The 230,686-nt window shown below is 71.0% G+C and carries 179 protein-coding genes, 4 tRNA genes and 1 riboswitch (2 of these 184 cut by a window edge); of the genes, 121 read left to right on the top strand and 62 right to left on the bottom strand.

The window, feature by feature from the left end:
- On the bottom strand, positions 1 to 83 hold the 5' end (the start) of the coding sequence (locus tag HD594_RS16650; RefSeq protein ID WP_184752213.1) for a transglycosylase domain-containing protein. Its footprint begins 2,317 nt before the window's first position; only the first 83 of its 2,400 coding nucleotides appear in the window; the start codon lies at positions 81 to 83; its stop codon lies off the left edge, out of view.
- Between the two features lie 89 nt (positions 84 to 172).
- On the bottom strand, positions 173 to 886 hold the full coding sequence (locus HD594_RS16645) for a lipoate--protein ligase family protein (protein ID WP_184752211.1): 714 nt from the start codon (positions 884 to 886) through the stop codon (positions 173 to 175).
- A 120-nt stretch (positions 887 to 1,006) separates the two neighbouring features.
- Between HD594_RS16645 and HD594_RS16640 the strand changes: the two genes are divergently transcribed.
- Together HD594_RS16640 and HD594_RS16635 are read left to right on the top strand one after the other, a co-directional pair.
- The gene (locus tag HD594_RS16640; protein ID WP_184752209.1) at positions 1,007 to 1,156 is read left to right on the top strand and encodes a hypothetical protein; all 150 of its coding nucleotides are present in this window, start codon (positions 1,007 to 1,009) and stop codon (positions 1,154 to 1,156) included.
- 102 nt (positions 1,157 to 1,258) lie between these two features.
- Entirely contained in the window at positions 1,259 to 1,582 is a 324-nt protein-coding gene (locus HD594_RS16635) for a DUF3467 domain-containing protein (protein ID WP_184752207.1), read from the top strand.
- Positions 1,583 to 1,604: 22 nt separating this feature from the next.
- On the opposite strand, the gene HD594_RS16630 is transcribed toward HD594_RS16635, so the two are convergent.
- The gene (locus HD594_RS16630; protein ID WP_184752205.1) at positions 1,605 to 2,444 is read right to left on the bottom strand and encodes an alpha/beta fold hydrolase; all 840 of its coding nucleotides are present in this window, start codon (positions 2,442 to 2,444) and stop codon (positions 1,605 to 1,607) included.
- 247 nt (positions 2,445 to 2,691) lie between these two features.
- On the bottom strand, positions 2,692 to 3,324 hold the full coding sequence (gene upp / locus HD594_RS16625) for a uracil phosphoribosyltransferase (protein ID WP_184752203.1): 633 nt from the start codon (positions 3,322 to 3,324) through the stop codon (positions 2,692 to 2,694).
- A 37-nt stretch (positions 3,325 to 3,361) separates the two neighbouring features.
- On the opposite strand from upp, the gene tadA reads away from it, so the two are divergent.
- Positions 3,362 to 3,823: a tRNA adenosine(34) deaminase TadA gene (gene tadA / locus HD594_RS16620; RefSeq protein ID WP_476703401.1), complete on the top strand. Its 462-nt coding sequence runs from the start codon at positions 3,362 to 3,364 to the stop codon at positions 3,821 to 3,823.
- Between the two features lie 69 nt (positions 3,824 to 3,892).
- Positions 3,893 to 4,642: a DUF2306 domain-containing protein gene (locus HD594_RS16615; RefSeq protein ID WP_184752202.1), complete on the top strand. Its 750-nt coding sequence runs from the start codon at positions 3,893 to 3,895 to the stop codon at positions 4,640 to 4,642.
- A 3-nt stretch (positions 4,643 to 4,645) separates the two neighbouring features.
- On the opposite strand, the gene HD594_RS16610 is transcribed toward HD594_RS16615, so the two are convergent.
- Genes HD594_RS16610 through HD594_RS16600 form a run of 3 tightly spaced genes read right to left on the bottom strand, consistent with a single transcriptional unit; the run spans position 4,646 to position 7,716 of the window.
- The gene (locus HD594_RS16610; RefSeq protein WP_184752200.1) at positions 4,646 to 5,575 is read right to left on the bottom strand and encodes an LLM class F420-dependent oxidoreductase; all 930 of its coding nucleotides are present in this window, start codon (positions 5,573 to 5,575) and stop codon (positions 4,646 to 4,648) included.
- A 10-nt stretch (positions 5,576 to 5,585) separates the two neighbouring features.
- The gene (locus tag HD594_RS16605) at positions 5,586 to 6,551 is read right to left on the bottom strand and encodes a cation diffusion facilitator family transporter (protein ID WP_184752198.1); all 966 of its coding nucleotides are present in this window, start codon (positions 6,549 to 6,551) and stop codon (positions 5,586 to 5,588) included.
- A gap of 52 nt (positions 6,552 to 6,603) precedes the next feature.
- Positions 6,604 to 7,716, bottom strand: a complete 1,113-nt coding sequence (locus tag HD594_RS16600) for an alpha/beta fold hydrolase (RefSeq protein ID WP_184752196.1) — start codon at positions 7,714 to 7,716, stop codon at positions 6,604 to 6,606.
- A 145-nt stretch (positions 7,717 to 7,861) separates the two neighbouring features.
- On the opposite strand from HD594_RS16600, the gene proC reads away from it, so the two are divergent.
- The 3 genes from proC to HD594_RS16585 are packed head-to-tail and all read left to right on the top strand — an operon-like array spanning position 7,862 to position 10,811.
- Positions 7,862 to 8,701, top strand: a complete 840-nt coding sequence (proC, locus tag HD594_RS16595; RefSeq protein WP_184752194.1) for a pyrroline-5-carboxylate reductase — start codon at positions 7,862 to 7,864, stop codon at positions 8,699 to 8,701.
- Between the two features lie 54 nt (positions 8,702 to 8,755).
- Complete coding sequence (locus tag HD594_RS16590; RefSeq protein ID WP_309297721.1) at positions 8,756 to 10,123, top strand: TrkH family potassium uptake protein; 1,368 nt, start codon at positions 8,756 to 8,758, stop codon at positions 10,121 to 10,123.
- On the top strand, positions 10,116 to 10,811 hold the full coding sequence (locus tag HD594_RS16585; RefSeq protein WP_184752192.1) for a potassium channel family protein: 696 nt from the start codon (positions 10,116 to 10,118) through the stop codon (positions 10,809 to 10,811). Before HD594_RS16590 ends, HD594_RS16585 begins: the two co-directional genes overlap by 8 nt.
- Before the next feature lie 18 nt (positions 10,812 to 10,829).
- Here the strand turns inward: HD594_RS16585 and HD594_RS16580 are convergent, their stop codons facing one another.
- Both HD594_RS16580 and HD594_RS16575 read right to left on the bottom strand, forming a co-directional pair.
- Positions 10,830 to 11,501 carry a potassium channel family protein gene (locus tag HD594_RS16580; RefSeq protein WP_184752190.1) on the bottom strand — a complete coding sequence of 224 codons (672 nt, stop codon included), beginning with the start codon at positions 11,499 to 11,501 and terminating at the stop codon, positions 10,830 to 10,832.
- Entirely contained in the window at positions 11,494 to 12,873 is a 1,380-nt protein-coding gene (locus tag HD594_RS16575; RefSeq protein ID WP_246414779.1) for a TrkH family potassium uptake protein, read from the bottom strand. Before HD594_RS16575 ends, HD594_RS16580 begins: the two co-directional genes overlap by 8 nt.
- A gap of 130 nt (positions 12,874 to 13,003) precedes the next feature.
- Between HD594_RS16575 and HD594_RS16570 the strand changes: the two genes are divergently transcribed.
- Together HD594_RS16570 and HD594_RS16565 are read left to right on the top strand one after the other, a co-directional pair.
- Complete coding sequence (locus HD594_RS16570; RefSeq protein ID WP_184752186.1) at positions 13,004 to 13,405, top strand: ArsR/SmtB family transcription factor; 402 nt, start codon at positions 13,004 to 13,006, stop codon at positions 13,403 to 13,405.
- Positions 13,406 to 13,489: 84 nt separating this feature from the next.
- Positions 13,490 to 14,602: a serine hydrolase domain-containing protein gene (locus HD594_RS16565; protein WP_184752184.1), complete on the top strand. Its 1,113-nt coding sequence runs from the start codon at positions 13,490 to 13,492 to the stop codon at positions 14,600 to 14,602.
- Between the two features lie 15 nt (positions 14,603 to 14,617).
- On the opposite strand, the gene HD594_RS16560 is transcribed toward HD594_RS16565, so the two are convergent.
- Positions 14,618 to 15,175, bottom strand: a complete 558-nt coding sequence (locus HD594_RS16560) for a hypothetical protein (RefSeq protein WP_184752182.1) — start codon at positions 15,173 to 15,175, stop codon at positions 14,618 to 14,620.
- A gap of 164 nt (positions 15,176 to 15,339) precedes the next feature.
- Between HD594_RS16560 and HD594_RS16555 the strand changes: the two genes are divergently transcribed.
- The 6 genes from HD594_RS16555 (at position 15,340) to HD594_RS16530 (ending at position 18,515) form a co-directional block, all read left to right on the top strand.
- Positions 15,340 to 15,531 carry a helix-turn-helix domain-containing protein gene (locus HD594_RS16555; protein WP_184752180.1) on the top strand — a complete coding sequence of 64 codons (192 nt, stop codon included), beginning with the start codon at positions 15,340 to 15,342 and terminating at the stop codon, positions 15,529 to 15,531.
- Positions 15,532 to 15,613: 82 nt separating this feature from the next.
- Positions 15,614 to 15,712 carry a 30S ribosomal protein bS22 gene (locus HD594_RS16550; RefSeq protein ID WP_003792170.1) on the top strand — a complete coding sequence of 33 codons (99 nt, stop codon included), beginning with the start codon at positions 15,614 to 15,616 and terminating at the stop codon, positions 15,710 to 15,712.
- A 203-nt stretch (positions 15,713 to 15,915) separates the two neighbouring features.
- Complete coding sequence (locus HD594_RS16545) at positions 15,916 to 16,443, top strand: hypothetical protein (RefSeq protein WP_184752178.1); 528 nt, start codon at positions 15,916 to 15,918, stop codon at positions 16,441 to 16,443.
- Between the two features lie 570 nt (positions 16,444 to 17,013).
- Positions 17,014 to 17,385, top strand: coding sequence for a hypothetical protein (locus tag HD594_RS16540; RefSeq protein ID WP_184752176.1), 372 nt, complete (start codon positions 17,014 to 17,016; stop codon positions 17,383 to 17,385).
- Positions 17,386 to 17,430: 45 nt separating this feature from the next.
- Complete coding sequence (locus tag HD594_RS16535; protein WP_184752175.1) at positions 17,431 to 18,075, top strand: hypothetical protein; 645 nt, start codon at positions 17,431 to 17,433, stop codon at positions 18,073 to 18,075.
- A 62-nt stretch (positions 18,076 to 18,137) separates the two neighbouring features.
- On the top strand, positions 18,138 to 18,515 hold the full coding sequence (locus HD594_RS16530) for a hypothetical protein (RefSeq protein ID WP_184752173.1): 378 nt from the start codon (positions 18,138 to 18,140) through the stop codon (positions 18,513 to 18,515).
- A gap of 30 nt (positions 18,516 to 18,545) precedes the next feature.
- On the opposite strand, the gene HD594_RS16525 is transcribed toward HD594_RS16530, so the two are convergent.
- Complete coding sequence (locus HD594_RS16525) at positions 18,546 to 19,742, bottom strand: mechanosensitive ion channel domain-containing protein (protein WP_184752171.1); 1,197 nt, start codon at positions 19,740 to 19,742, stop codon at positions 18,546 to 18,548.
- Between the two features lie 118 nt (positions 19,743 to 19,860).
- On the opposite strand from HD594_RS16525, the gene HD594_RS16520 reads away from it, so the two are divergent.
- The gene (locus tag HD594_RS16520) at positions 19,861 to 20,112 is read left to right on the top strand and encodes a glutaredoxin family protein (RefSeq protein WP_184752169.1); all 252 of its coding nucleotides are present in this window, start codon (positions 19,861 to 19,863) and stop codon (positions 20,110 to 20,112) included.
- A gap of 3 nt (positions 20,113 to 20,115) precedes the next feature.
- Here the strand turns inward: HD594_RS16520 and HD594_RS16515 are convergent, their stop codons facing one another.
- Both HD594_RS16515 and aspS read right to left on the bottom strand, forming a co-directional pair.
- Positions 20,116 to 20,607, bottom strand: coding sequence for a GNAT family N-acetyltransferase (locus tag HD594_RS16515; RefSeq protein ID WP_184752168.1), 492 nt, complete (start codon positions 20,605 to 20,607; stop codon positions 20,116 to 20,118).
- A gap of 32 nt (positions 20,608 to 20,639) precedes the next feature.
- Positions 20,640 to 21,983, bottom strand: coding sequence for an aspartate--tRNA(Asn) ligase (gene aspS, locus HD594_RS16510; protein WP_184752166.1), 1,344 nt, complete (start codon positions 21,981 to 21,983; stop codon positions 20,640 to 20,642).
- A 116-nt stretch (positions 21,984 to 22,099) separates the two neighbouring features.
- On the opposite strand from aspS, the gene HD594_RS16505 reads away from it, so the two are divergent.
- From HD594_RS16505 to HD594_RS16475, 7 genes are all read left to right on the top strand, one after another.
- Entirely contained in the window at positions 22,100 to 23,284 is a 1,185-nt protein-coding gene (locus HD594_RS16505; protein WP_184752164.1) for a DUF368 domain-containing protein, read from the top strand.
- A 9-nt stretch (positions 23,285 to 23,293) separates the two neighbouring features.
- Positions 23,294 to 23,923 (top strand): histidine phosphatase family protein, encoded by a 630-nt coding sequence (locus HD594_RS16500; RefSeq protein ID WP_184752162.1) that lies wholly within the window; start codon positions 23,294 to 23,296, stop codon positions 23,921 to 23,923.
- On the top strand, positions 23,920 to 24,531 hold the full coding sequence (locus HD594_RS16495; protein ID WP_184752160.1) for a TlpA family protein disulfide reductase: 612 nt from the start codon (positions 23,920 to 23,922) through the stop codon (positions 24,529 to 24,531). The genes HD594_RS16500 and HD594_RS16495 overlap by 4 nt, the downstream gene beginning before the upstream one ends.
- Positions 24,528 to 25,376, top strand: a complete 849-nt coding sequence (locus HD594_RS16490; protein WP_184752158.1) for a cytochrome c biogenesis CcdA family protein — start codon at positions 24,528 to 24,530, stop codon at positions 25,374 to 25,376. Before HD594_RS16495 ends, HD594_RS16490 begins: the two co-directional genes overlap by 4 nt.
- Positions 25,357 to 27,126, top strand: coding sequence for a cytochrome c biogenesis protein ResB (gene resB / locus HD594_RS16485; RefSeq protein ID WP_184752156.1), 1,770 nt, complete (start codon positions 25,357 to 25,359; stop codon positions 27,124 to 27,126). The genes HD594_RS16490 and resB overlap by 20 nt, the downstream gene beginning before the upstream one ends.
- A gap of 5 nt (positions 27,127 to 27,131) precedes the next feature.
- Positions 27,132 to 28,172, top strand: a complete 1,041-nt coding sequence (ccsB, locus tag HD594_RS16480; RefSeq protein WP_184752154.1) for a c-type cytochrome biogenesis protein CcsB — start codon at positions 27,132 to 27,134, stop codon at positions 28,170 to 28,172.
- A gap of 248 nt (positions 28,173 to 28,420) precedes the next feature.
- Positions 28,421 to 57,337, top strand: a complete 28,917-nt coding sequence (locus HD594_RS16475; RefSeq protein ID WP_184752152.1) for a Calx-beta domain-containing protein — start codon at positions 28,421 to 28,423, stop codon at positions 57,335 to 57,337.
- Positions 57,338 to 57,388: 51 nt separating this feature from the next.
- Here HD594_RS16475 and HD594_RS16470 read toward each other — a convergent pair whose 3' ends face one another.
- Positions 57,389 to 59,572, bottom strand: coding sequence for a YhgE/Pip family protein (locus HD594_RS16470; protein ID WP_184752150.1), 2,184 nt, complete (start codon positions 59,570 to 59,572; stop codon positions 57,389 to 57,391).
- Positions 59,569 to 62,412 (bottom strand): MMPL family transporter, encoded by a 2,844-nt coding sequence (locus tag HD594_RS16465; protein WP_184752148.1) that lies wholly within the window; start codon positions 62,410 to 62,412, stop codon positions 59,569 to 59,571. Before HD594_RS16465 ends, HD594_RS16470 begins: the two co-directional genes overlap by 4 nt.
- Positions 62,413 to 62,540: 128 nt before the next feature.
- On the opposite strand from HD594_RS16465, the gene HD594_RS16460 reads away from it, so the two are divergent.
- Positions 62,541 to 63,197 (top strand): TetR/AcrR family transcriptional regulator, encoded by a 657-nt coding sequence (locus HD594_RS16460; protein WP_184752146.1) that lies wholly within the window; start codon positions 62,541 to 62,543, stop codon positions 63,195 to 63,197.
- 32 nt (positions 63,198 to 63,229) lie between these two features.
- Complete coding sequence (locus tag HD594_RS16455) at positions 63,230 to 64,114, top strand: oxygenase MpaB family protein (protein ID WP_184752144.1); 885 nt, start codon at positions 63,230 to 63,232, stop codon at positions 64,112 to 64,114.
- A gap of 4 nt (positions 64,115 to 64,118) precedes the next feature.
- On the opposite strand, the gene HD594_RS16450 is transcribed toward HD594_RS16455, so the two are convergent.
- Positions 64,119 to 65,123, bottom strand: a complete 1,005-nt coding sequence (locus tag HD594_RS16450; RefSeq protein WP_184752142.1) for an o-succinylbenzoate synthase — start codon at positions 65,121 to 65,123, stop codon at positions 64,119 to 64,121.
- A gap of 78 nt (positions 65,124 to 65,201) precedes the next feature.
- On the opposite strand from HD594_RS16450, the gene HD594_RS16445 reads away from it, so the two are divergent.
- The 6 genes from HD594_RS16445 (at position 65,202) to HD594_RS16420 (ending at position 69,745) form a co-directional block, all read left to right on the top strand.
- A complete protein-coding gene (locus HD594_RS16445; protein ID WP_184752140.1) occupies positions 65,202 to 65,537 on the top strand; it encodes a PadR family transcriptional regulator in 336 nt (111 codons plus the stop codon).
- A gap of 1 nt (position 65,538) precedes the next feature.
- Positions 65,539 to 66,483, top strand: a complete 945-nt coding sequence (locus tag HD594_RS16440; protein WP_184752138.1) for a permease prefix domain 1-containing protein — start codon at positions 65,539 to 65,541, stop codon at positions 66,481 to 66,483.
- 38 nt (positions 66,484 to 66,521) lie between these two features.
- Positions 66,522 to 67,322, top strand: coding sequence for an LLM class F420-dependent oxidoreductase (locus HD594_RS16435; RefSeq protein ID WP_184752136.1), 801 nt, complete (start codon positions 66,522 to 66,524; stop codon positions 67,320 to 67,322).
- Positions 67,323 to 67,383: 61 nt separating this feature from the next.
- Positions 67,384 to 67,800: a hypothetical protein gene (locus HD594_RS16430; RefSeq protein ID WP_184752134.1), complete on the top strand. Its 417-nt coding sequence runs from the start codon at positions 67,384 to 67,386 to the stop codon at positions 67,798 to 67,800.
- On the top strand, positions 67,800 to 68,699 hold the full coding sequence (locus HD594_RS16425) for a heparan-alpha-glucosaminide N-acetyltransferase domain-containing protein (protein ID WP_184752132.1): 900 nt from the start codon (positions 67,800 to 67,802) through the stop codon (positions 68,697 to 68,699). The genes HD594_RS16430 and HD594_RS16425 overlap by 1 nt, the downstream gene beginning before the upstream one ends.
- Positions 68,700 to 69,169: 470 nt before the next feature.
- Complete coding sequence (locus HD594_RS16420) at positions 69,170 to 69,745, top strand: P-loop NTPase family protein (RefSeq protein ID WP_184752130.1); 576 nt, start codon at positions 69,170 to 69,172, stop codon at positions 69,743 to 69,745.
- 2 nt (positions 69,746 to 69,747) lie between these two features.
- Here the strand turns inward: HD594_RS16420 and HD594_RS16415 are convergent, their stop codons facing one another.
- Complete coding sequence (locus tag HD594_RS16415; protein WP_184752128.1) at positions 69,748 to 70,482, bottom strand: flavodoxin family protein; 735 nt, start codon at positions 70,480 to 70,482, stop codon at positions 69,748 to 69,750.
- A 211-nt stretch (positions 70,483 to 70,693) separates the two neighbouring features.
- On the opposite strand from HD594_RS16415, the gene HD594_RS16410 reads away from it, so the two are divergent.
- The 4 genes from HD594_RS16410 to HD594_RS16395 are packed head-to-tail and all read left to right on the top strand — an operon-like array spanning position 70,694 to position 74,451.
- On the top strand, positions 70,694 to 71,290 hold the full coding sequence (locus tag HD594_RS16410) for a pentapeptide repeat-containing protein (protein ID WP_184752126.1): 597 nt from the start codon (positions 70,694 to 70,696) through the stop codon (positions 71,288 to 71,290).
- 60 nt (positions 71,291 to 71,350) lie between these two features.
- Positions 71,351 to 72,253, top strand: coding sequence for a 1,4-dihydroxy-2-naphthoyl-CoA synthase (locus HD594_RS16405; RefSeq protein ID WP_184752124.1), 903 nt, complete (start codon positions 71,351 to 71,353; stop codon positions 72,251 to 72,253).
- Positions 72,254 to 72,257: 4 nt separating this feature from the next.
- The gene (locus HD594_RS16400; RefSeq protein WP_184752123.1) at positions 72,258 to 73,412 is read left to right on the top strand and encodes an AMP-binding protein; all 1,155 of its coding nucleotides are present in this window, start codon (positions 72,258 to 72,260) and stop codon (positions 73,410 to 73,412) included.
- A 58-nt stretch (positions 73,413 to 73,470) separates the two neighbouring features.
- Entirely contained in the window at positions 73,471 to 74,451 is a 981-nt protein-coding gene (locus tag HD594_RS16395) for a 1,4-dihydroxy-2-naphthoate polyprenyltransferase (RefSeq protein WP_184752121.1), read from the top strand.
- Here the strand turns inward: HD594_RS16395 and HD594_RS16390 are convergent, their stop codons facing one another.
- Positions 74,452 to 74,790: a DUF4229 domain-containing protein gene (locus tag HD594_RS16390; protein WP_184752118.1), complete on the bottom strand. Its 339-nt coding sequence runs from the start codon at positions 74,788 to 74,790 to the stop codon at positions 74,452 to 74,454.
- Positions 74,791 to 74,870: 80 nt separating this feature from the next.
- Between HD594_RS16390 and HD594_RS16385 the strand changes: the two genes are divergently transcribed.
- The 3 genes from HD594_RS16385 to HD594_RS16375 all read left to right on the top strand — a co-directional run bounded on the left by HD594_RS16385 (position 74,871) and on the right by HD594_RS16375 (position 78,052).
- Entirely contained in the window at positions 74,871 to 75,311 is a 441-nt protein-coding gene (locus HD594_RS16385; protein WP_184752116.1) for a PLD nuclease N-terminal domain-containing protein, read from the top strand.
- Between the two features lie 2 nt (positions 75,312 to 75,313).
- Positions 75,314 to 77,125 carry a 2-succinyl-5-enolpyruvyl-6-hydroxy-3-cyclohexene-1-carboxylic-acid synthase gene (gene menD, locus HD594_RS16380; RefSeq protein WP_184752114.1) on the top strand — a complete coding sequence of 604 codons (1,812 nt, stop codon included), beginning with the start codon at positions 75,314 to 75,316 and terminating at the stop codon, positions 77,123 to 77,125.
- A 63-nt stretch (positions 77,126 to 77,188) separates the two neighbouring features.
- Entirely contained in the window at positions 77,189 to 78,052 is an 864-nt protein-coding gene (locus HD594_RS16375; RefSeq protein WP_184752112.1) for a PPK2 family polyphosphate kinase, read from the top strand.
- A 25-nt stretch (positions 78,053 to 78,077) separates the two neighbouring features.
- On the opposite strand, the gene HD594_RS16370 is transcribed toward HD594_RS16375, so the two are convergent.
- Positions 78,078 to 79,343, bottom strand: a complete 1,266-nt coding sequence (locus HD594_RS16370; RefSeq protein ID WP_271171129.1) for an isochorismate synthase — start codon at positions 79,341 to 79,343, stop codon at positions 78,078 to 78,080.
- Between the two features lie 111 nt (positions 79,344 to 79,454).
- Here HD594_RS16370 and HD594_RS16365 point away from each other — a divergent pair, with 111 nt between their 5' ends.
- On the top strand, positions 79,455 to 80,015 hold the full coding sequence (locus HD594_RS16365; protein ID WP_184752111.1) for a DUF402 domain-containing protein: 561 nt from the start codon (positions 79,455 to 79,457) through the stop codon (positions 80,013 to 80,015).
- 3 nt (positions 80,016 to 80,018) lie between these two features.
- Here HD594_RS16365 and HD594_RS16360 read toward each other — a convergent pair whose 3' ends face one another.
- Positions 80,019 to 81,065: an MvdC/MvdD family ATP grasp protein gene (locus tag HD594_RS16360; RefSeq protein ID WP_184752109.1), complete on the bottom strand. Its 1,047-nt coding sequence runs from the start codon at positions 81,063 to 81,065 to the stop codon at positions 80,019 to 80,021.
- Between the two features lie 4 nt (positions 81,066 to 81,069).
- The gene (gene legP / locus HD594_RS16355) at positions 81,070 to 82,395 is read right to left on the bottom strand and encodes a Dot/Icm T4SS effector Zinc-dependent metalloprotease LegP (RefSeq protein WP_184752107.1); all 1,326 of its coding nucleotides are present in this window, start codon (positions 82,393 to 82,395) and stop codon (positions 81,070 to 81,072) included.
- A 119-nt stretch (positions 82,396 to 82,514) separates the two neighbouring features.
- On the opposite strand from legP, the gene HD594_RS16350 reads away from it, so the two are divergent.
- The 4 genes from HD594_RS16350 (at position 82,515) to HD594_RS16335 (ending at position 86,144) form a co-directional block, all read left to right on the top strand.
- A complete protein-coding gene (locus HD594_RS16350) occupies positions 82,515 to 82,844 on the top strand; it encodes a hypothetical protein (protein ID WP_184752105.1) in 330 nt (109 codons plus the stop codon).
- A 20-nt stretch (positions 82,845 to 82,864) separates the two neighbouring features.
- Positions 82,865 to 83,596, top strand: coding sequence for a demethylmenaquinone methyltransferase (locus HD594_RS16345; RefSeq protein WP_184752103.1), 732 nt, complete (start codon positions 82,865 to 82,867; stop codon positions 83,594 to 83,596).
- 43 nt (positions 83,597 to 83,639) lie between these two features.
- On the top strand, positions 83,640 to 84,701 hold the full coding sequence (locus HD594_RS16340; RefSeq protein ID WP_184752101.1) for a polyprenyl synthetase family protein: 1,062 nt from the start codon (positions 83,640 to 83,642) through the stop codon (positions 84,699 to 84,701).
- Between the two features lie 69 nt (positions 84,702 to 84,770).
- Positions 84,771 to 86,144, top strand: coding sequence for an FAD-dependent oxidoreductase (locus tag HD594_RS16335; protein WP_184752099.1), 1,374 nt, complete (start codon positions 84,771 to 84,773; stop codon positions 86,142 to 86,144).
- Positions 86,145 to 86,156: 12 nt separating this feature from the next.
- Here HD594_RS16335 and HD594_RS16330 read toward each other — a convergent pair whose 3' ends face one another.
- Entirely contained in the window at positions 86,157 to 87,353 is a 1,197-nt protein-coding gene (locus HD594_RS16330; protein WP_184752097.1) for a multidrug effflux MFS transporter, read from the bottom strand.
- Positions 87,354 to 87,414: 61 nt separating this feature from the next.
- Here HD594_RS16330 and HD594_RS16325 point away from each other — a divergent pair, with 61 nt between their 5' ends.
- Positions 87,415 to 88,398, top strand: a complete 984-nt coding sequence (locus HD594_RS16325) for an alpha/beta hydrolase (RefSeq protein ID WP_184752095.1) — start codon at positions 87,415 to 87,417, stop codon at positions 88,396 to 88,398.
- 46 nt (positions 88,399 to 88,444) lie between these two features.
- The gene (locus HD594_RS16320; protein WP_184752092.1) at positions 88,445 to 89,314 is read left to right on the top strand and encodes an oxygenase MpaB family protein; all 870 of its coding nucleotides are present in this window, start codon (positions 88,445 to 88,447) and stop codon (positions 89,312 to 89,314) included.
- Here the strand turns inward: HD594_RS16320 and HD594_RS16315 are convergent, their stop codons facing one another.
- Together HD594_RS16315 and HD594_RS16310 are read right to left on the bottom strand one after the other, a co-directional pair.
- A complete protein-coding gene (locus HD594_RS16315; protein ID WP_271171130.1) occupies positions 89,315 to 91,357 on the bottom strand; it encodes a bifunctional lysylphosphatidylglycerol flippase/synthetase MprF in 2,043 nt (680 codons plus the stop codon).
- Between the two features lie 32 nt (positions 91,358 to 91,389).
- Entirely contained in the window at positions 91,390 to 91,653 is a 264-nt protein-coding gene (locus tag HD594_RS16310; RefSeq protein WP_184752090.1) for a DUF4190 domain-containing protein, read from the bottom strand.
- Between the two features lie 54 nt (positions 91,654 to 91,707).
- Here HD594_RS16310 and HD594_RS16305 point away from each other — a divergent pair, with 54 nt between their 5' ends.
- From HD594_RS16305 to HD594_RS16290, 4 genes are all read left to right on the top strand, one after another.
- Positions 91,708 to 92,439 (top strand): DUF1361 domain-containing protein, encoded by a 732-nt coding sequence (locus HD594_RS16305; RefSeq protein WP_184752088.1) that lies wholly within the window; start codon positions 91,708 to 91,710, stop codon positions 92,437 to 92,439.
- Between the two features lie 175 nt (positions 92,440 to 92,614).
- Positions 92,615 to 93,013, top strand: coding sequence for a hypothetical protein (locus tag HD594_RS16300; RefSeq protein WP_184752086.1), 399 nt, complete (start codon positions 92,615 to 92,617; stop codon positions 93,011 to 93,013).
- A 179-nt stretch (positions 93,014 to 93,192) separates the two neighbouring features.
- A riboswitch (SAM riboswitch) is annotated at positions 93,193 to 93,312 on the top strand.
- Positions 93,313 to 93,345: 33 nt separating this feature from the next.
- Positions 93,346 to 93,807, top strand: a complete 462-nt coding sequence (locus HD594_RS16295) for a hypothetical protein (RefSeq protein ID WP_184752084.1) — start codon at positions 93,346 to 93,348, stop codon at positions 93,805 to 93,807.
- 71 nt (positions 93,808 to 93,878) lie between these two features.
- Complete coding sequence (locus HD594_RS16290; protein ID WP_184752083.1) at positions 93,879 to 94,271, top strand: nuclear transport factor 2 family protein; 393 nt, start codon at positions 93,879 to 93,881, stop codon at positions 94,269 to 94,271.
- A 22-nt stretch (positions 94,272 to 94,293) separates the two neighbouring features.
- Here HD594_RS16290 and HD594_RS16285 read toward each other — a convergent pair whose 3' ends face one another.
- Positions 94,294 to 94,782, bottom strand: a complete 489-nt coding sequence (locus HD594_RS16285) for a YajQ family cyclic di-GMP-binding protein (RefSeq protein WP_184752081.1) — start codon at positions 94,780 to 94,782, stop codon at positions 94,294 to 94,296.
- A gap of 116 nt (positions 94,783 to 94,898) precedes the next feature.
- On the opposite strand from HD594_RS16285, the gene HD594_RS16280 reads away from it, so the two are divergent.
- The 11 genes from HD594_RS16280 (at position 94,899) to HD594_RS16230 (ending at position 106,619) form a co-directional block, all read left to right on the top strand.
- Entirely contained in the window at positions 94,899 to 95,261 is a 363-nt protein-coding gene (locus HD594_RS16280) for a hypothetical protein (RefSeq protein WP_184752078.1), read from the top strand.
- A gap of 209 nt (positions 95,262 to 95,470) precedes the next feature.
- Positions 95,471 to 96,712, top strand: a complete 1,242-nt coding sequence (locus HD594_RS16275; RefSeq protein ID WP_184752076.1) for a sugar ABC transporter substrate-binding protein — start codon at positions 95,471 to 95,473, stop codon at positions 96,710 to 96,712.
- Positions 96,713 to 96,796: 84 nt separating this feature from the next.
- Positions 96,797 to 98,479 (top strand): ABC transporter permease subunit, encoded by a 1,683-nt coding sequence (locus tag HD594_RS16270; RefSeq protein ID WP_184752074.1) that lies wholly within the window; start codon positions 96,797 to 96,799, stop codon positions 98,477 to 98,479.
- Positions 98,480 to 98,489: 10 nt separating this feature from the next.
- Positions 98,490 to 99,443: a sugar ABC transporter permease gene (locus HD594_RS16265; protein ID WP_338103893.1), complete on the top strand. Its 954-nt coding sequence runs from the start codon at positions 98,490 to 98,492 to the stop codon at positions 99,441 to 99,443.
- A gap of 27 nt (positions 99,444 to 99,470) precedes the next feature.
- Positions 99,471 to 100,931 (top strand): alpha-amylase, encoded by a 1,461-nt coding sequence (locus tag HD594_RS16260; RefSeq protein WP_184752070.1) that lies wholly within the window; start codon positions 99,471 to 99,473, stop codon positions 100,929 to 100,931.
- A 121-nt stretch (positions 100,932 to 101,052) separates the two neighbouring features.
- Positions 101,053 to 102,987, top strand: coding sequence for a glycoside hydrolase family 13 protein (locus tag HD594_RS16255; RefSeq protein WP_184752068.1), 1,935 nt, complete (start codon positions 101,053 to 101,055; stop codon positions 102,985 to 102,987).
- Positions 102,974 to 103,783 carry a transketolase family protein gene (locus HD594_RS16250; RefSeq protein ID WP_184752066.1) on the top strand — a complete coding sequence of 270 codons (810 nt, stop codon included), beginning with the start codon at positions 102,974 to 102,976 and terminating at the stop codon, positions 103,781 to 103,783. Before HD594_RS16255 ends, HD594_RS16250 begins: the two co-directional genes overlap by 14 nt.
- Positions 103,784 to 103,802: 19 nt before the next feature.
- On the top strand, positions 103,803 to 104,303 hold the full coding sequence (locus HD594_RS16245) for an FBP domain-containing protein (protein WP_184752064.1): 501 nt from the start codon (positions 103,803 to 103,805) through the stop codon (positions 104,301 to 104,303).
- On the top strand, positions 104,300 to 105,217 hold the full coding sequence (locus tag HD594_RS16240) for a PfkB family carbohydrate kinase (protein WP_184752062.1): 918 nt from the start codon (positions 104,300 to 104,302) through the stop codon (positions 105,215 to 105,217). Before HD594_RS16245 ends, HD594_RS16240 begins: the two co-directional genes overlap by 4 nt.
- 99 nt (positions 105,218 to 105,316) lie before the next feature.
- A tRNA-Tyr gene (locus HD594_RS16235) sits at positions 105,317 to 105,398 on the top strand.
- A gap of 147 nt (positions 105,399 to 105,545) precedes the next feature.
- Positions 105,546 to 106,619 carry an Asp23/Gls24 family envelope stress response protein gene (locus HD594_RS16230; RefSeq protein ID WP_184752060.1) on the top strand — a complete coding sequence of 358 codons (1,074 nt, stop codon included), beginning with the start codon at positions 105,546 to 105,548 and terminating at the stop codon, positions 106,617 to 106,619.
- A gap of 30 nt (positions 106,620 to 106,649) precedes the next feature.
- Here HD594_RS16230 and HD594_RS16225 read toward each other — a convergent pair whose 3' ends face one another.
- On the bottom strand, positions 106,650 to 108,242 hold the full coding sequence (locus HD594_RS16225; protein WP_184752058.1) for a phytoene desaturase family protein: 1,593 nt from the start codon (positions 108,240 to 108,242) through the stop codon (positions 106,650 to 106,652).
- A gap of 106 nt (positions 108,243 to 108,348) precedes the next feature.
- Here HD594_RS16225 and HD594_RS16220 point away from each other — a divergent pair, with 106 nt between their 5' ends.
- From HD594_RS16220 to HD594_RS16190, 7 genes are all read left to right on the top strand, one after another.
- Positions 108,349 to 109,167 carry an inositol monophosphatase family protein gene (locus tag HD594_RS16220; RefSeq protein ID WP_373877173.1) on the top strand — a complete coding sequence of 273 codons (819 nt, stop codon included), beginning with the start codon at positions 108,349 to 108,351 and terminating at the stop codon, positions 109,165 to 109,167.
- 157 nt (positions 109,168 to 109,324) lie between these two features.
- Complete coding sequence (locus tag HD594_RS17765; RefSeq protein ID WP_271171131.1) at positions 109,325 to 110,950, top strand: peptidoglycan DD-metalloendopeptidase family protein; 1,626 nt, start codon at positions 109,325 to 109,327, stop codon at positions 110,948 to 110,950.
- Between the two features lie 65 nt (positions 110,951 to 111,015).
- Positions 111,016 to 111,087, top strand: a tRNA-Thr gene (locus tag HD594_RS16210).
- A 34-nt stretch (positions 111,088 to 111,121) separates the two neighbouring features.
- Positions 111,122 to 111,195 (top strand) — tRNA-Met (locus HD594_RS16205).
- 196 nt (positions 111,196 to 111,391) lie between these two features.
- Entirely contained in the window at positions 111,392 to 111,982 is a 591-nt protein-coding gene (locus tag HD594_RS16200; protein ID WP_184752056.1) for a hypothetical protein, read from the top strand.
- Between the two features lie 41 nt (positions 111,983 to 112,023).
- Positions 112,024 to 114,111, top strand: coding sequence for a helix-turn-helix transcriptional regulator (locus HD594_RS16195; protein ID WP_184752054.1), 2,088 nt, complete (start codon positions 112,024 to 112,026; stop codon positions 114,109 to 114,111).
- A 72-nt stretch (positions 114,112 to 114,183) separates the two neighbouring features.
- The gene (locus HD594_RS16190; protein ID WP_184752052.1) at positions 114,184 to 114,861 is read left to right on the top strand and encodes a TIGR00266 family protein; all 678 of its coding nucleotides are present in this window, start codon (positions 114,184 to 114,186) and stop codon (positions 114,859 to 114,861) included.
- Between the two features lie 33 nt (positions 114,862 to 114,894).
- Here the strand turns inward: HD594_RS16190 and HD594_RS16185 are convergent, their stop codons facing one another.
- Entirely contained in the window at positions 114,895 to 116,775 is a 1,881-nt protein-coding gene (locus HD594_RS16185; protein WP_184752976.1) for an MDR family MFS transporter, read from the bottom strand.
- Between the two features lie 104 nt (positions 116,776 to 116,879).
- On the opposite strand from HD594_RS16185, the gene HD594_RS16180 reads away from it, so the two are divergent.
- Genes HD594_RS16180 through HD594_RS16160 form a run of 5 tightly spaced genes read left to right on the top strand, consistent with a single transcriptional unit; the run spans position 116,880 to position 120,580 of the window.
- Positions 116,880 to 117,752, top strand: coding sequence for a DUF2510 domain-containing protein (locus HD594_RS16180; protein ID WP_184752050.1), 873 nt, complete (start codon positions 116,880 to 116,882; stop codon positions 117,750 to 117,752).
- Positions 117,752 to 118,549, top strand: coding sequence for a sulfite exporter TauE/SafE family protein (locus tag HD594_RS16175; RefSeq protein ID WP_184752047.1), 798 nt, complete (start codon positions 117,752 to 117,754; stop codon positions 118,547 to 118,549). The genes HD594_RS16180 and HD594_RS16175 overlap by 1 nt, the downstream gene beginning before the upstream one ends.
- Positions 118,550 to 118,590: 41 nt before the next feature.
- Complete coding sequence (locus tag HD594_RS16170) at positions 118,591 to 119,040, top strand: FAS1-like dehydratase domain-containing protein (protein ID WP_184752045.1); 450 nt, start codon at positions 118,591 to 118,593, stop codon at positions 119,038 to 119,040.
- Positions 119,037 to 119,441, top strand: coding sequence for a MaoC/PaaZ C-terminal domain-containing protein (locus tag HD594_RS16165; protein ID WP_184752043.1), 405 nt, complete (start codon positions 119,037 to 119,039; stop codon positions 119,439 to 119,441). The genes HD594_RS16170 and HD594_RS16165 overlap by 4 nt, the downstream gene beginning before the upstream one ends.
- Before the next feature lie 2 nt (positions 119,442 to 119,443).
- Positions 119,444 to 120,580 carry a UDP-N-acetylmuramate dehydrogenase gene (locus HD594_RS16160; RefSeq protein ID WP_184752041.1) on the top strand — a complete coding sequence of 379 codons (1,137 nt, stop codon included), beginning with the start codon at positions 119,444 to 119,446 and terminating at the stop codon, positions 120,578 to 120,580.
- On the opposite strand, the gene HD594_RS16155 is transcribed toward HD594_RS16160, so the two are convergent.
- Positions 120,577 to 121,782: a pyridoxal phosphate-dependent aminotransferase gene (locus tag HD594_RS16155; protein ID WP_373877175.1), complete on the bottom strand. Its 1,206-nt coding sequence runs from the start codon at positions 121,780 to 121,782 to the stop codon at positions 120,577 to 120,579. The two genes, HD594_RS16160 and HD594_RS16155, sit on opposite strands and share 4 nt — an antisense overlap.
- A gap of 128 nt (positions 121,783 to 121,910) precedes the next feature.
- Between HD594_RS16155 and HD594_RS16150 the strand changes: the two genes are divergently transcribed.
- The 4 genes from HD594_RS16150 to HD594_RS16135 are packed head-to-tail and all read left to right on the top strand — an operon-like array spanning position 121,911 to position 125,502.
- Positions 121,911 to 122,801, top strand: a complete 891-nt coding sequence (locus HD594_RS16150) for an ABC transporter ATP-binding protein (RefSeq protein ID WP_184752037.1) — start codon at positions 121,911 to 121,913, stop codon at positions 122,799 to 122,801.
- On the top strand, positions 122,798 to 123,652 hold the full coding sequence (locus HD594_RS16145) for an ABC transporter permease (protein ID WP_184752035.1): 855 nt from the start codon (positions 122,798 to 122,800) through the stop codon (positions 123,650 to 123,652). The genes HD594_RS16150 and HD594_RS16145 overlap by 4 nt, the downstream gene beginning before the upstream one ends.
- Before the next feature lie 21 nt (positions 123,653 to 123,673).
- On the top strand, positions 123,674 to 124,879 hold the full coding sequence (locus tag HD594_RS16140) for a sensor histidine kinase (protein WP_184752033.1): 1,206 nt from the start codon (positions 123,674 to 123,676) through the stop codon (positions 124,877 to 124,879).
- Complete coding sequence (locus HD594_RS16135) at positions 124,876 to 125,502, top strand: response regulator (RefSeq protein WP_184752031.1); 627 nt, start codon at positions 124,876 to 124,878, stop codon at positions 125,500 to 125,502. Before HD594_RS16140 ends, HD594_RS16135 begins: the two co-directional genes overlap by 4 nt.
- Before the next feature lie 9 nt (positions 125,503 to 125,511).
- Here HD594_RS16135 and HD594_RS17885 read toward each other — a convergent pair whose 3' ends face one another.
- The 3 genes from HD594_RS17885 to HD594_RS16120 form a co-directional block, all read right to left on the bottom strand.
- The gene (locus tag HD594_RS17885; RefSeq protein WP_184752029.1) at positions 125,512 to 126,711 is read right to left on the bottom strand and encodes a glycosyltransferase; all 1,200 of its coding nucleotides are present in this window, start codon (positions 126,709 to 126,711) and stop codon (positions 125,512 to 125,514) included.
- 71 nt (positions 126,712 to 126,782) lie between these two features.
- A complete protein-coding gene (locus HD594_RS16125; protein WP_184752027.1) occupies positions 126,783 to 127,358 on the bottom strand; it encodes a TetR/AcrR family transcriptional regulator in 576 nt (191 codons plus the stop codon).
- Positions 127,351 to 128,181 carry an alpha/beta fold hydrolase gene (locus HD594_RS16120; protein ID WP_184752025.1) on the bottom strand — a complete coding sequence of 277 codons (831 nt, stop codon included), beginning with the start codon at positions 128,179 to 128,181 and terminating at the stop codon, positions 127,351 to 127,353. The genes HD594_RS16125 and HD594_RS16120 overlap by 8 nt, the downstream gene beginning before the upstream one ends.
- A gap of 161 nt (positions 128,182 to 128,342) precedes the next feature.
- Between HD594_RS16120 and HD594_RS16115 the strand changes: the two genes are divergently transcribed.
- Positions 128,343 to 130,067: an acyl-CoA dehydrogenase family protein gene (locus HD594_RS16115; RefSeq protein WP_184752023.1), complete on the top strand. Its 1,725-nt coding sequence runs from the start codon at positions 128,343 to 128,345 to the stop codon at positions 130,065 to 130,067.
- Between the two features lie 68 nt (positions 130,068 to 130,135).
- Here HD594_RS16115 and HD594_RS16110 read toward each other — a convergent pair whose 3' ends face one another.
- The 3 genes from HD594_RS16110 to aceB form a co-directional block, all read right to left on the bottom strand.
- Entirely contained in the window at positions 130,136 to 131,437 is a 1,302-nt protein-coding gene (locus tag HD594_RS16110) for a lipase family protein (protein ID WP_184752021.1), read from the bottom strand.
- A 173-nt stretch (positions 131,438 to 131,610) separates the two neighbouring features.
- Entirely contained in the window at positions 131,611 to 132,786 is a 1,176-nt protein-coding gene (locus HD594_RS16105) for a glycosyltransferase (protein ID WP_184752019.1), read from the bottom strand.
- 122 nt (positions 132,787 to 132,908) lie between these two features.
- On the bottom strand, positions 132,909 to 134,576 hold the full coding sequence (gene aceB / locus HD594_RS16100; RefSeq protein ID WP_184752017.1) for a malate synthase A: 1,668 nt from the start codon (positions 134,574 to 134,576) through the stop codon (positions 132,909 to 132,911).
- Positions 134,577 to 134,828: 252 nt separating this feature from the next.
- On the opposite strand from aceB, the gene HD594_RS16095 reads away from it, so the two are divergent.
- On the top strand, positions 134,829 to 136,304 hold the full coding sequence (locus HD594_RS16095; RefSeq protein WP_184752974.1) for a helix-turn-helix transcriptional regulator: 1,476 nt from the start codon (positions 134,829 to 134,831) through the stop codon (positions 136,302 to 136,304).
- Between the two features lie 32 nt (positions 136,305 to 136,336).
- On the opposite strand, the gene HD594_RS16090 is transcribed toward HD594_RS16095, so the two are convergent.
- The 5 genes from HD594_RS16090 to HD594_RS16070 form a co-directional block, all read right to left on the bottom strand.
- Positions 136,337 to 137,431 (bottom strand): alpha/beta fold hydrolase, encoded by a 1,095-nt coding sequence (locus tag HD594_RS16090; protein WP_184752015.1) that lies wholly within the window; start codon positions 137,429 to 137,431, stop codon positions 136,337 to 136,339.
- 116 nt (positions 137,432 to 137,547) lie between these two features.
- Positions 137,548 to 138,600: a helix-turn-helix domain-containing protein gene (locus HD594_RS16085; protein WP_184752013.1), complete on the bottom strand. Its 1,053-nt coding sequence runs from the start codon at positions 138,598 to 138,600 to the stop codon at positions 137,548 to 137,550.
- Between the two features lie 45 nt (positions 138,601 to 138,645).
- Positions 138,646 to 139,614, bottom strand: a complete 969-nt coding sequence (locus HD594_RS16080) for an alpha/beta hydrolase (RefSeq protein ID WP_246414081.1) — start codon at positions 139,612 to 139,614, stop codon at positions 138,646 to 138,648.
- A 50-nt stretch (positions 139,615 to 139,664) separates the two neighbouring features.
- Positions 139,665 to 141,053, bottom strand: a complete 1,389-nt coding sequence (locus HD594_RS16075; protein WP_184752011.1) for an NAD(P)/FAD-dependent oxidoreductase — start codon at positions 141,051 to 141,053, stop codon at positions 139,665 to 139,667.
- A gap of 88 nt (positions 141,054 to 141,141) precedes the next feature.
- Positions 141,142 to 142,665 (bottom strand): PucR family transcriptional regulator, encoded by a 1,524-nt coding sequence (locus tag HD594_RS16070; protein WP_184752009.1) that lies wholly within the window; start codon positions 142,663 to 142,665, stop codon positions 141,142 to 141,144.
- Between the two features lie 93 nt (positions 142,666 to 142,758).
- Between HD594_RS16070 and gabT the strand changes: the two genes are divergently transcribed.
- Together gabT and HD594_RS16060 are read left to right on the top strand one after the other, a co-directional pair.
- Positions 142,759 to 144,117: a 4-aminobutyrate--2-oxoglutarate transaminase gene (gabT, locus tag HD594_RS16065; protein ID WP_184752007.1), complete on the top strand. Its 1,359-nt coding sequence runs from the start codon at positions 142,759 to 142,761 to the stop codon at positions 144,115 to 144,117.
- A 42-nt stretch (positions 144,118 to 144,159) separates the two neighbouring features.
- Positions 144,160 to 145,521 carry an NAD-dependent succinate-semialdehyde dehydrogenase gene (locus tag HD594_RS16060; RefSeq protein WP_184752005.1) on the top strand — a complete coding sequence of 454 codons (1,362 nt, stop codon included), beginning with the start codon at positions 144,160 to 144,162 and terminating at the stop codon, positions 145,519 to 145,521.
- Between the two features lie 24 nt (positions 145,522 to 145,545).
- Here the strand turns inward: HD594_RS16060 and HD594_RS16055 are convergent, their stop codons facing one another.
- On the bottom strand, positions 145,546 to 146,160 hold the full coding sequence (locus HD594_RS16055) for a hypothetical protein (RefSeq protein ID WP_184752003.1): 615 nt from the start codon (positions 146,158 to 146,160) through the stop codon (positions 145,546 to 145,548).
- Between the two features lie 67 nt (positions 146,161 to 146,227).
- Between HD594_RS16055 and HD594_RS16050 the strand changes: the two genes are divergently transcribed.
- From HD594_RS16050 to rplA, 6 genes are all read left to right on the top strand, one after another.
- Positions 146,228 to 146,665, top strand: a complete 438-nt coding sequence (locus HD594_RS16050; RefSeq protein WP_184752001.1) for a pyridoxamine 5'-phosphate oxidase family protein — start codon at positions 146,228 to 146,230, stop codon at positions 146,663 to 146,665.
- A gap of 156 nt (positions 146,666 to 146,821) precedes the next feature.
- Positions 146,822 to 146,894, top strand: a tRNA-Trp gene (locus HD594_RS16045).
- A 45-nt stretch (positions 146,895 to 146,939) separates the two neighbouring features.
- Entirely contained in the window at positions 146,940 to 147,209 is a 270-nt protein-coding gene (gene secE / locus HD594_RS16040) for a preprotein translocase subunit SecE (RefSeq protein WP_184752970.1), read from the top strand.
- A gap of 64 nt (positions 147,210 to 147,273) precedes the next feature.
- A complete protein-coding gene (nusG, locus tag HD594_RS16035) occupies positions 147,274 to 148,296 on the top strand; it encodes a transcription termination/antitermination protein NusG (protein WP_184751999.1) in 1,023 nt (340 codons plus the stop codon).
- Positions 148,297 to 148,401: 105 nt separating this feature from the next.
- Positions 148,402 to 148,833 (top strand): 50S ribosomal protein L11, encoded by a 432-nt coding sequence (gene rplK / locus HD594_RS16030; protein WP_184751997.1) that lies wholly within the window; start codon positions 148,402 to 148,404, stop codon positions 148,831 to 148,833.
- A gap of 14 nt (positions 148,834 to 148,847) precedes the next feature.
- Entirely contained in the window at positions 148,848 to 149,540 is a 693-nt protein-coding gene (gene rplA / locus HD594_RS16025; RefSeq protein WP_184751995.1) for a 50S ribosomal protein L1, read from the top strand.
- Positions 149,541 to 149,605: 65 nt separating this feature from the next.
- Here the strand turns inward: rplA and HD594_RS16020 are convergent, their stop codons facing one another.
- Positions 149,606 to 149,881: an acylphosphatase gene (locus tag HD594_RS16020; protein ID WP_184751993.1), complete on the bottom strand. Its 276-nt coding sequence runs from the start codon at positions 149,879 to 149,881 to the stop codon at positions 149,606 to 149,608.
- A gap of 25 nt (positions 149,882 to 149,906) precedes the next feature.
- On the opposite strand from HD594_RS16020, the gene HD594_RS16015 reads away from it, so the two are divergent.
- Positions 149,907 to 150,254 (top strand): iron chaperone, encoded by a 348-nt coding sequence (locus HD594_RS16015; RefSeq protein WP_184751991.1) that lies wholly within the window; start codon positions 149,907 to 149,909, stop codon positions 150,252 to 150,254.
- Between the two features lie 111 nt (positions 150,255 to 150,365).
- Complete coding sequence (locus HD594_RS16010) at positions 150,366 to 176,687, top strand: hypothetical protein (protein WP_184751989.1); 26,322 nt, start codon at positions 150,366 to 150,368, stop codon at positions 176,685 to 176,687.
- A 22-nt stretch (positions 176,688 to 176,709) separates the two neighbouring features.
- Here the strand turns inward: HD594_RS16010 and HD594_RS16005 are convergent, their stop codons facing one another.
- The 4 genes from HD594_RS16005 to HD594_RS15990 form a co-directional block, all read right to left on the bottom strand.
- Complete coding sequence (locus tag HD594_RS16005) at positions 176,710 to 177,741, bottom strand: NADP-dependent oxidoreductase (protein WP_184751987.1); 1,032 nt, start codon at positions 177,739 to 177,741, stop codon at positions 176,710 to 176,712.
- Positions 177,742 to 177,881: 140 nt separating this feature from the next.
- Positions 177,882 to 178,337: a MarR family winged helix-turn-helix transcriptional regulator gene (locus HD594_RS16000; protein WP_184751985.1), complete on the bottom strand. Its 456-nt coding sequence runs from the start codon at positions 178,335 to 178,337 to the stop codon at positions 177,882 to 177,884.
- Between the two features lie 10 nt (positions 178,338 to 178,347).
- Positions 178,348 to 180,045 carry an MDR family MFS transporter gene (locus HD594_RS15995; RefSeq protein ID WP_184751983.1) on the bottom strand — a complete coding sequence of 566 codons (1,698 nt, stop codon included), beginning with the start codon at positions 180,043 to 180,045 and terminating at the stop codon, positions 178,348 to 178,350.
- A 256-nt stretch (positions 180,046 to 180,301) separates the two neighbouring features.
- A complete protein-coding gene (locus HD594_RS15990) occupies positions 180,302 to 180,970 on the bottom strand; it encodes a YqaJ viral recombinase family protein (RefSeq protein ID WP_184751981.1) in 669 nt (222 codons plus the stop codon).
- A 262-nt stretch (positions 180,971 to 181,232) separates the two neighbouring features.
- Between HD594_RS15990 and HD594_RS15985 the strand changes: the two genes are divergently transcribed.
- From HD594_RS15985 to HD594_RS15970, 4 genes are all read left to right on the top strand, one after another.
- Positions 181,233 to 182,246, top strand: coding sequence for a hypothetical protein (locus tag HD594_RS15985; RefSeq protein ID WP_184751979.1), 1,014 nt, complete (start codon positions 181,233 to 181,235; stop codon positions 182,244 to 182,246).
- A 448-nt stretch (positions 182,247 to 182,694) separates the two neighbouring features.
- Positions 182,695 to 183,210 (top strand): 50S ribosomal protein L10, encoded by a 516-nt coding sequence (gene rplJ / locus HD594_RS15980; protein WP_184751977.1) that lies wholly within the window; start codon positions 182,695 to 182,697, stop codon positions 183,208 to 183,210.
- Between the two features lie 42 nt (positions 183,211 to 183,252).
- Positions 183,253 to 183,648: a 50S ribosomal protein L7/L12 gene (gene rplL / locus HD594_RS15975; RefSeq protein ID WP_184751975.1), complete on the top strand. Its 396-nt coding sequence runs from the start codon at positions 183,253 to 183,255 to the stop codon at positions 183,646 to 183,648.
- A 140-nt stretch (positions 183,649 to 183,788) separates the two neighbouring features.
- A complete protein-coding gene (locus HD594_RS15970) occupies positions 183,789 to 186,260 on the top strand; it encodes an HAD-IC family P-type ATPase (protein ID WP_184751972.1) in 2,472 nt (823 codons plus the stop codon).
- On the opposite strand, the gene HD594_RS15965 is transcribed toward HD594_RS15970, so the two are convergent.
- Positions 186,224 to 186,646 (bottom strand): hypothetical protein, encoded by a 423-nt coding sequence (locus HD594_RS15965; RefSeq protein WP_184751970.1) that lies wholly within the window; start codon positions 186,644 to 186,646, stop codon positions 186,224 to 186,226. The two genes, HD594_RS15970 and HD594_RS15965, sit on opposite strands and share 37 nt — an antisense overlap.
- A gap of 155 nt (positions 186,647 to 186,801) precedes the next feature.
- Here HD594_RS15965 and HD594_RS15960 point away from each other — a divergent pair, with 155 nt between their 5' ends.
- Positions 186,802 to 188,181 (top strand): multidrug effflux MFS transporter, encoded by a 1,380-nt coding sequence (locus HD594_RS15960; protein ID WP_184751968.1) that lies wholly within the window; start codon positions 186,802 to 186,804, stop codon positions 188,179 to 188,181.
- Between the two features lie 6 nt (positions 188,182 to 188,187).
- Here HD594_RS15960 and HD594_RS15955 read toward each other — a convergent pair whose 3' ends face one another.
- Positions 188,188 to 188,682, bottom strand: coding sequence for a nitroreductase family deazaflavin-dependent oxidoreductase (locus HD594_RS15955; protein ID WP_271171133.1), 495 nt, complete (start codon positions 188,680 to 188,682; stop codon positions 188,188 to 188,190).
- 35 nt (positions 188,683 to 188,717) lie between these two features.
- On the opposite strand from HD594_RS15955, the gene HD594_RS15950 reads away from it, so the two are divergent.
- The 4 genes from HD594_RS15950 (at position 188,718) to HD594_RS15935 (ending at position 194,661) form a co-directional block, all read left to right on the top strand.
- Complete coding sequence (locus tag HD594_RS15950; protein ID WP_184751966.1) at positions 188,718 to 189,407, top strand: phosphatase PAP2 family protein; 690 nt, start codon at positions 188,718 to 188,720, stop codon at positions 189,405 to 189,407.
- Between the two features lie 10 nt (positions 189,408 to 189,417).
- Entirely contained in the window at positions 189,418 to 191,337 is a 1,920-nt protein-coding gene (locus HD594_RS15945) for a helicase HerA-like domain-containing protein (RefSeq protein ID WP_184751964.1), read from the top strand.
- Between the two features lie 16 nt (positions 191,338 to 191,353).
- Complete coding sequence (locus HD594_RS15940; protein ID WP_184751962.1) at positions 191,354 to 191,968, top strand: DUF305 domain-containing protein; 615 nt, start codon at positions 191,354 to 191,356, stop codon at positions 191,966 to 191,968.
- A gap of 284 nt (positions 191,969 to 192,252) precedes the next feature.
- Positions 192,253 to 194,661 carry an FdhF/YdeP family oxidoreductase gene (locus tag HD594_RS15935; protein WP_184751960.1) on the top strand — a complete coding sequence of 803 codons (2,409 nt, stop codon included), beginning with the start codon at positions 192,253 to 192,255 and terminating at the stop codon, positions 194,659 to 194,661.
- A 7-nt stretch (positions 194,662 to 194,668) separates the two neighbouring features.
- On the opposite strand, the gene HD594_RS15930 is transcribed toward HD594_RS15935, so the two are convergent.
- Positions 194,669 to 194,881 (bottom strand): three-helix bundle dimerization domain-containing protein, encoded by a 213-nt coding sequence (locus tag HD594_RS15930; RefSeq protein WP_184751958.1) that lies wholly within the window; start codon positions 194,879 to 194,881, stop codon positions 194,669 to 194,671.
- 119 nt (positions 194,882 to 195,000) lie between these two features.
- On the opposite strand from HD594_RS15930, the gene HD594_RS15925 reads away from it, so the two are divergent.
- Genes HD594_RS15925 through HD594_RS15915 form a run of 3 tightly spaced genes read left to right on the top strand, consistent with a single transcriptional unit; the run spans position 195,001 to position 197,556 of the window.
- Positions 195,001 to 196,587, top strand: coding sequence for an SDR family oxidoreductase (locus tag HD594_RS15925; RefSeq protein WP_184751956.1), 1,587 nt, complete (start codon positions 195,001 to 195,003; stop codon positions 196,585 to 196,587).
- A gap of 52 nt (positions 196,588 to 196,639) precedes the next feature.
- The gene (locus HD594_RS15920; protein ID WP_184751954.1) at positions 196,640 to 197,128 is read left to right on the top strand and encodes a MogA/MoaB family molybdenum cofactor biosynthesis protein; all 489 of its coding nucleotides are present in this window, start codon (positions 196,640 to 196,642) and stop codon (positions 197,126 to 197,128) included.
- Positions 197,128 to 197,556, top strand: a complete 429-nt coding sequence (locus HD594_RS15915; protein WP_184751952.1) for a molybdenum cofactor biosynthesis protein MoaE — start codon at positions 197,128 to 197,130, stop codon at positions 197,554 to 197,556. Before HD594_RS15920 ends, HD594_RS15915 begins: the two co-directional genes overlap by 1 nt.
- Positions 197,557 to 197,576: 20 nt before the next feature.
- On the opposite strand, the gene HD594_RS15910 is transcribed toward HD594_RS15915, so the two are convergent.
- The 5 genes from HD594_RS15910 to HD594_RS15890 are packed head-to-tail and all read right to left on the bottom strand — an operon-like array spanning position 197,577 to position 201,622.
- Positions 197,577 to 197,810, bottom strand: coding sequence for a MoaD/ThiS family protein (locus tag HD594_RS15910; RefSeq protein ID WP_184751950.1), 234 nt, complete (start codon positions 197,808 to 197,810; stop codon positions 197,577 to 197,579).
- Positions 197,810 to 198,790, bottom strand: coding sequence for an NTP transferase domain-containing protein (locus HD594_RS17580; RefSeq protein WP_271171134.1), 981 nt, complete (start codon positions 198,788 to 198,790; stop codon positions 197,810 to 197,812). The genes HD594_RS15910 and HD594_RS17580 overlap by 1 nt, the downstream gene beginning before the upstream one ends.
- Positions 198,787 to 199,266 carry a cyclic pyranopterin monophosphate synthase MoaC gene (moaC, locus tag HD594_RS15900; RefSeq protein ID WP_184751948.1) on the bottom strand — a complete coding sequence of 160 codons (480 nt, stop codon included), beginning with the start codon at positions 199,264 to 199,266 and terminating at the stop codon, positions 198,787 to 198,789. The genes HD594_RS17580 and moaC overlap by 4 nt, the downstream gene beginning before the upstream one ends.
- On the bottom strand, positions 199,263 to 200,501 hold the full coding sequence (locus tag HD594_RS15895; RefSeq protein ID WP_184751946.1) for a molybdopterin molybdotransferase MoeA: 1,239 nt from the start codon (positions 200,499 to 200,501) through the stop codon (positions 199,263 to 199,265). The genes moaC and HD594_RS15895 overlap by 4 nt, the downstream gene beginning before the upstream one ends.
- The gene (locus HD594_RS15890; RefSeq protein WP_184751944.1) at positions 200,498 to 201,622 is read right to left on the bottom strand and encodes a ThiF family adenylyltransferase; all 1,125 of its coding nucleotides are present in this window, start codon (positions 201,620 to 201,622) and stop codon (positions 200,498 to 200,500) included. Before HD594_RS15890 ends, HD594_RS15895 begins: the two co-directional genes overlap by 4 nt.
- A gap of 172 nt (positions 201,623 to 201,794) precedes the next feature.
- Here HD594_RS15890 and HD594_RS15885 point away from each other — a divergent pair, with 172 nt between their 5' ends.
- The 5 genes from HD594_RS15885 (at position 201,795) to HD594_RS15865 (ending at position 205,660) form a co-directional block, all read left to right on the top strand.
- A complete protein-coding gene (locus HD594_RS15885; RefSeq protein WP_184751942.1) occupies positions 201,795 to 202,187 on the top strand; it encodes a TOBE domain-containing protein in 393 nt (130 codons plus the stop codon).
- Between the two features lies 1 nt (position 202,188).
- The gene (modA, locus tag HD594_RS15880) at positions 202,189 to 202,962 is read left to right on the top strand and encodes a molybdate ABC transporter substrate-binding protein (protein WP_184751939.1); all 774 of its coding nucleotides are present in this window, start codon (positions 202,189 to 202,191) and stop codon (positions 202,960 to 202,962) included.
- Entirely contained in the window at positions 202,959 to 203,780 is an 822-nt protein-coding gene (locus HD594_RS15875) for an ABC transporter permease (RefSeq protein WP_184751937.1), read from the top strand. The genes modA and HD594_RS15875 overlap by 4 nt, the downstream gene beginning before the upstream one ends.
- The gene (locus tag HD594_RS15870) at positions 203,777 to 204,901 is read left to right on the top strand and encodes a sulfate/molybdate ABC transporter ATP-binding protein (RefSeq protein WP_184751935.1); all 1,125 of its coding nucleotides are present in this window, start codon (positions 203,777 to 203,779) and stop codon (positions 204,899 to 204,901) included. Before HD594_RS15875 ends, HD594_RS15870 begins: the two co-directional genes overlap by 4 nt.
- 162 nt (positions 204,902 to 205,063) lie before the next feature.
- Positions 205,064 to 205,660: a GNAT family N-acetyltransferase gene (locus HD594_RS15865; RefSeq protein WP_184751933.1), complete on the top strand. Its 597-nt coding sequence runs from the start codon at positions 205,064 to 205,066 to the stop codon at positions 205,658 to 205,660.
- On the opposite strand, the gene HD594_RS15860 is transcribed toward HD594_RS15865, so the two are convergent.
- Both HD594_RS15860 and mftR read right to left on the bottom strand, forming a co-directional pair.
- Entirely contained in the window at positions 205,657 to 207,306 is a 1,650-nt protein-coding gene (locus HD594_RS15860) for a GMC family oxidoreductase (RefSeq protein WP_221446651.1), read from the bottom strand. The two genes, HD594_RS15865 and HD594_RS15860, sit on opposite strands and share 4 nt — an antisense overlap.
- A complete protein-coding gene (gene mftR, locus HD594_RS15855; protein ID WP_184751929.1) occupies positions 207,303 to 207,929 on the bottom strand; it encodes a mycofactocin system transcriptional regulator in 627 nt (208 codons plus the stop codon). Before mftR ends, HD594_RS15860 begins: the two co-directional genes overlap by 4 nt.
- 120 nt (positions 207,930 to 208,049) lie before the next feature.
- Here mftR and mftA point away from each other — a divergent pair, with 120 nt between their 5' ends.
- The 4 genes from mftA to mftE are packed head-to-tail and all read left to right on the top strand — an operon-like array spanning position 208,050 to position 210,418.
- On the top strand, positions 208,050 to 208,145 hold the full coding sequence (mftA, locus tag HD594_RS15850) for a mycofactocin precursor MftA (protein WP_184751927.1): 96 nt from the start codon (positions 208,050 to 208,052) through the stop codon (positions 208,143 to 208,145).
- Positions 208,130 to 208,417, top strand: coding sequence for a mycofactocin biosynthesis chaperone MftB (gene mftB, locus HD594_RS15845; protein ID WP_184751925.1), 288 nt, complete (start codon positions 208,130 to 208,132; stop codon positions 208,415 to 208,417). Before mftA ends, mftB begins: the two co-directional genes overlap by 16 nt.
- Positions 208,414 to 209,673 carry a mycofactocin radical SAM maturase gene (gene mftC, locus HD594_RS15840; protein ID WP_246414079.1) on the top strand — a complete coding sequence of 420 codons (1,260 nt, stop codon included), beginning with the start codon at positions 208,414 to 208,416 and terminating at the stop codon, positions 209,671 to 209,673. Before mftB ends, mftC begins: the two co-directional genes overlap by 4 nt.
- A 1-nt stretch (position 209,674) precedes the next feature.
- Positions 209,675 to 210,418: a mycofactocin biosynthesis peptidyl-dipeptidase MftE gene (mftE, locus tag HD594_RS15835; protein WP_184751923.1), complete on the top strand. Its 744-nt coding sequence runs from the start codon at positions 209,675 to 209,677 to the stop codon at positions 210,416 to 210,418.
- Here mftE and mftF read toward each other — a convergent pair.
- The 3 genes from mftF to HD594_RS15820 all read right to left on the bottom strand — a co-directional run bounded on the left by mftF (position 210,383) and on the right by HD594_RS15820 (position 214,013).
- Positions 210,383 to 211,876, bottom strand: a complete 1,494-nt coding sequence (gene mftF / locus HD594_RS15830; protein ID WP_221446650.1) for a mycofactocin biosynthesis glycosyltransferase MftF — start codon at positions 211,874 to 211,876, stop codon at positions 210,383 to 210,385. The two genes, mftE and mftF, sit on opposite strands and share 36 nt — an antisense overlap.
- Positions 211,873 to 213,102 (bottom strand): pre-mycofactocin synthase MftD, encoded by a 1,230-nt coding sequence (gene mftD / locus HD594_RS15825; protein WP_184751921.1) that lies wholly within the window; start codon positions 213,100 to 213,102, stop codon positions 211,873 to 211,875. Before mftD ends, mftF begins: the two co-directional genes overlap by 4 nt.
- 116 nt (positions 213,103 to 213,218) lie before the next feature.
- Positions 213,219 to 214,013, bottom strand: coding sequence for an IclR family transcriptional regulator (locus HD594_RS15820; RefSeq protein ID WP_221446649.1), 795 nt, complete (start codon positions 214,011 to 214,013; stop codon positions 213,219 to 213,221).
- A gap of 262 nt (positions 214,014 to 214,275) precedes the next feature.
- Between HD594_RS15820 and HD594_RS15815 the strand changes: the two genes are divergently transcribed.
- Complete coding sequence (locus tag HD594_RS15815; protein WP_184751919.1) at positions 214,276 to 214,527, top strand: hypothetical protein; 252 nt, start codon at positions 214,276 to 214,278, stop codon at positions 214,525 to 214,527.
- 199 nt (positions 214,528 to 214,726) lie between these two features.
- Here the strand turns inward: HD594_RS15815 and HD594_RS15810 are convergent, their stop codons facing one another.
- From HD594_RS15810 to HD594_RS15795, 4 genes are read right to left on the bottom strand one after another with little or no spacing between them, the layout of a single operon-like run.
- Positions 214,727 to 215,647 (bottom strand): SDR family oxidoreductase, encoded by a 921-nt coding sequence (locus tag HD594_RS15810; protein WP_184751917.1) that lies wholly within the window; start codon positions 215,645 to 215,647, stop codon positions 214,727 to 214,729.
- Entirely contained in the window at positions 215,628 to 216,575 is a 948-nt protein-coding gene (locus HD594_RS15805; RefSeq protein WP_271171135.1) for an amidohydrolase family protein, read from the bottom strand. The genes HD594_RS15810 and HD594_RS15805 overlap by 20 nt, the downstream gene beginning before the upstream one ends.
- Positions 216,572 to 217,243, bottom strand: a complete 672-nt coding sequence (locus HD594_RS15800; RefSeq protein WP_184751915.1) for a 3-oxoacid CoA-transferase subunit B — start codon at positions 217,241 to 217,243, stop codon at positions 216,572 to 216,574. Before HD594_RS15800 ends, HD594_RS15805 begins: the two co-directional genes overlap by 4 nt.
- Positions 217,240 to 217,992: a CoA transferase subunit A gene (locus HD594_RS15795; RefSeq protein ID WP_184751913.1), complete on the bottom strand. Its 753-nt coding sequence runs from the start codon at positions 217,990 to 217,992 to the stop codon at positions 217,240 to 217,242. The genes HD594_RS15800 and HD594_RS15795 overlap by 4 nt, the downstream gene beginning before the upstream one ends.
- A gap of 299 nt (positions 217,993 to 218,291) precedes the next feature.
- Between HD594_RS15795 and HD594_RS15790 the strand changes: the two genes are divergently transcribed.
- The 11 genes from HD594_RS15790 to HD594_RS15740 form a co-directional block, all read left to right on the top strand.
- Positions 218,292 to 219,464: an NDMA-dependent alcohol dehydrogenase gene (locus HD594_RS15790; protein WP_221446648.1), complete on the top strand. Its 1,173-nt coding sequence runs from the start codon at positions 218,292 to 218,294 to the stop codon at positions 219,462 to 219,464.
- A gap of 28 nt (positions 219,465 to 219,492) precedes the next feature.
- A complete protein-coding gene (locus tag HD594_RS15785) occupies positions 219,493 to 220,962 on the top strand; it encodes an aldehyde dehydrogenase family protein (RefSeq protein WP_184751911.1) in 1,470 nt (489 codons plus the stop codon).
- Entirely contained in the window at positions 220,959 to 222,149 is a 1,191-nt protein-coding gene (locus tag HD594_RS15780; protein ID WP_221446647.1) for an NDMA-dependent alcohol dehydrogenase, read from the top strand. The genes HD594_RS15785 and HD594_RS15780 overlap by 4 nt, the downstream gene beginning before the upstream one ends.
- Before the next feature lie 15 nt (positions 222,150 to 222,164).
- Positions 222,165 to 222,725: a UGSC family (seleno)protein gene (locus HD594_RS15775; protein ID WP_184751909.1), complete on the top strand. Its 561-nt coding sequence runs from the start codon at positions 222,165 to 222,167 to the stop codon at positions 222,723 to 222,725.
- Positions 222,722 to 223,780 (top strand): hypothetical protein, encoded by a 1,059-nt coding sequence (locus tag HD594_RS15770; protein ID WP_184751907.1) that lies wholly within the window; start codon positions 222,722 to 222,724, stop codon positions 223,778 to 223,780. Before HD594_RS15775 ends, HD594_RS15770 begins: the two co-directional genes overlap by 4 nt.
- Positions 223,777 to 224,640, top strand: a complete 864-nt coding sequence (locus HD594_RS15765) for an SDR family NAD(P)-dependent oxidoreductase (protein WP_221446646.1) — start codon at positions 223,777 to 223,779, stop codon at positions 224,638 to 224,640. Before HD594_RS15770 ends, HD594_RS15765 begins: the two co-directional genes overlap by 4 nt.
- A 27-nt stretch (positions 224,641 to 224,667) precedes the next feature.
- Complete coding sequence (locus tag HD594_RS15760; RefSeq protein ID WP_184751904.1) at positions 224,668 to 225,774, top strand: zinc-dependent alcohol dehydrogenase; 1,107 nt, start codon at positions 224,668 to 224,670, stop codon at positions 225,772 to 225,774.
- A gap of 19 nt (positions 225,775 to 225,793) precedes the next feature.
- Positions 225,794 to 226,828, top strand: a complete 1,035-nt coding sequence (locus tag HD594_RS15755; protein WP_184751902.1) for an amidohydrolase family protein — start codon at positions 225,794 to 225,796, stop codon at positions 226,826 to 226,828.
- 249 nt (positions 226,829 to 227,077) lie between these two features.
- Positions 227,078 to 228,829 carry an ABC transporter substrate-binding protein gene (locus HD594_RS15750; protein WP_184751900.1) on the top strand — a complete coding sequence of 584 codons (1,752 nt, stop codon included), beginning with the start codon at positions 227,078 to 227,080 and terminating at the stop codon, positions 228,827 to 228,829.
- Positions 228,822 to 229,865 carry an ABC transporter permease gene (locus HD594_RS15745; RefSeq protein ID WP_184751899.1) on the top strand — a complete coding sequence of 348 codons (1,044 nt, stop codon included), beginning with the start codon at positions 228,822 to 228,824 and terminating at the stop codon, positions 229,863 to 229,865. Before HD594_RS15750 ends, HD594_RS15745 begins: the two co-directional genes overlap by 8 nt.
- Positions 229,852 to 230,686, top strand: partial view of an ABC transporter permease gene (locus tag HD594_RS15740; protein ID WP_184751897.1) — the 5' portion only. The gene runs 56 nt beyond the window's last position; only the first 835 of its 891 coding nucleotides appear in the window; its start codon is at positions 229,852 to 229,854; its stop codon lies off the right edge, out of view. Before HD594_RS15745 ends, HD594_RS15740 begins: the two co-directional genes overlap by 14 nt.

The following is a 230,686-nucleotide window of genomic DNA, read 5'->3' as shown; positions in this document are numbered from 1 at the left end:
AGCAGAGCGGCGACGACGCTGAGTGCGATCAGCCCCATGAACCCGCCGATGACACCGGCGAGAGTCCGCTTGTAGGGGTTCATCGGTCGCGCGTCCTATCGGCCCGCGAGGGGTCGGAGCTGCATCGTGTCGGCCAAGGGAGTCACTCTGCCAGTATGCCTCGCCGTTCGGGTCAGCGCGCCGCAAGAGCTGTGACGAGTGCATCCTCGGCCGTCGCGCGCCGGACTCCCCGAAGCTCGGCGGCGAGGCTGCCGAAGGTCGTCGCGTCCCAGTCGAGGTCGAGCGCCGCGTTCACGCCGGCGAGCACGTCGACCAGCTGCGCGACGTCCCCGAGGGGGAGCATCCCGCTCAGCAGCCGCGCTCCGCGGACCGCGCGCTGGGACGTCCCGATCAGCTTCACGCGTCCTCGCGCGTTGATGCTGAACTCGCCGGGACAGTACTCGCCCGGCACGTCGCCGACGCGGGCGTCCACGCCGATGCCGCGGAGCGCCGTGACGAGCGAGTCGCCGATCTCCCGGAAGAACCGCGCCTGATCGATCGAGGCGCCCGCCGGCTCCCGGGCGACGATGTCGAACACGACGCAGGACTCGTCGTAGGCGACCGCCCGCCCGCCGGTGGGGCGGATGACCGGCGCGAACCCGTGGACGTGTGAGACGCCCTGGGCCGTCTCGAATCCGGGCAGCCGGCTCTCGCGTCGACTCATCGCGACGGTGGGCGCCGGGGCGTACAGGCGCACGACCCGGTCCTCGGCGATGGAGCCCGCGGCCACCGCCCGCAGCAGCTCGACGGACCGGGCGAGGTCCGCTTCGGCATCGAGCCGTTCGCTCTGGCGGACCACGAGCGCTCCGCCGCTCGAGCGCGCGGAGTCGGACGGGGTGCTCACCACGCCTCCAGGATGACACCGGGAGGTGCCGGCTGCGACACGCCGGGACCAAAGTCCCGGCCCGCAGGGGTCGCCACGGGTGGAAACTGAGAGTCCGTTCATGTGCGACCCGAGGAGCAGGTGATGGACACGGCACGACACGAAGCACCCGAGATCACGGACGCCGCCCACCTCTGGGAATGCCCCCTGTGCGGCGCCGTCTACCCGTCGGTCTGGCTGGCCCGGGAATGCCACGACCCCACGCTCGAGGGCCCCTGGGAGCTGCGGCGGTGAGGTGAGACGGCCGGGACTCCGCCCGGCCGAGCGGCTCCGCGGCCGGGCGCCGCGCACCGGCGATGCCGGGTGCGTAGACTCGCGCACGACGGAGGAGGATGCATGGCCGAAGAGGCACCGCGCCAGTTCGAGATCGATCTGCCCCCTGAGCTCATCGGCGGCGCGTACGCGGACTTCGCGAACGTGTGGCACACGCCGACCGTCTTCGTGATGGACTTCCTCACTCTCGCGAAACCGCCGAGCGATCACGTGGACCCCGAGAGCGGCGAGCGGCGGACCTTGGTGCCCGCGCGCGTCGTCAGCCGCATCCGCATTCCTCCCGAGCAGGTCTTCGAGCTCGCGAAGGCGCTCACCCAGCAGCTGGAGTTCTGGGAGCAGGAGACCGGTCGCCGCAAGCCGCCGGACTCCCTGCTCGAAGACGATTGACCCGCCGGCCGAACCGCGCGTTCTAGAGCTGACGGGCGCGCCCCGTCGACGAGAAGAAGTCGCCGAGAGCGGTGGCGGCTGCCGCGGGATGGGTCAGCGGAGCAGCGTGGCCTGCGCCGGCGAGCACCTGAATGAGTGCGTCGGGGACGTGATCCGCCACGTGCTGGGCGCCGCGGACCCAGAACGGCTTGGTCACCTCACCCCGGAGCACCAGCACCGGGCAGGCGATCGCTGCGAGGACGGCGGGGTCGTCGGCGGTCGGGCCCTTCCACAGCGGCAGCTGCTGGAACACGGCGAGAAGGTTGGGCACGTAGCGGGCCGCCGCTTCGTAGTAGCCCGCCTCGTCGGCGGAAGCCTGTTCGTCGTCGTTGAACGGGTACTCGGCGGCCGCACGGAGCGCATCCACCGGGTTCGCGTCCGCTGCGAGCTCACGCATGCGCGTGACGGCAGCGCCGAAGCCGGCCCGGTCCTCGTCGTCCATGCTCGCGCCCATCGTGGGCTCGACGACCGCCACGGCCGAGATCCCGTCGCTCCCGGCCGCAGCCGCGAGGACCGGGTTCCCGCCTCCGGACCAGCCCACGAGCCCGGTGGTCTCGCCGATGCTGCGGACGAAGTCGCGCACGTCGTCCACGCGCCGCCCGTAGCTCACATCGGGGTGGTCGTCGCTCAGCCCGCGGCCCCGCCAGCTGGGCAGGTAGCAGGTGAATCGCCCGGTCAGGTACGGCACGAGCCCCCGCCAGTCGAGGTCGCCGTCGCCGTAGGCGCCGTGCCAGAACACCAGCGGCGGACCGGCGCCGTGGACGGATGCTCTGAGGGTGATTCCGTCGCTCGTGTGCGCGGCGTGCGTTCGCTGCTCGGCCATGGGCACTCCTGCTCGTCGTCGAGTGAAGGCGGTCGGGGCGGCCGTGATCAGCGTAGCCCCGCCCGTGCGGCCTGGCCAGGCTGCGCGGTGTGCACACGCGCGCTACGCGCCGAGCGCGCGTGTGTCAACCCCGGCGGCGCTTCGAGCGCAGCCTCGTAGCCTGGCGATGCGCCCACCGGCGCAGGTGCGGCGCTCGTTCGGCGAGGGGCGGGCGCCGCGCCGCCAACGGTCGCGGTGGAGTGACGCGTCAGACGGTGCCGTACAGCCGGTCGCCGGCGTCGCCGAGACCGGGCACGATGTAGCCCTTCTCGTTGAGCTTCTGGTCCAGGGCTCCGAGGACGAGGGTGACGTCGCGGTCGCCGACCTGCTTCTCGATCGCCGCGACGCCCTCGGGGGCGCCGAGGAGGCAGATGGCCGTGACGTCCTGCGCGCCGCGCGCGAACAGGAACTCGATCGCAGCGCCCAGCGACCCGCCGGTGGCGAGCATGGGGTCCAGGACGAAGCACTGGCGGTCGCTGAGGTCGTCGGGCAGGCGCTCGGCGTACGTCGAGGGCTCGAGCGTTTCCTCGTTGCGCACCATGCCGAGGAAGCCGACCTCGGCGGTGGGGATGAGCTTGACCATGCCCTCGAGCATGCCCAGGCCGGCGCGGAGGATCGGCACGACCAGCGGACGGGGCTCGCTGATGCGCACGCCCGTCGTGGGGGTGACGGGCGTGACGATCTCGGCGCTCTCGACGCGGACGTTGCGCGTCGCCTCGTACGCGAGCAGCGTCACGAGCTCCTCGGTGAGCTGGCGGAAGACCGGCGACGGCGTGGTCTCGTCCCGCAGCACGGTGAGCTTGTGGGTGATGAGCGGGTGTTCGGCGACGTGCAGGCGCATACGCTCAGGTTAGCCGGTGACGTCCTACCCTCGTCATGTGAACATCGCCGCGTCGGACCTCGCCGCCATGGAGCGGGCGCTCGATCTCGCGGCTGCGGCCGGCGAGGCCGGAGACGTCCCCGTCGGGGCCGTGGTGACGGATGCCGACGGTCGCATCATCGGCGAGGGGCGGAACCTGCGCGAGGTCTCCCATGACCCCACCGCGCACGCCGAGATCGTCGCGATGCGCCAGGCGGCGGCATCCATCGAGTCGTGGAATCTCGACGGCTGCACGCTCGTGGTGACCCTCGAGCCGTGCGTCATGTGCGCGGGCGCTCTGCTGCAGGCGCACGTCTCGCGCGTGGTCTTCGGGGCGTGGGACGACAAGGCCGGTGCCGCGGGGTCGATGTACGACGTCGTGCGCGACCGGCGCCTGCCCTCTCGCGCCGAGGTCCTCGGGGGAGTGGAGGCGGATGCCGCCACGGCTCTGCTCCGCGACTTCTTCGCCGACCGCCGCTGACGGAAAGCCCGACCGGATCCGGGGGATAACCCGGTGTCGGCCCGGAGGCGCCCGCCATACCGTGGCGTCATGGCCACTTCGACCACCACCTCGCGCACCGCATCGCCCGCCACGACGCCGCCGCCGGCCTCCGCCGCGCCGATCGTGCGCTCCCGCATCGGCTGGACGTTCGTCGTCCTGTCGGCGCTGGCCATCGTCGCCTTCGCGGCCGCCCCGTACGCGACCGGCCCCCTCGACGCGCTCGCCGAGCAGCAGGTCGGCCTCGCCGAGGCCTACGCGGCGCAGCCGCTGTTCGTCCAGCTCTCCCTGTACCTCCACATCGCGGGCGGATCCGTCGCGCTCATCCTCGGCGCCCTGCAGTTCTGGCGCGGGCTGCGCGACCGGCTGCCGCGTGTGCACCGGTGGACCGGCCGCGTGTACCTCGTCGCGGTCGCCCTCGGCGGCGCCGCGGGCCTGCTGATCTCGTTCGTCAGCCCCGCCGGCTGGGTCGGCCTGTTCGGGTTCGGCTCGCTCGCGGTGCTGTGGATGCTGACCGGGTGGCGTGCCTACCGGGCGATCCGGCGCGGCGACGTCGCGACGCATCAGTCGTGGATGATCCGCAACTACGCGCTCACGTTCGCCGCGGTCACCCTGCGCCTGTGGATCCCGCTGCTGCTGCTCCTGCCGCTGTGGCTGGGCATGCCGTGGGAGTTCGAGTCGGCCTGGACGAACGCGTATGCCGCCGTGCCGTTCCTGGCGTGGCTCCCCAACCTGCTGGTCGCGGAGTGGCTCATCCGCCGCCGCGGTCTGCCGTCGTATCGCCTGACGCCCGCGTCGTAGCGCTCAGCGCGGCAGGTGGGGGAGCACCTCTTCGCCGAGGAACTCCGCGTGCGAGGCATCCTGCGGATCGAAGAGCTGGAAGTAGATGCGCTGCGCGCCCAGCGCCTGGAGGCGTTCCACCTTCGCGAGGATCTCGTCCCGGCCGCCCGCGACGTTCTCGTCGGCGCGGTACAGGGCCACGGTCCGGTTCGCGTTCGCGGCGCGCCGTTCGAGGTCGGCCTCCGTCGCGCCGGCGAGGGTCTGGAGCGCGACCGACATCTTCAGGGTCGCGGGGTCGCGCCCCTCGGCCTCGCACGCCCGCCGCACGTTCGCGAACTTCTCGGCGATGACCGGCTCGGGAAGGAACCCGATGTTGAACTCGGAAGCGTACCGGGCCGCGAGCGCCGGCGTGCGCTTCGGCCCGGCGCCGCCGACGATCACCGGGGGCGGGTTCTGGACGGGCTTCGGCAGCGCGGGCGAGTCCTCGAGCGCGTAGTGCTCGCCGGCGAACGAGTACGTCTCGCCCGGGGGAGTGGACCACAGTCCGGTGACGATCTCGAGCTGCTCCTCAAGCAGACCGAAGCGCTTCGCGGGGAACGGGATGCCGTACGCCCGGTGCTCGTGCTCGAACCACCCGGTCCCGAGCCCCAGTTCGACGCGTCCGCCCGACATCGCGTCGACCTGCGCGGCCTGGATGGCGAGGATCCCCGGCAGGCGGTACGTCACCGACGACACGAGCGTTCCGAGCCGGATCGTCGAGGTCTCGCGCGCGAGGCCGGCGAGCGTGGTCCACGCATCCGTCGGTCCCGGCAGCGGGTCGCCCGCTCCCATGTGCACGTAGTGGTCTGAGCGGAAGAAGCCGTCGAAGCCGACGCGTTCGGCCGTCTGCGCGAACGCCAGCTGATCGTCGTAGCTCGCTCCCTGCTGGGGCTCGGTGAAGACGCAGTACTCCATGACTTCCTCGTCAGTCGGTGGATCGGATGACGACCTGCTCGGTGGGCGGCTCGGGAGACGCCGGCGCGCGATAGATGTCGGGTTCGAAGTAGATGACGCGCGCCGCCGGCACCACCTCGCGCACGCGGGCCTCGACCGTGTCGATCGCCGCGGCGACCTCGCCCAGCGACACGTCGCCGCGGAATCCGAGCTTCGCGGCGACCATCAGCTCGTCGGGACCGAGGTAGAGCGTCTTGATGTGGATGATGCGGCGGACCTCGGGGCCGTCCTGGATCGCGGCCACGATGCGGCGGTGGTCGCCCTCTGTCGCTCCTTCGCCCACGAGCAGGCTCTTGGTCTCGATGCCGAGCGTGATCGCGACCAGGATCAGCAGCGTGCCGATCATGAGCGTGCCGATCGCGTCGAAGACCGAGTTGCCGGTGATCGCGGTCAGGCCCACGCCCAGCAGGGCGAAGAACAGTCCGGTGAGGGCCGCGACGTCCTCGAGCAGCACGACGGGGAGCTCCGGGGCCTTGGCCCGCCGGACGAAGGACACCCACGACTGGCTCTTCTCGCGGACCTGGTTGGACTCCTTGACCGCGGTGCGCAGCGAGAAGGACTCCAGGGCGATGGCGATCAGCAGCACGGTCACCGGGAGCCAGACGTTCTCGAGCTCGTGGGGATGGGTGATCTTGTCCACGCCCTCGTAGATCGAGAACAGCCCGCCGACCGAGAACAGGATGATCGCGACGACGAACGCGTACACGTAGCGCTCGCGGCCGTACCCGAACGGGTGCTCCCGATCGGCCTTCTTCTTGGCCTGGCGGCCGCCGAGGAGCAGCAGCAGCTGGTTGCCCGAATCGGCGACCGAGTGGATCGCCTCGGCGAGCATCGACGCCGACCCCGAGATGAACCACGCGATGAACTTCGCCACCGCGATCCCCATGTTGGCCAGGAAGGCTGCGATGATCGCCTTGCCGCCGCCGGATGCACTCATGCGGTCGAGTTTAGGGACATCGGCGGGCGCACCCGCCGATGTTCTGGTGGACTCAGTCGGAGGCGCGCAGGATGATCGCCTCGGTCGGCGGCGCCGGATTCTGCGCGTGGCCGATGTAGCCGATGAGCTCGAGCAGGGCGTGGCGGAACTCCGCGGGGCGCTCGAGGTGCGACGAGTGGCCGACGCCCTCGAACGCGAGCTCGACCGCCGATCCGCCGCGAGAGGCGTATTCGCCCAGCACGTCGCGGGTCTGCGACACCATCTCCTGGGCCGGCGCGACGTCGGCGCCAGGCCAGCCGGGCAGGATCCCCAGCGCGCCCAGGTGGTTGAGGTCGTAGAACGACGCGTCCGAGACGATGGCGTCCGCGGTGCCGTGGACCCACAGGATCGGGGGCTTGGGCTCGAGGTCGACGATGCCCGACACGTCGAAGTGCTTCGGGGCCATCGTGTTGAGCACACCGTCGGTGCCCGCGGCGAAGCCGGGCCAGTTCTCCGACGCGACCGAATTGCCGGGGTAGTTGCCCGAGGCTGTCGACGTCGACAGCATCGACGCGACCCACACGTCCTCGTTCTCGGTCGTGTAGCCCGGGGCGACGTAGCCGGAGCGGAAGACGCTGCGCGGCGAGGTCGCGGCATCCGCCGACGTGTCGCCGTCGGTGAGCCGCTGCACGAAGTCGGGGTTCGCGCCGCCGGCGCCGCAGCCGGCGTCGTCGTCGGTCAGGCGCGTGCCGTCTCGGCGGGTGCCGCCGAAGCCGTACGGCGACACCGGCGACTGCAGCGTGAGGCTGAGCACGGGGTGGTCGAGGGCGTACTGCATCACGACGCCGCCGCCCATCGACCAGCCGACCAGGTGGACGGCGCCCAGGCCCAGGGCCTCGAGCGTCGCGTGCACGTCGTCGCTGAAGTCCCGAACGCCGCGCGTGGCGTCGATGGGGGCGTGCTCGGTGCCGCCGAAGCCGCGCAGGTCGATCGCGATGACGCGGAGGTCCGAGGGCAGATCCTCCATGATCTCCTGCCAGAACAGCGACGACGAGACGTTGCCGTGGATGAAGACGATCGTGCGGTCGGCGGGGGTGGCCGGATCGTCGCCTGCACGCTCGAGGATGTTCACGCGCAGTCGTGGCGTGTCGATGACGCGCTCGGTGATGCCTTCGAACAGGGTCATGGCTGGGTCCTCCACGGGTCGTGCACCAGGGGCTTCGCCGCCCCTCCTGCCTCGACTATAGACCGCGGAGGGTAAGGTGAACGAGGTTTCATGTTCGTGTGTCATCGGCATCCGCGTGCCACGGCGGCCGACCTAGGATGGGCCCATGCCCGACACCGCTCTTCCCCCCATCGCGATCCTCGGCGCCGGCTCCATGGGCGGCGCGATCCTCCAGGGGCTGGTGGCCTCCGGCGCGGCTTCCGCCGGAGTGGTCGTGACCAACCGGACGGCGGCGAAGGCCGACGTGCACGCCGGGCTCGAGGGCGTGACCAGCGTCGCGCTCGAAGCGGATGCCGAGGGCAATCGCGCTGCCGCGGCCGGCGCCGGCATCGTCCTGATCGGTGTGAAGCCGGCGATGGTGCCCGCACTGCTGCGCGAGATCGGGCCGGTCCTGCGCCCCGGCGCGATCGTCGTGAGCCTCGCCGCCGGGGTGACGATCGCGACCTTCGAGCAGATCCTCGGGCCGCAGGCGATCGTCGTCCGCTCGATGCCGAACACGCCGGCCGTCGTCGGCAGGGCCGTGACCGGACTCGCCGCGGGCACGCGGGCGACGCCGGAGACGATGGCGCTCGTGCGCGCGCTGTTCGAGACCGTCGGTGCGGTCGTGGAGGTGCCCGAGTCCCAGATCGACGCGCTCTCGACGATCTCGGGTTCGGGACCGGCGTACGTCTTCCTCCTCATCGAGGAGCTCACCAAGGCCGCGCTCGGCAAGGGCTTCGAGGAGGACGAGGCGCGTCTGATGGCCGAGCAGACCTTCATCGGGGCCGCGGCGCTGCTGGCTGCATCCGGCGAGGACCCGGCCGAGCTGCGGCGACGGGTCACGAGTCCCAAGGGTACGACCGAGCGCGCGATCGCCGTGCTGCAGGAGGCGCACCTCGACGACGTGTTCGCGCGGGCGACCGATGCCGCCCTCGCGCGCGCCCGGGAGCTCGCCGCCGGAGCGTGACGATTCCGGCACGGGAGGATTGCGCTCCGGCCGCAGCGGCGTAGATTCACGATCGTGCCGACCACCGATCCTGCGCGCCTGCGGCGCAGGCGGCGTGCGCGCCTGCATCCGGCCCAGGTCGTGGTGGCGGGGTTCGCGGGCGTCATCATGCTGGGCGCCCTGCTGCTCACGCTGCCGGTCTCGGCCGCGTCGGGCACGGCGACCGACTTCGACGACGCCGTGTTCACCGCCACGTCGGCGGTGTGCGTGACGGGTCTGGTGACCCTCGACACCGCGACGCACTGGAGCGGGTTCGGCCTCACCGTCATCATGCTGCTGATCCAGGTCGGCGGCCTGGGCATCATGATCGTCGCAACGCTGATCGGCGTCCTGCTCGCGCGGCGCCTGAGCGTGCGCTCGCGGCTCAACGCCGCCGCCGAGACGACCGCCATCGGTCGCGACGACGTGCGCCGTGTGGTCAAGGGCATCGTCCTGACCTCGTTCTCGATCGAGGCGGTCGTGTTCGTGCTGCTGTTCCTGCGGTTCGTCGGCGGGTACGGCTACGACGTGGGCAAGGGGCTGTGGCATGCGCTGTTCCACGCGGTGTCGTCGTTCAACAACGCCGGGTTCGCCCTGTACACGGACAACCTGATTCCGTTCGCAGCGGATCCCTTCATCTGCCTGCCCATCTGCGCGGCCATCATCCTCGGCGGCTTCGGTTTCCCGGTCCTCATGCAGCTGCGCCGCGAATGGCGGCATCCGCTTCGCTGGAGCATGAACACGCGTCTGGTGCTCTGGGGAACGGCTCTGCTGATTCCGGTCGGCACCATCTACATCACGGTGATCGAGTGGTCGAACCCCGGCACGCTCGGGCAGTACGAGAACCCGTGGTCGCGCCTGCTCATCGGGTTCTTCCACGCCGTCCAGGTGCGCACCGCGGGATTCAACTCGGTCGACGTCGGCCTCATGCACGACGAGACATGGGTCGGCATGGATGTGCTGATGTTCATCGGCGGGGGACCGGCGGGCACGGCGGGCGGCATCAAGGTCACCACGTTCGGCGTGCTGCTGTTCATCCTGCTGACCGAGCTGCGCGGCGAGGGCGCCGTCAACATCTTCGGCAAGCGCCTCTCGCGCGCCGTCCACCGCCAGGCGATCTCGGTCGTGCTCGTCGCGATCGGCGCGGTCATGTCCGCCGTGGTGGCGATCATGATCATCACGGGGCTGCCGTTCGACCGCGTGCTGTTCGAGGCGGTCTCGGCCTTCGGCACCGTCGGGCTGACGACGGGCATCACGTGGGAGATGCCTCCGTCCGCCGAGATGATCCTCGTCGTGCTCATGTTCCTCGGACGGATCGGGCCGCTTACGCTCGGATCAGCACTGGCACTCCGGGATCGCCGGATCCTGTACGAGTACCCCAAGGAGAGGCCCGCCATTGGCTAAGTTCTCGCTCTTCGCCGACACCTCGCGGCGCATCGCCGAGGTCGACTCGGTCGCCGTCATCGGGCTCGGCCGCTTCGGCGCGGCCCTCGCCGAGGAGCTCATGGCGTCGGGCACCGAGGTCCTCGGCATCGACACCGACGAGGAGATCGTCCAGTCGTACAACGGCGTGCTCACCCAGGTCGTGCGCGCCGACTCGACGAAGGAGGAGGCGCTGCGGCAGCTGTCGGTCGACCAGTTCGACCGCGTCGTCGTCGCGATCGGCCACGACGTGCAGGCGTCGATCCTGACCTCGTCGATCCTGCTGCAGCTGAAGGTGCCCGTCATCTGGGCGAAGGCCGTGGGGGAGCAGCACGGGCGCATCCTCGAGCAGTTGGGGGTCCACCACGTCATCTACCCCGAGCGCGAGATGGGACGCCGCGTCGCCCACCTCGTGCGCGGCGCCGCGCAGGACTACCTGGAGATCGAGGTGGGCTATTCGCTGGCGAAGCTCGTGGTCCCCGCGTCCTTCACCGGCACACCGCTGGGAGCGACCGATCTGCGTCGCAAGCACGGCGTGACCGTGTCGGCGTTCAAGCCGACCGACGGCGCGTGGCGCAACGCCGAGAACAGCACCGTGCTGCAGCCGGGCGACAAGATCCTGATCGTCGGGCCGACGAGCCGTGTCGAGGCGGTCGCGCAGCTGCGCTGAGGCCGCGTCGCGGCGCGCTCAGCGGTCGAGGGCCGCGAAGCGCTCGATGTCGGAGTTCGTGCCCGACACGATGATGAGGTCGTGGTTGGTGACGACCGTGTTCGCTTCGGCATACCGGAACGGCTTGCCGGGGCTCTTCACTCCCACGACCGTCACGGAGTACTTCGTGCGCACGCCCGATTCGTTCAGGCCCACGCCGCGGATGAACTTCGGCGGGTACATCTTGGCCAGCACGAAGTCGTCGTCGAAGCGGATGAAGTCCAGCATCCGTCCGCTCACGAGGTGCGCGACGCGTTCGCCCGCCTCGCGCTCCGGGTAGATGACGTGGTTCGCACCGACGCGGGCGAGGATCTTGCCGTGCGACTGCGACACCGCCTTCGCCCAGATCTGCGGCACCTTGAGGTCGACGAGGTTGGCGGTGATGAGGACGGATGCCTCGATCGACGAGCCGACGGCGACGACGACGACCTGGAAGTCCTGCGCCCCGATCTGCTTGAGCGCGTCGATGTTGCGGGCGTCGGCCTGCACGGTGTGGGTGACGCGCTCGGACCACTTCTGCACGAGGTCGAGGCTCTCGTCGATGGCGAGCACCTCGCGGTCGAGGCGGTCGAGCTCGCCGGCGCACGCGGCGCCGAAGCGGCCCAGACCGATCACGAGCACGGGGGCGTCGCTGCGGATCCGCTCAACCAACGATCGGCCTTTCGACGGGCAGCGAGTAGTGCTGCGATCTCGACGTCGCGGCCACCGCCGCGGCGAGTGTCACTGTACCAACGCGGCCCATGAAGATCGTGACGGCCATGACGTAGACCGCCGGATCGGGCAGGGCCTCGGTGAGTCCGGTCGACAGGCCCACGGTGCCGAACGCCGAGATGACGTCGAAGAGCACGTCGGCGATCGGCGCCTTGGTGATCTGCGCGACAGTGATCGTGGCGACGGCCACGATCGTCGCGCCCCACGCGAGGACCGAGATCGCCACGCGCTGGACGTCGCTGGGGATGCGGCGACCGAACACCTGCACCGAGGCGCGGCCCTGCGCCTCGGACCACACCGCGAGTGCGAGGACGGCCAGGGTCGTGACCTTGATGCCGCCCGCGGTCGACGCCGACCCGCCGCCGACGAACATCAGCATCGACCCGACGATCAGGCTCGACCCGTAGAGCTCGCCGACGTCGACCACCGCGAACCCGCCCGATCGCGTCATGGCCGACAGGAAGAAGGCCTGGAACGTCGTATCGGCGGCATCCATCGACCCGAACGTGCCGGGGTTGTCGAATTCGAGCGACAGGAACGCCACGGCGCCGGCGAAGAACAGCGCCATCGTGGTGATGAGGGTCAGCTTCGTGTGCAGCGACCAGCGGCTGATGTGCCAGTAGTGACGCGACAGCGTGTAGATCACCGGGAATCCGATGCTGCCCAGGAACACGGCGACCATGAGCACCGTCAGCAGGAAGTAGTCGTCGGCGAACGGTGCGAGGCCCCCCGGATTCGGGGTGAAACCCGTGTTGGTGAAGGCCATCGCCGCGTAGAACGGCGCCTCCCACAGCGCGTTGAGCGGCGTGATGCCGGCCATGACCAGCGCGGGATACAGCGCCACCGCGATCGCCGCCTCGATGACGAGGGTCGACAGTGCGACGGTGCGCAGCAGCTGGCCGACCTCGCCCAGGCGAACCGTCTGACCCTCGTTGACCGGACCTCCGTGCACGCGCAGCGGGTTCGAGTCGCCGGCGGCGATGAGCTTGGCCCGCAGGCCCAGGCGGCGCGAGATCGCCAGGCCCAGGATCGACGCGAGCGTGAGCACGCCCATGCCGCCGATGTTCACGCCGATGAAGATGATCGTCTTGCCCACCGCGGACCAGTGCGTGGCGGTGTCGACGGTCACCAGGCCCGTGACGCAGATCGTCGACATCGCGGTGAACAGAGCGTCCGCCAGGGGGGTCACCTTGCCGTCCGCCGCCGCGATCGGCAGCGACAGCAGCGCGGTGAAGAGAAGGACGAGCGATCCGAACACGAGGATCGCGAAGCGCGCGGGAGAGGACGTCGCGAAGTCGCGGACGCCCTCCATCACGACCTTGCCCACCGGACGGCGCGAGCGGGAGGCCGCCGAGGATGCACCCGTCGCCATCCACGTCCTTCCGGTCGACTCGAATCCGGGCCTCATGGTACTCCGGCCAGAGCCCGACTACTCTGAGCCTATGGCGGACATCTTCGACGTGATCGCGGACGGCACGCGTCGCGACATTCTTCGACTGCTCCTCGATCGCGCATCCGCCGGAGAAAGCGGCACGAGCGTCTCGCATATCGTGCAGGAGCTCGGCACGAGCCAGCCCACCGTGTCGAAGCACCTCAAGGTGCTTCGCGAGGCGCACCTGGTGTCGGTGCGCGAGGAGGGGCAGCACCGCTACTACAGTCTCGACGCCGCTCCGCTGGACGCGGTCGACGACTGGCTGGTGCCGTTCCTCGACGCCGACCAGGGCGAGTCCGAGGCGCCGGCGCTGCCGGGGTCGGCCGTACGCGCGGCCGATGTCGTGGGCCGCGCGGCGGCATCGACGAAGTACGCGTTCGAGAGCGCGCTGAAGAAGCTGCCCGGGCGCTGAGCCGCTCCGGCCGTCAGCGCGCGGCGCACGCCCGCATGACCTTCGTCCCTGGCGCTCGGCGCCGAGGTGCGCGAGAAAAGAGCCATGTCCCGTTGGCGGCTGGCTGCGTTGCTGCTCGCGCTCGGCGTGGTGCTCACGGCGTGCGGGCCGTCAGCCGAGGAGCTGGCGGCCGTCGACTACACCCCCGTCACAGCAGACGAGTGGCCGGTGTCGACCCCCGAAGCACAGGGCCTCGATCCCGATCTCGTGGCAGAGCTGTACTACGACGCCGCCCGCCTCGAGACCGCGTACAGCCTCCTGGTCTTCAAGAACGGGTACCTCGTGGCGGAGGACTACTTCGGCATCGGCCGGCCGGACCTGCAGGTCAACATCCATTCCGTGACCAAGAGCATCACCTCGGCGCTGGTGGGCCTCGCTCTCGAACAAGGGTGTCTGACGAGCCTCGATCAGAAGCTGATGGAGTTCTTCCCCGAGTTCGAGTACCGGATCAGCGACCTCAGGAAGAACGACATCACGATCCGGCAGATGCTCCAGATGAGGGCGGGTCTTCCCTGGGAGGAGTCCACCGCCGAGGGCACCGAGTGGCTCCTCACCGGCTTCCACGAGTCGGACCTCGTCGGGGTGCCCATCGCCTACGATCCCGGGACGGACTCCGCGTACAGCAACTTCACGGCGCACCTGCTCGGGATCATCGTCGCGCGAGCCTGCGGGACGGACCTGAAGTCCTTCGCGCAGGAGCACCTGTTCGACCCCCTCGGAATCACTCCGGGGTTCTGGCAGGTCGATTGGGACGGCAACCACCTGGGCTTCTCAGACATCGACCTCTCGTCCACCGACCTGGCGAAGTTCGGCCTGATGTATCTCGACGGGGGAACCTACGACGGCGCCCGGATCGTCCCCTCCGAGTGGGTGGAGGATTCACTGGAGACCTACTCGGAGGGAACCTGGACGATCCGCGTCGGAGGGAACTGGGGCGACAACGCCTACGGCTACCAGTGGTGGTCCATCAAAGCGGGTGACTACCGGTACAGCCTGGCTTGGGGCCACGGCGGCCAGCAGATCGCCCTCATCGAGCCGCTGGACATGATGATCGTCTTCGTCGCGGACCCCCTCCACCTTCAACACGGCGACGGCCCGTGGAAGATCGAGAAGGCGAACCTCAATCTGGTCGCGGACTTCGTCGCGTCGCTGCCGTAGACGCGCAGCGGCGGATCAGGCGTTCGGCGTCGCCTCGGGCGTCGACTCCTCGGTGGAGTCGTCGCTGTCGTCGTCGCGCGTACCCGGACCGTAGCCGTCGTGGTCGCCGTCCCGGTCGCCGAACTGGCCGCCCGGATGGCCCTGACGGTCGCCGTCGGTGCCGAAGCCGGGGCCGTCGCCGCTGCGTTCGCTGACGACCTGGTAGCCGTCCCGGCCGCCGTCGACGGCGAGGCCGACCGCGACACCGCCGCCGAACGCGAGGCCGAGGGCGACGACGCCGCCCGCGGCGATGCCGCCGATCACCCAGCCGCGCTTGCGGCGCGGGGCCGAGTCGGCGGACTGATCCTCGGGGGCTCCCTCCGCGTCGGCCGCGGGCGTTGCGGCGTCGCTCGCGGGATCGGCCTCGGGGAGCGGTCGCGTCGCGTCGGCGTCGCTGCCGGTCGGTGCGGTCGTGTCGGCGCCGCCGGCCGTGCCTGCGTCGGCTGCGGTGTCGGAGGAGTCGGAGTGGACATAGGGCTCGGGTGTGTAGGGCGTCTTCGCTTCGTCGCGCGCGCCATTGTCTGAGTCGCTCATGTCGCCAGGATCCTGTGCGGACCTGGTCCGGGTGTATGCCGTTCTGATGATTCCGCTGGGAATCGGGGCTCGATTCCCACTGGTCACATGCGCCACACGGGTTTACATGCGTCGCCGGACCGCTCTAGAGTGTGGGACAGTACCCGTCTGGGAAGGGGATCACGATGGCGGAGCTGCCCGATGTTCGCTTCCTCACCGTGGCCGAGGTCGCGGAGCTCATGCGCGTCTCGAAGATGACCGTGTACCGCCTCGTGCACTCCGGCGAGCTGCCCGCGGTGCGCTTCGGCCGCAGCTATCGCGTGCCCGAGTCGGCCGTCACCGAGGCCCTGCGCAGGCCCATTGCCGATGTCGGCTAGAATGGTCCGAGGCATTTTTCGCATCTGCCCGTTCCCGGACGCGTAACACACCGTCCAGACCCCTGACTTAGCGAGGTTTCCCGTGGGTTCTGTCATCAAGAAGCGCCGCAAGCGCATGGCGAAGAAGAAGCACCGCAAGCTGCTTCGCAAGACTCGCCACCAGCGCCGCAACAAGAAGTAAGCGGCTCAGACACCAAGCGCCTGTCCCTGCGGACGGGCGCTTCGTGTTTCTCCGGAAGTTGCGCGCGGGCGGGAGCCGTGTTCGCCGGGCGGGCGGATTGGCCTCCGCGTGGGCTCGGCCGCTAGCGTGTGGCTTCCGTGAGGACGACGGCGCCGGGTCGCCGTGGCTTCGTGCCAGACGTCGTGGGCTGAGGATGAGAGGCAATGACGGAGCGCACCGTTGCGAGTGACCGGATTCCGGGAATGGTCTCGTTCGCGCGCGCCCTGGGGTGGCTGCCGCTGCTCGTCCTCGCACCCGCATTCGCCGCGGGATGGGACGCGGCACACGCAAGAGGAGTGGCGGTCGAGGTGTGGGTCGCTCTCGTGGTGTGTGCCGCGGGCCTGCTCTACGTCGCGGTTCGAGCGTTGGTGATCCGTATCGAGGTGACGGCCGACACTCTCATCGTCGTCCAGTGGTACCGGACGATGCGAATCCCGCTCGAGGACATCGAGTCCGTGTTCTCGATGGGGTACGTCGGGATGATCAACTGGGGTGGCATCGGTCCCTCGCTGGGTCTCAGCGCGACCATCAACCTCGCCATTCGGGCAGGGGATCGGCTCAGGATGATCCCCCTCAATGTCACGCTCTCGCTGGGCGGATTCGCGGACCGCAAGGTCGCGCGGTTTCGCGAGGCACTCGCTGCACGAGGCCGCGTCGTCCGCTGCGACGTCCCCGAGCACATGACGTACTGACGGCGCGGCGTTCGAGCGGTAGCCCTGCTGGTGCAGGAGGGCAGTGACCGGGCGGGCGACGATCGCCGCGATTCCCGATCCCCGATACGGTGGAGTTCCTCGCACGAGCGGGCAATGAGAACAGGGATGGCGGATGCCGTGATGGGCGCTTCGCCAAGGCCGACATCGAGCGCGCCGGATCGGGGCCCTACACCGGCTGGCTCTTCGTCCTCGGCTGGACGGTGTTCGGGGGAAAGCCGCGAGGCCGGGCTCGTAACGATCGCGATGAACGACGGTCGCGAACTGTCGCTGGCGGGAACCATCACGATACGGCGTACCGCGCGGAAGCAGGCGGCGTCGCTCAACGGCTGGCTCGGGATCGAACGACCGCGCAGGGCTTGGCGTGCGGCGCGGCGGGAAGCGCCGGTCGAAGGACGCGGAGTGACACGAGGTCGGGCTCGCCAGTGGGTTCGAGCGCTGCGGAGGCCTCCCGGGCGGGAGGCGGAGCAAGGGTGATGAGTGCATGACCCGAAAGTGGTCGCGAACCGCTGATCGCTCAGCCGGATCGACCGAGGTCGAAGAGGCGGACGCGTGACCAGAACCCGCCTGACGACAGGGGCGATGCTGCGCAGCATCGCCGTCGGGTTCGGCCTCGGCGAGCTCGTCGTCGTAGGCGTGGCGTTCTGGCTGTGGACCGACGTCGCGCCCTGGGTCGCCATTGCGCTCCTCGCCATCGCCGGGCTGATCGGCGCCGTGTTCGGGTACGGGGTCGCGATCGCGCCTCGCGGGCAGACGTCGCCCAGCCTCGCCGCCCCGGAATCGCAGCGGACGCGGCGACGCCGAGTCCGCGGGCGCCCGGCGATCGACTGGCTGTCCTTCTGGGTGTACGCCGGTGGCCTGCTGCTTGTCGGCCTGGCTGGGTTCATCATCCTCGTGGTGCGCGAACTGCTGCCGCCGGGGTGATCGGATCGATGCACGGGGCCAGGGATCTGTAGGGTGGTGTCTCCCGTGAATACCGTGAACCTCGAGTCCCGATCGAAGCCGCGGCGATGGCCCTGGGTGCTCGGCATCGCCGGGTTCGGTGTGTTCGTCGTCGTGCAGCTCGCATTGGCGACCGTGAAGCTGGCACAGGCGGGTTCCGTCGTGATTTCGCTGTCGTTGGTCGCCGTGCTCGTCGTGGCGGTCTCGGTGGTCCTCGCGCTGTGGCTCGGAGTGCAGAACCAGAGCGTGCGGCTCGCCGTTCTGCGCCGGCGCAATCCTCACTCCGTCGTCCTGCCCATGATCCATCCGGAGAAGCTGACGGACACCCTTCGGTGGCTGGGCTACCGTGGCCCGCGGATCGGGAACTACTTCGTCGCCGTCGCCTCGGAGCGAGGGATCGAGTTCTGGAAGGGCGGACGCGAACCAGAACTGCGATACACGCTCCCGAGAGAGCTCATCGTCGACGTACAAGTCGGCGAGGGTATCGTCACGCGGCCCATCGACGTCATCAATGTCGTCGTGCCCGACGAGAAGTGGGGCCACGTCATCGTGAAGATGTCCCCGTCGAAGGAGGGGTGGCGCCTGCCGTTCTCTCGTCTCGATCGAGACGACATCGGTGAGCTCGCGCACAGGATCGCGCGTGAGGTTCTCGCCGACGAGGCCAGACGATGAGCGCCAGTTGCGAGAAGGGTCGTCGTGCCGTGAATTGCAGACCCCGGTCTCGCGGCCGGCTTGTGAACGGTGCCGTCGTCGTCGGCCTCGGTGCGCTCGTGGCGGGAGGCCTGACCGGTTGTGCGGACGTCTCGCGCATTTGCTATCCGATCCCCAGCGAAGTGATGGACGACATCGCATCCAGGGCACCGGGCCTCGAACCCATCGTGGGCTCGGGTGTCGCCAGCCCGCGGAGTGACAACTTCATCTACATTGCGATGCGATTCTCCGTCGACGGCAGGGTCGATGAAGGAGTCTGGGGGGATTACTACGGCGAGGTCATCGCCATCGATGACGTCGCGCGTGACGTGAGCGACTGGCCGCAGCAGCTCGATGACGGCCTCGCGCGCGACGACGCCCGATCGATCGATGATGCCCGGCACTGTCTGGCCCAGTCCTGACGGAGGTCGGGCCGAGTCGCCGCCCGGAACTCAGCCGTCGCCGTCGCCCCCGTCGCCGCTGCCCTCGCCGAGGTTCCCGGTGACCTCGACGATGTTGTGGGCCTGCGTGAACTGGCGGTGGCGCTCCTCGGCCTCCGCCGAGCCGCTGAACATGCCCTCGCGCTGCGCCTGCGGGCGCGGGGTCCGGAGTTCATCCGTTCCCGAGTCGAGCAGCATGCGCTGCACCGGCAGGGCATAGGGCGCCTCGGTCTGCACGAACTCGATGAGCTCCTCGCGGACGATGCAGCGCAGGTCCCAGAGCTTCCCGGAATCGGGGGCGCTGATGAGGATGCGCACCTGGACGAGTCCGCCGGTGGCATCCGTCGCCTGCACCACCTGCGTGCGGCCGTCCCACAGCTCCGTCTCGCCGAGGATCTTCGCGAGCCGTTCGCGGATGCGCCCGATCGGGACGCGCCAGTCGACGTCGAGCTCGACGGTGCCCAGAACCTCGGCCCCGTGGCGCGTCCAGTTCTGGAACGGCTGGGTCGTGAAGTACGTGCACGGGAGCACCAGCTTGCGCTGATCCCAGATGTCGACGACGACGTAGCTCAGGGTGATCTCGCCGACGCGGCCCCATTCGCCCTCGACCACGACGACGTCGTCGACGCGCAGGGCGTCGCTGAAGACCAGCTGCACCCCGGCGAACATGTTCGACAGGGTCGACTGGGCGGCCAGGCCCGCGACGATCGACGCGATGCCGGCGGAGGCCAGCAGGGAGGCGCCGATCGTCTGGACGGCGGGGAAGCTCAGCAGCGCCGAGGCGACGACGATGATGATGATGAGCGCGATCGCCAGGCGTCGCAGGATCATCACCTGCGTGTGGATCTTGCGCGCCGAGCTGTTGTCCTCGACGTCGACGCGGAATCGCTCCAGCATGAGGTCGGTGCCGAACATCACGAGCGCGATGAGGAGCCATGCGAGCACCGCCATCGCGAGGATCGCGAGCATGTGGGTGACGAACGGGCGGCCGGCATCCTCTTCGGGGTACGCGATCGCCACGGCCGCCCAGACGCCGATCATGAGCACGAACCACCGGAACGGTCGCCGGGCGCGGCGGGCCAGTTCGTCCGGCCAGCCGTACTTGCGCGCGAAGAAGCGGATCACGTAGGTGATCACGATCATGACGGCCAGGGCGACGCCCAGGCTGATCGCCGAGACGATGATGAAGCTCAGCCAGTCATCCCACACGGTGTCTCCTCCTGAGGTCGGGGCGGCGGATGCGGAAAGGGGAACGCCCAGCCTGATGGAGACTCCGGAGCGGATGCAAATGCACAGCCGGTCTCACGGGCGAATCTAGGATGACTCTGTGACGACTCTCACCCTCATCGGCAAAGACGGCTGTCACCTGTGCGACGTCGCGCGCGAGGTCATCGAGACGGTCGCGATGGACCTGCCCGAGAATGCCGTCGAGATCGAGGAGCTGTCGATTCTCGAGGATCCGGCGCTGTACGAGCAGTGGTGGGAGAAGATCCCGGTGGTCCTCATCGACGGCGAGTTTCACGCCCACTGGCGCGTCTCGCCGGAGCGTCTCCGGGCCGCGCTGGATGCGGCCGGCTGAGCGCTACGCGGATTCGGCGCCGTCGGCGAGCGGCAGCCACATGACGCCCAGCTCGAAGCCCGGGGCGAGGGCGACGGTGCGCTCGAGCTCGGCCCCCATCGCCTGGTAGAACCCGATGGCCATCGGGTCCGAGATGATCCGCATCCGCTCGTTCCCCGTGGTGCGCGCGCGGGCGACCGCGTGATCCCACATCCGTCGTCCCAGCCCTCCGCCGATCGCTTCAGGCTCGAGGAACATGTAGGTCAGATCCACGGCCGCCTCGATCGGCTTGAGGCCGTAGTACCCCACGGTCGTGCCGTCCCCCGACGCGAGCACCCACGTGTCGTTGTCGCGGATGTACGCGGCGGTGATCGCATCCTCGGCGCTCATCTGGGCGATGAGGTCCGGATGGTTCGTCGGGTGGCCCCAATGGTCGAGCGATCGCAGGGTGAGCGCCCACAGCGCATCGGCTTCGGCGGGGTCGGCGGGGCGGAAATCCAGGTCGTCGGCGGCCATATCTCCTCCTGTGCCGCCACCCTAGCGACCGCTCAGGGCGCGAGGCGAGTGGGCCCGCGGAAGAGGTAGGTGACCTCGCGGATCGAGGACTCGCCCAGCAGCAGCATCAGCAGGCGCGCGAGGCCCATGCCGAAGCCGCCGTGCGGTGCGACGCCGTAGCGGAAGAAGTCGAGGTAGTGCTCGAGACCCTCGAGCTCGAGGCCCTTCTCCGTCGCCTGCTCCTCGAGCACGTCGATGCGGTGCTCGCGCTGCGCGCCGGTGGTGATCTCGGTGCCGCGGTAGAGCAGGTCGTAGCTCTTGGTCATCCCGGTCTCGGGGTTGCGCATGTGGTAGAACGGCCGGATCCCGGGGTGGTAGTCCGTGATGAACACGAAGTCGTGGCCGTAGGTCTCCTTCACGTGCGCGCAGATCTGGCGCTCGCCCTCGGGGTCGAGGTCGCCGTCGGTGCGCGGGATCTCGTAGCCGCGCGCCTCGACGATCTCGTGAGCCTCGGCCAGCGGGATGCGAGGGAAGGGCAGCGTGGGTACCTCGACGGTGAGACCGAAGAGCTCCTCGATCTCGTCGCCGTGCTTCTCCTTGACGGCTGTGAGCGCGGTCGCCAGGAGCTCCTCCTGCATGGCGGCGACGTCCTCGTGCGAGTCGATCCAGCTGATCTCGGCGTCGATCGAGGTGAACTCGGTCGCGTGGCGGCTGGTGAAGGACGGGTCGGCGCGGAAGGCGTCGGCGATCTCGAACACCTTGCCGAACCCGGCGGCCTGCGCCATCTGCTTGAAGTGCTGCGGGCTCTGGGCGAGGTAGGCCGTCTGGTCGCCGAAGTACTCGAGCTGGAACAGCTCGGCGCGCGACTCCGACGGGCTCGACATGAGCTTCGGCGTGTGGATCTCGATGTAGTCGCGCTCGACCCAGTAGGTGCGCATCGCGTGCTCGAGGGTCGTCTGCACGCGGAAGATGAGGTTGTTGCGGCGCTGGCGCAGGTCGATGAAGCGCCAGTCCATGCGCTTGTCCATGTGGCTGTCGGCGGCGATGGGCGTCTCGGGCAGCGCCTCGGCGGCGACATCGAGCGTGCCGATCTTGATCTCGACGCCGCCGAGCTTGACCCGCTCGTCGTGCTTGAGCACGCCGTGCACCGTCAGGAACGTGCCGTGCGTCATGGCCGAGATCATCTCGGTCAGCGCGAGCGCCGCCCGCTCCTCGTCGGTGGCGTCCTCGCCCACCTCGCGGGTGGCGGGGTTGACCAGCTGCACGGCGCCGGTCTCATCGCGAAGGATGACGAACTGCACCTTCTTCTGATCGCGGACCGTCTCGACCCATCCGGAGACGGAGACCGGACCGTCGGCGAGACCCTGCAGCTGGTTGACGAGGACGCGTTCACTCACGGACGTCTATCCTACGTTGCCCGGAAGCCTCCTCCTGCGGACAGGCTGGGGAACGCACCGCGGGCGCCGCCCGGCGCCACACCAAGCCCACAGCATGGTGCGCGTACCCTCGGAGCATGACGACGCCTGCCACGACGCCGCCCCGGACCGCCGCTTCCGTTCTGCGCGCGGTCCCGGCCTTCCTGCTGAACGCGCTGCGCGGCGCCCTCATCGGCATGGCCGAACTGCTGCCGGGCATCTCCGGCGGAACGATCGCGCTCATCACGGGCGTCTACGAGCGCCTCATCGACTCGGCATCCGCTGTCGTGTCGGCCGTCAAGCGCCTCGTCTTCGGCCCCGACCGCCGGGCCGGGTTCGGCGAGGAGCTGCGGCGCGTCGAGTGGATGCTGATCGTGCCGGTCATCGTCGGCATGGGCGCGATGGTGCTGACGCTCGCGGGCTTCATCGAGGGCCTGGTCTCCGCCAACGCCGAGATGGCGCGCGGACTGTTCTTCGGCCTGGTCGCCGCGAGCATCATGGTGCCGCTCCAGCTCATCCCGCGCGCACGGCGCACCGCGGGCGCGCACGTGGGGGGCGCGGCCGTGTTCGTCCTCGCCGCCGCCGGCGCGTTCTTCTCGGTGGAGTTCGCCGCGGGCGCGATCGAGGTCGAGCCGCCGCTGTGGGTCGTGTTCTTCGCGGCGATGGTCGCGGTGTGCGCGCTCGTGCTGCCCGGTGTCTCGGGATCCTTCTTCCTGCTCGCGATCGGCCTGTACTCGCCGACCCTCATCGCGGTCGACGAACGCGACCTCGCGTACCTCGGCGTCTTCGCGGCCGGTGCCCTGGTGGGCCTGGTGACGATCGTGCGGCTGATGAAGTGGCTGCTCGACCACCACCGCCGCCTCACGCTGATCGCGATGGCCGGCCTCATGCTCGGGTCTCTGCGGGCTCTGTGGCCGTGGCAGACGCTCCCGGCGGGCGAAGATCACGGGGTCGGCACGCTGACGGCCCCGTACGACCCCGTGCTCGGCCCGGTCGTCCTGGCGGTCATCGGCGCGGCGACCGTCCTCGTGCTCGTCGCCGTCGAGCGGCGGCTGCAGCGTCAGGGCGCTCCCATCCAGGTCATCGCGGACGAGCCCGCCCCGTTCGCCGAGCAGGTGGAGGTCGACGACGCGGGTTCCGCGGAGCCGGCCCCGGATGCCTCGGCGACCTCGGCTGAGACCGACGCCGCGGCTGAGACCGACGACGCCGGTGCCGAGCAGCCGAAGCCGACCACGCGGGCCGAGCTGCGACGCTCAGCCCGAGCACAGAACACGCGCACGTAGACTGTCCTGGTGCCCGCCGACCGCCTTCATCTCGTGCGCCATGGGGAGGTCCACAACCCCGAGCGCGTGCTCTATGGACGGCTCCCCGGCTACCGGCTCAGCGACGACGGCCGCCGCATGGCGCGGCAGGCCGCCGAGTACGTGCAGTCGCTCGAGCGCCCGGTGAGCACACTCGTGTGCTCGCCGCTGCAGCGCACGCGGGAGTCCGCCGAGCCGTTCACCGAGCTCTTCGGTCTCGAGCCGCGGGTCGACGACCGGGTCATCGAACCCACGAACGTCTTCGAGGGGCGCCGCATGAAGCGCGCGCTGATGAACCCGCTGAACTGGCGGCACCTGCGCCGGCCGTCGCGGCCGAGCTGGGGTGAGCCGTACGCGTCGGTGATCGCGCGCATGGACGCGGCGATGACCGACGCATGGGAGTCGGTCCCCTCGGGCGACGTCGTGATCGTGTCGCACCAGCTGCCCATCTGGATCACGCACCTCGCCGTCGCGGGCCTGCCCGCCAAGCACGACCCGCGCCATCGCCGGTGCGCCCTCTCGAGCGTCACCAGCTTCGAGAAGGTCGACGGCGTGTGGCGCGAGCAGAACTACGCCGAGCCGGCGACGACCGCCGGCTCCATCGATGTCGGAGCAGTATGACGTCCCTGACCCGCCGCGCGCGTGCCGCAGCATCCGCCCTCGCCGCCCTCGCCCTGACCGCGGGGATCGCCGGCTGCTCCTCCGACCCGCTCGCCGAGCAGTACCGCGCGGGCGACAACAAGGGCTTCATCGCCGCGGACGGCTTCCGCGTGGTCGAGATCGCCGCCGACGACCGCGGTGAGCCGGTCGAGTTCACGGGCGTCCTCGACACCGGCGACACCGTGACCGCCGCGGACTACGAGGGCGACGTGCTCGTCGTGAACTTCTGGTACGCCGGCTGCGCGCCGTGCCGTGCCGAGGCGCCCGAGCTCGAGGCCGCGTACGCGGACCTCGACGGCGAAGCCGTGTCGTTCCTCGGCGTGAACATCTACGACGGCGCGGACGCCTCGCTCGCGTTCGCCGACACCTACGGCATCGAGTACCCGAGCGCGCTCGCGACCGTCGACGGCTCGATCAAGCTCGCGTTCGCCGACGAGACGCCGCTCAACGCCGTCCCCACGACCCTCGTCCTCGACAAGGAGGGCCGCGTCGCCGCGCGCATCATCGGGCGCCTCGCCGACGCGTCGATCCTCACCACGATCGTCGACGACGCGCTGGAAGAGTCGTGAACCCGGTCGACGCCGTCGCCGACGGCTCCCTGCTGATCGCGATCCCGATCGCGGTGCTCGCCGGCCTCATCTCGTTCCTGTCGCCGTGCGTGCTGCCGCTCGTGCCCGGCTACCTCGGGTTCATCGGCGGAGCCGTCGCGCCGCGCCCGGCCGCTCCCGAAAGTCGGAGAATCGCGCCATCGTCGGAGGATTCGGGTGAGAACCTCCGACGAAGCGTGGAATCTCCAACGCAAGACGCCGCGGTGGCGACGGATGCCGCCGCCCCCACGCGCGGCCGCCTGCTGCTCGGCGTCGTGCTGTTCATCGCGGGCTTCACGGCCGTGTTCATGGCCGTCGCGATGCTCGGGGGCACGCTCGGACGATTCCTGCTCGAGTACGCCGACATCATCACGCGCGTCCTCGGCGTCGTCATCATCGCCCTCGGGCTCGTGTTCATCGGGGTCTTCGGGCTCGCCCAGCGCACCGTGCGCCCGCAGGTGCGCTCGAGCGCGGGTCTCATCGGCGCGCCGCTGCTGGGCGTCGCGCTCGGCATCGGCTGGACGCCGTGCATCGGCCCGACGCTCGCGGTGATCCTGGGCATGTCGTTCGACCAGGCCTCGGCCGGCCGCGGCGCGCTGCTGGGCCTGGCGTACTCGCTCGGTCTCGGCATCCCGTTCATCCTGATCACGCTCGGCTTCGGCTGGGCGACCCGCTCGGTCGGGTTCCTGCGCCGCCACATCCGCCTCGTGAACCTCATCGGCGGCGGCCTGCTGATCGTGCTCGGCCTGCTGATGGTCACCGGCGTCTGGACGGCCATCATGTCCCAGTTGCAGGGGGTGTTCGCCAGTGTCCCGCTCCCGCTCTGACGACACCGTGACCGAGCCCGCCGAGGAGTCCCTGCCCCTGCGCCCGGCCGATCACGCCGAGAGCGCGGATGCCGCTCCCGCCGCGGCATCCGACATCACCCAGCCCGCGCTCGGGCTCGCCGGCTGGGGCCGCTGGGGCTGGCGGCAGCTGACGTCCATGCGCACCGCGCTCGTGCTCCTGCTGCTCCTCGCGATCGCTGCCATCCCCGGCTCCCTCGTGCCGCAGCGCAGCGCCGACCCCAACGGCGTCACGCAGTACTACGCCGACAACCCCGACCTCGCGCCGGTGCTCGACACGCTCCAGCTGTTCGACGTCTACACGTCGGTGTGGTTCTCGGCGATCTACATCCTGCTGTTCATCTCGCTCATCGGCTGCGTCATCCCGCGCACGCAGCACCACCTCAAGGCGCTGCGCTCGCGTCCGCCGCGCACGCCCGCACGGCTGTCGCGGCTGGACGCCTATCGCTCGGCCGAGACGGAGTTCGCCGACGACGAGGCGGCGACGGATGCCGCATCCGCCGCCGTCGACCGGGCGCAGAAGCAGCTGCGCTCCTCGGGCTACCGCGTCGAGCGCTACGACGGCAGAGGCGCCTTCTCGGTGTCGGCCGAGCGCGGCTACGCCCGCGAGACCGGCAACCTGGTGTTCCACACGGCGCTCATCGGCGTGCTGATCTCGGTCGGCATCGGCGGCGGCCTCACCTACACCGGCCAGACGGTCATCATCGAGGGACGCACGTTCGTCAACTCGCTGCTGGACTACACCTCGTTCAATCCCGGACGCTTCGTCGACGAGGAGCAGCTGTCGCCGTACTCGCTCACGCTCGACGAGTTCTCGGTGACGTACACGCCCGCGGGCGAGAACGGCGCCGGGCAGGCGGGCGACTTCGTCGCGCACCTCACGACCCAGGTGCCCGGCGAGGACGCGCAGTCCGGCGAGGTGCGGGTCAACCACCCGCTCGAGATGGCCGGCGACCGCATCTACCTCATGGGCAACGGGTACGCCCCGACCGTCACGGTGCGCGACGCCGAGGGGACGGTCGTCTACTCGGAGTCGGTGCCCTTCCTGCCGCAGGACACGAACATGACCTCGCTCGGCGTCATCAAGATCCCGGACGGCCTGAGCGAGCAGCTGGGTCTCGTCGGCTTCTTCTACCCGACGCAGGTGGCGCTGGACACCGGGGCGTTCACGTCGGGCTACCCCGACCTGATCCTGCCGATCCTGTCGATCAACGTCTTCTCGGGAGACCTCGGCATCGACGGCGGCATCCCGCGCTCGGTGTACGCGCTCGACACGAGCGACATGGAGCGGCTGACCGGCGGCGACACCGGCGTGGACTCGATCCAGCTCGCGCCGGGCGAGACCGCCGAGCTGCCGAACGGGTACGGCACCGTCACGTTCGAGGACGAGTCGCCCGCCGGCGCCTCCGGCTACGAGGAGTCGGTCAAGCGCTACGTGTCGCTGTCGATCCACCGCGACGCCGCGGCCGCGTGGGTGCTCGTCTTCGCCATCATCGCCGTCGCCGGGCTCCTGTCGGCGCTGTTCATCCCGCGTCGACGCATGTGGGTGAAGGCAAGCGTCGCCGGACGCATGCTCCAGCTCGAATACGCCGGCCTCGCGCGCGGCGAGGACCCCGCGCTCGACGACGCCGTCGAGCAGTTCGCCCGCACCCATGCTGCGGGGGCGGATGCCTCCGAGCGCGGCGCCGAGGCGTCCCGAAGCCCTGATCCGACGGCCCCGAAAGTAGACTGACACGCATGCCGGATTCCGCCCTCTCGCTCGACTCGGTCTCGGTGCTGCTCGTGTGGACCGCGATCGCGATCTACGCGCTCGCCTTCGTCGCGTACGCCGTCGACCTCGCCAGTCGCAGCGCATCCGCGGCCGAGCGCCAGGACGCCCACGTCCGCGAGCGTGAGCTCGTCGGCGCCGCCGTCGGCCAGCTCGAGCGGATGCGCGCCGAAGAGCGTGCCGCCGGTGAGGCGGTCGAGGCGAAGCCGTCCGCGCGGACCCGATTCGTGTGGGCGCGGATCGGCACGTCGCTGACGACGCTCGCTTTCCTGTTCCACCTCGCCGGCGACATCACGCGCGGCATCGCAGCCGGCCGCGTTCCGTGGTCGAACATGTACGAGTTCTCGTTGACGGGAACCGTGCTCATCGTGGCCGTCTACCTCGCGGTGCTTCTGCGGTATGACCTGCGGTTCCTCGGCTCTTTCATCACGGGTCTCACGGTGCTGCTGCTGGGCGGCGCCACCCTCGCGTTCTACGTCGAGGTCGTGCCGCTGGCAGACCCGCTCAAGAGCGTCTGGCTCGTCATCCACGTCTTCGTGGCATCGCTCGCGACCGCGCTGTTCGCCCTTGCGTTCGGCCTGTCGGTGCTGCAGCTCATGCAGGGCCGCCGGGAGCGCCGGATCATGGCCGCCGCGGCCGCCGAGAGCGCCGACGCGCCGGCGAAGACCGGCCCGCGGTTCCTGCGCACGCTCCCGAGCGCCGATGCACTCGAGTCGCTCGCGTACCGCTTCGCGATCATCGGCTTCATCTTCTGGACCTTCACGCTCATCGCCGGCTCCATCTGGGCGAACGACGCGTGGGGCCGCTACTGGGGCTTCGACACCAAGGAAGTGTGGACCTTCGTCATCTGGGTCCTGTACGCCGGCTACATCCACGCTCGCGCGACGCGCGGCTGGCGCGGTGCGCGCTCGGCGTGGCTGTCGATCATCGGCTTCAGTGCCGTGATCTTCAACTTCACGATCGTGAACATGTTCTTCAAGGGCCTGCACGCCTACTCCGGCCTGAGCTGAGGGCCTCGAGCCGTCGCAGCGGACAGATTCCTCCGGTATTCGTCGTGTCCGGGCAATTCACGACACACCCTTGCGCGCGCCCGGGAGCGGGTCTAGCGTGACGCCCGTCGCCACCGGAATGCCTCTCGGGACACGAAGGCGACGACTGGGGTAGCTGGGACCGACTTCTCGGGGGAGGGGCGGTATCAGAGAAGCGATCGCTTGCTCTCACGTGTTCGACGACGATCGACGGGACGAAGCAGACGAACATGAGATCCGCGGATCGGCGGCGCTCGGGGGGCGCCGGCAAGACCGCACTCGCTTTCACGGTGAGTGCGAGTCTGGTGGTCGCGCTCGCCGCGGCCACACCGAGCTTCGCGGTCTCTGCGCCTCCGCCGCAGGCCGAGGCGTCCGCTCCCGCGGATGTCGTTCCGGGCTCGTTGCCGGCCGAGACGGAGTTCACACTCGAGGTGACCGTCGTCGGGGCTCCCGACGACAGTGAGATCGTCGGACAGCCGGCCTTCCTGGATGTGCGGCCGTTCGAGGCCGACGCGACGGCGGATGCCGAAGCCACCGACGAGGGCGCCACGACGCCGTCAGAGCCCGTGGCGGAACCGGCTTCCGCGCCGGAACCTGAGCCTGCCCCGGAGCCCGAGCCCGCGCCTGAGCCCGCGCCAGCCCCTGAGCCGGAGCCTGAGCCCGCGCCAGCCCCTGAGCCGGAGCCTGAGCCCGCGCCGGAACCTGAGCCGGCGCCTGCTCCGGAGCCTGCGCCGGAACCGGAGCCCGCCCCTGCTCCCGAGTCCGCAGCCGAAGAGCCCGTTCCCGCGCCGGAGACGGAATCCGCGCCTGAGCCGGCCGCCGAGGAGGACCCGGTCGCCGAGGACACCGCGGCTCCGGCGGACGCTGCCGCGGCCGAGGACGCGTCAAGCGGGGACGGCGCGGTCGCCGAGCCAGGCGCCGGCACCGCGTCCGACGTCGGTGCTGAAGGGACGACCAGCGAGCCCGATCCCGGGGCGACCGAGTCGGAAGCCGGGGCGGGGACGGCCCCGTGGTCGATCGCCATGGACACGACCTCGGCGACACTGACGTTCGGCGCCGGAGGCACGGCGACCTACGGCGGCGAGTCCCGCCCGCTGGCGGAGACGTCGTCGATCAGCGTGGTCGGCACGACCGGTGACGACACGTTCACGATCGACTTCGGTGGGACCGACCCCGGCACGTTCATCAGCTTCGACGGCGGCGCCGGCTTCGACACGCTCGTCACCGCGAACGCGCCGGCCGGCTTCGCGTCCTACCCGACAGACGGGACGTCGGGAACGCTCGTCGTCGGGTCCACGACGGTGTCCTACACGGGCATCGAGCCGCTCACCAACACGGGCGCAGGCGGCGACGTGGTCTTCGAGCTCAGCACCGATGACGATGAAGCGGTGCTCGAGGTCGATCCGGGCGACAGCAACCTGCTCCGCCTGCGCAGCACGAGCACCACGCCGACGTTCGAGACGCATTCGTTCACGAGGCCCACCGGTGCCGGTGAGCAGCTCAGCATCGCCGGCGGCGACGGCCATGACTCGCTGACCATCCAGGGACCGATCAATCTGGGCCTCGCGATGTTCGTCGCCCTGTTCGAGCAGATCTTCGTCGACGGCGCGACCATCGACGCCGGCTCGGTGCAGTTCACCGCCGAGGAGACGAACAACGACGGCGTGCCGCTGAACGTCGGCGACTGCACCGACTTCGACGACTTCTCGATCACCGGATGCATCGACCATGACGCCGAAGCTTCCATCGTCGTCGACGGCGGGACCATCAACGCGGGCGACGTCACGTTCACCGCGACGGCGACCGTCGTGCCCGACACGTCGGCGGCCACCGCCTACGCCGTGCTGGTGAACTCCACCGCCGAGATCGACGTGCGCGGGACGTCCCAGATCAACGCGACCGGGAACTACACCGCGAACGCCTCCTCGGTCGTCGGACCCTTCACCCTCGACAAGCAGTACGGCGACGCGGCGATCATCTTCTCCGACGCCACCACGACCGTGAGCGACGATGCGGTCCTCGACGTGGACGGCACGGTCGCGATGACAGCCACCTCGACCGTCGACGTCGGCGCGACCCCGGGGGCCGATGCATCGAAGTCCGAAACCGACGGATCGGGCAGCTTCGACGCCGCCGTCGCGATCCTCACGGTTTTCGCGGGCGCGGTCGGCAAGATCACCGGAAACGCACGCGCCGTCGTCGATGGCGGACTGGGGATCACCGCGACCAACACCGCGACGCTCAACGGCGTCGGCGACGCGACGGATGCCACCAGCGGCGCGGGCATCGCGGTCGCGTACCTGTCGCAGACGACCGACGCCGCGATCGACTCGACGAACGCGACCGGCACCACGGCGGCATCGCTGACCATCCTCGCCGACCAGACCGCGAACGTCACCGCAACGGCGAAGGCGGGCCAGCAGGGAGCGTCCGCGAACAACAAGAACGCGAACGGCTCCGAGCGCGGAAACGGCCAGGCCAGCACCGACGACGGCAGCATCGGGATCGCCGGCGCGCTCGGGCTCGCCATCGTCGAGACGGCCACGACCGCTCGCCTCGCAGGATCCACGGTCTCCACGACCGGCACGCAGTCGGTCACGGCGCAGGCGATGAACACCATCGCCGCCACCGGCGACGGCAGCACCAAGACGACGGGATCGGGCTTCGGCATCGGAGTCGGCATCCTCGTGGCGAACCTGTCGACCCAGGCCTTCGCGGACGGCGGCGACCTGAACGCCGACGGCGGCTTCACCTTCGCCGCACGCGGCCCGGCCAGCGGCGACTCCGTCTTCACCGCGACCGCGGTCTCGGGTGCGAAGGGCACCTCCGACATCGGCGTGGCGGGGTCGCTTGCCGTGAGCAAGATCGACGCCGTCACCCGCGCCGACCTGCGCGGGACAGGTCTCTCGTTCGACGGCAGCGATGTCGGACTCGACGCCCGCGGCAGCCACAACAGCACCGCCAGTGCGACCGCGAAGCAGGACGGCACAGGATCGATCGGAGGCGGCGCATCGGTCGCCCTCACCCTCGTCGACGCCGAGGTCTTCGCCGGCGTCGCCTCGGGGGCCGCACCCACCGGCATCGACGACCTCACCATCGACGCGACCGGACTCGATGAGGCGCTCACCGAGACCGAGGGGGGCGCATCCGGCGGAACCACCGCGACCATCACGGGCGTCGGCAGCATCGCGATCCACGACGTGCGCACCTCCGCGAGCATTCTGGACGCGGTGGCGCCGCTCATGCTCGGCGGCGCACTCACCGGCGGCGCCCACCAGACGGCCAAGGCCACGACGACCGCCACCGGCGCGACGGCGGCCGGATCGGGCGCGACGCTCGGAGCGACGGTGTCGATCGCCGTCACGAGCGCCGAGCACATCGCGGATGCCTCGATCGCCCGCGACGTCACCGCCGGCGGGAACGTCGCGATGACGGCCGAGGGAACCTCGACGACCGCCACGACGGCTGAGGCGAGCGCCGACGGGGCACCCGACGAGTCCGCAGACGCCTCGGGCAAGAACGCCAACGAGAAGGCGGACGCCAAGGCCGCCGACGCCGGGTCGAAGACCGCCGGCGGCGCCGGAGCGGGAACGTCCACGCCCACCGCCGAGAACGAAGACGGCACCGCGGTCACCGTCGCAGCCGCGATCGCGTTCAACATCGTGCGATCGGTGACCACGGCCGAGCTCGCCGACGGAAGCAGTGTGGTGACCACCGGCACGGTCTCGTTCGAGACCGAGAACAACACCGATGCGTCGGCGACCGCGAAGGGAACGGCGACCGACTCGTCGTCGGTCGGCATCGGTGCCGCCCTGGCGGTCAACAAGGTCGAGCTCGTCAACCGTGCGACGATCGGCGTCGACTCCGGAGTCGAGGCGACCGGCTTGACCGTCTCGGCGACCGTGCGGGATGTCTCGGGAGATGTGACCCACACGTTCGCTGCGGATGCCGAGGCCGGTGCGGCGAACGCCGCCGGAACGCTCGGGGTCGCGGGTGCGTTCGCGATGAACATCGTCGACGAAGAGACCACCGCCGCGATCGATTCCGACCCGGTCAACACCCCGCACCCCGGCCCCGACCCCCTGCAGGGAGTCGTGCTGACCGGCACCGGGAACCTGTCGATCACCGCCGGCTCCAAGAGCAGCGACAAGGCCTCGGCGAAGGCAGCCCAGTCCGGAGACGCGACCGTCGGACTGGGTGCCTCGCTCGCCCTCAACCTGCTGACGCGCATCGTGTTCGCCGGGATCTCGCAGGTGACCGACCCGACACGCGGCCCCCCGGTCACGATCACCGGTGACCTGAGCATCACGGCGGACCAGGACGTGACGCTCACGACGGAGGCCGAAGCCGGCGGCGCCTCAGGAACCGTCACGATCGTCCCCGCGATCGCCATTACCCTGGCAACCCTCCACTCGAGCGCGTCGATCGGCGCATCCGCCTCCGCGCTCACCGCAGACGACGTCGAAGCCCACGCGAAGCAGACGGTCAAGGCCACCACGACCGCCAAGGGATCGACCGTCACCGGCTCGTCCGCGGGCATCGGCGTCTCTCTCGCACTCGCCGTCCTCGACGACACCATCGCCGCCGCGCACAGCGCACGCGACATCACCGCGACCGGGGACGTCGAGTTCACCGCGGAGCAGCGCGTCGACGCGACCACGACCGCCGAGGCGGCGACGAAGGGCGCCGACCCCTCCGAGGGCGGCGACCAGCCCGGCGGCAAGGACGTCAACGAGAAGGCCGACGACAACCTCGAGAAGGCGAACACCAAGAAGGCCGCCGAGACCGGCACAGGCACGAGCACGAGCTCGACGCCCAAGGCCGCGACCGAGGACGGCGGCGGCGACTCGGTCTCGATCGCCGGAGCCATCGCGATCGCCGTGATCGGCAGCACCGCACACGCCTGGTTCGCCGACGGGATCACCGTCGGCTCCGGCGGCACCGTCACCCTCAAGAGCCTCGCCGACACCGACTCCACCGCCGAGGCCCGCGGCGACTCCGCGAGTGACGGATCCGTCGGCATCGGCGCGGGGGTGGCCGTGCAGGACGTCTCGATCGTCAATCTCGCCGAGACCGGCGACACCACCATCACCGCGGTGGGGCTCGTGGTCTCCGCGGGCATGCGACTCGGTGACACCGACGACATCGTGCGCCGCTGGAACGGCAGCGGGTGGGACGTCGTCGAGGAGGGTGCGCAGCTTCCGGGGCCTTCGAAGAACGACACCTGGTTCGTCACGACCGATGACGGAGACGGCGGCGATGACGGCCTCTACACCTTCGACGGCTCGAACTGGAGCAACACCACCGACGTCAGCCTCACGGGAACCGTGGCAACGCTCCCCGGCGGTGCCAGCGACGGCGACTACTATCTGCTCACGAGCAAGCGCGAGGGTCACCCCGCGGGCAGCGTATGGAAGCGCGAGTCCGGCTCATGGGTGTTCGTGACGAAGTTCACGACGAAGACGAAGGCGCAGCTGCCCGAGGACGAGATCGAAGAGGACACCTGGTTCCGCCTCACCGAGGCCGACGGATCGAACGTCGCCGGCTTCTACAAGCGCAACGACCAGCACCAGTGGATCCACCAGCCGTCGGCCACTCTGGGGTCCGGGGACGAGCTGCCGGCCTCCCCGTCGACCGACCAGCTCTTCCGGCTCTTCGAGCACGAGGTCACCACCACGGCGCGCGCCGGGGCCAGCAAGGCGAGCGACCTCGGTGTCGCCGGCGCCGTCGCCATCAACCTCCTCGACAACGCCACCGAGGCGGTCGTCTCGGCGAGTGCATCCGCGACGCTGACGTCTGCCGATGTGGTCGTCGCCGCCCGCAGCAACGAGCGGGACACCGCCACCGCGACATCGCTGGCGAAGGTCGGCAGCGCCGTCGGCATCGGCGCCTCGGTCGCGCTGCAGATCATCGACGGAAGCACGGTCCGCGCCGAGGTCGAGGACACGGCGGTGCTCACCGGCGGCTCCAGCCTGCAGGTGACCGCCGACGGGTACCGCGAGCTCATCACGAAGGCCGAGGGCGGCACCGAAGGCGGCACGGCCATCACCCCCGTCGTCGCCCTCGCGATCAGCATCGACGACACGGTGCTCGCACGGCTCGGCACGGCGGGCGCCGGGTACGTCGGCACGGGCGGTGCAACGGTGCACGCCACCCACACGACGATCGCGCACACCGAGGGCAAGGCGGATGCCGCGGGCGAGGACGCGGCCGTGGGTGTGGACCTGGCGATCAACGCGATCGTGGACTGGGACACCCTCGCCGAAGTCGCGCGTGATGTCACCGCCGACGCGGTGAGCGTGCTGGCCACATCCGTCATCGACACCGAGGCGAAGTCGGTGGCGAGCGCCTCGGGCGCCGACGACAGCACGCAGGACGGCGACGCGGCCGCCGACGACCAGGTCAACGGATCCAACCCCAACACCGGCGCGACACAGTCGAAGACCGGGTCGATGCCCGACTCGAAGAACGGCACCGGAGGCAACGGCGCGAACGCCGCCGACCAGAAGGCCTCCGACGAGAGCGGAGCCAGCTCGAGCGGCGGCGGAGACACCACCGCGATCGCCGCCGCCGTCGGAGTGAACTGGGTCGTCGCCGTCAGCACGGCTCGCATCGTCGACGGGGCGACGGTGGTCGCGACCGACGGAGCGGTCACGGTGCGCTCGACGTTCGCCGCGAGCGCGAACGCGTTCGGTCTCGGCTCCGCCATCGACCTCCAGAACGACGGGACGCGCATCGGCGCGACCATCGGCCTCAACGTCCAGGACCTCACCAACCGCGCCCGCATCGGCGACGCGACCGTCAACGGAGACGAGGGCGTCTTCGTCGAGGCACTCGTACCCGACGACCAGTGCGACGACGACGAAGACCGCCCGTGCAACTCGTTCATCGTCTGGAGCTTCGCCGCCGCCGGCGGTAAGAGCACCTCGGTGGCCGGCACCGTCACCGTGCAGATCCTGCTGCTCACGACCGAGGCCGTCATCGACGCCGGGGCGGACATCGATGCTCCCGCCGGCGGAATCACCGTGCGCGCGACCCAGGCCCTCGGCGTTCAGAACCTCGCGATCGCCGGTGCGCTGTCGACCGGCTCCGAAGCGGCCATCGGCGCATCGTTCGCCGTCAACTACGTCGAGATCACCACCACCGCTCACATCGACTCGGGCACCGCGCCCGCCGATATCACCCGCACCGACGCCTTCGGCGCCACGCTGGTCGAGGCCGAGACGCTGTACGTCACCGTCGCGCCCGACGTGCCTGGCCCCATCGACATCGAGTGGCCCGAGGTGACGTCGGTCGTCGTCGCCGGCGGTGCGAGCAACAGCGGCGCCGCCATCTCGGGCGCCTTCCTCGTCGACATCCTGAGCTTCGACACCCGGGCGTGGATCGGCAACGGCGCACAGGTCAACCAGACGATCGCCGTCGGCGGCTCCGGGCAGGACGTCACCGTCCACGCGACGGACGAGATCGAGGTCGTCAACATCGTCGGTTCTCTCTCGATCAGCCTCAGCTCGGCGAGCGTCGGCATCTCGGTGATCGTCTCGGTCGTCAACTCGAACGTACGGGCCTGGATCGGGTCCAGCACCGACGTCCGCGGCGGCGGCACAGTGCTCGTCGAGGCCGGCGCGACCGAGGACTGGCTGCAGCTGGCGGTGGCCGGCGGTGTCAGCGGCGGATCGGCGGCGGTCAGCGGCGCGGTCAACGTCTTCGTCTTCAACCAGGGGGGTTCCGGACCCGTCACCCGCGCGTTCATCGGCTCGTCGAGCGTGGTGCGCGGCGACCAGGGCGTCTCGGTGCTCGCGCACCGGGCGATGGAAGCGGATGTCGCCGCGGGCAACCTCGCCATCGGCGGGGGCAGCGCCGGCGTGGGCGCCTCGGTCGTCGTCATCGTGCGCGACAGCGTGGTCGACGCCTACGTCGGCACGGGCACCGAGATCGACGCACGCGGTCCGGGACTCACCGTCTCGGCCGTCCAGTCGGGCGAGTCCACGTACATCGCCGCGGGCGGGGCGGGCGGTTCCACCGCCGGTGTCGCCGGATCGGTGACGGTGAACGTCACGAACGACACCACCACCGCCCACCTCGACGCCGGGGTCGTGGTCGTCGCACCGAGCACCCACGTCACCGTCCTCGCTCAGGACACGACGTCGATCATCGGGCTCGCCGGCGTCATCACGATCGGCGGCACCGCCGGTGTCGGCGTGGGCGTCGATGTCGAGGTCGTCACGAAGACCACGCGCGCGTGGATCGGCAACGACGTCGACATCGTCGGGTCCGGCAACCTCACGATCGACGCCATCTCGAGCGAGCACATCACCTCCGTCTCGGTCGGCGGCGGATTCGCGGGCACCGCGGCCATCAACGTGAACGCCGCCGTCTCCGCGGTCACCGTGACGACCGAGGCCTACATCGCCGACGGCACGAGCGCCTCGAACCGTGCCGAGATCGCGATGGGCGGCAGCATCCGCATCGCCGCCGACGAGACGCTCGTCATCAACGTGATCGGCGGGAACATCTCGATCGGCGGCAGCGCCGGCATCGGCGCCTCGGTCGCCATCCCGGTCACGACCAAGAACACGCATGCATGGATCGGCGACTACGCGAGCGTGAGTGCCGCCGGCGGCAACACGCTGACTGTGTCGACCGGTGACTACAGCGTCGAGACGAAGGACATGCGGTTCTCGCCGGGCGACGTGAACACCGGCGCGGACACCATCACGCTCGCCGGCCACGGCTTCGAGAACGGCGACGTGGTCCAGTACGACCGCGGCTGCGACTCGGCGCCCGGGTGCGCGGCGGCGGGCGGACTGGCCCATGCCGGCACGTACTACATCGTCGGCGCGACGGCGAACACGTTCCAGGTCTCGGAGACCGAGGGCGGCGCCGCCGTCGACATCACCTCTCAGGGCTCGTCGACCAACCAGCGGTTCTTCCGGTCCGACCAGGCGAACGTGCTCGAAGACAACACGCTGCGCTTCAACCCGACCGGCGCGGTCGACGAGGGCGGCGACCGCATCAACCTGCCGTACGACCTGCTGCTCGACAGCGGCACGCCCATCGCCGATGATGACCCGCTCGTCTACAGCGCGGGCGGCGGCACGCCCATCGGCGGCCTCGTCGACGGCGGCACGTACTACTACAAGAACGATGGGGGCGGATGGTTCCAGCTCCTCGACGCCCGCAGCACGGAGGGCGGACAGGTCGTCGATCTCGGGACCGGCTGGACCGGCAAGTCCCACAGCCTCGTGCCCGGCGGTACGGCCCCCGCGGGCGATGCATCGGCCATGGGGCCGCGTGACATCACGGCAGGCAGCGAGACCGGATTCCGAGGAATCGCCGTCACCGCGAACAACTCCGACGACGTCGGCGCGTTCGGCATCGCCTTCTCGGGCGGCGGCGCGGCAGGTATCGGCGTCGCCGGCGCGATCGCCGTCAACAGCGCCAGCACCTCTGCGCACATCGGCGCGAACGCGCGCATCAACTGCGCGACCCTGTGCACCTCGAATGTCACCGGCGCGAACATCGGACAGTCGGTGCGCGTCGCCGCTGCGAACCAGTACTACGAGCTCGGCATCGCCGCCGCTGTCGGTGTCGGCGGCGGGGCCGGGATCGCCGTTCCGGTCGCGGTGCGGGTCGTGAACCTCGACACCTTCGCCTACATCGGCAGCGGTGCGTGGGTGAACGCCCGCAACGACATCGTCGTCTCGGCGGACGGCAGCGACACGATCGTCTCGGTCGCCGCCGGCGCAGGCGGCGGCACGGTGGGCGTCGCGGGCACCCTCTCGGTGACGGTGCTCAACGTCAACACCTTCGCGTGCACCGGCACGCCGGGCGGCTCGGACGCGTGGGAGTGCACCGGCACCGGAGCGACCCTGCGCGCCGGTGACAACGTCGTCGTGTCGGCCGATGACGACACCCGGATGCTGCTGATCACCGTGGCCGCCGCGGGCGGCCTGGTCGGGGTCGGCGCGGCAGTCGGGGTCGCCGTGCTGAACAAGAACGTGAAGGCGTACCTCGGCACGGGCGGCACGGTGGACGCGCTGGCGGGCGGCGACCCGATCAGCGGCGTCTCGAACGGGACGGTCGGCGGCACGACGAGCGCCCACGGCGTCATCGTGCGGGCCACCTCGAGCGAGGACGTCTTCGGCCTCGCGCCGGCCGTCGGCGGCGGGTTCGTCGGCGTCGCGGGCGGCGTCGCGGTGACGCTGCTGACGATCGTCGTGCAGGCCCGCATCGACGGCGGCACCGTGAACGGGCAGGCGGGCGCGTCGAGCGGGCAGGACGTCCACGTCTCGGCGACCGACGAGTTCACGTCGCTGACGATCGCGGGCGGCATCGCGGGCGGGTTCGTCGGCGTCGCCGGGGGCGTCGACGTCGGCGTCGCGAACATCTCCGTGCAGGCGATCCTGGGTCAGTTGTCGACCGTCAACGCCGCCGATGACGTGCACGTGTACGCCGTGTCGTCGAAGGACGTCAGCACCTTCGCGGTCAGCGCCGCCGGCGGGTTCGTCGGGGTCGCGGCATCCGTCTCGGTGTGGTCGGTCGGCACCGAGAGCACGGGTGACTACCACGCGGCCGACGGCGGCAACTTCAAGGGCGAGTGGAATGCGGGGACGGAGTACCTCGAGGGCGACGTCGTCACGTACAACGGCTCGCGCTACTCGGCCAAGGTCGACTCCCCGGTGATCGGCAGCAACCCCGCCGCCAACACCCAGCAGTGGCTCGGCTCGTCCAGCGCTCTGGGCCTGGGTGCCTACGACGCCGGGGCGACGTACAACAAGGGCGACGAGATCGAGTATGCGGGCGCGTACTACACCGCTCAGCAGGACGGACTGCACGGCATCGCCCCCACGGGCGGCAACGTCGGCGAGACCGACGCCTTCCCGTGGCGAGAAGGCGGTGTGTCGCACAGTGTGAAGGAGGCGGGTGCCTCGAGCCAGGGCGGCTGGACCGACGCGCTCGACGGCACCACCGAGGGCAGCGTCGTCGCGTGGTCCGACGGCACGTGGGCCGAGGGCTCGATCGTCAGCTACGCCGGCAAGAAGTGGGTCGCGACCGCCGACATCACGGCCGCGGACGACGCCCCCGACGTCGACTCCGACTGGGTCGAGACCGCCGTGACCGCGCAGAAGACGAACGATCGCCTCGGCTCGGCGATGGGCGGCGTGAACCTCGGCGCGGCCGCCCCGACGACCAACCCCGGCACCGACGCCCTGGGTGCCGTGCCCGCCGGCGGCACGACGGCGACGATCAACGGCACCGTGGACGCGGGCGGCAGCGTGCGCGCCTGGGCGTCGGACGACGTCACCGTGCTCGGCGTCGCGGGGGCCGCGGGCGCAGGCCTGGTCGGCGTCGGCATCTCGGTGCTGGTGCTCAACATCAAGAGCGTCGCGGATGCCGGCATCGGCTCGACCGCGGTGATCACCGCCGGCACCGGCGGCAGCGACGCCGTCTCGGTGAAGGCGAGCCTCGTCGAGGACGTCTTCGGCCTCGGCTTCTCGGGGGCCGCGGGTCTGGTCGGCATCGCGGGTCAGGTCGTCGTGATCAACGACAGCGGAACGCAGCGGGCCCACATCGACGGCGGGGCGCAGATCACCCGCGCCGGCGGCGGAGTCAGCGTCTCGTCGGTCGCCGATCGCGACATCGAAAGCCTGTCGCTCGCCATCGCCGTCGGAGCCATCGGTGCCGGCGTCTCGGTATCCGTCGTCAACGTCTCGGGGAACAACACGTCCGAGACCGGCACGGTCACCGTCGGCGGCACCGGCACCGTCGCCTCCTTCTCGTCGAGCGCGCAGGACGACATCACCGTCAGCGCGATGGCCGTCAGCGTCGCCGGCGGCATCGGCGCCATCGGCGGCGTCGTCGCGTTCGTGAGCCTGAGCGGCACCGCCAAGGCGACCGCCTCGCCGTCGGGCACGATCGGCTCCGGCGGCGTCCACGTCACCGCGAACGGCACGCGCACCGTCGAGACGAAGACCCTGAACGTCACCGTCGGCGCCGTCGCTGTGGGCCTCACCGTCGCGCGCTCGAACTCGTCGCGGCACCTCGAGGCGGTTCTCGGCGGCAACGTCACGACCGCAGGCGCGGTCGAGGCGACCGCCACCGCCACCAACTCCGCCGTCGTCTCGGCGCCGGGCGTGGCGGTGGGACTTGCGACCATCGGCATCACCGTCGTGTTCTCCGAGCTCTCCGGGCACACCACGGCCAAGGCCACCGGCACGGTCAGCGGCGCCTCTCAGATCGACGTCATCGCCACGGCATCGAACCGGGCCGACACGCGCACCGAGCTCTACTCCGGCTCGCTCATCGGCGTCTCGGGCGCCTGGGCGAGCGCGAAGGTGACCTCGGGCGCGTACATCACCGCGAGCGCGGAGGGCGGATCGAGCCTGGGCTCCACCGGCGCGATCACCATCAAGGCGCAGACCCAGGGCACTGGCTACGTCGCGAAGGGCATCATCGACTCGGCCTCGGTCGGCGGACTCGCCGACATCAAGGCGTTCGTCGCGATCGGCACGGTCGACGCCGACACCACCGCGACGCTCGACGGCGCCGTCACCGCCGCCACGAACGTCACCGTGCGCGCAAACGCGGTCGTCGACGTCGACGCCGACATCCAGACCGGTTCGGTCGGTTTCGCCTCGCTCGCGATCGGATCCAGCAACGCGAAGTACACCGGTGAGACGAAGGCCTCGGGCGCCGGTTCGATCGCCGCCACCGGCAACGTCGCCATCGAGGCGGTCAGTTCGGCGGCGGCGAACGCGAAGTCGAACGTCATCACCGGAGGCATCCTCATCGGCATCGCCGTCAGCGCACCGAATGCCGACATCTCGGCGCCGACGACCGCTGTTTGGACCGGGGATGTCACCTCGGCCGGCACGATGACGATCGAGGCGGATGCCACGAACACGGTCGTCTCCACGCTGAACGTCCTGGCCACGGGCATCGGTGCGGTCACCGGCGGCGATGCCGACGCGACGATCACCGACACCACCGTCACCTCCGCAGCGATCGGCAGCGGCGCCTCGCTCACCGGCATCGTGGGCCTGCTCACCGTGTCGGCGCACGCGGTGAACCGCGCGACGGCCGTCGCCGGCGGCAAGGGCATCGGCGGCGTCAGCATCAGCGTGATCTTCCCCAACGCGACCGTCGAGGCGCACACGACGGCGACGATCGAGGGCGACGTCGGCTCCACGACCATCGACCCGGCGCTCGGCACCGTCGGGGTCCCCGGTGCGGGAGCCATCCTGGTCAGCGCCATCGGCGACGACGCCACGAGCGCCAGCGTCGACACCTTCGGCGTCGGGCTCGTCGCCATCAGCGCGTCGTCCGCCTCGGCGAGCACGGCCCCCGAGGTCCGTGCCCGCGTCGGCAACGGCGATGTCACGGCCTCCGGAGACGTCATCATTCTGGCCCAGTCGCTCACCGACTCCGACGCGTACGCATACGCCGCCTCGGGAGGGCTCATCGACATCCAGGCTGGCTTCAGCGCCGACGCGAGCAGCACGCCGATCGTCTCGTCGACGATCACCGGCGGCTTCGTCCAGGCCGGCGGTCTGCTGGCGGTGCGCGCCCAGCACGGCAGCGCCCTGGAGGAACTCAGCGACGGCACCATCGACTCGCTCGACTGCGCCGGTGACGACACGATCTGCTTCGCCCTGCCGCATGGGCTCGCCACCGGCGGTTCGGTCACCTACGGCGCGCCCGATCCCGGCAACATCGGCGAGAACGACCCGAACCCGTACGCCATCAGCGGGCTGGCCGACGGGCGCACCCTCGGCGTCATCGTCGAGAACGACTACGCGCTGAAGCTCGGCCTGGAATTCATCGCCGACCAGCCGGGCATGGGCGACTCCTGGGCGGATGCCGTCGACGACGTCACCGCGGGCCTGTACTTCCCGTCCGGCCACAACCTGCTGACCGGGGACGTCGTCACGTACACGTGCGGCGGCGGCACCGCGTTCGGCACCTACGGCGGCGGCACCCTCACCTGCGGCGCCTCGTACTACGTCTTCGTCGTCGACGCGTACCGGCTGCGCCTGTCGACGACCCCGCTCGGCGCGAACGGCGCCACGGTGTGGTCGGGGGCTCCCAACATCTCGGGCGGCGACACGTTCACCGTCGGTTCGACGGCGGGCCTGGACGGACTGACGGTCGTGTACCACGCGCCGCCGGTCATCGAGTTCCGTTCGCACCTCGTCGACGTCACCGTCGACGGCGACGGCATCATCGACACGACCGGGTCGGGGAACATCGACTACTCGTCGGGCGAGAACACGATCTACGCTCCGGACCACGGCAGCATCGAGGGCGCGGAGTACGTCTACACCGTGTCGGGCGGTCCCGTCCTCGGCGGCCTGTCGAACGGGCAGCACGTCTGGATCGTCGGCGGGTCCGAGTCCGCGGGTCCCGACCTGGTCCGCCTCGCCGACTCGTACTGCCACGCCGGGTTCGGCACCTACGACGCCGATCCCGGCCCCGGCACCGACATCCAGCCGTGCAGCGGCAACATCCAGGTGCTGCCGATCTCGTACAGCACGCTCGAGGCGAACCGGCTCGCGCTGCACACCCTCACCCGGGTCGGGCACGAGAACATCGGGCTCACCGAGGGCGGCATGTACGTCATCGATGTGCTCAACGGCACGCAGTTCCAGCTGCGCACCACAGGCGGCGCGCTCGTGACGGGTCTGGTGAGCAAGTCCGGGACGCACCGGCTCGTGAACGAGGGCATCGCGGTGGTCGCGAACGGCACGGGCACCCACCAGCTCACCCTGCACTTCGGCAGCTCGCTGCCGGCCGCCTCCAACCCGCACGTGCTGTTCGGCGTCGGCGGGCCGGACGCACTCCTGGCGAACCCCGCGGGCGGCGCGAACGGGGTCGTGAGTTCGGCGGCCACCGGCGTCGGCGGCGGACTGTTCCGCTTCAGCGACGTCGACTCCGACGTCACCTCGCACCCGCACCTGACCGCGTCGGTGCAGGGCGGCACGCTGCGCGGCGGCGAGGTCGAGATCGCCGGCGAGTCGTTCTCGAGCGTCGCGGTCGCCACCAAGGGCGTGGGCGGCGGCTTCCTGGCCTTCGGCGGCGCCGACTCGGGCGCGGTCGTCCGCAACACCGTCACCGTCGACGTCGCCTCCGGCGCCACGGTCTTCTCATCCTCCGACATCGCCGTCACAGCACTGGGCTTCAACACCGCCAACGGAGAAGCCGTCAACCGCACCGGCGGTCTCATCGCGGGCGCCGACGCCCTCGTCGACCTCGAGATCGGATACGAGATCGCCACGACCGTCTCGGGCGAACTCTTCGCCAACCGCACGATCCTCGTGGATGCCGCGGCCGGCGTCGACGGGCGCGCGAACGCGTCCGCCGGGTCCGGTGGTCTGGGCACCGATGTGGACGCCAACGACAGCTCGAGCCGTGGCGTGCAGATCGGAAACGATCACACCGCGGCCGTGAGCACCACGATCGGCACCGGCGCGCTGCTGCGCGGTGGAGCCGTGCAGATCTCGGCGGGCACCGGCATCCGCTACTCGATCGACGGCGACGGGGCGCTCGTCGGCCACGACGTGACCGTGCTCGGCAAGGCCAACTCGTCGGCGAGTGCCTACGCCCTCGGCGCCGATTCCGACGCGGGCGCGCACGTGAAGCTCGCCGACACCGTGACGACGACGCTCGAGACGGGATCGGAGGTCGAGGGCGCGTCCGTGCTCATCCAGTCGCGCCACAAGAACATCGATCTGTCGGCGACGGCGCGCTCCAGCTGCGGCTGCGGCGGCGGCGACACCGACGCGCGCGCGAGCGTCACCTTCTCGGGGGCATCCCAGGTCGTCGGGGTCGACGAGTCGATCGTGCGCACCGCCGAACTCGTCGTGCGGGCCGTGACGACCTTCGACAACCTGTCGGCCTCGGCGCGACGCTCGGGCGGATTCTTCGACGTCGGCTCCTCCGACGCCGACGTCACCAACGTCCAGGCACGCGCCATCACGTGGAACTCGACCGTCTTCCTCCTCGGCGAGCCGAACCCGATCCTCATCGTGGACGAAACGGGTGAGATCGTCGCGAAGACCGACAACGTCACCGTCCGTGCGACGCAGGGCGGCGGTGCCCTCGGCATCGGCGACGTCGTCCCCGGCGGCACGATCTGGATCGACCCGATCATCTACGACGAGATCCCGGCCGCACTGTTCGAGACCAACGATGCCAGCGGCAGCTGCGACCTGCTCTGCGACGGGACGATCGGCGGCCACGACGGCACGTTCTACATCCAGCAGACCTGGAACTCGCTGCTGATCCGGAACTCCTCCGACAAGGCGATCTACATCGAGGGCACCAACGACCCGCAGAGCGTGTCGATCAACACCCTCAACTCGCACCTGACCACGACCCCGGCGGCCACGATCAGCGTGTCGGTCGACAACGGCCCCCACGCGCCTCCGTACCCGCCCGCGTGGACGTGGGACCTTCAGCACATCTTCCCCGCCACCGACGTGGTGATCGAGAGCCTGCGCGCGGGCACGACCACCGGCTTCGACATCACGTACGACGGCGACATCGTCAACACCATCGGCACCACCCGCATCACCAACGACCGCGGCTCGATCCTCCGCGACCCCGACGGCGGCACCGAGACCATCTACAGCAACACCGCGACGCTCGACGCGGAGGAAGGCTCGATCGGCACCATCCCGAGCCCGATCGCGCTCGTCCTCCACCAGATCACCCACACCGGCGAAGTCGGCGTCCCCGCCGTGTTCAAGCCCGTCGCCCTCGACGTCGAGGCGGGCCAGAACCTCTACCTCGACCTGCGAGTGATCCGTCGCGACGCGCTCACGGCCAGCACGTCCGCGGTCCAGCCCGTCATCGGGCCCATCAGGGCCGGCGGCGACGCGGTCGTCATCCTCCGCGACAGTGCCGAGGGCATCCAGCTGCCGACCCTGGGTGACGTCAACGTCGACGTCTACAGCCCGAACGACAAGCCGGCGCCGTACGGCACCGGATCTCCGACGTACACCGTGCCGACCACGTGCTACTTCCGTGAGGACTCGGACGGGTGCCCTGGCGGAATCGTGGAGCCGGTCATCGTCGGCGGCGACGTTGTCGCGGTGCCATTCGGAACCGATCTGGACCCGATCCGTGCGTACTACACCTTCAGCGACATCCGCGCGGGTCACAACATCGCGATCTTCCACACGTCGGCCGCGACCGAGATCACGATCCTCGCGTACACCGACGTCGACGCGACCTGGACCGACGACGAGACGTCCGCGACCCACGGTGTGACCGACGGCTCCGGCAAGATCGATGTCCTGAACAACGGCGACATCACGGTCGTCGAGCAGAGTGGCAAGGGCGACCTGCGCGTCGGCCACATCCACACCACCGGGCTGTGCTCCGGTGCGACCCCGAAGGCGTGCACGACCGCGACGATCGGCGCGGATGTCGACCTGCGCTCGCCGCGCAAGATCCTCGACGCCGAACTCGATGCCGGCATCCTCGACACCGACGACGACTCGACGCTCGTCGACGCGTACGACCTCGACACCGGCGGCCCGCTCACCGGGGTCGACGTGACCGGCCGGAACATCACGCTGACCGCGGGCGACAACGGACTCGGCCAGCCCGGCAGCGTCTCGGGTGTGGGTGGCATCGGTCTCCCCGACAACTTCCTCGAGATCGAGGTGGATGCCATCGGCGGCCCGCTCGGCATCCTCAACGCGTTCGACACGGCCGCGGACGACGACAAGACCTTCGGCATCTTCCTCGACCAGGTCGACGGAGACATGCAGATCGGCCTCGTGCACACCGCCGGCGACAACGCCCCGATCACGGGCCTGACCACCGGCAACGTGTCGCTGCGCAGCCGGAACGGCAGCATCCGCGACGCCCTCGACGATGCCGCCGCCGACGTCATCGGGCAGACGATCGACATCGACGCGCACGGCGGTTCGATCGGCGACACCGACGGCGCCAACGACCTCGAGATCGACTCGCTGGTCGGCTCGCCGTTCGCGTGCGACAACCCCAACTGCGCCGACAACTCGGACGGAACCTCGGATGCGGGCCTGATCGCCGTCGCCGACGACGTCGCGCTCGAGGCATCCGGGGGCATCTTCCTGACCGAGACCGACGCGTACCTGCGGCTCGTCTACGCGCACACCACCGGCGGCGACATCCGGCTCACCGTCCGCGAGTCCGCGCAGTTCGACGAGGACCTCTTCCTCATCCGCAACGGGTCCGCGAACTTCGCCGAAGACAACGACACGGTGCCCGGGAACGACCCCGACCACCTGCGGATCATCCCCAACGGCACGGTCTTCGCCGAGACGGGAAGTGTCGAGCTGCGGGTCGGCGACGACATCACGCTGCACCAGAACAGCCGCATCCTCGCGAACGAGGGCATCGACATCCGCGGCGACTGGCTGAACCTCGACAGCGGCGGAACGCTCGGTGCGCCCGTGCCCGAACGCGGCACCACGATGATCCTGCGCGGCGAGATCACCGCCGACTGCATGGTCACCGGGGCCGACATCGACGGCTTCGGCCACCCCGAGGGTGCGTGCGCCCCGTCGACCGCGCCGGTGCCCGTCTGGGAGACCGACATCTGGGGCGGAGTCGACGTCGACGTGTTCCAGCTCGGCGACCCCTCGGGTCTCGACCTCGATGACTCGAAGCTCAGCCTCGGCGACCCGGGCTACATCTTCCTCGGCTCCAAGACCACGGTCCACGGCAATGCGGTTCCGACGCCGGGAACGACGGACGGCGAGGACGAATTCACCGTCTGGTACCTCCAGTCGATGGACATCGTCACGAGCCCGACCGGACTGCAGAGCGGCAATGGAGCCGGGCATGCGCTGACGCTCGACGGCCAGGGCGAGAGCGACCACTACACCGTCTACACCAACGGCAGCCACGGCAGCATCCGCAACTACGTCATCCAGGTGCTCGACACGGGCGCGCCCGACAACGGCGTCGACGAGCTCGAGATCTACGGCTACGACAACCTGTCGGACGACTTCAACGGCTCCGAAGACGGCGAGAACAAGGCCACCGACGACATCTGGCTGCTGCGTGCGCTCGTCTGCATCGACAACGAGTCGCCCTACGGCGTCAGCGGCGTGCCGGCGACCTGCGACTCGGCGACCGAGACCGCCGACCACCCGGCGTTCATCGCCCTGCTGGCCGGCGACAGCGCCGCCGACGACGGCGGCATCGGCACCTATCGCGACCGCATCCAGGGCAACGAGCCGAGCGCTCTGGTGCAGCGGGTCACCTACGACACCGCGCTCAACGGCCGCATCACCGTCTTCGGCCAGGGCGGAAACGACGCGTTCTACGTCGACGACACCTCGGCCACCATCACCCTCGACGGCGGATACGGCAACGACACCTTCCAGATCGGCCAGATCTTCGGCACGCAGCGCGACGACGACCTCGCGCCCGACGGCGGCGCGCTGCTGCCGGCCGACACGTTCCCGGCTCTCGTGCCGACGACGCGCGGCTGGCTGAGCCCCGGCGCTCACGCGCCGCTGATCGCCACCGGCGGCACCGGTAACGACAGGTTCACGGTCTACTCCAACCAGGCCGAGATCCAGCTGAACGGCGACGACGACAACGACCTGTTCGTGGTCCGCGCGTTCGCGATCGCCGCGGTGTGCGACACCAACGCCGACAACGCGGCGGATGCCGGGGATGCGGCGAACGGATGCGGGTACAGCGACGTGAGCTTCGACGCCGACCCCGAGACCGGCGAGTACCCGATGGACGGCGACGACGGCCACGTCGACGGGCAGTGCCAGCTCGCCGACGGCTACATCCGGTACGACAACAACGGCGACGGCGTCTGCAACAACGCCGACGCGCACATAACGTACAACCACGAGCCGGGCAGCAACGTCGACCTCGACAACCGCTGGTGGATGGACGACATCATCCCGCTCGATGAGGACGGCGTCGCGGTGCCGATCATCGGCCTCGGCTTCTCGACGAACCGACCGCTCGACATCCGCGCGGGCGGCGGCGAGGACGAGGTCCAGTACAACGTCAACGCCCCGGTCAACGTCGACGGCGGCACCGGCTTCGACAAGCTCGTCGTGCTCGGCACGGAGTTCGCCGACGACTTCGCGATCACCGACACCGGCATCTACGGCGCCGGCCTCCTCGTCCGCTACACGACCATCGAGGTGCTCGAGGTCGACGGGCTCGAGGGCGACGACCAGTTCTTCGTGCAGTCCACGGCCTACGGCGTCGCCTACCGCGTGATCGGCGGTCTCGGCTCCGACATGATCAGCGTGACCGGCGACGTCACCGCCGACATCGTCACGCGCGAGCTCGAGGGCCTCTCCGGCGCGGTCGATCACCTCGTCACCTCGGCGACCGATTCGGGCTACGACGGACTGCCCACCGACGGGGTGCCGTACAACCTTGCGGTCGGCGACCAGGGCGTGGTCGTGATCAAGGAGCAGACGGGCGGCACGGTCGTGCGCGAAGGCGGGGGCTCGACCATCGACGAGACCGCGTACTATACGGTCGAGCTCGCCGAGCAGCCGGATGCCCCGGTGTATGTGACGGTGTCCGCCGCGTACTCGCCGTCCGAAGAGGCGTTCGGCCACGAGATCAACCCCGGCCCCGAGGTCTACAACGGCTTCGACCCGCTGCCCGACGGCATCGGCGACACCGTGTGGCTGTGCGTCGGAGCGGTGGACGCCGACTGCGACGAGCAGGGCGAGTTCCAGCGCCACTATGTCCGCAACGGCGTCGTGTACGACCGTGCGGGCCGCGAGGTCGTGCTCACCTTCGACGACATGAACTGGATGACCCCGCAGCGCGTCTACGTCTACGCGGTCGACGACCCGCGGGCCGAGGGCGACCGCAGGGTCGTCATCCAGCACTCCGTGATCAGCGCGGACGAGACCTTCCACATGGCACGTGTCCGCCAGGTCAACGCGCTGGTATACGACAACGACACCCCGGGTGTGTACGCGATCCCGGTCGCGCCCGGCACCGATGAGCTCGACGCCGGCACCTACGTCATCGAAGGCGACGGCACCACCGAGCGCAACGACGACATCCTGCTCTCGCTCGCGAAGAACCCCGGCGCCGAGACCATCTGGGTCAAGGTGTGGATGGATGCCGAGAGTCAGGCGATCCTCCAGCTGACCTTCCCCGGCCTCGCCGCGTCTCGTCTGCAGCAGTTCGCCGACCCCGACGGCGGCACCCACTACGCGGTCCAGTTCACCAGCGGCAACTGGGACCTGCCGATCCGGGTCGTCGCGAACGCACGCGACAACGCCGACCCGGCCGACCCGACGACCGCCGTCGTCTTCTACGAGCTGTACGCCGCGCTCAGCAGCGCGGACGCCGAGTACGCGTACCCGTTCCCGAACCTGCGCAGCGGTCCGCAGCGCAGCGACGTTGTCGTGTACGACGACGAGACGCCGTTCGTCATCACCGACATCAGCGGCACCGACACGGTGATCGTCAAGTGCGGCGACGCGACGTGCAGCATTCCGGGCACGACCGACGACTACACGATCCGGCTCACCAAGCCGCCGACAGGCGAAGTGCAGATCGCGCTCCTGCCCGACGGCCTCGTCGACGTCGTGAGGCTGTGCGACAGCGACGGCATGAACTGCGATGTCCTCGACCCGCAGGTCGACTACGAGATCATCGGCGGCGACGTCCCCACCCGCGTGTTCCTCGGCAAGCTCAGCTTCGCCGGCACGACCGTGACCCGCGCCAACGGCAGCGATCTCGGCAGCTTCCTCGACGAGGGGCTGGCGGTGGGCGACCGCATCACGATCTCCGGGTGCGGCGCGACCATCTACACGATCACGGGCATCGCGCCCGACGGCGGTTCGCTGGACGTCGACCAGAGCGTCGGAGGCTGCACACCGGCGATCCCCACCGAGAACGACACCATCAACCAGCTGCGCGCGGTCGGTGCGTGGGACGGCGATGCGACGGCGCAGCTCGTCGGCGGTGCATGGCGTCTCGAGCGAGACGACGCCTCGAGCTGGCTCGCCGACGGATTCATCGAGGGACAGTGGGTCGAGATCTGCGACGGCGACGTCGGGTGCGTGCGGGCGAAGATCGCGATCCTGCGCGGTGAGAACGACACCAAGGACGAGAAGCTCGAGCTGCGCCAGGTCCTGCTCGCTCCCGGAGACGACCTGACCGGCTTCGACGGATACGTCACGGTGACGCGCATCGCGGCGGTCGTCACCTTCGACGACACCGACTACTACGTCGAGAAGCAGGTCGTCCTCGAAGCCGACATCGCCTATGAGCAGCCGATCCAGCGCCAGGGTGTGAAGATCTTCCCGACCTCGACCCACCTGCTGTCGAAGCTGAGGGGACCGCTCGCCGTCGAGGGCGGCGTGTCGGGCGCCGATCGGTCGCTCGAGCTCGGTCTGAAGCTGCCGGGCGAGCAGGACGGGCCGCTGTTCGCGATCGCGACGCAGGCGCCCGAGACCAAGCAGATCGACATGCTGAACATCTACAACGACTCCAGCCAGGCCCACGGCCGTGGAGCGATGAACAGCACGACGCTGCGCGGCTTCGGCATGGCGAAGGACCTCGACTTCGGCGACGGCTACGCCGGCGACCAGGACGAGACGTTCGGCGAGGGGCAGATCTTCCCCGGGGGCATCAGCTTCGGCACCGTCCAGGTCGTCGACGGCGAGTACCTGACCGACGGAGCGAAGTCGACCATCGAGGTCTTCAACCTCATGCTCGGCATCGGCAACGACCGCCTCGACGTGCAGGGCACGCTCCAGCCGGATGACGCGGTCAAGCTCACCGGCACGGTGGAGCTGACCGAGCCCGGCGTCGGCGAAACGGTGCCCGATGACACGACGCATCGCCTCTCGCGGCCCGACCCGTACGGTCCGTTCGACTGGAAGGCGCAGGGCTTCCTCGTCGGAATGCCGGTGACCATCGACGGCGTCGAGTTCGTCGTGACCGGGTTCGGCGACGACTTCCCCGGCGACACCACCGACAACACGGTGATGTACCTGGAGGAGATCGCTCCCGGCACCGCACCGGAGGGCGTCGGCTTCCACGACGTCATCGGCAGCGACGTCGAGGTCGTGGGCACCGGCACCGGCGACATCACCATCACCCCGAACATCGCCGGCGACGGCGCCATCGTGGAGCGCGAGAGCGGCGCGTGGGGTGACGACGGGTTCGTGATCGGCCAGCTGATCATGATCGACGGCCTCGACGGGCAGTGGCGGCTCACCGCGATCTCGGAGGACGGCGCGATGCTCACGCTCCGTCGCGGCGAGGAGATCACGCCCGCGCAGATCGCCGGGCTCGGCGACGAGCCGACGGTCTTCGTGCCCGGCCCGCACGGCGGCCTCACCGTCATCCACGGCGGCGGCAACTCGACGGTGCAGAGCGCGTTCGACATGATCCGCGCGACGAGCGCGCCCGACGCGCCCGACGGCACCGAGCTCGTGCTGACGCGCCTGGATGGTCGCCCGTGGAGTGTCAACGAGTACTTCCCGGGCAGCGGCTATGTCGCGCTCGACCCGTACGGCAGCGGCCCGCAGCACGTGCAGCTCGACGGCGAGGCGTTCACCCGGGAGATCCTCGGCTTCGGCGGCACGCTCGCCGACTGCGACTTCGGCGATCCGTTCCCCGGCTGCGGCGTCGGCTCGATCATGTACCTCTCGGGGCCGGAGTACCTCGGTTCCACCGGCGAGGTGGCGACGACCGTGCACATCGCCGACCCGCTCGAGGTCACCGCGACCGACGAGATGGAGATCCGCACCGATTCGCTCACCCGCACGGACGGCGGCTCGTTCGTCACCGACAAGTTCGAAGTCGGCCAGCAGGTGCGCATCAGCGGGATGCCCGGCGTCTACACGATCGCCGAGGTCACGGCATCCGTCCTCACCTTCCACAACGTCGCCTTCCAGCCGACCGTCACGCTCGACGCCGACGGACACCAGGTGTGGCACGCGCCGCTGCTCACGGTCACCGGCTACCGTGAAGACCTCGACGGCGGACTCCGCGTCGGCGGCGACACCATCACGGTCTGCAACCTCGGCTCCGTCAGCCCGCTGTACCTCGACATCGCGTGCGACGTCGACGCGACGGCCGGTCCGGGCTCGCCGCTCGTGGTCTACGGCGACACCGGTCAGGACGGCATCTGGTACGCCGGCGACCCGTCCAACGTCCTGGGCATGGAGTTCGGGCCGAAGCCCTTCGACCCGTTCACCCGCATCCCGGATGCCGAGAACGAGGACGACGAGTGGATGCTCGGTCTCGCGCACCCGTACGACGACGCGGGCAACGACATCATCGACGCGTCGAACCTGTTCGCGCACCTCGGCCACAGCGAGCTGCCGACCGTCGGGTTCAGCGCCTACGGCGGCGTCGGGAACGACCTCATCATCGGCAGTCAGGCCGGCGACCACCTCGCCGGCGGCTCGGGCGACGACGAGATCCGCGGCCTGCGTGGCGTCGACCACATCTACGGCGACTCGGGCATGAACGTCGACATGTTCACGCGCGCGCTCGACATCGCGACCAGCGACCTCTCGCCGGCGCCCAGCGTCACCGGAGCCGGCTACATCAACAACGGCACCACGATCCAGCCGTACAAGCCGTTCGTCCGCGACGACCTGCTCGTGGGCGGCCACGACCTGATCTTCGGCGAGGGCCTGTGGACCGTCCTGGGCGGCCCCGAGTCCGTGTACGACGACGTCGTCTTCGGCGACCACGGGGTCGTGCTGCAGGAAGTCCAGGATCCGAACCTGCCGGACATCCGCAGCCTCGGAATCCTTCAGAAGATCCAGACCACCGAGCTGGAGACGATCCTCGCCGTCTACAGCGTGAACCTGCAGAAGGGCGACGGCGACCACATCTTCGGAAACCTCGGACGCGACCTCATCATCGCCGGCCGCGGCGACGACCAGGCCGATGGCGACGAGGCCGACGACATGCTGTTCGGCGACGCCGCCGGGATCGTGCGCACGCACGGCGACTGGACCAGCGAGCGCTTCCAGACCCTGTGCGGCACCCTGCTCTACAGCCGCAGCGACATCCTGACGGCCGCGAACCTCTGCAACGGCGCACCGACGCCGACCGCCGACGACTCCGGCGCGCTCCTCGTCGACGGAACGCCGCGCCCGTACCGTGACCCCGACGGGGCGCCCTGGTGGGCCGAATACGACGTGACCGAGCTGTGGCACACGTTCGCCATCGACGACGGCTCCGAGGGCGCCGGCAGCTTCGGCAACGACGAGCTCGCCGGCAGCGAGGCCCACGACCTGCTGTTCGGCCAGCTCGGCAACGACGTGATCCAGGGTGACGGCGGCACCGAGCAGGCGTTCGCGCGGATGGTCGACGACGACACGATCACCGTGCACCCGGGTGCGTCGCGCACGCCGCTCGGCTGCCTGCCGGACGGTGCCGGCGTGGTGTGCGACCTCGTCGGAACCCTCGACGTCGTGGCGACGTTCGAGGCCGCGACCGACGGCGAGGACTACATCGAAGGCGGCGGCGGCAACGACCGGGTCCTCGGCGGTCTCGGCCAGGACGACATCCTCGGGGGCTCGAGCGACTTCTTCAGCCTCGTCGACCCGGAGCAGCGCCCTGACGGTCTGCCGAACCCGCAGCCGTGGTACCTGCCCGGCGACGACCGCGGCGCCGACATCCTGTTCGGCGGCGCCGGCATCCGCATCGGCATCAACGACCAGACCTCGGGCGTCGACTCCGTGCCCGGGCTGGACGGCGGCATCCTCGACGACCAGACGGTGCCCGGGAACATGCATGCCCGCGACGCCGACACGATCGTCGGCGACAACGGGCGGATCATCCGCATCGTCGGTGTGAACCACATCGACGTCAACGGCGACGACAACACCGGCGGCGTTTTCGAACCGCCGGCGACCGGCCCGAACTACGTCACGTTCAACTACGACGACTACGGTCCGCAGAAGATCGTCGTGCGCGGCGTGGAGCTGCTCGACTACACGATCGGCGGCCCCGACTTCCTGCCGCAGAACTTCGGGCTCACCGAAGGGGCCGACTGCAACGGCTCACCCACGCAGCCGACGTGCTCCATGGTCCTCGACACCTCGAGCGGATCCTGGAAGACGATCCAGATCGGCGGCCGCGACGAGGTCCATGGCGAGACCGGCGACGACACCGTCTACACCGGCGCCGACCACGACATCGTGTTCGGCGACGCTCAGGACGACGACATCATCGCCGGCTGGGGCAACGACTGGGTGTCGGGCGGCACGGGCCGCGACGGCATCCTCGGCGACGACGGGCGCATCTTCACCAGCCGGAACACCGCCTGCCCGACCGCCGGCTCCGCGGCGTGCACGCAGGAGACCGAGCCGCTCTACGGCATCCTGGGCCTTCGGACGGTCGACCCCGACGACAAGTACAGCAACGGCGACGTGCTGAACGAGTACATCTACACGCCGGGGCACGTCCAGAACGCGACGATCAACGTCGAAGGCGAGCTGAACAAGGCCGCCGACCTCACCGTCTACAACCTCGGCCCGAACACGAACCAGAGCCAGCACCACGTCGCCGACCAGCCGACGTACGACGCGAACAACTCCGACGACATCGTCTTCGGCGGATGGGGTTCCGACTGGATCCACACCGGCGCCGGCGACGATGCCGTCTCGGGCGCCGAGGCGCGTGCCGAGGGCTACGCGCAGCACTTCGACGGCGACGGCGACCCGGTGGGACTCGAGTACATCGACTTCTTCCACCCGTACAACCCCGGCGACGTGCTGCACTTCGGCGACGACACCAACCCGTGGCACGCCAACAACCACAACGAGCTGCGCCTGGGCGAGTTCTACCTCTACGACGAGTACGAGCCGCGCCGCGCGATCCTCTTCGACGAGACCGGGGATGTGTGGACGTGCACCGCGTACACGCCCAGCGGTCACACGTGCACCGACAGCACCGACATCGCCGACTACCCGTCGCACTGGTTCCTCAACAACGAGGACCTGCTCGGCAACTGGGTGACCGCCTGCGTCGAACTCGACAACCAGGGCAACTGCATCGGCACCGACTCCGAGCAGCCGTCGGACGGCAACGACGTCATGTTCGGCGACCTGGGCAACGACTGGATGGTCGGCGGCACCGGCGAGGACACCATCTGGGGCGGCTGGGGCAACGACCTCATGAACGCCGACGACGACCTGCACTCCGGCTGCGTCACCGAGCAGCCCAACGGCACGTGCACGCTCGCCGGCGACACATGGCTCAACGATGTGCCCGACGGCGTGAACTCCAGCTTCCAGGATCGCGTGTACGGCGGAGCCGGGCTCGACATCCTCATCGGCAACACCGGCGGCGACCGCCTCATCGACTGGGTCGGCGAATTCAACAGCTACATCGTGCCGTTCGCGCCCTTCGGCATCGCGACCGTCAGCCGCCAGGTGAGCCCGTGGCTGCCCGAGTTCCTGTATGCGCTCAGCGGCAGCCAGGGCGCCGACCCCACGCGCTGGAGCGACGAGGGCACCGAAGAGATCCGCAACGGCGAGCCCTACGGCGAACTGGGCCTGATCATCCAGCAGGACCACGGTCAGTGGCAGACGCAGACCGGAGGACCGACCGACCCGCAGGCCGGCAACATCCCGGGCGGCCGTCGCGACACCGTGCGCGGCGCGGACTTCAACGACGGGACCCTGCAGGGCTTCGCCACCGACTCCGGCGAGTTCACCGTGACGCAGGGCGTCCTCATGGTCGGCGCCGTGAACAACGACGGCGACGCCGTCGCCGTCTGGTACTCCGACGCGTACAAGACCGTCTACTACGAACTCGCCGCGAAGATCTCGATGGACAAGCCCACCGGCGGCTGGAAGGCGAACTCGTACGTGGTCTTCGACTACTTCGGACCCGACGACTTCAAGTTCGCCGGAATCGACGAGGCGATCAACAAGCTCGTGATCGGCGAGCGCACGGCGTCGGGCTGGAACGTGCTGTCGCAGGGTTCGGTGCCCGGTTCGGTCAAGGCCGGCAAGTGGTACGACCTGAACGTCGTCGTCAACGGACTCATCGTGACGGTGACGGTCGCGGGAGCCGGGTCGCTGTCGTACACGTTCGATCCCCGCGTCCTCTACGGAGACCAGGTGGCCCTCAACAAGGGCCTCGTGGGCTTCGGGTCCAACCGCGCCCGCGGCTGGTTCGACAACATCGCGCTCACGATCATCTCGCCGGAGCTGACGATCGACCGCACCGACCACTACTCCGGCAGCGGCCCGTCGGTCGTCGAGGACGTCGCCGGCACGTGGACGACGGACCCGACAGCCGGAACCCTCAACGGCACCGCGGGCGGCCTGGCGCTGCTGGATCTGCTCGACGCCGACGACGACATCCCGCAGCTCGACTCGATGTCGTACGTCGAGCTCGAGGCGGTGCTGACCGCCGCAGGTACGACCGGCATCGTGTTCGACTACTACACCGCGTCCGACTACAAGTTCGTCGCGATGGACACTGCCGGACAGCGCATCGTCATCGGCCACGTCGTCGGCGGCGTCGAGACGATCGACGCGTCCATCGCCCGCACGTTCACGGCGGGCGGCTCCCACACGCTCAACGTCGTGCTCAAGGCCACGGTCGTCACCGTCACCTTCAACGGGCAGGTTCTCGAGTCGTACAGCTACAATTCACCGCTCGCCGATGGGCGAAGAGGCGTGTTCGGCACGTCCGCCGTGACCGTCGACTCGTGGCGGATGCGCACCGACGACGTCGCCTACGAGGGTGCGTCGCCCCCAGCGGCGACTGTGAGCGTGAGCGACGCCACCGTCGCCGAGGGGGACTCGGGTACGACGACGGTGACGCTGACCGTGACCAGGTCGGACGGAGACGGGGCGGCGAGCATCGACTGGGCGCTCGCGCCGTATGCGACCGCCGCCCTGGGCGACGACTACCTCGGTGCGACCGGAGGAACGCTCCTCTTCGCCGACGGGCAGACGACCGCGACGATCACGTTCACCATCGTCGGCGACACCGCCGCCGAGGGCGACGAGGTGTTCGCCGTGCAGCTCGAGCCCACGCCCGACCTCAACATCACCGACGGCGTCGGCGTCGTCACGATCGTCGGCGACGACGGCGTGACCACCACGCCGGCGCCGGCCCCGACGCCTCCGGGCAACGGCAAGAAAAAGTAGCCGCGCCCCCCGGCACGGGCGCGCCGGCGCGGCTGCCGCTTCGGGAGCCCGTCAGGCGGGGGATGCCGCCAGCAGCGCGCGCGCCGACGTCGTCCGCCGTCGCGTGACCGCGATGACGGTCACGGCCAGCGCGAGGACCGCCCAGACGACGAGGCCGACGAGACCGGCCCCGACACCTCCGGCGGCGGTGAGGGCGCCGACCATCGCGTTGTAGGCGGGTGCGGTCGGCAGGAGCGACGCGATCGACATGAGCACGCCCGGCACGGTGGACACGATGCCGGTCGCGACTGCCAGGACGCCGATGAGCGCTGCGATGCCGTGCCCCGCCCCGCCGAAGACGGCCACCAGCGCCTGGTTGACCGCCGCGAAGGCGACGCCGGCGACCACGCATACCAGCGCGAACACCCAGAAGTCTCCCCACGCGTAGGCGGCGGCGAGCTGAACGACCCCCGCCACGAGCAGGCCCTGGATGGCGCCCAGTGCCGCGGCCGGAGCCAGCGCGCGCATCGCGAGGGTGGGCGAGGACATGCGCGAAGCCAGCGTGCGGCCGGTCACCGCCTGGAGCGCGACGAAGCTCGCCAGGCCGCCGAACCACAGCGCCAGCATCGCCAGCAGCGGGATCGCGGACGCGCCGAACAGGTTCGTGCCGAGTCCCTCCGCGGCGACCGGGTTGGCCACGACGGCGGCGGTGTCCGCCGCCTCCTCGTCGGTGTAGCTCGGAATCTCCTCGACGGCCGTGTGCAGCCCGTCGGCGAGCTCGCCGGTGCCGTCGGCGAGCAGCGTGATGCCGTCGGCGAGGTCGCCCGCACCGGAGGCGGCGTCGGATGCGCCGGCCGCCCACGACGAGGCGCCGGCCGACCACGTCGCCGTCCCGGCCGCCGTCTGATCTGCGCCGTCGGCCCACGAGCGGGCGCCCGCGGCCCACGTGTCGGTGCCGTCGGCGAGGTCGGACGCACCCGAGGCGAGCGACGACATGCCGTCCGAGAGCTGCCCCACGCCGGCCGCGGCGTCGGATGCGCCGTCGGCGAGTTCGTCCATGCCGCCGGCGATGCCGGTGATCGCGCCGAGGATCGGCCCGGTGCCGTCGGCGATGGTGCGCACGCCCTCGGCGATCGTGTCGGCGTTGTCGAGGACGCCGGTGACGGCCGGCAGAGCGCTGTCGACCTGCGCCGAGACCTGGGTGACGGCGTCGCACAGCTCCTGCGTGCCGCCCTGCGCGAGGCAGTCGGCGGCGAGCGCCGACAGCTGGTCGGCGGCGTCGGTCACGTTGGCCGTGATCTGGTCGCTGTTGGCGGCGATCTGATCGAGCTGGTCGAGGGTTTCGTCGGGGATGTCGGGGATCATCGACGAGATCCCGTCGGCCAGCTGCTGCGTGCCGTCGGCGAGCTCGCGCGCGCCCGCGGCCCATTCGTTCAGACCCGCGGCCGATGCGGCGGTGCCCGAGGCCAGCTGCCCCGCGCCCGAGGCGATCTCGTCGGTTCCCGAGGCGATGCCCGAGGCGCCGTCGGCGAGGTCGCGCGCGCCGCCGGCGAGCTGTCCGACGCCGGACGAGATGTCGCTCGCGCCGCCCGCGAGCCCGTCTGCCCCGGTCGACAGCTGGGCGACGCCGTCGGCCAGCGACACGGTTCCCTCGGCCGCGCCGGCCGTGCCGTCGGCGAGTTCGTCTGCACCGTCGGCGGCGGTGCCGAGTTCCTCCCCGAGGGTCGTGAAGCCGAGCAGCACGTTCTCGAGGTAGACCTCCGACAGCTGCTCGCCGAGGACGGATGCCGCCGTCTGCGCGATCTGGGCGGTGATGGCGTCGTCGACGATGAGGCTGTCCGGCGGCGTCGTGACCTCGATGACCGCCTGCTCGGGCGTCTCGCCCGGCTGCGTGGACGTCGCCGCGGCGGAGAAGTTCGACGGGATCGTCACGATGGCGGCGTAGTCGCCGTCGGCGAGACCCTCCTCGGCGTCGTCGGCGTTCGTGATCGTCCAGGTGAGGTTGCCCTCGACCTCGTCGGAGCCGCCGACGAGGCCGGCGGTCAGCTGCCGGCCGAGCGGCACCATCTGGCCGTCGATCGTGACGGGGTCGTCCTCGTTCACGATCGCGGCGTTGATGCTGTCGAGCCGGTCGGTGGGGTTGTACAGGGCGGCGATGAGCAGGCCGCCGATGACGACCGGCAGCAGCAGCACGCCGATGATCGTGACCCACGTGATGGGCTTGCGCGTTCGGGCGCGCTCGATGGGGAGGGTCATGCGGTCACCTCGGTGGCGGGGGAGACGGAAGCGGTGTTCGCGTGCAGCGCGAGCGTCTGCACGTCGGGTCTGTGGGCATCGGCGAGGAACGCCAGCGCGGGGCCGTCGGTGCGGCTGGTGACGACGACGGTGAGCGGCATCGGCTCGTCCGTGCGCCGCGAGCGCAGCGAGCGGGTCGCATCGAGCACGACCGCGGCCGCCTGGTCGCGGTCGTGCGAGTCGAGGGTGTCGATCCCGTCGATGATCACGGTGCGGGTGCGACCGGCGAGGGCGTCGCGAACCTCGCGGACCGGGTCGTCGGCTTCGGCCAGCAGGGCGATGCCCACGTGGGCGCGCACCCACGCCCCGCGCCCGGGCAGCAGATGGCCGGCGACGCGCAGGCGGCCCTCGCTCGGCGTCAGGCGCCCGCCGACGGCGAGCGCGAAGGCGCGCGTGGGCCGGGCCTCGCCCGTGACCAGCAGCGTGCCGCCTTCGTCGACGCGGACGTCGGCGTCGGCGAACAGCGTCACGTCGCCGGCGCTGCGTCCGGCATCCGCCCGCACCGCGAGGCCCTCGGCCGCGATCACGGCGGTCGTGTCCGGCTCGGGCCAGTCCGCGAGCGCCCGTTCGCGCTCGACGGCCTCGCCCTCGATGTCGAAGTGGGGGAGGACGCGGTCGAGCCAGCGCGGCATCCACCACGCCTTCTCGCCGAGCAGGGCCATGACGGCCGGGACGAGCGTCATGCGCACGATGAAGGCGTCGACGGCGATGCCGACCGCAAGTCCGAGCGCGATCGGCTTGATCGACGAGTCGCCTTCGGGGACGAACGCGGCGAACACGGCGAACATGATCACGGCGGCCGCGGTGACCACGCGCGCCGAGGCGGTGAAGCCCGAGCGGACGGCGCCGATGGCTGTGGCGCGGGCGCCGCGCCCGTCTCGCGCGCGGTCGGTGTGGACGAAGTCCTCGCGCATGCGCGAGACGAGGAACACCTCGTAGTCCATCGCCAGGCCGAACAGCACGCCCATGAGGATGATCGGCATGAAGCTGATCACCGGGCCGGTGCGCGTGACGTGCAGAGCGTCGGCGAACCAGCCCCACTCGAACACGGCGGCGACGACCCCGAACGAGGCGAGCACCGACAGCAGGTAGCCGGCGGCCGCCTTGATCGGCACCCACACCGAGCGGAACACCATCATCAGGAGGATCAGCGACAGTCCCACCACGAAGATGCCGAACGGCACGAGCGCGGCGCCCAGACGGTCGGAGATGTCGATGCCGACGGCGGTGAACCCGGTGACCTTGAGATCGACGCCGTATTCGTCGAGCAGCCGGTCGTGCTCCGCCCTCAGGGCCCGCACGAGGTCGGCGGTGGCCGGGTCGTCGGGCGCCGTCTCGGGCACGATCTGGATGAGCGCGGTGTCGGCGGTCTCGTTGGGGGTCGACAGCGCGACCTCCTTGACGCCGGGCACGCGCTCGATCTCCTCGGCGAGATCGGCCATGAGCCCGAGCGGGTCGGTCGAGGTGACGATCGTTCCCGTCATGATGAGCGGGCCGTTCGAACCGGGTCCGAAGTGCTCGGCCGTGAGGTCGTAGGCCTGGCGGGCCTGACTCGTCTCGGGCTGGACGCCGGCGTTGGGGAGGGCGAGGGTGAGGCTCGCGGCGGGCACGGCGACGATGCCCAGGCCCACGACGACGGCGACGGTCGTGATGACCGGGTGTCGCGTCACGAGCATGACCCAGCGGTTCGGGCGCTTCGCACGGCGCGGCTGGTCGGTGCCGGCGCTCGCGGCATCCGTCTTCCCGCGTCGTCCGAGGCGGATGCCGCGGCTTGGCTTCCAGCCGGCGACGCGGTGCTTCGCGAACCCGAGCAGGGCGGGCGTGAGGGTGACGGCGACCAGGACGGCGATCGCGACGGCGACGGCGGCGGCGATGCCCATGGTCGTCAGGAACGGGATGCCGGCGAAGCCGAGGCCGATGAGCGCGATCAGCACCGTGACGCCGGCGAACACGACGGCCGATCCGGCCGTGCCGGTCGCGCGGGCCGTGGACTCGGCGGGGTCCATGCCGTGGCGCACCTGATCCTGATGTCGCGCGACGATGAAGAGGGCGTAGTCGATCCCGACGGCCAGGCCCAGCATGATCGCGAGCATGGGGGTCGTGGACGACACCGATGCGAACGCGGTCGCCACGAAGATGAGGGCGATCGCGAGCCCGACGCCGATGATCGCGCTCACGAGCGGGAACCACGCCACGACGAGCGAGCGGAACGTGACGATCAGCACGAACAGCGCGATGAGTACGCCGACGGCCTCGATCAGCGAGAGCGCGGGGACGTCGGTCGAGAACAGGTCGCCGCCCATGGCGGCCTGAGCGCCGTCGGGGAGGTCGGCGAGCAGCTCGGCCGAGACCCCCTGGAGCATCTCCTTCGTCTCGTCCGAGACCTCGGTGGCCTGGCCCTCGAACTGCAGCTGGATGATCGCCGCCGACTCGTCATCGGCGACGAGGCCCGAGACGAGGTCGCCGAAGGGGTCGGTGACGGCGATCACGCCGTCGAGGTCCTCGAGCGCGGTGACGGTGTCGTCGATGCCGGTCGCGTACGTGTCTTCGGTGATCAGGTCGCCGTCCGCGGCGACCACGACCAGCTGCGCGCTCGTGCCGCTGGCCTGCGGGAACGTGCGCTCGAGCATCTGGATGCCCTCCTGCGCCTCGGTCCCCGGGATCGAGAAGGCGTTGTCGGTGCCCTTCATGAACAGCGCCGCGCCGCCGCCGGCGAGGACGAGCAGGAGGAGCCAGCTGATGAGGACGCGCCAGGGGCGGTGATACGCCCAGCGTCCGAGCGAGTACAGCAGGGTGGACAACAGCGCCTCCGGGCCAGGGATCAGATCGGAACGATACAGCGCTGTATCGAATACATGTGTGTATCGTAGTGCGATCGGCTCCCCGCAAACTGAAGGGTTCGTGTGAAGATGAGCGCGGAGGAGAACGCATGACAGACACCGTCGTGGCGACCTCGCGCCGCCGTGAGGCGACGCGGCAGAAGCTGCTCGACGCCGCAGCACTCGTCTTCGCCGAAGTGGGACTGGATGCTGCATCGGTTGAGGCCGTGTGCGACCGCGCCGGATTCACCCGCGGGGCGTTCTACTCGAACTTCGAGTCCAAGGAGGAGCTCTTCCTCGAGCTCGCCGCGCGCGTCTCCCGCGAGCGCGTCGGGGCGGTGCGCGACCGCATCGCGCAGCTGGGGCGCGACGGTGCGCTCGCGGCGCTCCCGACGGACGCGTCCGAGATCGTCCGGCAGGTGCTCGATGTGTCGGCCGACGACCGGCTGGGCGTGCTCCTGATGAGCGAGGTCCGCATCCATGCGCTGCGCAATCCCGCCCTCGCGGCGGCGTACCTGGCGCAGGAGGAGGAGATGCGCCGCAGCGTCGCGCAGATCATCTCCGACATCGCGGCCACGCGCGCGCTGGAGTTCCGGGTTCCGGCGGACGATGCCGCCGCCCTGATGCTGACCGTGTGGGAGCACTCCGCCGTGCGGGCCGTCATGGCCGGCCACGATGATGCCGAGATGCGCCGACGGACGCACGAGGACCTCGCACGGGTCGCGCAGCTGCTGTTTCAGGCGCCCGCCGGCCCGCAGTCAAGTTAACCGAAATTCACATCTGGGGATACGATCGGGTCATGACCGCGCACCAGGAAGCCGCGCCGGTCGTCCGGCAGGGATCCCGGGTGTCGCGGCGGCGCGAGCTCGACGCGATGGACACGCGCGCGCTGCGCCGGGCCGTCAACTGGTTCCTGCTGGTGGGCGGCACCTCGAACGTCATCATGCAGCTGGCGATGCAGCCGGTCGGCTACGGCGTGATGCAGAGCAAGGTCACCGAGGGGAGCCTGTTCGGCAACCCGAAGCGGCGCGTGCGCACGACCCTGGGCTACATCGCGGTGGCGATGCTCGGCGGCGCCGACGAGCGAGCCGCGTACCGCCTGGCGACGAACCGCTCGCACGCCCGCGTGAAGTCCGAGCCCGGTGACACGGTGCCGTACAAGGCGTTCGACCCCGCGCTGCAGAAGTGGGTCGCCGCGTGTCTGTACATGGGCGCCGAATCGGCGTACACCCTGCAGAACGGACCGCTCGAGGGCGACTTCGCCGACGACTTCTACCGGCAGGGCATGGTGTTCGGCACGACGCTCCAGATGCCCGAAGACGCGTGGCCGGCGTCGCGCGAGGCGTTCGGGGAGTACTGGGACGAGACCCTCGACGACCTCGTGATCGACGATCCCGTGCGCGATTACCTGATGCGCATCGTGCGGCTCGAGTACCTCGGGCGGCGGATCCCGGCATGGCTGCTCCGCATCCGCCGGAGGACGGTCGCCGGGCACCTGCCGCCGGTGTTCCGCGACCTGATGGGCATGGCGTGGAGCGACGAGGATCAGCGCGCGCTCGACACGTCGAACCGGCGCATCAAGGCGGTGCAGAAGCTGGCGCCGCGGTGGCTGCGCGAGCTGCCGATCCGGCGTCGGCTGCGCGATGTCCGGCGTCGGCTCGCGCAGCGCGTTCCCCTGTTCTGAGCTCTCACCCGAGGGCGAGCAGCGCGTGGCAGCGCGCGATGCGCTCGCGCCACCACGCGGCGCGCCCGGGTGCGGAGGCGAACGCGTCGAGCAGGCGCGGGTCCGCCTCGACGCGCTGAGCGGGCACGCGGCCGGCGCGGGGGAGGAGAGCCGGCTCGGCGACGTCGGCGCCGAGCAGCGACGCCGTGCCCAGCCCGCAGTCGTACGGCAGGTCGGGGAGGGATGCCGCCAGCGCCGCGCCCATCGACAGGCCGACCGATGTGTCGAGGGCGCTCGAGACGACCGCCGGCAGCCCGGCCTCGGCGACGATGTCGAGCGCTCGCCGCACGCCGCCGAGCGGCTGGGCCTTGATCACGAGCAGGTCGGCCGCTCCCGCACGGGCCACGGCGAGTGGGTCGGAGGCCTTGCGCACGCTCTCGTCGGCGGCGATCGGGATGCCCATGTACTTCACCCGCCGCCGCAGTTCGGCGAGCTCGTCGATGCCGGCGCACGGCTGCTCGACGTACTCGAGGTCGAACTCGGCCAGGGCGTGCACCGCGTGCTCGGCCTCGTCGATGTTCCAGGCGCCGTTCGCGTCGATGCGCACGCGACCCTCGGGGCCCATGGCCTCGCGCACGGCGCGCACCCGCGCGACGTCGTCGGCGAGCGTCTGCCCGCGTTCTGCGACCTTGACCTTGGCCGTGCGGCATCCGTCGTAGCGGGCGAGGACACCGGGGACGGATGCCGCCGGCACGGCGGGGACCGTCGCGTTGACGACCACGAGATCGCGCACCGGCGCCGGCTGCGGCAGCCATCCGAAGTCGATCGCCGCCGCCAGCCAGGTCGCGGCCTCGGCATCGCCGTACTCGAGGAACGGCGAGAACTCCGTCCACCCCTCGGGACCCTCGAACAGCGCGGCCTCGCGCACGTCCACGCCGCGGAAGCGCACGGCGAGGGGGAGCGAGACGATGCGGGCCGAGGCCAGCAGGTCGTCGAGTGACGGGAGGGACGGCGTGCGATCGGTGCTCACGTCTCCATCATCGCGCGCGCGGCCGTCACACACTTGTGCCCTTGCCAATAGTGTGTGTCACACAGTACAGTGTTGGATATGAGCGACACAGAGGCCCGCGAGACGCACATGCAGGAGCTGCGGCGCGGCACCGTCGTGCTCGCGTGCCTGCGGCTGCTCGAGACGCCCGGTTACGGCTACGGCCTGCTCGAAGACCTCCAGGCGCGGGGCTTCGACACCGACGCGAACACGCTGTACCCCCTGCTGCGCCGGCTCGAGAAGCAGGGGCACCTCACGAGCGAGTGGAACACCGACGAGGCGCGGCCTCGCAAGTTCTACCGCACCAGCGCCGCCGGTGTGAGACTGGCGGACGTCCTCACCGACGAATTCGGCGCGATCGCGAGTGCGATCGACGCCCTTCCCCACGGGAGCTGACATGAGCGACACCACCCTGACCGAGCGCTACGTCGCCGCGGCGATGCGCACCGTGCCCGAGGCGCAGCGCGGCGACCTCGCCACCGAGCTGCGCGGGTCGATCGACGATCAGATCGACGCGCGCGTCGAGGCCGGCGAGGAGCGAGCGGATGCAGAGCGCGCCGTCCTCACCGACCTGGGCGATCCCGACAAGCTGGCCGCCGGCTACACCGGACGCCCGCTCCACCTGATCGGGCCGGCCTACTTCCTCGACTGGCTGCGACTGATCAAGCTGCTGCTGTGGATCGCGGTGCCCGCGGTCGCCTTCGCGCTCGCGCTCGCACAGGCGCTCGCCGGAGCGAGCTTCGGAGAGCTGGTCGGCGCGGTGATCGGTGCGGCGATCAGCGTCGCCGTCAACGTCCTGTTCTGGGTCACGCTCGTCTTCGCGATCATGGAGCGCCGGGGGGCCAAGACGTCCCTGGGCGGCTGGACGCTCGACGATCTGCCCGAGCCGCGCCAGCGCGGCGCCGGCGTCGGCGACGTCGTGGGGGCGTTCATCGGGCTGCTGGCGGCCGCCGCGGCGCTGATGTGGGATCACTTCATCGGCTTCGTGCCGGGGATGGACGTGTCGTTCTTCTCCGAGAGCCTGTGGCCGGTCGGCGTGACGTACGCGCTGCTGGTCCTGGCGCTCGACGCGATCCTGCTGATCGTGGTGCACGCGGCCCGCCGCTGGACCCCCGCCCTGGCGATCGCCAGCGCGCTGCTGACTCTCGCGCTGGCGGTGCCGGCGCTCCTGCTCCTCGTGAACGGGCAGCTGCTGAACCCGGAGTTCTTCCCGACCGTGCTCCCGGAGGGCGGGGAGGACGTGCAGGGGATCATCACCGTGATCATCGGGTTCGCGATCGCCGGCAGCGCGATCTGGGGCATCATCGACACCTTCCGCAAGGCCTTCGCGCGGCCGATCTGACCGGCGCCGGGGCGCACGGGGATCCCTAGGCTGGGAGCATGCTCCTGGACACCCCCGTGCGCCTCGGCGTGCAGCTGCATCCCCAGCACGTCACCTATCCGCAGATCCGCGACGCCGTCCTCCGCCTCGAGGACATGGGCGTGGACATCCTCTTCAACTGGGATCACTTCTTCCCGCTCTCGGGGGACCCCGAGGGCCTCCACTTCGAGGGATGGACGATGCTCGCCGCGTGGGCCGAGCAGACCGAGCGCGTCGAGTTCGGCGCCCTCGTCAACTGCAACAGCTACCGCAACCCCGATCTGCAGGCCGACATGGCCCGCACGATCGATCACATCTCGGCGAAGGGCGACGGCCCGGGACGCTTCATCTTCGGCACCGGATCGGGCTGGTTCGAGCGGGACTACGAGGAGTACGGCTACGAGTTCGGCACGGTCGGTTCGCGCCTGGACGACCTCGCCGCGGGCCTGAAGCGCATCGAGAAGCGCTGGGACGTGCTGAATCCGGAGCCCACGCGCGACATCCCGATCCTCATCGGGGGCGCGGGCGAGCAGAAGACCCTGCGCCTCGTCGCGCGGCACGCCGACATCTGGCACAGCTTCGTCCGCCCCGACGGGCTCGCCCACAAGCTCGACGTGATCGAGCGCTGGGCCGAGAAGGAGGAGCGCGACACGTCGGACCTCGTCGTCTCGAACGAGCTGCAGCGTCGCGGGGTCGAGACGGCGGACGCCCTGTACGACGGCGGCACGCGGCTGTTCACGCTCGGCTTCGACGGCCCCGACTACGACTTCGGCATCGTGCAGGGGTGGCTGGACTGGCGGGACGCCAAGAACGGCGGCTGACGTTATCCACAGGCCCGCGCGGTCATCCCGGTCTGTCGGACCCCGAGCCTATGCTGAGGCCATGAGTCCGGACCCGGTCATCAGCCACGGCGGCCCGGTGAGCGGCGGCAGGGCCGCTCACCCCAAGGACCACCGTTCCGCGATCGACGACATCCCGCTGCGCCCGCGTCGCGGGACCCCCGACCATCGGCGCTGGCTGTGGACGATGATCGTGATCGGCTGGCTCCCGCTCGTGGGCCTCGCGGTCGGCGTCGGCTCGATGAGCGCCTACGACGTGTACTTCTACACCGGCGACTCCGTCTTCAATCAGCTGGGGAGCGTGCTCGCCGTCCTTCAGATCCTTGTCGCGGTGGTCGCGTTCATCGCGCTCCTCGGACCCCGCACGCGCGTCACCGGCATCGCGACCCTGGTGCTGACGGCGGTCTTCAACAGCTGGACGATGGCGCTCCTGCCGCTGGTGTTCCTGGGAGGGCGCTGATGACCGCTCCGACGCAGCTGCCCCCGCCTGCGCAGGTCGCGCCCGAGGCCGAGGCGCCGCCCCGCTCGTCCGCCATGCGCGCGCGCACGCTGCTGGTGGCCGCGATCGTGATCGGCGTGCTGTCGCTGGTCGCCCTGGCCCTCGACCTGGGATGGGTCGTGGGCGCCGTCCTGTCGCTGGCCGCGCTCGCCGTGATCGTGGTGGGTCCCTTCATCGCGATGCGCCGTCGGTCGCTCGTCGTCGCACCGATCGCGATCGCGCTGGTGTCGCTGCTGAACCCGGTGATCCTCGGCGCCGTCGCCGCGCATGTGACGAACCTGGTCGGAGTCGTGTCGTTCCAGCGCGGGATCATCTTCTGGTACGACTACCCGGGCATCGACGGGTGGGACGCCCCCGATGAACTCGCGGTCGTCGACCCGGCCGCCCTCGCGGGCACGAGCCAGGACGCGACGCGCGGCGTCGTCGACGAGCTCTCGAGCGAGCTCGGCTGGAGCTGGACGGTCGACGGAGACATCGGCGGCGTGGCCTCGATCGCGAACGGCTTCGGCGGCCCCTCGGTGTTCTTCCGCGCCGATTCGGCGCGGTGGAGCACGCCGGACTTCGACGGGTCGCCCGAGCAGGCCGCTGTCCTGCTCGCCGCACTCGACGAAGCGGCCGCGCAGCTCGAGCTGACCGAGGTGACCGACACCGCGGGCGACGTCGCCGCGGGCGACGGTGAGCGTGTGTGGTCGGACGGCGTCGGCGGCGAACTGACGGTGACCGTCGACGGGTCCGATGTGGCCTTCTGGTACACCGGCGGCCCGTTCTCGACGGTCCCGACCGAGGAGTATCTGGCGCTGCTCGAGCCCTACGCGGGCCTCGAGCTTCCGGAGCCGATCACCGAGCCCGACCTGCCGTAGCCGGGGCGCCTGCCCGCCCCCCGCGGAGGCGCCCCGCCGCGCCCCCACGCATGCGCCGGCCCGCACCGGATCGCCGAGACCCGGGTTTCTCGCTGAGACGCGGCGCACACGGGCGTCGTCCCGGTCGGATCGCGGTGTCTCGGGCACGCGCGCCGCATGACGCGGCGACCCCCGCGGCATCCGATCGCACGTGCGCGGCAGGGTGCGGCAGCCGCCGCATCGATCGGTGGCGCGGATGCCGCGAGGTGCCGCGAATGTGGGGCTGGCGGTGCCAGGAGGGGCGCGGATGCCGCGAAGTGCCGCGAATGTGGGGCTGGCGGTGCCAGGAGGGCCGCGGATGCCGCGAGGTGCCGCCGATGCGGGGCTGGCGGTGCGAGAAGGGGCGCGGATGCCGCGAAGTGCCGCCGACAGGTGACCGGAGGACCGGCGGGGCGAAGCGCGCCGGCGCGCGCGGCTTCTAGCATCGGGGGATGCTGACCGCCGATGATGCGCTCCCGGCCGCGCCGCGGCGGGTGGCGGTCGCCGGCGTCGCGGGGGTCGGCAAGACCTCGTTCGCCGCGCGCATCGCGCCGACGATCGGCGGACCGCACGTCGACATCGACGGGCTGTTCCACGGTCCCGACTGGACGCGGCGCCCCGAGTTCCTCGACGACGTCGCCGCCTTCATCGCGGGCGAGCGCTGGGTGACCGAGTGGCAGTACGGTTCGGCGCGCCCGATGGTCGCGGCGCGGGCCGACACGCTCGTGTGGCTCGATCTGCCGTTCGCGACGGTCACCCTCCCGCGGGTGGTCGCGCGGACACTCCGGCGTCGGATCGCCGGTGAGGAGCTGTGGAACGGCAACACCGAGCCGCCGCTGCGGACGTTCTTCACCGACCCCGACCACATCGTGCGCTGGGCGGTCCGCAAGCGCCGCCAGTACCGCGACGAGGTGCCGCCGCTCGAGCAGACCCACCCGCACCTGACCGTGGTGCGCCTGCGCACACCCCGGCAGGTCGAGCAGTGGCTCGCGGGGCCGTTCGCCGAGGCGGTGCGCTCAGGCGACTGAGCTCAGCGGTACTCGGGGTTCGCCGCCTCGAACCCGTAGTGCTCGCCGTGATCCCACTCGCTGCGGACGTTGCCCCACGCGGGGAGGCCTCCGGCGTCCTTGAGCATGCGCGCCGTGTGGAGCAGGTTCCAGGTCATGAACGTGGTGTTGCGGTTGGTGAAGTCGCTCTCGGGGCCGCCGGACCCGGGATCGAGGTAGCTCGGGCCGGGGCCGATCGCGCCGATCCAGCCGGCGTCCGCGTTCGGCGGGACCATGAACCCGATGTGCTGGAGGCTGTACAGGATAGCCATCGAAGCGTGCTTGACGCCGTCCTCGTTGCCGGTGATGATCGCGCCGCCGGTCTTGCCGTAGTAGATGTACTGGCCACGGTCGTTCAGCAGGCCGCTCATCGAGTAGAGGCGCTCGATGAGCTTGCGTGTGATCGACGAGTTGTCGCCGAGCCACAGCGGGCCGCCGACCACCAGGATGTCGGCCGCGTCGATCAGCGGCCAGATCTCGTCCGGCCAGGCATCCGTCTTCCAGCCGTGCTCGCGCATGTCGGGGTAGACGCCGGTCGCGACGTCGTGGTCGACGAAGCGGATGCCGTCGACGTGCACGCCCTGCGCGCGCATGAGGTTCATGCTGTGGTCCATGAGGCCCTGCGTGTGGCTCAGCTCAGGACTGGGCTTCAGGGTGCAGTTGATGTAGACCGCCCGCAGGTCGGCGTACGAGGCGGGTGCATCGTCGAGTCCGCTCATGGCGCGACTCTACGCCCGGACCGCTCCGGCGGGGTCGGTCGCGCCATGACGAACCGGTGACAGCCGAGTGGGCTGCCCGGCCGCTCTGCACAGTCGGGTGCGGCCCCGCGCGGCGCGGGCGCCCGGGTCGGCGGGCGGGTCCGGAGTAGGGTCGACCGCGCGCCGGTGCGCACCTGGGCAGACGGCGCCGTCCGACGAGGAGGTCGCCGCCATGTCCACACCCGCCTCCGAGGAGCCGGCGACGTCCGGCGAGCGCGGGCTTCGCGGCTTCGTGCGCCGCAACCGGGACGAGCTGTGGCTCGAATTGATCGGCGGTGTCATCCTCGCCCTCGTTGTCGGCCTGGTGTTCTTCGCCATCGACCAGGCGAGCACCGATTCTCGGGAGTCGCACGCGGAGTCGCTGTCGAACTCGCTCTTCGTGCGCGAAGCGGTCATGGGCGGCAACGAGCTGCTGCCGTTCTCCGCCCTCAATCTCGAGGGCGCCCAGCTGAGCGGGCTCGGGCTCGCCGGAGCCGACTTCTCGGACGCGAACCTGCGGGACGCCGAACTCAAGCGCAGCGACCTGACCGGCGCGACGCTCGTCGAAGCCGACCTCACCGGAGCGGATCTCGCCGGTGCCGTGCTCGCCGATGCGGACCTGAGCGAGGCGCAGCTGGACGGCACGGAGGTCAGCGGCGTGGACTTCACCGGCGCCACGCTCGAGGAGGTCGACCTCTCCCAGGCGTTCTACGTCGCCGGTGAGCCTCCGGTGGGGCTCGACGACATCGACCTGCTGCGCGTGGCGGACGCGTCCGACACCGACGATTGAGCATGCGGCCGCGCCGCCGCGTGACACCGTGCGACGACACCCCGCGCGTAGGCTGATCGGGTGAGCGTTTCCGAGCTGTTCGACCCGAGCGAGTGGATGCCGGCACCCGGCGCCGAGGACTACACCGACATCACGGCGCACGTCTCGACGGACGGGCGCATCGCCCGCATCGCGTTCGACCGCCCCGAGGTGCGCAACGCCTTCCGGCCGCACTCCGTCGACGAGCTGTACCGCGCCCTCGACATCGCCCGGCAGGACCCGAAGATCGGCGTCGTGCTCCTCACCGGCAACGGGCCGAGTCCCAAGGACGGCGGATGGGCGTTCTGCTCCGGCGGCGATCAGCGCATCCGCGGCCGCGACGGCTACAAGTACTCCGAGGACGAGACCGCCGTCCACGATCCCGCCCGGGCCGGACGACTGCACATCCTCGAGGTGCAGCGGCTCATCCGCTTCATGCCCAAGGTCGTCATCGCCGTCGTCCCCGGATGGGCTGCCGGCGGCGGGCACTCGCTGCACGTCGTGTGCGACCTGTCCGTCGCGTCGGCCGAGCACGGCCGGTTCAAGCAGACGGATGCCGACGTCGGCTCGTTCGACGCCGGCTACGGCTCGGCGTACTTCGCGCGCCAGATCGGGCAGAAGTTCGCGCGCGAGGTCTTCTTCCTCGCCGAGGAGTACTCGGCGCAGCGCGCCTACGAGATGGGCGCCGTGAACCGCGTCGTCCCGCACGCCGACCTCGAGCGCGAGGCGATCGCGATGGCGCGCACGATCCTGACCAAGTCGCCGACCGCGATCCGCATGCTGAAGTTCGCGTTCAACGCGGTCGACGACGGGATGGTCGGCCAGCAGGTGTTCGCCGGCGAGGCGACGCGTCTGGCATACGGCACCGACGAGGCGGTCGAGGGACGCGACGCGTTCCTGCAGAAGCGCGACCCCGACTGGTCGCCGTATCCGTGGCACTTCTGAGCCCATGAGACTCGAACAGCTCACCGCCGACGATCCGCACGAGATCGCCCAGCGGCTGCGCGAGGCCCTCGACGGGCGCGGCCCGGCGCTGGGACTGGGCCTGATGACGACCCGTGCCGCAGAGGTCCCCGACGGCACCGCCGTCGTCGTCACGACATCGGGATCGACCGGGATCCCCAAGAGCGTCGTGCTCGGCGCCGATGCGCTCGTGGCGAGCGCACGCGCGACCGCGGCCCGCATGGGCGAGGGGGCATGGCTGCTGGCTCTTCCGGCCGGCTACGTCGCCGGTCTCCAGGTGCTGGTGCGCTCGATCCTGGCCGGGCGGGATGCGGCCGTGCTGGAAGGACCCTTCACGCCGGAGCGCTTCGCCGACACGGCGCTCATGATGGTGCGCGGCCCCCTCGGCGACGCCACGGCCACGTACACGTCGCTGGTGCCGGCACAGCTGACGCGCCTGCTCGACGCCGCCGAGCACGACACCGCGGTGCTGGCCGCCCTGCGCTCGTTCGAGCGGATCCTCGTCGGCGGGCAGGCCATGCCGCCGGCCACGCTCGAGCGCGCGCAGGATGCCGGCGTGCGGCTGCACCGCACGTACGGCTCCAGCGAGACCAGCGGCGGGTGCGTCTACGACGGCGTGCCGCTGGACGGCGTCAGCGTCGCGATCGTCGACGGCGAGGTGCGCATCGCCGGTCCCACGCTCGCCACGGGATACCTCGGCGACCCCGATCGGACCGAGGCGGCGTTCCCGCATGACGCGGACGGCACGCGTTGGTACCGCACCGGCGACGTCGGTATCTTCGAGCACGGCGTCCTCCGCGTGCGCGGGCGGCTCGACAACGTCATCGTCTCGGGTGGCATCAACGTCTCGCTCGACCGCGTCGAGCAGATCGTGCGGACCGTCCCCGGGCTCGGGGGATCGGTCGTCGTCGGCGTGGACGACGAGCGGTGGGGTGAGGCGTCGGTCATCGTCGCCGCGCGCGGCGAGGCGCTCCGCCGCCCCGAGGCGACGCAGCTCGAAGAGGCGCGGGCGGCCGTCGGCCGCGCCGTCGGCGCACACGCACGGCCGTCGCGGCTGATCCTCGTCGACGAGCTGGCGACGCTCCCCTCGGGCAAGCCCGACCGGGAGTCGATCCGGCGGGCGGTCGCGGCGCTGCACTGAGCCCGGAGCGCGACATCCTGTGCCGCGATCAGAGCCCGGCGCTCTAGGATGTGCACTCGTGGCAGGAACCTCGAGCAAGAAGCGCAAGAAGTCGGGCCCCGCACGGCACAAGCCCCGCGGCAACCCGCAGAAGGCGCAGCAGTCCCCGAACCCGCGGTCGGTCGAGCCGGCCACCTTCGCCGACTGGATCGGCGCCGCGCGGCTGCGAACGCTCCCGCTCGCGGTGACCCCCGTGCTCATCGGCACGGGCGCGGCGATGCTCGTCACCGACGAGCTCCACTGGGTGATCGCCCTGGCCTGCCTGGTCGTCGCGGTGGCGCTGCAGATCGGCGTGAACTACGCCAACGACTACAGCGACGGCGTGCGCGGCACCGACGACCACCGGGTGGGGCCCGCCCGCCTCACGGCCTCGCGCAAGGCGAAGCCCCGCACCGTGCTCATCGTGGCGTTCGCGTTCTTCGGTATAGCGGCCCTCGCGGGCCTGGCGATCACGATCCGCACCGAGCAGTGGTGGCTCATCGCCGTGGGCGCCGTGTGCATCGTCGCGGCCTGGTTCTACACCGGCGGCAAGCGGCCCTACGGGTACGCGGGACTCGGCGAGCTGTTCGTCTTCGTCTTCTTCGGGCTCGTCGCCACGCTCGGCACCACGTGGGTGCAGGCGCTGTCCCTTCCGCAGGAGGCGTGGTTCGGCGCCGTCGGCGCGGGGTTCATCGCGTGCGCCGTGCTGCTGGCGAACAACCTGCGCGACATCTCGCAGGACCGCGTGGCCGGCAAGCGCACGCTCACGGTGCTGATCGGCCGCACGGCGACGCGGTGGCTGTTCACGGTGCTGGTGCTGGCGGCGTTCGTCATCGCGGCATGGCTGGCGCTGTTCTACCCCATCGCGTGGCTCACGATGCTCGCGCTTCTCGCGGCGCTGCCGGCGATCCTGATCGTGTGGACCTATCGCGACCCGCGCGAGCTCGTGGTCGCGCTGGGGCTGACCTCGCTCACGTCGGTGGCGTACGGCGCGTTCCTGTTCTGGGCCTTCGTGGGCTGATCAGGCGTCGTCGCGGCGCTCGCCGTCGGATGCCGCGTCCGCCGGCGCTGCGGGCGTCGGGGCCGCATCCGCGGTGAGCGCGTCCGCCGCGGCGTCCTCGTCGACCTCGTCGCTGCGTGCCGCACGCGCGGCCTCGCGGCGCTCCGCCAGACCGGTGGTCACCTCGTCGAGGGGGCGGCGCAGGAACAGCATCGACAGGCTCAGACCGATGAGGGCGGCGAAGATCGCCGACAGCCAGTACAGCTCGCGTCCGATCGGCAGCAGCATCAGCAGGCCGAACGGCACGAGGAACGCCAGCAGCCGCAACGCGGAATAGACCAGGACAGGACGGGCTTTCACCACACCATCGTAATCTCCGCTCCGGCGACGGTTCGGTCACGACCGGAGCGCCGGGCCCCGCGCGTGCTTAGGATGGAGTCGTGGCACGAGCGCTTGTGATCGGTGCCCTGGTGGCCGCGGCCTTCTGGGTGTACTCCATCGTGGACTGCGCCGTTCAGCATCCCACCCGCCATCGCGGAGTCGGGAAGCCGGCGTGGATCGCGATCGTCGTCCTGCTTCCGGTGCTCGGCGGCATCCTGTGGTTCGTCGTGGGACGTGCCCGCGCGACGCAGATGCGTGCTCCGAAGGCGCCGGACGACGACCCCGAGTTCCTGGGCAGCATCGGCACGATCAGCGACCAGGACGAGCGCATCCGCCGCCTCGAGGAGGAGCTGGCCCAGCTCGACGCCGAGGACGACCTGCGTCCGGACGGCCCCGCGACCCCGCCGACGTCGTCGGCCGGGACCGGTGCGGCCGAGCCGCCGACGAGGTCCACCGACCCCGACGACGACAGCCGCGGTCAGCGCGGCGCACTCGGCTGAGCATGACGGGCCGGTCGCCGGCGGCCGACGCGGCCGCGGCACTGCTGCGCCGTCTGGTCGAGCAGGGCGTGCAGCACGTCGTGCTGAGCCCCGGCTCGCGGTCCCAGGCGCTGGCGGTCGTCGCCGCCGACCTCGAGCGACGCGGCGACATCGCGCTGCACGTGCGCGTCGACGAGCGGGTCGCGGGGTTCACCGCCCTCGGCATCGGACGGGAGAGCGGAATGCCCGCCGCCGTGATCTGCACCTCGGGGACGGCGGCCGCGAACCTGCTGCCCGCCGCACTCGAAGCGCATCACGCCGGCGTGCCGCTGATCCTGCTCACCGCCGACCGGCCGCCGGAGCTGCGCGGGGTCGGGGCGAACCAGACCACCCGGCAGCCGGGGATGTTCTCGGCCGCCGCGCGCTTCGAGACGGATCTGCCGGTCCCCGAGGACGTCGACCCGGACGGCGACGCCGACCAGACGGCGATGCTGCGCGACGTCGCCGACCAGGCGCTCGCCGCCGCGCTCGGCGCCGGACTGTGGTCGGCGGGCCCGGTCCATCTGAACCTGCCGTACCGCGAGCCGCTGAGCGGTCCGCTGCCGGAATGGATCGGCGTCGCGGCATCCGAGACGCGCGGCCGGCTCGGCACCCCTCCCGATCTGGCGGTCGCGGGCGACGCCGACGACGCCGACGAGCCGTTCGGCGATGCGTCGGGCGCGCTGTACCAGGGCGGAGGGGGGATCGGCGAGGCCGACGTCCCCCTCGCCCCCGCCGACGACCCGTTCGTGCTCGAGCGAGGCCCCCGGACGATCGTGATCGCCGGAGCGGACGCGGGAGCGGATGCCGAGACCCTCGCGCACCTGGGCGGCTGGCCGCTCGTCGCCGAGATCGTCAGCGGAGCCCGCTTCGGACGGCTCGTGATCCACGGCTATCGCGCGGCACTGACCGATCCGGAGCTCGGCGGCCGCGTCGAGCGTGCGGTCGTGTTCGGGCATCCGACGCTCAGCCGCGAGGCGGCGGCGCTGCTCGGCAGAAGGGACGTCGAGGTCGTCGCGGTGCGCGGGCCGGGGGAGCCCCTCAATCTCAACGGCGCGACCGTCGCGGTCGATGCGCTGGCGGTGGCGGCGGGTCCGCCCGATCGCGTGTGGCTCGGGGCGTGGCTCACCGCGTCGCGGGCGGCCGCGGTCGATCTGTCGCCGCCCGCTCCCGATGCGGCCGGACTCGCGTCGACCGTTCCCGAGCAGCGGCTCGGGGCCATCGCGTCCGAGATGGCGGCGATCCGCGCGGAGCTCGACCGGCAGACCCTCGTCGATGCCGTATGGCGGGCGACGTGGCCGCACGACCGGCTCGTGTTCGGATCGTCGCGGCTCGTGCGCGTCGCCGACGCGGTGCTGCCGGGCAAGAAGGTCCCGGTCCATGCCAACCGCGGTCTCGCGGGCATCGACGGCACGATCGCGACGGCGACGGGCATCGCGCTCGCCAGCCAGGCGGCGGGCACCCCGGGCGTGACGCGCGTGCTCCTGGGCGACCTGGCCGCAGCCCATGACGCGGGAGCGCTCGCGCTGCCCCCGGGCGAGGACGAGCCGCGCCTTCAGGTGATCGTGGGCAACGACGGCGGCGGGACCATCTTCGACACCCTCGAGGTCGCGCAGACCGCGGGCGCCGACGTGATCGACCGCGTGCTGTACACGCCCCAGCGGATCGACTTCGCCCAGCTCGCGGCCGCCTACGGGTGCGAGTACCACCGCGCGACGACGAGGTCGGCCCTCGACCAGCTGCTGACGTCGCCGGTCGCCGGCCGTCAGCTGATCGAGGTGCCGCTCGAGCGCTGACACGTCGCGCGCCGCGGCGCAACCCTCTGCCTCCCGATCGGCCCGTCACGCCAGGATGGCTCCATGACCGCCAAGAGCCACAAGAACTGGACCGACGACGTCGCCGACCTGCTGCGCGTGCGCGACGGCTTCGTGCTGTCGGGTGTGGACCCGCGCTCGACACCGGGGTACGACGGGGACAAGGACGACGGAAAGGACGACCTGTCTTCGGGCGCCGCGGACTTCGAGGACTACCAGGAGCGCCTGTTCGCCGCGAGCCAGTCCGAGACGACGAGCGGATCCGTGCTGCTGGTGCTGCAGGCGATGGACTCCGCCGGCAAGGGCGGGATCGTCCGCCACGTCGTCGGGGCCGGCAACCCGCAGGGCGTGGACGTCACCGCGTTCAAGAAGCCCACTGAGGAGGAGCTCGAGCACGACTTCCTGTGGCGCATCGCCAAGCACCGCCCCGGGCCGGGCCGGATCGCGGTGTTCGACCGCTCCCACTACGAGGACGTGCTCGTGGCGAAGGTGCGCGAGCTCGCCGGTCCCGACGAGATCGAGCGCCGGTACGACGCGATCAACGAGTTCGAGAAGACCCTCTTCGAGGCGGGTACCCGCATCGTCAAGGTCATGCTCCACATCTCGTACGAGGAGCAGCGGGACCGGCTGATGGCACGCCTGGACCGCGGCGAGAAGCAGTGGAAGTTCACTCCGGGCGACGTCGACGAGCGCGTGCTGTGGCCGCACTACATGTCGGCGTACCAGACCGTCTTCGACCGCACCTCGACGCTCTACGCGCCGTGGCACGTCGTGCCCGCCGACCGCAAGTGGTACGCGCGCCTGGCCGTCCAGAATCTCCTGCTGCAGGCGCTGGACGACATCGACCCGCAATGGCCCGACGCCGACTACGACATCGCCCGGGAGAAGGCGCGGCTCGCGGCATCCTGAGCCGCGCGGCGGCGGACCTCGCGCGCTACGCGAGGGCGTCGATGATCGGGCGGAACTTCACGCGGGTTTCGACCAGCTCCGACTCGGGGTCGCTCCCGGCGACGATCCCGGCGCCCGCGAACGCCGAGACACGGATCCGGTCGGCGTCCTTGGCGTCGCCCCGGGGGTCGACGTCGATCTGCGCGCAGCGCAGCGCGATCGCCCACTCGCCGTCGCCCGCGGCGTCGATCCAGCCCACAGGCCCCGCGTAGCGCCCGCGGTCGAACGGCTCGAGGCGGCGGATGACGCCGAGCGCGGCATCCGTCGGCGTCCCCGCGACGGCGGCGGTCGGATGCAGCGCCTCGACGAGGTCGAGAGCGCTCGTTCCCGGTGCCACGTCGGCGGCGACATCGGTGGCGAGGTGCCACACGTTGGGGAGTTTGAGCGCGAACGGCTGCTCGCCGGCCGACAGGGCGCTGGTGTGCGGGCGCAGCGACGCGAGCACGCTCTGCACCGCGTACTGGTGCTCGTCGAGATCCTTCGCCGACGTCGACAGCGCGATGGCGGCCTCGGCATCGGCGTCGGGGTCGGCGCCGCGCGGTGTCGTGCCGGCGAGCACGCGCGCCGCCGCGATGCCGTCCGACACGGTGACGAGCGTCTCGGGACTCGCGCCGATCAGTCCGTCGACGGCGAACGCCCACGTGTCGGGATAGCCGTCCGCGAGAGCCCGGGCCAGGCGTCGCAGGTCCGCACCGGCGGGGATCGTGCCCTCCAGATCGCGGGCGATCACCACCTTGCTGACCTCGCCGTCGGCGAGCGTCCCGAGCGCGCCGCGCACCGCATCCTGATAGCCCGCCGGGTCGAGGGCTCCCGGGCCGATCGTCGCGGACCAGTACGGGCCGAACGCGGCGGGTTCCAGGACCGCGTCGGTCGGCTCCTCATCGACGCCGATGCGGGTCATCCAGAACCGGTCGCCGTGCCGGCCGATGACGGTCTCGGGGACGATCAGGCGGCTCGATGCGCGGGAGCGCTCGTCGAACGCGAAGGAGCCGAACGCGACCAGTCCGGTCCCCGGGAGCCCCACCGGGTCGTCGATCTCGGCCTCGCGCGAGAACAGGCGCCACGCATCGGCAGGAGACGGCGAGGGGGAACCGGGGGGCGGCGACCACACGTCGCGGCCGCCGAAGCCCAGGCGGAGCGCTTCGCCGATGCCGATCATGCCGTCGCCGCGTCGCAGCCACACCATCGGCGAACCGGGCGATGCGTAGGCGAGCAGCTCCTCGACGGGATCGATCTCCCGGGTGCGTGCCACCAGCCGTGGAGGTCGCGGAGAAGCCGGGTCATGCACGTCACCAGCCTAGACTCGCCGCGCCGGGGCCCGGCCCGGTGCATCGGCACCTCCGGGGCGCAATAGGCTCGGAGGATGAGCGAACCCGACGCCGATGTGCGCCCCGAGCCGGGCACGCGCCTGCTCTTCCGCTGGCGCAAGTTCGACGGCGGCCCGCACTGGATCCATGAGTGCGTGTATCTCGGGACGGACGACTGGGGCGACTGGTTCGGTCAGCTGCCCGGCTGGCACAGCTCGCGGCCCGGACGCGACTTCGTGCCGCAGCATCCGAACGTCACGCTCATCCCGCCCACCGGCGACTACGCGTTCACGCACAACGCCGCCCCGCACCGGACGCGCGTCTACATCGACATCGCGTGGGACGTGCGCTGGCGCGACGGCGCGCCCACCGGCATCGACATGGACCTCGACGTCGTCGACCGCGCCGAGACCGGCGTGTACATCGACGACCGCGACGAGTGGGACGAGCACCGGGTCGCCTACGGCTACCCGCCCGAGCTCGTCGAGAAGCTCGAGGCGCTCGCCGAGGACCTCGAGCGGCGGGTGCGCGCGCACGAGGCGCCCTTCGATCTCGTCGCGGCCGACGAATGGCTCGACCGCCTTGCGGCCCTGGGGCTGGGCCCCTCGCACCACTGATCGCTACACGACCGGCTCGGCCTCCCGCGCTCGCGGCGCGCGCGGCACGTTCTGCTCGCAGTCCGGGCAGCCGCTCGGAGCCGAGCGCGGATGCGGCGCGCCGCGGTCGGCGGACGCGAGCGCGTCCACGAACGTGCGCGTGATCGGCAGCCCGGTGCGCTCCTCGATGAACAGCCACTGCCCCGAGGGGTTGATCTCGAAGAACACGTGCTCGCCGTCGGGGCGCACGCGGAAGTCGATCGCGCCGTACACGAGCCCCAGCCGCCGCATGAGCCGGATGACCCCGCGCCGGACCTTCTCGGGCAGCTCGTACGGCTCCATCGGGACCGTGGCGAGCTCCATCCGGTAGTCGGTGTTGTAGGCGGTGCGGGCGGAGTGGATCTTGGCCGCATGCACGACATCGCCCACGACGGTCACGCGCAGGTCGACGTCTCCGTCGACGTACTCCTGGAAGATCACGGGCGCGACCTGCACGAGGTCCAGCCGGTCGTGCTCGTCGTCGCGGAGCACGCGGGTCTCGCGCCACGCGCCCTCGAGGGCGAGGAACGACTTGTAGACCGTCGGGCGCCCGCCCTGGCCTTCCAGGAACCCGCGCGCCGCCTCCGGGTCGTTCGTCATCAGCGTGCGCGGGGTCGTCAGGCCCGCGCGGCGCGCCTCCCGCAGCTGGTACGGCTTGTGAGCGGCGCGCGCATCCCGCGTGGGGTCGTTGATCCACGACACCTTCAGCAGCGCGCGGAGCCCCTCGAGCCCCTCGGCCGCCTCGTTGTACGCGAACGTGCGCGCCTCCGCATCCGTCAGCTCCGGATGCAGCGTGAACGCCTGCGCGCGACGCCACCACGCGGCGGTGCACGCGTTGAGGTCGTGCACCGTCCCGCCGAGGCGCAGCCGCAGGTCCGGCTGCGCCCCGGCGTCGTCGTACGAGATGGCGATGGCCGTCTCGACCGGGTAGCGGGCGGTGTCGAGCACCACGACCTCGTGGCCGCGGCTCTCGAGCTCGCTGCGCACCGGCGCGAGATGGTCGTCGCCGTCGTGCGATTCGATGAGGATCATCGGCTCAGACGCCCTGCCCGTCGTCCAGCAGCCCGGCGAGTGTGACCGCGGCGGCCGACAGCGCGTCCGCCGCCGCCTGCGCCGCCTCGGCCGCGGCGAGCAGCTGCCCGACCGGGTCGTCCTCGGCTCCCGCGGCCTCGTAGCCGCCCGCCGCCTCGGCGTGATGCGGCGTCGAGAGGATGAACGGCAGCAGTTCGTTGACGTCGAAGCCGGGCCGCTGCGGCCGCGGGATGTCGCCGATGCGCTTGCCGACGGTGATGTCGCGCACCGACTTGGGCACCGTCACGACGTTGTCGTCGCGGACCTTCTTGACCCCGCCGAGGTTGTCGTCGCGCAGCTTCTTGGGCTGGACCACGATGTTGTCGTCCCGGATCTTCTTGGGCTGGACCACGATGTTGTCGTCGCGCAGCTTCTTGACCCCGCCGAGGTTGTCGTCGCGCAACTTCTTGGGCTGGACCACGACGTTGTCGTCGCGGACCTTCTTGACCCCGCCGATGTTGATGTCGCGGATGTGCTTGGGCAGAACGGGCCCCGTGGGGTAGATCTGCTGGATCGCCGCGATGTCGCCGGCCGACAGCCCATTGCGCTGGCCGATCGTGACGCCCGGCTGCGTGGGCACGATGGTCGGCTGGCCATTGGTCGAGAACGCCGTGGCCGGGTAGTGCATGATCGAGCCGTAGTCGTACGCTCCGACGTCGTCGCCGTCGCTGATGTGCTGGTCGAAGTTGTGGACCTTCGACGGATCGATGTTGGCCCAGTTGATCGTGACGAACGTGTCGCGGTCCTCGCGGCTCTGCTCGTGCCAGAGCCCGACGGCGTGGCCGATCTCGTGGATGGCGTTGCCGGTCGAGCAGCTCGACCCGAGCGAGATGTCCTGCCGCCCGCCGACCATGCCGACCGACGAGAAGCATCCGCTCCCGGCGAAGAACCGGACGTAGTTGGGGAACTGTCCCGCGTTCGCGCTCGTGCGCTGCACGAAGCTGACCGGCGTATTGGTCTCCCAGTGCGCGATCGCGTCGGTGACGCGGTTCTGGTTCGGCATCGCCGGGTCGATCTCGTAGGGCACGGTGGCGTTGGGCCATCGCATGGATGCCGGCATCACGACGACGCCGAACGCGACGTCGCGAACACCCCGTGGGGCCTGCATGTCGGCCGCGCGGCCGAGCACGATATCGCCTTCGAAGATGGCGAGCTCGTCGACTTCGGCGTACGTGAGCTCCTTTCCGGCGAACGTCGAGCCGTTGAGCATCGTCGTGCCGACGGTGTCGCTCGTGAGCTCCTCGGGCACTTCCGGCGGCTTCGAGCCGCTGCCCTTCTTGGGAGTAGCCATGGTCGTCCCTTCCTCCATAGCGGGGCGGACTCAGAGGCGGACCGCCCTCCTGATCACAGAGTGCTCCCGGTCCCGACCAGATACAACCGGTGCGGCCGCAACGGGGGTACGGTGTGGTCATGGAGAGGCTCCACGCGATCCTGGAGTTCCCGGCGACGGGGGCACGGCGTCGTCTCGCCGCCGTCCGCGTGCGGGTCGAGGACACCTCGCGGGCGGATGCCGCGGCGGACGTCGTCGCCGAGAAGACGCTGACCGACGTCGAGGTCCCGGCGGAGGGCGGCGCCGTCGAGGTGGACCTGGACTATCCCACCCCGGGACCGGGCTCGCGCTTCACCGTCCGAGCCCACGGGAGCGCGTCGGGTTCCGCCGATTTCGCGACCGGGGACTTCCTGACCACGCGCGCCGTTCCGGCGGCGGCCGACGTCCGGGTGCCGCTTCAGGCGATCTGAGCGCGCCGTAGACTCGACGCGTGAGTTCCCCCGAGCCTCAGCCGAACCGCGCCGATCTGGGCAAGGACCCCGCCGCCGTCAGCGGCATGTTCGACGAGGTCGCCGAAGGCTACGACCGCACGAACACCGTGCTGAGCATGGGCAACGACCGGCTGTGGCGCGTCGCGACCACGCGTGCCGTCGATCCGCGGCCGGGCCAGCGCATCCTCGACCTCGCGGCGGGCACGGGCGCCTCCAGCGTGTCGCTCGCCCGCAGCGGCGCGGAGGTCGTCGCGGCGGACTTCTCGCAGGGCATGATCCGCGAGGGCCGGCGCCGGCACGGCGACATCCCGAACCTGTCGTTCGTCCAGGCGGACGCCACCGCCCTGCCGTTCGCCGACGACGAGTTCGACACCGTGACGATGTCGTTCGGGCTGCGCAACGTCATCGACCCCCGCAAGGCGCTGCGCGAGCTGCTTCGGGTCACCAAGCCGGGCGGCCGGATCGTGGTGTGCGAGTTCTCCCACCCGCCGTCGCCCGCCTTCAACGGCCTGTACCGCTTCTACAACGACCGCGTGCTGCCCGCGGTGGCGCGAGCGGTGAGCTCGAACGCCGAGGCGTACGACTACCTCAACGAGTCGATCAAGGACTGGCCCGACCAGCGGAAGCTGGCGGAGTGGATCCGCGAGGCGGGCTGGATCGGCGTCGCCCACCGCAACCTCACCTGGGGGATCGTGGCGCTGCACCGGGCGACCAAGCCGCCCGCCGCGTGACCCGCGGGAGGACCCCGGCGCGGGTCGCCGGTAGGCTGGGACGGTGACTCCCTCAGCCTCGGCCTCAGGCTCGCGTCTGGCGAGCAAGCTGGGCCTCACCGACCGCGTGTTCGCCGGTCCGCGGTCGCGGCGACTGCTCAAGACGGTCGAAGAGGGAATGGCCCAGGTCGACCGGGCGCTCGAGCTCGAACTGCGGGTCGCCGACTCGCTCGCCGACGCGACGAGCCGGTACCTGTACGACGCCGGAGGCAAGCGTGTGCGGCCGATGCTCACCCTGCTGGCCGCGCAGCTCGGCGACGGTGCGACCGACGGCGTCGTCGACGCCGCCGCGGCGCTCGAGATGACCCACCTGGGCTCGCTGTATCACGACGACGTGATGGACGCGGCCGACAAGCGGCGGGGCGTCCCCAGCGCCCACGAGGTGTGGGGCAACAACATCGCGATCCTCACCGGCGATCTGCTGTTCTCGCGCGCCAGCCAGCTCATGGCCCGCAACGGCGAGCGAGCCATTCAGCTGCAGGCCGACACGTTCGAGCGGCTCGTGCTCGGACAGATGCATGAGACGGTCGGACCGCAGGAGGGCGACGACCCGGTCGCGTTCTCGCTGCAGGTCCTGTCCGACAAGACGGGCTCGCTGATCGCCGCGGCCGCGCAGTCCGGCGTCATCTTCTCGAACGCACCGGAGGAGTTCGCCGAGCCGCTGGCGACGTTCGGCGAGAAGGCCGGCGTCGCCTTCCAGCTGCTCGACGACGTCATCGACCTGTCGGCCGACCCGGACGAGACCGGCAAGGTGCCGGGCACGGATCTGCGCGCGGGCGTCCCGACGATGCCGTACCTCCTTCTCGGGCGACGCACGGATGCGGCCTCCCGCGACCTGCATGCCCGCATCGACGACGGCGTGGCCCGCATCCCCGACGGAGCCGATCCCGGCATCCTCGACGGGCCTCTGGGCGAGCTGCGCGACCACGATGCCACCGAAGAGACCCTCGAGCTGGCACATTCGTGGTCGGCCGCGGCCGTCGACGCGCTGACCCCCCTGCCGGACGGGCCGGTCCGCGACGCGCTCACCCGCTTCGCCCAGGCCGTCTCCGACCGCTCCAGCTAGCCTGCGGCCGCCTCCGCACGGCACCCCGCCCGTCGCTCGGCTGCGACCGGGCCGCACGAAAGGATCACCATGACCAAGCTCCGGCTGGCCATCGTCGGCGCAGGACCGGCGGGCATCTATGCCGCCGACATCCTTCTGAAGGCCGAGCGCAAGTTCGACGTCTCCATCGACCTCTTCGAGCAGCTCCCCGCCCCGTACGGCCTCGTCCGCTACGGCGTGGCGCCCGACCACCCGCGCATCAAGGGGATCATCACGGCCCTGCGCGAGGTGCTCGACCGCGGCGACATCCGCATCTTCGGCAACGTCCGCTTCGGCGAGGACATCACGATCGAGGACCTCAAGCGCCACTACAACGCGGTGATCTTCGCGACCGGAGCCATCCGCGACGCGGGCCTGAACATCCCCGGCATCGACGCGGAGGGCTCGTACGGCGCCGCAGACTTCGTCAGCTGGTTCGACGGCCACCCCGACGTCCCGCGCGAGTGGCCGCTGGACGCGCAGTCGGTCGCCGTCATCGGCAACGGCAACGTCGCCCTCGACATCTCGCGCATGCTCGCCAAGCACGCCGAGGACCTGCTGCCGACCGAGATCCCCGACAACGTCCACGCGGGCCTGGCGGCCTCGAAGGTGACCGACGTCCACGTGTTCGGCCGTCGCGGGCCGGCGCAGGTGAAGTTCACGCCGCTCGAACTGCGCGAGCTCGGCGAGCTGCGCGACGTCGACATGGTCGTCTACGACGAGGACTTCGACTACGACGAGGCCTCCCGCGACGCCATCGCCAGCAACAAGCAGGTCATGGTCATCGACCGGGTGCTGCAGAAGTGGCGGGGGCGCGACTCGGCGAACAACGCCGGCGGCACGGCATCCCGTCGTCTCCACCTGCACTTCTACGCCAAGCCCCTCGAGGTGCTCACAGGCGCCGACGGCCGGGTTCGCTCGCTGCGCTGGGAGCGCACGCGTCCCGACGGCGAAGGCGGCGTCGTCGGCACCGGCGAGATCCGCGAGCTCGAGATCCAGGCGCTGTACCGCGCCGTCGGGTACTTCGGCTCGCCGATGCCGGGTGTGCCGTTCGACGAGCACCACGGCGTGATCCCCAACCGCGAGGGTCAGGTGCTGCGCCCCGAGTCCAACGAGCGCGTCCCCGGCATGTTCGCGACCGGCTGGATCAAGCGCGGCCCGGTGGGCCTGATCGGGCACACGAAGTCCGACGCGATGGAGACCATCCGCCACGTCATCAACAGCCAGGGCTCGTGGTGGCACCCGGCGGATCCGTCCGAGGGGGCGATCCCGGCGCTGCTGGCCGAGCGCGGCGTGAAGTGGACCGACCTCGAGGGCTGGCACCGCCTCGACGAGCACGAGATCGCCCTGGGCGCGCCGCAGGAGCGTGCGCGCGTCAAGGTCGTCCCGCGCGACGAGATGGTCGCGATCTCGCGCGGCGAGTAGGGTCGAGCCGGCTCAGCGGCGGCGGGCGGCGGCGAGCCCGGCGAGCCCGACGGTCAGGGCGATCGTGGAGCACGCGAGCATGACGACCACCATCGGCGTCGCCGTGTCCTCGCCCCACAGGCCCACGAGCGGAGAGACGAGCGCGCCGACGGCGAACTGGCCGGCGCCGAAGAGGGCGGCGCCGGAGCCCCGTGCGTGGCTGGCGCGCGCCAGGGCGAGGGCCGACGCGTTCGACATGGTGAGTCCGACGCCGCCCGACAGCACGAACGCCGTCGCGATGAACGTCGCCGGCACCAGGGTGTCGGTGGCGCTGAGCGTCGCGAACGAGATCCCGGCGAGCAGAGCCAGCACGAAGCCCGCGACCAGCATGCGGTCGGGGCCGACGCGCACCGCGACACGGGCGTTGATGACGTTGACGACGACGAAGGCCGCCGCCCCGGCGGCGAAGCCGAGCGAGTACTCCACCGGGGTCATCCCCACCACGACCTGGCCGACGAACGGCGACGCGGCGATGTAGGCCATGAGGGCTCCGAACCCGATCGCGAACGACGCCGACAGGAGCGTGAACGGCAGGTCCCGGACGAGCACCCCGAAGCGTGAGAGCATCGCGGCCGCTCCGCCGCCGTGGCGCTCCTCCGCCGGGAGCGACTCGGGGATCGCGATCCAGGCGAGGGCGAGCATCATCACGGCCACGACCGCGATGAACGCGAGCACGCCGCGCCACCCCCACAGCGAGCTGATCACGCCGCCGATCGGAGGAGCGATGAGCGGACCGATCGCGACGACGGATGCGATGAGGCTGAGGGCGCGGACCGCGGTGGTCCCCTCGCTCAGGTCCGCGGCGATCGCGCGGCTGACGACCACGCCGGCGGCGCCGCTGAAGCCCTGGAGGAGCCGCAGGGCGACGAAGACCTCGATGCCGGGGCTGAACACCATCGTGACGCTGGCCAGGGTGAAGACGGCGAGGGCGGCGAGCATGACCCGCCGTCGGCCGAGCCGATCCGACACCGGGCCGAGCGTCAGCTGGCCGGCCCCGATGCCGATCAGGAACGCGGTGAGGGTGAGCTGCACCCCCGAGGGGTCCACCGCCAGGTCGGCGGAGATGTCGGTGAACGACGCCAGGTAGGTGTCGGTCGCGAGCACCGGCACAGCCGCGAGGAACCCGAGCGCGGCGAGGAGTCCGCGTGTCATGCGTGGGGTGCCGGGCATCGCAGTCCAGTATCGTCGATCCCTCGCCCGGGAGGGCAGACAGCCTCGCTAGGCTGACCGCATGGCCGGCGACTGGACGCCCGACATCCTCGGCGACGGGTTCGAGCAGCGGACCCTCGCCCTCGAGGACGACGACCAGGGCCCCGTCGTCGCGACGCTCGTGCGCAGCATCCCGTCGTGGTTCGAATCGCTCGGACGTCCGCTGGCCGACGTCGACGTGCTCTACGTGCACGGGTGGAGCGACTACTTCTTCCAGGTCGAGCTCGCCGCATTCTGGACCGGGCTCGGCGCCCGCTTCCACGCCCTGGACCTTCGCCGGTACGGACGGAGCCTGCGCGATGGCCAGACCCCGGGGTACGTGTCGTCGCTGGACCTGTACGACCAGGACATCGAAGCGGCGCTCGCGGCCATCGGGCACGCGGCGGATGCCGTGCCCAAGCGCCGCCTCGTGCTGCTGGGGCATTCCACCGGGGGCCTCACGCTGACGCTGTGGGCGGCGCGTCACCCGGGCCGGGCCAGTGCGCTGATCCTCAACAGTCCCTGGCTCGAACTGCAGGTGGGGGCGATGGCGCGCCAGACGATCGAGCCCATCGTGGGCATCCGCGCGCGGCTGGACCCGCTGGGGGCGCATCCGCTCGTCGACTACGGCTTCTACACGCGGGCCCAGCGCGAACTCGGAACGCTGCCGGCCGGCCAGGAGCGGCTCGCGTGGCGACCGGAGCTGGGGTTCCCGACGCATCCGGGCTGGCTCTCCGCGGTGCTGGAGGGCCACCGGAGGATCGCCGAGGGCGTGGATGTCGGCTGCCCCGCGCTCGTGCTGCTGTCGACGCGCACGACCGTGCCGTTCGCATGGGCGCCCGAGATGACCGCGAGCGACTCGGTCCTCGTCGTCGACGACATCGCCCGCAGCGCCACGCGCATCGGCAGGCTCATCACGATCGCGCGGATCGACGCAGCGGTGCACGACGTGTTCCTGTCGGCGCCCGAGCCGCGGCAGGAGGCGTACCGGGTGATGCGGGAGTGGGTGCGCGGCATCCGATTGTGATCTGCCGTTCACATAACGGCGCCTCTCGCGCCCTAGGGTGAACGGCATGAAGCGCGACCACTGGCTGCGGGTCAACGACGCCCTGGATCCCGAGACCGACTTCGTCGAGATCTACCGGAACCTCGTGATGCACGAGTTCCCGTGGGACATGAACCAGTCGCTGAGCTTCGCGCTGTTCCGGACATATGCCGTTCCCGGCATCGGGCGTCTCCTCGACGAGACGGGGGAGTTCACGCAGCGCACGCAGAAGCGCTACGACGACACCGCGCTGCTGCTCGAGGTGCCCACGCGCCTCGGGTTCGCCGACCCCGAGGCGCGAGCGGCCGTCCGGCGCATCAACCAGATGCACCGCGCCTACGACATCCCCGACCACGAGTTCCGGTACGTCCTGTCGACGTTCGTCGTGGTGCCGAAGCGCTGGGTGGACGAGTACGGCAAGCGTCCCTTCACCGACGGCGAGCTCGCGGCATCCGTGAACTACTACCGCACGCTCGGCAAGCACATGAACATCCCCGACATCCCCGAGACGTACGAGGGGTTCGCCGAGCTGATGGACGCCTACGAGGCCGAGCACTTCGCGTTCGACGAGGGCGGCCGCCGCGTCGCCGACGCGACGCTGGCGCTGATGCTGACCTTCCGGCGTGCGCCGAAGAAGCCGATGGAGGCGTTCAGCCGTGCGCTGATGGACGATGCGCTGCTCGAGGCGTTCGGCTACGACAAGCCGTCACGCGCGGTCGTGGCGGTGTCGCGGTCCGCGGTGCGCCTGCGGGGCCGCATCGACGGTCTGCGGGGGCCGAAGCCCGGCGCCACGCGGGTGGAGGATCTGCCCTGGATCCGCTCGTACCCGAACGGCTACCGCGTCGAAGAGCTGGGGACGTTCCCCGCCGGATGCCCGGTGCCGCACGACCGCGGCTGACTAGCGCTCGTCCGCGGCTCCGCGCTGGACGAGTTCCCGTCCCGCGCCGGCGAACTGCCTCAGTGTGGCGTCGGGGAGGAAGGCCCGGGTCAGACCCGCGCCGATGCGCGGCAGGTCGGCCTCGTCCCGGAAGAGCAGGTGCATGGTCTCGTAGCGGGGGTGGAACTTCTCCTTGAAGCGGTGCAGTGAGCGGAACCCGTAGACCGGTTCCAGGGCGTCGGCGAGCTTGTCGCTGAGGTCGGCGATGATGCGGGCATCCGGCGGATACTCGTGGGCGAGCGGAGCGCCCGAGAGGGAGAGGATCTCCGCGCCCTCGTCGCGGAAGTGCGCCGCCGACATACCGATGAGGTACTCCATGACGGGCGGGAATCCGCCGTCCCGCCGGCGCATGAGGTCGAGCGTCCAACCGCGCACGCTCCCCTCGCCGTACACCGGCAGCCACGAGAGGAACCCGTCGACGTCGCCGTTCGGCGCGATCGCGAGAGCCACCCGCACCTCGGGGTCCTCGGCCTGTTCGAGCGAGCCGAGGGTGAAGCCCATCTCGGGCAGGCCCTTGTCGCCGACCCACATCGCCGAGATGGCGTGCAGCTGCGCCCGCACGCCCCAGGGCTCGTCGCGCAGACGGGTCATGCGGAAGGTCATCTCCTCGCGCCCGGCGCGGTTCATCGACGTGCGGATCGACGCCCAGCGCTTGCCGGTGTACGCCAGGCCGGGCAGATCCACGATCGTGTCGTCCGCGACGACGAGGCTGCGCCACGTGGGCGGTACGGCGGCGCGGGTCGCGTCGCTCGCGCTGAAGAAGCACGGGGTGAGACCCGCCTGCTCCGCCATGCGGACGAACTCCGTGACGGATTCTGCGCGCCCCTCGTCCGGTCCGAGCGGGTCGGCGAGCGCGATGGCGACGCCCGCCCGGCGCTGGTAGGCGACGATCCCGCTGGAGGTGCGCGCGTAGTCCATGCCGTCCCACGTCGTCATCCACGAGAGCGTCCCTCCGCCGTGGGCGCGAAGGAGGTCCCTCGCGTCGTCCGTCGTCGGCGGCGCGACGTTCGAGAGCGTGCGATGGCGACGTGAGGGGAACGCGGCTCGCACGCGGATGAGATAGATCAGCAGACCCAGCGCGAGGCCGGCGGTGGCGAGCTCGAGAGCGAAGCTGTCGTCGAAGAGCGTGCTGAGGGTGAACACTCCTACGGCCGCGAGCAGCGCCGACAGCGCGGCCGCGAGCAGGACATTCAGTCCCAGCAGGATGACGGCGATCACCCAGGCCCATCGCCGAGCGCGCCGGAGACCGTCGGCGATGAGGGCGACGATGACCAGGTCGATCGCCGTCGTCCACAGCGGACTCGCCAGAGGCTCGGACGTGCCGAAGGGCCCATCGGTCGGAACGAACGCGAAGATGACGTCCACCGCGGCGAAGGCCAGCAATCCGACGAAGGCGATCAGCCGCTGCTCTCGGACCGTCATGCGCTGCACGTGCAGCGAGCGATCGGCCACGAGCACCAGGACGAGCGCCAGTGCGTGCTCCAGATCGGCGATCGTGCCGAGGAACACCAGCCCGATCGTGGCCGCGGCGATGAGGACCAGCAGCACCCGAACGCGCCACGGCGACACGAACAGCGCGGCCGCGGCCGCCATGCACGCGAACGCGCCGCCGCTCGGGCCGACATCGAGCGCGGCGGCCTGCTCGGTCGCCCACGCCCACCCGGGCACGAGCGCGAAGAGCCACAGCAGCAGGGCCGCGGCGAAGATCGCGAACAGCTGGCCCACCACGTAGTACGCGAGCGCGACCTTCCAGCCGCGCAGGTATTCGAGAACGGCGAAGCCCCACAGACCGAGCAGCGTCGGCACGTAGACCCACGGCTGCACCACGAAGAACGTGCCGGTGACCGGAGTCCACCAGTGGCCGGCTTCGAAAGCGGGAACGCCGTACGCGACGATCTCGAACGTCGTGCTGTCCTCGAACGGCGTCCACAGCCCCTGCCACGCGACGCCGCACGCCAGGAGGAGGGCGACGAAGAGCCCCGTAGCGGGCAGTCGCCGGAGCACCCCGGCGATCGTCACTGCCGAGTGCGCTCTGCTCAGCCGGCCGAGTTGACGGTGACCGCGGCGCCGAAGAGGACCGTCCAGAAGATGATCATGAGGATCGCGATGCCCACCGCGATCCAGCCGATGATGACGGATGCCAGGGCGAGCCCGTGCCCCTTCTCACCGGTGCTCTTGATCTGGGACAGCGCGACGTATCCGAAGATGAGGCCGAAGATGCCGGCGAACCACACGGTGATGATCGCGACGATCGCGAACGGGTTGTAGCGGTCGCTCTGGGGTGCTGGGGTGGCGGTCATGAGGCTCACCGTAGCGCTGCCATAGGGTCATGTCACGAAGAAACGAGGTGTGGCGTGTACGCAGTCATCACGGCGGTCGTGTGCGCTGTGCTGCTGAACGTCACAGCGGCGGTCTTCATCGTGCTGCGGGCGACGGTCTACGGGGTGCGGCTCTACCGGCCCATGCTGGTGAACATCGCCCTGTCGTTCGTGCCCGTCGTCCTCGCGATCGCCGGGGCGATCGGTCTGATCGTGCTCACGCCGGCCCTCGCGGGCATCGGCTCGGCCGGGATCTCGCCCGCCCTGTTCCTCTGGGGATACCTCGCGATCGCGACCGTGGTGTGGCTGCTGTTCTTCCCGAACTCGGTGTATCTGATCACCGAGCTGAACCTGAACCATCGCGAGCGGAAGACGCCGGTGCCGCTCTGGTACGACATCGTCCAGACCCTCACCCTCACCGTCTCGGGCATCGCGAACGCCGTGCTGAGCCTCGCCATCGTGCAGTTCGGGCTGATCGTACTCGTGTTCGACCCGGTCGCGCTCACCGCTCCGGCGGCGAGTTGGGTGTTCGCGGGCGTCGTGATCGTCCTCGGCGCGGTGGGTGTCTACCTCGGCCGGTACCTGCGCTTCAACAGCTGGGACGTCCGGCATCCGGGTGGCATGGTCAGAAAGCTCCGCGCCCACTTCGCCATTCGAGGGAAGACCCTCGAGGCCATCGGATTCGTCGTGAGTCACGCGCTGCTGGTCGCGCTCATCTACGTGCCGCTGTTCTCGCTGACGGTCGCGGCGCTCTCGGTCGCTCGCTGACGCGGCATCAGGCCGCGGGGTCTGGCTGCCGCATCCGAACGTCGGACAATTGCGCGTACGCCGGATGGTTTCCTCCTGAATCATCCTGCGAAGGCGCGGAACTCCGACATTCGGATGCGAGCGGCGGCGGGTCCGCGGCGGAGCCCGCGGTCGCAGACGGTGCGAGGATCGAGGTGTGGATGACGTGACGGTGACGGGGTTCGTCGGGGTGTATCACGCCGACGGCGGGCCGATCGGCGAGCTGAAGTACGTCGTCGGTCACATGCTCGGCACCGCGCACTGCGCCCTGTGCGACATCACCCACACGTGGCGCCGCAAGCCCGAGTGGGACGCGATGGTCGCGCGCCTGGGACTGCCGTTCGAGCTGCGCCATCTGAACGAGTTCGACGACGAGATCCGCATCGCCCTCGAACCGCACGGCACCCCGGCGGTGCTCATGCGCACGGATCGGGGCCTCGAGCTCGCGCTCGGCCCCGGCGACCTCGAGCCGCTCGGGGGAGAGGTCGCCGCGTTCGAGTGCGCCCTCGTCGAGCGCGTGCCCGCGCTGGCGCGCGCCGCGACCGCCTGCGACTGAAAGGCCCGGGCCCGCGCGCACGGAGCGTCGGAGTTCTGCGCGAACGTCGGAGCGGATGGGCGCGAATCAGCCGACGAACGCGCAGAACTCCGACGTTCGCCGGAGGAGTGGGCGCGTTCGACGGTTGCGAGTCCGGGGCGCGCGGGCGATGTCGGCGGGGTGCGCTAGCCCGATCCCACGTTCACGAGCTGCGGCTGTCGGTACCTGGCCGGCCGCACGGCAACCCGAGTCCCATCGACTTCCGGGTGCCCCAGGGGAAGAACGGGCGTGATGCCACCCGGCGTCCGCAAGGTTCGATGGGGCGGCATGCCCCGGAGAGGGGCCGATCGCCCATGTTCACCGGAAGGAACGACGGCGAGCCGTCGACGAGCATCTTCTTCACCGCAGAGGAGGCCAAGGCGCCGGGAGGGGCCGAGCGCATCTTCGCGGCGCTCGAAGCCGGCAGGCGGGCCGAAGACGAGCGACGGCTGCGCGACGCGGTGGATGCCGCACGCTGGCAGGACAGCATCGCCCGCAGCCGCTGCGATCTGGCCCTCGCGAGGGACGACGTGAACGGCTTCCTCCACTACATCCATCCCATCCCGCTGCGTCTCGGGTACGCCGACGAGTACGTCGCGAAGCACATCCAGGGCTGGACGTGGCGCGAGCTGTACGAACTCGTCGGGGAGGCGGGAGTGGTCGAGGGCGGGCTCCCGCCCAGGTGCTACGTCGCGGTCGGAGCCGTCCACGTCAGTCACGACGGCTCCTGGCTCGTGGAGTGGGAGGACGGACGCGTCACTGCCTCCGCGTCGTGACTCCTCCGCCGACGCGCCCGCTGACACTCCGGTCGGATGCGGCTGGACCCGGAAGTGACGGACAATCGGGTATGACCGAAGAGGAACGGCATGCCATCGAGCACGAATGCGCCCGTCTGATCTCGCTATACGCCAACCTGAACGATGCCGCGCGCTGGCAGGACGTCGCGCAGCTCTACACGCCGACGGGGCGCATGGCGAGACCGACCGCACCGGATGACTGGATCACCGGACGGGCGGCGATTCTGGAGGCATTCCTGTCGCGGCCGTCCCGCACCACCCGTCACGTGTGCAGCAATGTGGTGATCGACGTCACGGACGCCCGGCACGCGACCGGCGAGTCGACGATGCTGCTGTTCACCGGGCCGGACAAGCCGCCGCTGGTCGGCTACTTCCTCGATCGATTCGAGCGAACCGATGAGGGATGGCGCTTCGCCGAGCGTCGGGGCGGCCTCACGTTCTGAGGAGGGCCACCGCGAGGTCGGCCTACCGGTAGTTGACGAACTGCAGGTCGACGTCGAGGTCGGCGGCCTTGAGCATCCGGATGACCTCCTGGAGGTCGTCGCGGGACTTCGACTGCACACGCAGCTCGTCGCCCTGGATCTGCGACTTGACCGACTTCGGACCCTCGTCGCGGATCAGCTTGCCGATCTTCTTGGCGTTCTCCTGCGAGATGCCCTCCTTGAGCGAGGAGACGATGCGGTACTCCTTGCCGCTGGCGACCGGGTCGCCGGACTCGAGGCTCTTCAGCGAGATGCCGCGCTTGATGAGCTTGGACTGGAACACATCCAGCGCCGCCTTCGCGCGCTCCTCGCTGTTCGCCTTGATGAGGATCGCCTCGCCGGTCCAGGCGATGGAGGTCTCGGTGCCGCGGAAGTCGTAGCGCTGCTCGACCTCCTTGCGCGCCTGGTTGAGCGCGTTGTCGGCCTCCTGGCGGTCGACCTTGCTGACGATGTCGAACGAAGAATCAGCCATGCGGCGATTCTACCGAGCGGATGCCCGGGCACGGCTCTGGTGCGCAGAGACTCGATGGTTGCGTTCGCGCGGAAGCAGGCCCAGCATGGCAGCGAAGACCTGGGGATCGGATGCCGATGCGCGCGATAGCGGTGGTGCTGTGGTTCGCGGCCGCAGTCGGATCGTTCGGGCTCGTGTGGATGGGCGTGTACCGGGTCGCCGCCGCGGACGGGCCCGGCGCGTGCGTCGCATCGGACGGGCCCTGGCTGCTCGCCGGGGTGCTGGCCGGGGTGTTGCTCGCCGGCGGAGCCGCCGCGCTCGGGAGCGGATGGGTGGCGGTCGGCGTCGCCATCCCCGGCCTCGGGACGGTTGCGCTGGAACTGGCGTTCGCCTGCTCGTTCGTGCCGCAACTCGCCCTCCCGGTGCTCTGCCTCGTCGGGGCGGGCGCGGCGGCGGTGGCGGGATACGCGATCCTGCGCGAGCGCGGATCCGCCCGGTAGCCGCCGCCGCAGGCCGGCGTGAGAGCGATTGCATTCCTGGGAGTTCAGCCGCTGGTGGGCCCGCGGAAAATCGCCGTTTGCAAACACGCAGATCGTCAGGTAGGAATGTAAGCGCTTGCATTCCTGTGAGCACGAAGAACGGCCTTCGGATGCCTCCCCCCGGCACCCCTGGGTCGGGACCAACAGCAAATGAGAGGCACAACACACCAATGAAGGTGAACAAGAGGAGCTTCGCCGCCCTCGGAGCAATCACAGCCGTTTCCGCTCTCGCCCTCGCGGGCTGCGCGGCATCGCCGGAGGCCGCTGAGCCCAGCGAGGCCGCCGTCGAGTTCTCGGGCGAGATCACCGTCTGGGTCGACGCCGACCGCGCCGGTGTCCTGGAGGAGGCCGCGGCCGACTTCACCGACACCACGGGCGTCAAGGTCAACCTCGTCCAGAAGGAGTTCGGCGAGATCCGCGACCAGTTCGTCCAGCAGGTTCCCACCGGCGAGGGCCCGGATGTCGCCGTCGGCGCGCACGACTGGCTCGGCGTCCTGGCCACCAACGGCGTGGTCGCTCCGGTCGAGCTCGGCGACAAGGCAGCCGAGTTCGAGCAGGTCGCGCTCGACGCCTGGGCGTACGACGGCCAGACCTACGCGGTCCCCTACGCCATCGAGAACATCGCGCTCCTGCGCAACACCGACCTGGTGTCCGAGGTCGCCACCGACTTCGACGACATGATCGCCAAGGGCGAGGCCGCCGGCACCGAGTACGCGTTCCTCATCGGCCTCGACCCCGAAGCCGCCGACCCGTACCACCTGTACCCGTTCCAGACGTCGTTCGGCGCTCCCGTCTTCGGCAGCAACGCCGACGGCAGCTACGACGCCGGCAACCTCCAGATCGGCAACGAGGGCGGCCAGGAGTTCGCCGCGTGGCTCGGCGAGCAGGGCGCCGCGGGCATCCTCAACACCAACATCACCGGTGACCTCGCCAAGGAGAACTTCCTCGCCGGCAAGTCGCCGTACTACGTCACCGGCCCGTGGAACGCGCCGGACGCGGTCGCCGCAGGCCTGAACATCGCCGTCGACCCGATCCCGTCGGCCGGCGGCGGCGAGGCTCAGCCGTTCGCGGGCGTGCAGGGCTTCTTCCTCTCGGCCGAGAGCGAGAACCGACTGGCTGCCAACGAGTTCCTCGTGAACTACATCGGCTCCGAAGAGGTGCAGACCGCGCTCTACGAGGTCGGCGGCCGTGCCCCGGCCCTGACCGCGGCCTTCGACGCCGCCGTGGCCGGCGACCCGATCGTGGCAGGCTTCGGCGAGGTCGGCGCGAACGCCGTGCCGATGCCGTCGATCCCCGAGATGGGCTCGGTGTGGCAGTTCTGGGGCGTCACCGAGGGCGCGATCATCAACGGCGGCGACCCGACGTCGCTGTGGGACAAGATGGCCGCTGACATCCAGGGCGCCATCGAGTAATCCTCGCGTCGACGGGCGGGGCGGCCTCCTGCGGGATGCCGCCCCGCCTTCCCGACCCGACGGAACCGACCAGGGAATGTGCCGATGACGACACCGACCAGGGACCGCGACACCGCGGCCGACACCGCCCGCGCAGGGCAGGCGGACAGCGCCGCCCAGACGTCGCCCGGCGACGCCAAAGACGGCGGGCGCCGCGCGAAGCGCGCCGTGCGCGCCGCCCGCATGGCCGACGCCGCCTCGGGCGGCCTGAAGGTGCTGCTCGTCAAGATCATCGCCCTCGGGCTGATCGACGCGCTCGCGCTGTACTCGATCCTCGTGCTCGTGCAGAGCGCGCAGTGGATCCCCGCGCTGATCGTGCTCGCCGTGACCGGCTACGCGAACTGGATCTACTTCAGCCGCGGGCACCTGCCCGCGAAGTACCTGATCCCCGGTCTCGTCTTCCTCTTCGTCTTCCAGATCTTCGCCGCGGGGTACACCGGCTACGTCGCGTTCACCAACTACGGCACCGGCCACAACGCCGACAAGGACAGCGCGATCAACTCGCTGATGCTGTCGGCGCAGGAGCGCGTGCCCGATTCGCCGGCGTACGACCTCACGATCGTCGAGCAGCTCGGCGAGTACTCGTTCCTCGTGACCGGCCCCGACGGCAACGTCGCGATCGGCGGGGACGAGCGCCCCCTCGAACCGGTCGCGAACGCCGAGATGTCCGGCGGCCAGGCCGTCGCCGTCCCCGGCCACACCACCCTCGGCTTCGCCGACATCGTCGCCAACCAGCAGGTCATCGCCGACATGGCGGTGCCGCTGAGCGACGACCCCAACGACGGCGCGCTGCGCACCCCCGACGGCTCCTCCGCCTACGTCTACCTGTCGAAGCTCGTGTACGACGAGCAGGCCGACACCATGACCGACACGCGCACCGGCGTCGTCTACTCCGACATCGGCACGGGCGCGTTCGTCGCCGAGGACGGCACCGAGCTGCGTCCCGGCTGGCAGATCTGGGTCGGCTTCGACAACTTCGTGCGCGCGTTCGCCGAGGAGTCGATCCGTGCGCCGTTCTTCTCGGTGCTCGCCTGGACGTTCGTCTTCGCCTTCTTCTCGGTGGCGACCACGTTCGTGATGGGCCTGTTCCTCGCAGTGGTCTTCAACGACCCCCGCATGAAGTCCAAGAAGTACTACCGGCTCATCATGATCCTGCCGTATGCGTTCCCCGGGTTCCTCTCGGCACTGGTGTGGGCGGGCATGATGAACCAGGAGTTCGGCTTCATCAACGTCGTGCTGCTCGGCGGCGCCGACATCCCGTGGCTGACCAACGAGTGGCTGGCGAAGGTCAGCATCCTGCTGGTGAATCTGTGGCTCGGCTTCCCGTACATGTTCCTCATCTCGACGGGCGCCCTGCAGGCGATCCCCGGCGAGCTCGAGGAGGCGGCCCGCGTCGACGGTGCGAGCGCATGGCAGGTGTTCCGCAGCATCAAGCTGCCGCTGCTGTTCGTCGCGGTCGCGCCGCTGCTCATCGCCTCGTTCGCGTACAACTTCAACAACTTCAGCCTGATCTACATGCTCACCGGCGGCGGTCCGCGCGATGCGACGGCGTCGGTCAACGTCGGCGCGACCGACATCCTCATCACGATGGTCTACAAGGTCGCCTTCGTCGGCTCCACCGCGGACTACGGCCTGGCGAGCGCGTTCTCGATCATCATCTTCCTGCTCGTCGGAACGATCTCGGTCATCGCCTTCCGACGGACCAAGGCCCTCGAGGAGCTGAACTGACATGACCAGCGTGCGTGAATCACAGACCGAGACCCGTTCGGTCGTCACGTCGGGCGGGCCCGGCGGCACCCACGACGACGCCGGCGTCCGCGGCGCCGCGGCGCCGCGGCGCCCCTTCAAGCGCTACTTCCGCGAGACCGGCTGGCGACACCTCGTCGGCATCGCCGTGGCGGCGTTCGCGATCTTCCCGCTGCTGTACGTCTTCTCGGCCTCGCTCAACCCGGGCGGCACGCTGCTGACGGCGAACGGCCTCTTCCGCAACCTCGACTTCAGCAGCTACGCCAGCCTGTTCACGTCGGAGCGGCATCCGTACGGCGCCTGGTACGTCAACACGCTCGTCATCGGACTCGTCACCGCAGCCGGCACCGTGCTGCTCGGTGCGCTCGCGGCGTACTCGTTCTCGCGCATGCGGTTCACCGGCCGCAGGTTCGGCCTCACCACACTGCTGGTGGTGCAGATGTTCCCGCAGATGCTCGCGATGGTCGCGATCTTCCTGCTCATGGTGGCGATCGGCGACATCTTCCCGGCGATCGGGCTCAACAGCCAGATCGGCCTCATCATGGTCTACCTCGGCGGTGCGCTGGGTGTGAACACGTACCTCATGTACGGGTTCTTCAACACGGTGCCGTCGTCGATCGACGAGGCCGCGAAGATCGACGGCGCTGGTCACGCGCGCATCTTCTTCACGATCATCCTGCGCTTGGTGGCGCCGATCCTCGCGGTCGTGGGGCTGCTGTCGTTCATCGGCACGTCCAGTGAGTTCGTGCTGGCGAGCGTGATCCTCATCGACCCCGAGAAGCAGACGCTCGCGGTGGGCCTGTACAAGTTCATCTCCGACGAGTTCTCGAAGAACTGGAGCATCTTCGCCGCCGGCGCGGTGCTCGCCGCGATCCTGCCGGTGGCGCTGTTCCTGGCACTGCAGCGGTATATCGTCGGCGGTCTGACGGCCGGAAGCGTGAAGTAGCGGATGCCTCGTCAGCACGCTTCCTTCGTGCGGCGGGCGTTCGCGGGCATCGGCGCGCTCGCCGCGGCGGCGCTTCTGGGCGGGTGCGCCGGTGCGCCCGGCGACGCGCCCGACCCGGCACCGGCCGATGTCGGCATCCAGCTCTTCCAGCTGCCATGGACGACCCTCGCCGAGGAGTGCGAGACGACGCTCGGCCCCGCGGGCTTCGCGTGGGTGCTGACCTCGCCGCCGAACGAGCACGTCGACCTCGACCCGTGGTGGGCGTCGTACCAGCCGGTGAGCTACGAGCTGGAATCGCGCCTGGGCACTCGGGACGAGTTCGCCGATATGGTCGCGCGCTGCGACGCGGCCGGCATCGACGTCATCGCGGATGCCGTCGTCAACCACATGACCGGCCAGGAGGCCCCCGGCACCGGCTTCGCGGGAACCACGTACCAGCACTACGAGTATCCGGGACTGTACGGCTACGACGACTTCCACCATTGCGGGCTGACCACCTACGACGACATCGAGGACTACCGCTCGCGCGATCAGGTGCAGCAGTGCGAGCTGGTGAACCTCGCCGACCTCGACACCTCCACGGACGCCGTCCGAGCCACCATCTCCGGCTACCTCGAGGACGTCCTCTCTCTCGGGGTAGCCGGCTTCCGCATCGACGCCGCGAAGCACATGGCCGCCGATGACGTCGAGGCCATCGTCTCGAGCCTGCCCGAGGGCACCCGGATCCTGTCGGAGGTGATCCGCGGCGGCGGCGAACCGGTCACCCCCGAGGAGTACACCGGGTTCGGCGAGGTCTTCGAGTTCACGTACGCGCGCGACCTCACGCCGCCGCTGTCCAACGGAGTCTTCGCCGATCCTGCGCTCGACGGCGACCGGCCTCTGCACGTGGCGTCCGATCGCGCGATCGTGTTCGTCGACAACCACGACACCGAGCGCGGCGAGGCCGACGTGACCTACCGGCACGGTCCGCTCTACGTCATCGCGAACGTGCTGATGCTCGCCGACGACTACGGCACGCCCGTCGTCTACTCGGGCTACGCCTTCAGCGACCGCGATGCGGGCGCCCCGACGGGTGACGACGGGCGGGTGGTCGCCGAGACGTGCCCGCGCGTGGCCGAACCGGCGGACGAGTACGCCGACGGCGAGCGCACGTGCGTGCAGTCATGGCCGGCGATCGGCGGAATGCTCGAGTTCCGCGCGATCGCGGGCGACGAACCGCGGATGCCGGGAGTCGACGAGGGCGACGCGTACGGCTTCGAGTGCGAGGGCCGCGGCGTCGTCGCCGTCAACGTCGGCGCGGAGGCGCAGCGGATCGACATCCCGACCTCGATGCCCGACGGCGCCTACTGCGACGTCGTCTCGGGCGGCGCCGGCGCGGCGGATGATGACGGATGCGCCGGGCGCGAGTACGCCGTGTCGGACGGTGTCGCGACCCTCGACCTCGAGCCGCTCACGGCGGCCGCGATCCATCTCGGGTCACGGCGCTGAGGAACCGGCCGATACAACCGAACAACAACACGAGGGCTCTGTCATGGCGACCGCCGTGCATCCACGACTCCCCTTTCCCCGACCGGCGGCGCATCGCGCCGGCGCTTCGAAACGGACCGACATGACCCTGCTCCACGCCCCTCTGCCCGGGCACCCGGAACTGCCGCACCACGACGGCTCGCCGCTCCACGTCTCGACGCAGACGCCCGCTCTCGGCGAGGAGGTGCGGGTGAGGCTCCGCGTTCCCGACGCCTATCCCGCGCTGCGGGCCGTTCGCACCCTCTCCAATCCCGACCACGAGCCGGCCTGGACCGATGCGGTCCGGCTCGGCCGACAGGGCGGCTGGACGTGGTGGGAGGCACCCGTCGTCGTCGCGAACCCGCGGCACGGCTACCGGTGGCTGCTCGTGCACGAGTCGGGGCGCGTCGAGTGGCTCAACCAGGCCGGCCTGTCGGACCTCGAGACCCGCAACACCGACGACTTCGCGCTCGTCGCCCATCCTGCCCCGCCCGCGTGGATGACCGAGGCCGTGATGTACCAGGTCTTCCCCGACCGGTTCGCGCGGTCGGCGGCGGCGGATGCGCATCCCGTGCCCGACTGGGCGATCCCGGCCGCGTGGGACGATCCGGTCGAGCCGACGATGCCGGGCCGTTCGCAGCAGTTCTACGGCGGCGACCTCGACGGCATCCGCGAGAGGCTCGACCACCTCGTGGGTCTGGGCGTGAACCTGCTCTATCTGACCCCGTTCTTCCCGGCGGCCTCGAACCATCGGTACGACGCATCGAACTTCACCGCGGTCGATCCGCTGCTGGGCGGTGACGAGGCGCTCATCCGGCTGGTGGACGAGGCGCACGCACGCGGCATCCGCGTCGTCGGCGACCTCACCTCCAATCACTCCGGCGACCGGCACGAGTGGTTCCAGGCGGCACTGGGCAATCCCGGCGCCCCCGAGGGCGACTTCTACTACTTCACGGATGCCGCGTGCACGCGCTATGAGTCGTGGCTCGGCACACCCACCCTTCCGAAGTTCGACTGGTCGTCCGCAGAACTGCGACGTCGGTTCATCGAGGGACCGGATTCGGTCGTCGCCCGGTGGCTGAAGCCTCCGTTCTCCCTCGACGGGTGGCGCATCGACGTGGCGAACATGACCGGGCGACTGGGGGACGTCGATCTCAACGCCGACGTGAGGCAGGTGATCCGCCGGACGATGATCGACATCGACCCCGAGACACTCCTCATCGCCGAGATCACGAACGACGCGTCGGGCGATCTCACCGGCGACGGGTGGCACGGCGCGATGACCTACCCCGCGTTCACCCGGCCGCTGTGGGCGTGGCTGTGCGAACCGAGTGGCGCCCCGTACGTCACCGGCGAGGGGCACGAGCGCACCGAGCCGTGGTTCTTCGGCCAGCCGGTCGACGGGATCCCGCGGTACGACGCACGGCGGTTCGCCGCCGCCGTCACGCGGTTCGCCTCGGGGATCCCGTGGCGCGTGCGGCTCGGCAACATGCAGACCCTCGACAGCCATGACACCGCGCGCTTCGCCACGAACGCGCCGGACGACGTCATCCCGGCCGCGGTCGGGCTGTCGATGACCCTGCCGGGCATGCCGGTGCTGTTCGCCGGCGACGAGTTCGGCCTGACCGGCGTCGACGGCGAGGCCAGCCGCACGCCGATGCCATGGGGGACCGAGTCCGAGCCGGGCGTCGCCGAACGGCTCGACCTGTACCGGGAACTCATCGCGCTGCGCCGCGCCCACCCGGCGTTGGCGACGGGCGGACTGCGATGGCTGCACGCGGACGAGACGAGCCTGGTGTTCGTGCGCGAGAGCGCCGACGAGAGTGTTCTCGTCCTGGCCTCCACCGCCGATGCGCGGATCACGCTCCCCGCCGGTGCCGTGGCCGGCGCCGATCACGCGTCGCTTCTGTTCGGCGACGCCGCGCTCACAGCGGATGCGGACGGCGAGTCCGTGCTCGCCTCCGAGGGCGTGACCTTCGCCGTGTGGTTGCTGCCCGGAGTGGCGGTTCCGACGGGAGACGACGATGGCGACGCCTGAGCGCTTCGACGCCCTCAGCCGCGGACTGGCCGAGGGCGTCGCGCAGCATCCGGACCTCGTCGGGCTCGCCCTGATGGGCTCGGCATCCGACGAAGCCGCCGCGCGACGCGACGAATGGTCCGATCACGATTTCTTCGCGATCATCGGGGACGGGCGGGCGGGCGCCGTGCGCTCGGATCTGTCGTGGCTCCCCGACCAGCCCGCGCTGGCCCTGCTGGCGCGCGAAGGCGAGGTCGGGTTCGTCGCCGTCTACGACGACGGACACGTCATGGAGTTCGCGTTCGCCGAGGCATCCGAGCTCTCGGGCGCCCTCGCGGGCGAGGCGACGGTCGTCGTCGACGACGCGGCGCACTCGGTCGCGGAACTCGTCGAGCGTTCCCGCGAGCGTGCGGCCGCGGGTGACCGGTTCGATGCGGCGAACGACGCGCGGCTCGTGCTCGTGAAGCTCCTGATCGGCGTCGGGCGGGCGCGTCGCGGCGAGGTGCTCGTCGCCGGCCAGTTCGTGCGCTGGTGGGCCGTGCAGCATCTGATCCGTGCGGTGCGGGGACGCCATCCCGAGCGATCGGGCGCTGCGCGCGACCGCATCGACCCGGCGCGGCGGTTCGAGCGGGACTTCCCCGAGTGGGCCGACCGCATCGCCCGCGCCGTCGCGCAGGATGTGGAACCGGCCGCGCGGGAGCTGTTCGCGCTGCTCGGGGAGCTCGAACCCGGGTGGCCCGAGTTCCCGGGCCGCGCGGCGGATGCGGTGTCGATCCGTCTGGGGTGGGGGCGAGACAGCGACGCGACCGGTTCGTAGACTGGCGGCAGGAGGTGGCATGCGCCCGCTCACCGCAGACGAGCTCCGTGCGTCGTTCGTGAACGCCGCACCCGACGAGCTCCGAGCCATCGAGGTTCCGCTGAAGGTCGTGATGACCGACTGGGACCCGCTCGACTTCCTCGCGTGGCGCGACCCGAAATTCCGGGATCGCGGATACCTCGTCGCCGAGGTCGACGGTGAGCCGCGCGGCATCGTGCTGCGCAAGGCCGCCGGCAACTCGCGCGCGCGTGCGGCGATGTGCAACCTGTGCCACACCATGCAGCCGGCCGATCAGGTGTCGCTCTTCAGCGCCCGCAAGGCGGGGCGGGCCGGGGAGCACGGCGACAGCGTCGGCACCTACATATGCGCGGACCTGTCGTGCCACGAGAACGTGCGCCTGGTCGCGCCGCTCGCGCCGAACGAGATCCGGGCGAGCGTCGACATGCGCATCGACGGCACGAAGCGGCGCACAGAGGCCTTTGTGGGACGGATACTCGAGACGACGGGGAGGTCGGCATGACCGGGCGAGTGGTGGTGATCGGCGACGCGCTCATCGATGAGCTGCGCGACGAGACGGATGTGCGGGAGTTCGTCGGGGGAGCGGCCCTGAACGTCGCCGTCGGGCTGTCGAGGCTGGGCGTCCCCACGACGCTCATCGCCATGGTGGGCGACGACGAAGCCGGGTCGCACATCCGCGCGTATCTGTCCGACTACGGGGTGGAGCTGGTGGCTACGACGTCGCCGCTGGGCTCGGCGCGTGCTGTCAGCACGCGCAATAGGTACGGGGAGCCCGAGTACGTGTTCAACGAGGCGTCGCGCGCTCGCCGCATCCGCTACGGCGAGGCCGAGCGCGCAGCGATGGCCGCCGCGCCGTTCATCGCCATCAGCTGCATCGCACTGGACGACATCGAGCAGACCGCCGAGCTCGCCGAGGCGCTCAGCACCGCCGGCGTGCGGTTCGCGATCGACCCGAACCCGCGCACCGGCATGATGGCCGACCGCGACCGGTTCGTGGCGGGGTTCGAGGGGCTCGTGCCCGCGGCATCCCTCGTCAAGGTCGGCGAAGAGGATGCCGCCGTGCTGTACGACACGGATCTCGCCACCGTCCGTGAGCGGCTGATCGACCTGGGCGCCCACGCCGTGCTGGCCACGGCCGGTGCCGCCGGGGCGACCATCGAGGTCGGGGGAGAGGACGTGAACGCACCGGTGTCCGCACTGCCGGGGTCCATCGTCGACACCATGGGCGCCGGGGATGCCGCGTTCGCGGCGACCGTCGCCGCCATGGTCGAGGACACTCCCGCGGGGTCCGACGCCTGGTCGGAGGTGCTCCACGGCGCGATGGACGTCGCCGCGGCGACGTGCCGCTTCGAAGGCGCGCTCCTGCGCCAGCCCTCGGCCCTCAAGGGGATCGACATGGACCTGATCGGCACCTGACCCGCCCGGGCGCGCACCGATTTCTGCCTCCGCCGAAGACCGGGTAGGATTGTTGATCGCGCCTCCGGTCGACTGTACAAGCCGGGCGGGTGCGCATTTGGCGAGTTACCCAAGCGGCCAAAGGGATCTGACTGTAAATCAGCCGTCTTAGACTTCGGGGGTTCGAATCCCTCACTCGCCACGCGCCGTTCGAGAGCCTCCCCACGTGGGAGGCTCTCGTCGTCTCCGCGGCCGCGTGCGCTGTCGACGCTGAGGGCTGGGGGCCGCGCCGGTCAGCGTGCCAGGATGGGCGTGCGGGCGCGTGTCGTCCGTGGAAGAGAGGACCGCCATGACCGCTCCCGCCCCGCAGCCGTCGCAGCCGGAGCACGCTGATCCGAACGCGTCGAAGCTGCTGCGCGCAGCCATCTGGGTTGCGATCGGCGCCCTCATCGCCGCGGCGATCGTGTGCGTCATCTGGGTGCTGATCGGCTCGCAGAACGGCATCGTCGCGCGGGCCTTCCTCACGATCCTGCTGCTCGTCGGCTTCGCCGGCGTCTCGATCCTCGACGCGCATCTCGCGCCGCGCCGCCCGGTGTGGTTCGCGCTGGCGAGCATGGCGTCGTGGATCGTCGCGCTGCTCATCGGCGCCGTCATGATCTGGATGCCCGAGCGGAACTCATGGTCGGGCGTCGGGCGGTTCGTCTCGTTCCTCCTGATCGTCCTGATCCTGCAGCTCGCAGTGCTCCACGTCCGCCTCTACATGAAGGCGTTCCGTCGCTACGTCACCGTCTTCACGCAGGTCGTCACGATCGTCACGATCGCCCTCGTCGTCGGGCTCGCCGCGCTGCTGATCGTTCCCCTCATGCTGAGCGACTGGATCCGGTTCGCCGACATCTACTGGCGCATCACCGTCGCCGTGGCGATCCTCGCGGCGGTCGGCACCGCGCTCATCCCGCTCGTGAACGTGCTGTTCGCGCCGAAGAAGCCCCGGCCGGTCACCGCGCAGCCCGCACCCTACGGCGGTCAGCCGGCTCCGTACGGCGCTCAGGCCGTGCCCTACGGCACGCAGCCGGCCCCCTACGGCTCGGCGGCGCCTGCGGCGCCTGCGGCTTCGCCTGCTCAGCCGGCTCAGCAGCAGGAGCTCCTGCCCTGGCCGACCTTCGTCGACGGCGTCACGCCGCTGCCGATGATGCCCGACGGGTCGCCGGACTGGGGTGCCTACTACACGGGCTATCCGAGCGAGGGGGCGCAGGTCTTCACGCGCCCCGAGCCCGCGCAGGCCCCTGAGCAGACCGCTCCTGCTGTGGAGCCGTCCGCTGCCGAGCCCCCTGCGCCGTCGCACGGCGCGCCGGGATCGGGTCCCGGCACCCCCGCGGGGTACGAGGGCTACCCGCCGCCGCCTCCGCTTCCGCCGCGCCCGTAGTGGCGGGCGCCCGCGCGGCGGACGTGCGGCTCAGGCACCGAGCATCTCGAGCGCCGCCATGGCCGCATTGTGCCCGCCGATGCCGCTCACAGCTCCGCCGCGCTGCGCACCCGAGCCGCACACGAGCACGGTCGGATGCTTCGTGGCGACCCCCCAGCGCTCGGCAGGGGAGGCGAGCGGAGCGTCGTCCTCGGCCCACGGCCACGACAGCGGACCGTGGAAGATGTCACCGGCCCGCATCGCGAGCGAGTCCTCGAGGTCGGCCGTGGTTCGCGCCTCGATGCACGGCGACCCGTCCGGCGCCTCGTACACGCACTCGGCGATGGGCTCGGCGAGCACCGCGTCGAGCGAGCGCTGCGCCGCCGCCAGCAGATCGGCCCGCACCCGCGCCGGGTCGCCGCCCGCCGCGAGTGAGTGGGGAACCTGGAGCCCGAACAGCGTCAGCGTCTGGGCGCCCTCGGCCCGCAGCTCGGGACCGATGATCGACGGGTCGGTGAGCGAATGGCAGTAGATCTCCGCCGGGAGGGGATCCGGGATGCCGCCCGCCGCAGCCGTCGCGTACGCGGCATCAAGCTGCGGCATCGTCTCGTTGATGTGGAACGTCCCCGCGAACGCCGCCTCGGGCGCGACGTCGGTGTCGCGCAGCCGGGGGAGCCGTCGCAGCAGCATGTTGACCTTGACCTGGGCGCCCTCGGGCGTCGCGGCCGAAGCGGATGCCGCCGCGTCGGCGCCACCCGCCGACAGCAGGTCGCCGAGCACGGCCGGTCCCACGCCGCTGAGCACCAGGCGCGCGCGGACCTGCTCGCCGTCGGCCAGGACGACCTCGCCGTCGGGGCTGACCGACGCGACCTCGGCACCGGTGCGCAGCACGGCGCCTGCTTCGCGAGCCGCGCGGGCGAGCTCGCCGGTGACCATGCCCATGCCGCCGACCGGGACGTCCCAGTCACCGGTGCCCCCGCCGATCACGTGGTAGAGGAAGCACCGGTTCTGCCGCAGGCTCGGCTCATCCGCTGTCGCGAAGGTGCCGATGAGCCCGTCGGTCAGCGCGATGCCGCGCGCGATGTCGGTGGCCAGCGCGCCGCGCACCATCTCCCCGAGCGGCCGCTCGACGAGGTCGGCCCACAGCGCGTCGTCGCCGAGCGCCCGCCGCACGTCGGATCGGCGCGCGAGGGGCGCCGTGACGGTCGGGAAGAGCAGCTTCGCGACGGGCCCGACGCGGTCGTAGAACGTCGCGAACCGGTCGGCTTCGTGTCGATCGCCGGTCGTGCGCTGGAACGAGGCGGCCGTGGCGGCGGCATCCTGCGTGTCGACGAGGATGCCGCGGGCGGGGTCCGCGGGGTCGGGTGTGAACGAGGAGTAGCGGCGCCGGCGGAGGCGGATGTCCAGTCCGAGGTCGTCGATGATCGTGCGGGGGAGCAGGCTCACCAGGTAGCTGTAGCGCGAGAGACGCGCGTCGACCCCGGGCCACGGGCGCTCCGACACCGCGGCGCCGCCGACGGCGTCGAGGCGCTCCAGGACCACGACCGAGCAGCCGGCGCGGGCGAGGTACGCCGCGGCGACGAGCGCGTTGTGCCCGCCTCCGACGATCGCGACGTCGTACAGGGAGGGCGAAGCTGACGGCATGCTCCACGGTAACAATCGGCGGCGGTGCATCGAACGCGCGGGGAACGGATGCGGCGCCGCCGCGCACCGCCGCCGTGCGGCGGCGCCCGCGGCGTAGCGTGGGAGTGTGATCGCACCCGCCGAACTGCAGAACATCGCCATCGAGATCGCCCGGGAGGCCGGTGCGCTCGCGCGCGAGCGGCGTGCCGAGGGCGTGTCGATCGCGGCGACGAAGTCGGGCATCGCCGACATCGTCACCGAAGCCGATCGGGAGGTCGAGGCGCTCATCCGCGACCGGCTCCGCGTGGCTCGACCCGAGGACGGATTCCTCGGAGAGGAGTCGGCGCCCGAGCCCGGGGTGTCCGGTGTCACCTGGGTGGTCGATCCGATCGACGGCACCGTCAACTACGCGTACGGCATCCCGTCGTACGCCGTGAGCATCGCGGCCGTGAGCGGCGAGCCCGACCCGCGTTCGTGGCGGGCGCTGGCGGGCGCTGTCTTCAACCCCGCGATCGGCGAGATGTTCCACGCGGCCCGGGGCGAAGGCGCATGGCTCGACGGCAAGCGCATCTCCGTCAACCCGGAGCCCTCCGAGGCCGGAGCGCTGCTCGCGACCGGCTTCGGCTACGACCCCGCCACCCATGCGGCCGACCTCGCGCGCGTCGCCCGGGTCATGCCGCTCGCGCGGGACCTCCGCCGGATCGGGGCGGCATCGCTCGACCTCGCCTTCGTCGCGGCCGGAAGGCTGGACGGCTACTTCGAGCGCGGGCTCCACCCGTGGGACCACGCCGCAGGTGCTCTGCTGGTCGTCGAAGCGGGCGGGAGGGTCGGGGGGCCGGACGGCGTCCCCGGTCGCGGACTCACCGTCGCGTCGGGGCCCGCGCTGTTCGATCGCCTGCTCGCGGCGGCGAGCGAGCCGGCTGAACCGGGTCTCAGCAACGGCTGAACGGGATGTCACGTTTCCATCGGGTTTCGTTCATGGCATTCCCAGGCCTCGTTGGGTAGGGTTTACGAGATCGTTACCTTCGGCACCCGAAAACGAAGGGAACGTGCCCCCCGAATCACTCTGTCGCGCCCGAGCGACCACACGAGAGCAGTACTGGTTGTCCTCTGAAGCCCCCCAGGCCGAGCCGGCGCGCACGCGACGCTCGAGCCGTGCCGTCGCAGCGCCCGCTGCGGCGTCGTCGGGGGCTTCACGCGCCGAACTGCGACGTCGTTCGACCGGCCCGGTCGAGACCCGGCCGGCGGTCGTGTGGGGCCGCGAGACCCCGACCCCCGCGCCGAAGCCGGTCACTCCCGCTCTGCCGGCTGCTCTGCCCGAGCGCACCGCCGACACTCCTTCGCCGTCGCGCCGCTCGCGCCGTCCTCGCGACACCCAGCCCCCCGCACCGCAGTCCGAGGCGGCAGCCGCTTCCGAGCCGGTCGCCCTGCCCGCGATGGACCTCACCATTCCCAAGCCGGTCGCCGCGCTCCCCGTCGCGCCCGAGCTGCCCGCTGCCGACTCCGCGCCCGCCGGGCCCGTTCTCGAGCAGCCCGCGCCCGATACGTCCACCGGTCCCTTCACGCCGACGACGCAGACCGGCGGTCGCCGCGCACGTCGCGCCCGACTGCGCGCCGACGAGCCGACCGTCCTCCCGGATGCCGTGCTCACCCCGGCAGAGCCGTTCGAACTGCTCGAGCCGGCAGCCGCTCCCGAGCAGCCCGCCATGCCCGAGCCGATCGTCGTGCCCGAGGCCGACGTCGAGGTCGAGCCCGTGGCCGCGACCGAGCAGGCCCCGACCGAGCCGGAGTCGCTGCCCGACGCGCATGCCCTGCCCCAGGAGCAGGCCCGTTCGGCTGCTGCCGACGTCGATGAGTTCGCCACCGCGGCCGCGCTCTTCTCGTTCACGGGCGAGACGCCCGTGCAGCGCGCCGCCGCCGCCCGCGATGCGGATGAGGCCTCGAAGACTCCCGCGACCGAGCCCGCCAAGCCCGACGCGACGCCGGGTCGTCCGCGGACGCGCACGTCGCTGCGCCGCATCGCCGCGACCGGCTTCTCGGTCGGCGTGATGGGCATCGTCGGACTCATGACGGTCGGCATGACCACGCCGGTCGAGGCGGTCGCCGCATCCTCCGCCGTCGAGACGAACCTGTCGGTGCTCGCCGCAGCCGACGCCGAGGCCGGCATCGACACGGAAGAGATTCAGGCGTACGTCACCCCTGCCGACACCGAGAACGCCGACGTGTCGCGCGACGAGAACTACGACACCGTGACGATGGCCGAGATCGCATCCGAGTCGGGCATCTCCAACTACTCGAGCCTGTTCGTCAACGACCCGAACTCCGCCATCCAGTGGCCGTTCGCGGTGGGCGTGCCGATGAGCTACGGCTTCGGACTCCGCTCGGGCGTGATGCACGAGGGCATCGACTTCGTCCCCGGCTACGGCGCGCCGATCCAGGCCATCGCCGACGGCACCGTCCGCATCGCCACGAACGCCGGCGGCGCCTACGGGGTGACGATCGTGATCGACCACGAGATCGACGGCCAGCTGGTCTCGAGCCGCTACGGGCACATGATCTACGGGTCGCTCAAGGTCGTCCCCGGGCAGAAGGTCAGTGTCGGCCAGGTCATCGGCAGCACCGGCAACACCGGCCGGTCGTACGGCGCTCATCTGCACTTCGAGATCCTGATGGACGGCACCACGGCGATCGACCCGCTCCCGTGGCTGCGACAGCACGCCGGAGGGTGACCTCGGTTTCAGAGGAGGCCGTGGGCTCTGGTATCCTCTTCTAGTTGCCTTCTCGAAGGCAGCACGCCCCGATAGCTCAGTGGCAGAGCACTTCCATGGTAAGGAAGGGGTCGTCAGTTCAATCCTGACTCGGGGCTCGCAGCATCCGGCATCGTGACCGCGGATGCACGCGGCAGGGTAGCTCAGTTGGTGAGAGCGCACGACTCATAATCGTGAGGTCGCGGGTTCAAGCCCCGCTCCTGCTACACAAGGAAACCCCCGGATATCCGGGGGTTTTTGCTTTGCGGGGAATGGTGACGCGGCACGCCCGACGTGTGGGCGCAGGCGCGCCCCCGGCCGACGCGATTCCCGACGCGCGCCCCCAGTTCTCAGGGGTCCACCCTGATGACACCCCGACAGCGGGCCGTCATCCTGGTCTCCGGAGGACAGAAGGACGCCACGATGACACGACACCATGCCCGGGCAACGCTCCTCGTCGCGGCGGTCGCCGGCGTCGCGCTCGCCCTGAGCGGCTGCGCGGGCGGCGGCGATGGGTCGACGGATGCCGCGGACGCCGAGGCCGGGGGGTCGGTCGGGGGCGGATCCGAGTGCACGACGGCGTTGACGGCAACCCTGCCCGACGGCACCTCGGTGTCCCTCACCGAGGCGGGCGCGGCGACATTCGGCGACGGCGTGTCGTACTCGACGTTCGCTGCCGACTTCGCGCCGGATCCCGACACGAACCTGCTCCTGGAGTATCCGCCTGTGCCCGACGACGGCACGATCGCATACATCAGCACGGCGGTGTTCAACCAGGAGACGGATCACCCGGCGCTCGCACCGGGAGATGAGATCGCGTGGACGCGGGACTTCGACGTCGTCACCTTCGCGGTCATCGTGCAGTCCGGGGCCGACCAGTTCAGCACGAGCACGGATGGTGCCGGAACGCTCAGCGTGAGCGAGGTGTCGGACGATCGCATCTGCTTCGACCTGGAGTACACCGATGCCGAGAAGGCGGTGAGCGGCACGCTGAGTGCCGACGTGGTGAGCTGAGATTTCGACATCGGCCGCGTGATGCCGCTACGCTCCGGAGGATGCCGGGCGCTGGGGAGACGGCCGCCGATGTCGAGCCGTTCGACGGTCCGGCGAGCTCGGGGGCGCTCGCCGGACTGCTCGACGTGCTCGCGGTGCTGGGCGAGGACGTCGGCGTCGCGGAAGTCGCGCACGCGCTCGGCGTGGACGACTCGACCGCCGTCGAGGCGCTCGCCGAGCTCGAGCTGATCGGGCAGGTTCGCGCGCGGCCGCCGGCGCGGTTCGCGCTCGCTCCCACCGCACGGGCCGAGCGCATCGCCGCGATGACGGTCGCCGAACAGGCCCAGGTGCAGCGGCGCGCTGCGGAGGCGCTCCATCGGTGCGGGCATCCGCCCGGGCGCGTCGCCGCCCACCTCGGCGCCGCCTACCCGTTCTGCGCGCCGTGGGCGATCGAGGCGCAGCGCGAGGCGGCCCGGGCCGCGCGACGCCGCGGTGCGCGAGATGAAGCCGTCGAGCGGCTCGACTGGTGCGTGTCGGCGGGATGCGAGGGGGCTGTTCGCACCGAGATGGTGATCGAGCTGGCCCAGGCGGAGCTCGCGGCCGGCCGGGAGGAAGGCGCGGAGCGACTTCGGTGGCTCGCGCGCACGATCACCGAACGGCCGGCGCTCGTCAGGATCGGCGAGGTCCTCTACAGCATGGGCCGCTTCGCCGAGGCCGTCGCGACCTTCGCGGCCGTGCTCGACGCGCGGTGCGACGGGTGGGAGCAGCTCGACGAGTGGGGTGCGCGGGCGCTCGCCGGCGACATCGTGAGCAGGCTGCTGATGGGCGAGAGCATCCCCGGCCGTCTCGCGAGCCTCGATCGGCTCGTGCAGTCGCTCCCCGACGACGCGGGGCTCCGGCGGGGCCCGGTGCCCGCGATCCTGCTCGCCACCGCAGCGGGGACCCTCGCGCTCGGAGTCGATCGTCGTGTCCCCGTGGTTCGCGGGTGGCTGGACGCGGTCGCCGACTCCGGTCGTGCGATGCCGCGCAGCCTGCTCGAGTCGCACCCGGCCGCGCTCGTGTTCTGCGGTGAGCCGGCCCGGGCGATCGAGGTGCTCGATGCGGGCCTGGCGGAGGCGGTCTCGGAGGATGCGGTCGTCGAGTACACCTCGCTGCGTGCGATCCGCGCCTTCGCGATGTTCGTCCGCGGCGACCTCAGCGCGGCCGAGGCCGATGCCGACGACGTGCTGCGCCTGAGCCGGCGGACGCCCACGGCGAGCCGTGCGGCGATCGGCCCCGCGCGCTATGCGATCGTGAGCGCTTCGGTGCTGCGGGGGGAGTTCGGACACGCTTCCCAGGCGCTCGAGTCGCCCGCCCTCGACGGAGCGGGACTCATGACGGGGTGGGATGCGCTCGCGCGCGGAACCCTCGCGCTGGTGACGGGGCGACCGGATGCCGCGCTGGCGGCGTTCCGGGCCGCCGGGCGTGCGTTCACGGTCAACGGCGCGAGTGGGCTGCTGGGCGGCTGGCGCGGGCGCGCGGCCGAGGCGCTCCTTCTGCTCGGCCGCGTCGGCGAGGCGATCGGGCTGCTCGAGGACGAGGTCCGCTTCGCGCGCGACGCCGGCGCGGTCGGCTCGGAGGCGGCGGCGTCGCGACTGCTGTCACGCACCGTCCCCGATCCCGCGGCGAGGGCCCTCGCGTTGGAGGCGGTCGTCGCGCTCGCCGACTCCGGCGCGCCGATGGTCGAGCGCGCCGCTGCCCGGATCGAGTGGGGGATGGCGCTGCGCCGTGCCGATGATCGCGCCGCGGCGCGCGATGCGCTGCGCGACGGCGCCGCCCTGGCCCGCGCGTGCGGTGCGACGCAGCTCGATGCCCTCGCGACCGGAGAGCTCTCCGCCGCGGGCGCACGCGCGGTCGCACGGCCCCTCACCGGCGCCGAGTCGCTCTCGCCCTCGGAGCGGCGGGTCGCCGAACTGGCCGCACGACCGGCCACGAACCGTGAGATCGCACGGATGCTGTTCCTGTCGGTCAAGACGGTGGAGACGCATCTGTCGTCGGTGTATCGCAAGCTCGGGGTCGCCGGCCGTCGGCATCTCGCCGCGGCGCTCGCCCCTCCGCCGGATTCGGGCGGTGACGGGTCCGGCGATCCGGGTGGCCGCGGAGGCGCGTGACTGCCTATGCTCGGCCGTACGCGCCGGCGCCGGCGGGCCGTGCAGGACCGAAGTGAGGAAGCGGGAGCACACGTGGACGTCAGCATCTCAGCAGGACCGGCCTTCGCGATGGGGACGGTGGCGGTGCCGCCCGGCGGGTCCGTGCGCGTCGAGGCGGGCGCGATGGCGATGACCCGCGGGGACATCACGGTCGAGACGTCGACGCAGGGCGGGTTCTTCAAGGGCATCCGCCGCGCGCTCGGTGGCGAGAGCTTCTTCGTGAACGACTACCACTCCGCCACCGGCGGTCAGGTGGGTGTCGCGGCGACCCTGCCCGGCGACATGGTGAAGGTCACCCTCGGCAGCACGCCGCTGATGGTGCAGTCGGGGTCGTGGAGCGCATCCGACCCGTCGGTGGATGTCGATTCGAAGTGGGGCGGCGGCAAGTCGTTCTTCAGCGGCGAGGGCCTGATCCTGCTGCGCTGCTCGGGAGCCGGCGACCTGCTGCTCGCCTCCTACGGTGCGATCATCGCGACCGAGCTGACGGCGGGGGAGACGCTCACGCTCGACACCGGGCATGTGGTCGCGTTCGACGAGACCGTGCAGTACTCGGTCCGCAAGGCCGGCAGCTGGAAGTCGACGCTGCTGGGCGGTGAGGGCCTGGTCACCGACTTCACGGGCCCTGGCCGTGTGTGGATGCAGACGCGTTCGAGCCTCGACCTGATCGAGTGGATCAAGCGCGTCAACCCCCAGCAGCGCTCCAACTCGTAACGGTCCGGCGTGCCCCCGCGCGGGCGCCGTGACTCACGTGGCGCGGTCGTGGTGGGACCCGTCTCCGCCCGGCTCCACCATCGCGCCGAACTCGCCCGCGGCGAGCGTGGCGATCGCGCCGGTGTCGTCGCGCTCCTCGACCTCTTCGGGCGTGAGCTCCCTCTCCGCCGCGACGCGTTCGTCGTGGGCCTCCTGGAGCGCGGACTTCGCGCGCAGCGGCGGTGTGCGGAAGAACAGCGACAGCAGGAACGCGATCGCCGACACGGCCATGGCGACCCCGTAGATCTGCACCGACGACTCGGCGAATCCGACGAGGAACGGCTTCGCCAGGCGTGTGTCCGCCCCGTTCAGGAACGACGTGTCGTCGAGCGTCGCGGCGTCGGCGGACGCCGAGCCGTCACCGCCTTCGAAGGCGGCCTGCAGGTCGGGCAGGACCTGCTCGACGACCTGCTCGCGAGCGGCGGCATCCGACAGATCGACCTGGTCGGAAAGGCCGGCGACGATCGGATCGACGATCGGGGCGTAGACCGTCTCCATGATCGCGGCGTTCTCGGGGGCGTCGGCGACCGCGGGGTCCAGCGCCGCGTCCAGCGCCTCGGTGAGGACCTGATCGTCCGACAGCGACGCGGTGATGTTGGCGGGCATCGTCGTGAACAGCAGCGACAGGAGCACGGCCGTCCCGAGCGTGCCGCCGATCTGACGGAAGAACGTCGATCCGCTGGTGGCGACGCCCATGTCGCGCAGGGCGACGGAGTTCTGGCTCGCGATCGTGAGCGTCTGCATGAGCTGCCCGAGTCCCAGGCCGATCAGCAGCATGGCGCCCGCCACGAACCAGTACGAGGAGTCCCACTGCAGGAACGACAGATACAGGTAGCCCGCGGTCAGCAGTGCGGTGCCGAGCACCGGGAAGATGCGGTATCGCCCGGTGCGGGCGATGATCTGACCGCTCGTGATCGAGGCGATCATGAGGCCGAGGATCATCGGCAGCATCTGCAGCCCGCTGAGGGTCGGAGACGACCCGAGCACGATCTGCAGGTACAGCGGCAGGGTGAGCATGCCGCCGAACATGGCGAACCCGACGAACACCCCGATCACGGTGGCCATCGAGAAGGTCGGGGACCGGAACAGCTTCAGCGGGATGAGCGCGTCGTCGCCCATGCCGCGCTCGATGAACACGAACGCGATGAGGCTCGAGACGCCGACCACGTAGCAGGCGACGGCGCCCGGGCTCGTCCAGCCCCAGTCGCGTCCCTCCTCGGCCACGAGCAGCAGCGGGACGAGGCCGAGGACCACCGTGGTCGCCCCCCACCAGTCGATCCGCACGCCGGGGCGCGGATGCGCCGGCAGGTGCAGGAACCGCAGCACGATCGCGAGCGCGACCAGCCCGATCGGCACGTTGATGAGGAACACCCACCGCCAGCCGGCGATCCAGAGGATCTCGTCGGCGCCGGCGAACAGGCCGCCCACGAGCGGGCCGATGAGGCTCGAGATGCCGAAGACGGCGAGGAAGTATCCCTGGTACCGAGCGCGCTCGCGCGGCGCCAGCATGTCGCCCATGATGGCCAGCGGCATCGACATGAGCCCGCCGGCGCCCAGTCCCTGGATCGCGCGGAAGGCGGCGAGCTCGAGCATCGACGTCGAGAAGGTCGACAGGATCGATCCCACGATGAAGATGCCGATCGCGGCGATGAACAGAGGGCGCCGGCCGAAGATGTCGGAGAGCTTGCCGTAGATCGGCGTCGAGATGGTCGACGTGATCAGGTAGGCGGTGGTGACCCACGCCTGCTGGCTGAGCCCGTTCAGGTCGTCGCCGATCGTCCGGATCGACGTCCCGACGATCGTCTGGTCGAGCGCCGAGAGGAACATCCCCGACATGAGGCCGACGATCACCAGCAGGATCTGACGGTGCGTCATGAGCGGCTGCGAGGACGGGTCGGTCGGATGCGCGGAGGCCACGTGCCGATGGTAGACCTCGCCGATGGCAGGCAGGAGGAGCGCGGAGCGGTAGTGTGGCCCACATGAGCACGACGCCTCCCGGCTGGTATGACGACGGACACGGTGCCCTGCGCTGGTGGGACGGAGCCGCGTGGACTGAGCATGTTGCTCAGCCTGAGCCCGAGACCCCCGCCCCCGAGGGTGCCGACACCCCCGCCCCCGAGGGTGCCGAGACCCCCGCTCCCGAGGGCGCCGCGGCGCTGCCTCCCGAGCTCGCGGCGGAGTTCGAGCCGGCCGCCGCGACGTCGGTCGGTGTGCCGGTACCCGGCGAGGTGCCCGCCTACGGCGCGTACGGAGCGGGCCAGCCGGGCGCGCAGCAGCCCTACCCCGGGGGCGCGTTCGTTTCCGCCACCGAGCCGAAGAAGTCGCGCGCGTGGATCATCTGGCTCGTCGTCGGCATCGTGCTGCTCGGCATCGTGATCGCCGCCGCCGTGCTCATCCCGCTGCTGATCCTCGGCGGCTCGGGAGGCAACGGGCCCCAGACGCCGTCGTCGACCGTCGAGATCGACGACAGCGTCGTCCTGTCGACCGACGACGACTACGCGATCGTCGACACCGTGGCGCTGTACGACAGCGCGTGGCAGAGCATCGACTGCGATCAGTACATCGCCTCCACGACGACGGACTTCCGCGAGAACATCGGCTACGCCGACTGCGAATCGTTCATGGCCGACGCTGAGGGCGCCGCTGAGACGCTCGACGACTACTCCGTCCTCGTGACCTTCCTGTCGGTCGAGGGTGAGACGGCCCTCGTGGGCACCACCGAGACCTATTCGAGCCTGTACGACGAAGATGGCGTGCTCTCCGACGAGCGGATCGAATACGAGGACTACCTGTACTACTTCCTCGTGGTCGTCGACGGTGAGTGGCTCATCGACGGCGTGGAATACGAGTGATGGCGGCGCGGCCGGTCGGCGCTGAACGGAATCTTCGATTCGTCCTCACCGGCATCGCCGTCGGCCTGCTCGCGGGGCTGCTGTCGGGCCTGTTCGGCGTGGGCGGCGGCACGGTCATCGTGCCGCTGCTCGTCCTGATCCTGGGGTTCGATCAGCGCCTGGCCGCCGGCACGTCGCTCGCGGCGATCGTCCCCATCGCGACGGTCGGCGTCATCTCGTACGCCCTCCACGGTGAGGTCGCCTGGTTCGCGGCGCTGATCCTCGCCGGTGCGGCCGTGGTCGGCGCGCAGGTCGGCACGTGGCTGCTGGCGCGCCTGCCGCAGAAGGTGCTGCGCTGGGGCTTCATCGGATTCCTCGGCATCGTCATCGTGATGCTCTTCGTGGTCATCCCCTCTCGCGATGCCGGGCTCGAGCTGACGTGGCTGTCCGGGTTCGGCCTGGTCGTCCTGGGTCTGCTCACGGGCGTGCTGTCGGGTCTGCTGGGCGTGGGCGGCGGCATCGTGGTCGTGCCGGCGCTCATGATCCTGTTCGGCACCAGCGATCTGCTCGCCAAGGGCACGTCGCTGCTCATGATGATCCCGACCGCGATCTCGGGCACCATCGGCAACTTCCGTCGCGGCAACGTCGATCTGACGGCGGCCCTGCTGGTGGGCGTGGCGGCGTGCACGACCACGGCGCTGGGAGCGTGGCTCGCCACGCTCATGGATCCGCTCGTGGCCAACATCACGTTCGCCCTCTACCTCGCCTTCATCGCCGGGCAGATGGCCTACAAGACGGTCCGCAGCGGTCGCAAGTAGCACCCCCGGGGGCGCCCAGGCCGGCTCGGTAGGATGGCACGGTGCCAGTGAACCCCGAGCTCGTGGGTCGCGTGTTCCCCGCGACGGCCCCCTACCTCGTCGGACGCGAGAAGGTGCGCGAGTTCGCGCGCGCCGTGTTCGCCGACGACGCCCAGCATCACGACCCCGCCGCCGCGCAGGCGCTCGGCTATGCCGACGTCGTCGCGCCGCCGACCTTCGCGATGGTCGTGCAGGACCTCACTCTCCAGCAGCTGCTGGCCGAGCCCGACTCGGGCATCGAGCTGTCGCGCGTGCTCCACGCCGAGCAGCGCTTCCGCTACAGCCGTCCGATCGTCGCCGGCGACGAGCTGACCGCGCAGCTGACCGTGTCCGGCATCCGCACCATCGGCGGCAACGCGATGGTGACCAGCGATGCCGAGGTGACGGATGCCGCCGGCGCCCACGTCGTCACGGCGACGTCGGTCCTGCTGGTCGGGGAGGGCGAGTCATGAGCGACCTGAACGTGGGCGACGTCGTCGCCGAGCGCACCGTCCATCTCACGCGCGAGTCGCTGGTGCGCTACGCCGGCGCCTCGGGCGACTTCAACCCCATCCACTACCGGGACGACGTCGCCCAGGCCGTGGGCCTCCCGGGCGTCCTCGCGCACGGCATGCTGACCATGGGCCTCGCGGTCGAGACGATCGTGCCGTGGCTGGGCGATGCCGGCCGCATCCTCGAGTACGGCGTGCGCTTCACCCGGCCGGTCGTGGTCGACCCCGACACCGGTGCCGACGTGTCCGTCACCGCCAAGGTCGGCCAGATCGAGGACGAGACGATCCGCATCGACCTGACCGTCGCGCACGGCTCGACGACCGTGCTCGGCAAGGCGCAGGTGCGCGTGCGGGTCGCGTGACGATGCCCGAGATCGACCCCGTCCCGCTCTCCGACCTGACGACCCTGCGCACGGGAGCCGCCCCCGCCCGCATGTTCGAGGCGCGCACCCGGGATGAGCTCATCGAGACGCTCCGCGACCTGTGGGCGGAGGGCGAGCCGGTCCTGGTGATCGGCGGCGGGTCCAACCTGTTCGTCGGCGACGAGCCCTTCGACGGGGCGGTCGTGCGCATCCGCACGACCGGGATCGAGCGGATGCCCTCGCCCCGCGACGGCTATGCGCGGCTCCGCGTCGAGGCCGGCCACGACTGGGACGCGCTGGTGGAGCATGCCGTCGCCCAGGGCCTCGCCGGCATCGAGGCGATGTCGGGGATTCCCGGCACGGTCGGCGCCGCGCCGGTCCAGAACGTCGGCGCATACGGCCAGGAGATCGTGCAGACTCTCGTCGAGGTCGATCTGATCGACGAGTCGACGGGTGAGGTCTCGACGGTGCCGGCATCCGGCCTCGAGCTCGGTTTCCGCACCTCGGTCCTCAAGCACCACTACGGCTCGGTGCCCGAGCGCTCGGCCGTCATCCTCTCGGTCACCCTCGAGCTGGCCGAGGTCGGGCACGCCGCGCGCCCCATCCAGGGGCAGCAGCTGCGCTCGGCGCTGGGTCTGGCCGAAGGCGAGGCGGTGACGGTCGCGTGGATCCGCGACCATGTGCTCGCCACGCGCCGCAGCAAGGGGATGGTGCTCGACGACGCCGACCCCGACACGTGCAGCGCGGGCTCCTTCTTCCAGAACGCGATCGTGTCGGCATCCTTCGCGCGCACGCTTCCCGACGATTGCCCGCGGTGGCCGGTCTCACCCGACATGGATCCGGTCCTGGTGATCCCGCTGGCATCGTTCGACGGCTACGTGCCGGCTCCGCAGGGGAAGCCGTCCGACGTCAAGGTCAGCGCCGCGTGGCTCATCGAGCACTCGGGCCTGCGCAAGGGCTTCAAGCTGCCCCGTTCGCGCGCGAGCCTGTCGAGCAAGCACGCGCTCGCGCTGACCAACCGCGGCAGTGCGACGGCCGCGGAGGTCGCCGAGCTGGCGCGGTTCATCCAGGGACGCGTGCAGGCCGAGTTCGGGCTGATCCTGCAGCCCGAACCCGTGCTCGTGGGCGTCGACCTCTAGGGCTGCGCGAACAGCTGCTGGAGGCGGTGGACGCCCTCGAGCAGCGCCTCGTCCCCGAGGGCGTACGACATCCGCAGGTAGCCGCTCGGCCCGAAGGCCTCGCCCGGAACCACCGCCACCTCGACCTCGTCGAGGATCAGGTCGGCGAGCTCGAGGGTGGTCTGCGGCGTCTTGCCGCGCCACTCGCGGCCGAGGAGCCCGTGCACGTCGGGGTAGACGTAGAACGCGCCGAGCGGGTTCGGCACCACGACACCGTCGATCTTCGACAGCTCCGACACGATCAGCTGCCGGCGGCGGTCGAACGCGACGCGCATCTCCTCGGCGGCGTCCTGCGGGCCGGTGAGCGCGGCGAGCGCCGCGCGCTGGGCGACGTTGTTGACGTTGCTCGACAGGTGCGACTGCAGGTTCGCCGCGAGCTTCATGGCGTCCTTCGGGCCGACCATCCAGCCCACGCGCCATCCGGTCATCGCGTAGGTCTTGGCGACGCCGTTGACGAGGATCGTCTGGCCGGCGACCTCGGGCACGGCCTCGACGATCGAGACCGCCTTCACGCCCTCGTAGACGAGGTGCTGGTAGATCTCGTCCGAGATGATCCAGATGCCGTGCTCGAGAGCCCACCGGGCGATCGCCGTGGTCTCCTCGGGCGTGTACACGGCGCCGGTGGGGTTCGAGGGCGATACGAACACCAGCGCGGTCGTCCGGTCGGTGCGCGCCGCCTCGAGCTGGTCGACGGTCACCTTGTAGTCCTGGTCGGCACCGGCGAACACCGGCACGGGGGTGCCGTCGGCCAGGGCGATCGCCTCGGGGTAGGTGGTCCAGTACGGCGCGGGCAGCAGCACCTCGTCGCCGGGGTTCACCACAGCCTGGAACGCCTGGTAGACGGCCTGCTTGCCGCCGTTGGTCACCACGACCTGCGCCGGCTCGACCGCCAGTCCCGAGTCGCGCAGCGTCACGGCGGCGATCGCCTCGCGCAGCGCCGGCAGGCCGGCCGCGGGGGTGTATCGGAAGTTCGCGGAGTTCGTCAGCGCGTCGGCGGCGGCGTCCACGACCGCCTGCGGCGTGGGGAAGTCCGGCTCGCCGGCGGCGAAGCTGATGACGGGGCGTCCCGCGGCCTGCAGCGCCTTGGCCTTGGCGTCGACCTTGAGGGTCGCCGACTCGGCGATGGCGGAGAGCTTGCGGGACAGAGGAGCACGTTCGGTCACATACCGAATGGTAGTCGTCGGCATCCGGTTCCGCCGGGGGGATGACCGCGCGCATCCACCGAATGGTGGACACCGGTTCGGACGGATGGCCGTGCCGGGACCGGCACGGTTCGCGGGATCGTGGAGCCATGGACGAGAACGTGGTGCGGGTGCGGAACCTGCGCAAGGAATACGGGAACCGCGCGGTGGTCGACGATGTGTCGTTCGACATCGCGCGCGGTGAGACATTCGCCCTCCTGGGACCCAACGGGGCGGGCAAGACCACGACCGTCGAGATCCTCGAGGGATTCCGGCGTCGTACCGGCGGCGAGGTCAGCGTGCTGGGCGAGGACCCCGGCAAGGCGGGCCTGGCCTGGAAGGCGCGCATCGGCGTCGTGCTGCAGAGCGCCGGCGAGTTCGGCGCGTTCACGGTGCGGGAGCAGATCCGGCAGTTCGCCGGGTTCTTCCCCAAGCCGCGCGACGTCGACGAGGTGATCGCCGCCGTCGGCCTCGAGGCTCAGGCGGGCATGCGCGTCAACAAGCTCTCGGGCGGCCAGCAGCGTCGCGTCGATGTGGCGCTGGGCATCGTCGGGAGCCCCGACCTGCTGTTCCTCGACGAGCCGACGACCGGGTTCGACCCTCAGGCCCGCCTCGACTTCTGGGCGATGATCAAGGGCCTGTCGCACGACGGGACCACGATCCTGCTCACGACGCACTACCTCGAGGAGGCGGCGCACCTCGCCGACCGGGTCGGGATCATCGTCGGAGGACAGCTCGGAGCGATCGGCCCCGTGGACACCATCGGCGGCGAGGACGCCCGCACCCCGATCGTGCGGTGGACCGACGCCGGCACGCGTCACGAGCAGCGGACGCGCGAGCCGGGCCGTTTCGTGGCGGATCTGGTCGCGCGCGCCGGCGCGGAGCCGGCCGACGTCGAGATCGTCCGCCCCACCCTCGAGGACATCTACCTGGACCTCGTGAGCAACGACGACGGCGCCGCGGATGCCGCGGACGCCCCCGTGAAGGAGGAGTCGCGATGAGCACTCAGACGGCCACGACCCGCGCCCGCAGCGCGGCCGGTCGCAGCACCTTCGGGATGGGCCTGTGGCGTGCCCGCTTCGAGCTGATGCAGTACTTCCGCTCGGGAGACACGGTGGTCTTCACCTTCCTGTTCCCGATCCTGATGCTGGGGTTGTTCTCCGTCGCGTTCGGCGCCGACGGCGACATGCAGCCGGGGCCGGGTCTGCCGCCCGTCCCCGTCGCGCAGATGTACCTGCCGGCGATGCTGGCCGCGGGACTGCTGCTCTCGGGACTGCAGAACCTCGCGATCGACATCGCCGTGGAACGTTCGGAGGGTATGCTCAAGCGCCTCGGATCGACCCCGCTCTCGCCGGTGAGCTACTTCATCGGCAAGATCCTCCAGGTGGCCGTCACCGGTGTGCTGCAGGCCGCCGCGATCATCGTCTTCGCGGTGCTCGTCTTCCAGGTCCCGCTGCCGACCGAGCCCGACAAGTGGCTGACGTTCGCGTGGGTGTTCCTGCTCGGCATCACATCGTCGGCGCTGCTCGGCGTCGCGCTGTCCACGGTTCCGCGCTCGTCGCGCAGCGCGGCGGCGGTCGTGATCCCGATCGTGCTGATCGTGCAGTTCATCTCGGGCGTGTACCTGTTCTTCTACATGCTGCCCGAGTGGCTGCAGAACGTCGCCGGGGTGCTGCCGGTGAAGTGGATGGCGCAGGGCATGCGATACGTCTTCCTTCCCGACGAGTACTCGGCGCTCGAGCAGAACGGCGAGTGGAACCTCGCGGGCGTGGCGATCGCGCTGGCGATCTGGCTGGTCGTCGGGCTCGTCCTCGCGCGCGTCACCTTCCGGTGGAACCGGCGCGACGCGTAGCCTGAGCCCGGGACGGAGAGCATGCTCAATCGACGATGGTGGGACGCGGCGGTCATCGCCGCGTCCCTCATGGTCGTCGTCGCGCTGATCGTCGGACTCGGTGGCGCCTCGACGGCGGGCGACAGGCTGCTGGCGGCGGGCGCACTCGTCGTCCTGCTGCTGGCCTACGTGCTCGTCGCCCGGCCTGCGCTGGGGGCGCCGCGCACGTGGAGCCTGCCGGTGTTCGTGGCGCTCTCGGCCGCGGCCCTGGCGATCGGCTGCTCCGGCGAGCCGTTCTTCGCCGTCATGCAGGCGATCGCCTACCCGATGGCGTGGCTGCTGGCCGAACGCCGCCGCGACGCCGTCATCGGCTCGATCGTCGTCGCGCTGGGAGTGTTCGCCGGCTTCGCCGTCTTCTCCGGCGTCCTCGACGACGCCGACGCGGTCGTCCCCGCGCTCACGTCGGCGGCCGCCACGGCCGGCTTCGGTCTCGCCTTCGCGGTGGCCTTCGGCCTGTGGATCACGCGCATCGTGGAATACGGCGAGGAGCGCGCGCGCCTGGTCGGCGAGCTGACCGCCGCACAGGCCGAGATCGAGGTGCTCAGCCGCGACCGCGGCGCCTCGATGGAACGCGAGCGCCTGGCGCGCGACATCCACGACACCCTCGCGCAGACGCTCGCGGGCCTGACGATCCTCACCGAGCGCGCCGGGAAGCAGCTGCGCGAGGGGAGGACGGATGCGGCCTCCGACACCATCACGACGGTCGAGCGTCTGTCGCGGGACGCGCTCGCCGAGGCGCGCGCGATCGTCTCGCGTACGGCGGCCGTCCCCTCGGACACCGCCCTCGCCGACGCCGTGGACCGGCTGGTCGACCGGTTCCGCGCCGAGGTCGGACTGACGATCGACCTCGACCTGCGGCTCGATCCCGCCGGCGGCATCCCGCGCGAGACGCAGCTCATCGTGCTCCGCTGCCTGCAGGAGGCGCTCTCGAATGTGCGCAAGCACGCCGCGGCCACGCGTGTGCAGGTGACGGTGTCGACCGCGGCCGACGGCGGCGCGACCCTCGAGGTCGCCGACGACGGCACGGGCTTCGACGCGGCGGCGCGTCGGAACGGGTTCGGCCTCGACGGGATGAGCGACCGGGTCGCGATCGCCGGCGGTGAGCTCGAGCTCGACTCGGGCGTCGGACGCGGGACGACGGTGACCGTGCGCCTCCCCGCGCATGTCGATGCGGAGGAGACGGCATGATCCGCTTGGTGATCGCGGACGACCACCCCGTGGTCCGTGCGGGGCTGGTCGGCCTGCTGTCGGACGAGCCGGGGTTCGAGGTCGTGGGGGAGGCTGCCGACGGCGAGCAGGCGGTGCGCGTCGCCGCGGCGACCTCGCCCGATGTCGTCCTGATGGACCTGCGGATGCCGGGTGTCGACGGCGTCGAGGCGACGTCGCGCATCGCCGCCGAGGGGACCGCGAAGGTGCTCATCCTCACGACGTACGAGTCGGACGACCAGATCCTCGCCGCGATCGAGGCGGGGGCCAGCGGCTACCTGCTCAAGGCCGCGCCGCAGGACGAGATCCTCGCCGGCATCCGCTCCGTCGCCGAAGGCCAGACGGCGCTGTCACCGCAGGTGGCGGTCCGCCTCGTCGAGCGGATGCGGCAGCCGGCGACGGCGCCGACGCAGGTGCTCAGCGCGCGCGAGGTCGACGTGCTGCGGCTCGTGGCGCGCGGTCGCAGCAACAAGCAGGTCGCCGCCGACCTCGGCATCGGCGAATCGACGGTCAAGACCCACCTGCTGCGCACGTTCGAGAAGCTCGGCGTCGCCGACCGCACGCGCGCGGTCACCCTGGCGATGGAGAAGGGTCTGCTCGACTGATCGTGTGGATCACGACGCCGGCGCGACGATCGCGTGGACGACCGAGCTGACCGGCGGAAGCTCCGCGATTTCATCGCGAAGCCGCTGCGCGCCGGCACGGTAGGCGGTGTCGTCCAGCACGCGGGTCAGGGCCGTCCGGAGCTGTCCCGCCGGATCATGCCCCAGGTCGACCCGCACGCCGGCGCGGCACGCGTCGACGCGCGAGGCGTTGATGGCCTGGTCGCCCGTGAACAGGGGAAGCACGACCTGCGGAACGCCCGCGGCGAGCGCCGCCATCGTCGTGCCGAATCCGCCGTGGCCGATCACCGCGACCGCCTCGGTCATGGCCTCGTCCTGCGGCCACCAGGTCTCGACGTGGGCGTTGGGCGGCCAGGGGCGCAGCTCCTCCGGCGAGCCGGCGTGGCCCGTGGTCAGCAGGACCCGGATCGGCATGTCCGCGAGAGCCGCGAGCACCGAGCGGAACAGCGGGCCGAACGGCATCGTCGCCGCCACCGACCCGAACGTCACGTACACCAGCGGCGCGTCCGGGTCGCCCCATTCCGGCAGCGACGCGGCAGAGGGGTCCGGGAGCGCGCTGCGGAACCTCACGATGCTCCGCGGTGCGGCGACGTCCATGTCGGCGGCGTCGAATGTGGGCGGCACCGTCGTGATGATCGGCGACTCGCGTGCGGATCGCGTGAGCGATCGCGGTTCCAGGCCCGCCTCGCGCTCCCACTCGGCGAACGGGCCCCCGAGCGCGTCGGTGAACATCTGGAGCATGCTGATCGTCCCGATGGCGCATCGCAGGCTTCGGATCCCCGACTCCTCGGCGACGACGAGCGATGCGACCTCTGCGGGGTCGCGCACGATCACGTCCGGCCGCCACTGCCGCACCAGGTCGCGCAGCTTCGGAAGCGCCGCGCGGGCGTCGACGCGGCCGAACATCTCGCGGACGACGGTGCGATCGGTCTCGGCGCGCAGCCGCGGGTCGAATGCCGAGTCCGGATGCCGCTTCATGCGCTCACCGATCGGGCCGAACACCGCAGCCACCTCGGCGGAAGACGGATCGTCGAACGCGAACACGTCCAGACCCGACTGCCGCGCCTGGTCCGCGAAGGATGCCGGGACGGCGATGCGGACGTCGTGGCCGGCGTCGCGGCAGGCGCGCGCCACCGGCACGCAGGGGAGGAAGTGCCCCGCGGTTCCGGTGGCCGAGATGAGCACGCGCACCCGCCGAGTATCCCGCGCGTTGCCGCGTGTGGCAATGGTTCTGCTGAGTCAGTCCTCGGTCGCTTCCATCCTCACCCGGCGGTGTCGTCTCCGGGCCGGCGCGACCAGTGCTCCAGCATGAGCGCGAGCCCGGCTGCGAGCGCGTCGAAGCTGCGGTCGACATCGCGCGGAAGACCGAACCCGCCCGTCGTCTCGAGCGCTGTGAACCCGTGCAGAGCGGCGCGCACGGCCCGCGCCGCGTCGACGGCATCCTCTCCCGCGATGCCGTAGCCCGACAGCACCGCGTACACCACGGTGAGCGTGCGGTCGGCGCCGGGGTTGTCGCGGCCCGGTCGCTGCGCCGCCGCGTACCGGCCCGGATGCTCCAGCGCGTATGCGCGATACGCCGCGCACAGCCGGGCGAGCGCGTCCGCACCGGAGACGCCGACGGTCGCCGTGGTGAGGGCGTCGGCCAGGCCCTCCGCGCCCTCGACCGCGACGGCGTGACGCAGCGCCTCGAGCGAGGCGACGTGCTTGTACAGACTCGGCACCTTCACCCCCAGCCTGACGGCGACGGCGGCGAGGGTGAGGGCGTCCCACCCGTGCTCATCGGCGAGGTCCGCGGCCGTTCCCGCGACCACGGCGGGGGAGAGGCCGGCCCTAGGCATCCGCGGTGACCTGACGGCAGAACGCGATCAGAACGTCGTTGACCTCGTCGGGGCGCTGCGCCTGCGGGTAGTGACCCGCGCCGTCGATCATCGTGATGCGGGCGTCCAGCCGCTGCGCGATCCAGTCGGCTTCGGCCGCGGGGTCGGCGAAGTCGGGGTCCCGCGACCCCATCACGACGGCCGTCGGGGCGGTGACGCGGTCGAGGCGCTCTTCGGCGACCGCGTGGTCGGTGTGCGTGGTCGCCGCGAACGCCCGCGTGTAGCCGGGGCGCGTCATCGCGGCGCGGATGCGGGAGCGGTGCTCCTCGAAGTCGGCGGGCCTGTCGCCCGGATACAGCGACGGCAGATAGGCCAGCCACGCCTGACGCGCCCACGGCCGCGCCATCATGATGCGGAAGATCATGCCCATCACCGGGTTCGTCGGCGGGTTGCGCACGAACGGCCCGATCAGCACGAGCCCCGCGACGGCGGACGGGTCCTCGGCGGCCGCCCACACGGCCGCTCCGGCGCCCAGGGAGTTGCCTGCGAGAACGGCGCGCCCGCCGAGGTGGCGCGCCAGCGCGAGAGCGTCGGAGCCGGCCGCGGCATCGTCGTAGGCGTCGAAGGTCGTGTCGCTGTCGCCGTGCCCGCGCAGATCCATCGCTGCGACGCGGAAGCCGGCGGCGGCGAGGGCGGGGACGGTGAAGCGGAACGACGACGCGAGTTCGCCCATCCCGGGGATGCAGACGACGAGCGGACCCTCGCCGGTGACCCGGTAGGCGATGCGCCCGCCGGGGCGCTCGAGGTGGTGCACGGGGAGGTCGTGGAAGGACGGCGCGTTCATGACTTCTCCTTGACTCAGTCCATTAGCGATGCGGCTAATGCTATTAGCCAATGAGGGAATGCGCAAGGGTGGATCCGCGGTCGGCTGGGAGTGACACGCAGTACCGCGTATGATGGAACCCGGTTTCAGGGGATCCTGTACCCGATGAAGGGACTTCAGCCATGGCCGACGCCGCCACCTACACCGCACCCGTCGACGACTACGCCTTCCTGTACGGCGAGGCGTTCGGGGCCGACCTGGTCGCCCGTGCGACCGACGGCGCGATGACCGCCGAGGACGCCATCGACGTCCTGACGGCCGCGGGCGAGTTCGCCTCGGAGGTCCTGGCCCCCCTCGACGAGCCCGGCGACCGCGTCGGCGCGACGCTCGTCGACGGCCAGGCTCGTCTGCCCGAGGGCTTCGCCGACGCCTACCAGGCGCTCGTCGAGGCGGGGTGGATCACCGCCGAGGCCCCCGAGTCCGCCGGCGGCGACGGTCTGCCCACGCTCATCCAGAACGGCCTCGGTGAAATCTGGAACGGCTCGAACATGGCCTTCGCGCTGAACTGGATGCTGACCGCCGGCGCGATCCACGCCCTCGACGCCGTCGCCTCTCCCGATCTGCGCGAGACCTACCTCGCGCCGATGGTCGAGGGGCGCTGGACCGGCACGATGAACCTCACCGAGCCGCAGGCCGGGACCGACCTCGGCGCGATCCGGACGATGGCGACGCCGAACGACGACGGCACGTGGTCGATCAGCGGCCAGAAGATCTTCATCACGTGGGGCGACCACGACGTGGCCGACAACATCGTGCATCTCGTCCTCGCGCGCACGCCCGGCGCTCCCGAGGGCGCCAAGGGCATCTCGCTGTTCGTCGTTCCCAAGTTCCTGGTGAACGAGGACGGCAGCCTGGGCGAGCGCAACGGCGTCCAGACGGTCTCGCTCGAGCACAAGATCGGCATCCACGGCAGCCCGACGTGCGTCCTCGCCTACGAGGGCGCCACCGGCTACCTCGCGGGAGAGCTCGGCGGGGGCCTGGCGGGCATGTTCGTCATGATGAACTCCGCCCGCGCCGGCATGGGGCTGCAGGCCACCGGCGTCTCGGACCGCGCCTACCAGCGCGCCATCGCCTACGCGCAGACGCGCCTGCAGGGACCGGTCATGGACCGGCCCGCCGGCACCACGATCGCCGAGCACCCCGACGTCCGCCGTCTGCTGCTGTCGATGTCGAGCGAGATCTTCGCGATGCGCGCGATGGGCGTGCTTCTGGGCGACCTGTTCGACCGCGCCGAGAGCGACGGGACGCTCGCGATGGCCGAGTTCTTCGTGCCGATCTTCAAGGGCTGGACCACCGAGGAGTCGCTGCGGATCACCTCGGATGCGATCCAGGTCCATGGCGGCATGGGCTTCATCGAGGAGACCGGCGTCGCGCAGCACTACCGCGACGCGCGCATCATGCCGATCTACGAGGGCACCACGGCGATCCAGTCCAACGACCTCATCGGACGCAAGCTCATCCGCAACGGCGGCGAGACGGCATCCGCCCTCTTCGCGCAGATCGAGGCGACGGTCGCCGAACTGACCGCCGCCGATTCGCCCGTCGCCGCGCGCACCGCCGATCGTCTCGAGCGCGCGGTCGGGGCCGCGCGCCGTGCGACCGACGCGATGCTCGGGTTCGCCTCGTCGCCGCGCGACGCGTACTCGGTGAGCGTCCCCTACCTCATGCTGCTCGGCACGCTCGCGGGCGGCTGGATGCACGCGCTCGCCGTCGTCGCCGTGCTCGGCCACGACGCGCCCGCGCCCGCCGACGCGCAGCGCCTCACCGAGGCAGACTTCTACGGCGCGCACCACCTGCCGCGCGTCCACGGTCTCGCCGAGACGGTCGTCGCCGGCGAGATCGGCTGAGACCCGGAGACACAGGCGGATGCCGCGGGCCCTCGAGCCCGCGGCATCCGCTTCCTCGTGGTGGCGGCCTACGGCAGGATGCCGACCGCCCAGCAGTTCGACCGGGCAGAGTCGCCCTCGAGCCGGTCGATGAGCCAGTTCGTCGCGGCGCGTCGCTGCGTCAGCATCGGCCCGAGGTGATTCACTGCCGTGCCCTGCGACGAGACGGCCTGCGGAATCGGGACGTAGCGGACGTTGGCGCCGAGGGAGCACCAGTCCTTCGCCAGCTGCTTGGCCTGGCCGTGGGCGACGATGTCGTCCTTGGTCCCGGTCAGCACCATGACGGGCGCGTTCGGCTTCATGGTGCCGATGCGCTGCGCGTCGACGGCCGCCTTGGCCGCCGGCACGCGGGCCGTCACCTGCGCCAGCGACGAGCCCGATGTCGTCCAGGATCGCGTCGCGTCGAAGGCCGTGCCGCTGAGCAGGATCAGGTCGCCGATGCAGCGGGTCGACAGGTCGGCGAGGGTGGCACGCCCCGACGCGCTGAGCTCGCTGTCGAGCGCGGCGTCCAGCGCCGGGTCGTACTGCAGCAGTCCGTTCAGCGCCCACCCGATCACGCCCGTCAGCGCGGTCTTGTCGGCCGAGACCATGACGGCGGCGAGGTCCGCCGGCGGGGCTCCCGCGTAGGTGCCGACGACGTCGAGCTCCGGCGCGTAGCTCGCCGCGAGCTCGGCGGCCGAGGCTGCGGCGCCGCCGCCCTGCGAGTAGCCGTAGAAGCCCACGGGCGACGCCGCCGTGATCGACGTGCCCTCGAGCGAGAGCGCCGCACGCACGGCGTCGAGCACCGCGTGGCCCTCGTCGACGCGGTTGACGTACGTGTGCAGCCGGTCGGTGGCGCCCAGCCCCACGTAGTCGGTCATGACGACCGCGACGCCCTGGCGCAGGAATCCGTAGACGCCGAGGGCCTCGTAGCCGGCCGAGACGGCGAGGTCGTCCTCGTCGATCACGACCGCCGACTCCAGCGAGTACGAGGGGGCGCACGAGTCGCCCTGCCCCTGGGTTCCCGCCGCGTACGAGACCAGCGGCCGGGGGCCGCCGCCGCTCCACGCCACAGTGGGTTCGATGTAGACGCCGGTGACCGCCGCGGGCGAACCCGTCGCATCGGTGGTCTTGTACATGATGCGCGTCGCGGTGCCGGGCAGGCCCGAGACGACGTCGTCGATGTCGACGTTCACGCGCAGTTCCATGGGCTCGCTGCGCACGAGTTCGCCGTTGCCGGCGGGCAGGGATTCAGGTGGGTCGTAGAACGAACCCTCCGCGTTCGCGGCAGGGGCGGTGAGCAGGCCGATCACCAATGCTCCGAGCAGTGCACACGTCGTCGTGCGTCGCATAAGTCCTCCTTTGGGCTTCGTGCGGAACACGACGCAAGCTAGCGAGGATCTCCCTTCCGACCGGCGGGTTCTCGGATATCCACAACAGCGGACAGTGTTGTCCGGCTCCACTTGTCGAGAAACTCGATATCACCGAACGTGATACGGGATTCCAGCGCTTCGGCGGAGCCGCGTCACCGGAGCGCGAGGGCGTCGTCGCGCATGCGCATGACCATGGCCTCGGGCGGCGGCAGCGTGCACTGCTCCTGCTGCAACTCGGCGGCGGTATCGGCCGACGAGCGGTCCTCGACGACCTCGGTGACCGTGCGCGCCAGCAGCTCCCAGGGCGGCGGCTCGGCGATGAGCGCCTTGCCCACGCCGGTCGCCTGGACGCGCATCGCGTTGATCCACTGGTCGTTGGCGAACTGCGGGATCACGACCTGAGGGGCGCCGCTCGCGAGCGCCGTCATCGTCGTGCCGAAGCCGCCATGGGTGACGACGGCCTGTGCGCTGCGCATGACCTCGGGCGGCGGCACGCGCTCCACGTGGGCGTTGCGCGGCCACGGGCGCACGCTGTCGGGGTCGCCGTCGGGTCCGATCGCCACGAGCACGCGCGCGTACACGCGCGACAGCGCGTCGATCACGTCACGGTACGCGCCCGCCGCGGGTGATGTGGCGGTCACGGTGCCGAACGTGACGTAGACCAGCGGCGCATCCGCGTCGCCCCACCTCGGCAGGTCGGTCTCGGGACCTTCCGGCGCGGGGTTGTAGCGGAAGCGGTGGATCGCCCGCGGCTCGCCGGGGCCGGGCACGTCGTCGTCGAAGCCCGGGGGGACGATCGTGTACAGCGGCGCCTCCGAGGCCGCCGCCAGCAGACTCCCCGGTTCGAGCCCGGCCGAACCTTCGAAGTCGGCGAACGAGTGGCCGATCATGCCCATCAGCAGGCGCAGCGTCTCGAGGATGCCGATCGCCGACTGGACGTGGGGGATGCCGCGCGACTCCGCGACGACGAGGGAGGCGACTTCGGCGGGTTCGCGCACGATGAGGTCGGGCCGCCACTCGTCCACGACCTGCTGCATCCGCGGGAGCGCTGCACGGCCGCGCAGGCGCCCGAACACATCGCGGATCATGACGAGGTTCGACTCCTGGCGGCTGGGGTTCGGGCCGAGGCCCGCCAGGGCTCCGGCGATCTCGTCGGCGGACGGCTCGTCGAAGCCGAACGCGTCGTAGCCGGCCGCCGTGACCCGGTCGGCGAACGACGCCGGACATGCCACGCGCACCTCGACGCCGGCCTGCGCGCATGCCCGCGCGAGCGGGATCATCGGCCGGACGTGACCGAGATTCGCCGTCGTCGCGAAGAGCACGCGCATGCGGCGATTCTTCTCGGACGTGGCCGTCCGGTCAACGGTCCCGGGCATGTTCGGACGAAACGGATGCCCGGACCGACGAGGTCCGGGCATCCGTTCCGGGGGGAGAGGGGCGGGGGCGCCTGCTACTGGCCGTCGACGAGGTACTTCGAGTACGCCGGCAGCGTGAGGAAGGCCGGGAAGTCCTCACCCAGCGCGACTTCGCGGAAGATCTCGGCGGCGTCGTCGAACCGGTCGCCCTCGAATCGCGTGACCTCTTCCAGGGTCCGAGTGATCAGGCCCTCGACGTACTCGCGGGTGATGGGCGTGCCGTCCTCGATCGTGCGGTCCTGGTGGATCCACTGCCAGATCTGCGAGCGCGAGATCTCGGCGGTCGCGGCATCCTCCATGAGGTTGTCGATGGCGACGGCGCCCAGGCCCCGCAGCCACGCCTCGATGTAGCGGATGCCCACCGACACGTTGTCGTGCACGCCCTTGGCCGTGATCGGGCGTCCGATGTGGACGTCGATCAGGTCCGCGGCCTTCACGTGCACGTCGTCCCGCTGGCGGTCCACCTGGTTCGGCTTGTCGCCGAGCACGGCGTCGAACTCCGCCTTCGCCGTCGGGATCAGGTCGGGGTGGGCCACCCACGTGCCGTCGAAGCCGTCGCCGGCCTCGCGCTTCTTGTCGGCCGACACCTTCTCGATGGCCATGGCGGTCACCTCGGGGTCGCGGCGGTTCGGGATGAACGCGCTCATGCCGCCGATGGCGAACGCTCCGCGCTTGTGGCACGTCTTCACCAGCAGCTCGGTGTACGCCCGCATGAACGGCACCGTCATGGTGACCTCGCTGCGGTCGGGCAGCACGAAGCGGGCGCCGCGGCCGCGGTAGTTCTTGATGATCGAGAAGATGTAGTCCCAGCGACCGGCGTTCAGGCCCGCGATGTGGTCGCGCATCTCGAAGAGGATCTCCTCCATCTCGAACGCGGCCGGCAGCGTCTCGATCAGCACCGTGGCGCGGATCGTGCCGTGCGGGATGCCGATGTACTTCTCGCTGAAGGTGAAGATGTCGTCCCACAGCTTCGCCTCCTCGCTCGACTCGAGCTTGGCGATGTAGAAGTACGGGCCGACGCCGTTCTCGATGAGCTGCGCGGCGTTGTGGAAGAAGTACAGGCCGAAGTCCACGAGCGAGCCGGATGCGGCCATCGAGCGGCCGGACCGGTCGGTGAACTGCATGTGCTGCTCCACCAGGTGCCAGCCGCGCGGGCGCATCACGATCGTGGGCGTGCGCTCGGCGGTGACGCGGTACTCTTTGCCCTCGGGGCTGGTGAACTGCAGCTGACCGCGGATGGCGTCGTACAGCGACAGCTGACCCTCGATGACGTTCTTCCAGGTGGGGCTCGTGGCGTCCTCCTGGTCGGCCAGCCACACGCGGGCCCCCGAGTTCAGGGCGTTGATCGTCATCTTCGGGTCGGTCGGACCCGTGATCTCGACGCGGCGGTCCTCGAGGCCGGGGCCGGCGCCGGCGACGCGCCAGTCCGCGTCGTCGCGGATGTGGGCGGTGTCGGCGCGGAAGGTCGGGTCGTGCCCCTTGCCGATCTCGAAGCGGCGGTGCATGCGGTCCGAGAGGCGGTCGTGGCGGCGTCCTGCGAAGCGGTGGTGCAGCGCGGCGAGGAACGACAGCGCCTCGGGCGTGAGGATCTCGTCGTAGCGGGGGCCGAGCTTCGCGAAGACCTCGATCTTGGGCTGCGGCGTCGGCGGCGGAGTCTGGATGGTGTTGGTGGTGGGCGCGATGCCCGTGGCGGTGGGAGTCATTGCCCGCTCTTCCTGTGCTGGGATGCCGGAGCATCCGAATTCCGTGTTGGGTCTCGATCCCGTGTCCCCCTTTTCGTCGCTGCGAGGTGAGTCAGGCGACGAGGAGTGGGACATGCCCGAGGTGCGGGCGGTTTCAGCGGGACCGGTGAGGTCGTGAGACCACTCTGCGTGAAGTTCGCGGGGTGCACCTGCCAAAACCGGGTGTGAAGTTTGTGTGATCTTCCGTTTTCGTGACAGACTCCCGCCATGACGATGTCGTTGCCCCAGGAACACCTCGCAGATGCCCCCGACGATGAGGACGTGGATTCCCTCACGATCGGCCGCCGCATCCGTCAGCTGCGCACCGACAGGGGCATGACCCTCGAGGAGCTCGCGACGGCCGTCGGCCGGGCCCCCAGCCAGCTGTCGATGATCGAGAACGGCCGCCGCGAGGCGAAGATCACGCTGCTGCAGGCGATCGCGCGGGCGCTCGCGACGTCGCTCGATGCGCTGCTGGAGTCCGAGCCGCTCGACGAGCGGGCGACCCTCGAGATCCAGCTCGAGCGGGCGATGAAGGGCCAGACGTTCCAGTCGCTCGGGATCGAGCCCTTCCGCATCGCGAAGTCGGTGCCGACGGACGCGCTGAAGGCGCTGCTCGCCCTCCACGGCGAGATCGACCGCCTCCACGACGAGCGCGCCGCCACCCCCGAGGTCGCGCGGCGCGCGAACCTGACCCTTCGCAAGCTCATGACGAAGGAGAACAACTACTTCGCCGACCTCGAGTCGCACGCGCGCGATCTGCTCGCAGCGGTGAACCACACCGGCGGTCCGCTGACGCAGCGCACGGCATCCGATATCGCCGCTCACCTGGGGTTCACGATCCACTACGTGCCCGACGTCCCGCTCACGACGCGGAGCGTCCTCGACCTCAAGAACGGTCGTCTCTACCTGTCGAGCAGCCTGACGAGCAAGCGGGATGCGCGCACCGCCGTGCTGCAGGCGCTCGCGAGCCGCATCCTCGGCCACGCCGAGCCGGCGAGCTACGCGGACTTCCTGCGGCAGCGCGTCGAGATCAACTACCTCACGGGTGCGATCCTGATGCCCGAGGACGACGTCGTGCCCATGCTGACCGAGGCGAAGGCGCGCCGTGCCCTGTCGATCGAGGACCTGCGCGACGCGTACTCGGTGTCGTACGAGACCGCCGCGCACCGCTTCACGAACCTCGCCACGGTGCACCTGGACCTCCCCGTGCACTTCCTCAAGGTGCACGAGTCGGGCACGATCACGAAGGCCTACGAGAACGACGACGTGAACTTCCCGACCGACCGCTTCGGCTCGATCGAGGGTCAGATGTGCTGCCGCAAGTGGACGAGCCGCGTCGTGTTCGACATCCCCGACCGGTTCAACCCGTACTTCCAGTACACCGACACCGGCAACGGCACCTACTGGTGCACCGCGCGCGTCGAGCCATCGAGCGAGGGCTTCCACTCCGTGAGCGTGGGCGTCCGGTTCGACGACACGAAGTGGTTCATCGGGCGCGAGACCCCCAACCGGGGCGTCTCCCGCCACTCGGTCGAGGTGTGCTGCCGGCGCGCCCCCTCGGACCTCGAGGCCTCGTGGCGCGAGCAGTCCTGGCCGAACGTGCGCACGCCGCGGACGCTGCTGGCGACGCTGCCGACGGGCGCGTTCCCCGGCGTCGACACCACCGACGTGTACGAGTTCCTGGAGTCCCACGCGCCGCAGGCCTGACCCGTCCGGGCCAGGCCTGCGGGTCGCGGACGTCAGCGCGAGAGCGCCGCCGCCTCGGCGGGGACCGGCGTCTCGACCGGCTCGGCGAGCAGGTCCGCCAGATGCATGTCGATCTGGGGCATGAACCCCGGATCGACGGCGAACAGGCCCAGGTGCCCGTGGACGTCCTCGACCACGCGCAGTTCGCTGCCGGGGATGAGCCGCTGCTCATCGGCGCAGTCGCGCACGGGGAAGAACATGTCCTCGTCGATGGGCATGACGAAGGTCTTCGCCGTGATGCGCCCGAGCGCGGCCTCGAGGTCGCCGTCGGTGTGGCGCGACACATCGCCGCGCTGCCACTTCCAGGCCATGGTGAGCAGTGCGTTCGGATCCATCGCGGTGAAGTACGGCTCGAGGAAGTCCGTGAGGAACTGCTCGCGCGACGCGAAGCCGAGCGCGGACCACTTCTCCTGCTTCCAGAACTCCGTCGAGAAGCCCATCGTGCCCCACAGGTGGGCGTGCCGCCTGAGCCCGTCTTCGACCTGGGCGTGCGTTGCGTACTCGCCGCCGGCGAATCCGGGATCGCTGTGGATCTGCGCGATCAGCGTCTCGGTGAACAGGAAGTCGTGCGGTGTGTTGCGGGCCGTGCCCGCGATCGGCGCGGCGCGGAGCACCTTGTCGGGGAAGCGGACCGCCCACTCGTACGTCTGCTGCGCGCCCATCGATCCGCCGACGACGAGCGCCAGCCGCTCGATGCCGAAGTGCTCGCGCAGCAGGCGCTCCTGGGCGACCACGTCATCGCCGATCCGCACGTGGGGGAACTTCGACATCGCGATGTCGGGGTCGTCCACGTTGTGCGGCGACGTGCTGAGGCCGTTGCCGATCTGGTTCACCGCGACGATGAAGTACTTCTCGGGGTCGAGGGCGTGGCCCGGTCCGACGTAGGCGTCGGCCCAGATCTGGTGCGTGCCCGAATACCAGGTCGGGATGAGGATGGCGTTGTCCTTCGCCTCGTCGAGCGTGCCCCACGTGCGCACCGCCAGACGGCAGTCGTCGATGACGCCGCCGTCCTCGAGTTCGAGGCGACCGATCGAGATCAGCTCGAAGTCCTCGTGCACATCGGGCGAGTAGTACGGATTGTCGATCATTCTGGCCACCTCTTCGTGGTCGGGGAACGGGATGCCCTCAGCATCCGGCGACACGGTGGCGCCGCGGTACCGTCAGTGCGACGCGAATTCGGATCCGTGACCCGACGAACGTCGGGTCACGCCGGCAGGCGGCGCCCCGCGTCCACAGCGACGGGCGGCGGAAGCTCCAGGGCGCGAGACGCGCGCATCCGCTGGCGCATGACCGCGATGGCCAGACGCGCCCGTCCCAGCCCGTCCAGGGGCGCGAAGCCCAGTTCGTCGGCGATGACGGACACGCGAGTGGTCATCGTGGAGTGGTGGATGCCCGCCAGCCGCGCCGCTTCGCGCACCGATCCCGCCCGCACGAGGGCGTCGAGCGTCGCTGACGCCCACGTGTGCCCGTCGACGAGGCGGGCCACGGCGGCCTCGTCGCGGTCCGGGCGCGCATTGGCGGGCGTGTCGGCGAGGACCTCCGCGAGGCCGCCCAGATCGTCGGCGCGGGAGACCCCGCCGGGTTCGGCGAGGCGCAGCGCCACCAGGGCGGTCCGGAAAGACAGCTCGAGATCGTTCAGGTCGGCCGCGATCCCGATGCCGAGGGGCTCCGCCGCCGGTGCGGCGTCGGCGGCGACGATCGCGACGTGGACGGGCCCGACCGCCGACGCGACGACGTCCTCGGGGCCTCGGGGGTGGGCGCGCCAGAGCGCGAACAGCGGGGCGACGACGACGCGGTACGAGACGCCGTCGGCGAGGCCGCGCCGGCGAGCGGCGGCGACGCGCTCCTCGGCGGCTGCGTCGTGGCCGACGATCACCGCCACGTCGCGCTTCATGGGCGCATCGAGATGGTCGTAGCGCACGTGGAGCGCGAGTGCGAGCCGCTCGATGATGATCGCCTCATTAGGCCCGGGCTCCGAGGTCGCCGCCTCGATCCAGACGGTCATCCCCTCGGACTCGCGGACGATCCCGGTCGGCGGGGCGGGCGCGAGCCGCTCCCCGCGGGTGTCGATCCGGATCTCGGGCGCGTCCTCGGCCCGTCGCACGCCCACGACCGCCCCCGACAGCGCGGCTGCCGCGCTGAGCAGCCCGTCGGTGCCGACCCCGCCCGCCATGAGCTCGTCGAAGCAGGCGATCACGCGAAGGCTCGCGCTCGCGGTGGGGTCGAGCTGCCGCAGGCGGCCCAGGAGCTCCTGCATCGTCGACCTCCTTCGCTCGCGACGTCATTGTGCATCCGTGCGTGCTCAGTCTGCCAGTGTCCGGCGCAGCCAGTCCTCCCGGGCGACGATCATGCTCCGCGCGATGCGGGTGTGCGGCGCGAAGATGTCGCACGCGTGGAACGCTCCCGGCCACACGTGCAGTTCGGCATCCACGCCCGCCGCCCACAGGGCTCGTGCGTACTCGACCGCCTCGTCCCGGAAGATCTCGGCGGTGCCGACGTCGATGAAGGCGGGCGGGAGTCCCCGCAGGTCGGTCGCGCGCGCCGGCGCCGCATAGGTCGGGACGTCGGGCCCGCGCACCGCGTCGCCCAGCAGCGCCGCCCAGCCGGTCTCGTTGCTCACGCGATCCCATACGCCGACACCGTCGAACGCGCGGGTGGAGGCGGTGCCGCCCCGATCGTCGAGCATGGGGTAGTCCAGCAGCTGCCCGCGCAGCGGCGGTCCGCCGCGATCGCGAGCCGCGAGGGCGACCGCCGCCGCGAGCCCGCCACCGGCGCTGGCGCCGGCGACGACCAGCCGTCGGGAGTCCAGCCCCAGCTCCCGCGCTGCGTGCGCCACCCACTCGAGCGCCGCGTAGCAGTCCTCGAACGGGACGGGATGCGGGTGCTCGGGAGCGAGCCGGTACTCGACGGTGACGACGGTGACACCGAGCCGCTCGACCCATCCCAGCGCGGTGTCGGCGCCGCTGAACCGGTCGCCGAACATCATGCCGCCGGAGTGGAACAGCAGGACCGCCGGACCATGCGGTCCGACGGTCGGCCGGACGATCGAGGCTGCGAGCACATGGCCCTCGAAACCCGGGAAAGTGAGGTCCTCCACCTCGACGCGGCGATCGCCGAGCAGCTCGTCGCGGGGAGGAGACGCGTACGAGGCGCGCATGAACCCGATCAGGTCGGGCGTGATCGTAGGCGGGAAGACTCCGCCGACGACAGCGAGGGCCGCGCGCAGCTCCGGATCGATCTCGACGCGCCCGTGCATGGACTCCCCGTGCATGGACTCATTGTGCCGCCTCGGCCGTGGGTGCGGGCCGCGGTGAGCCCCCGTCAGCGGCCGGCGACCCAGTCGGCGACGGATGCCGGCCACGCGGTGCGCGCGGACGAACGCGACAACTCGACGCGGTCGGCGAGGCCGTACGCGGTGTAGATCGCGTTCACCGCGATCCATCGCAGCGGCTCGACCTCCCACTTCTTCGCCTTCTGCCCCACCCAGGGCAGGTGCACCAGGTCGGTGTCGCGCCCGAGCACGAGGTCGGCGAGCGTGCGGCCGGCGAGGTTCGTCGCCGTCACGCCGGTGCCGACGTAGCCGCCGGCCCAGCCGAGACCCGTCGCCGGGTCGTGGCCGACCGTGGCGGCCCAGTCGCGGGGAACGCCGAGGACGCCGGCCCACGCGTGCGCGATCGGCGTGTCAGCGGCATCCGGGAAGAAGTCGCGCAGCAGCCGGGTGAGCGACGCGATGGTGCGCTGCTGCGTCGACCCGTCGGTGTCCACGCGCGACCCGTAGCGGTACGGCACGCCGCGGCCGCCGAACGCGATGCGGTCGTCGGCGGTGCGCTGCGCGTACATGTACACGTGCGCGAAGTCGCCGAGTGTCTCGCGGCCCTCCCAGCCGACCGAGTCCCAGAACGATGCCGGCAGCGGCTCGGTCACGATCATCGACGAGTTCATCGGCAGCCACGTGCGGTGCTCGCCGCGGAGGTCGGCGGTGAAGCCCTCGGTCGCGCGGATGACGTGCGCGGCGGTGACGGTGCCGTGCGAGGTCACCGCCGTGCCCGGTGAGATCTCGAGGACGCGCGTGTTCTCGCAGATGGTCACGCCCAGGCCCTCGACCACCCCGGCGAGCCCGCGCACGAGCTTGGCCGGGTGGACGCGTGCGCAGTGCGGGTGCCAGATCCCGCCGAGCACGCCGTCGACGGCGATGCGCGACGCGACCTGGGCGCCGTCCAGGACGTCGATGTCGGTGTGCGCCCACGCCGCGGTGTCCGCGGCGGCCGCCCGCAGGCGTGCGAGCTGAGCGGGGGCTCGGGCGATCTCGAACTCGCCGCCCTTGACGATGTCGGCGTCGATGCCCTCGCGCGCGGCGACGGCGATGACTTCGTCGACGGTCTCGTTGAGCGCCCGCTGGTGCGCGTTCGCAGCATCGACGCCGCGCGCCGCCGCGTACCGCTCGCGTCCGCCGGTGATCTCGTTGGTCAGCCATCCGCCGTTGCGCCCGGATGCCCCGAACCCCGCGAACCGCTGCTCGAGCACCGTGATCCGAAGATCGGGCTGGAGGGTCTTCAGGTAGTACGCCGTCCACAGTCCGGTGTACCCGGCGCCGACGATCGCGACATCGGCGTCGATGTCGCCGGAGAGCGCCGGGCGCGGGCTCGGGATGCCGCCGAGATCGCGCCACCACCACGAGACGTCACCGTTGGGAACTGCCGGGGTCTGCATCCGCCCATCCTCCCGCGCCGAGGCCCCGGGGCCGACGCCGGGCGGGAGGCGATCCGTCCCGATTCCGCCGCCGCGCCGGACAGTCGCATCAGCCGCGGGCGCGCAGCGCCGCCCACAGCTCGGCGCGCGCCGCGAAAGACGACAGGTCGCGGCCGAGCAGCCGCTCGATGAGCGACAGGCGCGTGCGCACGGTGTGGCGGTGCACGCCGAGCGCCCGCGCGGTCGCCTCGTGCGAGCAGTCGTGGTCGAGCCACGCCGAGAGGGTCTCGACGAGGCGGGAGCCGGTGTCGCGATCGTGGTCGGTGAGCGGCCTCAGCTCGGCCTGCGCGAGCGCCCGGGCGGCGTCGGGGAGCGCCGACAGCACGCCCGTGGCGGCCACGTCGGCGAACGCCGTGACGGCCTCCGTGCCGCGGTCGCGCGCGATGCGGGCCTGGTCGACCGCCGCCGCGAACTCCTCGTAGGCGGCGGGATCGCTGACCCCGAGGCGGATGCCGAAGCGATCGGCGACCTCGTCGAACACTGCGCGGCCCGACGAGGGCACCGCGATGGCGAGGCCGTCGTCGGCGCGACCGAAGAACAGGGCGCCGTGGGCCTCGTCGGCGCGCAGCTCGAGGAGCTCCGCCAGCCCGTCGTGGTGGGCGGCCCGCGCCTCGGTGAGGGCCACCGACACCGGCTCGGGCGGGAGCGGACCCCAGACGTCGCGCGCGATGCGGGCGGCGAGGGCGGCGTCGCCAGCCAGGAGCGACTGCACGAGGCCCGCGCGCAGCGCGCCCCAGGCGCGTGAGAGCCCCTGCTGCTGTTCGAGCGCGAGACCGGCCATGGCGATGACCGCCGTGACGACGCCGCGCCCTTCGCGATCGAGTTCCCCGCTCGCGATCGCGATGACCCCGCGGAGCCGTCCGCCGCGCCCGAGCGTCTGCAGCGTGAAGGGGCGCTCGCCGATCCGGATCGCGGACCCCGCCCGGACGCCCCGTCGCAGCACGGTGCGCACCTCGTGGTGGACCGTGTCGGCGGTGTCGGCGTCCAGCCCCGCGATCGGATGCTGGCGGCTCAGCTCGCCGGCGGCGTCGAAGAGGCCGACCCACGCGTCGAGCTGGCGCGACAGCTCCGACAGGGTCGCGCCCAGTCCGTCGGGCCGCAGTGCGGCGAGCGAGATGGCGCGCTGCGCGGCCAGCGCCCAGTTGCGGCGCGCGAACGCCTCGGCGGCGATCGCCTCGGCGTTGGCGCGGGCGACGGCGATGAACGGCGTGCGGTAGGGGACCTCGAAGAGCACGAGCCCCTCGGCCGCGCACGCCGTGACGAGCGCCGGCGGGATGCCGTTGCGCACGACCTCGGTGCCGAAGCCGAGCCCGGCGATGTCGCACGCGGCGAGCCGGCGGACATACGCCCGGTAGGGCTCGGGGTCGTCTCCGGTCTCGGCGAACTGCGTGCCGGTGGTCAGCAGCACGAGTCCCTCGGACAGGAACGGCGTCGGATCCTCGAGATCCGAGCTGTGCACCCAGCGGACGGGGCGGTCGAGCGCCACCGTGCCGGCGTCGACCTCGACGCGCAGATGCAGGTCGGCGCGAGCCAGCAGCGCGCGCAGCGTCGGCGCGTCCGCGTCGACGGCCATGGTCCCTCCGGAGTGTACGACGTGTACAAGACGGTAACGCGACTGTACAGGACGGCGGATGCCGTCGCCGCGCGCGGCTCGTACGCTCGCCGCATGACGACGGTCGAGACCTCTGCCACCGTGCCCGTGGGCGGGCCCTCCCTGCCGCAGGAGCGGCGCCTGGTCACGGCCATTCCGGGCCCGAAGTCCCAGGAGCTGCTCGCGCGCAAGTCCGCAGCCGTCCCCGCGGGCGTCGGCCACACGGCCCCGATCGCCGCGGTCGCCGCCGGCGGCGGCGTCGTCGTCGACGCCGACGGCAACTCGCTCATCGACATGGGCTCGGGGATCGCCGTCACCGGCGTCGGCAATGCCGACCCCAAGGTGGTCGCCGCAGTCCAGGCGCAGGTGGCGCAGTTCACCCACACGTGCTTCATGGTCTCGCCCTACGAGTCCTACGTCGCCGTCGCCGAGGCGCTCAACCGCATCACACCGGGTGACTTCGCCAAGAAGACCGCGCTGTTCAACTCGGGCGCCGAGGCGGTCGAGAACGCCGTCAAGATCGCCCGCAAGTACACCGGCCGGCAGGCGGTCGTCGCCTTCGACCACGGCTACCACGGCCGCACCAACCTCACGATGGCGCTGACGGCCAAGTCCATGCCGTACAAGAGCGGCTTCGGCCCGTTCGCCCCCGAGGTCCACCGGGCGCCGCTGTCGTACCCGTACCGGGACGGACTGACCGGCCCCGAGGCCGCCGAGCGCGCGATCTCGGTGATCGAGAAGCAGATCGGCGCCGACAACCTCGCCGCCATGATCATCGAGCCCATCCAGGGAGAGGGCGGGTTCATCGTCCCCGCCGACGGGTTCCTCCCGGCGCTCGTGGAGTGGTGCCGTGCGAACGGCGTCGTCTTCATCGCCGACGAGGTGCAGACCGGCTTCGCCCGCACCGGAGCGATGTTCGCCAGCGAGCTGTTCGGCATCGAACCCGACCTCATCACCACCGCGAAGGGCATCGCCGGCGGCCTTCCCCTCGCCGCCGTCACCGGCCGCGCCGAGATCATGGACGCGCCGCACGTCGGGGGTCTCGGGGGCACCTACGGCGGCAACCCGATCGCGTGCGCCGCGGCGCTCGCCGCGATCGACGCGTTCGAGCACGACGGTCTCATCGAGCGCGCGCAGCACATCGGCGCGCGCCTCACCGCCCGGCTCGAGGGGATCCAGGCATCCGACCCCCGCATCGGCGACGTTCGCGGACGCGGCGCGATGATCGCCGCCGAACTCGTCGACCCCACCACGGGGAAGCCGGATGCCGCGCTGACCGCCGCCGTCGCGAAGGCGTGCATCGCGCAGGGCGTGATCGTCCTCACGTGCGGCACGTACGGCAACGTGATCCGCTTCCTGCCGCCGCTGTCGATCAGTGACGAACTGCTCGACGACGCGCTCGACGTGCTGATGGCGGCGCTCGCCGCATCCTGACGCAGACTAGACCCACCCACCCGATACCGGAGAGATACGCACATGAGTGACTACGCCGTCGTCAACCCCGCCACGGGCGAGACTCTGGCCACCTACCCGACGATCACCGACGACGCGCTGCAGGAGGCGATCGCGCGCTCCGACGCCGCGTACCGCACGTGGCGCGACGTGCCGGTGGCCGAGCGGGCGGCGAAGATCCGCCGCGTCGCCGAGCTGCACCGCGAGCGCAAGGACGAGCTCGCCGCCATCATCGTGCGCGAGATGGGCAAGCCGCTGTCGCACGCCGAGGGTGAGGTGGACTTCGCCGCCGACATCACCGAGTTCTACGCCGACAACGCCGAGAAGATCACCGGCGACCAGCCGCTGGACATCCTCGGCGAGGGCACCGCGGTCGTCCGTCGCTCGCCGCTGGGGGTGCTGCTGGGCATCATGCCGTGGAACTTCCCGTACTACCAGGTCGCGCGCTTCGCGGCGCCGAACATCGTCGTCGGCAACACGATCCTGCTCAAGCACGCCCCGCAGTGCCCCGAGTCGGCCGCGGCCCTCGAGGACATGTACCGCGAGGCGGGCCTGGGCGACGTCTACATCAACATCTACGCGACCAACGACCAGGCCGCGACCGTCGTCGCCGACCCGCGCGTGCAGGGCGTCTCGGTGACCGGCTCGGAGCGCGCCGGCTCCGCCGTCGCGGCGCTCGCGGGCGCGAACCTCAAGAAGGTCGCGCTCGAGCTGGGCGGCTCGGACCCGTTCATCGTGCTGTCCACCGACGACCTCGACACGGTCGTCGCCAACGCCGTCGAGGCGCGCATGGACAACAACGGCCAGTCGTGCAACGCCCCCAAGCGCTTCATCGTGATCGACGACCTCTACGACGCGTTCGTGGAGAAGTTCACCCAGGCGATGCGCGCGCAGACCATGGGCGACCCGTTCGCCGAGGACACGCTGCTCGGGCCGCTGTCGTCGACGCTGGCCGCCAAGCGCCTCGAGGCGCAGGTCGACAAGGCCGTCGCGCAGGGCGCGACGCTGGTCGCCGGCGGAAAGCGCGACGGCGCCTTCTACGAGCCGACCGTCCTCACCGGCGTCTCGAGCGACATGGACGTCTACCGCGAGGAGCTGTTCGGTCCCGCCGGCGTCGTCTACAAGGTGCAGAACGAAGACGAGGCGGTCCACCTCGCCAACGACACCAGCTACGGCCTCGGCTCGTACGTCTACACGACCGACCCCGAGCAGGCCGAACGCGTCGCCGACAAGATCGACGCGGGCATGGTCTACATCAACTGCGTCCTGGCCGACAGCCCCGAGCTGCCCTTCGGCGGCGTGAAGCGCTCCGGCACCTCGCGCGAGATGGGTCTGCTGGCCGCGGACGAGTTCGTCAACAAGAAGCTCATCCGCGTCGCGCCGTAATCCCGTCCGAGGTCCGCGCGCCGCTCACACCGCCGCGCGGGCCTCGGCGAGGGCCTCGTCGGCCCACTGCCGCTGCTCGGGCGGGCCCGAGCGCTCGGCGGCGTCCTTCGCGCGCTCGAACGCGGCGATCGCGTCGTCGGTCCGACCGGCGTCCAGCAGCGACCACCCGGCGTTGTTGTGCAGCGAGACGCTCCAGCGGAGCGTCCGCGGGTCCGAGACGCCGTCGAGGATCCCCAGGGCCTCGGCCGTCCAGTCCTCCGCCCGCTCGGCGTCCGCGATCGCGAGCATGTGCAGTGCGTCGACCTGCAGGAACGTCAGCGTCTCGGCGGCGGCGGCTCGAGCGGCCGCCGCGAACATCGACACCGCCGCATCCGCGCGCCCCGACGAGTTGCGCACGCGTCCGAGCTCCAGCGCGATCCGCACGTCGACGGCGGGCGTATGGGCATGGAGGGACCCGAGGACGGTGTCCGCCTCCTCGAAGCGCCCCTGAAGCCCCAGGGCCCGTGCGACTTGCGTGAGCAGCTCCGCGCGGCATCCGGCATCCGATTCGTCCTCCGCCGCGGCGCGCAGGCGCTCCTCGGACCCGACCGGATCCGAGAAGTCCCACAGGTCGTCGAGCAGCTTCTGCGAGATCTGCATGACACGCATGTTAAGACTGGGTCCTAGGTCCTGGCGTGTTCGCCGCGAAAAGAGGGAGGATGTCGGTATGAACGAGACAACGGAGGCCGTCGTTCCGCTCACCGACGAGGAATGCTGGGCCCGTCTGCAGACGCAGTCGCTGGGCCGCCTCGTCACGCACGTGGGCGACGTGCTGGACATCTTCCCGGTGAACTACCTCGTCGACGAGTCGACGATCCTGTTCCGCACCGCCGAGGGCAGCAAGCTGTTCGAGATCTCGATCAACGACGAGGTTCTGTTCGAGGTCGACGACCACACCGATGCGGACGCCTGGAGCGTCGTCGTGCGCGGCCACGCGCATCGCCTCGAGCACAGCGACGAGGTCGAGCGGGCCGACACGCTGCCGCTGAAGCCGTGGATCCCGACGGTCAAGTACAACTACGTCCGCGTCGTTCCGACGAACCTGTCGGGGCGCGCGTTCGTGCGCGGCGAGGAGCCCGACCGGTACGGCATCCAGCAGTACTGAGGCCGGCCCCGGTTCGCGGCGGCCGAGGGCATGCCGTACACTGGACGGAGCAGTTCAAAACTGCATTCTTTCGCCGCGCCCGCCTGTCGGGCCGATCCCTTTCGAAGAGATCAGGGCAGAAGACTGCAGGGAACCCGGACCCGCGACGCGGGTCTTAGGGCGGTAGCTCAATTGGCAGAGCAGCGGTCTCCAAAACCGCAGGTTGCAGGTTCGATTCCTGTCCGCCCTGCGCGCCAGCGGAAGCTGGCACACGGAAGGTAATCAGGTGGCATCGATGGTCCAGGACGAGCCGACGGGCGACGTCGTCGCAAGCGGCGGCAGCGCCCCCCGCGAGAAGAAGCTCAACGTCTTCGCGCGGATCGCTCTGTTCATCCGTCAGGTGTTCGCAGAACTCCGCAAGGTGGTCACCCCCACCCGGCAGGAGCTCGGCAAGTTCACCGCTGTGGTCCTGGGCTTCGTCGTCGTGATGATGGCGATCGTGTACGGCCTGGACGTGCTGTTCGTCTGGATCACGGCGTACGTCTTCGGGATTCCCGCGGCGTAGCGCCCCTGATCTCGCCGGGGAGCGTCCCTGGACGCGCCGGCTCGAGAAATGGAAGAGAACGCAAGTGTCTGAAAAGTATGTCGACGACGCCGACTGGGCGACGGCCGCGGAGCAGTCCTCCGAGGACGATGAGGCCCAGGAGGGCAACGTCCTCGAAGCCGAAGAGCGGTCCGTCGAGGCCGCCGAGCACGTCGCCATCCACATCGAGGGCGGCGACGAGGACCAGAGCGACGACGAGGACACGGACGAGGTCGACGACCCGGAGGCAGACGCGATCGTGAACGACGCACTCAACATCGACGAGACCGCTGAGGTCGAGGCCGCGGCCGAGGTGCTCAACGACGCCGTCGCGGAGGAGGAGGCCGAGCGCGCCGCGCACGCCGCCGAAGAGGTCGCGCCCTACGACGGCCCCGAGGTCGGCGAGGACGACGAGGCCGAGGCCGAGGCCGAGGAGGCCGACGTCGACGAGGACCCCTACGAGGCGTTCCGCGCCGAGCTGCGCTCGCTCGAGGGCAAGTGGTACGTCATCCACTCCTACGCCGGCTTCGAGCGCAAGGTGAAGGCCAACATCGAGCAGCGCAAGTCCACGCTCGAGGTCGAAGAGGACATCTACCAGGTCGAGGTCCCCATGGAGGACGTCGTCGAGATCAAGAACGGCCAGCGCAAGATGGTCACGCGCGTCCGGATCCCCGGCTACGTGCTCGTGCGCATGGAGCTGAACGAGGACACCTGGTCGGTCGTCCGCCACACCCCGGGTGTCACCGGCTTCGTCGGCAACGCCCACAACCCGACCCCCCTCCGCTTCGAGGAGGCCTTCAACATGCTGAAGAGCCTCGTCGAGGTCAAGGAGGTCGCGCCGGCCAAGGGCACCGCCGCCAAGGGCGCGCCGACCGTGGCCCGCACCGTTCCCGCCGAGGTCGACTTCGAGATCGGCGAGACCATCACGATCAAGGAGGGCTCGTTCGCAGGCCTCCCCGGTTCGATCAGCGAGATCAAGCCCGAGAGCGGCAAGCTCACGGTGCTCGTCTCCCTGTTCGAGCGCGAGACGCCGGTCGAGCTGTCGTTCGACCAGGTCACCAAGCTCTGACACAGACTTCCCGGGTAATGTCCCGGGGGAACCGCTGCCCGGAGATGCCGGGTTCGCGGGAGAGCCGGATGCCCCGTGCATCCGATTCGTTGAAAGGAAAACACAATGGCACCGAAGAAGAAGGTGACCGGCCTGATCAAGCTCCAGATCAACGCCGGCGCCGCCAACCCGGCGCCGCCGATCGGCCCCGCGCTCGGTCAGCATGGCGTCAACATCATGGAGTTCTGCAAGGCGTACAACGCCGCGACCGAGTCGCAGCGCGGCAACGTCATCCCCGTGGAGATCACCGTCTACGAGGACCGCAGCTTCACCTTCATCCTGAAGACCCCGCCGGCAGCCGAGCTCATCAAGAAGGCCGCAGGCGTCCAGAAGGGCTCGTCCACTCCGCACACGACCAAGGTGGGCAAGCTCACCAAGGACCAGGTGCGTGAGATCGCCGAGGCCAAGCAGCCCGACCTGAACGCGAACGACATCGAGGCCGCCTCGAAGATCATCGCCGGCACCGCCCGTTCCATGGGCATCACGGTCGAGGACTGAGGGGAAGAATAGACATGGCTACGAAGTCCAAGGCCTACCAGGCCGCCGCCGCCAAGATCGCGGCTGACAAGTTCTACACCCCGACCGAGGCCGTCGCCCTCGCGAAGGAGACCGGCTCGGCGAAGTTCGACGCGACCGTCGAGGTCGCCCTCAAGCTCTCGGTCGACCCCCGCAAGGCGGACCAGATGGTGCGCGGCACCGTCATCCTCCCGCACGGCACCGGCAAGACCGCCCGCGTCATCGTCTTCGCGACCGGCGCCGCGGCCGAGGCCGCTGTCGCCGCGGGCGCCGACGAGGTCGGTGGCCCCGAGCTCATCGCGAAGGTCGCCGACGGCTGGACCGACTTCGACGCGGCTGTCGCCACGCCGGAGCTCATGGGCCAGGTCGGCCGTCTCGGCAAGGTCCTCGGTCCCCGAGGCCTCATGCCGAACCCCAAGACCGGCACCGTGACCCCCAACCCGGCCAAGGCCGTGGAGGAGATCAAGGGCGGCAAGATCGAGTTCCGCGTCGACAAGCACGCCAACGTGCACTTCGTCGTCGGCAAGGCCTCGTTTTCGGCCGAGCAGCTCGACGAGAACCTCCAGGCCGCGCTCGACGAGATCGTGCGTCTGAAGCCCTCGAGCTCGAAGGGCCGTTACATCCAGAAGGGCGCCGTGTCGACCACGTTCGGCCCCGGCATCCCGCTGGACGTCAACGTCATCGCCTGACACGCTCTGCGTTTCCGGATGCCCCTGTCCTCTTCGGAGGGCGGGGGCTTCCGCCGTTCCCGGGCTCAGGCGGTCTCGAGCACCTGGAAGACGCCGCCGCCGGACGGCTCGATGTCGGTGACGGATGCCTGGGTGACACGGGAGCCGGGAGGGCCCTCGGCCATCCACGCCAGCACCGTGTCGACCTGGGCGTCGCTGCCCTCGACCTCGGCTTCGACGGATCCGTCGTACCGGTTGCGCACCCAGCCGGTGACGCCGGCCTCGCGGGCGATCAGCCGCATGGTGTAGCGGTATCCGACTCCCTGGACCATGCCCTGCACGACCACCCGCACGCGCCTCATGGCTCCATCGTGCCAGGATGCCGTCATGGGCACGATCGACGACTACCTCGCGGGCCTCGACGACGCCGACCGTGCGGTCATCGCACACGTCTACGACGTCGCCCGCGCCCACGTCCCCGACACCGAGCAGGGCACGAGCTACGGGATGCCGGCGCTGCTGCACCGCGGCAAGGCGCTCATCGCGGTCATGCGCACGAAGAAGCACATCGCGGTATATCCCTTCAGCGGCATGGTGCCCGCGGCAGCCGCATCCGCGCTCGAGGGCTTCGACGTCGACAAGGGGACCATCAGATTCCAGCCCGGGAATCCGCTGCCGGACGACGCCATCCGGGCCGTCCTCGATGCGCGGATCGCCGAGATCGAGGGCATCTGAAGCCACCGACGCCTGAGCGTCGCCGATCATCGCCCCTATTGACAGGAAACTCTCAGGGGTGCAACGTGTGGATCGCGCCCTCGGGCGGCTGGGGACTGACACGACTTCGCAATGCAGCGATCGGAGCTCGACATGGGGTTCGTCACGGGAGCGCGCCGCAGCGCGCTCGCCGTGGTGCTCGCGATCGCGATGGTCATCCCGTTCGCGGCGGTCAATCCCGCGCGCGCCTCCGCCGCGCCGCCCGACGCGGTGCTGACCTTCGATGAGTTCCTCGAAGAGGTCGGACGTCTCGTGGGGCTCTGGACGTCGGGGGCTACCGAGGAGGACCACGCGCACGCGGATGACAGCCATCACGACCACGCCCACGCGCTCATCGCGGCCTCGGGGTCCGGCGGCGGCGCCGCACCGATCGGCCAGGGGCAGGTGGATGCGGTGCTCGGCCAGGTCCGCGGCGAGTGGGCCGCGGCCGGCTGGGAGGTGCCCGCGCTCTCGGCGAGCGTGATCGACCTCCCGGATCTCATGCTCGGCCAGGAGGCCGGATCGACGATCCAGGTCGACGTCGACGCCGCCGGGCACGGCTGGGGCGGCGGCGGCATGGACCTCGCGACCGTGCTGCGCCACGAGGTCGGCCACGCCCTCGGTCTGGGCCACGGCAGTTCGGCGATCATGGGGGCGACGCTCGCTCCCGGTGCCGTCATCACGGCGCTGCCATCCGCCCCGGAGCCGGAGCCGGAGCCGGAGCCGGAACCTGCACCGGAGCCGGAGCCGGAGCCTGCACCGGAGCCGGAATCGGAGCCGGAGCCGGAGCCGGAGCCTGCACCGGAGCCCGAGCCCGCGTCCGAGACCGAGACCGAGTCCGCATCGGAGGCTGAGCTGTCGGCGGCGGATGCGTCGGACGAGGGCACGGCCGGGACCGACACCGTCGGCGAAGCGGGCAGCGACGCCGGCGAAGCGAGCAGCGATGGGAGTGCGTCCGATCCGGGGACAGCGTCCGACGGCGAGGTCAGCCCGGACGCGGCGACGTCAGCGGGGGCCGGACAGTCCGACGCGGAAGGCGCCGCGCAATCCGGGGTCGACCCCGAAGCCACGGAGCCTTCCGCCGAGGACGAGACGCTCGCGGCCGCCGCCGATGCGGTCGAGACGGCCGAGGTCGCGCCGGCGGGATGGACCGACGATGGCGCCACGGCGGTGTGGACCGCGGCCGTTGCGGGAACGATCATCGTGCGCATCGACGGCGGCACGGTCGTCGTCGAGACGGAGGCGGGCACGGATGCGGCGCCGGTGGGACGCGTTCTCGTCGTGCGCGGCTCGCCCGGGAACGACATCATCGTCCTCGACGGAACGGCTTCCGCGGTTTCGCTGTCGATCGATGGCGGCGGCGGAACGGACACGCTGCGGGGACCCGCGATCGACCTGCTGTGGTCGGTCACCGGCCATGGCAGTGGTTCCGTCGCGGGGGCGGCGTTCATCGGGTTCGCGTACCTGACAGGCGCCGTCGACACCGACGACAGTTTCGTACTCGACGGCGGATCAGGCATGCTGAGCGGCGGTGTCGACGGCGGGGACGGCGGGTTCGACACGCTCGAAGTCCGCCGTGCCGCCGCATCCGTGTCGTCGGTCGCCACCGGCCCGCAGTCGGGCACGGTCACCGTCGACGGCGAGACCTTCGTCTACGCGGGCTTGGAGCCCGTGTACATGACCGGCCCGTCGATGCTCGAAATCGTCCTGACCGACGTGCCTGATGTTGCCACTCTCACGCGCTCCGGCGGGACGATCACGTTCGCGGTCACGAGCGGAACCGCCGAGGGCCACAGCTTCACCGCGAACACCGTCACAGAGCTCACCATCCGGCTGGGCGGCGGCAGCGACAGCCTGACCATCGGCGACCTGGGCGGCTGGGAGGGCCGGCTCCTCGTGGTCGGCGGCGCGGGGAACGACGTCGTCGTCGTGAACGGCGCGGTCGCGGCAGTCGCGCTCGATCTCGGCGACGACGTCGAGAACGTCGACGGCGGCGTGATCGTTCGGGACGGCACCGACCCGACCCGCGTCGACGTCACGGTCCCCGTCGCGAACCTCACCTTCGCCGGCAGCGACGGAACCGACACGATCGTGATCGGCGACATGACCGACACCGGCGATCTGCAGATGCAGGTGACCGGCGGTGCCGGCACGTTCCGCTTCGCGAACCCCACGGAGCAGCTGCTCGTCGAGGGCCGCGGCGGGCTCGACACCATCACTCTGGCCTCGCTGGACGCCGACTTCGCGGCCACTCTCGACATCGAGGGCGCCGACGTCGAGACCGCGGCGAACCCGGGCCTGTTGGGCGACGCGCACCCCGACGCCGTGACGGTGACCGGGTCGGTCTACACGAACGGCGGCGATCTGTGGATCAACGCCGGTGTCATCACCGTGAACTCCGACGTCATCGTCTCGACGGTCGACCTTTCGACGGTCGGCACCGCCGACCCCGAGGCCGGCGACATCCAATTCTGGGCGCGGGAGTTCGCCACGGCGAATCTCGTCAACATGAGCCCGGTGTTCTACGACGCGAAGTCCGCGACCATCACGATCGGCGCGCGTGCGCAGATCCACGGCGGCGAGGTGTTCTTCCTCGCCTACGCGGACGACCGCTCGGCCGCCGAGATCCTCGAGTCGGACTCGACGCTCGGCGATCGCGGGCTCGACGCGGTGGAGGAGATCCTCGTCACGCTCACCGCGTTCCCGATCAAGATCCTGGTGAAGATGTCGACCGCGGGCTTCACCGTCGAGGACAACGCCGAGATCAGCGCGCTGGGCACGATCGGGGCGTTCGTCGTCGCGAGTGCCGACTCGACCGGCGTCGCCGCAAGCAGCCTCGCCAGCATCGCTTTCGGCTGGGCGGAGGCGGACGCGACCGTCGACATCGGCGCCAACGTCACCTTCACCGCGGGCGACTCGATCAACATCAACGCCGACGCCACCGGCACTGCCGAGATGTCGGCCTCCACGGGTCAGACCGAAGGCACGTCGACCGGGGGAGTGGCTGCGTCGATCGCCGTCACGTACGCCCGCATCTCGTCGATGACGACGGTCGGGGAGGGGACCGCTCTCAACGCGGGCAAGGTCGCGAACGTGCGCTCCACGGGTGCCGTGACCTCGCAGGTCGAGGCGGAGGCGGATCAGGACACCAATGGGTCGGTCGGCATCGCCGCGGCGATCAGCATCTCGAAGGCCGTCATCACGACGACGATCAACGGTGCGATCACCGCCCTGGCCGACGACGGCTACACTGTCAAGCTCGAGTTCGACCCGACCGCGCCCGAGGGGAGCATCGGCTACGTCGACCCCGTCGCCGACACGATCTACGTCGGCGCCATCGCGCTGGGCACCGGCGACGCGGTCACCTACTCGAACCGTCGCGGCAACAGCATCGGCGGCATCTCGGACAACGCGCTCGAAGACGGCGAGACCTACTACGTGATCAGCGTCGAGGATGACCCGGACACGGACTTCGACGAGTCCCAGACGATCCAGCTCGCCCGCAACGAGCTCGCCTCGTACCGCGGCGACGCGATCGACTTCGTCAACGTCCCGGATGACGAGACCGCGACCGCGGCGGTCAACAGCAAGAGCTTCGACCAGGATGACGTGGACTTCGGCGAGAGCGAGATCACGGCGGTCTCGCCCGCCTGGGACGGCGACACCGCCGGATCGTTCTCGATCTTCGCGAACCCGTTCGAGTACGGGCAGTCGGTGCGATTCGACGTCACGAGCGGACTCGGGATCGGCGGCCTCAGCGACGGCGGGGTGTACTACGTCATCACCGACACCGACGAGACCAACCTCACCGGCGACACGCGATCGCTCACGAACGTGCAGCAGAAGATCAAGCTCGCCGAGTCCGAGAACGAGGCCAACGCCGGCAAGTTCATCGAGCTCAGCTTCCTCGGCGCAGGCGATTACACGCTGACCGCGTTCCACGTGCTCGACTCGGGGCTCTCGACCGGAATCGGCGTCATCTCGTCGTTGGAGGCCGAGAACGGCGCGTCGGCGACGACCGGCCACGCGGACGGTGACCCGCCCGTCAGCCTGGAGCTCTCGAGCGGGGTCGACAGCCTGATCGGGAAGCTCTTCGAGACCTTCGAGTCCGCGGGAGGCAGCACGACACTGCCGATCCCGGCGTCGCTCAGCGTGACGGGTGCGGTCACCTTCGTGTGGGCCGACCATCTCGTCGAGACGTTCGTCAACCCGGGGGCTGTGCTCAAGAGCAACGAGGACCTCGAGATCGTGGCCGCGATCACCGACGTGCTGCAGACCTCGACGCAGAGTTCGACGAGCCCCGCCGCGAAGGAGCCGGACATGTCGACGCCCACCGAGGGCACCGGGGTCTCGGTGGCCGTCGCGATCGCGGTGATGAAGAACACCGCCCGCGCGACCGTCGACGATGCCGACCTCGATGCGCTCCGAGCCCTGCGAGTCATCTCGGACGTCACCTACCCGTATGTGCAGCGGCCCGACGAGCTGATCCCCTCGACACTCGGCGAGTTCATGGACTCCGTGAAGGCGGACGGCATCCACGGCGTCACCAAGTACCTCGACGCGGCGGGCCTGGTCTCGTCGCTGTTCAACGTGTGGACGCGCGCCACCGCCTCGGGCGATCAGAACGGACTGGCGGGCGCGGTCACCGTCCTCGTCTTCACGAACGAGTCGATCGCGACGGTGACCGACTCCCGCCTCAACCAGGATGCCGACTGGCTTCTCAACGACCACGCCAACAACGACATCCCGGAGGATCCGTCGGACTTCGATCGCTCGACGAACTGGGGCGAGCAGGTCGTCACGGTGGCGGCGACGACCGCGATGCAGCTGATGACCATCACGGGCGTGTTCAACTTCGAGGCGGCACTGGGTGCCATCGGATACACCGAGTTCACGATCGACCCGTCGTTCGACATCAACCCGGTCGGCGGGACGTCCGGCGAGGCGAGGGGCGTGGGCGGCTCCGTCGCGATCGTGCTCCTCACCAACACGACCAAGGCGATCATCGACGGCGACACCGCGATCTACACCGGGGCCGACGGCGGCATGCAGCACAAGGCCGTCGAGGCGCTGCTGCTCATCAACCTCGCGCAGTCGGGCGGGGGAGGCGGCGCGACGTTCGTCGTCAACGGCACCTTCATCTACGTCGGTCTCACCAGCACCGTGCTCGCGTGGATCGCAGACGGCGTCGTGATCACAGGTCGCGACCTGTCGACCTACGCCGCCAGCCTCGTCACCGCGGCCATCTGGTCCGGCAGCCTCAGCTCGACCAGCGGCACCGGGATCGGCGTGAGCGGCGGCGTCCACAACATCTCACGCGACGTCCGTGCCGTGTACGGCGCGGAGCTGGCAGAGGATGCCGCCGAGTTCGGCGACATCCCCACCCCGGCCGCCCCGGGAGCTCCCGACCCCGATGGCTCGCTGCCACCCGTCATCGCCGTCACCGGGGCCGCTCAGGTGCGGGCCAAGACCGACGGTCAGATCCTCTCGTTCGCGATCGCGGGCACGGCCGTCAGCGGCGACCCGCCGGGCGCGACCGAAGAGGATCCCCTCGACGGCGTCTCGCTGCCGGTGCTCTTCGAGGACGTCGCTCCCGCGCGCGCACCCCCGACGACGGGTCTCGGAATCGCCGGTGCTGTCGGCATCACCCTCGTCACCGACACCACCCTCGCCTACGTGGCGACCACCGCACCCATCCACGCGGACGACCTCGAGGTCAGCGCCGCCAACGACACGTGGATGCTGTCGGTCACCGGCGGCGCCGCCATCGCGGTTCCCAGCGACAGCGGTCCCTCCAGCAGCAACACCATCGGTGGAGCGTTCAGCTTCGTCTTCCTCACCGACGTCACCCGGGCACTCCTCGTCGGCCCGACCCTCACTCTCACCGGCGACCTGTCGGTCACCGCGTCCCGCGCCGGAGAGGCGACCACCGCGAGCATCGGCGCCGCGGGCAACTTCACCGGCGGCAAACTCAACATCGCCGGCAGCGTCTCGATCAACCTCGTCATCAGCGATACCGAGGCCATCGCACACGACCTCGCCGGCACCGTCGGCGGCGCGGTCACCGTCGCCGCGAGCGACACGATGCATCTCATCGCGATCGGCGGCGGCGCGGCCATCGGCGGCAAGACCGGCATCGGCGCCTCGCTCGGCTTCAACGACGTCGACGCCGACATCAATGCGCAGCTCACGAACGCCGCGCTCTTCGTCACCGGCGCGGTCGAGGTCACGGCCGCCAACGACGCGACGCTGCGATCGGTGTCGATCGCCGCAGCGGCGACCAAAGGCACGTCGATCGCGTTCACCATCAGCATCAACCTGATCTTCGGCACCACGACCGCTCGCATCCAGGACTCCACGATCAGCGGAGCGGCGAGCGTTCTGGTCGAGGCCACCGACGACGCGAACCTGCAGGCGGCCGGCGGATCGCTCGGCCTGGGCCTGGGGGGTACCGGATTCGGGGCCGCGCTCGGCTACAACCAGGTCTCGACGACGACCTCGGCCCAGGTGATCGATTCGAACCTCAGCGGCATCGCCGGCACGGTCACCGTCCGCGCCGCGTCCACCGAGTCCGACCCGCTGCTCGACGGCAAGATCCTCGCCATGTCGGTCGCCGGCGGAGTCGGCACGAGCGGTGTCGCGGTCGGCGGCGGACTCGCCATCAACGTCATCACGAGCGAGGTCACCGCGAGCATCGACGACGGCTCGGTGGTCACCGCCGCAGGCACCGTGACCGTGAGCGCGTCCGACACCTCGACGATCAAGTCGCTCGCCGGCGGCGCCGCGATCAGCACCAGCAGCGCCGGCGTCGGCGTCGCGATCGCGGTCAACATCATCGACGTCGACACGACCGCAGAGATCGTCGACTCCGACGTCACCGCGACCGGCAGCGGAAGCGTCCACGTCTACGCCGACGAGGACGCGACGATCGAGTCGATCAGCCTGGGCCTTGCCGGCGGCAGCAGCGCCGGGGTCGCGGGCTCGTTCTCGATCAACGTCATCATCGCCGACGTCACCGCCGCGATCGACGGATCGTCGACGGTGGATGCCGGCGGAACGGTCCACGTGCGCGCCCTCAGCGACGGTGCCGCCTCGGCCATCGCCGGCCAGGTCTCGGTCGGCGGCACGGCGGGCGTCGGCGCGTCGCTCACCAACGCGGACTTCATCCTCACCACGACGGCCCGCATCTCCGGCGAAGCGGACATCGACGCGGATGCGGCGGACGGGACGCAGATCCTCGACATCCACGGCGACTACCGGCGCGGTGTGATCGTCGAGGCCCGCACGGGCAAGGAGATCGCGATCTTCGCGATCGGCGGCTCGGTCGGCGGCACTGCCGGTGTCGCGGGGTCGTTCTCGGTCACCGTCATCGACGAGACCACGACCGCAGCGATCGGCGACCGGCCCTCCGACGCCGACGACGATGCCGGGATCACCTCCGGGCGGGATGTCGCAGTCCTCGCACGCTCCTCCGCACTGCTGATCGGTGCGGCGGGCGCGGTCGCGATCGGCGGCACGGCGGGTGTGGGCATCGGCGCCGATGTCGGTGTGATGACGGTGCGGGTGTACGCCACGATCGGCGAGGACGTCGCGGTGACCGCGATCCGCCACGTCGCCGTCGACGCGCGCGACGAGACCCGCATCGTCTCGGTGTCGATCTCGGGCGCGGGCGGTGGCACTGCCGCGGTGGCCGTGACCGCCGGCGTATCGGTCGTGAACCTGACCACCGTCGCCCGCATCTCGGATGGCGCGAGCGTGCTCGCCGACGGAAATGTGATCGTCGCCGCCGAGGACCTCATGACGATCGATCTCGTCACCGGAAACCTCAGCATCTCGGGCACGGCCTCGATCGGGCTGGCGGTCGGGGTCGGCGTCGTCACCAAGCACACCGAGGCGGTCATCGGCAACGCGACCGTCACCGCGCTGGGGCGCCACGGATCCACGACCGTCGCCGACGGCACGCTGACCGAGACGCCGTCCGTCTCGACCGAGCAGCAGACGACCGCGGCCCTGACGTTCGAGACGTCCGCGGTCGACGCGGCGAACGACACGATCACCCTCGACACGTCGGTCCTCGTGTCCGACGACGAGATCGACGAGTACGAGGCCAACTACCCGGACCTCACGAGCAGCGAGATCGCCGCCTACCGCGCAGCGCTCCTCGCCGACCGCATCGCGGCCCTCGACGGTATGGAGGTCGTCTACCAGGCCAACACGATGCCGCTCGGCGGACTGCGCGCGGGTGCCACGTACTACCTCGTGTATGTCAGCACCGGCGTGTATGCCCTGTCGGAGACCCCCGGCGGCACCCGCGTCGATCTCACCGCCGGCCACAGCGGGTCGCACGGAGGCCACACCCTGCAGCCGATCGACTCGGCGGGCGCACCGCTCGTCGACAACGACGAGTTCGACACCGATCGGGTGATGACCCGCACCGGCCTCACGGTGAGCACCTCCGCCCGCACCGGCGTCATCGTCGTCGCCTCGAGCCTGAACGACATCGACCTCGCTTCGGTCTCGGTCGGAGGTTCGGGGGTCGTCTCGGTCAACGTCGTCGCCGCGGTCGTCGTGCACGACTTCGACACCCTCGCCCACATCGACGCGGGCGCCGACATCAACACGGCCGCCACCCCGACCGGCAACACGGCCCACGAGGACCAGTCGGTCGCCGTCACCGCGGTGCGCGGCTACCGCCTGCTCGCGATCGGCGCCAGTGTCGCCATCGCCGGCACCGTGGCCGTGGCACCCGGCGCGTCCGTTCCCGTGATCCTCGGCGAGACGAAGGCGTGGATCGGTGCCGACGGTGGACTCGGCTCGGCGACGGATTCCCACGTCGACGGCAACGGCCGCGATGCGTGCCTCGCCGCGGGCGGCACCGAGAGCGCGTGCGCAGGTGTCCCCGACACCTTCGTGACCAACGTCGTCGCCGCCGACGACGTCATCGTCACCGCCATCGCGCGCACCGACATCATCTCGGTGGACATCGGGGTCGCAGGCTCCGGCGTCGCCGGCGTCGGCGGCTCCGCGTCGGTCCTCGTGATCGACACGACCACCCGCGCCAGCATCAGCGGAGACGTGAGCGTCAGCGCCACGGGCGACGTCGCGGTCATCGCCCGCGACGACACCGAGGTGGTGGCGGTCGCGGGCGCCATCGGCATCGGCATCGGCGGCGGGGGCGGCGCGGGTGCGTTCGTCATCACCGTCATCACGAAGGCCACGGAGGCCGTCATCGGCGGCGGTGCGTGGGTGGATGCCGAAGGTCACGGCACCGGCATCACGGGCATCCCCGACGGCACGTGGTGCGAGTCCGGCGACGGCGACTGCCTCGGCGACCTCGACACCCGGATCCGGCACGGCGTCATCGTCTGGGCCGTCTCGTCCGAGGACTACATGGGCGTCGCCGTGTCCGGCGCCGGGGGACTGTTCGTCGGCGTCGCGGGCGCGATCGCCGTCGAGGTCATCGACTCCGACACGACCGCCGTGATCACGGGGGGCGCGAGAATCAACACCCGCGCGCGCGCCGGGACCGCGCAGAGCGTCTCGGTGGTCGCGGTCAACGACGTGACCGTGTTCGTCGTCGCGGGGGCCCTCGGCGTGGGCGCCGCGGGCATCGGCATGAGCGTGGACGTCGGTGTCCTCAAGAACGACACCACCGCGCTCATCTCCGCGGCGGTGGTGGAGGCCGCGGACGAGGTGCAGGTCTCGGCGCTGTCGGTGCGCGACATCACAACGTCGGCCTTCGCGGCGGGAGCAGGCGGCATCGGGCTCGGCGGCGGTGTCGTCGTCTGGACGACCGGCGCCGAGTTCGACCCGACCTACAGCGCGACCTCCGACGAGGGCGACACCGAGACCGAGAACCCGCTCGAGCCCACCAGCAGCAGCAGCGGCGACCAGGACGTCCTCGGTGAGACCTCCACGATGCTGGACAGCCTGCTCGGCGAAATCACCGAGACCGACGACACCGCACACGCCTTCACCGCCACGGATGTCGACACCGGCGCGGACACGATCGAGGTCGGCACCGGCCACAAGCTGTCGACCGGAGACCGTGTCGTCTACGGCGATGGTGGGGGCGCGGAGGTCGGCGGTCTCACCGACGGTGAGATGTACTACGTGATCGCCCCCGCGGGCGGGTCGACCGTGCAACTCGCCCTCACCTCCGCCGACGCGATGGCGGGGATCGCGATCGACCTGACCAGCGGCGCGACCGGAACGCTCACCCCGGGCGCCATCGCGATCGCGAACGACGCGCGGGCAGGTGCCGGCACCCAGTCGAACGCCGACGCCCTCGACGACGTGACCGGGTCGGCCACGAACGCCAGCTCCGGCACGACCGCCGCGATCGACGGCGGCTCGCACATCACCGCCGCTTCGGTCTCGGTCATCGCCCGCGACGACGTCGATCTGTTCGCGCTCGCGGGCGGCGTCGGCGTGGCGGCCGGTGCGGGCGTCGGTGTCGGTGTCGTGGTCGTCGTCAGCAACGCCGACGTGTCGGCCGTGATCGCCGCCGACGTGACGATCACCGCGCGGGGGTCGGACGGCACCCTCGCCGTCCTCGCCGACCACGACGGTGACCTGACCTCCTTCGGCGTCGCCGGCGGCGGTGGCGCGTTCGTCGGCGTCGGGGCCGCCGTCTCAGTGCTGCACGAGGGCACCGACACCCGCGCGTTGCTCGGCGCCCAGGTGGGCTCGGGCGACGCGGTCATCGAGACCACCGGAGCGACCGTCGACGGCGACGGCTTCGGCGCCGTGACGCTCGACGCCGATTCGGACGTGGAGATCGGGCTCGCGACCGGCGCCGCCGCGATCGGCGGTGCCGTCGCCGCCGGCGCCGCGATCACGTCGGCCACCGCTGACGGCCGCGTCGAGGCCGTGATCGGCAAGGACACCACGATCGGCACCGACGAAGACCCGGTCGGCGGGGTCTCGGTGACCGCGACCGGGCTGATCGAGATCGAACCCGCGATCGAGGGCGACCCGATGGGCATCGGCTTGGGCGCGGGCGGCATCGCGATCGCCGCAGGCGTCACCGACATCGACCTCGGCGTCGCCGCGAACACGGACGGCGTGCGGGCGGTGATCGGCGACGGAGTCGACATCCGCTCGACCGGGGATGTGACCGTCGACGCGTCCGCGAAGTGGACGACCGAAGTGCAGACCGACGGCGGCTCGATCGGCGCGATCGCGATCGGGGTCATGGTCTCGCGCAGCACCATCACCGGGCAGGTGCGCGCCCGCATCGGCGACGGTGCGGACGTCACCGCGAACGCGGTGTCGGTGACCGCGGTGGTCGAGGCGGTGTCGTTCGCCGAGACCACGGCGGCCGGCGGCGGTCTCATCGACGGCCGCGGCTCCGTCGCCGACAGCGACGTGAACGCCGGGGCGTTCGCGCAGATCGGCGCCGCCACCATTCGCGCACTCGGCACGGTGTCGGTCTCGACGCAGTACCTGTTCGAAGCCGACGCGGTCGCGCGCGGCTACGGCGGCGGTGTCATCAGCGCCGGTGTCTCGCAGGCGTTCAGCGACGTCATCGGCACCGCCACCGCCACGATCGCCGCCGACGGCAGCATCACCGCCGCCGAGCTCGTCATCGACGTCATGCGCAAGTCGGTGGACGACCCGCCCGCCGACCACGTGCTCTCCGTCGGCGGCAACGCGATCGTATACGGCGACTACCGGTTCCGCGCCGGCGACATCGTCGAGTACGACGCCGGCGCCGCGGTGATCTCGGGCCTCGAGGACGGCCGCCGCTACTACGTCCTGTCGGCCGAACCCGCCGGCGCGGGCGAGCTGGAACTCACCTTCGGCGTCGGGTTCGAGGGGACGACCACCTCGACGACGCAGGAGTTCGACGTCGAGTGTGCGGACTACCCGGATGAGCCGGGCTGCGACATCTCTCCCCAGCCCGAGAGCGTCACGGTCTCGACGACCATCACCTACGGTCTCGACGACGAGTTCGACGTCATCCGGTTCGCGGGTCCCCACAACCTCCGCACGGGCGACATCGTGCTCTACCGCCCGGCTCTCGCCGCCGACGGCACCAAGACCCCGCTCGGGTACCGCGTGGCCGACGGCTCCGCGGAGGGCGTCGTCGCGCCGCTGACAGATGGCGGCGAGTACTGCGTCTGGGTGATCGACGGGCAGACCATCAAGCTGTTCGAGGTCGACCTCGTCGCCGGGTGCGGGTCCGCGGACTGGACCCCCTCGCTGCCGACCTTCACGGCGGCCGACGTGGATGTCGACGACGACACGATCACGATGCCCGCGGGCACGACGTGGCAGCCGGGCCAGGCGGTCACCTACCGTACCGCGACCCGCGCCGACACCGCGGCTCCGCTCGTCGACGTCGTGCTCAACGTCTTCTACACCGGGCTTGAGACCGACAGCGACGGCCTCGTCTACAGCGACGACTCGAATATCATCTGGTTCAACGACCCGCACGGCTTCGCCGATGGCGAGGCCGTGCAGTACCACACGAGCGGCACCCCCATCACCGGTCTCGTCGACGGTGCCGTCTACTACGTCATCCGTGTCACCGACAACGCGATCAAGCTCGCCGCCACGTTCTGCAAGGCGGTCGGTTGCCCCGAGACCGACCCGGGGAACTCCGACGACGCGATCGACGTAGACTCGCTGGCCATCTCGTCCACCGTCGGGGACACCTCGACCGCGCACTGGTTCACCGACCCGCAGCTGGGCGGCCTCGTCGACGGCCGCACCTACTACGCCGTGCCCGACGCGGTGAGCCCGAACATCTTCTGCCTCAAAGAGACTCCGGATGCCGCGGCCTGCATCGATCTCGGCCTCGCCTACAGCTACCAGCAGGGCCGCGACAACGTGCCGTCCCCTCCCGCCGCGCGCGCACAGTCCCTGGGCGCCGAGGGCCTCGACCTGATCGGCACCGCCGGCACTCACAAGCTCGAGATGAAGATCGCCGCCGGCTCGAACGTCACGTCGGCGAAGCTGCTGGGGGCGGGCGGCGTGCCGCTGTCGAAGGTCGCACCGCCGACCGGCGACGGCACCTCGTCGACCTCGGCGACCTCGTCGAACGGCGGCCTCGTCGCCGTCGGCGTCAACCGGGTCGAGGTGAGCATCAGCCAGACCGTCGCCGCGACCTCGGCCGCCGACCTGACGATCACCGGCGACGTCACGATCACCGCCGACAACGTCACCGGCTCCACCGCGACGCTCAGCAACACCAACGGCGGGCTCATCGCCGTGAAGGACTCGTACGCCGACATCGACGTGACGGCGACGACCGACGCGGGCCTGGGCGGCATCGTCCGCGTCGGCGGCGACATCGATGTCGAAGCCAAGGGCTCGCACGTCCTGAACGCGTCGAGCGACGCGAGCGGTGGCGGGTTCGTCGACGTCGCGGGCGCCCACTCGACGATCACCTTCGACCCTGAGACGTCCACGACGATCTACGAGGATGCCGACATCGAGGCCGACGGCCACGTCAGCATCCGAGCCGGGTTCGGGGCCGACATCGACGCACTCGCCGACGCGCAGAGCGGCGGGTTCATCGCCGACGCCAACGGCGACGCCACCGCGACCCTCGAGGCCTCGGTCACGGACGTCGTGGTCGAAGAGGACGCTCGGCTCGTCGGCGAGACGGTCGAACTACTCGCGCGGCCCCACGGCGTGTCGCTCGTCGCCGATGCCGAGACGGATGCCGGGGGCCTGGGCACCGGCAACTACAACGACGCCGAGGCCACCGCCGACCACGTCACTCGCGTCTGGATCGAGACCCTGGCGGAGATCGTCGGCGTGCGGGGCGTCGACATCCGCGCCGTGTACGGCACGTTCGCGGTCGAATCGTTCGCCGACGGCGACACTGACGCGCTCTTCGCCTACACCCGGGTCCGCGGCACCGCCCGCACCGACGGCAGCGGCAGCAACACCGGGGTGCTCGCCCAGGTGGTCGCCGCCGACGAGGCGCGCGTCACCGCCTCGCCGCGGCTGCCCGGCACACCGCTGTACACCGGGTCCGGATTCGGCGACCTGGCCCTCTGGGTCGAGGCCGACTCCGACGCGGTCACCACCACCGCCGACGGTGGCACCCCCGACCACTACAAGAAGAGCTGCGGCGTCTTCGACGCGTGCGACGGCAGTTCCGACCGCGACCACCGTTCCGATGCCCACGACACGATCGTGTGGGATTCCGACGTCGTCATCCTCCCGGGTCCCGCACCGCAGCTGGTGATCGCCGCCGACGGTACGATCACCCTCGCCATCGGCCTCACCGCCCGCGTCGTGGGCACCACCGTCATCGTGGACGACATCGTCAACACCGGCACCGGCGGCGTCGCGTTCCGGGCCGGCACCATCGCCGACACGAGCGACTATCGCGCGCACTTCCAGTTCCACAACACGTGGGGCGCGGTGTCGATCATCAACCACTCGACGCTCGACCTCTGGATCCACGACATCCTCGTCGCGACCACGCGCGAGCCGTGGGTGAACCTCTTCGCCGAGGTCGACAACAGCCAGAACCTCACCTTCACGCTCGCGCGCACCGTCGGTCCGACACATGTCGAGATCATCAACGACAGCATCCTCGGCGATGCCGACATCGAGCTGCACGGCTCGATCGTCAACCCGATCGGCGTCACCGTGATCCACGCCGAGACCGGCGCCGTGCTCGCCCGCACCGCGCGCGACGTGTCGGTCGCCGACGACCATGAGTGCGCCGCCTACGCGAGCAGCGGGTCGTGCACCACGACCGCATCGCACTCGCATACGACCCTCGTGCAGTCGCGTGACCTCACGATCACGACCCCGAACGGCTCCGTGGGCACGGCGACGACAGGGCTCTCGATCGACCTCGTCCAGAGCGCGCTTTTCTGGTTCCGCGAGCCGCACGGGCTGCGCACCGGCGACGCGGTCGTCTACGGCGTGGCCGGCGGAGCCCCGCTGACCGTGACCGGCGGACCGGCACTGGTCCATGGCGCGACCTACTACGTGATCCGCCTCGACGACCTGCGGTTCCGGCTGTCGGCGACGCCGGGCGGCGCCGCCCTCGACGTCAACCCCGACGGTCTCGCCGACGGCCTCCACACGCTCACGCACGGCAGCCAGGTGCTCACCGTCACCGACGGCACGTGGCTCGAGATCGTCGCGGCCGACGACATCCACATCGACCTCAAGGGCAGACTGCGGGATGCCGCGGCGACCCTGCGCCCCCACGTCTTCAGCGTCGAACTGCTCCGCGCCGGCACCGACGGGGAGGGCGCCCTCGACGTCGTCCTGCGCACCGCCGTCGCCGAGACGAACGGCGGCACGTCCGGGGCGGTCGAGGTCACGGCGAACGAGACCCCGCACGGTGTGTGGACCAACGAGAACTTCTACGTGCGGTTCGACGGCGAGAAGGCCGCCGGGTACACCCTGGTCATTCCGCCGCGCGACGCCGGGTTCTACGGCGGCACCGGAACCTCGGTCGCCATCGACGCCACCTACGACTTCCGCTGGCCCGACACCGAACCCGCGGGCCTGCGGGCCGAGGGCGTCGGCGACATCGTGGTCGTCCTCGATCCGATCCCCGCGACGCAGCGCGTGAACGTCACCGGCATCACCGAGATCATCGGCACCGGTCACATCGACGTCGACACCAACGGGTTCATCGTCCTCACCGAGCAGAGCCTCGACATGCGGGTCGGTGAGATCCGCTCCCGGCTCGACGATGTGACGCTCGCCGCGCCAGGGTCGATCGTCGACGCGCCGACCGACGGCGACCTGCCGGCCGCGATCGGCGACACCGCGGCCGATGTGCTGGGCGTGAACATCACCCTGTGTGCGGGAACGGCGGTCCTGGCGGACGTCCTCGGCGGTGCGGTCGCGTCGTGCGCGGCGACCGGTGCCCCCACGGCCACGATCGGATCGGACGTCAACTTCCTCGAGATCGATTCGTCGGTCGCAGGCTTCGGCGTCGTCAACGCGCAGGCACCGCAGACGATCCGCCTCACCGAGACGACCGGCGACCTGCACGTCGACACGGTGTGGTCGCTGAACGACGACATCACGCTCGCGACCCGCGACGGGTCGATCCTCGACGGACGCGACGCCGGCGCGGGGGATGCCGATGCGAACGTCCTCGGCGACACCGTCGACATCGACGCGAACTGCCTGACCGGCACGTCCTGCGACATCGGTGCCGGTGCCAACGACCTCGAGATCGACTCGGGACGCCTCACACCGACGGTTGCGGACGTCTCGCTCGAAGCGGGCGGCTCGATCTTCCTCACCGAGGTCGACTCGTGGCTGCGCCTGGTCATGGCACACGCCGAGACGGGCGGCATCCGTCTCACCGTCCGCGAGACCGCCGCCGACACCTCGCCCACGGACGACACGCTCGACGAGGACCTGTACCTCCTCGCCTCGGGCGACGCGCGCTTCACCGAATCCGGCGCGGACGCATCGCGGGCGGTCGCGAACGGCTACATCGCGGCGCGGACCGAGACGGTCGGCGACGTGCTGCTGCGGATCGGCGACGACGTCGACCTGCACCAGAACAGCTTCATCGTCGCCGGTGCCGACATCGACCTCTACGCCGACCACACCAACGGCGACGCCGGGTTCGGGGCGACGGTCGTGATCCGCGGATCCGTGACCAGCGGCTACCGCGCGTCGGGCACGAACAGCCCGTCCGACATGACCCGCATCTTCGGGAACACCGACGTCGATCACTTCCAGTTCGGCGACGAGAGCGGCATCAGCTTCGGGGAGACCCTCGGCGACGCCGGGTACGTGCACCTCGGTGCGATGACACGGGTCTATGGCAGCGCGGCGGTGCCCACGGCATCCGCCCCCGCCGCCGACGGCGAAGACAGCTTCGCGGTGCACTACCTGCAGACGATGGACGTCGACGCCGGGCACACCCTCACCCTCGACGGCCAGGCCGGCACCGACATGTACCGCATCTGGACGACCGGCAGCAACGGTGGATCGCCCCGCGACTACGTCATCAGCGTGCTCGACACCGGGGCGCCCGACGACGGGGTCGACGAGGTCGAGATCTTCGGCCTCGATGCGGCCGAGGCATCGGGAGACGACATCTTCCTCCTGCGCACCGCGTCGTGCATTCCCTTCGGACCCCCGAGCACGACCGAGCCGGGGTGCGAGAGCACCGAGACCGCGCACCGGCCCGCGTTCGTGGCCATGCTGCACGGGGATGTCGCCGACTACCGGTACGACGGCGCCGGCGACACCGACCCGGGCCAGATCGACGCGGTGCAGCGCATCAACTACGACACCGCCGTCAACGGTCGCCTCACCGTCTTCGGGCTCGCAGGCAACGACGCGTTCTACGTCGACGACACCACCACCACGATCACCCTCGACGGCGGGGCCGGGAACGACGTCTTCCAGATCGGTCAGATCTTCGGCACCAAGCGTGACGGCACCGACGGCGCGGTCGCCCCGCACGACACGTTCCCGCACCTGATCTCCACCACCCGCGGTTGGCTGAGCCCGGGCAACTCGGCGCCGCTGATCGCGCAGGGCGGCACCGGCGAAGACACCTTCACGGTGTACGCGAACCAGGCGGAGCTGCGGCTCGAGGGCGACGACGACAGCGACCTGTTCGTCATCCGCGCCTTCGCGATCGCCGCAGTGTGCGACACGGATGCTGACGGCGACGGTGTGTGCGGGCTGTCGGATGTCACGCTCGCCCCCGACCTGGTGACGGGGCAGTACCCGCTCGTAGAACGCGACGCGACCACCGGCGATCCCGTGCTCCACCCCGACCACAGCGTCGCCTATTGCGTCGTCGGATCGGGCATCCGCCTCGACAACAACGGCGACGGCACGTGCAACAACGCCGACGCCCACATGACGACCGGCTACGGGCAGTGGACCGACGACATCATCCCGCTCGACGACGACCAGGTCGCGGTTCCGGTCATCGGCTCCGGGTTCTCGACCGCGAAGCCGCTCGACATCCGCACCGGCGGCGGCGACGACGAGGTGCAGTACAACGTCAACGCCCCGGTCTCGGTCGACGGCGGCACCGGCATCGACAAGATGGTCGTGCTCGGCACCGAGTTCGCCGACGACATCGTGATCAGCGCCACCGGCATCGTCGGGGCGGGCCTGAACGTCCGCTACGACAACCTCGAGTACGTCGAGGTCGACGGACTCGAGGGCGACGACGAGTTCTTCGTGCAGTCCACCGCGTACGGCGTCGCCTACCGCGTCATCGGCGGGCTCGGCAGCGACACCATCAACGTCACCGGCGACGTGGTCGAAGACATCGTGACCCAGGAGCTCGAGGGCATCAGCGGCGCGATCGACCACCTCGTCTCCTCCGACGACCCCGACTACGACGGCCTGCCGACGGACGGCATCGAGACCAATGTCGCGACGGGCGACTCGGGTCAGATCATCATCACCGAGAGCGGCGCGGGCACGACCGTCCGAGAGGGCGGCTCGGCGGTGGTCACCGGTGGAGACTCGCCCACCGCCGACTCGTACACGGTGCAGATCTCCGCGGCCGCGGCCGAGGACTTGACCGGCACGGTCTACATCACGGTGTCGGCTGCGCGCTCGCCGCAGGAGGAAGCCGACGACGAACTCGACAACGGCGATCTCGCCGGCGGCGAGGCCGAAACGCTGTGGCTGTGCGCCCCGGACCTCGCGGCCGGCATCGACTGCACCGAGTTCGCGCACTACCAGCGGCACATCGTGATCGACGGCGCGAACGTGCCCGTCCCGCAGCGCTCGATCGTCCTCACCTTCGCGGCGGGTGCCTACACCGTGCCGCAGACCGTGTACGTGCTCGCGATCGACGACGCCCGCGCCGAGGGCGACCGGGTCGTGGTCGTGCAGCACTCGGTGCTGGCGCCCGCCGACCCCGAACTCGACGGGGTGGCCGTTCGCAACGTCGAGGTCTCACTGCGCGACAACGACACCCCCGGCATCTACGTCGTCGAGGTCGAGCCCGACACGACGACCGAGGACCGCCGCACCGTCGTGATCGAGGGCACCGAATACGATGACCTGCCGGGCGTCGACACCGGCATGGCCGACGAGATCCTGGTCTCGCTCGCCAAGGAGGTCGCCGCAGGCACGACGGTGGTCGTCGAGGTCTACTTCCTCGACGACGCCGACCAGGCGCTCATCCTCAAGAACCTCGACGAGACGGACGACCGGTTCGATGCAGCAGCCCGCACGATCACCTTCGACCACACGAACTGGTACATCCCCGTCCGCATCGGCATCCTCGCCCGCGACGACGCCCGCCCCGAAGACCCGCAGATCGCGGTCATCGGATTCCGCCAGGGTGAGGGTGTCGACGACGACGACTACGTGTTCCCGAACCTGCGCTCGGGCACCGGCCTCGTCGACGTCGAGGTCATCGACGACGACACCCCGGGCGTCGTCGCGATCGAGTCCGGCACCGGCACCCTCGTCGAACTCGGCGGCGCGGGAGACGACTACGACCTGCGCCTCACGCAGCGCCCGACCGACGAGGTCACCGTCAGCATCCTCACCGACGGCACCACCGATGTCGCCACGATCGGCGGCAACCCGGTCGACCTCGTCGAGATCGGCGGCTACCGCCCGGTGACCCTGTTCGCCGGCAACCTGACGGTCTCGGGCACCACCGTCACCCGCGCGAACGGCAGCGACCTCGGCAGCTTCGCCGAGGAGGGCTTCCAGGCCGGGCAGGTCATCGAACTCATCCTGGGCGGCGCCTCGTACACGCGGGTGATCACCGCCATGACGGATGCCGCGCTCACCGTCGCCGCGTTCGGTACGGGCACAGCATCCCTGCCCGCCGGCACCTACGAGGGCGCGACCGTCGCCGTCCTCGTCCCGCTCGGCGCCTGGGAGGGCACCGCGACGATCGATCTCACCAGCGGCGCGACCCCGCGCCTGGTGCGCAGCATCCCCGACGACGAGGCCGGCTGGCTCGCCGACGGGTTCCTCGAGGGTCAGCGCGTGCGGATCTCCGAGCTGAACGCCGCAGGGGAGGTCGTGCGGTACGTCGACGTGAAGATCGCCCTCATCCGCGGTCTCAACGACACGTTCGACACCACGCTGGAGTTCACCGCCGAGTTCGACTTCCCGCTCGAGTGGACCGACGGCGCGTCGCTGTCGCTGCGGATCATGCGCCTGGCCGCGCAGGTCACGTTCGACTCGACGGACTGGTACCTGCCGCAGACAGTCGGGCTGGTGGCCGACACCTATTACACCGTGCCGCCCACGCGCGAGGGCGTGAAGGTCTACCCGGCTTCCGTGCACCGCCTGTCGAAGCTGCGCGGACCGCTCTCGGTCGAGGGTGGCGTCACCGGCGCCGACCGGTCACTGCGCAACGGTGTGAAGCTGCCGGGCGAGATCGACGGGCCGCTGTTCCGCATCGGCGCGCAGCCGGCAGAGAGCCGCCAGATCGACGTGCTGAACCTCTACAACGACGGCAGCCAGGAGGACGGGGTCGGCACGATGACCTCGACGACCCTCCGCGGGTTCGGCACCGCCGCCGACCTCACTTTCGAGGGCGAGAACCCGTTCGGCGAGCCTCTCGCGATCCCCGGCGGCATCAGCTTCGGCGTGATCGACCAGACGCCGGGCCAGATCATCACCACGGGCACCACGGTGAGCACGATCGAGGTGCTGAACCTGCTGCTGGGCGTCGGCAACGACCGCCTCGACATCCAGGGCACGCTCCAGCCCGCCCCCGCGGTCGTCGCCCGCGGCGTGTTCACCGTCGTCGACGGGAAGCTCACCCGCGAGGGCATCGACTGGCGGGCCCTCGGGTTCCTGAAGGGCCAGACGATCCGCATCGAGGGCGTCGAGGGGGAGTGGGTCATCGACGCGATCTCGGGCGACAGCAACGAGTTCCTCGAGCTCACGACGGCGCCCCCCACCCCGCCGTCCAGCCTCGCCGTCATCACCGCGACCGACCCGCAGATCCTCGTCGACGCGCCCGTGACGATCACGGCGTCCGCGGTCGGCGTGGATGTCACCGGCGTCGACTGGGCGGGCGCCGGATTCGTCGTCGGCCAGCTCGTCTACATCGAGGGCCACGAGCCCGCCCAGTGGCGTGTCGTCGTGATCGAGGGCACTCTGATGCGGCTGCGCGGCATCGTGGTCACAGACTCGTCCGACGAGCGCAAGGTCTACGTCGCCGGCGCCCATGGCGCATTGACCGTCGTGCACGGCGGCGGCAACCGCGAGCTCGCGGTCACCGGACGCACGACGGTCAGCGGCGCCGAGGTCACCCGCCTCGACGGACTGAGCTGGGAGGAGGCCGGGTTCGAGGTCGGCCAGTACGTGCAGGTCGGCGCCGAGGCCCAGGCGCGCCGGATCGTCGGCTTCGAGGACTGGACGTGCCCGCCTGCACCCGCGGGTGAGACGACCTTCGAGGGCTGCGGTGAGGGCAGCACCCTCCTCCTCGACAGCGCCCTCGACACCGAGGTCCCAGGTGCCCTGCTCACGGTGCACGTCGCCGAGCCGCGCGACGATGTCTTCTCCGGGACCGTCGACATCACGACGAACCAGCTCATCAGCAGCGACCCCACCGCGTGGGCCGACTTCGACGAGGGCCAGATCGTGACGATCTCGGGCATGGCGGGGCCATGGGCCATCCTCGAGATCGACGGCGCCGTGCTCACCATCCAGGGCGCCGCCTTCACCCCGCGCACGGGCGTGACGGTGACCGTCACCGGCCTCGACGTCCGCTACGACGGCGGCGTCCGCATGGGCGGCGACCACATCGTGGTCTGCAACCTCGCCGACGACGCCGAGATCACCTGCGAGAAGGATGCCGTCGCCGGCCCCGGCTCGCCGCTCGTGGTCTACGGCGACACGTCGCAGGACGGCGCGTGGTACCTCGGCAGCCCGTCCGACACCCGCGGCGCCGAGTTCGGCGAGAAGCCGTTCGACCCGTTCCCGCTGCTGCCCGACGGCGACAAGGAAGACGACGAGTGGGTCTTCCCGCTCGCGAACCCGTGGGCTGCGGGCCGCGCCGGCAATGACATCATCGATGCGTCCGGGCTCTTCGAGCACATCGAGTGCACCCTCGACGCCTGCGACCTGCCGACGATCGGGTTCACCGCCTACGGCGGCGAGGGCGACGACCTCATCATCGGCAGCCAGGCCGGCGACCACCTCGCCGGCGGCAGCGGGGACGACAGGATCCTCGGCCTGCGCGGCGTCGACCACATCTACGGCGACTCCGGGTTCAACGTCGGCGTGCTCGACCGGTCGCTCACCGTCGCGAACAGCAACGCGAGCCCGTCGCCCACCCTCAGCCGCACCGGGTTCGTCGGCACCGGCACCACGATCGACCCCGTGCCGTCGGCGGTCGCCGACCCGCTGCTCGACCCCGGCGTCGACACGCTGTTCGGCAGCGGCGACGGGACGAAGCTCGGAGGGCCGCCCGAGGCGTACATCGACATCGTGTTCGGCGACTACGGCTTCGTGTGGCAGGACGTCATCGACCCGAACCTGCCCGACCCGCGCCTGCAGAAGATCCAGACGACGTCCTTCGACACGGTGCTGCGGTTCTGCACCGCGCAGTGGCAGGACGGCGGCGACGACATCCTCTTCGGCAGCGCCAGCCAGGACGTCCTGATCGGCGGCGCCGGGCACGACATGATCGACGGGCTCGGAGGCGATGACCTGCTCTTCGGCGACAACGCGTGCCTGACCCGCACCGACTTCCTCAGCGAACGGTTCCAGACGCTGTCGGGCGACCACCTCTACTCGCTGCCGGGTCTCGACGCCGGCGTCACCGCCGACACGAGCGGCGCGCTGCTGGCAGACGGCGAGCAGCGCCACTACCGCGACCCCGACGGCGCGCCGTGGTGGGCCGAGTTCGACTACGACATGCTGGGACTCCACACGTTCGAGGTCGAGAACGGGGACCGGGGCCTCGGCAGCTTCGGCAACGACTACATCGCCGGCGGTCCCGACCACGACATGATCTTCGGTCAGCTCGGCGACGACGTCATCCAGGGCGACGGCTCGATCGCGGATGCCGTCGCCGGCATCGCCCACGTCGGCGCCTCGCGCACACCCGACGGCTGCCCCGCCGACGGTTCGACCACGACGGCCGCCGGAGCCTGCGACGTCGTCGGCGACCTCGACGTGGTCGCCTCCGAGGAGAACGCCGAGACCGACGGAGAGGACTACATCGAGGGCGGCGGCGGCAACGACATCGTCTTCGGCGGACTCGGGCAGGACGACATCATCGGCGGCTCGAGCGACGCCAACTCGCTGGACACGCCGTTCGAGCGACCCGACGGCGCCGACCTGCTGTTCGGCGGATCCGGTCAGCACATCGCCCGCAACGACAACGGCGGGATCGACCCCGGCCTCGAGGTCCCCGGCGCCCGCCACGTCGACGACGCCGACGTCATCATCGGCGACAACGGACGCATCATCCGCATCGTCGGCATCGACGGCGTGGACATCAGCCCGGCCGGCGACCCGGCGCTCGTCGACGCCGAGTCGGGCGAACCGGTCGGCCTCTACGTCGGCTTCGTCTACGACGACCCCTACGGCGCCGAGCTCGTCGTCCGCGGCGTCCACCTGCTCGACTACACGCCCGGCGGACCCGACTTCCGCCCCGACCTGTTCGGCCCGCTGACGGGGGAGCAGTGCACGGACGCCGGCAGCGACACGATGGCCGACTGCAGCGAACGGTACGTCATCACCGACCCGTCAGGCCGCAACAGCGAGGTCACCGAGATCGAGCAGGGCGTCTTCTGGTGGGAGATCTTCGGCAACGACGAGGTCCACGGCGGCCTGGGCGACGACATCGTCTACCTCGGCGGCGGCTCCGACGTGGCGTTCGGCGACGCGGACGACGACGACATCATCGGCGGCTGGGGCAACGACTGGCTGTCGGGCGGCGTCGGGCAGGACGGCATCCTGGGCGATGACGGCCGCATCCTCACCAGCCGCAACAACGACACCGTCGGCGAGCCGCTGCACGGCATCGCGCCGCTGGATCCGGCCGGCACCTGCACCGAGAACCACACGTCGCTGTGCGCGACGCAGCTGAACCAGTGGATCGCCTCGCCCGGTGACGTGCAGACGGCGCTCATCAATGTCGAGGGCGACCTGAAGAAGACGGTCGATCTGACGCCGTTCAACCTCACGCCCAACGCCTCGGGCGGCGACCAGCAGCTGTTCGACGCCAACAACTCCGACGACGTCATCTTCGGCGGGCTCGGCGGCGCCGTGCAGTACTTCCCGGAAGAGATCTTCGGGCTCAAGAACAACCAGGACCAGCCGACCGGCGTGCGTGGCGTCGCGGGCGACTTCCTGCACGGAGGGGCCGGCGACGATGCGATCCTCGGCGGCGAGGCCGTGTGGAACGCGTACACGCAGGTCTACGAGAACGGCTCGCTGCTGCCGAACGCCTACCGTTCCGACTGGACGCGCCCCTACAACCCCGGTGACCTGCTGCACTTCGGCGAGGACAGCGACGCGTGGCACGACAACAACAACGTCGTGGACCGCCTCGGCGAGTTCGCCCTCTACGACGAGTTCGACCCGCGCCGCACGATCGAGCTGAACGCCGACGGCTCGGTGAACAAGGACGGCACCGGACTGACGTGGTTCCTGAGCGGCGCCAGCGACGAAGGGCCGACGCTCAACGGGTGCGTCGAGACCGCGCCCAACAGCTCGTGCATCGGCTGGGGCGACGCGCACAGCGACGGCGCCGACGCGATCTTCGGCGACCTCGGCAACGACTGGCTCGTGGGCGGCACCGGGCAGGACACGATGTACGGCGGCTGGGGCAACGACCTGCTCAACGCCGACGACGTCATGACGATCGCCGCCGACGGCAGCTACGGCAGCGGCATGGCGAGCAAGCTGCAGCCGTCGCCCAACGACACCCCCGACACGCACCCCCTCTACCAGGACCGTGCGTACGGCGGCGCGGGCCTCGACATCCTGATCGGCAACACCGGCGGCGACCGCCTGATCGACTGGGTGGGCGAGTTCAACTCGTACATCGTGCCGTTCGCCCCGTTCGGCATTGCGACGGTGTCGCGGCAGGTGCCGCCGTGGCTGTTCGAGTTCCTCTATGCGCTGTCGGCGAGCCAGGGCGCCGATCCGACGATCGCCGCGGATGTGAACTCGGATGCCGAGCGCAACGGCGAGCCGTACGGCGAGCTGGGCCTCGTCGTCCAGCAGGACCACGGACTGTGGCAGGAGCAGACCGGCGGGCCCTCGGACCCGCAGCCGGGCAACATCCCGGGCGGACGTCGCGACGTGCTGCGGTCGGCCGACTTCAACGACGGGTCGATGCAGGCCTTCTTCACCGACAGCGGCTCGTTCGCGGTCTCGGGAGGCGCGCTCGAGGTGTCGGCGGAGTCCCTCGGCGGCGACGCCTCGGCGGTCTACTACATCGACGCGTACCTGCCGATCTACTACGAGATCCACTCCCGCGTGTACATGGAAAAGCCGACCGCCGGCTGGAAGGCGAACGCGTACACGATCTTCGACTACTTCTCGCCGACCGACTTCAAGTTCGCGGGAGTCGACGGCTCGACCAGCAAGCTCGTCATGGGCTATCGCGACGCGTCCGGATGGCACGTGGTCGTCCAGGCGTCGGTGAAGGGCGGGATCAAGACCGGCAAGTGGTACGACCTGGTGGTCTACGTCAACGGGACGACGGTCTGGGTGGAGGTCGCGGGCAAGACCGCCTTCACGTACACCTTCGCGCCGCGCCTGTTCGAGGGCGAGGCCGTCGGCCTGAACAAGGGCCTCATCGGCGTCGGCTCCGACAACGCACGCGGCAGGTTCGACAGCATCTCGGTGCAGGTGCTCCCGCCGACACTCGCCGTCGACGTCACCGAGACGTTCGACGACGGAGCGGGGATCGTCGAGCAGCCGGCGCGCTCCGGTGACTGGAGCGTCGCCGATGGCGCACTTCAGGCCTCGGCCGATCCCGCCGCGGCGCCCGCGATGGCCGAGGTCGATCTCGGCGGCCGCGTCGAGGCGAACGCCTACGTCGAGTTCACCGTGGACCTGAGCCTCGGCGAGGACGGCGTCGGCGGGGTGTTCTTCGACGCCTACGGAGACAGCGATGTCAAGTTCGTCGTGCTGGATGTCGCCACCCAGCAGATCCAGATCGGGCACATGGAGCCCGGTCGCGGGTGGGTCGTCGATGTCGCCGTGCCGTGGTCGCTGTCGGCCGGCACCACGTATCGGCTGCAGCTGGTCATGAAGGGCGCGTCGGTCTCGGTGACGGTCGACGGCGCATTCGTCGCCAGCTACTCCTTCAACAGCGCGATCGCCGACGGCGCGATGGGGGTGCTGGCGGCCGAGGGAGAGCTCAGCGTCGACGAGATCCGAATACGCACCGATGGGCTCGAGGCGGACGTCGGAGCGACGACCGCGTCGGCGGGCAGCGCCGAATCGTCGTCGCAGATCGTCGGCCGAGCCGAGACCTAGCGCCTCCGCCGGGGTCCCGCCGTCAGTCGTCGCTGACGCGCAGCACGATCTTGCCGCGCGTGTGGCCGTCCTCGAGTGCCGTGTGCGCCTGGGCGGCATCCGGCAGATCGAGCACCTTCTCGACGTAGACCTGAACCGCCCCCGAGTCGAGCAGGCGCCCGATCGTGGCCAGGGCGTTGCCGTCGGGAATGACCTTGAACGATGTCGCCCGGACCCCGGCGGCATCGGCGGCTTCGGCGTACTCGGGCCACGAGCCCGTGGGGACGAGCACGTAGATGCCGCCCGGCCGGAGCACCGACAGCGAGCGCGTGCCGGTGTCGTCGATGGCGTTGCCGACGAGGTCGATGACGACGTCCATGCCCGAGAGCACCTCGTCGAACTTCGTCGTGGTGTAGTCGATCACCACATTCGCGCCGAGCTCGCGCAGCCACGACGCGTTGCGGCCCGAGGCCGTCGCCGTCACGTGCGCGCCGAAGTACGCCGCGAACTGGACGGCGAAGTGACCGACGCCGCCGCTGCCGGCATGGATCAGGATGCGCTGACCCTCGTGCGCCCGCGCCGTCTCGACGATGAGTCCCCACGCCGTCAGCGCGGCGAGGGGGACGCCGGCCGCCTCGACGTGCGAGAGGGCTGCGGGCTTGCGGGCGAGAGACAGCGTCGGCACGACCACGTACTCGGCGTACGAGCCGCCCGAGCGCGGGTAGGCGGCCATGCCGAAGACCTCCGTGCCCGGCGGGAACGGATGCGCCTCATAGGGCGCCTGGACGACCACGCCGCTGAAATCGAAGCCCGGGACGGTCGGGAAGTGGGACACAGCGCCCGCGAGCCCCTTGCCGGCACGCGTCTTGGCGTCGATCGGGTTGATGCCCGCGCCCACGACGCGCACGAGCACTTCGCTCAGCACGGGGGTCGGGACGGGGACGGATGCGGTGTGCAGCACCTCGGGTCCACCTGGCTCGTCGAAGACGACAGCCGTCATCGACTCGGGGGGATCGCTGATCGGAACCGTCGGGTCGGGTGTGTTCCGGGATGTCCGCAGCGGCCGGAATCTCATGCGGTCGCTCCTTCCAGTGCATGTCGACGTCGGCAGCACTCGTTGCTTGCTCTGCGATCAGTCAACATCCCGATTGTCTCGGCCGTGTTACACCGGTGAAAACGATGGCGAAGGTCGCGGGCGCCGTCAGCGCGAGGCTGTCAGGGCGACTCGCCCGCGGCGAGGGCGCGCAGCATCCGCGCGAGGTCGTCGATGTCGTCGACCGACCAGTCCTCGAGTGCGGCCAGGAGCGACCTCTCCTGCGGGGCGCGCGCCGCGGCGAGCCGCTCGAGGCCCATCGGCGTGGGGGAGATCAGCTGCGACCGGCGATCGGCGGGGTCGGGGGTGCGCTGGACGAGCCCGAGCTCCTCGAGCTCGCGCACGGCGCGGCTGGTCTGCCCCTTGTCGGCGGCCAGGACGTCGGCGAGGGTCGACAGCGTGATGGACTCGCGACGGGCGATGACGGTGAAGACCTTGTAGACGCCGGGCAGCATCCCGGGGCTCAGCCGATCGGCGTTCTCGGCGATGATCCTCCGGAACATGCCCATGAGCGACCCGAACTCGAGCTCGAGCGCGCGCACCGCGGCGGTGCGCGGGTCGGGAGCCTCGCCTGACATGACGCCGAGCCTAGTCGCGGGCTTCGGCACGGCGTGCGGCCTCGACGTCGCGGCGCTCCCGGCCCTGGACGCGGATGGCGGCGGTGGCGGTGAGGGTCTGCATCCCCTCGCTCGTCGAGACCGTCGCGAGATCCGCCTCGGCGGCGTGCATGCGCTCGGAGGTCGTCATGCGCGTCAGCGGCGTGTTCGGCAGGAACAGGATCGCGATGAGGCTGATCACCGCGAACGGCACGGCGATGAGGAACGAGTGCGAGATGCCCTGCGCGTAGACGTCCTCGAAGATCACGCGGATGGCGTCGGGCATGCTCGATACCGCCGGAAGGGTGTCGGACTGCAGGCTCTCGGCGACCGCGGAGCCCTGGTCGCCGAGGCCGGCGAGCGCCGCCGCGAGATCGGCCTGACGACCGGCGAGCAGATCCGTCACGCGAGACGCCAGAGCCGCGCCCATGAGCGAGACGCCGACCGTGCCGCCGAGGCTGCGGAAGAACGTGACACCCGAGCTGGCGACGCCGATCTCGGTGGGCTGGGAGGTGTTCTGGACGATCAGGACGAGGTTCTGCATGGTCGAGCCCACGCCCGCCCCGAGGAGGGCCATGTAGAGCGATACGAGGGCGAAGTTCGTGTCGTACTCGATCGTCGACAGCAGCGAAGCGCCGGCGATCAGCATCACGGCGCCGCCGATCAGGTACGGCTTCCAGTGCCCGAACTTCGTGATGAGCGCGCCGATGGTCATGGAGGCGACGAGGAGCCCGGCGATCATCGGGATCGTCATGATGCCCGCTTCGGTGGGGGTCGCGCCGCGCGCGAGCTGCATGTACTGGCTCAGGAACACCGATGCGCCGAACATCGCGATGCCCGTGGCGATCGAGGCCAGCACGGCCAGCGTGAAGGTCCGGTTGCGGAACAGCGACAATGGGACCAGCGGCTCCTTCACCCGCAGTTCGACGACGATGAACAGCGCCGTCGCCAGCACCGCGCCGCCGACCATCAGCAGGGTCGTGAGGCTCCACCAGTCGTAGTCGGTGCCGGCGTTCGTCACCCAGATCAGCAGCAGCGACACGGCGGCCGACAGCAGCACGATGCCGACGTAGTCGATCGAGACCCTGCGCGAGTGGCGTGGGACATGGAGCGTCTTCTGGACGATGATGAGCGCGGCGACGGCGACCGGAAGCGCGACGAAGAAGTTCCAGCGCCAGCCCCACGCATCCGTGATGACGCCGCCGAGCAGCGGACCGCCGACGGTCGCGACGGCCATGACGGCGCCGAACAGGCCCATGTACCGGCCGCGCTCGCGCGGGCTGATGATGTCGGCCATGAGCACCTGGCTGAGCGCGGCGAGGCCGCCGGCGCCGAGGCCCTGAACGGCGCGCGACGCGATCAGCATTCCGGGGTCCTGGGCGAATCCGGCGGACGCCGAGGCGAGCACGAAGATCGCGATGGCGAGCTGGAACAGCAGCTTGCGGTCGTACAGGTCGGCGAGCTTGCCCCAGACCGGGGTCGAGATCGCCGTGGTCAGCAGGGTCGCGGTGACCACCCACGTGAACGCGGCCTGGTCTCCCTCGAGGTCGTGGACGATGACGGGGAGCGAGGTCGAGACGACGGTCGACGCGAGCATCGACACGAACATGCCCAGGAGGAGGCCCGAGAGCGCCTGGAGCACCTCGCGGTGCGACATGGCGGGCCGGGCGGCGGCGGCGGTGTCAGACATGGGGTCCTTCGGAGCGATGGGGGAGCGACGCCGTCGGCGCTCTGGTTGATTCAGGTCAATGTTTGAGATTGGTCAACTATAAGGGGATGCTTGACGTGGGTCAACTACAGGGTCCACGCGGGGGCACGAGCATCGCGGGGGTTGCGCCGGGGCGGTGGGCGCAGGTGCCCGCGGCTCGCGCGAAGAAACGCGGGATGGGGTGACGTGGGGTGAGGCGCAACGCGTGAACGGAGCCCGCGCGCTGCGCGCGCCGGTGTCAGTCGGCGAGCGCGAGGGCCCGGTAGGCCTGGCGCGGCGTCGCGGGCTGCGGCATCCGCTCGTCGGGTCGTGCCGGCACGGCGCGCCCGGTGGTGCGACGGTACAGCTCGTCGATGAGGGTCGTCGCGAGGCCCACGAGCTTCGCGATCTCGGCGTCGTCGCGATCCACCCAGGCGCAGCGCGGCTCGTCGCCGACCGGCACGAAGTCGTCGTGCTGCTCCCACGCGACGAGCGTGCGCTCGGCCCCGAGCACGTGCTGCTGCCACCACACCTGGCGCAGGTACGAGCGGGGGATGGACTTCCACGCCTTGTTGGTGGTCTTGATCTCGGCGAGGGTCACCCGGCCGCCCTCGTCGACCGCGATACCGTCGGGGGTCGCCAGGTGCCGTTTCTCGACGACGGCGTGGAAGAGCGCCGACGACGGCTGGATGCCGTGGGTCGCCGCGACCCACGCCGCGATCTCGGGCTCGCGGGCCCGCCCGTGCGCGGTGTACGCGTTGCCCGAGAAGCCCGAGCCCAGAAGCTTGGCGTCGGCGGCACGCGCGATCGCCCGCTCGGACGTGAGGGTCGCGACATCCGTCGCCGTGATGCCGCGCGAGCGCGCCCGCACCCACGCCACCCGGTCGCGCGAATCCGCGACGATGCGCGCGGCGAGCTCCGGAGTCACGCCTCGACCCTACTCACCCCCACCCCCAGGTTTCCTCGCGACACCCGCCCCCGCCTGCATCCGCTGCCCGCGCGCATCCGCTCCCGCGGGTCGCCCATCCGGCGAGTGCATATGCTGTCGCCGAGGTGGTACGTCCCCGACCGTCTACGAGCTATCACCTCGGCGAGAACACATGCACGCGACATCTGGTGGGGGCTCCTCCACAGGGGGAGGGGTGGGGACAAGTCCGTGACGGGCGTGTCGCGGGGTGCACCATGAGTGGATGCCGCGACGCCACATCGGACTCGACGAGGCGGCTTCATGCGTGCTCACGCACCAGCAGCTCCGGGCGGAGGGGAGGACGGCCCGCCAGATCGGCGCCGCGGTTGCGGGCGGACGCCTTCGGCGCCTGCAGCGCAACCGATATGTCGACGGCGCCCTGTGGGCCGACTTGTGGCCGGAGTCTCGGCACCGCCTCGAGGTCAGCGCCGCCTTCGCCGAGATGGACAGGGCGGTCGCCGTCGCGGTGCGCGACTCGGCGGCGGCGGTGTGGGCACTTCCGCTCTATCGGCACGTCCCGGATGCCGTGCATGTGGCGCTGCCGCCGGGAGCCCGGGCGCCGAGCCGGCCGGGGCTCGCGCGGCATGCCGAAGAGCTGAGCGATGACGACATCGCCGTGATCGGCGGTGTCAGGTGCACGTCGCTGGAGCGGACGGTGTTCGATCTGGCCCGCACGCTGTCCTTTGCCGCGGCTGTTTCGGCGGCGGATGCGGCGCTGCGTCGTGTTGCGATGACGGACCGCCGGTACGACACCGAACGCGCCGAGGCGATGCGCGCCCGCCTGGCCGAGCGCGCGGCCGGCGCGAAGGGTGCGCGCGGCATCCGTCAGGCTCGTGAGGTGATCGCCTTCGCCGACGGGCGTGCGGAACTCCCCGGCGAGAGTGTGACCCGCGTCCGGCTGCACGAGCTGGGGTTCCGGTGCTTCGAGCTCCAGGTCCCGGTGCCGGGGCCGGCCGGCCACGACTACGAGGTCGACATCGGGATCGCGGAAGCCCGGGCACTCCTGGAGTTCGACGGCGAAGGCAAGTACCGGGACGCTGCGCTGCGACACGGCAAAACCATCGAGGACGTCATCCTGGCAGAGAAGCGGCGCGAGGACTGGATCCGCGGAACGCGGCAGGAGCGCTTCGGTCGTGTCGAGGACCCTCACATCGCCGACGCCGCGACGCTCGCGCGCCGTCTGGCCGCGTTCGGCATCACCCCACCCATCGCGTCCTCCTCCCGCCGGCCCGCGTGACCGCGGGCCACGCGGCGAGTGCACATGCAGTCGTCGAGTGCATACGTCGCTTCCCGACCAGAAGCTGTCGTCTCGGCGAGTGCACATGCACTCGCCGGAGCGCGCGAGGAATGAGCGGGGTGGGGAGGGAGGACCGAGCGGGCATTCCTCGATGAGTCAACGAATGCAGCTACGCGGGCATCTTCGATGAGTCAACGCGCGGATTTGGCGGGGGGCGGCGGAGGCCGTACACTTGAGGGAGCCGAAGACCGCCGGTCATCGGAGTGCGCGCAAGCGCGGTCCGATCGAAGCTCTGTGAATGCAGGGGCCCGCGCAGGTGTCACGAACGATTCTCCCTCGGGATTCCCGCTCCGTGCGCTTGCGCCGGAGCTTTTTTCATGCCCGGAGCACGGTGGTCCAGGTCGACGCCCCGCCTCCGCGGAGCGTGACGTACACACAAGGAGTGGCCATGGCGCAGAAGGAAGCATCGGTCGCCGAGCTCACGAAGAATTTCGAGGACTCGACCGCCGTTCTGCTCACCGAGTACCGCGGTCTGACGGTTGCCGAGCTCAAGGAGCTCCGCAACAGCATCCGTCAGGACGCGGAGTACGCCGTGGTGAAGAACACGCTGACCAAGATCGCCGCGAACAACGCGGGGGTCACGGGACTGGACGAGGGCCTCAAGGGTCCGTCGGCGGTCGCGTTCGTGCACGGTGACCCGGTCGCCGTCGCGAAGGGTCTGCGTGCCTTCGCCAAGGCACACCCTCTTCTCGTGATCAAGGGCGGCTACTTCGATGGCAACCCTCTGACCGCGGACGAGGTCAACAAGCTCGCCGACCTCGAGAGCCGTGAAGTCCTGCTGGCGAAGCTCGCCGGTGCGATGAAGGCCTCGATGACCAAGGCGGCATTCGTCTTCAACGCGCTCCCGTCGAAGGCCGTTCGCACGGTCGACGCGCTGCGCGAGAAGCAGGAGTCCGCGGCCTGAACCGGCCAGCGGCGATAGAAACCCCAATCAAGGAGAATCATCATGGCAAAGCTCAGCACTGAGGAGCTGCTCGACGCGTTCAAGGAGCTCACCCTCATCGAGCTCAGCGAGTTCGTCAAGGCGTTCGAGGAGACCTTCGACGTCACCGCCGCCGCCCCGGTCGCCGTTGCCGGTGCCGCCCCCGCCGCCGGCGGTGCGGGTGCCGACGCCGCCGCCGAGGAGGAGAAGGACGCGTTCGACGTCATCCTCGAGGCCGCCGGCGACAAGAAGATCCAGGTCATCAAGGCCGTCCGCGAGCTCACCTCGCTCGGCCTCGGCGAGGCCAAGGCCGTCGTCGACGGTGCCCCGAAGCCCGTTCTCGAGGGCGCGAACAAGGACGACGCCGAGAAGGCGAAGGCCAAGCTCGAGGAGGCTGGCGCGACGGTTACCCTCAAGTAATCTCGCTTCACTTTCCTGAAGACCCCGGGTGCCTCGGCATCCGGGGTCTTCTGCGTCCCCGCACCGCGCGAACCCGCGAGCGCGCGCGGAATCCCGCTCGGCCGCTTCGCACGCGCGGGTCCGCCTCTAGGGTGTGACACATGGATGCCGCCCCCGTCGCCTCCGACCTCGTCCCGACAGACCCGTCGACGGGGCTGACCGCCCCCGAGGTCGCCGAGCGGATCGCGCAGGGGCGCGCGAACGCGTTCGAGGCCGACACCAGCCGCAGCGCGTGGACGATCATCCGCGCCAACGTCTTCACGCTGTTCAACGGCATCGTGTTCGCGTGCTTCGGCATCCTGCTGGTCCTCGGTCGCTGGCAGGACGGGCTGTTCGGGCTCGCCGCCTTCGCGAACTCGATCATCGGCAGCTACCAGGAGTTCAAGGCGAAGGCGGCGCTGGACCGCCTCGCCCTGCTGAACGCGCCCCACGCGCGGGTCCGGCGCGACGGCGCCGAGGCCGAGATCATGCCGGGCGAGGTCGTCCAGGACGACATCCTCGTGCTGCGTGCGGGCGATCAGGTTCCGGCCGACGCCGTCGTCGTGGATTCGCGCGCCCTGCAGATCGACGAGTCGATGCTGACCGGAGAATCGGATGCCGTCGACAAGCGCCCGGGCGACGAGGCGCTCTCGGGATCGATCGTCGTCGCCGGCGAGGGCGACGCACAGGTCGTGCGCGTGGGTGCGGACTCGTACGCGAATCGGTTCGCCGGCGAGGCGAAGAAGTTCTCGCTGGTCTCGAGCGAGCTGCGCACCTCGATCAACAAGGTCCTCACGTGGATGGCGTGGCTGATCGGGCCCGTCGGCGTGCTCGTGCTCAACGCCCAGGTGATGGTGGCCGGCGGCTGGGAAGCGGTGTGGACGGACGGCGGCTGGGTGCAGCCGGTGGTCAACACGATCGCGGCGCTGACCGCCATGATCCCCCTCGGCCTGGTGCTCATGACCTCGATCGCGTTCGCGGTGGGCGCCGCCAAGCTCGCCGGCCGCCGGGTGCTCGTCAACGAACTGCCCGCGGTCGAGGGCCTCGCGCGCATCGACGTCATCTGCCTCGACAAGACCGGCACGCTCACCGCCGGCGAGATCGCGTTCGACGGGATGCATCCGCTCGCCGGCGACGACGCGACGACGGATGCCGAGCAGGTGCTCGCCTGGTACGGCGCGGCGCCCGACGCGAACGCGACGGCGCGGTGCCTGCGGGAGCCGTACCCGGTTGCGGCGCCCCTCGAGGTCGCGGCATCCGTCCCCTTCTCGTCGGCGCGCAAGTGGAGCGCGGTGTCGTTCGCGGCGGGGCCGGTCGGCACGTGGGTCATGGGCGCGCCCGAGATGGTGTTCGGCGATGCCGCCGCAGACCCGGCGACCCCGCTCGGAGGCACGGTCGTCGAGCTCGCGTCGACCGGCCGCCGCACGCTGGTCCTCGCCCGCTCGGACGCGGCGCTCACCGACGCGGACGTCGAGGCGGAGCGCCTGCCCGGGGCGGTCGAAGCGGTGGCGGTGCTCACCTTCCGCGAGCAGGTGAGGCCGGATGCCGCCGAGACGCTGGAGTACTTCGCCCGCCAGGGCGTCGGGGTGCGCGTCATCTCGGGCGACAATCCGCGCACCGTCGCCGCGATCGCGCGCGAGGTGGGTCTCGACGTCGACGAGGGGTTCGACGCGAGGCACCTGCCCGAGGACGACGAGGCGCTCGGCGAGGTGCTCGAGATGCACCGGGTCTTCGGCCGGGTCACGCCCGAGCAGAAGAAGCGGATGGTCGTCGCGCTGCAGGGCCGCGGCCACACGGTCGCCATGACCGGCGACGGCGTCAACGACGCGCTCGCGATCAAGACCGCCGACATGGGCATCGCCATGAACTCCGGCGCGGCGGCGACCAAGGCCGTCGCGCGCCTGGTGCTGCTCGACGGGAAGTTCTCGCACCTGCCCGACGTCGTCGCCGAGGGCCGCCAGGTCATCGCGAACATCGAGCGGGTCTCGATGCTGTTCCTCACCAAGACCGTCTACGCGACGGGGCTCGCGATCCTCTTCGGCATCCTCATCCTCGAGTTCCCGTTCCTGCCGCGGCAGCTGTCGATCACGGACGGCCTCACGATCGGCATCCCGGCGTTCTTCCTCGCGCTCATGCCGAACGCGCAGCGGTACGTCCCCGGGTTCCTGCGCCGGTCGCTGATCTTCGCGATCCCGGCGGGTGTGATCATCGCGATCGCCCTGACGCTGTACACGCAGGGCGCCCTGGCGCTCGGGGTCGACGAAGCCGAGCTGCGAACCGGGGCCACCGTCATCCTGGCGATCGTCGGGATCTGGGTGCTGACGGTGCTGTCGCGACCCGTGACCCGCTACAAGGTGCTCGTGATCGGCGCGATGTTCGTCGCGCTCGTGGTGATCTTCACCGTTCCGCTGGCCACCGAGTTCTTCGAGTTCGTCGATCCCGGCCGCGACGCGGCGTGGCTCGTCGCGATCACGACGGTGCTGTCGATCGGAGCGATCGAGGTCGTGCGGTTCGTCCACCGTCGCGTGGTGGCGCGCTCCGAGGCGGCGCTGCCCGCTCAGGAGGCCGCGGTGGCAGGGCCCCGCACGAAGTAGCGCGCCATCGGGGGCAGCCACAGCACGACGAGGATGAAGATCATGAGCGCCGGCTGGACGAAGCCCGCCCAGTCCCAGTCGCTCGTCGCGACGATCGTGACCGCGTGCAGCACGAGCTGCAGGCCGAGGTAGATCGTCACGAGCAGCCGCGCCAGCGCGCTCCCGCGCGCGATGCTGGCGCCCGCCGACACGGTGAGGAGCCCGAACAGGATCACCGCCGACCCGAGCAGCGACACCGTCAGCACCTCGCTCTCGGGCACGTCGTAGCGGCTGAGGAGGATCAGGATGCCGATGGCCGTCGCCAGCAGACCGCTGAGGTAGATGAGGACGACCGCGACCGTGACGGCGACGGGGCGGCGGCGCGTCGGTGCGGTCTCGGACGTCATGGCTCTCACCCTACGGGCCGCGGGAAGATCCACGCGGTCGCTGTATCCGGTAACATGGACTCTTCGAATCGATTCGAATCCGCTCTGCCCTCCTCCACGCGCCTGAACCGGGATCCCCGGTGTCGACGCCCGCGCCGCCGAAACGAAGACTCGCCATGTTCGACACCGCCGCCAATCCGGTCATCCGCCCGGACGCCCCCGATCAGCCTCCTCACGCCGGTCGCAGCCCCGAGCCGCACCCCCGCCATGGCTCGCCGACGGGCGCGATCCGCACGCTCGGATCAGACCCGGCGACCGCGCCGATCGTCCTCCACCCGGGCGATTCGATCTCGACGCGCCGCCGCGTCCTCTACGTCATCCTGCTGGGCGCGCTGACGGCACTCGGACCGTTCACGGTCGACCTCTACCTGCCGGCGTTCCCGGTGCTCGAGGCCGACTTCCAGACGACGTCGGCCGCGATCCAGCTCACCCTCACCGGCACCATGATCGGCTTCGCGCTGGGACAGCTGATCGTCGGCCCCCTCAGCGACAAGGTGGGGCGCCGCGTCCCGCTGCTGGTGGTCACGGCGATCCACGTGCTCTCGAGCATCGCCGCGGCGCTCGCCCCCACGCTCGAGCTGCTGTTCGTCGCCCGCGTGCTGATGGGCGCGGGGGCCGCGGCCGGCGCCGTCGTCGCCGCCGCGATCGTCCGCGACCTGTTCGGCGGCAAGCGCCTGGTCGTCATGCTGTCGCGCCTCGCGCTCGTCTCGGGCGCCGCGCCCGTGATCGCGCCCCTGCTCGGCTCGGCGCTGCTGCTGGTCATGCCGTGGCGCGGCGTGTTCGTCGTCCTCGCCCTCTACAGCGCCGTCATGCTCGTCGCGGCCGCCGTGTTCGTGCCCGAGACCCTGCCGCCCGCGCGTCGGCACGACAAGGGCGCGACGACCGTGTGGCAGCGCTACCGGAGCGTCCTCGGCGACCGCGTCTTCATCGGCGTGCTCATCGTCGGCGGCATGAACTTCAGCGGCCTGTTCTCGTACCTGTCGGCGTCGCCCTTCCTGTTCCAGGAGACCTACGGCTTCGATCCGCAGCAGTACGGGCTCCTGTTCGCGGCGAACTCCGTCGGCATCGTCCTCGGCGTGCAGGTCTCCGCGCGGCTGGCGGCGCGGTTCGGCCCGCAGTGGGTCATGCTCTTCTCGACCGCCGCCGCCGCGCTCGCCGCATCCGTCATCATCGTCAACGACCAGCTCGGCCTCGGGCTGTGGGGGACCGTGATCCCGCTGTTCCTGTTCATGACCGGCGTCGGCTTCACGTTCCCGACCGTGCAGGTGCTCGCGCTCGACCGGCACGGCAAGGCCGCGGGCACGGCGCAGTCGCTGATCGGCGCGTCGAACTTCGGCGTCGCCGGCGTGATCTCGCCGCTCGTCGGCTGGATCGCGAAGGATGCCGGCATCACCGCGACCACGATGGCCTCGGTCATGGTCGGCTGCCTGCTGATCGCCGTCGCCACCGTGCTGTTCGTGATCCGGCCGCGCACCGTCGCCCAGCTGGCCCCGTAGCAGGGCTCAGCCGTCGCGCCGCACCGGCTGCAGCCGGAACAGGCGCACGGTGCGCCCCGACTCCCTCTCATAGGCGCGGTAGCCGGGCCATTGCGCTTCGATGCGCGCCCACGCGGCATCCCGCTCGTCGTCCGGGATGAGACTCGCGTGCACCGGCATCCGTCTGCCGCGCACGGTGATCTCGGCGTCCGGGTGCGCGAGGAGGTTCGTCGACCACGCGGGGTGGCGGCTGCGGGCGAAGCTCGTGCCCGCCACGATCGCGCGGCCCCGGCCGTCGGGTGTGTACATCAGCTCGGCCTCGCGGGGCTCGCCGCTGCGCGCGCCGGTCGTGCGCAGCACCAGCGACGGCACCAGGATGCCGCTCACCTGCAGGCGGCCGCCCGTGATGCCCTTCATGAAGCGCTCGAACGGCGGCAGGAACACCGGGCCGACCCGACGGAACCAGCGGGTGCGGGTGAGGGGCGCGATGATAGCGCGGACGACGTCCTTGAGGCCAGGCACCCCCTCATCATCCCGCGCGATGGCAGGATGACGGGATGGCCGAGACCGATGTGCGCGTCGCCTACCGCCGTCCGCTGTGGATCGGGGCGGGGCTCGTCGCTGCCGGAATCCTGCTCGCGATCGGCATCGTCGTCGGGATCGGCGATGCCCCGTTCGGGTTCGATCAGGCGTGGCAGGACTTCCTCGCCGCCTCCCGCGGACCGGTGCTGCTGACGTTCTCGTACGCGATGGACTGGCTCGGCGGCGGGTGGTTCGGCGTCTTCGCGCTGCCCGCGCTGATCGTGGTCGTGCTGCTGGTGATGCGGCGGCCGTGGGCGGCGGGGTACTTCGTCGCGGCCGAGATCGTGAGCGTCGCGATCGTGCAGATCCTCAAGCACGCCGTGGGGCGGGCGCGGCCCGAGGACATCATCGTCACGAGCGACTTCGGCTCGTTCCCCTCCGGGCACGTCGCCAACGCCGCCACGATCGCCACGGCTCTGTTCGTGATCTTCCCCGGCGTGTGGGTGGCTCTCGCCGGCCTCGTGTGGACCGTTGCGATGGCCTTCAGCCGCACGTACCTCGGTGCGCACTGGCTCAGCGACACCGTCGGCGGGGCCATCATCGGCGCCGGCGCCGCCCTGCTGGTGGCCGCCGCGTTCGCGAAGCCGCTCGCGACCGAGGCCGAACGGCACGGCGCCGTGCGCGCGCCCGAGAAGGCGCCGGGTCACGACCCCGCACCTGGCTAGGCTGAAGCGCATGAGCGCGCTGCCCGAGTCCGATCCCGCCCTCGCCGCGGCCGAAGCCGAACTCCAGCGCCTGCGCGCCGAGGCCGCCGCCGCCGAGGCGGCGCTCCAGGCCGCGCAGGCGAAGGCCGCGCTCGCCGCGGCCGAGGCGGAGCTCGCGAAGGCGCGGCTGACCGGGGGCGCTGCGGATGCCGGAGCGGCCGCATCCGCTCCCGCCGCCGCCCAGCCCGCGCCCGACGCCGTCGAATCGGCGTCCGCGGCCGCGGAGGCGGCGGTGCCCGCCGGGCCGGGAGCCGGGCCGCTCGACGCGGACGAGGTCGCCGCGGTGCGCGACGGCTACGCGTTCGCCGCCGCCGCGATCGAGATGGGCGCTCTCGTGAACACCGAGCCGCTGCCCGATGTCCCGGTGCGCATCCCGCTCGCGATGACGAACCGGCACGGGCTCATCGCCGGCGCCACCGGCACGGGCAAGACCCGCACGCTGCAGGGGCTCGCCGAGCAGCTGGCGGCGCACGGCGTGCCGGTCTTCGCCGCCGACATCAAGGGCGACCTGTCGGGCGTCGCGACGCCCGGGACGCCCAGCGACAAGCTGCTGGCGCGCACCGCGGGCATCGGCCAGGACTGGGCGCCTGCGGCATCGGTCACCGAGTACTTCGCGCTGGGCGGCATCGGCACCGGCGTGCCGGTGCGCGCGACCGTCAGCGGCTTCGGCCCGCTGCTGCTGAGCAAGGTGCTCGGCCTGAACGAGACGCAGGAGTCGAGCCTCAAGCTCGTCTTCCACTACGCCGACCAGCACGGGCTCGCCCTGGTGGACCTGTCGGATCTGCGATCGGTGCTCGCCTATCTCACGAGCGACGCCGGCAAGGACGAGCTGAAGGATCTCGGCGGGCTGTCGGCTTCGACCGCGGGCGTCATCCTGCGCGAGCTCATCGTGTTCGCCGACGCCGGCGCCGACGTCTTCTTCGGCGAACCCGAGTTCGAGGTTTCCGACTTCCTGCGCACCGTCGAGGACGGCCGGGGGATCATCAGCCTGCTCGAGGTGCCGGGGGTCGCCGACCAGCCGGCGCTGTTCTCGACGTTCCTGATGTACCTGCTCGCCGAGCTGTTCGAGCTGCTCCCCGAGGTCGGCGACCTCGACAAGCCGAAGCTGGTGTTCTTCTTCGACGAGGCCCACCTGCTCTTCCGCGACGCGTCGAAGGACTTCATCGCCGCGATCGTGCAGACGGTGCGGCTGATCCGCTCCAAGGGCGTGGGCGTGTTCTTCGTGACCCAGACCCCGAAGGACGTGCCCGGTGACGTGCTCGCCCAGCTCGGCTCGCGCGTGCAGCACCAGCTGCGCGCGTTCACGCCCGACGACGCGAAGGCGCTGCGGGCGACGGTCGGGACGTATCCCCGCTCGGGGTACGACCTCGAGCGCGTGCTGCAGGAGCTCGGCACCGGTGAGGCGATCGTCACCGTCATGAGCGAGAAGGGCGCGCCCACTCCGGTCGCGTGGACGCGGCTGCGCGCCCCGCAGGGCCTGATGTCGCCGACCCCCCGCGCCGCGGTCGAGGCCGCCGTGGCGGCATCCCCGCTGCTGGCGAAGTACGGCACCGAGATCGACCGCGAATCGGCGCGCGAGATCCTCACGGCGAAGCTGAAGGCCGCGGGCGACGCCGAGGCCGCCGAGGAGGCCGCGCTCGAGAAGGCGCGCATCGATGCCGAGTTCGCCAAGCAGCAGGCGGCGATCGACAAGGCCCAGGCGGATGCCGAGCGCAAGGCGCAGAAGGAGTACGAGCGGCTGCTGCGCCAGACCTCGGGCAAGACCCGCACGTCCCGCTCGCGCTCCAGCCGCGCTCGGCGCTCTCCGCTGGAGCAGCTGCTGTCGTCCCCGTCCACGGAGACGATCCTCGACGGCGTGATCCGCGGCGTGTTCGGAACGGGACGCCGCTGACGCGGCGGGACATCCGATGCGAAGGAAGGCCCCGGTCGTCGTCGCGCTGGTCGTCGCCGTCGCGGTCGCGGGCGCCGGGATCGCGATCGCGCTGTCCGCCGTGGGCGACCCGGCGCCGAGCCCCGAGCCGACCGCGGGCGCGGCGGAGCAGGACTTCGGCGAGACCGAGTACTGCTACGTCGAGGCGATGATCTACTACCGGGCCGAGGCGGTGGACCTCGCCGACATCCTGCTCAACGCCGAGGGGGTCTCGGTGGAGGCCACCGCGATCGCCCAGGACGTCTACGACCAGCAGTCCGAGCAGCTCGCGGAGCTGCGCGAGGTGTACCTGGAGTGGAAGTCCGCGAGGCCGCTCGAGCGCACGGAGGTCGGTCCGTGCGCCGGCCACGACGACCACTCGGCGATGGTGGGCCTGCCCGGCTGGTCGGATCTGCGCCGCTACAGCGAATCCAGCGGCACCGAGGCGGAGCAGGGCTTCGCCGAGCTCATGATCGCGCAGAACGCCGGCGTGACCGCGTTCGCCGAGCTGGTGCTGGAGTACGACCCGAACGCCTGGGTGACCGATGCCGCCAGCGACGCGATCGCGCAGGCCGAGAGCGAAGACGCGGTGCTCGCGACGCTCCTGCCGTGATGCCGGCGGCGCCGCCGCCGCGCCGCTGGTTCCGGCGAGACACGCGCATCCGCCCGAGACGCACGCATCTGCCCGAGACACGCGCATCCGCGCGAGGCACACGCATCCGCCCGAGACACAGCGCGTTCGGCCGGTGTCTCGGTGCGAAACCCGGGTCTCGCCGGCAATCCGGAGTCTCGGTGCGCACGCCGGCGGTGGCCGATGCGCGGCGTGCGGGCATCGGCGGAGACCCGCTGGGTGGAAGTGGCGGCCCGCGCCGGCTCCCGCGGGCATAGCCTGGGGGGATGGCGACGAAGCCCCCGGCATCCGACATCGACGAGGCGCGCCTGCGCGTCTCGCACCCCAAGCGCGTCGCGGTGGGCGTTCCCGCGGTGATGCACGCCCTCGAGATCTCGTACGAGCAGATGGGCGTGGCCCGCAGCGTCCAGACGCTGCTGCGCGTGAACCAGAAGGACGGCTTCGACTGTCCGGGCTGCGCGTGGCCCGAAGAGGACAAGCGCCACCTCGCGGAGTTCTGCGAGAACGGCGCGAAGGCCGTCGCCGAGGAGGCGACGCTGCGCCGGGTCGGGCCGGAGTTCTTCGCCGAGCACTCGATCGAGGACCTGAACGGGCACGACGACTACTGGCTCGGGCAGCAGGGGCGTCTGACGCATCCGATGGTGCTCGACGAAGGGGCGACGCACTACCGCCCCATCTCGTGGGACGACGCGCTGAGCGAGATCGCCGATCACCTCCAGGCTCTGGACGACCCCGACGAGGCGACGTTCTACACGTCGGGACGCACGTCCAACGAGGCGGCGTTCCTGTACCAGCTGCTCGTGCGCGGGTTCGGCACGAACAACCTGCCCGACTGCTCGAACATGTGCCACGAGTCCAGCGGATCGGCGCTGAACGAGACGCTCGGCATCGGCAAGGGGACCGTCTCGATCGACGACATCCACGAGGCCGACCTGCTGATCGTCGCCGGCCAGAACCCCGGCACGAACCACCCGCGGATGCTGAGCGCCCTCGAGAAGGCGAAGTCGCGCGGCGCCCGCATCATCGCGGTCAACCCGCTGCCTGAAGCCGGCCTTGTGCGCTTCGAGAACCCGCAGACGGTCAAGGGCGTTCTGCTGGGAGGCACGAAGCTCGCCGACCGGTTCGTGCAGATCCGCCTCGGGGGCGATCAGGCGCTGTTCCAGGCGATCGGCAAGCACATCCTCGAGCAGGATGCGGCCGGCGCCGGCATCGTCGACCACGACTTCATCGCCGAGCACACCGACGGCTTCGACGCCTACCGGCAGGCGATGGCCGACGTCCCGTGGCGCGAACTGGTCGCGGCGACCGGCATCCCCGAGAAGAAGCTGCGCGCGATCGCCGACGAGGTCGTCCGGGCGAAGGCCACCATCGTGTGCTGGGCCATGGGGCTCACCCAGCACAAGCACTCCGTGCCGACGCTCCGCGACGTCGTGAACGTCCTGCTGCTCCAGGGCAACATCGGTCGCGCGGGAGCGGGTGTGTGCCCCGTGCGCGGACACTCGAACGTGCAGGGCGATCGTACGATGGGCATCTACGAGAAGCCCGCCGAGGCGTTCCTCGCCGCCCTCGACGAGGAGTTCTCGTTCACGGCCCCGCGCGAGCAGGGCTACGACACCGTCGAGGCGATCCGCGCCATGCGCGACGGGAAGACCCGGTTCTTCATGGGGATGGGCGGCAACTTCGTCAGCGCCACCCCCGACACCGAGGTCGTCGAGGACGCGATGCGCCGCGTCGACCTCACCGTCCAGGTCTCCACCAAGCTGAACCGCTCGCACGTGGTCACGGGCAAGCGCGCGATCATCCTGCCCGTCCTCGGCCGCACCGACCGCGACCGGCGCGGCGGCCGCGAGCAGCGCGTCACCGTCGAGGACTCGATGGGCGCCGTGCACTCCTCGCGCGGCCGTCTCGCTCCGCCGAGCGAGGACATGCTGAGCGAGGTCGCGATCCTCGCGCGGCTGTGCGGGATGCTGTTCGCCCCGGGCGCCGAACCGGTCGAGGCGCCGAGCCACGACGGCCACCCCGAGCGCGGGCAGGCCGAGCGTCCCGCGGGCGAGGCGGCCGACGCCGCCGAGGCGCGCGGGGTGCCGCACGCCGACTGGGAGGCGCTTGAGACCGACTACGCCCTCATCCGCACGCACATCCAGAACGTCGTGCCCGGCTTCGACGACTTCGAGCAGCGCATCGACAAGGGCCGCACGCTGCACCTGCCCAACGGCCCGCGCGACGCCCGCCGGTTCGCGACGGCGTCGGGCAAGGCCCGGTTCACCGCGAATCCGCTGGAGTACCCCCGCATCCCGCGCGGGCGGCTGCTGCTGCAGACGCTGCGCTCGCACGACCAGTACAACACCACCGTCTACGGCGAGGACGACCGCTACCGCGGCATCCGCCACGGCCGTCGCGTCGTGCTCGTCAACCAGCACGACATCGCCGAACTCGGGTTCGCCGAGGGAGACGTGGTCGATCTGGTATCGGAGTGGGCGGGCCCGGACGGGGCGTTCCAGGAGCGTCGCGCGTCCGAGTTCCGCATCGTCGCCTACCGCACGCCGCGCGGGAACGCCGCGGCGTACTACCCCGAGACGAACGTGCTGGTTCCATTGGACTCGGTGGCGGACGTCAGCGGCACGCCGACGTCGAAGTCGGTGATCGTGCGGCTCGAGCGCCGCGCCGACGACTGATCGGGGATCAGGCGGCCAGATGCACCTGGATGCGCTGACGCACACCGTGCTCGATCAGGAGCGGGATGTAGTCCCGCAGGCGGGCGGCGTCGAAGCTCTCGAGCTCCTCGGCGGCCATGACGGTGATCTCGTCCTCGTCCACGCCCGGAAAACGGGTGACGAGGCGCTCGATGACATACGCCAACGCCTCGTACTCGTTGGCCGGATTCGTGCGACTCATGCGGCCATTGTCCCCGAATCCCGGGGCGATCGGCCAGGGATCGCGGGGTTTGCCCAGGATCGCGGGACGCCGTGTCAAGGCGTTGAACCGAGCCCGTTGCGCCCGCTAGCGTCACGATCATGACCGACCTGAGCGCCCCGACCGGCCGCGAGGAGGCCCTGCGCGCGCACGCGCGAGCCGACGGCACGGCGCCCCGCGCACTCGTGCTGGGTGCGACCGGCTACATCGGCGGGCGGCTCGTACCGCGGCTGCTGGCGGCCGGGTACCGCGTGCGCGTGCTCGCGCGGGACGCCGCGCGCGTGGCCGCCTTCGCGTGGGGGGACGAGGTCGAGGTCGTCTCGGGCGCCGCCGAGGACGCGGATGCCATGGCCGCCGCCGCGTCCGGCGCCGACGTCCTCTACTACCTCGTGCATTCGATGGCCGCCGGTCGCGGCTTCGCCGACGCCGATCTGATCGCGGCCCGCACGGTCGCCGCCGCGGCCGTGGATGCCGGTGTCGGGCGCATCGTGTACCTCGGGGGTCTGCATCCCGAGGGTGTGCCGCTCTCGCCGCACCTGCGCTCGCGTGTCGAGGTGGGCGAGGTGTTCCTGGCCAGCGGCGTGCCGACGCTCGTGCTGCAGGCGGGCGTCGTGATCGGCTCGGGTTCGGCGTCGTTCGAGATGGTGCGGCACCTCACCGACGTGCTGCCGTACATGCCCGCGCCCAAGTGGGTGCGCAACCGCATCCAGCCGATCGCGGTGCGCGACGTCATGCACTACCTGCTCGGGGCCGCGCGGGTCGACCCCGGGGTCAACCGCGCCGTCGACATCGGCGGGCCCGACGTGCTGCGCTACGGACAGATGATGAACGGCTACGCCGTCGAGGCGGGGCTGCATCAGCGTCCGATCGCGGCGCTGCCGGTGTTCACCCCCAACCTCGCCTCGCACTGGGTGAATCTCGTCACGCCGATCCCGCGCTCGATCGCGCGGCCGCTCGTGGCGTCGCTGCAGAACGAGTGCATCATGAAGGACCACGACGTCGACGAACTCATCCGGCCGCCGCTGGACGGTCTCACGCCCTACCGCAAGGCCGTGGCCCTGGCGCTCGGCCGAGAGCGCGAGGACGCGGTGGAGACGAGCTGGGCGGATGCCGAGGTGCTCGGCGTCCCCAGCGACCCGCTCCCGAACGACCCCGACTGGGCCGGACGGGTGGTGTTCACCGACGCCCGCACCGCCACCACCACGGCGCCGCCGGACGCCCTGTGGCGCGTCATCGAGGGCATCGGCGGCGAGAACGGGTGGTATTCGTCCCCGCTGCTGTGGGCGATCCGCGGCTGGATGGACCGCCTCATCGGCGGCATCGGCCTCGCCCGCGGCAGGCGCAGCCGGGATCGTCTGGCCGTGGGCGACGCCCTGGACTTCTGGCGGGTCGAGGCGCTCGAGCCGGGGTCGTTCCTGCGCCTCCGGGCCGAGATGAAGGTGCCGGGCCTGGCCTGGCTGGAGCTGCGGGCCTCGCCGGAGGGCGAGGGGTCGCGCTACGACCAGCGGGCGGTGTTCTTCCCGCAGGGCCTCGCCGGGCGTCTGTACTGGCTGGCGGTGCTGCCCTTCCACGGCTTCATCTTCGCCGGCATGGCGGCCCGCATCACCGCGGCCGCCGAGCAGCTCGCCGACGAGCCGGCGGCATCGGAGGCCGTCGTCCCGGCATCCGCTGACATCGCCGGCGCCTGACGCGGGCCCATCGCGACGCCGACCCGCGCCGCCGGGCTCGTAGGCTGGTGCCATGCCCACGCCCGCCGCCGTGATCACGGTGTCCGACCGCTCGTCCCGCGGCGAGCGGCCCGACCGCAGCGGACCGCTGGCGGTCGAGGCGCTGCGGGCCGCCGGGTACGCGTGCCCCGACGCGGCCGTCGTGCCCGACGGCGCCGACAGCGTCGAGCGTGCGCTGCGCGCCGCGCTCTCCTCGGGGGCACGCGTGGTGGTGACCACCGGCGGCACGGGCGTCGCCGCGCGCGACGAGACGCCCGAGGGGACGACGCGCGTGCTGACCCGCATCATCCCCGGGATCGCCGAGGAGCTGCGCCGGCGTGGCGCCGAGCAGGTGCCGGCCGCCCTGCTCACCCGCGGCGTCGCCGGCGTGGCGGACGGCTCGGCCGGCGGTGCGCTCGTGGTGAACCTGCCGGGTTCGACCGGCGGCGTCCGCGACGGGATGCCGGTGATCGTCGCCCTTGCCGGTCACATCCTCGATCAGCTCGACGGAGGAGACCACTGATGGACGCGGTGCGCATCGCCCGCATGAGCGCCGAAACGCTCGACGTCGGCGCCCACGTCGGCGCCGTGACCGACGCCGAGCACGGCGCCGTGACGTCGTTCGTCGGCATCGTGCGCGATCACGACCCGGACGCCGGCGGCGAGGTCGTGGCGCTGGAGTACAGCGCGCACCCGGATGCCGAGCAGAAGCTGCGTGAGATCGCCGTGTCCGCGATCGGCGAGACCGGCGCCCTCGTCGCCGTCAGCCACCGCGTCGGGCGGCTCGCCGTGGGGGAGGCCGCGGTGGTCATCGCCGTCGCCGCCCCGCACCGCGCCGAGGCGTTCGAGGTGTGCCGCGCCGTGATCGAGACGATCAAGACCGATCTGCCGGTGTGGAAGCGTCAGGTCGAGGCCGACGGCACGACGGCCTGGAAGGGTCTGGGCGGCTGAGCCGCCTCCGTCGCCGGGTCTCAGCCGCCGGCGAACGGCGGCAGGACGTCGACGACGTCGGCGTCGCCGAGCACCGCGTCGTCGCCCACGCGCTCGCCGCCGACGAGCACGGCGCAGCGGGGGAGGATGCCCCCGAGTCCCGGGTACTGCCGCGCGACGGCGACGCGCAGCGCGCCGAGCGTCGTCTCGGAGCGCGTCTCCTCATCACGGCCGGCGGCCTCCTCGGCCGCCGCGAAGTAGCGGACGCGGGGCACTAGGCGATCCCGATCACGCCGGTGTCGGCGCTCTCTTCCGCTTCGGCGTCCTCGTCGATGTGGGCGGTGCCGCGCGCGAGCTTGACGACCTCGCCGATCGCGCGGGCGACGGCATCCGGGTCTCCGCCTGCCAGGCCTGCGGCCACGCCGGCCGCGAAGGCTCCGACGGGCGCCGCGGGGCGTGCCACGCCGTGTGCGGCGTCGCGGGCGAGGTCGAGGACAGCCGCCACGGGCAGCTGGTCGGCGGTGAGGCCGAGTGTCGAGCACAGCGCTTCGGCCCACTCGTCGAGCGCTTCGGGCGGAAGGGTCTGGGACTGATCGCTCATGGTGACCTCCTCGTTCGGCACGCGTTCGTCGGCTGCCGATGTCTCGATCCTGGCACGAGTCGCGAGGGCCGGCACGCCCTCGTGCGTCGCGCCGTGGCGCGCGGCGTCGTCCCACGTGTCCACGTCCGCCGACAGCGCACCCGGGTCGGCGAGCGCCGCCACGGCGAGGTCGGCGGTGAGCGCGCGCACGGGCGCGTCCCGCCCGGCGCCGGGAAGAGCGGATGCCGCCGCCCGCAGCGCCCGCGTGCGGTAGACGCCGGTGAGCCACTGCGGCCGCGACGTGGCGTCGGCCAGGCACACGCCGTCGGTGTCGGCGGGGACGAGGGCTGCGGCCTCGGCGAGGAAGGGCACGGCGGCGCGCACGTTCGGCAGGTCGCACGCGAGGACGTAGACCCATTCGGGCTCGGTCGCGAGTGCGTCCAGGCCCGCGACGACCGCCGCGGCGGGACCGGCGAACGGCGGATCCTCGCGCACCCACGTCACGTCGCGCCCGCGGTCGGGCCCGACGGCGACGACGTCGGATGCTCCGGCGTCGCGGACGGCGGCGATCGCGGCGTCGAGCAGCGTCTCGTCGCCGATCCGCAGCAGCGGCTTGTCGGCTCCGCCGAGCCGCGACGCGCGGCCGCCGGCGAGCAGGATCGCGCCGAAGCTCACGGCTGTTCGCCGGGGCGCACCCAGTCCCCGCTCTTGCCGCCGGTCTTCGCGACGATCCGGACGCCTTCGATCGAGGTGCCCTTGTCGAGCGCCTTGACCATGTCGACGACGGCGAGCCCGGCGACCGACACGGCCGTGAGGGCCTCCATCTCGACGCCCGTGCGGTCGGCGGTGCGCACGGTCGCCTCGACCTCGATGCCGTCGTCGACGATGTCGAGGTCGACGACGGCGCCGTGCACGCCGATGACGTGGGCGAGCGGAAGGAGCTCGGGCGTGCGCTTGGCGGCCTGGATGCCGGCGATGCGGGCGACCGCGAGGACATCGCCCTTGGGGACGGATCCGTCGCGCAGCGCCGCGACGACGTCGGGCGAGCAGCGCACGAACCCGCGCGCGGTGGCCGATCGCACGGTGGGCTGCTTGTCCGTCACGTCGACCATGCGCGCGTGGCCGGCGGCATCCAGGTGGGTGAAGCTCATGAGATCAGCATGACATCGACGAGGTCGCCGGCGTCGACGCGCTCGGTCTCGGCCGGCACGACGGCGTACGCCTCGGCGCCGCCGAGCCCGCCCGCCAGGTGCGAGCCGCCGCCGGTCGCCGGCACGGCGCGCCACGCGGCCGGGTCGCTGCGGTCGATCGTGACGGGAAGGTACTGGCGGCGTCCGGGCGGGGTGCGCCACCCGCGCGCCGCGGGAAGACGCAGCACCGGGCGCGCGAGCTCGGCGCGGCCCTGCATCGACAGCAGCGCCGGGCGCACGAACACCTCGAACGATACGGCGGAGCTGACGGGGTTCCCCGGGAGCCCGAACAGCAGCGTGCCGTCGTCGAGGGCTCCGAAGCCCTGCGGCTTGCCCGGCTGCATCGCGACCTTCGTGAACGCCATGGCGTCCGCGAGCGTCGTCTTGACCACTTCGTAGGCGCCGGCGCTCACGCCGCCCGAGAAGACGATCGCGTCGGCGCCGAGCGCGCGCGCCTCGGCGACGGCGCGCACCGGGCCGTCGCCGTCGTCGTGGACGGTGAGGCGCAGCACGACCTCGGCTCCCGCGTCGCGCGCGAGGCCGGTGAGCAGCTCGCTGTTGGACTCGGGGATCTGCCCGCGCCGCAGCGGCTCGCCGGGAGGGACGAGTTCGGACCCGGTCGAGACGACGGCGACGCGCGGCCGCCGCGCGACGACGACGCGGTCGACGCCGGCCGCCGCCGCCGCGGCGCGCTGGAGCGGTCCGAGCACGGCGCCGGCGGGCAGGACCTCGTCGCCGGCGGACGCGTCGTCGCCGTGCAGCCGCACGTGCGCGCCGCGCCGGGCCGGCGCCCGCTGCACGATGACGTCGCCGAGGGAGTCGGCCAGCCCGCCCGCGGTGTCCTCGAACGGCACGACCGCGTCGGCGTCGGCGGGCATCGGCGATCCGGTCATGATGCGCGCGGCCTCGCCGGCGCCAAGAGGCGGATCCAGGTCGGTGCCGGCGGGGAGGTCTGCGACGACGCGCAGCGTCACCGGGGTCTCCGGGGCGGCGCCCGCCACGTCCGCGAAGCGCACCGCGAAGCCGTCCATGGCGGAGTTGTCGAAGACCGGGATGTCGACGGCCGCCCGCACGGGCTCCCGCAGCGTGAGCCCGTCGGCGTCGCGCACCGCGAGCTCCACGTCGTCGACGGGGCGCACGGCCGCGAGGACGGCGGCGCGGTGCGCCTCGACCTCGATCAGCCGCGCGCCGCTCATGCGCGCGCTCCGTGATGCGCGGTCCACGCGTCCATGCCGCCGGCGAGGACGGATGCCGGGATGCCGGCGTCCTGCAGCGCCTCGGCCGCGCGTCGCGCGCGGACCCCGGCCTGGCACACGATCACGAGGTCGGCGGCTCCGTCGAGGGCGCGCGGGTCGGCGAGCAGCCGGGCGAGGGGCATGTGCAGCGCGCCGCGGATCATGCCCTGGGCGACTTCGCCGGACTCGCGAACGTCGACGACGGTCGCGGCATCCGGGTCGAGGTCGTTCGGCTGGACGAGCGGCGGCGCTGACGGCATGACCGGCTCGGCGCCCGTCGCCTCGCCCGCCGATGCCGGGGGCGGGACGGCATCCGTGCGCGCGGCCCGCAGCGGGACCTCGCGCTGCCGTGCGCGCAGCGCGTCGACCACGAGGACGCGGCCGAGCAGCGGATCGCCGATGCCGGCGATGAGCTTGACGGCCTCCAGCGCCATGAGCGATCCGACCTGCAGGCACAGCGCGCCGAGCACGCCGACATCCGCGCACGTGGGCACGTCGCCGGTGGACCCCGGCGGGTACAGGTCGCCCAGTCGGACGCCCGGGACGCCCGCGGGCGGCTTCGCCCAGAACACCGTGACCTGCCCGTCGAACTCCTGCACCGTGCCCCACACGAGCGGCACGCCGAGCGCCTCGCACGCCGCCGCGACCGCCTCGCGCGTGTCGAACGTGTCGGACCCGTCGATGACGAGATCGGCGCCGGTGAGGTGCCGCGTCGCGTTGCCGGCGGTGAGGCGCTCGCGGACGCCGGTCACGGCGGTGTCGGACAGCGACGCGGCGGCGCGGGCGGCGCTGTCGACCTTGGCCGCGCCGACGTCCTCGCGGCGGTGGATCACCTGGCGCTGCAGATTGGAGGCCTCGACGTCGTCGTTGTCGATGACCGTGAGGGTGCCGACGCCGGCGGCGGCGAGGGCGAGGATCACCGGCGAGCCGAGTCCGCCGGCGCCGACGACCGCGACGTGCGCGGCGGCGAGGCGCCGCTGCCCGAGCTCGCCGAGCTGCGCGAGAGCGCGGTGCCGCGCGGTGCGGGCGCGTTCGGCGGGCGACAGCGCCGCGACCGGCTCCACGAGCGGAGGGAGGGGCATGCCCCCAGGCTAATGCGCGGCCGGTCGCCGTGGCCCGGCGTGCCGCATGCGTCCCCGTCTCGTCACCGGTGGGCGGCGGACGGCGCATCGGCTCCCTCGGAGACCTTACGATCCGCGGATGCGGAGGATCAGAGGGCCTCGATCCGCAGATGCGGGTGCTAGCGTGGCGACCATGCCGAGCTACAAGATCGCGCAGGCCGCCCGGCTGCTGGGCGTCAGCGACGACACCGTGCGGCGATGGGCGGATGCGGGCATCCTCCCCGTCACCGACGCCACGCCGGCCGAGATCCCGGGCGACGCGCTCGCGGCGCGCGCCGCCGAGATGGCCGCCGAGCAGGCCGACCCGACCGACGTGCTCTCGAGCGCGCGGAACCGGTTCGTCGGGCTCGTGACGCGCGTGCAGGTCGACGGCGTGATGGCGCAGGTCGACATCCAGTCGGGGCCGCACCGCGTCGTCTCGCTGCTGTCGGCCGAGGCGGTCTCCGAGCTCGGACTCGAGGTCGGCGGACTCGCCGTCGCCGTCGTGAAGGCCACGAACGTCATCGTCGAGACGCCGAAGCGGTGACATGCGCCGAGCCGTCCTGATCGCCGCCGCGACCGTGGTCGCCGCACTCGCGCTGAGCGGGTGCGCGGGCGCCTCGTCGGCGGCCTCCGCGGCCGATCCGGCCGACGCCGAGGTGACCGTGTACGCCGCCGCTTCGCTGGGGGCGGCGTTCGACGAGCTCGCCGCCGCCTTCGAGCGCCTCCACCCGGGGATCGATGTGCGCCCCATCGTCTACGACGGATCCAGCACGCTGGCCACGCAGCTGATCGAGGGCGCTCCGGCCGACGTGTTCGCGTCGGCGGACGAGGCGAACATGCAGGCGGTGGCGGACGCGGGCCTGGCGACCGACCCGCGCGTGTTCGCGACCAACACGCTCGTCATCGCGGTGCCGGCAGGCGATCCCCGGGGCATCGCAGGCCTCGAGGATCTGGCCGATCCCGGCGCCGCCGTCGTCCTGTGCGCCGCCGCGGTGCCGTGCGGTGCGGCATCCGCCGTCCTCCTCGCGAACGCGGGCGTCGACGTGACCCCGGCGAGCGAGGAGCAGAACGTCACGGCCGTCCTCACCAAGGTCGCCGCCGCCGAAGCCGACGCGGGTCTCGTGTACGCGACCGACATCGCCCGCGCGGACGGCGTCGAGGCGGTCGAGGCCGAGGGCGCGACCGACGTCGTCAACCGGTATCCGATCGTCGCCCTCGCCGGCGCCGCCCACCCCGCGGCCGCCGGCGCGTTCGTGGACTTCGTCCTCGGCGCCGAGGGGCAGCGGGTGCTGGCCGAGCAGGGCTTCGGGGCGCCGTGAGCACGCGCGAACCGGTCGCCGTCGGCGCGCGCGGCTTCGTCCCGCGCGTGCTGGCCGTCCCCGCCGTCCTCGGGCTCGCGCTGCTGATCGTGCCGCTCGCGGCGCTCGTCGCGCGCGTCGAGTGGTCGACGCTGTGGCAGGACGTCACCTCGCCCGAGGCGCTGTCGGCGCTCGGTCTGTCGCTGTCGACCGGCCTCGTCGCCACCGCGGTGTGCGTCGTGCTCGGCGTGCCGCTCGCGCTCGCCATCGCGCGCATGAACCCGCGCGGCGCCGCCGTGCTGCGGGCGCTCGTGACGGTTCCGCTCGTGCTGCCGCCGATGGTCGGCGGCGTCGCGCTGCTGTTCCTGTTCGGCCGCAACGGGTGGGCGGGCCAGCTGCTGGCCGACGCCGGCATCCGCCTGCCGTTCACGACGACGGCGGTCGTGATCGCGCAGGCGTTCGTCGCGCTGCCGTTCCTCGTGCTCGCCGTCGAGGGGTCGCTGCGGGCGACCGGCGTCGGCTACGAGCAGACCGCGGCCGCGCTCGGCGCCGGACGCTGGACGATCCTGCGCCGCGTGACGCTGCCGCTGGCCGGCCCCGGGCTGGTCGCGGGCATCGTGCTGTGCTTCGCGCGCGCCGTGGGCGAGTTCGGGGCGACGGCGCTGTTCGCCGGCAACGCGCCGGGCGTCACGCGCACGATGCCCCTCGCGATCTACACGGCGTTCAACGGCGCCGGGGTGTCGCAGGGCACCGCGGTCGCGCTCTCGCTGCTGCTGCTGGTGACGACGATCGCCGTCCTGGTGCTGGTGCGGGCCTGGCGGGCGGAGACACCGCGATGACGGCGTCGGCCCTCGACGCGCACGTCGTGCTCGCCCGCGGCGGGTTCGCGCTGGACGCCCGGATCGCGGTCCCCGCCGGGGAGACGCTCGCGGTGATGGGGCCGAGCGGCGCGGGCAAGTCGACGCTGCTCGCGGTGCTCGCGGGGCTCGTCGCACCGCGCGACGGCCACGTGCGGGTGGGGGAGCGGATGCTGGACTCCGCCCGGCCGCGCGTGCGCACGCCCCCGTCACGGCGCGGGGTCGTGCTGCTGGGTCAGGACGCCCAGCTGTTCCCGCACATGACGGTGCGCGAGAACATCGTCTTCGGACCACGCGCGCACGGCGTGCCGCGCGAGCGTGCCGAGCGCGACGCCGATGACTGGCTGTACCGCGTCGGGCTGGCCGGGCTCGGGTCCCGGCGCCCCGCCCAGCTCTCGGGCGGCCAGCAGCAGCGCGTCGCGCTCGCCCGCGCGCTCGCGACCGAACCCGCCGTGCTGCTGCTGGACGAGCCGCTCACCTCGCTCGACATCGACACGGCGGCCGACATCCGGGCCCTGCTCGCCGCCCAGCTGGCCGCGACCCGCACGACCGCCGTGGTCGCGACGCACGACGCGGTCGACGCCGTCGCGCTGGCCGCGCACCTCGCGGTGCTCGAGCACGGACGCGTGACGCAGTCCGGCCCGGTGCGCGCTGTGCTGGCCGAACCAGCGACGCCGTTCGCCGCGGCCGTCGCGGGCATGAACCGCGTCGAGGGCGTCGTGCGCGGCGGGAGCCTCGAGACCCGGCGCGTGGGGATCCCGGTGACCGAGGCGGCGGCATCCGGCCTCGACGGCCGCGCCGCGGCGGCGGTGTTCCGGCCCTCGGCGGTGACCGTCGACGCTGTCGCGGCCGATTCGTGGACCGCCGCGCTGCGGCTGGGAACCGAGCCGGGTGAATGGCTCGCGCGTGTGTCGCGGCTCGAGCCGACGCCCGCCGGCGTGCGCGTGCGCACCGGCGAGCCGGACGTGGCGGCCGACCTCCCCGCCGATGCCGCCGCCGCCCTGCGGCTCGCACCGGGAACGCCGGTGCGGCTGCGCGTCGACCCGGCCGCCGTGCGGCTGGTGCCGGGGCCCGAAGCCGCCGCCTCGGAGGAACACGACTGACGGTCCTGCGCGGCGCTCCCGACCCCGCGGTCACGAACGGCGGGGATCCGAAGCGACCCGCCGTCGACGGTGTCAGCGGCTCGGCGTGTCCGCCGGGATCCCCGCCGCTCGTGACGGGGATCCCCGCCGTTCGCGACGACCGGCGGGTCGTAGACTCGGCCGGTGCCCCGCATCCGACCCTTCCGCCCGGGCGACGAGCCCGCGCTCGCCGACATCTGCCTCAAGACGGCGGATGCCGGCGCCGACGCGACCGGGATCTTCGCCGACGACGACCTGTGGGGCGAGGTGTTCGTGCTGCCGTACGTCGCGCGGCACCCGGAGTTCGCCTTCGTCGTCGAGACCGACGACGGCCGGGTCGCGGGATACGTCGTGGGCGCCCCCGACACGCGCGCGTTCGAGGACTGGTTCGCCGGCTCCTGGTGGCCGCGCTTCGCGGACCGCTGGCCGAGGCCCGAGGTCGAGCGGACCCGTCAGGACGGCACGCTGATCTACGCCTACGGGCGCCGCGGCGGCGCCGAGCCGTACGGCGACGCGCATCCCGCGCACCTGCACATCGACCTGCTGCCCGAGGTGCAGGGCCAGGGCTGGGGCAGGCGCCTCATCGACACGCTCGCCGCCGCGCTGCGCGAGGCCGGCGTGACGGGCCTGCACCTGGTCGCCGACGCGCGCAACGAGGCCGCGATCGCCTTCTACGAGCGGATCGGGTTCACGCGCGTGCGGTCCCACGACGGCGTGCAGGCGCTCGCCATGCGCCTCTAGGAACGGCTGCGCCCGCGGGCGCCGCCCGGCACCGCCCCATCCGCCGCGTCGCCTGCCGGCTCGTCCCGCATGAGCTCGGCGATCCGCTCGCCGACGAGCACCGCCGACGCGAAGGGCCCTCGCGACGGCACGCGCGGCAGGATCGACGTGTCGGCGACCCGGAGGCCCGCGATTCCGTGCACGCGCCCGTGCCCGTCGACGACGGCGCCCATCGGCGCCGTGCCGCACATGTGGATCGCGGTGCCGAGGTGCCCCCGCATCCAGGCGTCGAGGCGGTCGTCGTCGTCCAGGACATCGTCGTCGAGCTCGGTGAGGTGGTCGAAGAGCCCGGCGAACGCCCGCGACCGCAGCAGCGCGACGGCGGTGCGGATGCCGACCCGCATGCGCGCCAGGTCTCCCGGGTCCTCGAGATAGCGGTAGTCGATCCGGGGCGGATGCAGCGGATCGGCCGAGGCCAGCGTGATCGTCCCGCGGCCTGCGGGCAGCTGCAGCCCCACGATCAGCTGCAGGTCGTGGAAGTGGTGGATCTGCTCGGCCATCCGTCGCACGGACGCGCCCAGCAGCGAGCGCAGGGTGCGGATCGGATGCCGCAGGCCGTGGCCGATCCCGGCCGCGAGGCCGTGGGTGGACCCGGTCAGCAGGTAGCCGAGGGGCTTGACCGACAACAGGACCTCGAGGTCGCCGTCGGCGGCGTCGCCGGCGCCCGAGTCGAGGTTGAGCGCCGTGGGGAAGGCGAACGCCTCGCGGGGGTCGAACACCGCCCGCTTCGCCTGCCAGCCCACGGCGATGTCGGGATGGTCGCTGAACGCCGCCCCGACGGGGAGGTCGGCGACGACGTCGACGCCGAACGCCTCGAGCTGCGCTCGCGGGCCGATGCCGCTGCTGAGCAGCAGGTGCGCCGAGCCGATGGCGCCGGCCGACAGCACGACCTCGTCGGCGCGGATGACGCCGTCGGCGGTCTCGACGCCGATCGCGCGACCGCCCTCGATGAGCACGCGCGTGACGCGCGTCCCGCCGCGGATGTCGATGCGCGCGCGGGCGTCGTCGTCGAGGTAGGTCAGCGCCGTGCTCATGCGGCATCCGTCGACGATGTTCGCCGGTACGGGGCCGACGCCGGGGGCGTCGGAGTCGTTCTTGTCGGGTTCGCGGGCGAACCCGAGTTCGACCGCCGCCGCCGTGAACGCGCGTGCGGCGCGGCCGGTCTGCGGCGGCCGGCTGATGGGCATCGGGCCCGAGGCGCCGTGCGCGGCGGCATCCGGGTGGTCGGCATCCGCCTCCATCGCCCGCATCGCCGGGAGCAGGGCGTCGTACGACCACTCCGGCCCCGCCTGCGCCGCCCACGCCGCGCAGTCGACGGGACGCGGTCGCACGAAGTAGGCGCCGTTGAGGGCGCTCGAGCCGCCGAGGATGCGCCCGCGCGCGATCATGTACGGAAGGTCGGGCGTGAGGTTGCCGGGGTAGGCCCAGTTGGCCGCGTGTCCGGGCATCGCGCCCTGCACCGTGGACGCGTCGAGCAGCTCCGGCGGGGTCGGCCCGTCGGCCTCGCCGGCCTCGAGGAGGATGACCTCGCGGTCCGGGTCCTCGCTCAGGCGGACGGCGAGCGGGATGCCGGAGCCGCCGGCGCCGACGATGAGAGTTCGGGTCACACTCGATCCTCTCCGCCGGTCGCCGCGACGGTCGCGCCGGTTCCCACCCAGGAGAAGGCGGCGTCGAGAAGCCGCAGCAGATCCCCGTCGTCGTCCGCGAGCCATTGCTCGTACGCGGCGATGCACACGCCCAGGCACGCCCATGCCAGCGCCTGCGGCTCCAGCGCCTCGGCGGGGCGCTCCATGCGCTCGGCGGCGAAGTCGGCCACGACCTGCCGCCACGCGGTGAAGCGCAGGGTCGAGTGGGCCAGCAGCGCCGGCACCGTCAGCAGCAGCCGCATCCGCTCGCGATGGAGATCCCGCTCCTCGGCGGGGAACTCGTTGAACGTGAGGACGGCCTGCCGTAGCGCGTCGGTCAGCGGCAGGTCGGACGGCATCGACGCCAGGTGCTCCCGCATCGAGGTCAGCATGCCGTCGAAGTCGCCCCACGGCAGGTCGTTCTTCGAGGGGTAGTAGCGGAAGAGCGTCCGCCGCGACACACCGGCGGCATCGGCGACGTCGTCCATGGTGGTGTCGTCGAAGCCGTGCGAGACGAACAGCTCGAGCGCGACGTGGCTGAGATGACCGTGCGTCGTCGCGCGCGCACGACCGGGCATGCGTCCCGGCGCGGCGTCATCGCCCATGCCGAACCTCCTCGTCTTCCATGACACCGAAGGAGTGCTTCCATTCAGGCACTGAGTGTCACTATTATCCCGACAAGCGCGATGAGCGCCAACGATGCCGATCACGCAAAGGAGCATGAGATGACCCCGGAAGAGAACACCGTGGACACCGACGCCGTCGCCGAGGACGCCCTCGTCGAAGAGGTGTCGATCGACGGCATGTGCGGCGTGTACTGATCGTGCTGGATGCCGATGCCGCGTGGCGGCTGCATCCGCAGGTGTCGGTCCGTCCCGAGCCGTTCGGCGCGCTGCTGTATCACTTCGGCACGCGGAAGCTGTCGTTCCTGAAGGACCGCACGCTGCTGGCGGTCGTGGAGGGCCTCGCGGATGCCCCGTCCGCGCGGGTGGCGATGGAGAAGGCCGGGGTGCCTGCGGCATCCCGTGACATGTACGTGTCGGCGCTGTCGACGCTGGCGGATTCGAAGATGCTTCAGGAGCGTGCAGCATGACCATGGAGCTGATCGCAGAGCACCAGGCCCCGGTGAAGCCGGGGCGGCTCGTGGACCACTTCGAGTCGGGGCTGGATGCGCCGATCTGTCTGACGTGGGAGCTGACGTACGCGTGCAACCTGTCGTGCGTGCACTGCCTGTCCTCGTCGGGTCGACGGGACCCGCGGGAGCTGTCGACCGAGGAGTGCAAGGCCGTCATCGACGAGCTCGAGCGGATGCAGGTGTTCTACGTGAACATCGGCGGCGGCGAGCCGACGGTGCGGTCGGACTTCTGGGAGCTGCTGGACTACGCCACCGCGCACCACGTGGGGGTGAAGTTCTCCACGAACGGGGTGAAGATCACGCCGGAGCGGGCCGCGCAGCTCGCGGCGAACGACTACGTGGACGTGCAGATCTCGCTCGACGGAGCGACCGCCGAGGTCAACGACGCGATCCGCGGCGGCCGCTCGTACGACACCGCGATCCGTGCGATGGCGAACCTGCGCGACGCCGGCATGAAGAACTTCAAGCTGTCGGTGGTGTGCACCCGCACCAACATCGGGCAGCTGGACGACTTCAAGGCGCTCGCGGACGAGTACGGTGCGCAGCTGCGGCTGACGCGCCTGCGCCCGTCGGGCCGCGGCGCGGACGTGTGGGACGAACTGCACCCGCTGCCCGAGCAGCAGCGGGAGCTGTACGACTGGCTCGTCGCGCACGGCGACCAGGTCCTCACCGGCGACTCGTTCTTCCACCTGTCCGCGTACGGGCAGGCCCTGCCGGGGCTGAACCTGTGCGGCGCGGGACGGGTGGTGTGCCTCATCGACCCGGTCGGGGACGTGTACGCGTGCCCGTTCGCGATCCACGACGAGTTCCTCGCCGGGAACGTCCGCGACACCGGCGGGTTCGCGTCGGTGTGGCGCGAGTCCGACCTGTTCACGAAGCTGCGGCAGCCGCAGTCCGGCGGCGCGTGCTCGTCGTGTCAGTTCTACGACACGTGCAAGGGCGGATGCATGGCCGCGAAGTTCTTCACGGGACTGCCGCTGGACGGACCCGACCCCGAGTGCGTCCAGGGCTACGGCGAGCAGATGCTCAAGGACAAGGACAAGCTCACGCCGCCCAAGCCCATGGGTGACCACTCCCACCGCACCAGCCCTCCCGTCCGATCCGGCATGGGCCCGGTCAAGGTCACCATCTCCCGCAAGAAGCAGGTGTCCCAGCAGCCCGTGCACGCCTGCGCGGAAGACCCGCTCACGGGGTTCACGCCGCCCGCGGGCTGACGTGGGGCACGACGCGCCCGGGGCGCTCGGCGGACGCACCTGGCCGTCCGCCGGGCGCCCCGTGCTGCTCGTGCCGGTCGGCTCGATCGAACAGCACGGTCCGCACCTGCCGCTGGACACCGACACCGCGATCGCCGTCGCCGTCGCGCACGATCTCGCGGGGCGCATGAGGGAGGACGGCGGCGACGCCGTCGTGACGCCGCCGATCGCGATCGGCGCGAGCGGTGAGCACCAGTCCTTCCCGGGGACGCTGTCGATCGGCAGCGAGGCGCTGTCGGCCGTGCTGCTGGAGCTGTGCCGGTCGGCGACGCAGTGGCTCGACCGCATCGTGTTCGTCAACGGTCACGGCGGCAACGTCGAGGCGCTGTCGGCGGCGGTGCCGCGGGCGCGCTCCGAGGCGCGGGATGCCGCGTGGGTGCCGTGTGCGCCGGTGGGCGAGGTGCCGGCCGGCGACGCGCATGCGGGCTTCGTCGAGACCGCGATCATGCTGCACCTGGATCCGCGTCGCGTGCGGGTGGACAGAATCGAGCCGGGGGCGACGGCGCCGCTGGCGGAGCTGATGCCGGCGATGCGGGCGGGCGGTGTCGCGGCGGTGTCGCCGAACGGCATCCTCGGCGACCCGACCGGTGCGACAGCCGAGGCGGGCGAGCGTCTGTTCTCCGGCATGTGCGAGCGGGCGTGGGCGCTCGTCCGCGAGGGTCGCGTGGGGTCAGGCGGCCGGCTGGTCGCCGTCGCGGCGGGCTGATCCGCGAGCGGAGTCGCCGCGCCGGGGTGCGCGCTCCGCGCGCGACGTGCGGATGATCGCCGGCAGGAGCGCGCCGAGGCTCCGCCCGCGCCACGCGCTCGTCCACACGCCCGCGCCGTAGGCGAGATCGTCCAGCCGCCGTGCGACCGCGAAGCGCAGGGGGTCCAGGCGCGGACGGAGCCGCACGTACTCCACGGCGGCGTCGACCACCGCGGCGACCGCCAGGAGGCGCCGCGCGCGCGGGAACACGACCGCCGCCGCGGCGGCCGCCGGCCACCAGTGACGCACGAGCAGGGCCATGCCCTGCCCGCCCGCCGCGACCAGGCTCGTGCCGGTCAGCTCGGTCGCCAGACGCCACGGATGCTCGACGTTGCGCAGTCGCCGCGCCACCTGGATGAGCGCGCCCGCGGTCACGGCGATCGCCGCAGCCGTCGCCCACCGGCGCTGGAGCGCGACGAGGGCGAGGACGGCGGCTCCCCACGGCGGGAGCACGGCGGGGGCGATGTCCTTCGGGTGACGTGTGGCGAGGGGATGCGCTCCGGTGCCGTAGAAGAATTTGCGCGCGAGCCACGCGCGCGCGGTCTCACGCGGCTCGTGTCGGACGACGGCGGACGGCTCGAAGCGCACGCGGCGGCCCGCGTCGACCAGGCGCCACACGAGGTCGACGTCTTCGCCGACGCGCATCGCGTCGTCGAAGCCGGCTCCGAGGTCGGATACGCGCCCCACGAGGCACGTGCTCGACACCCACGTCACGGGGCTGCGCGGGCGCACGAGCGCCGCGTCGGCGCCGAGGTCGAGGGATGAGCGCGCATCCTCGTATCGCGCGACCCAGGAGGGGTTCTCGACGCGCGTCGAAAGCACGCGCGGCGCCGCCAGAGCCAGGCGGGGGTCGGCGAAGTGCCGCAGCAGGAGTCCGATCGCGTCGGGTTCGACCGTCACGTCCGAGTCGAGGAACGCGACGAAGGGCGTCTCCACGCGCGCGAGACCCGCGTTGCGCGCCGCCGCCGGACCCTGGTTGACGTCGAGTCGCAGCAGCTCCGCTCCCGCGCGGCGGACCACGAAGGCGATCTCGGCGGCGCGATCCGATCCATCGTCGACGACGATGACCCGTGCGAGCCCTCCCGGCAGGCTCGCGAGCAGGCGCGACAGCGGCTGCGCACGCTCCTTGACGGGGATCACGGCGGTGACCTGGTCCAGCGCGATCTCGGGGAGGGTGTGCGCGACGGGGTTGCCCAGGCCCGTCTCGAGCAGATGCTCCGCGAGGCGTCGCGTGGTGGCGTCCGCCACCGTCAGGTCGCGCCCGCGGAACGCGCCGGCGCCGCGCCCCGACAGCCGCGCGACGCGCGTGGGCGAGCCGCCGACGAGCACGCGGCCGCCCTCGAGCACCCGCGTGCGGCGGGCCAGCCGCACCGTGAAGCCGAGCGGCAGCGCGGCGGCGGGCGTCGAGGCGTCGGTCACGCCAGCCCGGCGCCCATCTCCAGCGACTCGAGCGAGTCGGGCACGGCCGGCGCGGGCGCCCCGAACTCCCGCGTGAAGTCCTGCGGGATCCACAGGTCGTCGCGCGACAGCTCGTGCACCGAGGAGTGGCCGAGCCCGAGGACGGCGGAGTCGAGGCCGCCGCGGAGGATGTCGAGCACGTTCTCGACGCCGGTCTGGCCGTTCGCGGCGAGGCCCCACAGGTAGGCGCGGCCGATGAGCACGGCGCGCGCACCCAGCGCGAGCGCCTTGGCGACGTCGCCGCCGCGCCGGATGCCGCCGTCGAGCAGCACCTCGATCTCGTCGCCGACGGCGTCGGCGATCGCCGGGAGCATGCGGATGGCCGCCGGCGTCGAGTCGAGGTTGTTGCCGCCGTGGTTGGACACCGAGATGGCCGTGACGCCGGCGTCGACCGCGCGGCGCGCGTCGTCGAGCCGCGAGACGCCCTTGAGCAGGAACGGGCCGCCCCACTGCTCGCGCAGCCACGCGATGTCCTCCCACGTCGGAAGGGCCGTTCCCATCCACTCGCCGTAGGCGCCGAAGAACGTCGGTGCCTGCTCGCCGGGAGCGGCGAGGTTCGGCGTCGAGAGGTCGGGCACGCGTCCGGTCTTGGCGAACTCCCACAGCCATCCGGGACGACGCAGCGCCTGCGGGGCGAAGCGCATCGCGGCGCCGAGCGTGAGCTTCTCCGGGATCCAGGGGCTGCCCCAGTCGCGGCCGTTCGAGAACGTCCAGTCCAGCGTCGCGATGATGCCCTTCGCACCGGCGGCGCGCGCCCGCTCCAGGCGCTGGAGCATCGTCTCGCGCGATCCCATCCAGTACACCTGGTAGAACGTCGGGGCTCCGGTGGCGGTGACCTCTTCGATCGGCTTGCTCGCGAAGGAGCTCAGGCTCATGATCGTGCCGCGAGCCGCCGCGGCACGGGCGACCGCGACCTCGCCCTCGGGGTGGACGGCCTGCACGCCGGTGGGGGAGATGATCACCGGGAGCGACACGTCGACCCCCATGACGCTCGTCGACAGATCGCGGGTGCCCGACATCCCGGCCACGTGCGGGGCCCACCCGAGCTGCGCGAACGCCGCCAGGTTGTCCTCGTAGGTGACCCCGCGCTCGGAGCCGGCCAGCAGAGCGCCGTACACGCTCGCGGGCAGTCTCTTCTTCGCGCGTCGCTGCGCCTCCGCCACCGTCTCGAACCAGTCGCTGCTCACCGGGATCGACCTCCTCGTCGCCTCAGTTCCTCGTCTTCGACGACGGTAGTGGCACCCGGTGCCACAGGCAATGCGGTCTTTCGCCCGGCGGCAGGATCAGGCGCCCGGCGGCAGGATCAGGCGGCCGACGGCGGACGCCCCGCGGCCGACGGCGCGCCCAGACCCCGCGAGATCGCGCGGGCCGTGGCCGACAGGGCCGGGAGCACCGCGTGAGGCGAGACGCCCGGGGCCTTGATCGTGACGCCGACAGCGGCGATGAGCCGATCGCGGGGGCCGCGCACCGGCACGGCGACCGCACTTGCCTCTGTGGTGATCGAGTCCTTCACGAACGCCACGCCGGTGCGCCGCACCTCGGCGAGCATGCGGCGCAGCTCCTCGGGGTCGGTCACGGTGCTGGGCGTGAAGCGCTGCAGGGGGCTGGCGAGGACCTCTTCGCGGAACTCGCTCGGCGCGAAGGCCAGCAGGATCAGGCCCGTGCCGGTGGCGTGGAGGGGCCAGCGTCCGCCCAGGCGGCTGAGCACGCGCGCGCCGTTGCGGGCGCGCAGCGACTCGACGTAGACGACGTCGTGGCCGTCGCGGACGGCCAGGTGCACGTTCGCGTCGGTCGCGGCCTGGAGGTCGCCGAGGAACGGCAGCGCGACGTCGCGCAGGCGCATGCCCTGCGGCTCGAGCGAGCCGAGCTCGAGGATGCGCATCCCGATCGCGTAGCGGCCGTCCGTGGAGCGCTCGAGCGCTCCCCAGTCCCGCAGCTCGCCGACGAGGCGGTGCGTCGTGCTCAGGCTCAGGCCGACACGGCGGCTGATCTCGCTGAGCGTGAGCATCAGGTGATCCTGATCGAACGCCTCCAGCACGGCCAGAACGCGCTGCGCGGCGGTCATTCTCTCGGTGGTGGGCATCTCGCTGATGGTCATCGTCGACCAGCCTCCTGGGGGATGGGTACCGGACCCCTATGTCCGTAGGCAAACCATACTCTTTCTTCCGCCTCCCGAAAGGGGTGAGTTCTGCGAATTCCCTGCGGATCGCGGAATCCCGCGGTTCTGCGGCTTCCGCCACGCGGAAGCCGCAGACGTTTTCCATCCGGTGGAATGAGGATGTCCGCGTACCGACCCCGACGCCTAGCATCGACCCACCGGCCTCCACGAATTCGTGGGGCGCGAGGAGGGACACACGCGCATGAGCATCGATCAGGACCAGCTCCAGGGACTCCGTCAGAGCCTCGAGGCCGACGACTACCACCTGACGGTCGATGTCGACGGCGAGGCGGCCGTCGCGACGATCGTCGCCGGCCCCGACGCGTGCGCCGAGTGCCTGGTCCCCAAGAAGCTCATGAAGATGATGCTCGCTCCCATGATCGGCGTCGACGCCGAGCGCATCGAGCTGAGCTACCCGGTCGACGTCCACAGCGGCGAAGAGGCTCCGGCCTGATCGGCATCCGCTGACCTGAACGTCCCGCCCCTCGCCGCGCACCTCGCGGGCGGGGGGCGTCGCCGTCGCCGGGCGGCCGATGTCCTCGCGCTCTGTCGCTGCGTGCCGCGTCCAGCCTCACGGACGGGCGCACAAGGGCGCGCCGCACAGTGTCCCCAGAGACTGTGCGGCGCGCCCGGATGCGAGGCCCCGCCGGCGATCAGGTCGCCGGGACGGATGCCGGTGCGTGCGGCGGCGCCAGCCGGTGATCCTCGTCGTAGACGGGGGAGGAGAGCAGGAACGGGATCGCCCGGGCGCGCTCCTCGTTCACCGGCTCGTCGGGGAAGGCATCCTCGATCGTGCGGTGACGATCGACCACGCCGGCCTTGAACTCGGCGTGCGTGAGGATGAACATGTCGCCTCGGCGGACGCCCTGCAGCACGCGTTCGCCCGCCTCCTCGGCCGACTGATACGGCTGCGACTTCGCGAACTCGGCGAAGCTCGGGTCCGGCGGTGCGTATCCCGACTCGCCGTACTTCTCGGGGCGCGCGGCCACGGCGGTGGCGATGTTGCTGTGCACGGGCCCCGGGCAGTACGCCGACACCGCGATGCCCTCATCGAGCAGCTCGATGTGGAGCGCCTCCGACAGCGCGACCACGGCCGCCTTCGTCATCGAGTACAGGCCCGCCACGATCGGCATGAGCGCCGCCATGGACGACGTGTTGACGATGTGTCCGCCCTCGCCATGACTGCGGATCTTGGGCAGGAAAGCCTGGATGCCGTTGCCGACGCCCTTGATGTTGACGTCGATGACCCAGTCCCAGTCCTCGGGCACGGCGTCGGCGACGGGACCGGTGAGGCCGATGCCGGCATTGTTGACGAGCACGTCGATGCGCCCGAACCGCTGCTCGATGTCGTCGGCCGCCGCCCGCATCGCGGCGAGGTCGGTGACATCGACCCGCATCGGGTGCACGTCCAGCCCGAGCCCGGCGAAGACCTCCGCGGTCTCGTCGAGGTGCTCCTGGCGGCGCCCGGTGACGACGACCTTCATGCCCGCGCGTGCGAAGGCGAGCGCGATGCCGCGGCCGATGCCGCTGGATCCGCCGGTGACGACGGCGACCTTACCGATCACGTCCTGCATTGGTGTGCTCTCCTTCGTGCTCCGATTCAGACGTCTGCGACTGCAGCCCGAACAGCCGGACCGCGTTCTCCTTGAGGATGAGGGGCCGCACCTCGTCCTTGATGTCCAGCTGCTCGAAGTCGCGCATCCACCGGTCGGGCGTGATCACGGGGAAGTCCGATCCGAACAGCATCTTGTGCTTGAGGATCGTGTTCGCGTACTGCACGAGCTGCGGCGGGAAGTACTTCGGGGACCACCCCGACAGGTCGATGTAGACGCGCGGCTTGTGGGTCGCCACCGACAGCGCCTCGTCCTGCCAGGGGAAGGACGGGTGGGCGATGATGATGTCCATGCCGGGGAAGTCCGCCGCGACGTCGTCGAGGTGAAGCGGGTTGGCGTACTTCAGGCGGACGCCGCCGCCGCCGGGCTGCCCCGCGCCGACCCCGGTCTGGCCGGAGTGGAACAGCGCGATCAGCTCGTGCTCCTCGATGAGCTCGTAGAGCGGGTACGCCTCGCGGTCGTTGGGGTAGAACGCCTGGACGCTCGGGTGGAACTTGAACCCGCGTACGCCGTACTCCAGGATGAGGCTCCGCGCGAGGTCGATGCCCGCGCGGCCGCGCCGCGGGTCGATGCTCGCGAACGGGATCAGCACGTCGCTGTGCTCGGCGGCCAGCTGAGCGATCTCGAAGTTCGACGGTTCGGGCTCGACACCCGTCTGCGAGATGCTGTCGACGGTGAAGACCACCGCCGCCATCCGGCGCTCGCGGTAGTAGTCGGCCAGCTCCGGGACGGTGTACGTGGGCATCGTCCCGACGCCGAAGTACTCGCCCATGGCCTCGTTGCCCAGGTGCTGCTGGTCGACCCGGTCGACGGAGCGATGCGCGTGGGTGTGCACGTCGATGGCGACCAGCCGGTCGGGATCGATGCGCGAGAGGCGGGCCGCGCTCACGACGCCGGCGCTTCCGTGTAGGCGGCGGCCGTGCGGGCTCGGACGTCGTCCGGTGTCACGCCCGGTGCGCACTCGGTCAGGACGAGCCCCCCGTCCACCACGTGGAAGACGGCGAGGTCGGTGTACACGCGCGTGACGACGCCGGTGCCGGTGAGCGGGAAGGTGCACTCCGTCACGAGCTTGGACCGACCGGCGCGGTCGACGTGCTCCATGCACACCCACACCTGCTTGGTGCCCGCGACGAGATCCATCGCGCCGCCGACGGCGGGGTTGCGGCCCGGGACGTACCAGTTGGCGAGGTCGCCGTGCTCCGAGACCTGCAGGGCCCCGAGGATCGTGACGTCGAGGTGGCCGCCGCGGATGATCGCGAACGACGTCGCCGAGTCGACGATGGCGGCGCCTTCGATGAGGCTCGCGGGGCGCTTGCCGGCATCCGTCAGATCGGGGTCCTCGTTGCCCTCGCCCGGGTGCGGGCCCATGCCGAGGACACCGTTCTCGGACTGCAGGAACACCTCGCGGTCCTCGGGGATGTACAGCGGCACCGACAGCGGGATGCCGACGCCGAGGTTCACGGTGTACCCGTCCTGAAGGTCGGCGGCGACGCGCGCGGCGATCTCCTCGCGCGTGCGGCCCGCGACGATCGGGCGGGATGTGTCTGCAACGGTCATGCGGCGCCCTCCTTGGCGATGCTCTCCGCGGTGGCCGGGATCGGCTCCGCGGTCATGCCGATGTGGTCGATGAACACGCCCGGGAGGTGGATGTCGTCGGCGCCGAGCCGCCCGACCTCGACGAGCTCCTCCACCTCGGCGAACGTGATGCGCCCGCACATCGCGGCGGGCGGGTTGAAGTTGCGCGCCGACAGGTGGAACCGCAGGTTGCCCTTGCGATCGCCCTGCTGCGCCTTGACCAGCGCGACGTCGGCGACGATGCCGTGCTCGAGCACGTGCGGACGCCCGCCGAACTCGCGCACCTCCTTGGCCGGGACGCGGTCCGAGACCTGGCCGTCCGCGTACGACAGCGGGAACGTGCCGTCCGAGAGCATCGTGCCCGCGCTCGAGGGCGTGTAGAAGGCGGCGATGCCCGAGCCGCCGGCGCGCATGCGCTCGGCGAGCGTGCCCTGCGGGATCAGCTCCAGCTCGACCTTGCCGGCGAAGTAGCGGTCGTAGAACTCCTGGAGGATGGGGAACGATCCCGTGAAGCGTCGCACGCGTCCCTCCATGACCAGGCGCCCGATGCCGGTGAAGTCGTCTCCGACGTTGTTGACGATGACGTGGAGGTCGCGGAGGTCGAGGTCGCACAGGGCGTTCAGCAGGGCGTCGGGCCGTCCCGAGCTGCCGAAGCCGCCGACGGCGATCGACGCGCCGGACTGCACGACGCTCAGGGCCTGGGTCAGGTCGGCGCAGTACTTGTCGATCACGGTGCATCCTTCGTGTTGCTGGCGAGATTGCTGCGGTCAGTCAACAGCGCCCCCGCGTGTCGGCGAACCCGGTTTTCCACGATGTGGAAGGGATGCCGGGGGCGATCGGGCGGCTTCGTCGGGGGTGCCTCCGGCTCCGCCACATTTCCTTCCGCAAGGCGGGAGACTCCTGGTCGGCGCGGGCCGCCGACGCGCACCGTGGAGGAACGTTCGCGAAGCAGCGATCGGCCCGCGGCGCCCCCGGCGTTCTGCGCGACCGGTGCTTCGCACCACCACGCACCACGGGAAGAGAAGGTCGCATGAGCATGACCACAGACGCGGTGACGGGCCGCGAGCCGGAAGCGGACGACTCCGACACCACGCGCATCACCACCAAGGCGGTCGTGTGCCGTGCGCCCGGACAGCCGTGGGAGGTCACCGAACTCGAACTGGACGAGCCCCGCGCGAACGAGGTGCGCGTCCGCATGATCGCCGCCGGGCTCTGCCACTCCGACGACCACATCCAGAAGGGCGACGCCCCGATGCGGATGCCGGTGGTCGGCGGCCACGAGGGCGCCGGCATCGTCGACGCGGTGGGCCCCGGCGTCACGCGCGTGAAGGAAGGCGACCACGTCGTCCTCTCCTTCATCCCCGCGTGCGGCGAGTGCCGCTACTGCTCCACCGGGCGCCAGAACCTCTGCGACGCCGGCAAGAACGCCTCGACCGGCGAATTCCCCGACGGCAGCTTCCGCTTCCACCAGGGCGCCGTCGAGTTCGGCGGCCTGTGCGTGCTCGGCACCTTCTCGGAGTACTCGGTCGTGTCGGAGTTCTCCTGCATCCCGATCCCCGACGACATCCCGTTCGAGGTCGCCGCGCTCGTCGGCTGCGGCGTCCCCACGGGCTGGGGATCGGCGGTGCACGCCGCGGGCGTGCGCGCCGGCCAGACGGTCGTCGTCTTCGGCGCCGGCGGCGTCGGCACCAACGCCGTGCAGGGCGCCGCCTACGCGGGAGCGCAGCGCGTCGTCGTGGTCGACCCGGTCGAGTTCAAGCGCGAGAAGGCGATGGAGTTCGGCGCGACGCACACCTTCGCGACCGCCGAGGAGGCGGCGGAGTTCGTCGTCGACGCCACGTGGGGCGAGCTCGCCGACCACGCCATCATCACGGTGGGCGTGCTGCACGACAAGGTCATCCACGACGCGATCAACATCGTCGGCAAGACCGGGCAGGTCACCGTCACCGCGGTCGGCAACGGCTGGATCGACGAGAACCCCGGCATGCTCATCGGCTTCCAGCGCCGCATCCAGGGCGCCATCTACGGCATGTGCAACCCGCTGTTCGATGTTCCGCGCCTGCTGAGCCTGTACAAGACGGGCCACCTCAAGCTCGACGAGCTGATCACCAACTACTACACGCTCGACCAGATCAACGAGGGCTATCAGGACATGCTCGACGGAAAGAACATCCGCGGCGTGGTCAAGATCGCCTCCGAGTGACCCGGACCGACAGCAGAGGACACCGAGAATGACCATCATCTCCGACCACCCCGCATCCCTCGACAGCGACCTCGTCGTCGACGGCGCGCAGCTCATCGGCGGCGAGTGGGTGCCCGCCGCATCCGGCGAGACCATCGACGTCATCAACCCCGCCAACCGGGCGCTGCTCGCACGCATCCCGCGCGGCACCGCCGAGGACGTCGAGCTCGCCGTCCAGGCCGCCGAGGCGGCGCTGCCGGCCTGGCGCGACATGAACGCGACCGCACGCGGACGGCTGCTGTTCCGCTGGGCGGACCTCATCGAGCAGAACGCCGAAGCGATCGACGAGATCGAGCGGCAGGAGGTCGGCCGCCCGAGCTGGGGCCCGCTGGGCACGCCCGGCCAGCTGCGGTTCATCGCCGGTCAGGCCGACAAGGTGCAGGGCGTGTCGCTGCCCACCTACTCGCCCGACCAGCTCGGCTTCACGCTGCGCGAGCCGTACGGCGTCGTCGGCGGCATCATCCCCTGGAACGCCCCCGGGCCGATGTTCGTCACCGAGGTCGGCGCCGCGATCGCCGCCGGCAACACGATGGTCATGAAGCCCGCCGAGGACGCACCGCTGACGCCGCTGGCGCTGGCCAAGCTCGCCCTCGAGGCGGGCATCCCCGCCGGCGTCATCAACGTCGTCACCGGGTACGGACACGAGGCCGGCGCCGCCGTCCCCGCCCATCCCCGCATCCGCCGCATGGGCTTCACGGGGTCGCCGCAGACCGGCGCCCTCGTGATGGAGGCGTGCGCGAAGAACCTCACCCCTCTGCACCTCGAGCTCGGCGGCAAGTCGCCCCAGGTCGTCTTCCCCGACGCCGATCTGGACCTCGCCGTCCCCGCGATGACGGCGGGCATCACGATGAACACCGGCCAGATCTGCGCGGCGGGCTCGCGCGTCGTCGTGCTGCGCAGCATCCACGACGAGCTCGTCGACCGCCTCGCGGCGCAGATGGAGAAGATCACCTACGGGCCGTGGCACCAGCCGGTGAACATGGGGCCGCTCATCAACCAGAAGCAGCACGAGCGCGTCCTCGGCTACATCGACATCGGCCGCGAGGCCGGCGCCGAGGTGGTCACCGGCGGCGCCGCCCCGACCGGCGGCGACTTCGGCAACGGCTTCTTCGTGCAGCCGACGCTGTTCGACAAGGTCGATCCGAGCATGCGGATCGCCCGCGAGGAGATCTTCGGCCCCGTCCTGTCGGTGATCGCCGTCGACGACGAGCAGGAGGCGATCGAGGTCGCCAACGGCACCGAGTACGGCCTGGTCGCGTCGGTGTGGACGCGTGATCTCGGCACCGCGGTGCGCATGAGCCGCAGCCTCGAGGCCGGTCAGGTCGGCGTCAACTCCCCGCTCGGCGCCGGCGTCATCGGCGGCCCGTTCGGCGGCTACAAGAACAGCGGCTTCGGCCGCACCATGGGCGCCGACTCGGTGCTCGACTGGACCCAGGTCAAGACCGTCTCGATGCGATGACGCTGCAGAAGGAAGCCCACGACATGCTGACACAGGACACCGCCGACCGGCAGAGCACGACCGAAGGCACGCAGATCACCACGCGTGCGGCGATCTCGCGCGGCCCGCACCAGGACTGGGAGATCACCGAGCTCCAGCTGGACGCGCCGAAGGAGCACGAGGTGCGGATCAAGTTCGCCGCCTCGGGTCTCTGCCACTCCGACCACCACATCACCGAGGGCGACGCGCCCGTGCGCTTCCCGATGGTGGGCGGCCACGAGGGCGCCGGCATCGTCGAGTCGGTCGGCCCGAACGTCCGCCGCGTCAAGCCGGGCGACCGCGTGGTCTGTTCGTACATCCCCGCGTGCGGATCGTGCCGCCCCTGTTCGACCGGTCACCAGAACATGTGCGTCAAGGGCCTCAACGCCGGCACGGGCATGTTCCTCGACGGCACCTACCGCTTCCACAAGGACGGCGAGGACTTCGGCGGGTTCTGCTCGCTGGGCACGTTCTCGCAGTACGCGGTCGTGTCCGAGTGGGCGGTCGTCCCGCTCTACGACGAGATCCCGTTCGAGGTCGCCTCGCTCATCGGCTGCGGCGTGCCCACCGGCTGGGGGTCGTCGGTGTACGCCGCCGGCGTCCGCGCCGGCGACACCGTCGTCATCTTCGGCGCCGGCGGTGTCGGCAGCAACGCCGTGCAGGGCGCGCGCTACGCCGGTGCGAAGAACGTCGTCGTCGTCGACCCGGTCGATTTCAAGCGTGAGAACGCGAAGACCTTCGGCGCCACGGCCGCGTTCGCGACCGCCGAGGAGGCCCACGAGTTCGTCGCGGCGGACACGTGGGGCCAGATGGCCGACCACGTCATCATGACTCCCAACGCCGTCACCGAGGAGATGGTCAACTCCGGCGTCATGATGACCGGCAAGGGGGGCAAGGTCACCATCACCGCGGTCGGCCACCTCACCGAGAAGGCCGTCCACGTCCACGCGGGGATGCTGATCGGCTTCCAGCGGCAGATCCGCGGTGCGCTGTTCGGCGACTGCAACCCGCTGTACGACATCCCGAAGCTGATGCGTCTGTACATGTCGGGCGATCTGAAGATCGACGAGCTCATCACCCGCCGGTACGCGCTCGACGAGGTCAACGACGCGTACCGCGACCTGGTCGAGGGCCGCAACATCCGCGGCGTCATCGTCCACGACAGCTGACGACGAGAGGAAGACATGCCCAACGCCATCCTCGATCCGACAGGGCGTGCGCAGGCGGAGTCGGCCGCGGCCGAGACCGTCTACGCGCAGCGTCCCGAGTCCCTCGCGGGGCTGCGCATCGGACTGCTCGACAACACCAAGCACAACGCGATGCTCTTCCTGCAGGAGCTCGGCCGCCTGCTGATCTCGGAGCACGGTGCTCGCGACGTCAGCATCGTCGAGACGAAGCAGAGCTTCTCGGTGCCGGTCGACGACGAGATCGTCGCGCGGTACCAGGGGCAGTGCGACGTCGTGCTCACCGGCGTCGGCGACTGCGGCTCGTGCAGCGCCGCGGCGGTGGCGGACGGCATCAACTTCGAGAAGGCGGGGATGCCGGCCGCGGTCGTGCTGACGGACGCCTTCACGACGACGGGCCGCATGATGGCCGGCGTCCAGGGTGCGCCCGACTACGAATGGATCACGACGGCGCACCCGATGGCGAGCCTCACCGAGGACGAGGTGCGCGAGCGCGCCGCCCAGGTGCTGCCCGAGATCGTCGGCGCCCTGGTCGAGCAGCGTGTGGCGGTGGCCGGATGAGCGCCGCGGGCACCGCCGTCGAACTCGACCCGGACGTCGCGCAGGCCGCGATCGAGCACTGCTACGAGCAGGGATGGTCGGACGGCCTGCCCCTGGTGCCGGCCACGCGGCCGCTCGTGGACCGGTTCCTCGCGACCACGAGCCGCGCCGCGGACGAGGTCATCGGGCACATGCCCCAGGTCGACCGCGAGGTGACGGTCGAGCTCGCCGCGATCAACGCCGCGATGGCCGGCTGCAAGCCCGAGTACTTCCCGGTCGTGCTGGCCGCGTGGGACGCGCTCATGCGCGAGCGCGCGGCGAAGGGCGGCGGGTGGCAGTCCACCAGCGGCCCGGCACCGCTCATCATCGTCAACGGGCCGATCCGCGAGGAGCTCGGCTTCAACAGCACCGGCGGCGTCTTCGGTCCGGGCTTCCGGCCGAACGCGACGGTGGCGCGCGCCATCGGGCTCATCGTCCGCAACGCCTTCGGCGTCGTCCCGCACGAGCTCGAGCAGGCGACGCAGGGCCTTCCCGGCCGATGGTCGATCTGCTTCGGCGAGAACGAGGAGGAGAGCCCGTGGGAGCCGCTGGCGGCGAGCCTCGGCACTCCCGGCAACGCCGTCACCACGACGCTCCTGCGCACGTGCGAGTACGTCGACAACCGGCACACCACCGACCCGGAGCAGCTGCTGGCGGACTTCGCCGACACGATCGGCCGGTCGGGCTCGTGGATCTTCAAGCACGCGGGCGCGGGGGTCATCCTGTGCCCGGAGCACGCCAACCTGCTCGCCGGCGCCGGCTACAGCCGCGAGGACGTGCAGAACTGGCTGGCCGAGCACTCCGGTCGCACCACCGACGCACTCGCGCGCGCGGGCAAGGACCTCGCCGAGGAGGGCGTGCGGCGTCCCGGCGACGGCGAGGGCTCGGACGTGTTCCAGAGGACCATCCCCGAGGGCGCCGAGCGCGGCGTCATCGTCGCGGTCGCGGGCGCGCGGACGGCCGGCATCTCGATGGTCGTGCGGTACTTCGCCGACTGGTCGGGCACCTCGGTCCCGATCGAGGGAGCCGGAGCGTGAGCCCGCTCACGCCGAACCCGGCGCTGGAGGACCCGCTCGCCGGCGTCGGCGAGGAGTGGATGGCCGGGCGCACCGCACTCGTCACGGGAGCGGGCCAGAACGGCGATCTTCCCGGCGTCGGCTACGCCATCGCGCGGCTGCTCGCCGCCCACGGCGCGCGCGTCGCGGTCCTGGACCGGTCGGCCGAGGCCGCCGACCGGACGGTCGCGCGCATCCGGGCCGCCGGCGGCGTGGCGATCCCGCTGGTGGCCGACGTCACAGACGACGTGGCGTGCGAGCGTGCGATCGCCGAGGTGATCGACCGCTTCGGCGCCCTCGACACGCTCGTCAACAACGTCGCCAGCGGCGACCGCGCGGGCATCTTCGAGGTCACGCCCGAGCGCTTCGAGGAGCTCATCGACATCAACCTGAAGTCCGCGTGGCACATCACGCGGCATGCCGTGCCCGTGCTGCCGCGCGGCAGCGCCATCGTCAACATCTCGTCGGTGGGCGTCCGCGCCCGCGGGCCGGGCATGCCCTACTGCGTCGCGAAGGCGGGGATCGAGAATTTCACCGAGGGCGCCGCCACGACGCTCGGACCCCAGGGCATCCGCGTCAACTGCGTCGAGGTAGGTGCGATCTGGGGCGCATTCGCCGCGGCGAACATGGACGAGAGCATGCGGGAACCGCGTCGCCAGTCCACGACGCTCAAGACCGAGGGCTCGGCGTGGGACATCGCCCACGCCACCCTGTTCCTGCTGAGCGACCGGGCCCGCTGGATCACCGGCCAGATCCTCGCCGTCGACGGCGGGCCGCCCAGCTACTTCCCGCCGGGACCGCCCATCACCTCGGTCCCCAAGAGCATTCCGGCCACGGTCTGACAGACCCGACGAAGAGACGAGACACACATGGTGGAGATGGTGCGCGCGGCCGTGCAGACCGGCCCCCGGCAGATCGAGATGCGAGAGTTCCCGCGGCCCGTGATCGGCCCCGACGACGGTCTCATGCGCGTGGAGGCCAACGGCATCTGCGGCAGCGACGTCGAGATCTACCGCGGTCACATGGGCATGAACCCGAACCCGTTCATCCCCGGGCACGAGCCGATGGGCATCATCGAGGAGCTGGGGGAGCGCGCCGCCGAGCGGTGGGGCGTCCAGGTCGGCGACCGCGTTGCGCTCGAGGTGATCGTGCCGTGCCGCGCGTGCGAGGACTGCCTGACCGGCAACTACCAGGCGTGCCGCTTCCGCAAGTACGGCCACGGCGTGACCGGCATCGAGGTCAGCCCGAGCCTGTGGGGCGGGTTCGCCGAGTACCTCTACATCTCGCCGAACTCGGTCGTCCACAAGATCGACAAGAACCTGCCGGCCGAGATCGCGGCGATGTACAACCCGCTCGGCGCCGGAGTGCGGTGGGCCGTCGACCTCGGCGAGGTGGGGCTCGGCGACACGATGCTCGTGCTCGGCTCCGGTCAGCGGGGCCTCGCCGCGGTGATCGCGGCGAAGGCGGCGGGCGCCGGACAGGTCATCGTCACCGGACTGGAATCGGATGCGCACAAGCTCGCGATCGCGCGGGAGCTGGGCGCCGACCACACGCTGACGGTCGGCGGCGAGGATGCGCCCGACACCGCCGACGCGGTCATGGAGCTCACCGGCGGCCGCGGCGTCGACGTCGCGCTCGACCTCACCCCGATGGCGGGGGGACCCATCACCGACGCCCTCAAGAGCGTGCGCCACGGCGGGCGCGTCGTGCTCGCGGGTCTCAAGGGTCAGCGCGAGATCCCGCTCGTCACCGACCTCATCATCAACCGCGCGATCACGGTCAAGGGCGCCTTCGGCGTCGACGCGACGGCGAACAAGAAGGCCATCGCGCTGCTGGAGTCGGGCCGCTTCCCGCTCGAGAAGCTGCACACGCACACGTTCGGCCTCGACGACGTGGGTCTCGCCATCGAGACCCTCGCCGGCGAGACCGAGGACAAGTCCGCGATCCACGTCTCCGTCCACCCCAGCTTCGCCTGACCGAAGAAAGGCCCCGCCTGTGATCATCGACGCCCACGCGCATCTTCTGCCCCACGACTACCCCGAGGACGCCCCGGCGTGCTTCCCGCACATGGAGCCCATCGAGGGCAGCACCGATCGCCTCCTCGTCTTCGATCAGATGCGCTTCCCCGCCAAGGAGGTCTTCTGGCAGGCGGAGCGCCGCCTCGAGGCGATGGACGCCTCCGGCGTCGACGCCGAGGTCGTCAGCCCCATGCCCCCGCTGCTGCGCTACGACCTGCCGGCGGCGGACGGACTCGCGCTCTCGCGGCACGTGAACGACGTCGCCGCCGAGCTCAGCTCGCACGCACCCGACCGGATCATCGCGCTCGGCATGGTCCCGATGCAGGATCCGGATGCCGCGACCGCCGAACTGGCGGCGATCAAGGAGCAGGGTCTCGCCGGCGTCGAGATCGCCTCCAACATCCTCGGCAGCTCCATCGGCGACGAGAAGTTCCTGCCGTTCTTCCAGGAGCTCGAGCGGCTCGACCTGCCGCTGTTCGTCCACGCGATGCCCTCACCCAGCGACCGGCTGCCGTTCAGCGCGATGGGCACGTACGTGGTCGGAATCGAGGGCATGTACGCGGCGGCGTCGCTCATCCTCGGCGGCACCGCGGCCGCGTGCCCGAACCTGAAGATCTCGTTCAGCCACGCCGCCGGCGGCTTCGCCATGATGCTGCCGCGCGCCAACTACTTCTGGGGCGGATCCTGGAACGAGGAGCCCCGCGACCTCGGGCGCGCCGTCATGCCCGATGACGGCCCGTCGCCGCTGGAGTACGCGCGCCGGTTCTACTACGACTCGATGGTGTTCGACCGCCGTACGATCCAGTACCTGGTCGATCTGCTCGGCGCCGACCGGCTGCTGGTCGGGTCCGACTTCCCAGCCATGCTCCGCGAGGAGCCGGCGGCCAAGACGCTGAAGTCGATGGACCTGCCCGACGACCAGTGGCAGGACATCGCCTGGCGCAACGCGATGCGGTGGCTCGGCCGCGAGGCCGCGGATCTGCCGCTCGCCGAGGCGGTCGCGACGGCCTGAGAGGCGCGTTCGCCGAGCCTGTCACGACGCTCCATCCCCTTCCCGAGAGGGGGTGGAGCGTCGTCGCGTGCGGCGCCGGATCGCCGGTCCCCGGGCGTTCTTTCGTCGGGCGGAAACCGCATGGAAGGCGCCCTGGCACTGGACGAGACTTCCCAGGAAGCCCGGCGACGGGCAGAGAGTCCAACGAGGGACTCGGCGACTCGCACCCGCGGTCGCGACCAACAACCCTCAGTCCAAGGGGAGCGTCACATGAAGAGTATTCGGAAGGGCGGAAGGTCAGCGGCGCGGCTGATCACATCGCTCGCGATCGTCGTGGGCCTCGGCATCTCGACGGCGGCATGCACATCGGACGGCGGAGGCACCGACGGAGGAACCTCCAGCGGCGAACCGCAGTCCGGCGGCGAGATCACGGTCCTGCTCGACTCCGGCTTCGCCGGCGGTTGGGCCACGGGCCTCGACCCCGCCACCAGCAACACGACAGGGGCGAACCTGCCCCAGAACGCGGCCATCTTCGGCGGCCTGTTCACCCTCGAAGCCGACGATGACGGGCTCAACGCCCGCATCGAGTCCAACCAGGCCGAGGGCTACGAGTGGACCGACGAGGGCCTGACGCTGACGGTCACGCTGCGCGACGGCATCACGTTCACCGACGGCACGGCGATGGACGCCGACGCGGTGGTGTGGAACTGGATCCGCCTGCTCAACTCCGGCAGCACCGGCGCCCCGCGCCTGCAGCTGGACACCACCGGGGAGGCTCCCGACCTGAGCGACGAGTTCATGGACAGCCTGTGGGCGGCACTGCCCGCGGACGTCGACGAGGCGACCGTGATGGGTCACCTCGCCGCCATCCAGGCCGTCGACGACCTCACCGTGCAGATGAAGCTCACGGCCGTGGACGGCTCGCTCGTCAACGGGTTCCCGGCGAGCGCCCTGAACCTCATCGCCTCGCCCTCGGCCTACGCCGAGATGGGCGCCGAGGACTTCAGCCTCATGCCGGTGGGCGCGGGACCGTTCATCATCACGTCCGACAGCATGAGCGACCGCCTCGAGCTCGAGAAGAACCCCGACTACTTCAAGGACGGGCTGCCCTATCTCGACGCGATCAACTTCCAGTCGGTCGGCGGCGACCAGGTCGCGTACCAGACGCTGCTCGCCGGCCAGGGAGACGTCATCGAGGGCCTGTCGGCGGTCACGCTGATCCAGGAGGCGCAGAACAACCCCGACGTGGCGGTCTACCCCGGCGTCCCGACGTCGCCGTACGTGGTCCAGCTCAACACGCGGGTCGCTCCGTTCGACGACATCAAGGCGCGCGAGGCGGTCTACTACGCCACCGACTTCGCGGCCATCAACGAGGGTCTGTTCAAGGGCGACGGTGAGATGAGCCAGTCGTTCACCGCATCCGGCGGTCTGTTCTGGAACCCCGAGGTCGACGGCTACCGCGAGTACGACCTCGACAAGGCCAAGGCGCTCGTCGAAGAGCTGGGAGGCCTGACGGTCACCCTCGGCACGACCGACATCGTCACCGCCCGCTCGGTCAACACCGCCCTGCAGACGCAGTGGAAGGAAGCCGGCATCGACGTCGAGATCACCGCGCAGCCCCTGGGCGACGTGATCAACGACTTCCTCGGCGGTCAGTGGCAGGCGATGCTGCAGACCGCGGGAGCGTGGGACCCCTCGGTGGGCATCGGCGTGAGCGTCCGCTTCGGCTCGACGTCTCCGTTCAGCGGTGCACCGCTGCCGGCCGAGGAGGGCGCGACCACCGAGCTCGACGACCTGCTGGCCGCTGCGGTCAGCACGATCGACGACGACGAGCGCAAGATGTACTACGACGAGATCGCCAAGTACATCTCCGACGAGGCCCTCGCCCCGTTCGGCATGGCGTTCACCCCGGCCCAGGTCGTCCGTGAGGGCGTGTACGGTCCGGGTCTGAGCACCCCCATCCCGGCTCTCGCCGTGAACGAGGGTGTGCTGTACGACCGGGTCTGGGTCGAGAGTGACTGACACCCGCACCGTCGAAGAGACGACGACGTCCATCCGGACCGAGGCGCCCGCAGGGCTCCTCGGCCGGGTGGCCGCGTCGCCCCTCCTGCGCCTCATCGCGCGGCGCGTCCTCATCGCCATCCCGCTGCTGTTCGCGATCAGCATCCTGGTCTTCGCCCTTCTCGAGGCGATGCCCGGCGACGTCGCCCAGCAGCAGGCCGGCATGGACGCCACCCCGGAGGAGGTCGAGGCCGTCCGCAAGCGGCTCGGCCTCGACCGTCCTCCGGTGGAGCGGTACCTGTCGTGGCTGGGCGGGTTCGTCACCGGCGACCTCGGCCGGTCGTCGGTGAGCGGCCAGCAGGTCTCGACCCTGCTGGCCGAGCGGATGGCCGTCACGATGGAGCTCGTCCTGCTCGCCTTCCTCGTGTCGCTGGTGATCGCGGTCCCGATCGCGCTGCTGGCCGCCCGCAAGCCCGGCGGCTTCTTCGACCGCATCGTGATGGTGCTGTCGATGACGCTGCTGGCCGTTCCCAACTACGTGCTCGCCCTCCTCCTGGTGCTCGTGTTCGCGGTGATGCTGCGCACGCTCCCGGCCATCGGCTACGTGCCGATCGACGAAGGGCTGTGGGCCAACCTCAGATCGGTGATCCTCCCGGTGCTCGCACTCGGTGTCCCGATCGCGTGCTTCTACACGAGGTTCCTGCGCGGAGACCTCGTCGAGCAGCTCAACTCCGCCGACTACATCGACACCGCCCGCGCGAAGGGCGTCGCCCCCTGGAAGATCCTGTGGAGCCACGCGTTCCGCAACTCCTCGTTCGGCCTGCTGACCCTGGTGGGCCTGAACATCGGCGGGCTCGTGGGCGGAACCATCATCATCGAGCAGATCTTCGCGATGCCCGGCATGGGCATGCTGATGCTCCAGGGCGCGATGTCGCGCGACGTGGCCGTCGTGCAGATCTGCGTCTTCATCTTCGCGGCGGTGGCGGTCTTCGCCAACCTGTTCGTCGATGTCATGTACGCCGTTCTAGACCCGAGGATCCGCTATGGCAGTCGCTGATGTAGGAACGACCTCCCGGGTGCTGGTCCCGGTCGTCGACACGACCGCGCGCAGCATCCTGTGGGCCAAGTGGCGCCGCCGGATGGTGGTCGGCATCCCCGCGGCCATCGTCGCGCTGCTGCTGTTCATCTGCTTCGTGGGGCCGTTCATCTTCCCGATCCCCGCTCCCGTGGGCGGGAGCGTGCTCGACAGCGCGCTGCCGCCGGGCAGCCCCGGGCATCCGCTGGGCACCGACGTCAACGGCAACGACGTCCTATCGCGGCTCATCTACGGCGGACGCGCGTCGCTCACGGTCGCGATCGCCGTCAACGTGATCGGCCTGGTGATCGGCGGCGGCATGGGCGCCCTGTCCGGCTACCTCGGCGGCACCGCCGACATGATCATCATGCGGGTCCTCGACGTGTTCATCGCGTTCCCGTCGCTCGTGCTGACGATCGCGATCGCGCAGGTCCTCGGCCCCAGCCTCCCGAACACGATCCTGGCGCTGTGCGCGTTCAGCATCCCCGCCGTCGCACGTATCGCCCGGTCCGCTGCGCTGCGCGTGGTGAACATGCCCTTCATCCAGGCCGCCGAGCTGAGCGGGAGCCCCGCCTGGCGGGTGCTGTTCCGGCACATCGCGCCGAACATCACGCCCCAGATGCTGAACTTCGCGCTGCTGGGCATGGGGATCGTGATCGTGACGGAAGGCGCCCTGAGCTTCCTCGGCCTGGGCATCCCGGCACCCGACCCCAGCTGGGGCAACATGATCTTCGAGGGGCAGCAGTCGCTGTCGGCCACGCCGCTGCTGGTGCTGTGGCCGAGCCTGGCGCTGCTGGTGACCG

It is taken from the genome of Microbacterium thalassium, assembly GCF_014208045.1.
GTDB classification, from domain to species: Bacteria; Actinomycetota; Actinomycetes; order Actinomycetales; family Microbacteriaceae; genus Microbacterium; species Microbacterium thalassium.
The sequence above is the reverse complement of the archived record's forward strand: the minus strand, read 5'-3'. Positions and strand labels throughout refer to the sequence as shown.

Excerpts from the sequence above, each read along its gene's own strand:
- HD594_RS16560 (WP_184752182.1), bottom strand. The coding sequence starts at position 15,175 with ATGAGCGACTCAGACAATGGCGCGCGCGACGAAGCGAAGACGCCCTAC.
- HD594_RS16575 (WP_246414779.1), bottom strand. The coding sequence starts at position 12,873 with ATGGAGGGCGTCCGCGACTTCGCGACGTCCTCTCCCGCGCGCTTCGCG.
- HD594_RS16640 (WP_184752209.1), top strand. The coding sequence starts at position 1,007 with ATGGACACGGCACGACACGAAGCACCCGAGATCACGGACGCCGCCCAC.
- HD594_RS16570 (WP_184752186.1), top strand. The coding sequence starts at position 13,004 with ATGGCGGACATCTTCGACGTGATCGCGGACGGCACGCGTCGCGACATT.
- HD594_RS15800 (WP_184751915.1), bottom strand. The coding sequence starts at position 217,243 with ATGACCGTTGCAGACACATCCCGCCCGATCGTCGCGGGCCGCACGCGC.
- HD594_RS16135 (WP_184752031.1), top strand. The coding sequence starts at position 124,876 with ATGATCCGCTTGGTGATCGCGGACGACCACCCCGTGGTCCGTGCGGGG.
- HD594_RS16425 (WP_184752132.1), top strand. The coding sequence starts at position 67,800 with ATGACCGCTCCGACGCAGCTGCCCCCGCCTGCGCAGGTCGCGCCCGAG.
- aceB (WP_184752017.1), bottom strand. The coding sequence starts at position 134,576 with ATGACTCCCACCGCCACGGGCATCGCGCCCACCACCAACACCATCCAG.
- mftA (WP_184751927.1), top strand. The coding sequence starts at position 208,050 with ATGACCCCGGAAGAGAACACCGTGGACACCGACGCCGTCGCCGAGGAC.
- HD594_RS16295 (WP_184752084.1), top strand. The coding sequence starts at position 93,346 with ATGTTCACCGGAAGGAACGACGGCGAGCCGTCGACGAGCATCTTCTTC.
- HD594_RS16280 (WP_184752078.1), top strand. The coding sequence starts at position 94,899 with ATGCGCGCGATAGCGGTGGTGCTGTGGTTCGCGGCCGCAGTCGGATCG.
- HD594_RS16600 (WP_184752196.1), bottom strand. The coding sequence starts at position 7,716 with ATGACCCTGTTCGAAGGCATCACCGAGCGCGTCATCGACACGCCACGA.
- HD594_RS15790 (WP_221446648.1), top strand. The coding sequence starts at position 218,292 with ATGAGCATGACCACAGACGCGGTGACGGGCCGCGAGCCGGAAGCGGAC.
- rplJ (WP_184751977.1), top strand. The coding sequence starts at position 182,695 with ATGGCGCAGAAGGAAGCATCGGTCGCCGAGCTCACGAAGAATTTCGAG.
- HD594_RS16090 (WP_184752015.1), bottom strand. The coding sequence starts at position 137,431 with ATGATCGACAATCCGTACTACTCGCCCGATGTGCACGAGGACTTCGAG.
- HD594_RS16145 (WP_184752035.1), top strand. The coding sequence starts at position 122,798 with ATGAGCACTCAGACGGCCACGACCCGCGCCCGCAGCGCGGCCGGTCGC.
- HD594_RS16565 (WP_184752184.1), top strand. The coding sequence starts at position 13,490 with ATGTCCCGTTGGCGGCTGGCTGCGTTGCTGCTCGCGCTCGGCGTGGTG.
- HD594_RS16415 (WP_184752128.1), bottom strand. The coding sequence starts at position 70,482 with ATGAGCGGACTCGACGATGCACCCGCCTCGTACGCCGACCTGCGGGCG.
- HD594_RS16285 (WP_184752081.1), bottom strand. The coding sequence starts at position 94,782 with ATGGCTGATTCTTCGTTCGACATCGTCAGCAAGGTCGACCGCCAGGAG.
- HD594_RS16185 (WP_184752976.1), bottom strand. The coding sequence starts at position 116,775 with ATGACGCACCGTCAGATCCTGCTGGTGATCGTCGGCCTCATGTCGGGG.
- HD594_RS16085 (WP_184752013.1), bottom strand. The coding sequence starts at position 138,600 with ATGCAGGAGCTCCTGGGCCGCCTGCGGCAGCTCGACCCCACCGCGAGC.
- HD594_RS16015 (WP_184751991.1), top strand. The coding sequence starts at position 149,907 with ATGGGCACGATCGACGACTACCTCGCGGGCCTCGACGACGCCGACCGT.
- rplK (WP_184751997.1), top strand. The coding sequence starts at position 148,402 with ATGGCACCGAAGAAGAAGGTGACCGGCCTGATCAAGCTCCAGATCAAC.
- HD594_RS16630 (WP_184752205.1), bottom strand. The coding sequence starts at position 2,444 with ATGGCCGAGCAGCGAACGCACGCCGCGCACACGAGCGACGGAATCACC.
- HD594_RS15950 (WP_184751966.1), top strand. The coding sequence starts at position 188,718 with ATGGCCGAGACCGATGTGCGCGTCGCCTACCGCCGTCCGCTGTGGATC.
- HD594_RS15935 (WP_184751960.1), top strand. The coding sequence starts at position 192,253 with ATGGCGACGAAGCCCCCGGCATCCGACATCGACGAGGCGCGCCTGCGC.
- HD594_RS16350 (WP_184752105.1), top strand. The coding sequence starts at position 82,515 with ATGGAGAGGCTCCACGCGATCCTGGAGTTCCCGGCGACGGGGGCACGG.
- HD594_RS16070 (WP_184752009.1), bottom strand. The coding sequence starts at position 142,665 with ATGGCCGTCGACGCGGACGCGCCGACGCTGCGCGCGCTGCTGGCTCGC.
- HD594_RS16410 (WP_184752126.1), top strand. The coding sequence starts at position 70,694 with ATGTCCACACCCGCCTCCGAGGAGCCGGCGACGTCCGGCGAGCGCGGG.
- HD594_RS16270 (WP_184752074.1), top strand. The coding sequence starts at position 96,797 with ATGACGACACCGACCAGGGACCGCGACACCGCGGCCGACACCGCCCGC.
- HD594_RS16435 (WP_184752136.1), top strand. The coding sequence starts at position 66,522 with ATGCTCCTGGACACCCCCGTGCGCCTCGGCGTGCAGCTGCATCCCCAG.
- HD594_RS16150 (WP_184752037.1), top strand. The coding sequence starts at position 121,911 with ATGGACGAGAACGTGGTGCGGGTGCGGAACCTGCGCAAGGAATACGGG.
- HD594_RS16180 (WP_184752050.1), top strand. The coding sequence starts at position 116,880 with ATGAGCACGACGCCTCCCGGCTGGTATGACGACGGACACGGTGCCCTG.
- menD (WP_184752114.1), top strand. The coding sequence starts at position 75,314 with ATGACGGGCCGGTCGCCGGCGGCCGACGCGGCCGCGGCACTGCTGCGC.
- HD594_RS15770 (WP_184751907.1), top strand. The coding sequence starts at position 222,722 with ATGAGCGCCGCGGGCACCGCCGTCGAACTCGACCCGGACGTCGCGCAG.
- HD594_RS16080 (WP_246414081.1), bottom strand. The coding sequence starts at position 139,614 with ATGCACGGGGAGTCCATGCACGGGCGCGTCGAGATCGATCCGGAGCTG.
- gabT (WP_184752007.1), top strand. The coding sequence starts at position 142,759 with ATGACGACGGTCGAGACCTCTGCCACCGTGCCCGTGGGCGGGCCCTCC.
- HD594_RS16140 (WP_184752033.1), top strand. The coding sequence starts at position 123,674 with ATGCTCAATCGACGATGGTGGGACGCGGCGGTCATCGCCGCGTCCCTC.
- HD594_RS16000 (WP_184751985.1), bottom strand. The coding sequence starts at position 178,337 with ATGTCAGGCGAGGCTCCCGACCCGCGCACCGCCGCGGTGCGCGCGCTC.
- HD594_RS16095 (WP_184752974.1), top strand. The coding sequence starts at position 134,829 with ATGTCGTTGCCCCAGGAACACCTCGCAGATGCCCCCGACGATGAGGAC.
- HD594_RS15890 (WP_184751944.1), bottom strand. The coding sequence starts at position 201,622 with ATGCCCCTCCCTCCGCTCGTGGAGCCGGTCGCGGCGCTGTCGCCCGCC.
- HD594_RS16330 (WP_184752097.1), bottom strand. The coding sequence starts at position 87,353 with ATGCCCGGCACCCCACGCATGACACGCGGACTCCTCGCCGCGCTCGGG.
- HD594_RS16225 (WP_184752058.1), bottom strand. The coding sequence starts at position 108,242 with ATGCCGTCAGCTTCGCCCTCCCTGTACGACGTCGCGATCGTCGGAGGC.
- HD594_RS16470 (WP_184752150.1), bottom strand. The coding sequence starts at position 59,572 with ATGACCCTCCCCATCGAGCGCGCCCGAACGCGCAAGCCCATCACGTGG.
- HD594_RS16635 (WP_184752207.1), top strand. The coding sequence starts at position 1,259 with ATGGCCGAAGAGGCACCGCGCCAGTTCGAGATCGATCTGCCCCCTGAG.
- HD594_RS16420 (WP_184752130.1), top strand. The coding sequence starts at position 69,170 with ATGCTGACCGCCGATGATGCGCTCCCGGCCGCGCCGCGGCGGGTGGCG.
- HD594_RS16455 (WP_184752144.1), top strand. The coding sequence starts at position 63,230 with ATGACCGCGCACCAGGAAGCCGCGCCGGTCGTCCGGCAGGGATCCCGG.
- HD594_RS16505 (WP_184752164.1), top strand. The coding sequence starts at position 22,100 with ATGACGACGCCTGCCACGACGCCGCCCCGGACCGCCGCTTCCGTTCTG.
- HD594_RS16255 (WP_184752068.1), top strand. The coding sequence starts at position 101,053 with ATGACCCTGCTCCACGCCCCTCTGCCCGGGCACCCGGAACTGCCGCAC.
- HD594_RS16400 (WP_184752123.1), top strand. The coding sequence starts at position 72,258 with ATGAGACTCGAACAGCTCACCGCCGACGATCCGCACGAGATCGCCCAG.
- HD594_RS16610 (WP_184752200.1), bottom strand. The coding sequence starts at position 5,575 with ATGGAGTACTGCGTCTTCACCGAGCCCCAGCAGGGAGCGAGCTACGAC.
- HD594_RS16290 (WP_184752083.1), top strand. The coding sequence starts at position 93,879 with ATGACCGAAGAGGAACGGCATGCCATCGAGCACGAATGCGCCCGTCTG.
- HD594_RS16320 (WP_184752092.1), top strand. The coding sequence starts at position 88,445 with ATGAAGCGCGACCACTGGCTGCGGGTCAACGACGCCCTGGATCCCGAG.
- HD594_RS16175 (WP_184752047.1), top strand. The coding sequence starts at position 117,752 with ATGGCGGCGCGGCCGGTCGGCGCTGAACGGAATCTTCGATTCGTCCTC.
- HD594_RS16165 (WP_184752043.1), top strand. The coding sequence starts at position 119,037 with ATGAGCGACCTGAACGTGGGCGACGTCGTCGCCGAGCGCACCGTCCAT.
- moaC (WP_184751948.1), bottom strand. The coding sequence starts at position 199,266 with ATGAGCTTCACCCACCTGGATGCCGCCGGCCACGCGCGCATGGTCGAC.
- HD594_RS16275 (WP_184752076.1), top strand. The coding sequence starts at position 95,471 with ATGAAGGTGAACAAGAGGAGCTTCGCCGCCCTCGGAGCAATCACAGCC.
- HD594_RS15915 (WP_184751952.1), top strand. The coding sequence starts at position 197,128 with ATGGACGCGGTGCGCATCGCCCGCATGAGCGCCGAAACGCTCGACGTC.
- HD594_RS15760 (WP_184751904.1), top strand. The coding sequence starts at position 224,668 with ATGGTGGAGATGGTGCGCGCGGCCGTGCAGACCGGCCCCCGGCAGATC.
- HD594_RS16605 (WP_184752198.1), bottom strand. The coding sequence starts at position 6,551 with ATGAGTGCATCCGGCGGCGGCAAGGCGATCATCGCAGCCTTCCTGGCC.
- upp (WP_184752203.1), bottom strand. The coding sequence starts at position 3,324 with ATGCGCCTGCACGTCGCCGAACACCCGCTCATCACCCACAAGCTCACC.
- HD594_RS15820 (WP_221446649.1), bottom strand. The coding sequence starts at position 214,013 with ATGACCATCAGCGAGATGCCCACCACCGAGAGAATGACCGCCGCGCAG.
- HD594_RS16475 (WP_184752152.1), top strand. The coding sequence starts at position 28,421 with ATGAGATCCGCGGATCGGCGGCGCTCGGGGGGCGCCGGCAAGACCGCA.
- mftC (WP_246414079.1), top strand. The coding sequence starts at position 208,414 with ATGACCATGGAGCTGATCGCAGAGCACCAGGCCCCGGTGAAGCCGGGG.
- ccsB (WP_184752154.1), top strand. The coding sequence starts at position 27,132 with ATGCCGGATTCCGCCCTCTCGCTCGACTCGGTCTCGGTGCTGCTCGTG.
- HD594_RS16375 (WP_184752112.1), top strand. The coding sequence starts at position 77,189 with ATGACCGCCAAGAGCCACAAGAACTGGACCGACGACGTCGCCGACCTG.
- HD594_RS16110 (WP_184752021.1), bottom strand. The coding sequence starts at position 131,437 with ATGCGACGCACGACGACGTGTGCACTGCTCGGAGCATTGGTGATCGGC.
- modA (WP_184751939.1), top strand. The coding sequence starts at position 202,189 with ATGCGCCGAGCCGTCCTGATCGCCGCCGCGACCGTGGTCGCCGCACTC.
- HD594_RS16250 (WP_184752066.1), top strand. The coding sequence starts at position 102,974 with ATGGCGACGCCTGAGCGCTTCGACGCCCTCAGCCGCGGACTGGCCGAG.
- HD594_RS15885 (WP_184751942.1), top strand. The coding sequence starts at position 201,795 with ATGCCGAGCTACAAGATCGCGCAGGCCGCCCGGCTGCTGGGCGTCAGC.
- HD594_RS15970 (WP_184751972.1), top strand. The coding sequence starts at position 183,789 with ATGGATGCCGCCCCCGTCGCCTCCGACCTCGTCCCGACAGACCCGTCG.
- HD594_RS16325 (WP_184752095.1), top strand. The coding sequence starts at position 87,415 with ATGGCCGGCGACTGGACGCCCGACATCCTCGGCGACGGGTTCGAGCAG.
- HD594_RS16200 (WP_184752056.1), top strand. The coding sequence starts at position 111,392 with ATGACACGACACCATGCCCGGGCAACGCTCCTCGTCGCGGCGGTCGCC.
- HD594_RS15810 (WP_184751917.1), bottom strand. The coding sequence starts at position 215,647 with ATGCAGGACGTGATCGGTAAGGTCGCCGTCGTCACCGGCGGATCCAGC.
- HD594_RS16430 (WP_184752134.1), top strand. The coding sequence starts at position 67,384 with ATGAGTCCGGACCCGGTCATCAGCCACGGCGGCCCGGTGAGCGGCGGC.
- HD594_RS15960 (WP_184751968.1), top strand. The coding sequence starts at position 186,802 with ATGTTCGACACCGCCGCCAATCCGGTCATCCGCCCGGACGCCCCCGAT.
- HD594_RS16440 (WP_184752138.1), top strand. The coding sequence starts at position 65,539 with ATGAGCGACACCACCCTGACCGAGCGCTACGTCGCCGCGGCGATGCGC.
- HD594_RS15895 (WP_184751946.1), bottom strand. The coding sequence starts at position 200,501 with ATGAGCGGCGCGCGGCTGATCGAGGTCGAGGCGCACCGCGCCGCCGTC.
- HD594_RS15995 (WP_184751983.1), bottom strand. The coding sequence starts at position 180,045 with ATGTCTGACACCGCCGCCGCCGCCCGGCCCGCCATGTCGCACCGCGAG.
- HD594_RS16240 (WP_184752062.1), top strand. The coding sequence starts at position 104,300 with ATGACCGGGCGAGTGGTGGTGATCGGCGACGCGCTCATCGATGAGCTG.
- HD594_RS15785 (WP_184751911.1), top strand. The coding sequence starts at position 219,493 with ATGACCATCATCTCCGACCACCCCGCATCCCTCGACAGCGACCTCGTC.
- HD594_RS15815 (WP_184751919.1), top strand. The coding sequence starts at position 214,276 with ATGAGCATCGATCAGGACCAGCTCCAGGGACTCCGTCAGAGCCTCGAG.
- HD594_RS16230 (WP_184752060.1), top strand. The coding sequence starts at position 105,546 with ATGACCGCTCCCGCCCCGCAGCCGTCGCAGCCGGAGCACGCTGATCCG.
- HD594_RS15930 (WP_184751958.1), bottom strand. The coding sequence starts at position 194,881 with ATGAGTCGCACGAATCCGGCCAACGAGTACGAGGCGTTGGCGTATGTC.
- HD594_RS15870 (WP_184751935.1), top strand. The coding sequence starts at position 203,777 with ATGACGGCGTCGGCCCTCGACGCGCACGTCGTGCTCGCCCGCGGCGGG.
- HD594_RS15985 (WP_184751979.1), top strand. The coding sequence starts at position 181,233 with ATGCCGCGACGCCACATCGGACTCGACGAGGCGGCTTCATGCGTGCTC.
- HD594_RS16310 (WP_184752090.1), bottom strand. The coding sequence starts at position 91,653 with ATGACCGCCACCCCAGCACCCCAGAGCGACCGCTACAACCCGTTCGCG.
- rplA (WP_184751995.1), top strand. The coding sequence starts at position 148,848 with ATGGCTACGAAGTCCAAGGCCTACCAGGCCGCCGCCGCCAAGATCGCG.
- HD594_RS16120 (WP_184752025.1), bottom strand. The coding sequence starts at position 128,181 with ATGAACGCGCCGTCCTTCCACGACCTCCCCGTGCACCACCTCGAGCGC.
- HD594_RS15780 (WP_221446647.1), top strand. The coding sequence starts at position 220,959 with ATGACGCTGCAGAAGGAAGCCCACGACATGCTGACACAGGACACCGCC.
- HD594_RS15945 (WP_184751964.1), top strand. The coding sequence starts at position 189,418 with ATGAGCGCGCTGCCCGAGTCCGATCCCGCCCTCGCCGCGGCCGAAGCC.
- legP (WP_184752107.1), bottom strand. The coding sequence starts at position 82,395 with ATGGCTACTCCCAAGAAGGGCAGCGGCTCGAAGCCGCCGGAAGTGCCC.
- HD594_RS16075 (WP_184752011.1), bottom strand. The coding sequence starts at position 141,053 with ATGCAGACCCCGGCAGTTCCCAACGGTGACGTCTCGTGGTGGTGGCGC.
- mftR (WP_184751929.1), bottom strand. The coding sequence starts at position 207,929 with ATGGGCGATGACGCCGCGCCGGGACGCATGCCCGGTCGTGCGCGCGCG.
- HD594_RS15920 (WP_184751954.1), top strand. The coding sequence starts at position 196,640 with ATGCCCACGCCCGCCGCCGTGATCACGGTGTCCGACCGCTCGTCCCGC.
- HD594_RS16010 (WP_184751989.1), top strand. The coding sequence starts at position 150,366 with ATGCAGCGATCGGAGCTCGACATGGGGTTCGTCACGGGAGCGCGCCGC.
- HD594_RS15965 (WP_184751970.1), bottom strand. The coding sequence starts at position 186,646 with ATGACGTCCGAGACCGCACCGACGCGCCGCCGCCCCGTCGCCGTCACG.
- HD594_RS16365 (WP_184752111.1), top strand. The coding sequence starts at position 79,455 with ATGAGCGAACCCGACGCCGATGTGCGCCCCGAGCCGGGCACGCGCCTG.
- HD594_RS16125 (WP_184752027.1), bottom strand. The coding sequence starts at position 127,358 with ATGCCTAGGGCCGGCCTCTCCCCCGCCGTGGTCGCGGGAACGGCCGCG.
- HD594_RS15940 (WP_184751962.1), top strand. The coding sequence starts at position 191,354 with ATGCGAAGGAAGGCCCCGGTCGTCGTCGCGCTGGTCGTCGCCGTCGCG.
- HD594_RS16055 (WP_184752003.1), bottom strand. The coding sequence starts at position 146,160 with ATGCAGATCTCGCAGAAGCTGCTCGACGACCTGTGGGACTTCTCGGAT.
- HD594_RS16160 (WP_184752041.1), top strand. The coding sequence starts at position 119,444 with ATGCCCGAGATCGACCCCGTCCCGCTCTCCGACCTGACGACCCTGCGC.
- HD594_RS16105 (WP_184752019.1), bottom strand. The coding sequence starts at position 132,786 with ATGCGCGTGCTCTTCGCGACGACGGCGAATCTCGGTCACGTCCGGCCG.
- HD594_RS16195 (WP_184752054.1), top strand. The coding sequence starts at position 112,024 with ATGCCGGGCGCTGGGGAGACGGCCGCCGATGTCGAGCCGTTCGACGGT.
- HD594_RS16245 (WP_184752064.1), top strand. The coding sequence starts at position 103,803 with ATGCGCCCGCTCACCGCAGACGAGCTCCGTGCGTCGTTCGTGAACGCC.
- HD594_RS16460 (WP_184752146.1), top strand. The coding sequence starts at position 62,541 with ATGACAGACACCGTCGTGGCGACCTCGCGCCGCCGTGAGGCGACGCGG.
- HD594_RS16335 (WP_184752099.1), top strand. The coding sequence starts at position 84,771 with ATGACCAAGCTCCGGCTGGCCATCGTCGGCGCAGGACCGGCGGGCATC.
- HD594_RS16545 (WP_184752178.1), top strand. The coding sequence starts at position 15,916 with ATGACGGAGCGCACCGTTGCGAGTGACCGGATTCCGGGAATGGTCTCG.
- HD594_RS15925 (WP_184751956.1), top strand. The coding sequence starts at position 195,001 with ATGACCGACCTGAGCGCCCCGACCGGCCGCGAGGAGGCCCTGCGCGCG.
- secE (WP_184752970.1), top strand. The coding sequence starts at position 146,940 with ATGGTCCAGGACGAGCCGACGGGCGACGTCGTCGCAAGCGGCGGCAGC.
- HD594_RS16615 (WP_184752202.1), top strand. The coding sequence starts at position 3,893 with ATGGCCACTTCGACCACCACCTCGCGCACCGCATCGCCCGCCACGACG.
- HD594_RS16495 (WP_184752160.1), top strand. The coding sequence starts at position 23,920 with ATGACGTCCCTGACCCGCCGCGCGCGTGCCGCAGCATCCGCCCTCGCC.
- HD594_RS16005 (WP_184751987.1), bottom strand. The coding sequence starts at position 177,741 with ATGAGATTCCGGCCGCTGCGGACATCCCGGAACACACCCGACCCGACG.
- HD594_RS15750 (WP_184751900.1), top strand. The coding sequence starts at position 227,078 with ATGAAGAGTATTCGGAAGGGCGGAAGGTCAGCGGCGCGGCTGATCACA.
- HD594_RS16050 (WP_184752001.1), top strand. The coding sequence starts at position 146,228 with ATGAACGAGACAACGGAGGCCGTCGTTCCGCTCACCGACGAGGAATGC.
- HD594_RS16360 (WP_184752109.1), bottom strand. The coding sequence starts at position 81,065 with ATGATCCTCATCGAATCGCACGACGGCGACGACCATCTCGCGCCGGTG.
- HD594_RS16515 (WP_184752168.1), bottom strand. The coding sequence starts at position 20,607 with ATGGCCGCCGACGACCTGGATTTCCGCCCCGCCGACCCCGCCGAAGCC.
- HD594_RS16020 (WP_184751993.1), bottom strand. The coding sequence starts at position 149,881 with ATGAGGCGCGTGCGGGTGGTCGTGCAGGGCATGGTCCAGGGAGTCGGA.
- HD594_RS16060 (WP_184752005.1), top strand. The coding sequence starts at position 144,160 with ATGAGTGACTACGCCGTCGTCAACCCCGCCACGGGCGAGACTCTGGCC.
- HD594_RS15775 (WP_184751909.1), top strand. The coding sequence starts at position 222,165 with ATGCCCAACGCCATCCTCGATCCGACAGGGCGTGCGCAGGCGGAGTCG.
- HD594_RS16555 (WP_184752180.1), top strand. The coding sequence starts at position 15,340 with ATGGCGGAGCTGCCCGATGTTCGCTTCCTCACCGTGGCCGAGGTCGCG.
- proC (WP_184752194.1), top strand. The coding sequence starts at position 7,862 with ATGCCCGACACCGCTCTTCCCCCCATCGCGATCCTCGGCGCCGGCTCC.
- HD594_RS16115 (WP_184752023.1), top strand. The coding sequence starts at position 128,343 with ATGGCCGACGCCGCCACCTACACCGCACCCGTCGACGACTACGCCTTC.
- rplL (WP_184751975.1), top strand. The coding sequence starts at position 183,253 with ATGGCAAAGCTCAGCACTGAGGAGCTGCTCGACGCGTTCAAGGAGCTC.
- HD594_RS16445 (WP_184752140.1), top strand. The coding sequence starts at position 65,202 with ATGAGCGACACAGAGGCCCGCGAGACGCACATGCAGGAGCTGCGGCGC.